The following is a 168,868-nucleotide window of genomic DNA, read 5'->3' on the forward strand; positions in this document are numbered from 1 at the left end:
CGTGGGATCATCGGCTTCCCGACGAGTGCGCCTTCGGCTGATCCGTCGTCCGGCGAGTACACGCAGTCGTTCCAGGGCGGTGTCGTGACCGTCTCGGGCGGGGTCGGCAGGCTCTCGAGCACGACCGATCCGTGGTTCAGCGCGGTGCTGGCGAGCCCCTGGCTCGGTCCGGCGAAGAGCTCGCAGCTCTGCGATCTCAAGGGCGGGGCGTGCCGACAGGCATTCGCGGGCGGTTGGATGGTTCAGAGCCCGGCCGGAGCGTATGCGGTACCCGGCGCGGTGATCTCGTTGTGGAACAACTGGGGGCGAGAGCGTGGGATCATCGGCTTCCCGACGAGTGCGCCTTCGGCTGATCCGTCGTCCGGCGAGTACACGCAGTCGTTCCAGGGTGGTGTCGTGACCGTGTCCGGCGGGGTCGCGAGGCTTTCGAGCACGACTGACCCGTGGTTCAGCGCGGTGCTGGCGAGCCCCTGGCTCGGTCAGGCGAGGAGCTCGCAGCTCTGTGACCTCTTGGGCGGGGCGTGCCGGCAGGAGTTCGCGGGCGGTTGGATGGTTCAGAGCCCGGCCGGAGCGTACGCCGTGCCGACCACAGTGCTTGGTTTCTGGCTCAGCCACGGGCAAGAACGGGGTGCCCTCGGTTTCCCGAACGGCGCACCGACGGCGAATCCCGAGAGCGGGAACTACACGCAGTCGTTTCAGGGCGGAGTCGTCCGCGTCGCTGGCGGTGTCGCGAGCTTCTGACCTGCTTCAGGCGGGTCTCGTCTGGTCAACGCGTGTCGAGGCCGCCATGTTCGGCGGCCGCATCGAGGGCGATCCGCCAGTCACGTATGACGGGCAGACCGACGGCTTCCCAACCGGTATGACCGAGCACTGAGAAGGCCGGGCGCGGTGCGGGTCGGATGAAGTTCGAGCTGTCCGTCGGCTCGATTCGATCAGGATCGAGCCCCACCGTCTCGAGAATTGCGCGCGCGAAGCCGTACCAGGTCGTCTCGCCCGAGCTCGTGCCGTGGAAGATACCCGAAGGCACATCTGCGTCGAGCATTCGGACGATGCTGGTTGCGAGATCGACCGTCCACGTCGGTTGACCCCGCTGGTCGTCGACGACCGACCAGGTCGGCCGAGAGGCCGCCAGCTCGAGCATCGTCGAAGCGAAGTTCTTGCCGTGTGCGCCGTACAGCCACGCGGTGCGGACGACGTACGAGCGGTCCGGCAGTTCGGCGAGCACGAACTCTTCGCCCGCTGCCTTCGTTCGGCCGTAGGCGGAGACCGGATTGCGCGGCGCTGACTCGGGATACGGGACTGTGCTGAGCCCGTCGAACACGTAATCGGTCGAGATCTGCACGAGCCTCGCGCCCGCGCGAGAACACCCGCGCGCGAGGTTCCGTGCGCCGATCGCATTCACCGCGTAGGCGGCAGCCTCATCGGACTCCGCCTGATCCACCGCCGTGTACGCGGCGGCGTTGATCACGACGTCATGACCCCGCACCGCCTCGAGCACGGCCGACTCGTCGGTGATGTCGAGGTCTGAACGGCCGGGCGAAGTGACATCGCGATCGGCGAGCGCGATTCGCAGGTCGCGCCCGAGCATTCCGTTCGCCCCGGTGATGAGGTAGCGGAGCCCGCTCATTGCCCCTGCGCTTGGTATCGCGCTTCCGTGTCGGCCTTCTGTGGCGCCCACCATGACTGGTTGCCTTTGTACCACGCGATCGTGGACCGCAGACCTGCTTCGAAGTCGGCGAAGCGGGGCGCCCAACCGAGTTCGTTCCGCAGCCTCGTCGAGTCGATCGCATAGCGAAGGTCGTGGCCGGGGCGGTCGGTGACGAGGTCGTAGTCGTCGGCCGCTCGGCCGAGCTCGGTCAGGATGAGCTCGACGACGTCTTTGTTGCTCTTCTCGCCGTCGGCGCCGATCAGGTAGGTCTCCCCGAGGACGCCTCGCTCGAGAATGGTGAGCACAGCCGCCGAGTGATCGTCTGCATGGATCCAATCGCGGACGTTCTCACCGGTGCCGTAGAGCTTCGGCCGGACGCCGCCGAGCACGTTGGTGATCTGGCGGGGAATGAACTTCTCGACGTGCTGGTACGGCCCGTAGTTGTTGGAGCAGTTGGAGATGGTCGCCTGCACGCCGAACGAGCGCACCCATGCGCGGACGAGAAGATCGCTGCCCGCCTTGGTGGAGGAGTACGGGCTCGACGGGTTGTACGGAGTATCCTCCGTGAATCGCGACGGGTCATCGAGCGCGAGGTCGCCGTAGACCTCATCGGTCGAGATGTGGTGGAACCGCGTTCCGTGCCGGCGCGCGGCCTCGAGGAGGGTATAGGTCCCGATGATGTTGGTCTCGAGGAACGGACGCGGATCGTCGAGCGAGTTGTCGTTGTGACTCTCGGCGGCGTAGTGCACGACGGCGTCGTGGTCGGCGAATAGCGAATCCACGAGCTCCGAGTCGGTGATGTCCCCCTTGACGAAGCGGAAGCGATCGGCCGGCAGACCGTCGAGGGAGGCGAGGTTGCCCGCGTAGGTGAGCTTGTCCAGCACGGTGATCTCGTGCGACGAGTGCTCGAGCGCGTGGTGCACGAAGTTCGAGCCTATGAATCCGGCGCCGCCGGTCACGAGTAGCTTCATCGGTGGGCTCCGTTCTTTGGGGGACCCCGAGATTCTATCCGGCGGCGCGCGATATGCTGGCGGGCGTGCAGATCCGTGAGCTCGGTGTGTCCGGGAGTTTTGAAATCACCCCGAGGCAGTTCGGCGACGATCGCGGAATGTTCGCAGAGTGGTATCGCTTCGACGCGCTCGAGCAAGCGGTCGGCACAGCGCTCGATCTTCGTCAGGCGAACATGTCGGTGTCGAAGCGGGGCGTGCTCCGCGGCATCCACTTCGCCGATGTCCCCCCGGGGCAGGCGAAGTACGTAACTGCGGTGCGGGGCGCAGTCCTCGATTTCGTCGTCGACGTCAGGGTCGGCTCGCCGACCTTCGGCCAGTGGGATTCGGTGCTGCTCGACGAAGTCGATCGACGTGCCGTGTACCTCAGCGAAGGGCTCGGGCATGCGTTCCTGGCGCTCTCGGATGACGCGGTTGTCACTTATCTGGTCTCCGATGTCTATCGCCCGGAACGCGAGCACGGCGTCAATGCGCTGGATCCCGAGATCGGTTTGAAGCTGCCGATCGATGTCGACGATGTCCTGCTCTCGCCGAAGGACGAAGAGGCGCCGAGCCTCGCGGAAGCGCTCGCCGCGGGAATCCTGCCGGCGTGGTCCGCTCCAAGACACGAAGCGGCGCCGGCCGCGAAGAAGGAGCGTGAGTGATGAAGGGCATCATCCTCGCCGGAGGTTCGGGTACCCGCTTGTGGCCGATCACCAAAGGCATTTCGAAGCAGCTCATGCCGATCTTCGACAAGCCGATGATCTACTACCCGTTGTCGACCCTGATGATGGCTGACATCCGCGACATCCTGATCATCACGACGCCGGAATACGAGGAGCGATTCCGTGCACTGTTCGGCGACGGACACCATCTCGGGATCAGGCTCGAGTACGCCGTGCAGCCGTCTCCTGACGGACTGGCGCAGGCATTCGTCATCGGCGAGGACTTCATCGGTGACGACTCCGTGGCGCTCGTGCTGGGCGACAATATCTTCCACGGCGCAGGACTCGGCCGCTCACTGCGAGCGAACACCGACATCGACGGTGCGCGGATCTTCGCGTACCACGTATCGAATCCGGCCGCCTACGGCGTGGTCGAGTTCGATGCCGAAGGCACGGTGCGCTCGATCGAGGAGAAGCCGGAGCATCCAAAGAGCAATTACGCCGTCCCCGGGCTCTACTTCTACGACAACGACGTCGTGGGCATCGCGAAGTCGATCGAGCCGAGCGCCCGCGGCGAACTGGAGATCTCGACCGTCAACGCACGGTATCTGGAGGACGGCCGGTTGGGGGTGCAGGTACTCGATCGTGGCACCGCCTGGCTGGATACGGGCACGTTCGAGTCCATGATGCAGGCGAGCGATTACGTGCGAGTGATCGAGGAGCGGCAAGGCTTCAAGATCGGATGCATCGAGGAGATCGCCTGGCGAGCCGGATGGATCGATGACGAACAGCTCGCGTCGATCGCGCATCCGCTGGTGAAGAGCGGATACGGCGACTACTTGATGCGCCTGCTCGCAGACGGCTGACCACCGGACTGCACGCTTCGCATCACGTCGTCGAGCGTTGCTCGGATTCCGACGACGAGTGGAGTGAGGTCTCGCGCGTCGAGGTCCGTCCATACCGTTGAGCGCACTCGGAGATCATGCGCCTGCAGTGCGGCGGCTGCCGAGGTGCCGAGCAGCACGGTCGGCCGGCGTTTGAGGATGACCCGGAGATGTCCGATCAGCTCTGCGATCGTGACTGACCGCCCGGAGGCGAGGTTCTTGATCGTGAAGGCGGCCGGGACGTCGAAGGAGCGGGTGACGACGTCGAGCACGAGTTCTGCAGCGTCGGTGACGAAGAGGTAGTCGCGCATGGTATCGAGCGAGACGTAGACCGAGACCACGGCGGGCGACACTTGCGCACGGGCGAGGTGCGAGATGAGGCCTTGCATCTTGTCGAGGCTCTGACCGGGTCCGTACAGGTTCGCGATGCGCCCCGAGACGGACCGGATGCCGGTATGAAGGGAGAACTCGGCGAGCACCCGCTCGGCGTCGAGCTTGAACCGACCGTACGGTGAGATCGGCGCCACGTCGCTCGACTCGTCGAACGGCGGGTTCTTCGACCCCGAGTAGATCCCGCCCGCGGAGGATGCGTAGAACACGGCGCCCGATGGCGCGGCGGCCTCCGACTCCTCGGCGACGACGGCGAGGAACCGTCGGAATTGGTCGAGCTCGCGGTCGATCTCCGACTGCGGCGTGGAGGTGACTGCGGCGCCGGCGGCCCACACCACCGCCCAGCGCTCGTCGGCGTGGCGCGCGGCGAGCAGCCCGCGGATGTTGCTGCGGGTGACGTGCTCGAAGTCGTCGGCATCATGCCAGGGGAGCGAGGCGACAGGGAGACGCCGCCACCCCTGCCGCTTGTCAACGGCGGTGACGACCGCCCTGCCGAGCAGGCCGCCGGCCCCGACGATCCAGACGACGGTCATGGGGATTCGGTCGGCGCCCGATGCGGTGATCGACCAAGTGGACCATCGGCGGGGTCGCTCAGAATGAGATAGGACGGGCGCCCCATCGCCATGTTGACGCTGACGCCGATGTACTCGGCGACGACGCCGAGTGAGAACAGGATCGCTCCGGAGCTCAGCAGGATGAGGATGACCGTCGACGCCCACCCTTCGATCGCGATGTCGCCGACGAGCCGTTGGATCAGGACGACGATCGCGAACACGACTCCGAGGAGCGCGACGATGATGCCGAGGAGCCCGACCGCGCGAAGGCCTCGAGTGCCGCTGGTGAGCACCATCCGGGCGAAATGCGCGAACAGACGCCGTTTCGAGTAACCGGATCGACGATCGCCTTCCTCTCGCAGGAGGACCGGGGAGGTCACGACTCTCCCGGCGACCCAACCCAGGGCGACATCGAGGTAGACCCCCGACCCTGCGAAGGCGGCCACGCTGCGCCCGACGTTGCCGAGGACGAGCCGGAAGCTCTGGTAGTCGGTGGCGCCCTTCGTGCCGGTGAGCCGCTCGAGCGTGCGCTTCGCCATGCGCGAGGCGTTGTTCCTGAGCGCACCGTGCGGCGCTTCGTTCGTCGGCTTCGCGTAGACCACCGAGGCCCGCTCCCGCATCGCAGTGTCGAGGAGGCCGGCGATGTCGGTCGGATCGTGCTGGCCGTCCTCGTCGAGCGTGACGATCCAATCGGATCCGGCGGAGGCCATGCCTGCGAGCGTGGCGGCGTGCTGTCCGAAGTTCCGGCTCAACCAGACGCCGCGGACCACCGGGTACCGTGCCTCGAGCTCCCGGATCACGGCGTCGGAGCCGTCGGGACCGTTGTCGTTGACGAGCAGCACTTCGCTCACGACGTGCAGGTGGCCATCGGCGCTGTGCTGCCGTGACGTGAGCGGAAGAATCTCGGCCAGAAGTGCCGCGAGAGTGCGTTCGCCTTGATAGACGGGGATCACGATCGAGATCGTGTGCGCCTCGGGTGCAGACGCGTCCGTGTCGGGGCTCACGGAACGGGAATCTACCACAGGGCGGCCCTGCTGCCGTGCGTTGTTCATGAGGCCTCGGCCGGCGCGTCGACGACCGCGCGCGACATCCGTCTTCCGAGGTAGGCGTATGCGAGCTGGCGGGTGCGAGCCATCAGCCGTGCACGGACATCGCCGATGCGCTGGTCGCTGCGACTGATCACCTCAGGGTGCTCGTCGGCCAGCCATGCGTTGTACCCGACCGTCTGTTCCGCCTGCTCGCGCACCAGGCGCACGCTCCACTGGCTGGAGGACACGCGGAACGCGGCCAAAGAGCCGTCAACGCCGACGAAGTCTCCCTCGAGGAGCACGCGTGAGTACGTCGCCTGATCGATGAGATAGGGGAACCGGGAGTCCCACCAGCCGACACGTTCGAGCACGTCCCGGCGCATCATCACGCATCCCGGCTCTCCGAAGATGTTCGTGCCGCGCCGCACGGAACGGCGGATGGCGTCTCCTCCGCCGTGACGACCGAGGAGACCGGCGAGGCCGCGTGCGCGGACGAAGGGGCGACCCGACGCATCGATGAGGTCGCGAGCGGATGCCGCGAGCACCGCGCCCGGGTTCGATTCGAGTGCTGCCACTTGCTTCGCCACGGACTCGGGGGCGATGAGGTCGTCGCCGCAGACGAGCTTGAGGTAGGTGCCCGTTGCTGCTTGGCTCACACGGTTCCAATTGCGCAGAGCGCCGCCGCCCGCCTCCGTTCGAAGCAAGGTGATCCGCGGATCACCGGCGTAGCCCTCCATGACCTCCCAGGTGCGATCGGTGGAGGCATGGTCGGCGACGATCACCTCGAGCCGTTGGTACGTCTGCGCGAGCACGGATTCGAGAGTCTCGGCGAGGTAGTCGGCGTTGTTGTACGCCGGAATGACGATCGAAACCAGTGAGGGCATGCATCCATTCTCTCGCATGGCCCGGCATCATCGACTCGCGTTCGAACTCGCGCGCGAGCGCGCCGGGCGGGTAGGGGATAATTCTCGAATGCGCAGCAGGGTGATGTGGGCGGTCGCGACCGTCGTGGTGGCGATCCTCGGCGCCTCGGTGCCACTCGTATTCAATGCGGAGTTTTACTTCGTCGACGACACGCAATCGGGTGCGCTCGGACAGTGGTGGGAGATCGGCAACCGCGTTCTCGCCGGCGATTGGTCGATCATCAACCCGACGGTGTGGCAATCGGGCCACTACCTCGCGGAAGGCGCTTGGGGCATCTTCAGTCCGTTGCTCTGGCTCATCGGCCTCGCCATGCACGCCGCGGCCGATGCGATGGTCTACATCACGATCGTGAAGCTGTGCTTCTTCGGTGTCGCGGCGTTCGGTGGGTGGCTGCTCGCGCGTACATTCGGGGTGAGTCCGGCCTGGGCGGCGGCGATCGGCGTCGCGGCGTCGCTGAGCGGGTTCACGCTTTACATCGACGCGGCGTCCTGGGTGAACGGCTTCTTCGCATGGTCGCTGTGGGCCCTGTCCTGGGCGCTTGTCCGGCGCACCGTCTTCGAGGCGAAGTCGCCGATACTCGCGGCAGCCGCGTGCATCAGCCTCATCGGCATCGGATACGTCCACGGTACGCTCATGCTCGCGGCCGCGATCGTCGCGACCCTGATCGAAGCAATCATGCGGCGCGAGCGGCCCGAGATCATCCGTGCGTTCCTCGCCGCCGTGGTCGCCGGTGCGTTCGCCGTGATCGTGCATCTGCCGAGTCTCCTGATCTCCCCGAACACCGGGCGCTCAACGGGGGTCGTGAACTCTGGGCTGCTGACGGTAAACCTGAATGGCCTCGCGGCCTCAGCGGTCCCGGTCGGCGGGCCGCAGATGGGGTTCTTCGGCACGAACTTCCCGAACGCGCCGCTGCTCTACATCGCCTGGTTCCTCCCGGTCCTCGCCTTCATCGACTGGCGGCGGCTCGTGTCGCTCCTTCGTCGGCGTCTCAGTCTCGTGCTCGTGCTCGGGGCGTCGCTGGTGCTCGTATTCCTGCCGAGTGATTTCGGACCGTTGCGCTTCCCGGTCCGCGTGATGCCGTACGTCACCGTCAGTCTGCTGGTGGTCGTCGGCGTCGGAGTGGCGCTCGCGCTGCGGCATCCGGTCTCCCGTGCACGCCTCGGCGTCGCCATCGCTGCCTGGCTCGGGTCGGCTTTCTTCGCGTTCACCACCTCGCCCGATCACTGGAAGTGGCAGGGCGTCGTCTCGGTGATCGCACTCGTGGGGATCGTCGCGCTGTACCTCGTGAGCGGTGGCAGCCCACTTCGTCGCGGTCGCGTCGCCGACGACGCGTCTGCAGTGCGGCCGGCTCTCGGAGCCCTGATCGTCATCGGCATCGGGCTGGCGATGCTGGTTCCGCAGCACATCGTCGCGCCGATGTCTCCACTCCGGGACTACGGCAACCCGACCGCGATCGCCGACTACCAGGACCAGTTCAAGTCGGCGCAGGGCGACGTCCTCGTGCTCGGGGCGGTCGACGATGGTCTCCAGAAACCGGAGTACTGGGATGAGACGCTCACGGGCAACATGTTCTACCTGAACCCCGAGTCGGTTCAGAACGCGTACTCGGCGGTCTACTACCCGCCGTACCAGTCGCGCCTCTGCATGCTGTACAACGGCGGAACCTGCGCCGAGGCCTACAATCGCGTGTTCGAGACCGATCCGGCGACCGGCCGCACGTTCGTCGATCTCTTCGGTGTCAGCACGGTGCAGTCGATCAAGTCGACCATCCCCAAGTCATCCTGGTCGGACGTGCCCGACGGCTGGCACGTCACCGACGACACCACGCTGACCCGCACCATCGTCCGCGACGACCCAATCCCCGGTGCGGGTGGGCTGGCCTGGACATCGGATGGAACCGAGGTCACGGTTCTCGAGCAGGACGCGATGGGTCTCACGCTCCAGGTCGACGCCGTTCCATCCAACGGCGGGATGTTCGCACTGTCCCGGCTGCCGTGGCCCGGATACGCCGTCGATGGCGGAACCATCGTCGAAGGGGGCCCGACGAACGGTCTGCTGCTGACCGTCGCGCTCGACCCCTCGTCCGACGGGAGCACGATCGTCGTCTCCTACTGGAGTCCGGGTTGGGTGCTGCAGGTCGTCGCTGGAATCGCGATCGTACTCGTGCTCGCCGGGTGGAGCCTGCTCCGCCACGTGCGGGGGCGCCGACGGCTGGGTGCCTGGCGATCGGAGTTGCGGGCCGTCACCGGCCCAACGGCTCGGATCCCACGTTCGGACTCATCGGGCTAGAATCGACCTTTGGCCGCTCCGGATCCGACGATCCGACGCGAGCTGTGCGGAAACGGAGTAGGTGTACATGACGGAATACGATCTGGTCGTCGTCGGCTCGGGGTTCTTCGGCCTCACCATCGCGGAGCGGGTGGCGGACGAACTCGGCAAGCGAGTCCTCGTCATCGATCGCCGCGACCACATCGGCGGCAACGCGTATAGCGAGGCCGACCCGGAGACGGGCATCGAGGTGCATCGCTACGGCGCGCATCTCTTCCACACTTCGAACCCCGGCGTGTGGGAGTACGTCAACCGCTTCACGTCGTTCACCGACTACGTGCACCGGGTGTACACCAATCATCGCGATGAGGTCTACCCGCTGCCCTTCAACCTCGGAACCATCAACCAATTCTTCCGTTCGGCGCATGGCCCGGACTCGGCGCGGGCGTTGATCGCAGAGCAGGCTGCGGAACTCGCCTCTGGCGAGGTGCGCAACCTCGAGGAGAAGGCGATCTCGCTCATCGGCCGCCCGCTCTACGAGGCCTTCGTGCGCGATTACACGGCCAAGCAGTGGCAGACCGATCCCACCGCCTTGCCCGCAGAAGTGATCAGCCGGCTTCCGGTCCGCTACACCTACGACAATCGATACTTCAACGACACCTGGGAGGGGCTGCCCACCGACGGCTACACGGCGTGGATCGAGCGCATGGCCGATCATCCAGGCATCGAGGTGCGTCTGTCCACCGACTTCTTCGACACCTCCCAGCCGATCAACAAGACCGAGTTGGCAGGCCGTGTACCGATCGTCTACACCGGCCCGATCGACCGCTACTTCGAGTATGCGAAGGGTGAGCTGGGATGGCGGACGCTCGATTTCGAACGCGAGGTCCTGCCGATCGGAGACTTCCAGGGAACGTCGGTCATGAACTACGCCGATCGTGAAGTGCCGTACACGCGCATCCACGAGTTCCGGCACTTCCATCCCGAACGCGAGTACCCCGCCGACAAGACCATCGTCATGCGCGAGTTCTCGCGCTTCGCGGAGCGCGGTGACGAGCCCTACTACCCGGTGAACACGCCCGACGATCGGGCGATGCTCATGGCGTATCGCGAGCTCGGGAAGCAGGAGGAGGCGGTGTACTTCGGCGGTCGTCTCGGCACGTACCAATACCTCGACATGCACATGGCGATCGGATCCGCGCTGTCCATGTACGAGAACAAGCTGAAGCCGGCCTTCGCGTGAACGACGATTCGGCCGCGACGTCAGCGCCCGCCGTCATCCAACGGGTCATCTTTCCCGAGCACGGCGATCCGCAGTCACTCCCGCTCTATCTCGATCCGGAGGTCTGGACCTTCGAACGAAGCGGAGACGACGCTGCGCTGCAGTTGGCGCGCGCCCGCGGATTCTCGCCCGATGATCAGGCGCGGTACGCGTTGCGTCTCACGAACAACAACGGGCTCTCCTGGCTGACAGGTCGGCGCTCCCTCCGCCTTCCGCCGGCGGCGACGGTCTCGCTCGCGAGCTACTTCAACGCGTTCCCCGCGAGCTACTGGGCGGCGTGGACTTCGCTGGAATCGGTACGGCTGCGCGTACGAACGGCAGGCGCCGGCCACATCATCGTCTTCCGTTCGAACGCACGCGGTGTCGTCCAGCGCGTCGACGGCATCGAGGTCTCCGGTGATGAGACGAGCGAGTTCGAACTCCCGCTCGAGTCCTATCTCGACGGCGGCTGGCTCTGGTTCGACCTCATCGCCGGCGACGAGTCGTTCGAGCTCATCCAGGCCGACTGGGTCGCGCCAGACGGTGCATCGCCGCGCAGCACCGGCACTGCGACCGTCTCCATCACGACGCTCAATCGCGGCGACTACTGCACGAAGCTCCTTCGCGAGATCGGTGATGACGCCGAGACCAGTGCTGTCCTCGACCGGGTGCTCGTCGTCGACCAGGGGTCGCAGCCGATCCGCGAGAACATCGGATACGCGGCTGCGGTCACGAGTCTCGACGGGCGACTGCGCCTGATCGAACAGCGAAACCTCGGCGGTTCCGGCGGGTTTTCGCGGGGCATGCACGAGACGATCCAGGCGGGCGAGTCGGAGTACATCATCCTGCTCGACGATGACGTGGAGATCGAGGCCGAGAGCCTCCGCCGTGCGGTGACCTTCGCGAACTGGTGTCGCACCCCGACGATCGTCGGCGGGCACATGCTGGACATGTACGACAAATCGAAGCTGCACGCCTACGCCGAGGGCATTAAGTGGTCTCCGTTCATCTGGGGTCCGTTCACCCCCTCGCGACACGACTTCGCCGATTCGAACCTGCGGCAGACTCCGTGGTTGCACCGCCGCTACGACGTCGACTACAACGGCTGGTGGATGTCGCTCATCCCCGTCGAGACGCTTCGCGAGATCGGTCTCTCGCTCCCGGTGTTCATCAAATGGGACGACGCCGAATACGCGCTTCGGGCGCGGGCACACGGGTATCCGACGGTAAGTCTGCCGGGAGCCGCGGTGTGGCACGTCTCTTGGGTAGACAAGGATGATTCGCACGATTGGCAGGCGTTCTTCCACGCACGGAACCGGCTGGTCGCGGCGCTGCTGCATTCCCCTCTGAAACGAGGCGGACAGCTCTGGAGAGCAAACTTGGCGGGCGACATCAAGAACCTCCTCACGATGGACTACTACACCGTGGCCATGCGGCACGCGGCCATCCGGAATGTGCTCGAGGGACCCGATCAGCTTCACGAGGACATGGTCGACCGCCTGCCGCGACTTCGCGCGTTGGGCAAGGAGTTCACCGAGTCCGCGACTCTCGTTCGGGCCACCGAGGTGCCGCATTTCCCGGCACGTGAGGTCGAATCGGTGGTCAGCGGGCGCGTCGAGACGGGCCCGCACGGGGCGAAACTCGGTATCTGGCTCTCGCGGCGGTTCCTGAAACACGCCTTCTCCAACCCTGCCGCTCCGGCGACCGAGCGACCGTTGACGCACCTGCCGTTCCAGGACGCGCGTTGGTTCGAGGTGCCCATGCACGACAGCGTGCTCATCTCGAACGCCGAGGGTTCGGGGGCGCGCTGGCACCTCCGGAATCCGAAGCTCTTCCGCACGATGCTCCGGGACGCGGTGCGGTTGAACCTCCGCTACCGTTCGAACTGGGCTTCCCTGAGTGCCCGCTATCGAGCGGCGCTTCCTGAGATCACCTCGCAGCAGGAATGGGCGAAGGTCTTCGTCGACCAGGATTGATGGTTCGCGACCGGGCGTCGCTGGAACCCCGAGATATGATCAGGCGTCGCTGGAGCATCGGCTCGTCGACGAACCCGGAGGATTGGTGCCGCCAGTGACAAGGTCAGGGCTGAGCGCGCGAGCGCGTACGGCGAGTCGTCGTCTCGCGACATGGGCGATGGTGAACGACCGCTGGGCGACGGTGCTGATGCTCGCGGTGTTCGCGGTGTTCATCCTGACCGGCATGACGACGTCGTCGATCGGCATCGCGCACCTCGCACAGGATCCGTCCAATCCGCTTGCCGTGCAGTTCGGCACGCCTCAGTGGATCCGCTCGGACGAGTACAACGTCGGCACCCCGATCGCCCTCTCGATCATGGAGACGGGGGGAGCGCCGACGTTGACCCCGCTGTCGACGCCGGCCGACCTCGCTCACCGGTTCTCCTCGGGTGGATTCTTCGAGACGGTCGTCTTCTACCCAGGGACCCTCCTGGCTGTCGGCGGCGTCCTTCCTCACCAGATGGTGTTCTCGCTGTACTGGTGGCTCCCGATGATCCTCCTCTTCCTTGGAATGCCGATCTTCGTCGAACGTGTTGGCGGGAGCCGTCGGATGGGGTGGTTGGCAGCGCTGCTCATCGCGCTCTCCCCGGCGGTCGCGTGGTGGTCGCTCGGGCCGCTGAACACCGTCGGCTACACCGTCGCCGGCTGCGCGGTCCTCAGCCTGGCGTTCGATCGATTCGTGGCACGCAACCTCGTTCGAGGAGTGCTGCTCGCTGTGCTCTCCGGGTTGCTCCTGACCGCGATTCCGACGGTCTACGCGCCATGGTCGATCGTCATCGGGGTCCCCATGCTCCTGGCGACGCTCTCCGCGATCGTGATCGCCGATGCGACGTGGCGAGCGCGCATCATCCCGGTCGTGATCTCGGGTGTGGTGGCGCTCGTGTTCGTCGCGGGCACGTTCATGGAGAACTCCGCGAGCGCCCAGGCGCTGCTCGGCACCGTATACCCCGGACAACGCCGGTCGGGTGCCACGGCGCAGCCGTTCGAGGTGTTGTTCTCAGCACCCGGGCTCGGAACGATGAACTCCTCGTCGACGATCATCTCGAATGCGAGCGAGGTCTCGACTGCGTTCACCATCACCGCGGTCTGGGCGTTCCTCCTCGTCATCGGATATCGGCGTTTCGGCGCTTGGCGTGCGAACGTCCCGCTCCTCGTGCTCTCAGCTGCGCTGGCGCTCTGGCTGTTCTGGTCGACGGTGAACCTCGGCTCAGTCGGCGAGATGATCCCGCTCCTGAATCTCGTGCCGCCGTACCGCACGGGCCAAGTCGTCGGAATCCTGGGGTCGATCGTCGTCGCGATCGTGCTCGCACGGGGCCCGGCTCAGGGGGACAAGTGGGTTGCGGCCCTGGCGGGGCTCTTCAGCGGCGCGGTGACGATGTTCGCCGTATCCCTGTTCCAGACGAATGCGATGCCCTCGATGCCCACCCTCATGGTCCTGCTGTCGGGGCTCGGCGTCGCAGCAGGCGTCTACGTCGTGACGGCATACCCGCGCAAGATCTGGCCGATCGTGTTCGTGGCGCTTCTCGCGCTCATGACGGTCGTGCGTTCACAGCCCGTGCTCTTCGGGCTCGCCGATCTCGCCGACTCCGAGACCGCGCAGCTCTTGCAGGAGCGAGGCGCTGAGGCACGGGAAGACGGGACCCTCTGGGCGTCGGACTCCTCGACGTTCGATTCGGTCGCATTGGCAAACGGCGTGCCGTCGCTCTCGGGCTTCCAGCGCACCGGCCCCGACGTCGAGAAATGGGAGCGGCTGGACCCCGATCACGAGTTCGAAGTCGCATGGAATCGCGCAGGCGGCTACGTGCCATTCATCTTCACGCCGGGCGAGCAGCTCAAGATCGAGACGAACGGCTTCGACGTCACCTACGTGTCGGTCGATCCGTGCGACCTCGCCGAACGCTTTCCCGAGCTCGGACACATCGCGTCGACGACGGAGCTCGACGCCGCCTGCCTGAGCGACAACGGAACCACCCAGTGGGCCGGCACGCAGATGCACCTCTACGAGGTCGTCCAGCCCTGACCATCGGGTACGACTGACGGCGGGCGGTGTCGCCGCCGGGCGCGACCCCCGCACGACGCAGCCGCACGGGCGGCCGTGTCGTGCGGGTGATCAGGCGCGGCTGACCGCGAGTGCCTGGATCTCGGGAAGCGTCTCGAGCAGCGCGACCACGCCGTCGACGTCGAGCCGTTCGGTGTTGTGTGAGGTGTAGGCCTCGTCGGGCGCATTCTCGCCTTCGCCTTCTTCGAAGTACGGCGTGTAGTCGAGCGAACGCGTGTCGAGCGGGACGCGGAAGTAGCCGCCGCGGTCTTCGGCGTGGGCGCGTTCCTCGGAGCTCAGGAGCGACTCGTACAGCTTCTCGCCGTGTCGCACTCCGATGACGTTCACCTCGGGATCGGCGACTCCAGCCACGCGGGCGACGGCCGAGAGGAGGGCTCCGACCGTTGAGGCGGGCGCCTTCCTGACGAACAGGTCGCCGGTGATCGCCTCGGTGAACGCGTACTTGACGAGGTCGACTGATTCGGCGAGGGACATGAGGAAACGCGTCATATTGGGGTCCGTGACGGTGAGCGGACGCCCGGAGCGGAGCTGTTCGAGGAAGAGAGGGATCACCGAGCCACGGGAGTACATCACGTTGCCGTACCGCGTCACGGAGATGACCGTGTCGGAATCCTGATTGGCGCGCGCGATCGACATCGCCGTCTTCTCCATGAGCGCCTTCGACATGCCCATCGCGTTGATCGGGTAGACGGCCTTGTCGGTGCTGAGGCAGACGACCGACTTCACGCCGGCATCGATCGAAGCGTGGAGCACGTTCGCGCTGCCCTGGATGTTCGTGGCCACCGCCTCGAGGGGGAAGAACTCACACGAGGGGACCTGCTTGAGCGCGGCGGCGTGGAAGACCAGGTCGGTGCCGCGGATCACCTGCCGCACGCTCTGCTCGTTGCGGACATCCCCGATGTGGAAGCGAAGTCGGGGGTCCGCGATCGCGTGGCGCATCGCATCCTGCTTCGCTTCGTCGCGACTGAAGATGCGCACCTCCGCCGCGCCTTCCGCGAGCAGCGATTTCGCCATGGTCGAGCCGAAGGACCCGGTTCCTCCCGTGATCGTGACGATGGAATCCGTGATCTGACTGCTCATGCCCTGCAATTCTGGTCGAGGTGGTGACGGGCCGGTTCGGCCTCCGTCATGTTATCCCACCGTGCGGAGATGCTCCTCGAAGGCGGCGACGGCTGCCTCTTCGGAGAAGGTGACGTCGGCGAACTCGCGCTGACGGTCCGCGATGGCGGCCCGTGCCGCGTCGTCGCTCGCGGCGATCAAGTAGGCCGCATCTGCGACTTCGCCGGGCCGGGTGACGAACGTGACGCCGGATTCGTCGCCGAGGACGCCATGCAGGCCCTCGAGGTCGGTGGAGACGACAGGCAGGCCCGCCGCCATGTACTGCAGCACCTTGTGTGGGATCGCGATATCGGTCACGAGGCCGGGCTCGAACGGATTGAGCCCGACATCGCCGACCGCGAGATACTCGGGCAGCACGGAGTACGGCACCACACCGGTGAAGATCACGTGGTGTTCGAGCGAGAGCTCCTCGACCGTTGCGCGTAGCGTTCCCTCGAGCTCGCCGCCGCCGACGAGGAGCAGCCGGACGGCGGGGTCGCGCGCGATGAGCGACGGAAGGGCGCGTATGACGGTGTCGAGACCAGAGAACGGGAAGAAGGTGCCCATGTACAGGAGTACGCGGTCGCTTGCGGAGAGGCCGAGTTCCGGCCGGATGTCGCTCTGCGCTTCGCGCTCGAAATGACTGAGGTCGACGGGGGCGATGTCGACACGAGTGGGCCCCGTGCGGCCCGACGCCTCGACGCAATACCGGGCCATGGCCGGATTGTTCGCCGAGAGCGAGTCGGCAGTGCGATACACGTGGCGTTCCGCGAGCTTGATCAGCGCGGTCACAGGGGTGTCTCGGATGCCGTGGGAGACGTCGAGCGCCCGGAACACGACCGGCACGTCATGACGTCGCGCGATGGACACGGTCTGCCATCCGGTGGTGGGTACGGCATAGAGGACGATCAGATCGTAGCCGCCGTGCACGATCTCCCGCCGCAGCGCGGGGAGGCCGAGAAGTGGTGCCAGGTACCGGTCAAGCGAACCGCCGCCCAACGTGGGAGGCGTGATGAGCCGGATCCGCGCTTCGGGGTGCACCCGGCCGGGGATGACGCGGATGGAGCTGCGCAGCGACCGTCGAGGCACTCGCGGGTGTTCGGGGAAATGGAAGAACGAGACGTCGTGACCGCGCAGCGAGAGGAGCTCCGGGAACTCGTGCATCTCGAAGATGACCTTCTCCGTGTAGTTCACCTCATGGATGAAGAGGATCTTCATCGCGCGAGCGCGGCTTCCCAGATCGAGATGGTGTTCACGGGCGCTCGACGCCGGGCACGACACGGATGCCCGCGCGCTGATGGTGGGTGCGTACCGTCGAGAGGATGAAGTTCACGGCACGACGCGAGGCGTCGGCGATCTCGTACTCCCACGGCGCCGCGCCCACGCCTTCGACGGCGCACTGGCTGAGCGTTACCGCGACGGCGTCGAGGACGCTGTCGGTGCCGACGCCGGTCGTGATCGTCACACCCGTGTCGATCGCTTCAGGACGCTCGATGGCATCGCGCAGGGACACCGCCGGGAACTGGAGGATCGCGGACTCCTCGCTGATGGTTCCGCTGTCCGACAAGACGAGACGCGCATGCTGTTGGAGGTGCACGTAGTCGTGGAAGCCGAACGGTGCATGGAAGACGAGGGGCGCCGTGAGCGAGGGATCCTGGGTCTCGAGGCGCTTCCGCGTGCGCGGGTGCGTGGAGACGAGCACCGGCAGCCCGTACGCGTCGGCGAGCGCGTTGAGGGCGGCGAGCAGCGAGGCGAGGCGCTCCGGGTCGTCGACGTTCTCCTCACGGTGAAGACTCACGAGGAAGTACCCGCCGTCGACGAGCTCCTCGCGCTCGAGGACGTCACTCGACTCGATGGCGGCGCTATTCGCATCGAGCACCTCGCGCATCGGCGAGCCCGTCAGCAGGATCCGAGATGGATGAATGCCTTCGGAGAGGAGGTTCCGGCGAGCGTGCTCCGTGTACACCAGATTGTAGTCGGAGACGTGGTCTACGAGCTTCCGGTTGACCTCTTCTGGCACGTTCTCGTCGAAGCATCGATTGCCGGCCTCGAGGTGGTACACGGGGATCTTCATACGACGTGCCATGAGCGCGGAGATGCAGCTGTTGGTGTCACCGAGCACGACGACCGCGTCCGGCCGTTCGGCGATGAGGACGCGCTCGACAGAGGCCAGGATCGATCCGAGCACGGCGCCGAGCGATGACACGTCGGCACCGAGGAAGTAGTCGGGCCGTCGGAGACCGAGATCCTCGAAGAAGACCTCGTTCAGTTCGTAGTCGTAGTTCTGGCCCGTGTGGACGAGGAGGTGTTCGGTCGTGGCGTCGAGGCGTTTGATCGTCGCGGCGAGTCGAATGATCTCGGGTCGCGTTCCGACGACGGTCATGACTTTCAGGCGACTACTCATGCGGGGATGGCTTTCGGGTAGGTGTCGGGGTCTGCGGGGTCGTAGATCTCGTTGATCCAGAAACTCGTGTACAACTCGTCGGTTCCCGTGTTCGTGATGTTGTGGGACCAGAAGGTCGGCATGTCCACGGCGACCGGCTCATCGCCGTTGACTCGAAGCCGGACGATCTCGTCGGAGAACAGCCGTTGGAGCCGTATGACGGCGGAGCCGCGTACGACGGTGAACCGTTCGATCTTGCGTGCGTGATAGTGATCGCCGCGTGTCACGCCCGGATGCGTCGTCGAGAACGACGACTGGCCTGCGCCGCCGTGCGCCCTCGTGATCTCGAAGAACGAGCCACGGGCGTCGGCGTTCCTCGTCAGGGGGATGACCTGCCGCACGCCGAAGCTGTATGAGCGGTAGGTGTTGAACAGATCGCGCTGGAACGACGTGTCGAGCGCGGGGATCTCGCCGCGCGAGTACTGCTCGGCGAATCGCGCGAGTTCGGAGAGCACGTTCGAGACCGACATGGGAACCGTGCGCCCCTCGACATCGCCCGTGCCCAACAGGGCGGCCGCGGCAGCCTGGGCATGCAGGAGCGGTACTTCTCGGTCGATTTCGACGGTGGGTGACTCGCCGTGCGAGAGGAGGTCGCAGAAGGTCGCGACGAAGGAGTTGTAGAACGGGCGACCGTGCTCGCCGAAGATGTTCGGCAGCCGGACGTCGATGAATTCGACTCCGATCTCGGCGCACACGTCGCTGAGGATGCCGGCTGCCCGGCGCTTCGCTTCGCCATAGACGTTTCCGAGGCCCGCCTGGATCGAGTTGGCGAAGACGACGACGGGGGGTGGCTGATCGGCGAGTCGTAGCGCCGCTGCGATCTGGCGAGCGAATAGCTCGTTGCCGTCGTCGACCTCCGAATCGCTGCCCCGGTTGACACCGGCGAGGTGGATCAGGCGGTCCGCTCCGTCCAGCGCGGACACGGTCGCCGAAGGCGAGTTGAGGTCTCCGAGGCGAACGGGGGTGGACGAGGACCCGAGGCCCTCGATCGCGCAGCGCGTATGCCAGCCCAGGAATCCGTTGGCTCCGGAGACGGCGATCCGTGACATGACTTCGCTTTCTGCTCGATCGGATGGGCGCGATCAGCGTTTCGGCGGTGGCTCGTTCGCCCTCCGAGATCCTATCTCAGGGCGCTTGCTAGGATCGGTTCGTGCCAGACGCCCTCGACCGAACTCTCATCGTCATGCCGGCGTTCAACGAAGAGGCATCCGTGGGTCGCACTGTAGGTGAGGTCCTCCGCGAACTTCCCGGCGTCCACGTCCTCGTCGTCGACGATGGCTCGTCTGACTCCACTGCAGAAGTGGCGACGGCCGCGGGTGCGCGAGTCCTGAGGCTGCCGTTCAACCTCGGTGTCGGCGGTGCGATGCGTGCCGGATTCCGGTACGCCGTCGCGAACGGCTACTCGATCGCCGTGCAGATCGACGCCGACGGCCAACACGACCCGGCGGGGGTACCCGCACTGCTCGACAAGCTCGCCGAGGCGGACGTGGTTCTCGGCGCCCGCTTCGCCGGCGAAGGCGATTACCAATCGGCCGGTCCGCGCTGGTGGGCGATGAAACTGCTCGCAACGTCCTTGAGTCGGCTCGCAGGCACTCGGCTGACCGACACCACCTCGGGATTCCGCGCCTCCGGACCGAAGGCCCTCGTACTCTTCGCCGAGCACTATCCCGCCGAATACCTCGGCGATACCATCGAGGCCCTCGTGATCGCGCTCCGCGCGGGTTGCGTGGTACGGCAGGTGCCGACGGCGATGCGGGAACGCGCGGCCGGTGTGCCGTCGCACAACCCGTTCAAGTCAGCGGTCTACCTCGGGCGTGCGATGCTCGCCATGGTCTTCGCCCTCATGCGCCCGGCGTCGACGTTCAGAACGGGAGTATCCGAATAGTGAGTGTCACGAGTTACATCTTCGGCATTCTCGCCGCGCTGGGCACCCTCGTCGTCGTCGTCGAGATGCTCAGGCGGCGCAGGCTGCGGGAACGGCACGCCTTCTGGTGGCTGCTCGCAGGGGTGCTCGCACTCATCGTGGGCATCTTTCCCATCACCCTCGACTGGGCCGCGCAGGCGATCGGCATCGCGGTGCCGGTCAATCTCGTGTTCTTCGTGAGTATTGCGATCCTGTTCCTGGTCTGCATCCAGGCGAGTGCCGAGCTGACGACGCTCGAGAGCAAGACCCGGGTGCTTGCCGAGCAGTCCGCGCTCCAGGACCTGCGAATCCGGGCTCTGGAGGAAGAACTGCTCGGGCGTGAGGCGCCCTAGCGGAGCCTGAGAGGGGGGGAGCGCGCCGCGTGCGGCGGCATTACTCCCGAGGAGTCAGAATCGTGATCACCGATGACGACGAGAGCACGACCCGGATGTCGGGGAAATACACCGCCTTCGCCACGCCCGCGACGATCTTCGCGAGCACACCAGCGGTGAGGGCGTGGATGCCGTGGATGGGCGACACTGCGAATCCGCGGCGCTTCGTGGCTCGAAGCGCGATCACGTCGAAGCCGACGGTGTCAGCGTAGTAGCCCATCTTGAGGGCGCCGATCGCGTTCACGTGCGTGACGTCTCCGTACTGGAACGGATTGCCGATCCATGAGTCGACGTTCGGATAGCGGAGCATGAGCACCCCACCCGGTCGGAGTTTTGCCCTGAGTGCGCGGAGGAAGTCGATGCTCGCTTCCGGCGCGATGTGTTCGAAGACATCGAAGGCGAAGACCGCATCGAACGATCCATTCGGGACGTCAGCCAGCCGATCGCTCGGGTACGCGCTGAATCCTGCGGCGTTGGCGGCGTCGACCAGCTCGGGGAGCAGCTCGACGCCCGTGACATCCCAGCCCTGACGTCGGCAGAAGGCGAGGAATGCGCCGTTGCCGAATCCGATCTCGAGGACACGGCCGACCGAGTTCCGCCTCACGACGTCGCGTACCTCACGCGAGTAATAGTCGGTGTCTCCGCGCGACAAGTGGCCGAAGGTCTCGGTGGTCCAACCCTTCCAATCCGCGTAGCCTTCTGCGGCGTCATCCGGTGACATCGGTCTCCGATCCTGAGGTGGTTCGAGCCTACTTCGACCGGCCCCGTCGTGCGCCATGGATCAGCCCGACGGCGTGGACGGCGAGGCCGCAGGCGGGACCGACGAGGAGCGCCACGATCGTGCGTGTCTCCAACGGAAGCGGTGCGAGCAGGCAGAGGAGCGTCGTGAGGGCGGCGACCACCCATCCCCCGGTGTACAGGCCGTGCATCGAGAGGGCGAGTGCGGCGGGGGCGGTCACGCACAGCGCGCCGACGAGTGCCGACGACAGGGCGAGCACTGCGATGAGTCCGCCGGACGGAACCGGTTCGCCCGGGAAGAGGATCTCGAATACGGCCGGTCCGAGCCACCATCCCAGCCCGGCTATCACGAGGCCGGCGACGACGACCGCTGTCTCGATCGCGAGCAGTAGACGCCAACGATCGCTCCGCTCCTTGAACAGGACGACGAGGAAGCTCTGGAGGGCCATGCCGACCACGATGAGCGGCGCGCGGACGAGCGTGGAGAGGAGGATCAGCACGCCGAGCTCGACCTCGGGCGCGTTCGGCGACGTCAGGCCGAGCAGGAGAGGGAATCCGCTGACCAGCGCACCCATCGAGATCGAGGCGACGATGGTCCGTGCGGAGTTCCACGTCAGGTCGCGATACGTGACATCGAGATGCGTGCGGCCGACGAGGGAACGTCGAATCGACAGCCAGATCACGACGAATGTGATGAGGAATGGCAACGAGATCGCCCACGCCAGCATGACCGGATCGTGCGTGAAGAGCAACGTGACGGCGATGAGCACGAGGCGTATGGTGCCGTCGAGCGCGATGCACCAGGCGACGGCCGTCCACGCCGCGACGCCGTACAGCGTGCCGGAGAGCACCGCGACCAGCGTGTACGAGGCTGACGCGACGGCGAGCGGCGGGACCATCGCCCAACCCAGCCCGGGGAACAGGCTCTCGGCCCAGAGGAACGCGGACGCGATGACGACGACGCCGACGAGCCCGGCGGCGATGAGCGCAAACCGTCCGGCGTGTGCGGCACGGTCGACGCGCGGCGCGCCGGCGGGGCGGGTGGCCCTGGTGATCTCCTGCTGCACCCCGGACAGGCCGGCGACCACGAGGAAGACGAACGACCAGAAGAGTGCGAATGTCGTGTACTCGCCGACGCCGACGACCCGGGGGACGAGCCAGGTGATGGCATATCCGGCGATGCCGATGACGACGGTCGCCACCAGGACCCGGGTGAAACCGGCACCATGATCGGAGGGGGGAGCGGTGAACTCCTCGACGCTCGTCATCGCGTGCGGGCCAGTCCGGGTGCGGGGGCGTCGAGGTATGCGGGCCAGATGATCACCGACCGAGTCTAGGCGTTCGCCGGGGCGATCCGGGCGGGGGAGTGTGCGCGACCGGGGTGGAGGAGTTGAGACAATGAACGATGTGACTCCTTCGCCGACCAACGCATCCCTTCGCCCTCGCGTGGCCATCGCCCTGCTGACGTTGTATCCAGGGGGTCATGGGGGCGGCGAGGTGTACGCCAAGGAGACGGTCGCGCGACTCGCGCGCGACCCCCGGGTCGATGTGCGTGTGCATCTGCCTCGCAACGCCGCAGGCTGGAATGGCGGCGTAGCGGAAGAGCTCGCTCCCGTCACCTCGAGCGCCTCGGGTCTGCGACGACTCCTCGGCATGGCGCGTGTCGTGCTCCAGTCGTCTGCGCTTCGGCGATCGATGCGCGGAGCGAGCATCGTGCACTATCCGTTGACGGTACCGATCCCGTCATCGCTCCGCTCGCAGACGAGTATCGTCTCCATCGCCGACACCCAGCACCTCGACCTCCCCGAACTCTTCCACCCGTTCGAGCGGCTGTTCCGCAGATTCGCCTACGACCGTGCGGCGCGACGCGCCGACGCCGTCGTGACGATCAGCGAGTTCACCAAGGCGCGTCTCGTGCACCATCTCGGAATCGCTCCAGACCGGATCACCGTCGCGCACCTCGGCTACGACCCCGTCGATTTCGCACCGAACCTCGGCGAACGCGGGGACTTCCTCTTCTACCCCGCGCGCGCGTGGCGCCACAAGAACCACGAGCGACTCTTCGCTGCGTTCGCGCTCGTGCGGGAGCGGCATCCTGACATGCGGCTCGTGCTCAGCGGTGGCGACCTCGACAAGCTCGGTGATCTGCCGCAAGGAGTGGAGTGGGCCGGTCACGTCTCACGGGAGGAACTCGGCGTACTGTATCGCAGCGCGGCGGCGCTTGTGTTCCCGAGCCTGTACGAAGGGTTCGGGCTGCCGCCCCTCGAGGCCATGGCAGCAGGGTGCCCGGTCGCGGCGTCGGCATCCGGATCAATTCCGGAGATATGCGCAGACGCCGCCGTGTACTTCGATCCGGAAGACCCGACGTCGATCGCCGACGGCGTCGATGAAGCACTTCGACTCGGTTCGGAGCTCGGCGCACGTGGTGTCGAGCGAGCCGCGACCTTCACTTGGGAGCACTGCAGCGACGTGCACCGTGCACTGTACGAACGCCTCGCCCGTTCCACGCACGAGGCCACGCCGGCCGGTTAACTCCCGGTCGGGAGATCGATTCGCGCGAGTTCGAGGTCGTGACGAACCATCCGGCGCACGAGTTCGTCGAATCCGACAGTCGGCCTCCACCCGAGTTTGCGGGCGATCCTGGCGGGATCCCCTCGCAGCTCGGCCGCATCGGTCGGTCGGATGAACCGGGGGTCGGTCTCGACGAAGGGACGCCAATCGCCGATGCCCGCTTCGTCGAAGGCGACGTTGAGGAAGTCCTCGATCGAGTGCGAGGTCCCGGTGGCCACGACGTAGTCATCTGGTCGGTCCGCTTCGGCGATGCGGACGAGCGCGTCGACATAGTCGGGTGCCCACCCCCAGTCGCGTCGAACGGACAGGTCACCGAGCACGAGTCGGTCCTGTGTGCCTGCTGCGATCGCGGCGGCCGAATACGTGATCTTGCGAGTCACGAAGCCGACCGGCCGCCGTGGCGACTCGTGGTTGTAGAGAATCGCGGATGCGGCGTGCAGGCCGCGACGCCGATAGACGTCGACGAGGTGGGCAGCATAGGACTTTGCCGCCCCGTAGGGGTTGATAGGAGCGATCGGGGTCCGCTCGTCCTGCGGGACCACCGCCGTGCCGGCGAAGATCTCGGCGCTCGAGGCCTGCACGACTCGAACGTCGCCGGCACCCGCCTCACGGAGCCGCCAAGCGGCTTCGAGGATGACACCGACGGCGGTGCCGGTGACGGCGGACGTGGCGAGTGGATCTGACCACGAGGCCGCGACCGAGCTGATCCCGCCGAGGTTGTAGATGATCTGGGGTGCGGCCGCGTCGATCGCCCGGTGCAGTGTCGCCGGGTCAGCGAGGTCCCCGACGTGCTCGACGACTGCGGCGGGGATCGCCGTGGTCTCGGGCTCGGTCTGACGGCGAACCAGGGCGTGGACCTCGACGCCGTCGGCGAGGAGGCGCTCGACGAGGTAGCTGCCATCCTGCCCGGTCGCGCCGGTGACGAATGCGCGAACCATGATGTCAGCGGGCTCGGGACTGCTCGGCCAGATCGGATTCGACCATCATGGTGACGAGTTGCTCGAAGGTGACCGTCGGCTTCCACCCGAGCGTCTCGCGAGCCTTGGTGGAGTCTCCGATCAGCAGATCGACCTCGGCCGGGCGCATGAACTGCGGATCCTGTCGCACGTAGGGAGTCCAGTCGTCGATGCCTCCGGCGGCGAATGCGACATCGAGCAGTTCGCCGATCGAGTGGGTCTCCCCGGTTGAGATGACGAAGTCATCGCCCACCGGCTGCTGCAGCATGAGCCACATCGCCTCGACGTAGTCGCCAGCGAAGCCCCAGTCCCGCTTGGCATCGAGGTTGCCCATCACGAGTTCCTGCTGCAGGCCGAGCTTGATTCGAGCGACGGCCTGCGAGACCTTGCGAGTGACGAACTCTGGTCCGCGCCGCGGCGATTCGTGGTTGAAAAGCACGCCGCTGGAGGCGTGCATGCCGTACGACTCACGGTAGTTGATGGTCATGTAATGCCCGTAGGTCTTCGCGACGCCGTAGGGAGACCGCGGCCAGAGCAGAGTGGACTCGCTCTGGGGGACGTGCTGCACCTTTCCGAACATCTCGGATGAGGAGGCTTGGTAGAAGCGCACGCGTTCGATGTCGTCACCCGCGTAGAGCCTGGTGGCTTCGAGGATGTTCAGCACTCCCTTGCCGGTGACGTCGGTCGTCAGAGCGGCGTTCTCCCAGGAGTATGCGACGAAGGAGATCGCACCGAGATTGTAGACCTCGTCGGGCTGCGCGATCGACAGCACCCGTACGAGGCTCGACACATCAGTCAGGTCTCCGGTCAGCAGCGTGACGCCGGGAACCGTGGATCGAACGAGATCGAGCTTCGGGTTGTTCTGTCCTCGGATGAGCCCGAAGACCTCGTACCCCTTGGCGAGGAGGAGCTCGGCCAAGTACAAGCCGTCCTGGCCGGTGATTCCTGTGACGAGTGCGCGTGGCATTCTCGCTCCTTCTGTTCTGGTGGGGTGTTGGTGCTCGGGCTTCGGGCTGCAGACCACTCCGACGTCGGCCTCCGCGGTCCCGACGGTCACTCTATCAACGTGGTCGGACCGGGGTGGGGTGCTTCAGGCAGTGGGATCGCTCGCCGACGGCAGGGGCACGGACCCGCGCCGCTCAGCAGCGTCGATGGGCGGTGCCGGCTGGGCGACGGGTTCGCTCGACCTTGATCGTGCCTTCGGCCACCGCCTCTCGAAGAAGCGGTTCATCGCCTCACGCGCGGGAGTCTCGAACCATTTCCAGGTGACCCACGACGCCGCGTAGACACCGACGAGCGCGCCGACGGCGTACACCGGAAGCCAATCGCTGCGAATCGAAGGGTAGAAGTACAGCATCATGAACCCGTACGCGAAGAGTGGGAAGTGCAGCATGTACAGGGAGTACGACGCGTAACCCGCCACTTGGAAACTTCGGGTCGAGAACAGTCGGACGATCGGTCCACGGGGGGCGGCGAGCGCCCAGACCCAGACGAGGAGGAGCACGGTGATGTAGTCGACGAATCCCGTGTAGCAGGCCACGATGACGAGTATCGGAGCGAGGACCTGCACCGAGTAGGCGAGGGGGAGCCACCGCTTGGGGCGCCCGGCGATGCGGAGCAGCATGCCCGCCGTGAACGTCAGGAGCAGATCGACCAGCCACCGGTACGGAAATTCGATGACGGAGACGTCGATGAAGATGGCGAGGCCGATCGCGGGGACGAGGCACAGCACGCGAGCGGCCGACTGCGGGATGCGGGCGGCGAGGAGGATGGCGAGCAGAATGGGGAACGCGACATACGCCGCCATCTCCGCGGGGAGGGACCATGCAGGGTTGTTCCAGCCGTACGTCACGTGCGCGCCGTCGAGTCCCGACACCATGAAGGCGCTCTTGAACCAACCGCCGGCCGAGTACCAATCAGGAATCGGGGCGCCCCAGTTGCCGTTCGCGCTCATTCCCCACCAGATGGCAGGCGTGACGAGAATCAGGCTCAGGACGTTCACGGGCCAGAGCCGGGCGTATCGCCTCCAGAGGAAGCGGATCGGCGGACGCGGCCCTGCCAGCAACCGCGGCGAACCGTAGTTGTGCCAGATGATGTAGCCCGAGAGGATGAAGAAGAGGGGCACGCCGTACGAGCCGACGCCGAGGACAGGTTCCAAGACACGCAATCCCGGCCAGGCCTCGTAGAGCGTCGCCTGGAAATGGAAGAGGACGACCCACGCGGCACCGACGATCCTGAGCCCCGTCAAGGCGGGGATCGGCTCCGGTCGACCGCCAGCTTCTCCGCTCACGATGCCTTCGTCAGGTCGCTTGGCCGGCAATTGCGCGCCGGTGTTCCGCTGGGTGGTGGTCATCCTCGTACAATCGTTCCGATGGGTGGGTAGCCTGACGTAGCTTACCGTCCGGGCGGCGACGCGGTCGCCGGTACCGGGCCAGTCGCGGATCGGCAGGTGACAGAGAGTGTTCGCGGTCAGACCCGAGCTCGCTCGAGCGCGTCCCGCCAGCTCATATCCCGCGCCGCCTTCACCGCGCACACCACGAGCAGCATCCAACCGCCCTCCACGAGCGCGAAGCTCTCGGCGAACGAGGTCACCGCGATCGCGACGAGCATGAGGGCCGGCCAGACATACACCACGCTCCGCCGGGTCGAGGCGAGCAGCCATGCGCGCACCAGGGCGACCCCGAGCAGGGCGACGAAGAGCAGGGCTCCGATCACGCCGACCTGGAAGTAGGCGTCGATGTACGCGTTCAGACCGGAGCCGTGGGCCCGGCCTGTCGCGAGTTCGATCCACGTGTACGGGGGCGCGTCGGGCCACGGTCCAACCCAGCCCCAGCCCTGCAACGGGTTGAGGTTCAGATAGCGCGACATCTCGCGCCAGAGCTCGAGGCGAACGTCGAACTCGTCGCGCGCATCGATGAGCTCGATGATGCGGATGCGGAAGATCCAGGCTGTGACGATCGCTACGACGCCGGTGACGAGCAACGCGATCTGCCACCGCCACCTGGTAGGCGCCGAGGCCCGGCGGAGTCCGTACAGCGCGAGAAGTGCCACGAGCGCCGCGCCGAGGGCGAACCAGGTCGTGGGCGACCCGGAGAGCACGAGGCACAAGCCGGCGAGCGTGAGCGACAGGACGGCGCGGGTGCGTTGCACGATCTTCATTCGCCATTCCACGAGGAACGTGAGCAGCGCGATGAGGGCGACGAAGCCCAGCATGTTGCGCGAACCGAAGATGCCCTGGATCGGCCCCAGCTGGGCGATGGCGCCCTGGATGCCGAGCACGCGGATCGGCACGTCGAGGATGATGCCCGACAGCACTTCGAGCGCGAGCGAGGCACCGAGCAGGGCACGCATCACGTCGCCGAACGCCCGCACGATCTGGATGGTGTCGCGCATCAGCGCGATGTACACGCCGATGAAGGCGAACGCGATGAGGTAGCCGACGCGAGCGACCGCCGTCAGCGCAGGGAGGCTGCTCCAGAGCACCGAGGCCGCGCACCAGCCGATGAACACGAGGATCGTGAGAGGCAGGATGCCGTACCACTCGACGGCGCGCCAGCGCGCGACGAGTGACAGGGCGCAGAGCACGACGAGTCCGGCGATGGCGGCGATGAGACCCGCCGTGCCGATGATGCTGCGCACGGCATGCGTCGAGAACGCGAGTCCCACCGCGAGCAGCGTCAGGGCCTGGGCGAAGCGTGCAGAACCGGCGAACGCGCGGAGCGCGACGCTCAAGCTCATCGAGCGACCCCGGGTGGCGGCATCCGCGATGCCGGCACCGGCACGGGCTCGGCAGGCAGCGGTTCGTGCTCCCACTGGCGGCGCTTGGTCGACCAGGCGATCGCGATGAGCAGGAGCCATCCGCTCTCGATCAGGAGCCGACTCTCGGCGAAGCTCTGCCCGATGAGTGCGACGAGCAGGAGGAGCGGCACGAGCGCTGCCGCGGAATGGGGGAGCGGGCGCCCCGCGGCATCCATCGGCCGGTCGACGGCGAGGAACCACGAGCGCCAGAGTGCGCCGATCACGATCGAGGCGAACGCGATCACCCCGATGATGCCGAGTTGCATCCAGACGTCGAGCCAGGCGTTGTGCGCCTGCAGATACGTGACGCCCTTGCGCACGGCCAGCCCCTCGAAGGGCTCGACCCACGGCACCCAGTAGCCCACCCAGCCCCACCCGAACCACGGCCGTTCGGACGCGAGTCCGATGACCGAGTTCCAGATGTCGAACCGGCCGGTGAGGTCTTCGCTCTTGCCGAAGAGGTCGAGGAGTCGGTCCCACAGACCGATCAGCAGGGCGACGGATGTCACGAGCGCCGCGCCGGCCGTCCAGTACACGCCGCGGCGACGGTCGGGTCCGACCCTTCGAGCCCAGAGCGCGAAGCCGAGGGCGACGAGCACGATGACTGCGACGAGGATGACGGTCGCCGACCGGGTGAGTGCGAAGACGACGCCGGCGACGACGATCCAGGTGATGCCCGAGGCGCGCCGTACGCTGCCGGCCGCGAGCATGGCGCCGAACACGATGAGGCCGAGCAGGGCCGCCATCGCGAGCAGGTTGCGGCTCGCGACGATGCCCTCGATCGGCCCCCCGTCGAAGAGCAGGCCGCGCGACCAGTAGAAGGCCATCGGCAGCTTCTCGCCGGTGACCTCGAAATCGGGGAAGTTCGGCAGCACCGGCCCGCCGACGAAGATCGCGACCCAGAGCTCGAAGGCGAGGGACAGGCCGAGCACCCACTTGAGCGCGCCGCCGAGACAGCGCACGATCTGGGTCCAGTTCAGGCACAGCACGAGGGCGACGGCGGTGAAGGTCGTCGCGAGGGTGATGGCCACACCGAGAGCGGATGCCCCGGGGTAGAACGACCACGCGATCGAGGCCGTCGCGAGCAATACGAAGACGAGGGTCGACTTCGGCACGCGGCGCCAGATCCACGTCGGCCTGACCTGCACGACCAAGGCGATGGCGCCGATCAGCACGACGGCCGCGATGATGCCGAACCCCCACCAGCCGAGGAGATTGCGCCAGAACTGGCCCGCGAGCACCGTGAACAACGCGAACGTCGCGTACGCCGTGATCCAGCGTCGTCGATCGATGCTCATGGGGTACAGGCTATCGCGGGCGTCGTTGCGAACAGATGACAGATGTCGATGCACCGGAGACCGGTCCCGAAGAACATCTCGACGCGCGTTGGTAGCTTTGAGGCACACCGTCGAGAGGACCTCCCGAGCATGTTCGTAGCCATCGGCAACACCCCGCGCGACTACGCGTGGGGCTCCACGACGGCGATCGCGACGTTCCGCGGGTCCGCGGCATCCGGTGCGCCCGAGGCCGAGCTGTGGCTCGGCGCCCACCCGGGTTCTCCGGCGAAGGTGCTCGACGCGTCATCCGTCGGTCATGCCGACCTCGCATCGTGGATCGAGGCCGCCCCCGAGCAGGCGCTCGGCGCCGAACTCGCCGCACAGGGCGCACGACTGCCGTTTCTCTTGAAGGTGCTGGCTGCGGCCGCGCCCCTGTCGCTTCAGGCGCACCCCACGCCCGAGCAGGCGCGCGCCGGGTTCGCCCGCGAAGAGGCCGACGGCGTGCCGCTCACGGCATACGACCGCAACTTCAAGGACGAGTTCCACAAGCCAGAGCTCATCGTCGCCGTGAGCGACACCTTCGACGCGCTCTCGGGCTTCCGCCCGCTGGAAGAGGTGCGCGGCGTACTCGAGGTGCTTCGGGCAGCGGATGCCGCGGCGCCCGAGCCCGACCCGGGAGCCCTCGACCTGCTCGAATCCCACCTGTCGGGAGAACAGCCACTTCGTGACACCGTCGAATGGCTGTTGCGCGACGGCCGTGGCGGCGACACCGGCGAAGCATCGTGGGTGGTCGATCGGGTCACGGCGCTCGCCGCATCGCGTACGGCTCTCGACTCGCCCTTTGCGCTCTCGCTCGAGACCGTCGGCGAGCTCGCCGAGTCGTACCCCGGCGATCCGGGGGTCGTCATCTCGCTGCTGCTCAACCGTGTGCGCCTCGTGCGCGGCGAGGCGCTCTACCTCGCCGCCGGCAACATCCACGCCTACCTCGACGGCCTCGGCATCGAGCTCATGGCCGCGAGCGACAACGTGCTGCGGGGCGGTCTCACGCCGAAGCACATCGATGTCACCGAGCTCCTCGACGTGCTCGACTTCACGCCGATCGCTGCGCCGTACCTCGCGCCGGTCGAGATGTCGCCAGGGGTCGCGGTCTTCCGTCCCGACGTGCCCGACTTCGAGTTGTACCGCGTTGAGCCGAGAGGCGGCGGAATCGGAACCGCGCATGTCGCGCTCACCGGGCCGGCGATCGTGGTCGTCGAAGGCGACGGCGTCACGATCGGCGGGAGCTCAGGAGCATCCGTCGCACTCGGTCGCGGAGAATCCGCGTACATCACGCCCGACGAAGGCGAACTCGACGTCTCGGGCCCCGGAGTCGCCTGGATCGCGACGACGGGGACTTCCTCTCCCTGAACTCGTCGACGAGGCGCCGTCTACGAGGCGACCCGCATGCCGAAGAGCCGGCGATAGGCGGTCGGCGTCGTCTGCAGCACCTTCACGAAGTGGTGCCGCATGACGGCGGCGGCGCCGAAGCCCGTGTCGCGGGCGATCTCCTCGAGCGTGTACGAGGTCTCCTCGAGCAGCTGCTGAGCGCGCAGCAGCCGCTGGCGGTTGAGCCACGCGTTCGGCGTCGTGCCGGTCTCGGCCCGGAACCGGCGTGCGAAGGTGCGCGGCGACATGAGGGCCTTGCGAGCGAGGAGGTCGACCGTGAGGTCTTCGTCGAGGTGCTCGACCATCCACTCGGTGATCTTGGCGAACGAGTCGCTCCGGCACTCCGCGACCGGGGTCTGGATGAACTGGGACTGACCGCCGTCGCGCTGCGGCGGCACGACCATGCGCCGCGCGATCATGTTGGCGGCACTCGCGCCGAGTTCGGTGCGCACGATGTGGAGGGCCGCGTCGATGCCGGCGGCGGTGCCCGCGCCCGTGACGACCTTGTCGTCCTGCACGAAGAGCACGTCGGCGTCGACGTCGGCCTTCGGGAACATCGCGGCGAGCCGCTCCGTGTACATCCAGTGCGTCGTGGCGCGGCGGCCGTCGAGGACGCCGGCCCGCCCGAGCGTGAAGGCCCCGGAGCATACGGAGAGCACCCAGGCGCCGCGTGCGACGGCGTCGCGGAGCACCTCGGAGACCCGTTCGTCGACGGGCTCGTCGATGAGCGCGGCCGGCACGGCGACGAGGTCGGCGGTGCGGGCGAAGTCGAGGCCCTCGTGCACGATGATGTCGAAGCCGAGCTTCGTGGGGATGGGACCGGGGTCGGCCGCGACGACGTGGAAGTCGAAGGTCGGGCCGCCGGTGTCGCTGCGGTCGATGCCGAACACCTCGCAGAGCACGCCGAACTCGAACGGCGCCATCTGCGGCAGGGCGACGCAGGCGATGGTCTTGAGCACGGCGGCCTCCATTGGCAGGAATCGATCGTTTGATGTCCACTCTGCCACTTCCGGCAGGATCTCTCAAGTCATAGATTTACTGCCATGACCACGATCATCTTCCTCGTCCTCGCGGGACTCGCCATCTGGGGCGTGCTCGCCACCGTGCTCCGCCTCGACACGGATGGCTACGGTCGTCCCGAGATCCGCGACCGCACCCGTCACGCCGAGCACCAGCCCACGCGCACCGCCTAAGCAGCTGATCGCTGGGAACGCGGTCGACCTCGCGACCCGGATACGATCGACTCCGGCGGGGAGGCACCCTGCCGGAAGGTGGGAACATGAGCTGGCTGGTCACCGGGGGAGCGGGCTACATCGGCGCGCACGTCGTGCGCGCATTCGAGGCCCAGGGCATCGGGGCGGTCGTGCTCGACGACCTGTCCTCGGGAAAGACCGACTTCGTTCCCAACGGGACTCCGTTCGTCCACGGCAGCATCCTCGACGGCGCCGCGATCGAGCGCACCATCGAAGAGCACGGGGTCACGGGCGTCGTGCACCTCGCCGGCTTCAAGTACGCGGGGGTCTCGGTCGAGCGCCCGCTGCACACCTACCGTCAGAACGTGACCGGCACCACGACGCTGCTCGCGGCGATGGAATCGAAGGGCGTCGATCGCGTCGTCTTCTCGTCGAGTGCGGCCGTCTACGGCACGCCCGACGTCGACCTCGTGACCGAGGCGACGGCCAAGCACCCCGAGTCGCCGTACGGCGAGTCCAAGCTCATCGGCGAGTGGCTGCTGGCCGACCAGGCGAAGGCCGCGGGCCTGCGCCACACGAGCCTGCGCTACTTCAACGTCGTCGGCTCCGGCACGCCCGAGGTCTACGACGTGAGCCCGCACAACCTCTTCCCGCTCGTCTTCGACGCGCTGCTTGCCGGGCGTACACCGCGCATCAACGGCGGCGACTACCCGACCCCTGACGGCACCTGCGTCCGCGACTACATCCATGTCGCCGATCTCGCAGCGGCCCACGTCGTCGCAGCGCGTCGCCTCGACGCCGGTGACCCCCTCGAGCCCGTCTACAACCTCGGCTCCGGTGACGGCGTCTCGGTCGGCGAGATCATGAGCGCCGTCGCCGAGGTGACGGGCATCGCGTTCACGCCCGAGGTCGGGCCGCGCCGCGGCGGTGACCCCGCCCGCATCGTCGCCTCGGGTGAACTGGCCGCTCGCGACCTCGACTGGCGGATGCGGCACACGCTCACCGCGATGGTCGAGAGTGCATGGCAGGCTCGCCGCGCGGCATCCGATTCATAACGTCTGCTCAACGTCCCGGCGTGTCGAGACGGTCATCAAGCCTCGACGGCTGCATGAGGGTTTACGATCTGCGACTTGACTCACGGGAATTACACCGGTGTAATTGGTCGTGACACACCCTCTGGGTGGTCGGTACAACTGGGTGGGAGACGATATGAGCAATCCTGAATATCGTTCTGGAGTACCTGACGATTGGTTCATCGATCCTGTCAGGCTGGGCGTTCCGGGGGTTCGCGCGGTATCAGACGATGACAATCCGTTGGCCTGGCAGAGCGACGCGCTGTGCGCGCAAACCGATCCCGAGGCGTTCTTCCCCGAAAAGGGCGGATCGACGCGGGACGCGAAGAAGATCTGCACCGGATGCGAGGTGCGCAATCAGTGCCTCGAGTACGCGCTCGGCAATGACGAGCGGTTCGGCATCTGGGGCGGGCTGAGCGAGCGGGAGCGGCGCAAGCTCCGCAAACGAGCGGTCTGAGTCGCGGAGCTCGCCACGGCGAGCTCCGCGCCCGCGCCCGCCGGCATTCCCACGATGCGTTTCGAGAAGGCCGCTCGATATTCGTCGCGATTTTCGTGGCGCGCCCGGGGCGGTGACGGATGTCGCGTGGCGAGCCGCCTAGGCTGACCCCGATGTTCCCCAGAGTCACCGCCGTCCTCGTCGCACATCACGGTGGCGACCACCTCAGGCATTCCCTCGAAGCGATTCGGGCCCAGCGCCGGGCTCCCGATGCCCTCGTCATCGTGCTGACCGAGGCCGACGCCGAAGCGCGCGAGATCGCCGCAGCGTCATCGCCGACCCACATCGTGGAGCTCTCGCAGCGACTCTCCTTCGGCGAGGCGGTGCGCGCCGCGGATCGGGTGCTCGACGCCCCGGCGTCGGACGCGGATGCGCTGTGGCTCCTCGCGGAGGACACCGCGCCGGCCCCCGAAGCGCTGGAGCGCCTGGTCGCGACCCTCGAGACGGCGAAGTCCGTGGCCATCGCCGGACCCAAGCTCCGCGAATGGGACGACCCCGATCGCATCGCGACGTTCGGCCGGACGATCACCCGCTTCGGGCGTAGCGTCGCACTGGTGTCGGGCGAGCTCGACCAGGGCCAGCACGACGGGCTCAGCGACGTGCTCGGCCTCGATCCCGCCGCGATCCTCGTCCGCCATGCCGTCTGGCGTGCGCTCGACGGATTCGACCCGGGGCTGCCCACGGTCGATGACGCCCTCGACTTCTCGATCCGGGCGCGGCTGGCCGGCCACCGTGTCTCCGTGGTGCCGGACGCCCACGTGCTGTTCGCCGGCGACGGCGTCGTCGGGCCGCCCGCCGACCCGCGCTCCAAGGCCGCGAGGCGGCGCACTCGCGCGGCACGTGCCGCGGCGCTCCACCGCCGACTCGTGTACGCGCCCGCGGTCGCCGTTCCCGTGCATTGGCTGAGCTTCCTGCCGCTCGCGATCATTCGATCCATCCGGTTGCTGCTCGTCAAGTCGCCCGGTGCGATCATCGGCGAGTTCGCGGCGGCGCTCGGCACGATGTTCTCGGGCATGCGCGTCGCGCGCGCCCGTCGGCAGTTGAAGGCCGCGCGAACGACCGGCTGGTCGGCGATCGCTCCGCTCCGGATGCAGCCCGACGAGGTGCGCCGGCGTCGACAGCACGCCACCGAAGAACGACGCGCTCGCGTCAGGGGCCGGAAGCACGAACTGCAGTTCATCGGCACCGGCGGCGGCTGGGTGCTGCTCGTCTCCGTCGTGGCGAGCGTCGCTCTCTTCTCCTGGCTCCTCGGCGCCGGCGGACTCAGCGGCGGAGGTATCCTCCCGCTCTCCAGCGGACTCGTCGAGCTGTGGCACAACGCCGCCTACGGCTGGCGCGACATCGGCGCCGGCTTCGTCGGTGCCGCCGATCCGTTCGCGGGCGTGCTCGCCGTGCTCGGGTCGATCGCCTTCTGGGCGCCCTCGTTCGCGCTCGTGCTGCTCTGGCTCGTCGCCGTGCCCGTCGCGACGCTCGGCGCGTGGTTCGCTGCGTCCCGCCTCACCGAGCGGGGCTCGGTCCGCGCCGTCGCGGCGCTCGTCTGGGGCCTGGCGCCGCCGCTGCTGGTCGCCCTCGGCGACGGTCGCCCCGGCGCCGTGCTCGCCCACATGCTGCTCGGCTGGCTCGCGTTCGCCGTGTTCGGCGCGGCGACCTCGTGGGCCGCGGCGGCGACGGCCTCCCTGCTGTTCGCGGCCGTGATCGCCGCGGCGCCGAGTCTCGCGCCGGCACTGCTCGTGGCGTGGCTCGTCGGCCTCGCCGTCAGTGGGCGCGCCGCGGTGCGCCTCGCGGGGCTGCCGCTGCCGGCCCTCGTGCTGTTCGCGCCGCTCGTGTTCGCCCAATTCGGTCGCGGCACCCCGATCGCGCTGCTCGCCGATCCGGGCCTGCCGCTTCAGAGCGTCGTGCCGTCGACGTGGCAGCTCGCGCTCGGGTTCCCCGGTGCGTCGTGGGGAAGCTGGCCCGAGTTGCTCGGCAGCGGTTCCGCGATCGATCCGAAGCTCGTCGTGACCCTGCTCGTCGTGCCGCTGATCGTCGCCGCACTCGCCGCGGTGCTCGCGCCCGGCATCCGCGGGGCGGCGCTCAGCCTCGGCGTCGCCGCGCTCGGCTTCGCCACCGCGGTCGCGGCGGGACAGGTCGCGGTCGCCGTCGCCGGACCCGTTGCTGTTCAACTCTGGACGGGCGGCGGGCTGAGCCTCGCCTGGCTCGGGCTCGTGCTCGCCGCGGTCATCGCGCTGAGCGCGGTGCATCGAGGCGGTGCGGTGCTCGCGTGGATCGTCGCCGTCACGACGATCGTCGCCGTGGTGCCGACCGGGTTCGCCATCGCGACCGCGTCGACCGCGATCGCACCGGCCGCCGAGCGCACGCTGCCGGCATTCGTCGGCGCCGAGGCCGAAACCGACCCTCGCGTGACCACGCTCCGCATCCAGCCCGAGGCTGACGGCAGCATCAGGTCGACCCTCGAACATGGCATGGGAACGACGCTCGACGAGCAGTCGACGCTCGAGCAGACCCTCGAGGAGATGAGCGAGTCGGAGGAGCAGCTCGCCGAGATCGCGGGCAACCTCGCCTCCCGCAGCGGATTCGATCCGGATGCCGCGATCCGCGAGTTCGGCGTCTCGTTCGTGCTGCTCGCGGCACCCGCCGGAGACGATCGAGAGGCCGAGGCGACCGCGAACCGGGCACGCACGGCGCTCGACGGCAACTCGGCGCTGATCTCGGTCGGCGAGACCGATTTCGGCACGCTGTGGCGGTTCGCCGCAGCCGAGCCCGACGCGCCGGCGGCCCAGATCCCGCCGAACGCCGGCGGCGCGCTGGCCGGACTCATCACGGCCGTGCAGGTCATCGTGCTCGGCGCGACGCTCCTGCTCTCGATTCCGACGGGAGCCGGACGCGAGGCCGACCGGCGCCCCGTGCAGCGCCGCCCGCGCAAGTCCTCGAAGGTGAAGAAGGCGCCCGCCGCCACAGCCGCGGACGACGAGACGGTGACGGATGCGGCGGAGGCGATTCCGTTCGACGCTCCCGACGACACCGTGCCGGATGCCGCGGAGGCACCGTCACCCGACGGCCCCGACGGCCCCGACGGCCCCGACGGGCCCGACGACACCGTGACGGATGCCGCGGAGACACCGCCGTCCGACGAGGAGCCTCCGCCCGCGGCATCCGATGACGAAGAACCGACCGTGACGAAGGGAGACAGCGATGTCCGCTGATCGTGCACGCACCCTGGCCCGCATCGGCGGACGCGCGGCCGGATTCCTCGTCGCGGCCGCCCTCGCCGTGGCGGTGCTGGGCGCCGCCGCCCTCGTGCCGTGGCCGGAGCACCGCGTGACGCCGCCGTCGCTGGAGGTGCAGCCCGCGGAGAGCCGCCAGCAGCGCGTCTGCCCGGGGCCGTTGCTCACGCTCGCCGATGACGCCGCCGCCGCGACGACCGCGTCCTCGATCGGCGAGGCCGACGTGACCGTCGCCGCCGACCCCGACGACGCCGAGATCGCCGAGACCCCGCTGGAGTCACCGGACAACCCCCGCGCCGACCGCGACGGCACGCCCGTCGTGATCGAGGTCGAGCCCGGCACGGTGGATGCCGGCATGATCGCCGGAGCCCAGTCGCAGACGGCCGACACCGAGACGGTCGCGGGCTTCGCTGCCTCGGCCTGCGCTGAGGCGACCGCCGAGTCGTGGCTCGTCGCAGGAGCGACGACGCTCGGCCGCACGAGCCTCGTGACGCTCGCGAACCCCACCGACGTCGCGGCGACGGTCGACGTTCGCGTGTCGGGAGAGACCGGCGCGATCGAGGCGGGTTCGGCACTCGGCCTCATCGTGCCGGCCGGCAGCCAGCGCGTCGTCTCGCTCGCCGGGCTCGCCCCGAACCTGACCTCACCGGTCGTGCACGTCACGAGCACCGGCGGCTCGATCGCCGCGGCGATCGAGCAGTCCTCCGTCGACGGACTCGCCCCCGCCGGGGTCGAGTTCACCGGCCCCTCCGCGATGCCCGCGAACACGCAGATCATCCCCGGGTTCGTCGTGGCGGAGGCCGGCGGCGTCGACCCAGCCGACGACCACGCCGAGGGCGACGCGTTTCCGGCCGTGCGGTTGTTCGCCACGGGCGACGACCCCGTCGACGTGACGATCGGGCTCGTACCCGAAAGCGGTGGCTCCGCCGGCTCCACGATCGAGGCGACCCTGCAGCCCGGCCGCGCGACGGACGTGCCGTTGGGGGTGCTCGACGCCGGCACCTACACCCTGCGGATCGAGGCCGACGGCCCCATCCTGGCGGCCGCCAGGGCCTCGATCACCGCAACGACGGACACCCAGGCGCCGGGATCGGCGGATGCCGCGGCCGCGGGCGACTTCGCCTGGACCGTGTCGACCTCGCCGCTCCTCGAGGATGCGGTCGTCGCCGTGCCTGAAGGGCCGTCGCCGGTCCTCCATCTCGCGAACGAGGGCGAGGATGAGGCCGAGGTGCAGCTCACCATAGACGGCCAGACGCGCGCCGTCACGATCGACGCGGGCTCGGCGGCATCCGTCGAGGTGGACGCAGGCTCGACCGTGCTGCTCGCGGGAGTCGCCGGGGTGCATGCTTCGGTGTCGTTCGCCGATGAGGTGGGGCTCACTTCGTTCGGCGTGCAGCCGCCGGGGCCGCTCGACGCGCCGATCCTCGTATTCCCGCGGTAGCGAGCGAACTCAGCGGTAGCGAGCGAGCTCAGAGGTGGCGGTAGCGCCCCGGTGCGAGTTCCCACGGGTCCTTGCCGAGCAGGTCGGCGATGGCGCGGAACACGCAGCTCTCGATGAGGAGCTTCTCCTCGCGCTCCTCGCCCTCCTGCAGGCGAAGGAACCGCACGATCGGCAACCGGTAGAAGACGATGCGCCGCTCGTCGTGGAAGACCTTCCACCGGTCGACGTGGTCGTCGTGGATCGCTTCGGCCGGGCCCTGGGCGACCTCGAACACGACGCCCTCGAGCTCTGGCCAGAGCCCGCGGAGGTACGCCGCGGTCGTGCCGACGGTCACGTCGAACTCGTCGAGCCGGTTGTGCAGCATCGGCAGGTGCGGCCCGGTCACGGCCGAGCGGAGCCCGCGGCCGTGGCGGTCGCGCGCGAGGCGCCGGGGCGATCGCGGCTCTGAGACGGCACGACGTGATCGGGGCATGCTCTCATCGTACTGAGTCGTGCCCGCCGAGCGGCGCCGATGGTCGCTACTCTGGTGGAGCCATGAGACGTTGTTCGCGCACTGCCTGCGCTGCCGAAGCGGTTGCCACGCTGACGTTCGACTATGCCGATTCGATGGCCGTGCTCGGTCCGCTCGCCACGACCCGAGAGCCCCACGGCTACGACCTCTGCGCGCGTCACGCCGAGCGCACGTCGGCGCCCGTCGGGTGGCAGGTCGTGCGGCACGTCAGCATCGGTGAGGTAGGTTTCAAGGCATGAGTTCCGCAGCATCATCCGAGGCCCGAACGCGCCTCGACGCGATCGTGAAGGCCTACGACGTCCGCGGAATCGTGGGTGACGGGCTGACCTCCGAGACGGTCGAAGCCCTCGCCGCAGCGTTCGTCGACGAGGTCGGCGCGGGCGGCGGTCAGGTCGTCGTCGGGCACGACATGCGCGACTCCTCACCGGGCTTCGCCGAGGCCTTCGCGCGTGGAGCGGTCGCCCGCGGCGCCGACGTCGTCTCGATCGGGCTCTGCTCGACCGATGAGAGCTACTTCGCCTCTGGGTCGCTGAATGCTCCGGCCGCGATGTTCACGGCGAGTCACAACCCCGCCGCCTACAACGGCATCAAGTTCTCGCGCGCGGGTGCCCAGGGCATCTCCCTCGACACGGGCCTCGCCGCGATCCGCGATCGCGCGGCCGACTACCTCGAGCAGGGCATCGCGCCCGTCGCCGAGCCAGGCATGGTCTCGACCGTCGACGTGCTCGCCGACTATGCGGCCTACCTGCGCTCGCTCGTCGACCTCAGCGGCGTCCGCCCGCTCAAGATCGTCGTCGACGCCGGCAATGGCATGGGCGGGCTCACCGTGCCGGCCGTGCTCGGCACCGCAGCCGGGCTCGCCGCGCTGCCCCTCGAGATCGTGCCCCTCTACTTCGAACTCGACGGCACGTTTCCGAACCACGAGGCGAACCCGCTCGAACCCGCGAATCTCGTCGACCTGCAGCGTGCAGTCGTCGAGCACGGCGCCGACCTCGGGCTCGCCTTCGACGGCGACGCCGACCGCTGCTTCGTCGTCGACGAGCAGGGCGGCGCGGTCGACCCTTCGGCTGTGGCGGCCATCGTGGCACTCCGCGAGATCGCCCGCGTACAGGCGATGGGCGAAGCGGATGTCGCGGTCATCCACAACCTCATCACCTCGCGTTTCGTGCCCGAAGCGATCGAGGCCGCCGGCGCGACACCCGTTCGTACCCGCGTCGGTCACTCGCTCATCAAGGACCAGATGAAGGCCACGGGCGCCGTCTTCGGCGGCGAGCACTCGGCGCACTACTATTTCCGCGACTTCTGGGGCGCCGACAACGGCATGCTCGCGGCGATGCACGTGCTCGCCGAGTTCGGCGCGCAGCTGGCTCCGCTCTCCGAGATGTCGAGGCGGTTCACCCCGTATGCGCTCTCGGGCGAGATCAACTCGGTCGTCGACGATGTGCCCGCCGCGTACACGCGCATCGTGGAGGCCTTCACCGATCGCGCCGAGTTCGACGAGCTCGACGGGCTCACAGTGACGGGCGTGACGTCGGGCGACGAGGCGTTCTGGTGGTTCAACGTGCGGCCCTCGAACACCGAGCCGCTGCTGCGCCTGAATGCCGAGGGCGCGGATGCCGCGACGATGGCGGCCGTCCGCGACGAGGTCCTGGCACTCATTCGCGCCTGACTCCCGTCGAAGCCGTGCGCACGCACGCGCTCAGCACTCCGACGCGAGCTGGCAGAATGGGCGCATGACCATGCTGCCCGCGACCACCGCCCTCCCGTACAAGGTCGCCGACCTCTCGCTCGCCGAGGCAGGTCGGCACCAACTGCGGCTCGCCGAGAACGAGATGCCGGGCCTCATGGCCCTCCGTGCGGAGTTCGGGGCGTCCAAGCCGCTCGCGGGCGCCCGCATCGCCGGCAGCCTGCACATGACGGTGCAGACCGCCGTGCTCATCGAGACCCTCGTCGCGCTCGGCGCGCAGGTGCGCTGGGCGAGCTGCAACATCTTCTCGACCCAAGACGAGGCGGCCGCCGCGATCGTGGTCGGCCCCGAGGGCACCGTCGACACACCCGCCGGCGTGCCGGTCTATGCGTGGAAGGGCGAGTCGCTCGAGGAGTACTGGTGGTGCACCGACCGCATCTTCGACTGGTCGGCGGAGGCCGCGGCATCCGGTGCCGAGTGGATCGGGCCCAACATGATCCTCGACGACGGCGGCGACGCCACGATGCTCGTGCACCACGGCCGTGACTTCGAGGCGGCAGGCGCCGTGCCAGCCGCCGCCGATGACGCCAGCCACGAGTTCCGGGTCGTGCTCGACACGCTCCGCCGTTCGCTCGAGCTCAGTTCCGACCGCTGGACCCGCATCGCGGCCGAGCTCCAGGGCGTCACCGAAGAGACCACGACCGGCGTGCACCGCCTGTACGAGCTGCACGCGAAGGGCGAGCTGCTCTTCCCGGCCATCAACGTCAACGACTCGGTCACGAAGTCGAAGTTCGACAACAAGTACGGCATCCGCCACTCGCTGCCCGACGGCCTCAACCGCGCCACCGACGTGCTGATGGGCGGCAAGGTCGCCTTCGTGGTCGGCTACGGCGACGTCGGCAAGGGCGCCGCCGAGGCGCTGCGCGGGCAGGGCGCTCGCGTCATCGTCTCGGAGGTCGACCCGATCTGCGCGCTGCAGGCCGCGATGGACGGCTACCAGGTCGCCCGGCTCGACGACGTCCTCGGCGACGTCGACATCTTCGTCACCTGCACCGGCAACAAAGACGTCATCCGGGTCGAGCACATGCTCGCCATGAAGCACCTCGCGATCGTCGCGAACGTCGGCCACTTCGACAACGAGATCGACATGGCCGGGCTCGAGTCGCTCGCGGGCGCCGAGCGCGTCGAGATCAAGCCGCAGGTGCACGAGTGGCGGTTGCCGACCGGGCGCTCGATCCTCGTGCTCTCCGAGGGTCGCCTCATGAACCTCGGCAACGCCACGGGACATCCGTCGTTCGTCATGTCGAACTCGTTCACGAACCAGGTGCTCGCGCAGATCGAGCTCTGGACCCGGCCCGAGCAGTACCCGGTCGGCGTCTACGTGCTGCCGAAGCACCTCGACGAGAAGGTCGCGCGACTGCACCTCGACGCGCTCGGCGTCGAGCTCACCGAGCTCTCGCCCGAGCAGGCGGCCTATATCGGTGTGCCGGTCGAGGGTCCGTACAAGGTCGACCACTACCGCTACTGAGGCGTCGGGCGGATGCCGCGGCTCGCGGCATCCGTCGGCCGGCCGTCAGCGCTCGGGGAAGCCCGGCGGCGTCGCGGTGAGCACGGGCGCGAGCGATGCCATGCGGGCGTCCACGAGTGAGAGCGCCACGGCGTCGCGCTCGCGCCGGAGCGCCGCCACGCCCGCGAGGAAGAGCTCGGGCGGCGCATCGGGCAGCGGCGACACGAACGGCGCGACTTCGGCGGCGAGCGATGCCGCCACGCGCGCGCGGCTCTCGGGCACGAGGTGCGCGGCGTTCGTGAAGAACGCGGCGACCCGGCGCGCGAGCGGGTCGGGCAGGCGCGCGACATCGGCGATGGCAGCCCACGAGACGAGCTGGGGCGGCACGCCGAACGCGGCCGACGGCAGCTTCGGCACCCGCTCGACCTGGCCGTGCGTGCCGGCGAGGAGGTCGCCGAGTCGCTTCGACGACGGGTTCAGGAAGCCGACGAGCACGGCGAGACCGCCGAAGGTCAGGTAGATCTCGATGACCCCGGTGAGTGCGCGGATGAACGCGTGCCGGAAGCCGATGGCTCCGCCGTCGTCGCGCACCACCCGGAGCCCCAGCGCGAGCTTGCCGAGCGAACGACCGTGCGAGGCCGTCTCGACCGCGGTGGGCACGATCACGATGCACGTCACGATGCCGGCGATCAGGATCGCCTGGAAGCCCTTCTCGTCGATGCCGAGTCCCGAGAGGGCCAGCAGCAGGCCGAGGATGAGGAGCACCGACACGAGCACGTCGATGATCGCGCCGCCGGCACGGATGATCGCGCTCGCCGGACGCACGTCGAGCGTCACGGCCTCGCCGGTGACCACGCCCTCGTCGTCGAATCGGGCGGCGCGCTGGGCGACGGCGGGGGCATCTGCCATGGGTAGTATTCAAGCAGATGGACCTCGATGCGCTCGCCTCCGCCCGTCATGACGACTGGCAGCGGCTCGACGCGCTCGCACGCCGTCGGCGGCTTGACGGCGCAGAGGCGGACGAGCTCATCGAGCGCTATCAGAGCGCGGCATCCGACCTCTCGCTCGTGCAGGCGACCGCGGGTTCGACGCCGCTCGGCGACCGGCTCTCGGTCACCCTCGCGCGTGCCCGGCTCGCGTTCACCGGCGCTCCTGAGAACCCGCTGCGACAGTTCACGCGGTTCGCCGTCGTGAGCCTGCCCGCGGCGTTCTACCGGCTGCGGTGGCTGACCCTCGCCGTGGCGGTCGTCACGGTTGTCGTGGCGGCCCTCTACGCGTGGTGGATCAGCGCCGATCCGCGGGTGCTCGCGGCGATCGGCAGCGAGGAAGAGCTTCGCCAGCTCGCCGAGGAGGGCTTCGTCGCCTACTACTCGGAGAACCCGGCCGCGTCGTTCGCCGGCGCCGTCTGGACGAACAACGCGTGGATCGCGGCGCAGTGCGTCGCGTTCGGGATCCTCGGCGTCTGGGTGCCGTGGGTGATCCTGCAGAATGCGCAGAACCTCGGCGTGAACGCCGCGGTCATGTTCGCCTACGACGAGGCCGACACCTTCTTCCTCTACATCGCACCGCACGGGCTCCTCGAGCTCACGTGCGTGTTCGTGGCCGCCGCGGCCGGTCTTCGCATCTTCTGGGCCTGGGTGGCGCCCGGTGCACGGTCGCGCGGCGTGGCCCTCGCCGAAGACGCTCGTGCCCTCTTCAGCGTCGCGATCGGTCTCGTGTTCTTCCTCTTCGTGTCGGGCATCATCGAGGGGTTCGTCACGCCGGCGCCCTGGCCGTGGCCCGTGAAGATCGGCATCGGCGTGGCGGCGTTCGGCGGGTTCCTCGCCTACATGCTCGTGCTCGGCGGCCGCGCGAGTCGCGCGGGCGAGACGGGCGACCTCGTCGAGTTCGACGCCGGGTCGCAACGCATCGTCGCCGGCTGACGGTCGCGTCTTCCACGGCCGCCGAGACGACGATGGCGGATGCCCCGTGGGACATCCGCCATCGTCGACTGCGGGTTACGCGGCGAGCTGCTTCGTGCGGTCGAAGACGAGCTTGTAGATGAGTGCCGCGATGACGGCGCCGAGGATCGGGGCGACGATCGACACCCAGAGCTGGGTCCAGGCGATGCCGCCGCCGTAGAGGGCGGTGGCGATCGATCGGGCCGGGTTGAACGAGGCGTTCGACACGGGGATCGCGATGAGTGCGAGCAGCGTCAGCGTGAGGCCGATCGCGAGCGGGGCGAACCCGACGGCCGCGCGGGCGCTCGTGACGCCGAGGATCACGAAGAGGAAGATCGCCGTCGTGACCGTCTCGATGAGGAACACCGAGCCGAGACCGTAGCCGCCGGGGGAGAGCTCGTCGTATCCGGTCGATGCGCCGGTGAAGACGACGATGTCGAACAGCGGGCCCGCCGAGAGGATGCCGAGGAGCACGGTCGTGGCGAGGATGCCGCCGAGGATCTGCACCGCGATGTACGGGCCGACCTCGCGCCACGAGAACTTGCCTGCGACGGCGAGGCCGATGCTCACCGCGGGATTGAAGTGCCCGCCCGAGACCGGGCCGAACGCGTACGCACCGACGACGACCGTGAGGCCGAGGGCGAGCGAGACGCCGAGGAAGCCGACGTTCAGTCCGCCTTCGCCGTCGTTGAATCCGGCCGCGAACAGCACGGTGCCGATGACCCCGAAGACGAGGATGAACGTGCCGATGAACTCGGCGGTGAGCTTCTGCGCGGTCGAGGGAGCCTCGACGGCGAGTGTTGCGTCAGACACGGTGGTCCTTTCGTAGGGGAGACAAGACGGAATCGGCACCAACCCCCTGGCGCCTGATGCGAACCTATCGACCAGCGCCGCCGCGGCGTGGGAACTGCGAGCGAATGTTGTGAATCCACTGGGCATCGACGCCACGCCGCAAATCTGCCGTCGCGAGAGGTCAGGGGCCGCCACATGGGCGGCCGACCTCGCGGCGGCGTCGTCAGAGCCGGCCGCTCGCCTTGAGCTCGAGATAGAGGTCGGCGAGCGCCGGCGGCAGCTCGTGGGGAGCCGCGGTGACGGTGAGGCCGCCGAGTCGTCGCACTGCCGCGCCGACGCGTTCGCCGTCGATGAGTCCCCGTTCCGCCGCGGCGGCGGCGTAGACCTGCTCGAGGTCGTCACGGGCACGCGAAGTGTCGATGAGTGCCGGGTCGGCGACGGACGCCACGACCACCGTGTGCCGCGCGGTCAGCTGCGGGAGCACCGAGAGGAGCCCGCGTGCCGTGCCGGGCGAGTCGGCGGCCGTGAGCAGCACGACGAGCGCGTGCCGACTGGTGATCCGCCGCACCTGAGCCGGAACGGCGGCCCAGTCGGCCTCGATGAGCTCGGCCTCGATGCCGGCCATCGCGTCGACCATGCGCGCGAGCAGTGCCGGGCCGCTCGCCCCGTGCACGCGGCCCCTGAGCCGGCGGTCCCATGCGAGGAAGTCGACCTTGTCGCCGGCATGCGAGGCGAGCGCGGCGAGCAGGAGGGACGCCTCGAACGCCGTGTCGAGGCGAGGCTCGTCGGCGATACGCGCCGCCGCGGTGCGCGAGGTATCGGTCACGATCACGATGCGGCGATCGCGCTCGGGACGCCAGGTGCGCACCATGAGCCGGGTGCTCCCCGGCACCTCGGGGTCGGCGTGCCGCGCCGTCGCGCGCCAGTCGATCGAGCGCACGTCGTCGCCGCGCACGTACTCCCGGATGGAGTCGAACTCGGTGCCCTGACCGCGGATGAGGAGCGGGGTGCGTCCGTCGAGCTCGCGGAGGCGGGTCAGGCGCGACGGCAGGTGCACGCGCGAGTGGAAGGGCGGGAGCACGCGGATCCGGCCGGGTGCGGAGAGCGTCGCCTGCCGGGGCCACAGCCCGAGCGGCCCGGTGGAGCGGATCGTGACCTGATCGCTGCGTCGGTCGCCGCGCCGCCACGGCGTGAGCTGCAGCGTGACGCGGCGGCGTTCGAACGGGGGTACCTTGAGCGGCGTGCGATTCCGGCCGGCGACCCCGGCCGACGGCTCCCAACCGTCGCGAACGGTGGCGCGGAGCATCCGTTGCCCGAGGTTCTCGACCGTCAGCGCCGACGTCACCGGCTCACCGAGTCGCACCCGGTCGGGCAGCTCTCGCCGAAGCGCCACCTTTCGGGGTGACGCGGCGAGCGAGAGGTCGAGCACACCTGCCCCCACCACCAGCACGAGCCAGCCGACGAGTGCGATCCATGCTTCGGGCGCACCGGCGCCGCCCGCCACGACCACGGGAACGACGCCGAGTGCGACGAGGAGGACGAGCCGACCGGTGATGGCCATCAGAGGATCCGGGTCATCTCAGAGGGGCACCTGCACCTGTTGCATGATCGACTGCAGCACCGCGTCGATCGAGACGCCCTCGAGCTCGGCCTCCGGCCGGAGCTGCACCCGGTGGCGCCAGACGGGCAGCAGCATCGCCTGCACGTGGTCGGGCGTGAGCGACTCGTAGTCCGTGAGCCACGCCCATGCCTTCGCCGCGGCGAGCAGCCCGGTGGTGCCGCGAGGGCTCACCCCGAGCCGCATCGACGGGCTGCGGCGCGTCGCTCGCGCCAGGTCGACGACGTAGCCGAGCACGTCGTCTTCCACCCGAACAGCGGATGCCGCGGCGCGCGCCGCCGCGAGTTCGGTCGCCCCGAGCACGGGCGTGACACCGGCGGCGGCGAGATCGTGCGGGTCGAATCCGTCGGCGTGGCGACGCAGGAGCGAGAGCTCGGCGTCACGTTCGGGCACGTCGAGCACGAGCTTCAGCAGGAACCGGTCGAGCTGGGCCTCGGGCAGCGAGTACGTGCCCTCGTACTCGATCGGGTTCTGCGTCGCCGCAACCATGAACGGGTCGGGGAGTGGCCGCGTGACGCCGTCGGCGGAGACCTGGCGTTCCTCCATCGCCTCGAGCAGGGCCGACTGCGTCTTCGGCGGCGTGCGGTTGATCTCGTCGGCGAGCAGGATGTTCGTGAACACCGGCCCCTCGCGGAACGCGAACTCGCCCGAGCGGGGATCGTAGGCGAGCGACCCGGTCACGTCGCCCGGCATCAGGTCGGGCGTGAACTGCAGGCGGCGGGTGTCGAGCTGCAGGGTGCGGCTGAGCGTGCGCACGAGCAGCGTCTTCGCGACGCCGGGCACGCCCTCGAGCAGCACGTGCCCGCGCGTCAGCAGCGCGATGATGAGGCCGGTGACGGCGCCGTCCTGGCCGACGACGGCCTTGCCGACCTCGGTGCGCACGCGGTTGAGCGCGGCGCGCAGCTCGTCGTCGGTGGCAGCGATCGCCGGAGCGGGGATGGGGTCGGTCATGGTCGCCTTCCTGTGGGGTCGTCACGATCGTCGAGTTGCGCACTCCGCGGGTCGAGCGAGCGCTGCACCGCGGCCTCGAGCTCCGCGAGCGCGGCGGCGAGGTCGACGAGGGCACGGTCGTCGGCGGGCAGGTCGTCTGCGAGCAGTCGGTGCACGGCTGCGCCGTCGCGGCCGGTCGCCCGCGCCGCGGCCTCCGTGACCTCGTCGACGCCCGCCGAGCGGGGGAGCCGGAGCGTCCGCGCGATGCGGATCACCGTGGCGATCCGGAGCTGGTCGAGGGCGTGCGTGCGCGCCGCGGTGCGTGCGTAGAGCCGGGCGCGGCCCGTGCTCGTCTCACCAGCGGGCACGTTCACCGGGAGACGTTCGGCGACGAGCGGCCCGAACCGGCGACCCTGCCAGACACCCGCGACGATGACGACGATGATCGCGAGCACCATCACGGGGCTCACCCAGCCCGGCGTGAGCTCGGCCAGCGTCGGGGCGTCGGCGGCATCGGCGTCGCCGGGGCCCGGCAGGTACCAGACGAGCCGGTCGCTCGCGCCCGTGAGGCCGATCGCGAGCGCGGCATTGCCGGCCTCGGTGATCGACTCGTTCGCGAACACGGTCGTCGAACCCACGATCGTGACGTCGCCGCCGCTCGGGGATTGGCCCGCTGCGACCGCGAAGCCGAAGTCGCCGTCGCGGAAGCATCCGTGCCAGCCGGCGTCGATCGCCGAGTCGTCGACGGTCACGAGTCGTTGACCGTCGGAGAGCGAGCCGGCCCGCTCGGCAGGCCCCAGGTCGCACGCGACGTCGTCGATCGGGCCGCTGGCGGCGCCGGCGAAGCGAACTCCGGGAGCGAGCGTCTCGAGCGCCGTGAATCCGGGCTCGACGACGACGAGCCGCTCGGCCGCCTCGGAGATTTCGGTCAACCGACGCTCGTCGAGGATCCCGTACTCGTCGTAGAGCAGAACGGTCGCCGTGCCGTCGGCAGCGCCGAGCGCGGCGTCGAACGAACGCGCCTCGGTGACGTCGACCCCGTGATCGCGAAGCACCTCGACGAGTGCCTTCGCACCGCCCGGGGCGGGATTGTCCGCTGCGAGCGGCGGCCCGGGTGTGCGGGCGCCGCCCTGGATCGCCATCACGATGAACGCGCCGAGCACGAGCACCGCGGCGATCACGATCCAGGCGCGTCGCCGCTTCAGAAACGCCCGTACCGTGGGCGTGACGGAGGGGGCGGCCGTGGTGCCAGTGCCGGTGCCCGCAGCGTCCGCGCCTGCCGACGAGCCGGAGCCTCCATCGCGGGACTCGACCGTCGCGGTCATCGAGCGGCCTCAGTGGCCTGGGCGGCATCGCGGTCGGCAGCGGATGCCTCATGGTCGCCCCGTGCCGCCGGACGCGCGTCGGCGACGCGCTGTTCCAACTCGGTCACCCGGGCGTACTCCTCGGGGGACCCGGCCCCGCCGAGATAGCGCACGCCGTCGAAGCCGCCCGCTGCGGCGTGCAGTTCGGCGGCCAGAGCGGGGAACGAGCTCGCCGCGGCATCCGCGAAGCCGCGCGCCGTCGTGCCGGGGTGCACCGTGACGACCTCGCGCTCGACGAGCCCGCGCACGACGGCGCGGAACCGCTCCTCGATGGCGAGCGGCCAGTCGCCCGCGGCCGCCGCTGCGGTCGCGGCCCGGCGGAGGGTCTCGAGATCGCGGAGGTCGTGGTCGTCGAAGAGCGGCACGATGCTGCGGCGGCGTCGCCGGAGACGCGGCAGCCCGAAGACGAGGAGGCCGACGACCACCAGCGCGACGACGAGCAGTACGAGCAGCATCGTCAGCAGAGGGCCGGGGAGGCCGGTGGCGCCGTCGAAGAGGCTGAGGAACCAATCGCGGATCGCCTGCATCGCCACATCGAACGGACTCGGCTTCGCGGCCTGGTATTCGGGCCCGGTCAGTTCGTCTTCGAGCCACCGACGCGCCTCGGGCGCATCGGGATCGAGCGGGGTGCCGCGCAACCCGGTCACGGCCATGCGGGAGCGGAGGCCGCGCCGGGATACGCCGTCGCGGCCGCGGGGGCACGGTAGGGATCGTCCACCGGCATTCCGGCGTCGCGCTGCTCGATGTGCCGCACGAGCTCGAGGTCGAGCGCCTCGGTGCGCATGCGCAGATCGATGTAGATGACGGCGACGAGGGCCGCCTGCACGACGGCCGTGATCGCACCGATCAGCAGGGAGAGGATGACGGTCACGACCATCGTCACGATGGTGATCGCGACGGCGGCGCCCGTGCCGGTCGGATCGATGATCGCCGCGAGGATCGTGCCGATGAGGGAGACCGGCTGCACGACGACCTGGGCCGCGAGGTTCAGGATGAACCCGACGAGCAGCAAGGTGCCGAAGGTTCGCCAGAAGTAGCCGTCGGTGAGGCGCCACGAGCGCTTCATCGCCGTACCGATGCCGGCGCCCTCGAGCACGATGACGCTCGGCACGAGCGAGAGCTTCGTGCCGAGCCACGCGGCGACGACCGCCACGCCGAGCGCAGCGAGGATCACGACGAGGATCGTCACGATGACGGTCACGGGATCGAAGAAGGTCGCGACGACGATGATCGCGATGAAGACGGCGAAGGCCGCGAGGATCGCACCGGTGACCATCGCGGTCCACCCGAGGAGCGGCCAGAAGCGCTTCGCCGCGCGCTTCCACAGTGCGCCGAACCGGAGTCGATCACCGAGGGTGCCGCTCGCGACCTCGACGACCATGACGCCCTGCAGGAACGCGCCCGCGATGAGCGAGAGCGCGACTGGAACGAGCATCAGCAGCAGGAATCCGCCGACGGCGCCCGACATGAGCGCGTCGGCATCGGCGGAGGTGCTCGCGCTCTCGACCCGGGTGACGACGAACACCATGAAGGGCACGAACACCGCCAGCATCGCGACGACCGAGACGAGCTGCACCACGAGGCCGGTGCCGAACGTCGCAGCCGGGTTGCGGCGCAGCACCTTGAACGGCGCCCACAGCACGGTGCCGAATCCGAGCGGATGCAGCGGCAGCAGGCCGGGCTTCGGCGGGGGAGTCCAGCCGAGCTGCGGGATGGGTGCGGGGGCGGTGCCGTAGGAGGGAGGCGCAGGCGCAGCCGGAGGGGCCACGGGCGGCGGGAAGGCCGTCGGATCGAATCGAGGGGCGCCCGAGGCATCCGGAGCCGGCCCAGGAGCAGGGCTGCCGCCGGGCGCCTGCCAATCGTGGTCTGACACCTGTGAGGCTCCTTCCGGCGGATTCCCACCATGCTCGCACATTTCGCGGACCCGCCGGGCACTCGTCGAGCGCCCTTCGGGTGGTCTTCCGGCCTCGACCGACTACGCTTGACCCACTGGTTTCGGCCGTGTCCCGGCGGTGCTGACAGGAATGAAGGATGAACCCACGCGTACTCGTCGTCGATGACGACACGGCCCTGGCCGAGATGATCGGCATCGTGCTGCGCACCGAGGGGTTCGAGCCCTTCTTCTGCGCCGACGGCACGGGAGCCCTCGCCGCCTTCCGCGAGTCGAAGCCCGACCTCGTGCTGCTCGACCTCATGCTGCCGGGCATCGACGGCATAGAGGTGTGCGGGCGCATCCGCGCCGAGTCGGGCACACCCATCATCATGCTCACCGCGAAGACCGACACGACCGATGTGGTCAAGGGCCTCGAATCGGGTGCCGACGACTACATGGTCAAGCCCTTCAACCCGAAGGAGCTCGTCGCGCGCATCCGCACGCGCCTGCGCCCCACGCCCGACCAAGCGGTCTCGACGCTCGGCGTCGGCGACCTCACGATCGACGCGGCCGGCCACGAGGTGCGCCGCGGCGACACCCGCATCAACCTCACTCCGCTCGAGTTCGACCTGCTCCTGACCCTCGCGTCGAAGCCGCAGCAGGTCTTCACCCGCGAGATGCTGCTCGAGCAGGTCTGGGGCTACCACTACAAGGCCGACACCCGGCTCGTGAACGTGCACGTGCAGCGGCTCCGCGCCAAGGTCGAGCACGACCCCGACAATCCCCGCATCGTCATGACCGTGCGCGGCGTCGGGTATCGGGCCGGCGCGACCACCTAGGGGCAGCGGATGTCGCAGGCGGAGGCCCCGGCCCGTCTCGGGGTCGGTTGGTGGCGCGAGATCCGCCGCGCCCTCGCCGCGCTGCCGCGCCACGCCCTCGAGCTGTGGCGACGCTCCCTGCAGTTCCGCACCGTCGTCATCACGTTCGCCCTGTCGTCGCTCGCGATCTTCGTGATCGGGTTGTACATCTCGTTCAGCATCGCGTCGGGACTCTTCAACACGCAGCTCGAGAACTCCCTCGACGACGCGAACAACGCGACGAACGCCGCGCAGCGGATCCTCGACGGCACCGTCGCCGAAGACCCTGCGTCATTGCAGACCGTCATGGCGGGTGTCGCGACCACGGTGCGCACGGTCTCCGGCAGTTCTGCGATCGCCTATTTCCAGCCTGCCGACGTCTTGAGCTCGAGCGCACCGCCCACCCGCATCGCGCCGACCCTCGCTGGGGTCATCACGCCCGAACTCCATGAGCACGTTCGCTCCGACCCCGAAGGCCAGTACTGGCAATCGGTTGCGCTCGAGGGCGACGACGGCGCTGACGACCCCGGCATCGTCGTGGGCAGCTCGATCGGGGTGCCCGGCGCCGGGGAGTACGAGCTCTACATCGGCTACAACTTCGCCGACGCTCAAGAGACGCTCGCGTTCATGCAACTCGTCGGAACGATCGGCGCGGTGGCGCTGCTCGCGCTGCTGAGTGCCATCACGCTGCTCGTGGTGCGCTGGGTGATCGAACCCATCCGCTCGGCGGCGATGACGAGTCGACGGCTCGCCGCTGGCGATCTCGGCGTGCGCATGCCCGAGAAGGGCGAAGACGAACTCGCGACGCTCGCCGCCTCGTTCAACGGCATGGCCGACAGCCTGCAGGCGCGCATCCGCGAACTCGCCGAGCTCTCGGTCATGCAGCAGCGCTTCGTCTCAGATGTCTCGCACGAGCTGCGCACCCCGCTCACGACCATCCGACTCGCCGGCGACGTGCTCTACGGACAGCGCGACGACTTCCCCGGACCCACCTCGCGCACCGTCGAACTGCTGCACACGCAGACCGAGCGATTCGAGACGCTGCTCTCCGACCTGCTCGAGATCAGCCGGTACGACGCCGGCTCCGTCGAGCTCGCGACGGAGCCGACGAACCTCGTGCACCTCGCAGGCGACGCGATCGAGTCGATGCACGAGCTCGCGCACAGCCGGGGCAGCGAACTGCGGCTCGAGGCTCCCGGCGGCCACCTCGACGCGAATGTCGACCCCCGGCGCATCCGCAGGATCGTGCGGAACCTGCTCGGCAACGCGATCGAGCACGGCGAGGGGCGCCCGATCGTCGTCGCCGTCGACAGCAACGAGACCGCCATCGCCCTCTCGGTGCGCGACTACGGTCTCGGCATGACCGCCGAGGAGGCGGCCCGCGTCTTCGACCGGTTCTGGCGGGCGGATCCGAGCCGCATGCGCACGATCGGCGGCACCGGCCTCGGCCTTGCCATCGCACTCGAAGACGCCGTCGCCCACGGCGGCACGCTCGAGGTGTGGTCTCGTCGCGGCTCCGGCACGGTGTTCCGTCTCACGCTGCCGCGCTCGGGCGTCCCCGCCGATGAGGCGATCTCTTCGCCGCTGCCGCTCGAGCCCGACGACATCGAGGCGACCGGGCCGCCACCGACGGGTGTGGTCGGTGCGATCGACACCGAGGCGACGGTCGAGACGGATGCCGCAGGGCGCGCCGCCGCGGCCGAGCGGGCCGCGAACACCGGTCGGGAGGCGCACGATGCGTAGAAGAGGTGTGGTCGCGACATCCGTCGCCGTCGCGTTGGCGACGCTGCTCGCCGGCTGCGTGTCGATTCCGAGCTCGGGCGGGGTGAACGCCGGATCGCCGTCGCTCGTGGAGGAATCGCTCGAGCTCGACACGATCGTGCCGCCCCCGGCGAAGGACGCCACCCAGCAGCAGATCATCGAGGGGTTCATCGACGCCGCGCAGAGCCCGCGCAACAACTACCAGGCCGCCCGGGAGTACCTGACGCCGGCATTCGCCGACGAGTGGAGTGCCAATGCCGGCGCCACGATCGACGTGCCAGGTGCCCGCGTGTTCACGGAGCTCGGCGAGACGTCCTTCGTCGTCGACGTGACTCCAGCCGCACAGCTCTCGGAGACGGGCCAGTACGACATCTCGGCGTCGAGCACGCGGATCGAACTCGGCTACGAACTCGAGCAGAACGACGACGGCCAGTGGCGCATCTCGCTCGCGCCGTCGGGACTGCTGCTCGACGAGACGACCTTCGCGCAGGTCTTCCGCAGTTATCCCCTCTATTTCTACTCGGCCGATTACGACTACCTCGTGCCCGACCTGCGCTGGTTCGCAGGCCGGGAGTCCGCCCAGACGAGCATCGTTCGGGCGCTCCTCGTCGGCCCGTCGCAGTGGCTCGACGCGGGTGTCGAGACCGCGTTCCCCGAGGGGACCCGCCTCGAGTCAGCCTCGGTGCCGGTCGAGGGGCGGGTCGCGAGCGTTGATCTCTCCGGAGCCACCGACGACGACGTCACGAGCGTGCAGCGCATGCAGTACCAGTTGCAGGAGAGCCTCGACGGAGTGCGGAACGTCGACTCGGTCGCGCTCTCGCTGAACGGCATCGAGCAGGATGTGCCCGAACTCTCGCCCGCGCCGCTGAAGAATCCGCCGGTCGACCCGCGCCCCGTCGTCTTCGACGGCACGACGTTCGGGTACCTCGCCGCCTCCGGTGAGAGCATCGAGCAGATCCCCGACCTCTCGCCGCAGGTCGCCGCGATGGCGCCGACGGGGGCCGCGCTCGGCGCGGGTGGCGAGGTCGCGGCCGTGCTGGCGGCCGACGGCGTCTCGGTCGTCCGGGCCGGCGAGGAACCCGAGGTCCTCGACCCCCGGGACGGCCTCATCGTGCCGGCGATCGACGGCACCGGCGCGGTCTGGTCCGTGCCCGCCGGTCTCCCCGGGCAACTCGTCGTGTATCCCGCCGACCGCTCGCTCGAGGCGATCCAGCTCCCCGTGCCGTGGACCGGTTCCTCGATCGCGGCGCTCGAGATCTCGCGCGACTCCACGCGGCTCGTGGCGCTGCTCGGCGAGGGTGCCACGACCCATTTCGTGGCCGCATCGATCGAGCGGGATGCCGCGGGCACGCCGGTCGCGCTGAGCCCGGTGACGCTCGGGCTCGCGGATGTCGCGGGCACCCCGCTCGACGTCACCTGGCTCGACGCCCGCACCGTCGCCTCGCTCACTGCACTGCCGGCCGGTGGTACCCGCGTCATCACGCAGGAACTCGGCGGGTTCGCCGAGAGCAGGTCAGGGCCCGACGACGGCATCGCGATCGACGGCGGCAACAGCGTCCGGGATCTCCGGCTCCTGACCGCCGCCGGCGATCTCGAGGCGCCGAGCGGAGTCAGCTGGCAGGCGCGGGCGAGCGGCATCCGCCTGCTCGCCTCCCAGCAGCCCGACTGACCACTCGCCCTCCACAACGCCTCGGTGCCGCCTTCGTCGTGCACAGCGTGTTCTATGGCGGGTTCGCGGCCGCGCCGCCCGCGAGGCTGGGGGAATGTCCGAAGGCCGCGCCCACCATCGTGGAGCCGTCGCGCTCCGCGCAGCAGGTCGGTTGCTCCCTGCCCTGCGTGAGTCCGTCCGCGAAGCGCTCGCGGTGCTCGTCCCCGTGGTGTGCTCGGGCTGCGGCGCGCCCGACCACGCCGTCTGCCCGACCTGCCGCGGCGCGCTCGCGCCGACGCCGCGGCGCATCGATCGCGCGAGCCTCTCCATCTGGGCGGGCCTCGAGTACGCGGGCACGGTCGCCTCGGTCATCGGCGCCTTCAAGGACGGGGCGCGAACGGATGCCGCCGCGGCTCTCGTGCCGGCGCTGCGGGCCGCGTTGCTCGCCGCGCTCGCCGGCGTCCCCGCCGGTGCGCCGATCGAGGTGTGCACGATCCCGTCGACGCCTGCGGCCCGCCGAGCGCGCGGATACGTGCCCGTCGAGGTGCTGCTCCGGCGGTGCGGCATCCGCTCGACGCCCGTGCTCGCCCTCGCGAGGGAGCGCGTCGACCAGGCGGGGCTCGGCGAAGCGGAACGGCGCCGGAATGCCGCCGGCGGGCTCGTCGCCGGGCCCGTCACCCGCCCGCTCGGGCCGCCTCGCAGGCCGCACGCCGAACAACGCGCCACACTCGCCGGCCGCCGGTTCCTCGTGGTCGACGACATCGCCACCACGGGGTCGACCCTCGCGGAGGCGGTGCGCGCGCTCGCCGCAGCAGGCGGTGAGACGGTGGCGATCGCGGTGCTCGCCGAGACGCCTCGCAGGTTCCCGCGACATGCAGGGAGCTCACGGGAAACACTCCGTGACATCGTCCCGCAAGGGGGCTACGGTGGCAGGACAGGCGTGGTCGATCCACCCTTCAGAACCGGGTGACACGTCGGTGAACGGAGGTCGTCATGGAACTGAACATCGTCGGACGAAACCTGGGGATCACGGACCGATTCCGCGCCTACGTGGCGGAGAAGTCCGAGAAGGTGTCGCATCTGGCAGAGCGCGCGATCTCTCTCGACGTGAAGCTCAGCAGGCACAACGAGAAGAACGGAAACCCAGGGCCCGACCGCGTCGAGCTCACCCTCGTCGGCAAGGGCCCGCTGGTCCGCGCCGAAGCCGATGGCTCCGACAAGTACGCGGCGTTCGACGTCGCACTCGGGCGATTGCTCGAGCGCATCCGGCGGGCCAAGGATCGCCGGAAGGTCCACCGCGGGGGATCCCGACGGCCGACCTCCCTCCGCGAGGCGACCGACGCCGGATTCTCCGATGTCGGCGTGCACGCCGCAGCCTCCGAGGTGCTCGCGCAGGTGCGCACCGGCAGCACTCCCGTCATCGACGAGTTCGAACCGCACGTCGACGACGACGAGGTGTACACGCCGGTCGTGATCCGTCGGAAGGTGTTCTCGGCGACGCCCATGACGGTCGACGACGCGCTGTACTTCATGGAGCTCGTGGGGCACGACTTCTACCTCTTCGTCGACGCCGAGACAGGCCGGCCGAGCGTCGTCTACCGCCGGAAGGGCTGGGACTACGGGCTGATCGGCATCGATGGGCGTGAGGAGGGCAGCTCCCCGGCGACCTCGCCGGCGGAGTTGCAGCGCGCCACCGCGTGACCTCCGCTCGCTGAGCGCGAAAGATCGCTGAGCCTGTCGAAGCGCGCCGCCCCTCGGCGGCCCTTCGGCAGGCTCAGGGCGCAGCTCGTTCACCGCTAGCATGGCTAAGATAGCCGTCTGCAAGGCGGCAGCGGGCGTGCCCGGACTCCATCCGCGGCCGTGCGCCCAACGACAACAGGAGAACATTCGTGGCTTCGATTCTGGAAAGGGTCCTCCGCGTCGGTGAGGGCCGCACCCTCAAGCGGCTGGAGAACTACGCAGCGGCGATCAACGCCCTCGAAGACGGATTCCAGGCGCTCAGCGACGACGAGTTGCGGAACGAGACCGTCGAGCTCCGCGAGCGCTACGCGAACGGCGAGTCGCTCGACGACCTGCTGCCCGAGGCGTTCGCCGCGGTGCGCGAGGCGAGCAATCGCACACTGGGCCTCCGCCACTTCGACGTGCAGCTCATGGGCGGCGCGGCGCTGCACCTCGGCAACATCGCCGAGATGAAGACCGGTGAGGGCAAGACGCTCGTCGCCACGACCGCTGCGTACCTCAACGCGCTCACGAGCCGCGGCGTGCACGTCATCACGGTCAACGACTTCCTCGCGAGCTACCAGTCGGAACTCATGGGACGCGTCTTCCGCGCCCTCGGCATGACCACCGGATGCATCGTCGCGGGCCAGAACCCGCAGGTGCGCCGTGAGCAGTACGCCGCCGACATCACCTACGGCACGAACAACGAGTTCGGCTTCGACTACCTGCGCGACAACATGGCGTGGCAGGCGAGCGACATGGTGCAGCGCGGCCACCACTTCGCGATCGTCGACGAGGTCGACTCGATCCTCATCGACGAGGCCCGCACGCCGCTCATCATCTCGGGCCCGGCCTCGGGCGAGGCGAACCGCTGGTTCACCGAGTTCGCGAACCTCGCGAAGCGCCTCGTGCCCGACGTCGACTTCGAGGTCGACGAGAAGAAGCGCACCGTGGGCGTGCTCGAGCCCGGCATCGAGAAGGTCGAAGACTACCTCGGCATCGACAACCTCTACGAGTCGGCGAACACCCCGCTGATCTCGTTCCTCAACAACTCGATCAAGGCGAACGCACTGTTCAAGCGCGACAAGGACTACGTCGTCATGAACGGCGAGGTGCTCATCGTCGACGAGCACACCGGCCGAATTCTCGTCGGTCGCCGCTACAACGAGGGCATCCACCAGGCGATCGAGGCGAAGGAGGGCGTGCAGGTCAAGGCCGAGAACCAGACCCTCGCGACCGTCACGCTGCAGAACTACTTCCGCCTCTATTCGAAGCTCTCGGGCATGACGGGTACCGCCGAGACCGAGGCGGCCGAGTTCCAGTCGACCTACAAGCTCGGCGTGGTCTCGATTCCCACGAACAAGCCGATGGTGCGCATCGACCAGCCCGACCTCGTCTACAAGAACGAGGAGGCGAAGTTCGCCCAGGTCGTCGAAGACATCGTGGAGCGCCACAAGAACGGCCAGCCCGTGCTCGTCGGCACCACGAGCGTCGAGAAGAGCGAGTACCTGTCACGCCTGCTCGCCAAGAAGGGCGTGCGCCACGAGGTGCTGAACGCGAAGAACCACGCCCGTGAAGCGGCGATCGTCGCACAGGCCGGCCGCCACGGCGCGGTCACGGTCGCGACGAACATGGCCGGTCGTGGTACCGACGTCATGCTGGGCGGCAACGCCGAGTTCATCGCCGTGCAGCTCATGCACGAACGCGGACTCAGCCCGGTCGACACTCCCGAGGAGTACGAGGCCGCGTGGGACGAGGTGTTCGAGAAGGTCAAGGCCGAGGTCGCCGTCGAGGCCGAGAAGGTGCTCAGCGCCGGCGGACTCTACGTGCTCGGCACCGAGCGCCACGAGTCGCGGCGCATCGACAACCAGCTGCGCGGTCGTTCCGGCCGTCAGGGTGACCCCGGCGAGAGCCGGTTCTACCTCTCGCTCACCGACGACCTCATGCGCCTCTTCAACGCAGGCGCGGCGGAGAGCCTCATGTCGCGCGGCGTGCCCGACGACGTCGCCATCGAGTCGAAGGTGGTCTCGCGCGCCATCCGCTCGGCGCAGTCGCAGGTGGAGGCCCGCAACGCCGAGATCCGCAAGAACGTGCTGAAGTACGACGACGTGCTGAACCGTCAGCGCGAGGCGATCTACAGCGACCGCCGCCACATCCTCGAGGGCGACGACCTGCACGAGCGCACGCAGAAGTTCCTCGAAGACGTCATCGACGAGGTGCTCGACTCGCACACCGCAGAGGGCAACCCCGACGAGTGGGACTTCGACGCGCTTTGGACCGAGCTGAAGACGCTCTACCCGATCGGCATCACGATCGACGAGGTCGTCGCCGAGGCCGGAGAGAAGGGCCGGGTCAACCGCGACTTCATCCGCCGCGAGATCCTCTCCGACGCGAAGGTCGCGTATGCACGTCGCGAGGAGCAGCTCGGTTCGCCCGCCATGCGCGAGCTCGAGCGCCGCGTCGTGCTCTCGGTCATCGACCGTCGCTGGCGCGACCACCTCTACGAGATGGACTACCTGAAGGACGGCATCGGCCTGCGAGCCATGGCGCAGCGCGACCCGCTGGTCGAGTACCAGCGCGAGGGCTACGCGATGTTCCAGCAGATGATGGGCTCGATCCGTGAAGAGACCGTCGGCTTCCTCTTCAACCTCGAGGTCGAGGTGGCGCCGCAGGCCGGTGCCGCCGGAGCGAAGATCGAGGCGAAGGGGCTCGGCCGACAGGGCGCGTCCGACGACAAGCTCAGCTACTCGGCGCCGAGCGACGCCGGCGGCGTCGAGGTGCGCAACCAGCGTGGCCAGGTGCAGCAGGCTGCGACGCAGCGCGCGCGCCGTGCTGTCGCCGAGAGCCAGGCACCCGCCGCCGAAGAGTCGCGCGGCGCCTTCGGGCAGCGCACGGGGGGCGAGGTCGCTCCGCAGAACCGTGCCGAGCGCCGGGCGCAGGACCGCAAGGGCAACTGACACGACGCTCGAGACCCCGGTCGGTGCGTGGCACCGGCCGGGGTCTTTCGTGTGCTGAGGACCTCGCGCGTCAACCCGCCTGCATGCGTCCCGGCGCGCCACAGGACCGGGCGTGCTTCATCGACTCGCGGTGCTGGTGCGGGAGCGGGAGCGGCTCAGAGCACGCCGATGGCGCTCGCGCGCCAGCGCTGGTCGAATCCCTCGATGCGGATCGCGACCGCTCGGGATCGGGCTCGCTGGTGCACCATGACCACGGCCTCGATCACGCCGTCGGCGGGTTCGTGCAGATGCACGCGGCCGACGGTGAACGCCGGCCGCTGCGGTGCCTGGCCCTTGGCCCGACGCGCGCGGGCGGCGAGCACGACGCGCTTCGACAGGTTTCGGTAGACGTCGTCGTCGACCCATCTCGCGAGCTGCTCGAGGTCACGTGCTCCCGCGAGTGCCTCGATGATGCAGTGGGTCAGGCTGCGCAGCAGCGGCTCGGGGTCGGGCAGCTCGGTGCGGCGGGCCGGCTGGCGGGCGAAGAACTCGTCGTCATCGCTCAGGAGGCGCGCCGTAGAGCTGCGATTCACGGCGGTTCGGACACCGAGCGTGTCGCGTGCGGTCATCTGTGCTCCATGGGGGAGGAGTGGCTCGCAAGGCCTTTCGACCGTACGACAGGATCACCCCCGTGTGGGGGACATGGGTGATTCCTGAGTGAACCGTAGATGAGCCTCCGGATCAGTGTCAAGAGAATTCGATGCCTGTGGATAACGTTTCCGAGTCGGGTTGGCGGGAGGTAGCGTCGCTGCATGCGATGGGACCTGTTGTTCGACGACCTCGAGTCGCAGATCGACCAGGAACAGCGCGATGAGGAGCGCGCGCTCGCGGTCGAGGAGGAGCGCCTGCGGCTCGGCCGGCTGACGCTGCGCGACCGCATCTCGGCGATCACCCGGTCGGGTTCCGACGGGGCAGGCGCCTCCGTGCTCATCGAGTTCCACGGCGGTCGTCAGCTCTCGCTTCGGCCGCAGGTGTTCGGCCGCGACTGGGTCAGCGGCCGGTCGGTCGAAGCATCGCAGCGAGAGGCGCAGTGCGTGGTGCCGATCACGGCGATCGCGGCCGTGCTGCCCACGCGCGCCCAGATCGACCCGAGCCTCGAGTCGGTCCCCGAGGCATCCGCTCGCATCGCCGAACGCATCGGCCTGCCCTTCGTGCTGCGCGACCTCTGCCGGCGCCGGACTCCCGTGCGGGTCAGTACGATCGACGGCGAGGTGCACGGCACCATCGACCGCGTCGCGCGCGACCATCTCGACCTGGCACTGCACGACACCGACCGGCCTCGCCGCGAGAACGCCGTGCACGGCTACCGCATCGTGCCGCTCGCGCGACTGCTCGTCGTCGACTTCCGCTGACGAGCGGGGTTAGTCGACGGGGCGGAGCCGCCCACTGCGGGCGCCGGAGAGCTCGACGATGTTGGAGAACTCGCCCTGGTTCCAGGCCGCGTGCTTGCGGGTCTCTTCGTATTGCAGCTCGATCCAGACCTCGAGCTGCACCCGTTCGATGCGCCACGGCCCGGTCGAGCCCACGCGGATCGCCGGCAGCTCGCCGGAGCGGATCAGCTCGTCGACCGCCGCGACGTCGACGGCGAGGATCTCGGCCGCGTCTGCGAGCGTGAGGAACCGGCCGATCTCGTCGCCCGAACCTGGAGAGGTCATGTCTCGATTATCGACCGGCGGGGGCGCGGCGAAGGCGATTGTGGATAACTTCGGACCCGTGTCGCGGCTTCAGGCGACGATGGACGACGGCGCGACCCGGCGCCATTCCGAAGGGAACCCACATGACCTCACGCCGCCCGCTGCGCGGTGAGCGGGGCGCACTCCGACTCGATCCGCGCCTCGTCATCGGCCTCGTGCTCATCGGGGCGTCCACGTTCGGCGTCTGGTCGCTGGTGTCGGGTCTCGACGACGGTGTCGAGGTCTTCGTCGCGCGTGACACCCTCACCCCGGGCACGCGCATCACTGCCGAAGACCTCTCGAGCGAATCGGTGCGGCTCGGGTCGAGCGCGTCGCGCTACCTGGTCGCCGGCGACCTGCCCGAGGGCGGCCTCGTGGTGGCGCGCACGATCGAGGCGGGCGAACTCGTGCCCGATGCCTCGGTCGACGACGTCGACCGCAGCGGCCTCGCCACGGTCGTGGTGGCGAGCAGGGGCCCGTTGCCGGCTGATGTCGCCGCCGGCACCCGGGTCGACGTCTGGACTGCGAAGGAGGGTGAGGGTGGCTTCGAGCCGCCCACCGTGCTCGTCTCGGGTGCTGAGATCGCCGGCGTCATCGAGAGCGAGGGCATGGTCTCGACCGGCGGCACGTCCGTCGAGCTGCTGGTGCCTCGCGAGAAGGTCGCGGCGCTGCTCGGCGCGCTGGCATCCGGCGACGCGATCGACCTCGTGCCGGCACGGTCGTCGGGGGAATGAGATGGCACGACTCGCCCTCGCGCTCGACGGCATCACCGAAGACCGCCTCCTCGCCGACATCGTCGAGCACGGGCACACGATCGTCGCCCGGCTGGAGAGCTGGCGTGTCGTGCTCGAGAACCTCGACGTGCTCGGTCCCGACGTCGCGGTGGTCGGAGCAGCACGCACCACGCTGAGTGCGGAGCTGCTCGCCGGCTGCGACGAACGGGGCATCCGCCTGATCGCGCTCGCGGCGAGCGACGCCGAGCGCGCCCACGCCTCGCAGCTCGGGCTGCACGAGGTGGTCGACCACGAAGCGCCGTGGGCCGAGATCGAAGTGCTCGTGAGCGGCGGCGTGCCGGTGCCCTCGCGGGTGGGTGACCTGCTCGCGCGACAGGAGCGCGCGGCATCCGTCATCGCCGTCTGGGGGCCGAGCGGAGCACCTGGCCGCAGCACCCTCGCCGTGAACCTCGCCGCCGAGATCGCGGCCGCGGGCCACACCGTCGCGCTCGTCGACGGCGATCCGTACGGTGGCGCGATCGCGCCGGCCCTGGGCCTGCTCGACGAGGCGCCGGGATTCGCGTCGGCCTGCCGGCTCGCGGGCGCCGACGCCCTCGACCGGGTCGAGCTCGAGCGCATCGCGCAGCGGTACTCCGCGCCGCGGGCGGCCTTCAACGTGTTCACCGGGCTCGTCGGGCCGAGCCGGTGGCCCGAACTGTCGCGCGACCGGGTCACCGCCGCGATCGGTGCGATGCGGGAGTGGGTCGAGTACGTGGTGGTCGACACCGGCTTCAGCCTCGAGCGCGACGAAGAGCTGACGAGCGACCAATTCGCGCCGCGTCGCAACGCCGCGACCTTCGCCGCGCTGGCGGCCGCCGACCGCATCGTCGCGGTGGGCCTCGCCGACCCGGTGGGGCTTTCGCGACTGCTTCGCGGGCACCTCGAGCTCGTCGACCTCGTCGATCCCGAGCGGGTCGACGTCGTCGTGAACCGCGTGCGAACGAGTGCGCTCGGCATCGACGCGCACGCGCAGGTGCGCCAGACGCTGCGCCGGTTCGGCGGGCTCGGCGACGCGTTGCTCCTGCCGCACGATTCCAAGGCGACGGATGCCGCGATCCTCACCGCCCGCACGCTGCGTGACGCCGCGCCGAGGTCGCCGCTGCGCACGGCCATTCGCGACTACGCGCTCGGGGCGCTGCTCCCCGTGCCCGAGCCGGTACGTCGTCGCGGCTTCGCGCTTCCGGCACTGCGGCGAGCGGCGACCGGCTGAGACACCGCGCGGGCAGTACGCTTGAACGGTGTCGACCCTCAGTGATCTCGTCCTCGCCCAGGGCCGCAGCAGTCAGGCCGATGTCGACTGGCTGCACATGCTCGTCGGCGACCTGCAGCTGCTCGCCGATCTCGCGTTCGCCGACATCGTGCTGTGGGTGCCCTCCGGTGACGACGCGTTCGTCGCCGTCGCCCATTCACGGCCGTCGAGCGCCGCGACCCTCTTCTATCGCGACTTCGTCGGCCAGGAGATCAAGCCCCAGTGGCGCGAGCTCGTGGGCCAGGCCTACTCGACCGCTCGCATCGTGGACTCCTCGGCGCCCGACTGGTACGAGGAGATGCCGACCCGGGTGCGCGCCGTTCCCGTCATGCGCCGTCTCACGACGAACGGCACGAGCGTCGCGCCCGAGCCCGTCGCGGTGATCACCCGCCACACGAACCTCGGGGCCACGCGCACGCCGAGCCGGCAGGAGCTCACGTTCAACGAGTGCGCCGAAGAGCTCTTCCAGATGATCGCGTCGGGAGACTTCCCCGACCTCGGTGCCCCGACCGGGCCGCGGCGCGGCGCTCCGCGCGCCTCAGACGGCCTCATCAGGCTCGACGTCGACGGCATCACGACGTTCGCGAGCCCCAACGCGCTCTCCGCGTTCAATCGCATGGGCTTCGACGACGAGCTCGAGGGCGAGTCGCTCGCCGAGGTGACCACGCGCCTCCTCGCCGGCAAGCTCGTGGTCGACGAGTCGCTCCCGCTCGTCGTGACCGGACGCGCACCCTGGCGCACCGACGTCGAATCGCGCGGGGTCACGGTGTCGCTCCGGGCGATCCCGATCCGGCACCGCGGTGAGCGCATCGGCGCGATCGTGCTGAGCCGCGACGTCACCGAGCTGCGTCACCAGGAGCAGGAGCTCATCACCAAGGACGCGACGATCCGCGAGATCCACCACCGGGTGAAGAACAACCTGCAGACCGTGGCGTCGCTGCTGCGCATCCAGGCCCGCCGCACCCACTCCGACGAGGCTCGCGAGGCGCTCACGCAGGCCATGCGCCGCGTCGGCGCGATCGCCGTCGTACACGACACCCTCTCAGAGGGGCTCTCGCAGAACGTCGACTTCGATGCGGTGTTCGACCGCACGCTGCTGCTGGTCGCCGAGGTCGCCGCGGCTCACAACACGACGGCCCACCCGAAGCGCTCGGGTTCGTTCGGCGTGCTGCCGAGCGCGTACGCGACGCCGCTCGCCCTCGCGCTCACCGAGCTCGTCACGAACGCCGTCGAGCACGGACTCGCCGGTCAGGAGGGCGACGTCGAGATCTCGGCTGACCGCTCGCAGACGACGCTCAGCGTGACGGTGCGCGACACCGGGTCGGGCATGCCCGAGGGCAAGGTCGGCGAGGGGCTCGGCACGCAGATCGTGCGCACGCTCATCCAGGGCGAGTTGAGCGGCACGATCGACTGGCACACGATCGTGGGGCGCGGCACCGAGGTCACGATCGAGGTGCCGCTCCGCTGGATAGCCCCGGCCTGATCGAGCGGATGCCGCGGGCCGCCGTGTCGGACGGAAACGGAGCGTCTCAGCCCTCGCGGCCGCCGAACAGCGCAGCCGTGTCGCCGACCGCTCCGAGGTGAGCCAGCTTCTCCGGGTTCAGCTGGTTCGCGATCACCTGCGCCGAGCCGTCGGCGAACTCCACCATGAGCACGCTCAGCAGCGCGCCATCGGGACCCCGCACCCACACGGCAGGGGTGCCGTTGACAGAGCGCCGCTCGAATCGCACGCCGACGCGTGCCCCACGTCGAACGAGCCCGCCGAGGAACCGAGCTACCGCGACCGCGCCGTGCATCGGGTGCTGGATGGCGGGTGCCTTGCCGCCACCGTCGCCGTAGAACACCACGTCGTCGGCGAGGCGACCGACGAGACCGTCGACGTCGCCGGCCTCGAGTGCGGCGAAGAACGCATCGGCGAGGGCGGAATCCCGTTCGTCGACGCCGTCGAATCGCGGCCGCCGCTCGGCGATGCGCGTTTTCGCACGGTGCAGGATCTGGCGGCAGGCCACCTCGTCACGGCCGACGACCTCGCCGATCGCCCGATAGTCGTAGGCGAACACCTCCCGAAGGAGGAACACGGCACGCTCCACCGGGCCGAGCCGTTCGAGCACCGCGAGGAAGGCGAACGACAGGGTTTCGTCGCGCTCGATGCGGTGGGCGGGATCGGCGTCGTCGTCGGGCAGGGGCTCCGGAATCCAGGGGCCGACGTAGACCTCGCGAGTGCGCCGCGCGGATCGCAGCACGTCGATGGCGAGACGCGTCGTGACCGTGACGACGAAGGCATCCAGGTTCCGGATCTCGTCGCCGGCGAGCTCGCGTTCATGCAGTCGCAGGTAGGCGTCCTGCACGACGTCCTCCGCCTCGACGACGCTCCCGAGCATGCGATAGGCGACGGAGAACATGAGGGGTCGAAGCGCTTCATGCCTCTCGCCGGTGATCGCCATGCTTCGAGGATGGCACATGCGGGCGGCCCGGCCTCGGCGTCACAGATGCGGTGTCACAGACGCGGTGGCATCCTCGTCGGAGGTGGTGAGAGAGAAGGAGACCGAGATGCGAGTGTTCATCGCGGGCGCCACGGGCGCCATCGGAAGGAGGCTCGTGCCGCTGCTCCTGGCCGACGGCCATGAGGTGTTCGGCACGACGACGAGGTCCGAGCGGGTCGCCGGCATCGACGCGGCCGGCGCGCGTGGGCTCGTCATGGACGGCCTCGACGAGGCATCCGTACGCGCCGCCGTGCTCGAGGCGCGGCCCGACGTGATCGTGCACGAACTGACCGCGCTCTCGGGCGGCGTCTCCGACCTCAAGCACTTCGATCGCACCTTCGCCACGACGAACGAGCTGCGCACGCGCGGCACCGATCATCTGCTGGCGGCGGGCGCTGAGGTCGGCGCGGTGCGATTCATCGCGCAGAGCTACGCGGGCTGGCCGAGCGAACGCACCGGCGGCGCCGTGAAGACTGAGGAGGATCCGCTGGATCCTCACCCGACGGATGCCTCGCGGGAGACGCTCGCGGCGATCCGGTACGTGGAGGAGGTGACGACGGCCGCCGGGGGCCTCGCGCTGCGCTACGGCGCGCTGTACGGTCCGGGGCAGGCACTCGGGCACGGCGGCGAGATGGTGACGATGCTCGAGGCGGGCAGACTTCCCCTCGTCGGCGGCGGCACCGGCGTCACCTCGTTCTGCCACGTCGACGATGCGGCATCCGCGACCGCTGCAGCGGTGCGTCGCGGCCCCGCCGGCGTGTACAACATCGTGGATGATGAGCCGGCTCCGGTCTCGGAGTGGCTGCCGGCACTCGCCGAGGCGATCGGCGCGAAGCCGCCGATGCACATGCCGGCCTGGGTCGCGAAGCCGCTCATCGGCGAACACGGTGTCTCGATGATGACGAAGGTGCGGGGCGCGTCGAACGCGAAGGCCAAGCGCGAACTGGAGTGGACCCCGATCTGGCCGAGCTGGCGGGAGGGATTCCGCAGCGGGCTCGGCTGAGTGTCCGACGGAGCCGCCCGGCGCCCACCGCCCGACGCCGATGCAGCCCCTGAGAACGCGACTCATTCCTATCTTGAGCCCATCGCCGATTCCCGGCCTACGCTGGACGTGACATGGCACACGATCACGATCACGCAGCGACCGCGAACCGCACCCGGCTCTGGATCGCGATCGCGATCATCGGCGCCTTCCTCGTCGTGCAGGTGGTCGGCGCCGTCTTCAGCGGCTCGCTCGCGCTGCTCGCCGATGCGGGCCACATGGCGAGCGACCTCATCGGGCTCGTCATCGCGCTCATCGCCGCCTTCGTGGCGGCTCGGCCGGCGACCGATCGTCAGACCTACGGGTACCGGCGGGCCGAGGTCTTCGGCGCGCTCGTGAACGGCGTGATCCTCGTGGTCGTCGCCGTCTCGGTCGCGATCGGCGCGATCGGCCGGCTCATGAGCGGCGCCGAGGGCGAGGCGCACGAGGTGCAGGGCGTGCCCATGCTCGTCGTCGCGGCGATCGGCCTCGTCGCGAACATCGCGGCGATGCTCGTGCTGCGCGGCGGGGCGAAGGAGTCGATCAACCTCCGCGGCGCGTATCTCGAGGTGCTCGGCGACATGATCGGTTCCGCACTCGTCATCGCCGCGGCGCTCGTGATCGTGTTCACGGGCTGGGATGCCGCGGACCCGATCGCATCGCTCGCGATCGCCGCGCTCATCGTGCCGCGAGCGCTGTCACTGCTCCGCGACGTCGCCCGGGTGCTCTTCGAGTCGGCGCCCGCCGACACCGATGTCGCCGAGATCCGCACGCACATCCTGCGGACCGCCGGTGTCGTCGCCGTGCACGACGTGCACGTGTGGGCGATCACCTCGGGATCCCACGTGTTCAGCGCGCATGTCGAGGTCGAGCCCGAGGTCTTCGCGTCGGGTCGCACGGGCGAACTGCTCGACGAGCTTGGCGGATGCCTCAGCGATCACTTCGATGTCGGGCACTCGACGTTCCAGCTCGAGCCGGCGGGCCGGGCAGAGCAGGAGCATTCGCAGCATCCGTGATTCGGTGCGACCGGCGAGCGATGCTCGCGGCCGGTCGACTTCTTCGGGGCTCTTCGCTGCCGCCGCTACTTCTCTTCGGGGCCGCGCTCGAAGACCTCGGGGTCGAGTACGAGCTGGGCTGCCTCGTCTTCGTCGGTGATGACGTCGGCGCCAGCCTGCTCGGCCTTCCTCGCCTTGCGGGCCGAGGCGAAGTAGTGCCAGAGCGTCGGGATGAGGGTGAGGACGACGGCGCCGATGAGGATGACGTCGATGTACTCCTGCACGAACTCGGCGACCGGCGGGATGTAGCCGATGAGGAAGCCGAAGTACGTGAGGCCGACACCCCAGATGATCGCGCCGATGAAGTTGTAGAGGGTGTACTTCTTGTAGTTCATGTGGCCGACGCCGGCGGCGACGGGAGCGAAGGTGCGCACGATCGGCACGAAGCGGGCGAGGATGATCGCGAGCGCGCCGAAGCGCTCGAAGAACGCGTTCGTACGCTCGACGTTCCTGACGCTGAAGAGCCCCGACTCCTTGCGTTCGAAGACGCTCGGGCCGAATTTGTGCCCGATCAGGTAGCCCACCTCGCCGCCGAGGAACGCGGCGAAGCCGATCGCGAGGCACACCCACCAGATGTCGACGCCGAAGACGAGCACGGTGTGGGTGAGCAGCCCTGAGATCACGAGCAGCGTGTCGCCGGGCAGGAGGAACCCGACGAGCAGGCCCGTTTCGGCGAACACGATCGCGCAGACGACGACGAGCGCCCATGGACCGGCGCCCGAGATGATCGTCTCGGGGTCGAGCCAGGGGATGAGCGAGGTGTGGATCACTGGGGGATCTCCTGTCGTCGTCGAGACACGGCGATTGCCGGGTCAGCAGCGGCGTGGTTTCGTTGCAGTCTACCGACGGCGTTCGCGCGCGGCATCCGACTCGAGGATGACGACGGCTCACTCCGTGGAGTGAACCAAGTGGTGGAGCTGTCAGCCGTGGCCGCTGCGGTCAGGCCGAGAGCGCCTCGAAGATCGCGCTGTTCATGCGGAACGAGGTGCGGACCTCGGCGATGAGCACGTCGACCTGCTCGGGCGCGAGGGCGAGATCGTTCATCGCCTCGCGGTAGCCGCGCTTGTAACGGACGACCCCGTCTTCGGCGATGTCGAAGCGGTAGAAGCTCAGCTGCTCGGGGGTGGCCCCGTAGTGGCGGGCCACGAGCCGGGCGATGGCCTGGCCGCCCGAGAGGTCACCGAGGTAGCGCGTGTAGTGGTGCGCGAGGTAGCGCACGTCGTCGTCGGAGACGGCTCGCAGGTGGGCGGCGTACTCGGCGGTGGCGGGCAGCGCCGGGTGCGCGGTGCGCCAGTCGGCGGCACCGAGCGCCGCGAGGTCGGCCTCGATCGCGGCCAGTCGGGCGAGCTCGGGGTCGAAGACCGCCGGGTCGCCGTCACGGCTGCCGCGCTCCTCGAGCGCCTCATACACCCAGCCGAATTGGGCGAGGTAGCGCGTGTACTCCGCGAGCGAAAGCTCGCCGCCCATGAGCTGCACGATGTAGCCGCGGGACTCCGCTGCCTTGTGGTCGTCGGCGGAGGCCGCGCGCACGAGCGCGGCGACGTCGAGCGGCTCGGAGTCGGTGCGGGCCGGAGCGGCGGGGGCGATCGTCATGGGGCGACCCTTCAGTGAGGTTAGGTTTACCTTACATCCTAGGGGGAGTGGGTGCGTCCTGACACTGATGTCCGGTGTCGCGGCCCGATGACGACAGCGGATGTCGGTGGCCGGCCGTACGCTCGGTCGCATGCGACACGGCTTCATCTACACGGGCAGCGATCCAACTCTCGCGGTCGAACTCGCCCGGCTCGCCGAGGCATCCGGCTGGCACGGGTTCTTCGTCTGGGAGGGCATCTGGGCGACCGACCCGTGGTCGACCCTCGGTGCGGCTGCGATGGTCACCGACCGCATCAGGCTCGGCACGATGCTGACACCGGTGCCGCGCCGTCGGCCGTGGGAGCTCGCGGGGCAGACCATGACGGTCGACCGGCTGTCGGGCGGCCGTGTCATCCTCTCGGCCGGGCTCGGCGTCTCGGAGGCCGAACCGCGATTCTGGATCTTCGAAGACGACCCGGGCCGCAAGCACCGCGCCGAACTGCTCGACGAGTCGCTCGAGCTCATGCAGCAGCTGTGGCGGGCCGAGCCGTTCGAGTACGAGGGGCAGCACTACCGGGCGAAGCGCACCGACTCGATGCTGCCGCCCGCGACCGTGCAGCAGCCGCGCATTCCCACGTGGGTCGTCGGCCTCTGGCCGCGCATGAAATCGATGCGGCGGGTCGCGCAGTTCGACGGGTGGATCCCCAACTACGCGCCGCCGGGCAATTCTCCCGAGAGTGCCGATGAACAGGCGCGTCTGTTCACCCCCGAGATCGCCGCCGAGGCGATCGCGTGGATCACGGTCGAGCGCGAGCGTCTGGGACTCGCCGACAGGCCGTTCGACGTGATCCAAGAGGGCACGACGACCGGCACCGATGCCGCGGCAGATACCGCTGTCGTGCAGCCGTGGGCCGACGCCGGCGCAACCTGGTGGCTCGAGTCCGACTGGTCGGTGCCCGCCGAACGCATCGAGGCGTATGCGCGGGCGCGCGTCACGGCGGGGCCGCCGCAGGCGTAGCTCAGCGGCGCCGATACTCGACCTCCGGTCGCCCGGGCGTGCCATATCTGCCGGCGCGCTCGACCACGCCGGAGTCGGCGAGATGCTCGAGATAGCGGCGTGCCGTCACTCGCGAGAGGTCGAGCATTGCGGCGAGCTCTGCGGCCGACAGCGCAGCAGTGGGAGCATCGCGCACCGCGGAGCGCACGCGATCGAGGGTCTCGCGGGTCAGGCCCTTCGGTAGGTCGGCACCCGACGAGGTGCGAAGTGCCGCGAAGGACGCATCGACCTCCTGCTGGTCGGTGACGCCGGTCGAGCCGACGCGAGCGTGATAGTCGCGGTAGGCCTGCAACTTGTCGAGAAACGTCGAGAACCCGAACGGCTTGATGAGGTACTGCACGATGCCGAGGGAGACCGCCGATCGCACGACGGCGGCATCCCGCACCGCGGTCACGGCGATGACGTCGATCTCGATCCCCGCTGCCCGAAGCGCGCGGCAGAGTTCGATGCCAGTCGTGTCCGGCAGGTTCATGTCGAGCAGGATCAGGTCGAACGGTGCGGCGCGGCCGGTGTGTGCGGCGCGAAGCAGCCGGAACGCTTCGTGCCCGGTGTGCGCCACTCCGGCCGCGACGAATCCGTCGACCCGATCGACGTAGGCCGCGTGGGCGTCGGCGGTGATCTGGTCGTCCTCGATGACGAGGACGCGGAGCGGCTCAGTCATCGGGGCTCGCGTCGCGGGTCGCGGCGGACGGTGAGCGCGCCGCCGACGGAGACGGCGCGCCCGACGTCGACGGTGCGGGCGCCGACGAGATCGGCAGGCGAACGGCGAACGTCGAGCCGTGCACGCGGATGTCGCCGCCGAGGCGCGACACCGTCTGGCGCACGAGAGCGAGTCCGATGCCGTGACCGGCCGACTGCTTGGTCGTGACGCCTAAGTCGAACACGTGCTCGCCCACAGCCGGCCCCGGGCCGCTGTCGCTCACGGCGATGTGCAACGCGCCCCCCTCGGGGTCGGCCTCGACGGCGACCTCGACGCGCGGCGCCGGGGTGGCCGCGGCCGCGTCGAGCGCGTTGTCGATGAGGTTGCCGACGATCGTGATGAGATCCCGGGCGGGCACCGTGGTCGCCTCGAGTCGGTCGGGCAGCTCGATCTCGAAGGCGATGCCGCGTTCGCTCGCCTGCGCGGCCTTGCCGAGCAGGAGGGCCAGCAGCACCGGTTCCTCGACCGCCGAGAGGAGCCGGTCGGCGAGAGCTTGGCTGAGGGCGAGTTCCGAGCTCGCGAGTGCCGCGGCATCCGCAGCCCGATCGAGTTCGATGAGCGCGATGATCGTGTGCAGCCGGTTGGCGAACTCGTGCGCCTGGGAGCGCAGGGCGTCGGACAACGTCGTCATCGTCTCGAGCTCGCCCGTGAGCGCGAGCAGCTCGGTGTGGTCTCGGACGGTGGTGACCGAGCCGATGCGACCGGCGCCGGCGGCTGGGCCGCGATCACGCTCACGAGAGACGATGACGTCGCGGTCGATCACGAGCACGTGCGTCGGGGTGATGGCGATCGCGTCGACGACGGCGTCGGTGCGCGCGAGCACCTCGGTCACGGCGGGCGCGAGTTCGAGGTCGGCCAACGGCACCGGCGCCGTGTCGTCGCCGCGGACGTCGCGGCGTTCGCGTCGAGGCAGCCCGAGCAGTTCGGCCGCGCGATCGTTGTACAGCACGACGGCGTTCGAGCGGTCCTGCAGAACGAGGCCCTCGCCGATCGAGTGCATCACGCCCTCGTAGTACGAGAACATGCGGCTCATCTCCTCGGCCCCGCGACCCCACGTGACCCGCCGCAGGTAGCGGCTCAGCACCCACGCGATGATCGCGCCGATGCCGATCATCGCGAGCGCGGCGAGCAGCACCGTCGCGATGCGCGCGCCGAGCGCGACCTGCGTGTTCGAGACGGTGACGCCGACGGCGACCAGTGCGACGATCTCGCCGTCGTCGCCCGCGACGGGCACCACCGCTCGGACCGAGGGGCCGAGCGTGCCGGTGTAGGTCTCGGTGAACGCGTCGCCATCGAGGGCGCGGTCGATGCTGCCCAGGAACCGCTGACCGATCTGCGCCGGATCGGGGTGCGTGTAGCGCACTCGATCGGGCGCCATGATCGTGATGAAGTCGATGCCGGCCTCGCGCATCACGTCGAGCGCGTACGGCTGCAGGTGCCGCGACGGGTCGCTGGTGCCGAGCGCGGTCGCGACGAAGGGGTCGGCGGCGAGCGTCTCGGCGACGGCGAGGCTCTTCGCGGCGGCATCCCGCTCGACGTCGGCGCGAGCATCCGCCCAGATCCATGCGACGGCGATCGCCGCGAGCGCCACGATCATCACCAACTGCAGCGCGAAGAGCTTCGCGGCGATGCTCCAGCCCCGAATCCACTGCACCATGGCCCACCTCGCAACGCCGCTCGTGATCACTCTAGACACGCTTCAGCCAGGCCGGCGCGAACAGTATGAACACAACCCGGTGCCGCGGCATCCGGCATCGCATTCTGGGGCGACACCGACTCATCGTCGACCGGCGATGACCGACCCACGGAAGGCAGACGGCAATGGCGCTCCAGTCTCAGACCTCGGGCACGAAGCCCAGGCGCAGGATCGACTCCTCGCACTACCTCTACATCGCGGTCATCGTGGCCGTGCTCGCCGGCATCACGGTGGGCCTCGTCGTTCCCGAGTTCGCCGTCGGGCTGAAGCCGATCGGCGACGCCTTCGTGCTGCTCATCAAGATGATGATCGCCCCCATCATCTTCTGCACGATCGTGCTCGGCGTCGGATCGATCGCGAAGGCGGCGACGGTCGGCAAGGTCGGCGGCCTGGCCCTGCTCTACTTCATGGTGATGTCGACCTTCGCGCTCGGCATCGGCCTCGTGGTGGGCAACCTCATCCACCCCGGTGAGGGCCTGAACATCGGCAACGCCACCTACGACACGAGCACGCTGGAGCCGAAGTCGACGTCGGAGTTCATCCTCGGCATCATCCCGACCTCGATGCTCTCGTCGCTGACCGACGGCAACATCCTGCAGGTGCTGTTCGTGGCGCTGCTCGTCGGCTTCGCCCTGCAGAAGATGGGGTCGAAGGGTTCGCCCATCCTCGGGGCGATCCGGCAGATCCAGGCGCTCGTGTTCCGCATCCTCGCGATGATCATGTGGGTCGCGCCGCTCGGCGCCTTCGGTGCCATCGCGGCCGTCGTGGGCAACACGGGCGTCGCGGCGATCATCAGCCTCGGCACCCTCATGATCGCCTTCTACATCACGTGCGCGATCTTCATCGTCGTCGTGCTCGGGTCGCTGCTCTGGGCGGTCGCGCGGGTCAACATCTTCCGCATGATGAAGTACCTCGGCCGGGAGTACCTGCTGATCGTCTCGACGTCGTCGAGCGAGGTCGCGCTGCCGCGCCTCATCGCCAAGATGGAACACGTGGGCGTCTCGAAGTCGGTCGCCGGCATCACGGTGCCGACGGGCTACTCGTTCAACCTCGACGGCACCGCGATCTACCTCACGATGGCCTCGCTCTTCATCGCGAGCGCCATGGGCACGCCGCTCTCGCTCGGCGAGCAGATCGGCCTGCTGATCTTCATGATGGTGGCGTCGAAGGGAGCGGCCGGCGTGACCGGCGCCGGTCTCGCGACGCTCGCCGGCGGCCTGCACGCGCACCGGCCCGACCTCGTCGACGGCGTCGGCGTGATCGTCGGAATCGACCGATTCATGTCGGAGGCGCGGGCACTCACGAACTTCACCGGCAACGCCGTGGCCACGCTGCTCGTCGGCACGTGGACGAAGGAGCTCGACCGCGAGCAGCTCGGCAGCGTGCTCGCCGGTGAGCGGCCGTTCGACGAGTCCACGATGAGCGTCGACGACCACCTCTCGAGCGACGAGCAGGCCGAGCTCGAGCGCGAGGAACGGCCGTCGACGGCGACGATCGCCGCCATCGTCGGCGAGCTCGAGCAGGAGAAGGCTGGCCAGGCCCGAGGACGCTGACGTTCGCGTCGCATCGCCGGCTACGACTGGCACGGCACCGGTGGGCACCGTTAGGTCGGTGTCCGCCGGGCTCGCCCGTTCCACGGAACGAGGCGGCCGCAGCGACGACGCGTCGCGGCGCCGGCTGTTCGACGGCTGCCGAGTTTCAGGCCGAGGAGTCGTCCTTCTTGATCTCGTTGCCGTCGGCGTCGTACTCGACCCATTCCTCGCTGATGTCGGGGTCGAGCGATTCGGGACGGTTGGGGTCGCGGTCGAGGCTCAGCGGCTCTTCGAGCGGGTCGACGAAATCGGTCATGGTGCTTCCTCCTGAGACGTCTGGGGTTCGACGTTATCGCGACCGCCGACGCTTCGACAGGATTTCGCGCCGTTCGGTCTGTTCAGTCAGCCCTGCTCAGTCCAGTGCGGAAGGTGGGACTTGAACCCTACTCGCACCCCCATAGATGCACTGATCGGGGCCACAATCCGCTTAAACAAGCGGATCATGACCCCGATACGATTAGCTCAATGCAGCTGGATTGCCGATGAGTGTTGCCACTTCGTTGCCACGCTCAGAGGCGACGACACTCCGAACAGAGCGGCTTGCCGCCGTCACCGCTTCGGCGGTTCTCCCGCTCGATGTTGTTGCCGGTGTTGCAGCTCGTGTTGTTGTGGTGAACATCCGAGTTCACCGAGTGCCAAGGGCTGGTCTTCGTCATCGTTCGGATCCTCCTGCCCTGGAGCCTTCGTTGGCCCCAGATCACTGGACCCTATCCGCCGCAGTCGCGACGTGGGGGCCCCAAAGCGAGGGTCACTCTCCGATTGAGGGCCAACGACGCAAGCTGGCGACTCTCCCAAAAGATTCTGGGTTAGTCGCCAGCTGGTACTGACGGTCGTTCAGGCTCGCGGGGGCGAGGGCAGCGCGCTCCGGTGGGTGACCGTGTGTAACATCCTGAATGTGGCTACCGAGGAGCGATCGCGATGACACTGCGCCGCATGACGGTGCAGCCGAATGTGCTCGAATGGGCGCGGCGTACTGCGGGCCTCCCCGTCGATGAAGCCGCCAAACGCATAGGTGTCTCGCCACTTCGAATCGATGAGTGGGAGGCGGGGACGCTCGAGCCCACGATCACTCAGCTGCGCAATGCCGCGGACGCATACGATCGCCCTTTCGGTGCGATGTTTCTCGAGAGCCCGCCCGACAATGAGGAGATCTTCGACCTCCCCGACTTCCGGCGACCGAGCAATGCCGGCGTCGAGTCAGCCGCTCTTAGACGGTCGATTCTTCGAGCGCACCGGCAACAAGAGGCTCTGCAGGACGTTCTCGACGAAGGATCGGAGCTGGGACTGCCGACGGCCCAGATTATCAATCTCTCGATCGAGGATCCGCCCGGCAAATCAGCTAAGCGCATACGCGACGAGTTGGGGCTTAGTGGTCTACGCTCGAGAGATTTCGCCGACCCCGAGCGTCTCTTGCGATGGCTTGTTCGGACGGTGGAAAGCCGCGGCTACCTCGTGATCCAGACCCAGCGGGTGCCCATAGACGAGATGCGTGGGTTCTCCCTGGCCGGCGGTGCCGCGCCGATTATTGCCCTGAACGGTGCGGACTGGCCACGTGGGAAGATCTACACCCTCCTACACGAGCTGGCCCATGTGGGACTTCGTCACAGCGGTCTCTGCGACCTAAGCCGGGAAAGCAAGAAGCCCGAGGAACGGTACTGCGATGCCGTTGCCGCGGCCGTCCTCATGCCGGCGGGATCCTTCAAAGAGGCGGCGATGAACTCTGATCCGATCGATTATCGTTCGTTGCGCGAACTCGCCTCTTCGTTCGGGGCGAGTGCAGAAGCTGCACTAATCCGGATGGTGCACCTGGGTCTTGCCACCTGGGAGCAGTACTTCGAGATGAAGCCGGTATTTCGTGAAGCGTATGTGAAGTACAAGCAGGACGAGCGATCGGCGGCGGAGGGCAAAGACCCGCCCCCTATCTACTACCAGTTGAAGGTAAGAGACCTCGGGCGCCCGTTCGTTCAGACTGTCTTGCGCGCGCACGACGACGGAGCGCTCAGTGCCCGGGATGTTACGAATCTGCTCGAGATCTCGTACGACAAGGTTCCGAAGCTGGCGCAGCTGTCGGGAGTGGTGGGACTGTGAACAATTTGGTCTATTCGCTCGATACAAGTGGGCTTATCGACGGGATCGAGCGCTTCTATCCGATCCGAAATTTCCCGAACTTCTGGACGCGCATGGATGAGCTGATCGATGCCGGCAGACTGCGAGTTTCAGAGGAAGCGTGGAACGAAGCAATCTCTGTGGATTCGCTCCTGAAGGACTGGTGTGAGGAAGACGGGCGTGATCGCCAGCGATGTGTATACCCCACGAACAGTTCGGTGGCTGCGATCGTGGGTCAGATCGGTGCAGACTTCCCGACGTGGATGCAGCAGGGACGTAAGAACGGGGCCGACCCTTTCGTGATCGCGGTAGCCGAGCATGAAGGAAGCATGGTGATTTCGGGCGAGGTGAACGGCGGTCCTTCGAAGCCCAAGATTCCCTACGTGTGCGCCCAACGGGGCGTGAAGCACGGTCGCTTGGTGGATCTCATCAGGCAGGAAGACTGGATCGTCGGGTAAGACGTGTTCGGGTTCAGTTCCGGCGCTTCGCCGGCCGCTTGAAACGAGACACGTTCGGCAAAGCTTCAACCGCAGCATCCTCACGTAGCGTCTCGACCTTCCTCGAACGCAGCTCGTGCTGCAGCCGCACCCGAGGCGTACCGCCCAGATCGTTTCAGCACCCGCGAGTGCTCGCCGTGCTCATCGGCGAACTTCCGGATACAGCGGCGGACCACACGTACCCACACGCCCGCACCACGCGCGGGGAGAGAGTTTTCGGAACACTGGCGGGTCTTCCGCGCCCGTGATCTCTAAAGATTCGTGTCGTCTCGCGGCGCGTGTCGTTGTGGGTGCGTGTGTGGGTGCAGCCCGGGCCGTGAGTGGCCCGGGCTGCGTGTCTCGCGCTGGGTGCCGCAGCAGATGACTGGGCTTCCCATCCGTTCCCGTGTGACAGGTTCGTGGACTTCGCAGTGCGGAGACCTGTCGGGTGTGGTTGACGCGAGGTCATATGGACTCCTGCTCGAGCTCGGCGAGTTGGCGTTGGATGTCGGTCATCACGCGCTGGGCCTCACGCTTCCTGCAGTGGGCATCCGCGAGCTGCTCTTGCAGCTCGAGCAGGCGGCGCTCAGCGTTGTCACGGAGTCCCTCCCAGATCTCCCGGTCATCCATTGCTCAAGCCCTCCTCAGACGAACGGGAGGAGACGTGTCTCCTCGAGCGTGATCGGTGCCGCACGGACATCGCTGAGTGTGTACGGGTTGGCGCCGTAGCCGACGATCGCGACGTCGCCGCGGTGGATGTCGTACTCCTCGATGCGGAACTCCGTGTAATCGGGTGACCACTGTCCTCGGACGATGCGGAACGCGAACGACATCTCGTCGATGAGGCCGGCGCGGATCTTCGGCACGATGTACGCGACATCCCGATCCTCGAGGTCTAGGTTCGGTGCGTTCACCTCGAGGCCTTCATCCGTCTCGGCGAGGATCAGCGACCCGTTCGTGGTGCGTGCGATGCGTCGCAGCGGGTCATGCTGGAGCACGAGGGGCACATCGAGGCCAGCCTGAGCCAGACTCACCGCGCCCGCGCCGGCCGCCATGACTTCCGTGTACGGGCCGAAGAAGTCCCACATGTCGTACGGGCGCTCATACGCCGTCGCGAGGCCAGTGAAGTGCACGGGTCCCGATCCGGGTTCGCTGGCCCGCAGGGTCGCACGTACCGTCGCCTCAGCGCGGGACGTCGGGTCGGGAGCGGAGCGCCGCTGCCTGGGCCGGTCGTGTCGCTGCACAACTTGACCCCGGCGAGCGTACGCCGCATCCCGCCGAGACTGCTCGTCGGCGGACACGGCTCAGCCCTCCGGCTCGAGTTCGACCCAGGCTGGCAACGTCTCACCCGGCACGAACACGACGTCGAGACCCGTGTCCGGGTGCACCGTGTGCACATAGTCGGCCGCGACCCGGCGCGCCTCCACGGGCGACGCGCTGGCCTCGGAGACCTTGAGCGTTCGTTCCTGCTCGCGCTGCTCCGCGAGAGGGTGCGGGCGGCGGCCCATCACACCGCTCCTTGCAGGGAGCGGTACACGGCGAACGCGGTCGACCTGGCCGGCTGGATGTCGCCTCGCCAGTGCGCCACGACCCCGATCTGGCCGTTGTCGGCGTACCGCTCAGTGAGCACCTGGAGCGTGAAGCCCAGACGCTGCCCGATCAGGAGCTTGCTGAAGTCGCCAGCAAACGCGTCAGTCGCGCGGCTGGCCATCGTCCCCTGCGTGTAGGACGGGATCTGGTTCGACGTGAACCGCGGGATGTCCTCGAGCTCGCCCGGGATCCGCAGCGGCTGCCCAGTCGTATCGTTCGCGCCCGCGTACTGCCGACGAAGCTTCGTGTTCCAGATGACCGCGGTCGGCTCCTCGTTGCCGTCGCGGATCTTGAACACCAGATCCAGCAACTCGTTGTAATACGTCGCCGGCGTCTGCGCGGTGCCGTTCGCCGCGCCACCGAGCACGTTCCCGGCGAGGGTCGCGTTCAGCGCCGCGAGGATGCCGCGCGGGTTCGGCGGGGTCGGCAGGTTGATCGAGCCGGCGCCGGCGATAATGCCGCCGTACAGGCCGGTCAGGTCGAGCTGCTGCGCCATGGCCTTCGCGATCGCGTCGGCGACGATCTCGTCGGCGTTGTCCGCGTCCTGGAACCACTCGAGCGACCCGAGCAGCAAAGCGCTCTGCGTCTTCGCAGTCAGAGTCACGTTGTCCAGCACCACATCGGAAGGGGTGATCGCCGAACCCTCCGTGCGGAACGCCGGCGACGGGTCGCCAGTCAGCCGGCCGATGTTCACCGTCTTCGCATCCATCGGCACGAGAGTCGCGCCGGCCTGCCCGATCGCGGAGGCGTTACGTGCACGGTCGATCAGGTCGGCCGCCCACTCGGTCGGAACAACCGCCGATCCGCTCGTGGTCGTGATCGCGCGCACGAGCTGGCCGATGCCGCCGTACTGGGCGATCGTCTGCTCGTCGGCCGCGGTGCGCCTGGCGAGCGGGTGAGCCCGGAACGACTCGCCCGAACGCAGCGCGGCACGCTTGCCGGTGTCGACGTCGATCCAGTCACCGGCACGAACGTCCGGCGCGTCGACGTCGTCCAGCGCTCGAGGATTCGTGTAACCGGCGCCCGTGGGGGTCCGCGTCTCCGCGTCGGCGGTGGCCTTCTTGTCAGCCTCCGCCTCACGCTCGAACGCTGCGAGGTCGGCGCGCAGCGTGTGCAGCTCCGCCTCGAGTCCGGTCTTCTTCGAGCGGAGCGCCTCGACGGCCTCCGAGCTCGGACCTTCCTTGCCGCGGAGCTCGTCGAGCTCAGTCGCGTACTGGTTCTGGAGCGCGATCTTCGCGTTGAGCTGGCCCCGCTTCTGCGCGATCAGCTGTTCAAACGTCGGGAACTGGGACATGAGTAAAGCCCTTCTGAGTCATGGGTCGGTTGGGAACCAGGACGTCAGTCGGGCCTCTGCCAGTCCGAAGAGCGGCACATGTCGCGCGAGCGATCGTTGATTCCATTGTAGGTGAAGTCCCGGTCAGTCCCCGGTTTCGCCACGCTCATCGCGGAGGAAGATCTCCTGATCGATGGCGGCCGCGCGGATGGTGGCGAGAGCGGCATCCGGGCTGCCGGTCGCCGCGAGCAGATTCCCGGCGGCGTGCCAAGTCAGCACCTCGACGATGTCGCCGAGCTCGCGGAGCATCCCGAGCAGGTCACCCTCCGTCGGTTCGGCGGGGATGTCGACGAAGCTCCGCAGCGTGGCCCGGACGTCGGCGCCCTGGGAGAGCACGGTGGTGATGAGCGCGAACGCGGCCCGGTGCGCGAGTGCTGCCCGCTCATGGTCGAAGTTCAGTTCCGAGGTCACGGTGTGCCCTTCCGGTTGAAGCGGGCATTCGGATGCTGTTCGTGATACCGGGCGCGCTTTCGCTCCCGATCGCGGGCCGCTCGCTCAGGGCTGCGGTCGTACGCGAGCTTCGCCGGCCGACTGTCACGCTCCGCGTACTGGCAACGTGTGGTGCAGTACCTCGAGCGCGGCCGCACCGCCCGGTCGATCGGATCTCCGCAACGTGCGCACGAGTCCGTCACGGGATCATCCCCTGCTCCGCGAACACCCTGCCCACGTCACTCAGCGCCTCATACGTCGGCTCACCGAACTCCGGACCCTCGTACTCCTGGTACCGCGGCATCGCAGCGAGATACCGATCGATACGATCCGTCGCTTCAGTCGGCGACAACGCACGCCACTCCTCGAGCTTCTTCTCAGGAGGCACCGCGTTGTTGTAGTGGATATACAGGTCACGCAGGTAGGCGACCTGCTTCTCAGAAGCCGATGACGACGGGAAAGAGAATCCCTCCGCGGGTCCGCTCGCCAGAGTGGACCTCAGATCTTCTTCATCTGTATCTACTTGATGTGTATCTACTTCGTCGGCCACTGTGCCACCCTCTCCCTGCCTCTCTGCCACCGTGGGGGTGGCACTGTGCCACCCTCCCTCGGGTGCGCTACGATCGAAGATCGCGATCGTGTAGAGGTTGCTGGCGTGCGTTCCGTCGGCCCTCATCCGCTGCTGCCACGTCACGAGCTGGCGTTCTCGCAAGCTCTCGAGCGCTCGACGTACTGACCGCTCGGACGCCCGCGCTTCCTTCGCGAGCGTCCCCATCGATGGCCATGCCCGCCCGTGCCTGTCGGCCCGGTTGAGCAGGGCGACGTACACGAGTAGCTCGTGGGCGTTGAGATCCGATTCGCGGATGACCCAGTTCGGGATGACGCTGAACGTCCCCCCGCTATTCATGGCCGCCCTCCTGGGCTTCCTCGCGCAGGATGCGCTCGGCCGCGTCCAGCAGGATCTCCGCAGCCTCAGCGATGCACTCCGCCCGCGTCGGCATCAGAGACCGCCTTTCCCAGCCAGGATCGTCTCTGCCTCGCCGAGCGTGGCCGCTTCACCATCGACGACCAGCCGCGCGAGGTCGAGCGCCGAGTTCAGAGCTTCCCGCTTGTCGAACAGGAACCGAAGATTGGTGAAACCCCCGGCGATGCCCTTCTCGTACTGGATTTGCGGTCCGTACGCGGTTCGCAGCTCCGCGGTTCGGAGGTCGACGACCACGATGTCGCGCATCTGGACATCGCCGATCGCCTCCGACAGGAACGTCACGGAGACGGTGGGCCAGTGCCAGTCGATGCTCGTCTGGACGGCCCAGGACGGCGCCTGTAGCGGCGGCGCGGGGAGCTCGGGTGCGATGAACTTGCTGAAGTAGAAGCCACCGAGGTCGCGTTGCGAGAACGCCTTCATACTCAACCGGGAAGTCTCCTGCAGCTCGGCGAAACGGTGGTCGTCGGGCTTGATGCGGCCCACCTGAGCGTGGGCCTCGCACATCGACGCGCACCACTCGCGCAGTTCAGGGGTGTCCCCGATGCTGGGCCGGTCGACGCTGATACTCTTGTTCATGATCGTTCTTCCTTCCAAGGGGTTTCGGTCCTCGCCCCAGCCCTGGCCGGTTGGGGCATTCTTCTTGTCCTTCATCGCGGGTTCTCCTCCCGCTGCTTAATTCGCTCGAGCTGACGCTGCAGCGACGCCACAGCGTTCGGGAGCGCCTCCTGCATCGATGACGCCGACACGGGCCCACGCGGAAGACGGACCGTCGTCGCGAGCCGACTCGAGCCGGCCTCCAGCGTCAATCTCGCTTCACCGCGGCCGACGCTCATCAGGCGCTCGCTCGATCCGTGATCGTGCGCTCGCTGGCCTCGAGCCACTCGATGCAGTCGGACTCCCGGTAGACCACGGTGCGCGGGGTGGGCTTCAGGAACTTCGGGCCCTTCCCTGTGAACCGCAGCTGCGCGAGGTTCGACTTCGTCATGCCGGGGATGAGGCTGCACACCTGATCCGGTGTGAGGTACTTCTGTTCCACGCTTTCCTCCTCGCCTTGGGCCAGTGATGTTCTAACTGGCTCACGAACCATGAAATCACCGTGAGTCACTCATGTCAAGCGCCATTCATGACACGGGGCGTTCAGTTTGTGGCACGATGGGCAGATGGCAAGCGCATTCGAACTCGTTGTCGTCGATCCAGATGCGATCTCGCTCCTTGGTGGGGTGGTGCGGGCACGCCCGTCGGCGCATCTGCGTGCGAGCGGTGATCTTTCGATAGACGCGACTGTTGAGATCGAGATCGCTCTGGATGAAGCGCTCGGGCGCTATGTAGCCAAGTCGGTTCGGGTGGAATGTGACGAGCCTGGAGGCGAAGTCACGGCCAAGCTGCTGCGTGAAGTGCGCGTTCAGGAGGCCATCGTCTCGGTTGCGCTGCGCGACATGATCAGCGTGGTGCTCGGTGAGCATGAGGATGACGTGGAGGTGCTCTCCGGGGAGGAGATGCTGGCACGCGTAAAGCCGATGCGCGGTCGGGATCGCTATGAGGTTGTGCAGGACGCCATGATCATCGACGCCATCGCTCGCCTCGGAAATTGGCCGCCGCTCGCGACCGTCGCGGCCAGGCTTGGAGTTAGCCAGAGCACAGCCACCCGGCTCGTAGCTGAGGGGCGCCGCCATGGGTAGCGTCCATCCCTACGAGACATCCGGCGGCAAGCGGTACCGAGTGCTGTACCGGAAGCCCGACCACTCCCAGGGCCAGAAACGCGGATTCAAGACGAAGCGCGACGCCGAGCTCTACCTCGCCGAGGTCGAGGTGTCGAAGGCGAAGGGTGACTACGTCGACCCAGCCGACGCGCGCACGACGATCGCGACGCTCGGCGCCGAGTGGCTCGCCACGCAGACGCACCTGAAGCCCTCGAGCTATCGGCCGGTGGAGATCGCCTGGCGCGTGCACGTCGAGCCCGTCTGGGGGAGTCGCAACGTCGGCGGCATCCGTCACAGTGAAGTCGCGGCGTGGGTGTCGCAGCTCTCCACGACGAAGGGCGCGACGACCGTCCTCCGCGCGTACGGGGTGCTCGCCTCGATCCTCGACGTCGCAGTGAAGGACCGACGCCTCTCGCGGAACGTCGCCCGCGGCGTCTCACTCCCGCGCAAGGGGAAGAAGGCCCGCGTCTACCTCACCCACGAGCAGGTGACCGCGCTCGCCGAGGCATCCGGCGATCACGCCACTATCGTCTACACGCTCGCGTACACGGGCCTCAGATGGGGCGAGCTCACCGGGTTGCGGGTGAAGCACGTCGACGCGCTGAGACGGCGGCTCACGGTCGCAGAGAACGCCGTCGCCGTCGGACGGGTCGTGCACGTCGGCACCCCGAAGTCGCACGAGGAGCGCTCCGTGCCATACCCGCGGTTCCTCGCCGAGCCGATCGCCCGCGCCTGCGAGGGGAAGGGCCGCGATGACCTGGTCTTCGCGGGCGCGTACGGCGAGCACCTGCTGCGCCCGAACACGAGCGAGAACACCACCTCGTGGTTCCTCCGCGCCCTCACCGTGGCCGGCCTCGAGCGGATGACCATCCACGATCTCAGGCACACGGCCGCGAGTCTCGCGATCAGCTCCGGCGCCAACGTGAAGGCCGTCCAGCGCATGCTCGGGCACGCCTCCGCCGCGATGACCTTGGACGTCTATGCCGACCTGTTCGACGATGATCTCGACGCCGTCTCAGAGGCCCTCGATGAGGCACGCGCTGCCACGAGTGTTGCCAAAATGTTGCCACGGAAGGCCCAGAAAGGCGCCAAGGTGGCCCAACTTCCGCGTGGTTCCGGGGGAGTAGCGCCGACAAACTGAGTGCGGAAGGTGGGACTTGAACCCACACGCCCGAAGGCACAGGAACCTAAATCCTGCGTGTCTGCCGATTTCACCACTCCCGCGAGTGCCCGATCAGTCTAGGCGTTGCGGACGCGCCGGCCCTGGAGCAGTCAGAGGCGACGCGTCGTCGCGGGGTTGTGGATAACTTCGGGGCGCGGCATCCGCTGCACCGCATGATGGGTGCCATGACCGACCCCGTGCGCACGATCGCCGACCGGGTGCGCACCCGGGTGCTGCGCGACGGCGTCGATCTCGCCCGCGACGACTCGGCGGCGGCACGGTACGCCCACGAAGAGGTGCGGCGCTACAGCGAGCGCGCCCTCTCGGGAGCGCACGCCCAGCTCGGCGACGAGGTCGGCACCACGCGTGAGGTCGTCGCATCGATCACGGGCTACGGGCAGCTGCAGCCGTTCTTCGAGGATCCCGAGGTCGAGGAGATCTGGATCAACGCGCCGACGAAGGTGTTCGTCGCGCGTCGCGGGGTCGCCGAGCTCACGACGGTCGTGCTGTCGGATCGCGAGGTGCGAGAGCTCGTCGAGCGGATGCTGCAGCACTCGGGCCGGCGCGTCGACCTCTCGTCACCCTTCGTCGACGCGACCCTGCCCGACGGCTCGCGACTTCACGTCGCGATTCCCGACGTGGCGAGGTCGCACTGGTCGGTCAACGTCCGCAAGTTCCAGCGCCGCATCCGCTCGCTCGCCGCGCTCGTCGAACTCGGTTCGCTCACTCCGCACGCGTCGGAATTCCTCCGCATGAGCGTGCTCGCGGGGGCCAACATCCTCGTGTCGGGTGCCACCCACACCGGCAAGACGACGATGCTGAACGCTCTCATCTCGGGCGCGCGCACGGGCGATCGAGTGGTCACCGTCGAGGAGACGTTCGAGCTCGATCTCGACGTGCGCGACCTCGTCGCGTTGCAGTGCCGCCAGCGGAGTCTCGAGGGCACCGGCGAGATCACGCTGCGGCGCCTGATCAAGGAGGCGCTCCGCATGCGGCCCGACCGCCTCATCGTCGGCGAGGTGCGCGAAGCCGAGAGCCTCGACCTCCTCATCGCCCTGAACTCCGGGGTTCCGGGAATGTGCACCATCCACGCGAATTCCGCGCGTGACGCGCTCGCGAAGCTCTGCACCCTGCCGCTGCTCGCGGGCCGCAACATCGACTCCGCGTTCGTCGTGCCCACGGTCGCGAGCTGCATCGACCTCGTGGTGCACCTCACGATCGATCGCGACGGCCACCGACGCGTGGCCGAGATTACGGCGCCGACGGGCGGATGCACCGGGGCGGCGGTCGATGCCGAGGCGATCTTCGTCACGCGAGACGGTGCCCTCGTCGCGACCGGGGCGATGCCGGTGCGACTCGAGAAGTACCGGGCCGTCGGGCTCGACCCCGACATCGTTCTCTCGGTGGCGGCCCGATGAACACGAGTCTCGTGCTCGGCGCGCTGCTCGGGCTCGGTGTGCTCCTCGCCGTCTCCCCCGTGCTCTGGCCTGCGAAGGCCGACGCGAAGAGCCGTCGCAGCGCGACGGCGAGCCGGGTCGCCGACGAACTCGCCCTCGCCGGCCTCGCCGGAGTGCCGATCGCGGTGATCGTGATCGTCGCAGCGCTGCTCGCCCTCGTGACGGGTGCGGTCGCGCAGGCCGTTTTCCTGGTCCCCGTGCTCACGATCGTCGCCACGGTGCTCGGTGCCGCGCTCGTCCCGCTCCTCGTGCATGCCCGTGCGACGCGGCGGCGAGCGGCCAACCGTGCGGTCTGGCCCGACGTCGTCGACCATCTCGTGTCATCCGTGCGCGCCGGCATGTCGCTCCCCGACAGCCTCGGCGCGCTCGCCGAACTCGGCCCCTCGTCGACGAGAGCCGCGTTCGCGACGTTCGACGACGAGTACCGGCGCACGGGCAACTTCGGCGCATGTCTCGACCGGCTGAAGGGCGTGCTCGCCGATCCGGTGGCCGACCGCATCCTCGAGACCCTGCGCATGGCCCGCGAGGTCGGCGGCAGCGACGTGACCGCGGTGCTGCGGGGCCTCTCCGGCTATCTGCGTGAAGACGCGGCACTCCGCGCCGAGGTCGTGGCCCGGCAGTCATGGATCCGCAATGCCGCGCGACTCGGCGTCGCTGCGCCGTGGCTGCTCCTCCTGGTGCTCGCCTCCCGCCCCGAGGCCATCGTGGCGTACGACTCGGCTGCCGGCGCCGCCCTGATCATCGCGGGCGTGGTGGTGACGATCGTGGCCTATCAGGCGATGGTCGCGCTCGGTCGCCTGCCCGAGGAGCGCCGATGGTTCCACTGAACAGCGTGCCCGCGCTCGGCCTGCTCTGCGGCGCACTGCTCGGCCTCGGGCTCTGGCTCGTCGTGTCGACGGTGCCGCGCATCGGCCGTGCCAGGCTCGTCGAGCGGGTGGCTCCGTACATCGCCGACATCTCGGCAGAGGCGCGGTCCCTCCTTGCACACCGTCCCTCTGACCCGACGCCGGTGCTCGGGCTCGTCGCGCGGCCGATCGTGCGCGCCGTGCGAACGGTCGCCTCCGAATGGCTCGGCGGTGCCGACACGATCGCGCGGCGCCTGCGCCAGTCGGGATCCACGGCGTCGGTCGAGCGTTTCCGAGGCGAGCAGCTCGCGTGGGGTGCCGGTGCCTTCGCGATCGCCTCGGCGCTCGCGATCCTCGCCCCGTCGTTCGGCGCTCTTCCGGTGATCGTGCGCATCGCCATGCCGTTCCTCGCGGCGGCCCTCGGCGTGGTCGTGCGCGACTGGGTGCTGCAGCGTGCCGCGCGCCGCCGACTGGCCCGCATCTCCGCCGAGTTGCCGACGGTCCTCGAGTTCCTCACGCTGAGCCTCACCGCGGGTGAGGGCATGCTCGATGCGATCCGCCGAGTGGCGCGTCTCGGCAACGGTGCAGGAGTGCTGCCGACAGAGTTCGCCGCGACCGTCGCATCGGTGGGATCGGGCGTGCCCCTCGGACAGGCGCTGGCACGACTCCGCGACGACCTCGATCATCCGGCCCTGTCGCGAGCGCTCGACCAGGTGCTCGGCGCACTCGAGCGCGGTGCGCCGCTCTCATCGGTACTCAGGGCCCAGGCCGGCGACGCCCGCGACGAGGCCAAGCGAACGATCATCGAGCAGGCCGGCCGCAAAGAGGTCGCCATGCTCGTGCCCCTCATCTTCCTGATCCTTCCGGTGACGATCGCGTTCGCGCTGTTCCCGGGATACCTCGTACTCCAGGCGGGCTTCTGATGGCTCGCCTCCACATTGACGGCACGGCTCCGTGCTCCGACGAAGGGGAATCACATGCGCGATCTGCTGAAGCGGCGGTTCGAGGACGAGCGAGGCGACGTACCCGGCTGGGTGCTCATCACGCTCATGACGGCGGGTCTCGTGATCGTCATCTGGGGCCTCGCCGGCCCGGCGCTGTCGGGCGTCTTCGATCAGGCGATCAGCCGGGTGCTGGGCGTCTGACGTCAGGGGAGCGGTCTCGCTCCCGGGCGGGCGCACGACCAGGCGTGTGGTTCCGTGCGCTCGCGCACGAGGACGGTGGGTCCGCCGTCGCCGAGTTCACTCTCGTCGGCATCCTCATCACGGTGCTCGCGCTCGCCGTCATCCAACTCGCGCTCGCCCTCCACGTGCGCAACACGGTGCTCGATGCAGCCGCCGAGGGGGCGCGATACGCAGCACTCGCCGGATCGAGCGAGGGTGCAGGCATCGCGCGAACGCGTGAGCTCATCGGTATGGCCGTCTCGACGGAGTACGCCCGAGACATCGAATCGGGCACCACCACGGTCGACGGCATCGCGATGGTGTCGGTGACGGTGCGAGCCCCGCTGCCCGTGGTCGGACTCCTCGGCGTCGACCGTGCGCTGGAGGTGACCGGCCATGCTGCGCTCGAGACTCTCGAGTGACGAGGGATCGGCCTCGCTCGAGTTCCTGTCGGTCGGCATGATCCTGCTCGTGCCCCTCGTCTACCTCGTGCTCGCCATGTCGGCGATCCAGGGCGGAGCGCTCGCCGTCGAGGGCGCCGCCCGTCAGGCCGCGAGGGTCGCCGTGCGTGCGGTGAACTCCGGCGCAGCGGATGTCGCGGTGGAACGCGCTGTGCGGGTCGCGCTCGACGATTACGGGGTCGATGCCGACGCGGCATCCGTCTCGGTGTCGTGCTCGCCGTCGGGCGACTGCTTGGCCCCAGGCGAGCGCGTGCGCGTGTCGGTCACCGCGAGCGTGACCCTGCCGCTCGTGCCCGATGTGCTCGCGCTCCATCAGGCGGCGAGCGTGCCGCTCGAAGCGAGTGCGACGCAGACGGTCTCGCGCTTCGCCGCCGGGCGCGACGGGACAGGGAGCGACCCGTGATGCGCCGCGATCGACTGCGCCCCGGCGCCGACCACGACGAGCAGGGCTCGACGCTGCTGCTGACGATCTTCTACTGCGTGCTCGGGCTCTCATTGATCCTCGTCGTGGTGTCGGCGACCTCGCTCTACCTCGAGCGCAAACGCCTCTTCACGCTCGCCGACGGCACCGCGCTCGCCGCGGCGGAGTCGTGGAGCCTCGACGCCGTGCAGGTCGAGGGCGACCATCTCTCTCTCGAACTCGACTCGGCCGACGTCGGTCGGGCCGCGACCGCGTATCTCGGCGATGCGGTGCACGAGTTGCACGACGTCGAACTCGTGCGCGCGGCATCCGATGACGGCCAGAGCGCCACGATCACCATGCGCGCGGTCTGGTACGCGCCGATCCACACCGAGCTGGTGCCGCTCTTGGTGCCCATCGAGGTGACGGCCACCGCACGCTCGGTGTTCCACTGACCGTCCGCCGGGCAGCCGCTCCGTTAGTGATCCTCGCGGTGATTGGGGAGCCGACCATCGTCGACGACTGCCGGAGGGATGGCCGAAAGGGCAGCGTGCAACGTCGCTGCAGACTCGGCGATCGCGACCGTCGCGTCGTCGAACGGGTGTCGGAGGAACTCGTGAATCATCCCGTCGTAGCGGCGCACCGTCGTCGGGACGCCGGCGTCTCGAAGCCGCCGGCCGTACTGCTCGCCCTCGTCGCGGAGCGCGTCGTACTCCGCGGTGATGATGTAGGCAGGCGGGAGGCCGCTGAGGTCAGGCTCCAGCATGGGCGAGACCCGGGGGTCGAGTCGCTGTTCCGGGGCGTCGAGGTAATGGTCCATGAACCAAAACTGGGCTTCCCGCTCGATGTTGCCGTAACAGCCTGCAAGCCGCGTGATGGAGTCGTTCTCGCGTCGGAAGTCCAGGTCCGGGTAAATGAGGAGTTGGAAGGCGATACTCGGCGCTCCGGCATCGCGCGCCCTCAGCGCCACGACCGCGGCGAGGTTGCCTCCCGCACTGTCGCCGGCCACTGCAAGTCGGCCGGCGTCGAGGCCGAGTTCGGCCGCGTTCGCAGCGACCCAGTCGGTGACCGCGAAGCCCGCGTCGATCTGGGCGGGGTACTTGTGCTCGGGGGCGAGGGGGTAGCCGACTGCGACCACGACGATCTCCGCGGCGTTCGCGTAGGAGCGCGCGAGGGCGTCGTGCGAATCGAGATCGCCGAGCACGTAGCCACCACCATGGAAGAACACGAGGACGAGCGCAGGCGGGGCGGATGCGGTTGACGCCGGCCGGTAGATCCGGATCGGCACCTCGCCTGCGGCAGTGTCGGCGAGGCGATCGACCACCTCGGCGACGGGCTCGGCCGCGCCGACCGACGCTGCGATCAGGCGGCGGGCGCCTTCGCGAGCCCGCTGCGGCGAGACGGTGTGGAGCCCGGCGAGGTTCGCGGCGGAGAGGCGGGCCAGATGAGCCTCGACCTGAGGGTGGAGTGGCATCGGGATGTCCTTGTCTTCTCGGTGAACTGCTGTCACGATCGAGCGTGCTACTTGAACTACGATTCAAGTCAAGTCGATTCACGAGAAAGGCAGGGACGAGAGATGGCGACCGAGCTGGATATCGCCGATGTGGCTGAGCGAACCGGGCTGACCCCGTCCGCGCTGCGCTTCTACGAGCGGTGCGGGCTCATCGCCTCCGGCGGGCGCAACGGCCTTCGACGCACCTTCGCACCCGAGGTCGTCGACCGGATCGTGATGATCCGCTGTGCGCAGGAAGCGGGCTTCACCCTGGCCCAGATCGGCCGATTCCTGGTCGCCACCCCCGGCGACGACGAGTTGCGAGAATGGGTACGCCAGCGCGCTCAGGAGCTCGAGGGGGAGATCGCGAGACTGATCCGGATGAATGACAGCCTCCGCCACGCCGCCACCTGCACGCACTCACCGCTGGCCGAGTGCCCCGACTTCAAGCAACGGCTCCTTCCCGGCGCCGCTCGTGCGCGCACACCGTAGGCTCGGAATCATGCGGCGAATCGACGGCGATGTGTTCGGGCGATGGAGCCTGCGCCTCGATGCCGTGTACTGCGCCGTACTGGGAACCGCGGTGGCGCTGGCTGCCGAACCGATCGCGCAAGGGGTCGCCCTTCCTCCGCTCGTGATCGCCGCCGCAGGCGTTGCCGTGGTCGTCTGGGCCGGGGGCGTGATGTGGATGCTCGCCCGACTGCCTCTGCGACGAGCACTCGGCCTGGTCATGATCGCCAACGTGCTCGCCGCGCTCGCGGTAGGTCTCGTCTCGCTGACGGCGGCGACAGCATTGATCGTGGGAGCAGTCCTGGCGGTCTCCGTCGACGTCGCCCTCTTCGCGACCAGCCAGGCGGTCGCATTGCGTGCACTCCCGGCCCGAGGTTGATGCGCGAGTTCCACTGAACCGGCGGCGTGCGATTGACTGGAGGCATGACCGTCGAGATCTCAGACCACTTCACCCGCATCCTCTCGTCGCCGGTGTTCGCCCACCTCGGCACCGTGCGCCCGAACGGCGAGGTGCAGGTGAACCCCATGTGGTTCGAGTTCGACCCCGAGACGCAGACGATCCGCTTCACGCACACGTCGAAGCGCGCGAAGTTCCGGAACCTCCAGGCGAATCCGCACATGACGCTCGAGATGACCGACCCCGAGAACCCGCTGAAGTACGTCGAGGTGCGCGGTCGTCTCGCCGAGGTGCTGCCCGACCCCGAGGGCGCGATGTACGTGCGCCTCGGCCGGCGCTACGGCAACCCGAACGAGCAGGCGCCCGCCGACAAGGCCGACCGGGTGATTCTCGTCATGGCGATCGAGAAGGTCAACGGGCGATGAGCGGCGCGGCGGGTCGGGGAGCCGGAAGCGGCGGCGCAGGCCGGGCCGACGGTCGTCGCTACGCCTGGATCGCGATCATCGGAGTGGTGCTCGCCGTGCTTTCGCTGCTGACCCCGGCGCTCGCCTCGCTGCCGCTCTCGGCGCTCGCCGTGGTGCTCGGGCTCCGCGGCCGGCGCGAGGTGAAGAAGGACCCGACCCTCGTGGCCGGCTGGCTGTGGATCGGCGCCGCGGCGGTCGGCGGGTTCGTGCTCGTCTTCCAGCTCATTCTCGTCGTGCTCTCGTTCGGCACGCCGACGGGCTGAACGGCTCCTGACGACCCCTCAGCGCCGCCGGTGCGGCACGTAGCGCGGAATCCAGCGCCACAGCATCGCCGCACCGATCAGGCCGAGCACGCCGACGGCGACGTTCGCAGCCATGATCGATGCGATCGAGGTCACCGCCGCGATCATGAGCGGCGCCCCTGCGCCGCCGGTGTCGCCGATCATGCGGAACGCGCCGAGGAACGGTGCGGGGTTCTGCTTCGGCGCGAGGTCGGCGCCGAGCGTCATGATGATGCCGCTCGTGACGCCGTTCGCGAGGCCGAGCCAGACGGCGATGATCGTGAACCAGACCGCGTTCGACGGCAGGTCGTGGGTGAACGCGAGCGCGATGTGGCCGACGGCCATGCCGAGCAGCCCGGGGATCGCGCTCCAGAGCCGCCCGAATCGGTCCATGATCTGCCCGCTCGCGTAGAACAGCGCGAAGTCGATCGTGCCCGAGATGCCGATCACGAGCGCCGCCTGCTCGGCGGGCATGCCGATCGAGACCGACCAGAGCGGCAGCACGACCGTGCGGCTGACGCGCACCGCGGCGAGCAGCCCGACCCCGGTGCCGATGCGGGCGAGCACCCCGCGGTTCTCGCGGATCGCACGGAACACGCTCGGCGACGACCCGGCCGCCGCCTCGGCTTCGCCGGCGGTGAGCGGCGTGCCCGAGGCATCCGTCGGCGTTGCTGAAATGGCCGAAGCAGCGGATGCCTCGCGCGCGAGCCTCGCCGCACCGAACACCCGCTCGGGGTCGGGCAGCAGCACGAGCACGCCGACGACGGCGAAGCAGGCGCCGACGAGCACCCAGAAGACGGACTCGCTCGAACCGGTCGCGGCGATGATCGCCGCGGCGACGAACGGGCCGACGGCCCAGCCCGCGCGGAACACCCCGCCGAGGGTCGAGAGCGCTCGGGCCCGTATGCGCACCGGCACGTAGCTCGTGAGGAACGCGTGCCGGGCGAGGCCGAACACCGCGGTCGCGAGGCCGAGGAGGAACACACCGATGGCGAGGGCGGGCAGTGTGGGGGAGACGATCGCGATCAGCACGCCGATGACGGCGAGCATCGCCGCCCCGATCATCGCGTTGCGCTCTCCGATGCGGGCGACGAGCCAGCCGGCCGGAAGGTCGCCGGCGAGCTCGCCGACCATCAGCATCGCGGCGATGAGGCCGGCGAGGGCGAGCGAGGCGCCGCGCTCGGTCGCCACGAGCGGCACGATCGGGATCATCGCGCCCTCGCCGAGCGAGAAGACGAGGGTCGGCAGGTAGACCGGGAGGACGATCGAACGCCACGAGAATCGGGGCGTGGAGTCGGTCATCGATTCGACGCTACACCCGCCCACGCGGTGCACTTCGCGGTGCACCATGGGGGCGGGCGACTCGCGTAGGCTGGGAGGCCATGTTGGATCTAGACCTCTCGCAGGAGATCGCCGCGCTGCGCTCCACCTTCAGCGACATTCGCGCAGTCGTCGACGTCGACGCCATCAAAGCCGACATCGAACGGCTCTCCGAAGAGGCGGGCGCGCCCGATCTCTGGGATGACACCGCGAACGCGCAGAAGGTGACGAGCGCGCTCAGCCACCGTCAGTCCGAGCTCGCCCGGGTCACGAGCATCGACTCGCGACTCGACGACCTCGAAGTGCTCATCGAGCTCGCCAACGAGATGGGCGACGAAGACAGCGCGGCCGAGGCCCGCGCCGAGCTCGAGTCGCTGCAGAAGGCGATCGGCGACCTCGAGGTGCAGACGCTGCTCGACGGCGAGTGGGACGACCGCCCCGCGGTCATCACGATCCGCGCCGGCGCCGGCGGCGTCGACGCCGCCGACTTCGCCGAGATGCTCATGCGCATGTACCTGCGATGGGCCGAGAAGCACGGCTACAAGGCCAGCGTCATGGACACGAGCTACGCCGAAGAGGCGGGCATCAAGTCGGCGACCTTCGAGATCGACGCGCCCTACGCGTTCGGCACCCTGAGCGTCGAGGCCGGCACGCACCGACTCGTGCGCATGAGCCCCTTCGGCGCGGCGGGCAAGCGCCAGACGAGCTTCGCGGCCGTCGAGGTCATCCCGCTCATGGAGGAGGCGCAGGAGGTCGAGATCCCCGAGAACGACATCCGCGTCGACGTCTTCCGCTCGAGCGGACCCGGCGGCCAGTCGGTCAACACGACCGACTCCGCCGTGCGCATCACGCACCTTCCGACCGGCACGGTCGTCTCGATGCAGAACGAGAAGTCGCAGATCCAGAACCGTGCGGCCGCCATGCGCGTGCTGCAGTCGCGACTGCTCCTCATCCAGAAGGAGCAGGAGGCGGCCCAGAAGAAGGAGCTCGCGGGCAACATCACCGCGAGCTGGGGCGATCAGATGCGCTCCTACGTGCTCGCGCCGTACCAGATGGTGAAAGACCTGCGCACCGAGTACGAGGTCGGCAACCCGAGCCACGTCTTCGACGGCGACATCGACGGTTTCATCGCCGCCGGCATCAGGTGGCGGAAGCGCCCCACCGAGTAGGCGACCGCGAGGCACTGAACCGAGCGGATGCCGCCGGCTCCCTGCTGATCGCCGGGTCAGATCGTCTCGGCGAGCGACGCGGCGAGTTGTGCCGCGTGTTGCCGCGAACTTAGACGCGCTCGGCTTCGACGACCGCGGCGAGTGCCGCTGGCAGGCCGCCGACGAGGGCGGTGAGCCCGAGCTCGAACGAGCGGTCGGCCGGATGCACCCGCTGCGCCGCGGCCTTCACGCTCCGCAGGGCTTCGGCGCGGCTGAACGTCGGCGCGAGCGGGGCGGCGGTGCCGGGCGACATGATGTCGTCGGGGGCGAGCGTGTCGAGGGCTGAGCCGATGATGAACGACTCGAGCGCGACGATCGCGTCGACGGCGCCGCCGACGGGCCATCCCTCGGCGACGAACCGCCGCGTGATCGACTCGTAGTTCGCGACCGAGCGCTCCTGGCCGTCGATCGCCGTGGTGGCGAGCAGCGCGATCGCGGCGGGGTGCGTGGCGAACGCCGATCGGTAGGAGTGCGCCCAGCGCAGCACCGCGTCGGCGAGGGTCGTCTCGGGGGTGTCGAAGCCCGAGACGTCGAGCAGCTCGGCGACCCGGCCGCGCATGGCCCTCACGACATCGGCCTTGCCGCCGAAGTAGTGGTAGAGCGCCGGAGGATGCACCGAGAGGGAACGCGCGAGCGCCGCCATCGTGAACCCGTTGGGCCCGGCCGTGCGGGCGAGAGCGAACGCCGCGTCGACGATCTGGTCGGCGCTCAGTACCGGCGTGCGCGGGCGGCCCGCGCTGCGCTTGGCCGGAGTGGGACTCACAGGGCTCCTTCGAGTGGTCGACGCGGGGATTTGTCGAAGAGCGTATTCGGGAGTAGCGTGTGCCCGAATTTAATCATATTAAATTGAGGGCGGCCGACGAAGGCCGCCGAGAGAGCGAGCAGACGTGCACGGGATCGCCGCGGACACCATCCTCATCGGCGCGCGCGTGATCACGATGAACCCGCGGCAGCCCGAGGCATCCGCCGTCGCGATCCGTGCCGGCCGAATCCTCGCGGTCGGCGATGCCGCCGACCTCGCCGACTACCGCGGCCCCCGCACCGCCGTGCAGAATCTCGCCGGGGCATCCGTCACCCCAGGGCTCATCGACGCGCACATGCATCCGATCCAGGGCATCGAGCTGGCGGTGGGCATCGACTTCGGGGGAGTGCGCGACCCCGAGACGTTCCTGTGCATGCTCGCCGACGAGACCGCTCGCGTCGCCGACGGATCGGCCGGCGGCTGGGTGCGCGGATGGAACGTCGACTACGACCTGTTCACGACCCTGCCGATGACCGCAGCCGCGATCGACGCGGTCACCACGGGCGCGCCCGCGTTCCTGATGTTCTTCGACGGCCACACCGCCCTTGCGAACACCGAGGCCCTGCGCCGATCGGGCATCACCGGTGCCCGTCGCTTCGGCGACACCTCCGAGATCGTCGTCGACGACGCCGGGCGGCCGACCGGATGCCTCCGCGAGGACTCGGCGTTCGACCTCGTGCTGCGCACCGCGCCCGAGTACACCCGCGCCGAGACGCTCGAGCGCGTGCGCGGCATCCTCGGCGGCCTCGCCGCCTCGGGCATCACCGGTGGATGCATCATGGACGGCAACCCGGGCACGCTCGAGCTGCTCGACGAGCTCGACGGCGGCGCATCCGCCGACCCCGACGCCCCGAGCGGGCTGCCCGTGCGGATCGTCTCGGCGATGGCGCACAACCCCGGCTACGACGAGGAGCGCACACGCCACCACCTCGCGCAGCGCGACCGCCGCGGCAGGCGCTGGCGCGGCGGCCTCGTGAAGCTCTTCGCCGACGGCGTCATCGACACCGGCACCGGGTGGCTCTACGAACCCGACACCCACGGCGACGGCGGCACCTCGTTCTGGGCCGACGCCGACGAGTTCGAACGCGTCGTGCACCGCTACGCTGCGGCCGGCTTCCAGATCGCGACCCACGCGATCGGCGACCGCGCCATCGGCGAGACGATCGATGCCTACCTCGCCGCCGGCGTGCACTCGAACGGCACCGCCGCCCACCGCATCGAACACCTCGAGCTGCTCGCCGATCGCGACCTCCGCCGCATGGCGCACGCCGGCATCACCGCGTCGGTGCAGCCGCTCCACATGCAGTGGCGGAAGGCCGACGGCTCCGACTTCTGGGCCGAACGACTCGGCCCCGAGCGCGCCGCCCTCGGCTGGCGGGTACGTGACATGATCGACGCCGGCGCCCCCGTGGCGCTCGGCTCCGACTGGCCCGTCGCGCAGACCGATGCGCGCATCGGACTCGCCTGGGCGCGGCTCCGCCGCGAGCCCGGCAACCATGACGCCCCGGTGTTCGAGCCCGACCAGGTGCTCACGCCGTACGAGGCCCTACAGGGCTACACCGTCTGGGCCGCAGAGGCCCAGGGCGACCGCGACCTCGGCGTCATCGCGCCGGGGTGCCGCGCCGACCTCGTCGTCTGGGCCGACAGCCCGCTCGACGTCGACGCGGACGAACTGCTGCACCTCCCCGTGCTGACGACGATCGTCGACGGGCAACCCGTGTTCGCGGCATCCGCCGCCTGACCCCTTCGAATCAGAGGCAACCATGCAAGACGTCGGCGCGCTCGCGCTCCTCCCCGTCGTCATCATCCTCGTCGTGGCCGTGCTCACACGGCGCACGCTCTTCGCGATGCTCTGCGGCACCCTCGCCGGTGCCGTGCTGCTCGGCGGCTGGGAGTTCTTCGACTCATGGATCGGCTACTTCGGCACCGCCATGGCCGACGAGACCCTGCAGTGGCTCATGCTCGTCGTCGTGCTCTTCGGCATCCTGATCACGCTCTTCGAGCGCTCGGGCGCCGTGAGGGAGTTCGCGGCCTGGGCCGAGCGCTTCGTGAACTCGCGGCGGAAGTCCACCATCCTGAGCTTCCTGCTCAGCATCGTGCTCTTCGTCGACGACTACCTGAACGTGCTGACCGTCGGCACGTCGATGAAGGCCGTGACCGACCGCTACAACGTGCCGCGCACCGAGCTCGGCACGATCATGAAGATGACGGCGGCGCCCATCGCCGTCATCGTGCCGTTCTCGACGTGGGCGCTCTTCTTCGCGGGTCTGCTCGAGGCGCAGGGCGTCACGGCGAACGGCTCGGGTTTCGGCGCCTACCTCCAGGCCATCCCGTTCATCTTCTTCGGCTGGATCGCGATCGCGATCGCCGCGCTCGTCGCGTTCGGCGCCTTCCCGAAACTCGGCGCACTGAAGAAGGACGTCGCGCGAGCGGATGCCACGGGCGACGTGTTTCCCGCCGGCAGCACCGCCGAGGAGCGCGAGGCCGAGGGCGGCCTGCCGCTGAACGCCGAGGTCGGCGAGTTCGCCGTCTCGGGCGACGACGCGGGCCGCGCCGTCGCCGCGGCATCCGCACCGTCGACGACGTCGACGACCGCGACCGCCACGGCAACCGCGACGGCGGGTCGCGCGCCCGAGTACGCGAAGCCGCGCCCGTGGAACTTCCTCGTGCCGATCGCGGTCATGATCGCCGTGACGATCCTCACCGAGGTCGACGTGCTGAAGGGCACGGTCGCCGCGCTCATCGTGGCCATCGTTATGTACACGGTGCAGCGCCGCCTGAAGATCAAGGGCGTGCTCGAGGCTGCGTTCGACGGCGTCGGCAGCATGCTCTTCGTCATCGTGCTGACGGCGCTCGCCTTCATGGTGCAGCACATGAACATCGACCTGCACCTCGCCGACTGGGTGATCGAGGCGACGCAGCCCGTCATGAACGGCGCGCTGCTGCCCGCGATGGTCTTCCTCGTCTGCGGCGTCTACGCGTACGCGACCGGCTCGTTCTGGGACCTCGCGGCCGTCATCACGCCGATCGTGATCCCGCTCGCCTTCGCGATGGACGTGAACCCGATCATCGCGGGGGCCGCGGTGTTCTCGGGCGCCGCGCTCGGCTCGACCACGTGCCTCTACGGCGACGGCATCATCCTCGCGTCGCGGTCGACCGGCATCAAGCCGCTGAACCTCATGACGGCGATCCTGCCGTACGCGGCGATCGCTGCTGCCGCGTCGCTCGTGCTCTACCTGATCGTCGGATTCGCCGGCATCTAGAGCCGGTCGTCCTCAATCAGTGGGCGGCGACCCCGATTTCCGGTGTCGCTGCCCACTTTTGCCTCGCCCTTCCTTAGGCTCGATTGCGATGATCCGCTTCGACTCCGTCACCAAGACCTACCCCGGCCAGGCGAGGCCCGCCCTCAACGACATCGGGGTCGAGATCCTCCGTGGGGAGTTCGTCTTCCTCGTGGGCGCTTCCGGCTCCGGCAAGTCGAGCTTCCTCCGGCTCATCCTCAAAGAGGAGAAGCCGTCGAAGGGCGCCATCCACGTGCTCGGGCAAGACCTCGGGTCGATCTCGACGCGCAAGGTGCCGTACTTCCGGCGCGACCTCGGCGTCGTCTTCCAGGACTTCCGGCTGCTGCCGAACAAGTCGGTGTACGAGAACGTCGCCTTCACGCTGCGCGTCATCGGCAAGTCGAGGGGCTACGTGCAGACCGCGGTGCCCGAGACGCTGAAGCTCGTCGGCCTCGACGGCAAGGGCAAGCGCATGCCGCACGAGCTCTCGGGCGGCGAGCAGCAGCGCGTCGCGATCGCGCGCGCGATCGTCAACAAGCCGCAGATCCTGCTCGCCGACGAGCCGACCGGCAACCTCGACCCCGTGACGAGTGCCGGCATCATGACCCTGCTCGAGCGCATCAACGCGGGCGGCACGACGATCATCATGGCGACCCACGAGGCCGGCATCGTCGACCAGATGCGCCGCCGCGTCATCGAGCTCTCGGCCGGCGACATCGTGCGCGACGAGCGCAGCGCCGGCTACGACGGCCAGACCGTGCGCGACGTCGACTACGTGCCCGAGCACGAGACCGCCGACGAGGGCGAGTCGGCCGTCAAGCCCGAGACCGCCATGGCCGCCGTCGCAGCTCCGAAGGTCACCCCCGAGGTGATGCGCGACGCCGAGCCGCTCTACGTCGAACCCGAGGCGACCGACGAGGTGACCGATGCCGCCGCCGAGATCACGGCTGCGGCGACGGGCACGATCCAGCTCGACCCCGAGAAGCTGAAGCCGAAGCAGTCAGGCGGCGCCGCGGCATCCGAACACCTGACCCTCGCCGAACGCCTCGGACTCAGGGCCCCGGGAGGCCCCCGGGAAGGCGACGACGACCAGGAAGTGGGGCCGACGAAATGAGGCTCGGTCTCGTGCTCTCCGAGGCGGCGAACGGCCTTCGCCGCAACGCCTCGATGGTGGTCTCCGTCGTGCTGGTCACGTTCATCTCCCTCACCTTCGTCGGCACCGCCGCCCTGCTGCAGCTGCAGATCGGCCAGATGAAGAATTACTGGTACGACCGCGCCCAGGTCGCCGTCTACCTCTGCACGAGCGTGTCGACGACCGCCGGGTGCACCGACGGCGAGGCGACCGAGGAGCAGAAGGCCGCGATCGAGGACCAGCTCTCGTCGGACACGCTCGCCAAGTACATCGACGAGTTCTACTTCGAAGACCACGACCAGGCGTTCGCCAACTTCCAGGAGCAGTTCAAGGGCACGCCCGCGGCCGACTACGTGACACCCGAGGTGCTGAATGAGACGTTCTGGGTGAACCTCGTCGACCCCTCGCAGGCCGCGGTGCTCGTCGAGAGCTTCGCCGGCATGGCGGGAGTCGAGGGCGTCGTCGACCAACGGCGCTACCTCGACCAGATCTTCGACGTGCTGAACGCCGCGAGCTACACCGCGATCACGGTCGCGGCGATCATGCTCGTGGCTGCGGCGCTGCTCATCGCGACGACTATCAGGCTCTCCGCGTTCTCGCGACGGCGCGAACTCGGCATCATGCGTCTCGTCGGGGCATCCAACCGGTTCATCCAGACGCCGTTCATCCTCGAGGGGGTGTTCGCGGGACTCATCGGCTCCCTGCTGGCGGGCGGGGCGGTCGTGGCGATCGTGCACTTCTTCGTGCAGGGCTATCTCGCCGACAATCTCTCGTTCACCTTCGTCGATCTCACGGACGCGCTGATCGTCGTGCCGCTCCTGATCCTCGTCGGGGTGGTGCTCGCCGCCGTCTCGGCGGGCATCGCGATCACGAGGTATCTGAAGGTCTGATCGGCCTGGTTTCGACACGCCCGGCCGGCAGCGGCTAGACTGAACGGCTGCTCCGGATGCCCCGGGGCATCCGCATTCGACGCAAGGAGCCGCACGTGCCCAGGGAGACCGGTCAGAAGGTCGTGGCGACCAACCGCAAGGCACGCCACGACTACACGATCGAGGACACCTACGAGGCGGGTCTCGTGCTCACCGGCACCGAGGTGAAGTCGCTGCGCGAGGGGCGGGCGTCGCTCGTCGACGGCTACGCCTTCATCGAGGGCGGGGAGATGTGGCTCGACGCCGTGCACATCCCCGAGTACACCGAGGGCACGTGGAACAACCACGCGCCGCGCCGCAAGCGCAAGCTCCTGCTGCACAAGCAGGAGATCGTGAAGATCAGCCACCGCACGAGCCAGGGCGGCTACACCCTCGTGCCGCTGCAGATCTACTTCTCGGGCGGGCGTGCGAAGGTCGAGATCGCCGTCGCGAAGGGCAAGCGCGAGTACGACAAGCGGCAGGCACTGCGCGAGCGTCAAGACAAGCGCGAGGCCGATCGCGCCATGGCGAGCCGCAAGAACCTCGGCGACTGAGCGTCGCGTCGGGCTCGACTGAGGGGCCCCGTGTTCGGCCCGAGATCTCGCTCGATTCGGGCTCGAGTCCGCGCTCCGGCCGGGGCGCGACGGGCGCGTGTAGGCTCGGCTCGATGGAGACCTCGACGCGCATTCCGGTACCCGGCACCTACAACTTCCGCGATGTCGGCGGGCTGCCGGCGTCGACCGGTACCGTGCGCGACGGGGTGCTGTTCCGTTCCGACGGGCTCGCCCGCCTCGGCGAGGCCGGGCAGGCGAAGTTGCGCGAGCTCGGCGTCGGCATCGTCATCGACCTGCGCGACGAGAACGAGGCGCAGATGATGCCCGACGACCTCGGCGAACTCGAGGTCGAGGTGCTGCGGCTGCCGGTCTTCGAGGGCTCCGGAGCATCTCAGGGCATGGCGGGAATCTCGCTCGAGGCGCTGTACGAGCGGGTCGTCACCCAGCACGCCTCGGTCGTCGTCGATGCCCTGCGCGAGATCTCCACCGCCGGCGACCGCGCCGTCGTCGTGCATTGCACTGCCGGCAAGGACCGCACCGGCATCGTCGTGGCTCTGGCGCTGCTCGCCGTCGGCGTCGACCGCGAATCCGTCGCGGCCGACTACGCCTCGACCGAGGAGAACCTCGCGGGCGAGTGGCTCGAGGGCATGATCGAGCGCATCGCGAGCTACGGGGTCGCCGATACACCTGCGCTGCGCACGCTCATGGGCGGCAGCCCCCGCGAGGCGATCGAGGGCGTGATCGACCTCGTCGAGCGAGACCACGGCTCGGTGCGCGAGTACCTGCTCGCGTCGGGTCTCGAGCTCAGCGCCCTCGCGTCGCTCGAGACCTTGCTGATCGAGCCCGCCTGAGTCGCTTCACCCAGAAGGGTTTCGTGGTGGCCACGCCGCCGCTCACGCCGCGTCGGCCGTGAATCTCGCCTCGACCGACGCCGTGATCACCAGCAGGGCCGGCGTGAACTGCGACGGCCCGCCGCCGCCCGCCATGTCGGCTGAGCCGCGCATCGCGAACATCCGCTCTGCAGGGGCGCCCGCTGGCACCGGCTGCGCGGTGAGCAGCCCGGTGTCGGCGAGCTCGGCGGGAGACGGCGCTCCGAGGCCGAGGGCGGCGGCGTAGACGGCGGCCTTCGCCACGGCGTCGGCCACAGCGCCTCGCTGCGCGGCTTCTTGGGTGCGCTTGCGCGTGGCATCCGTCAACCGCCAGTCGATGCCTCCGATGCCGACCGAGTCGCCGAGCGAGATGGTGCTGACCCAGTCGCCGAGGCGTTCGAGGTCGGTGAACACGACCTCGAGGTCGGCGCTCGCCTGATGCACGACGGGGAGCAGCTTGCCCTCGTTGCTCCACGGGCGGTGCGAGGAGACGCGGAGCTGCTTGGCGGACCAGGTATCGAGGGCGCCGGATGCCTCGAGCGCGCGTACCTCGGCGATGAGCGCGTCGTGGGCGGTCGACGTGTGCGCGAGGGTCGCGTCGCGTTCGGCCCCTGATGCGCTCACCGTCAGCGAGACGGCGCCGAGTTCTGGCGCGATGCGCTCTTCTGCGGTGCCGCGCACGGCGATGACGGTAGCCACATGGACCTCCAGTTCGAGCCGCTCGGGAATGGCGGAGCGGCCGCGCCTGTTCTAGACTGTAAGGCCGGGCACCCACCGTTTCAACGATGGGCACCCGGGTTCGGGTTTCCGCCCGTTGAAAACTCCACAGTGCGACAACGGCCCGTCAGGCTGGTTCCGGTTTCGACCGGCGATCAGCACGGCGATTCATGGGGATGATCGGTTTCGACATCGTCTGCGAACCCACGAGAAGCGGGCCGAGGATCCAGGGTTATCTCGTAAACGATCTCTGGAAAACAATAAGTGCCAATGCAAAGCGCACTGACTTCGCCCTCGCTGCATAAGCGAGCTCGATAGTCCGTCAGCCCGCGGGTCTGTTCCCGCCCCGGTAGCTGGCGTCATCTAGGGAACTTGCTGCGTGTCGTCGCCTGAGCGACACGCGGGACTTCATCAGGCTGGGCCTGTCGACCTAGACGCCTGTGGCAAAGGTCGGGGCCGAGCAGAACGCTTACACAGGCTGCGCCCGGAGAAGGCGTGGAATCACAGCGATGGACGGGGGTTCAATTCCCCCCATCTCCACCAATGGTCGTTGTCGCACAGTGGCTCGGATGCCCGGTCCCGTGAACTCACGGGGCCGGGCATTTCCGTTCTGCCACTCGATCAGGAGCGGGCGACGTCGCGCAGCAGCGCGGTCATGCGCCCCACGGCGGGGTGCGTGCGCATCGAGCGCTTCACGCGCAGCATGATGCGGCGCCGCACATCGGCGTCGTCGAGGGGAACGAGCGCGACCCCGTCGGGCAGGGCGAGGGCGCCGAGTCTCGGCAGCACCGTGATGCCGACCCCGGCTGCGACGTAGTCGAACGCGGTCGCGTAGTCGGGTGCGTCCAAGCGGAACCGAGGGACGAAGCCCCGTGCTGCGCTTGCCGACAGGATGATCTCGCGGCAAGGCCCTCGTGCGTAGTCGTTGTCCACCCATGGTTCGTCGGCGAGTTCGGCGAGGCTCACCGAACGCCGGAGAGCGAGCGGATGCCGCCGCGGAACGACGACGACGTAGCCCTCGGTGCGAAGGGGCTCGATGTCGTAACCGTCGGCGACCCCGTCGGCGACCGCCGGGTCGCGGTCGCCGCGCACCGACTCCGCGACGTAGAGCTCGACATCGGGTTCGCCGGTGAGTTGCCCGTGCTGTTCGACGAGGCTGAGCTCGAGTCGCAGGTCGGGGAACTCGGCCAGCACCGCGGCGGCGATCGCCGGCATCCACGAGCGGTTCGCGGAGGAGAAGCAGCTGATGCGCAGCGTTCCGCTGCGGCCTGAACGGAGGTCATCGGCGAGCGAGTCGAAGTCGGCGAGCTGATCGAGCACCCTCGACGCACGATCGGCGACGGCGAGGCCGGCGGCGGTCGGCACGATGCCGCGGCCGCGCCGTTCGATGAGCGTCAGCCCCGTCTCGCGTTGCAGTGTGCTGACGTGCTGGCTGACGGCCGATGGCGTGTAGCCGAGCCGGGCGGCCGCGCGATTGATCGAGCCGGACTGCACGACGGCTCGGAACACTCGGAGGCGATGCGGATCGACCATGACGTCGATCGTACAGTGCTGCTGAATGAATCGGTAGAATCGTTCGCTTGTGCTGAGGTGTCTGCGCCCGCAGGCTTGCCTCATGCACCAGGCCTCGACCACCCCTCTCACTCAGCCCTCCATCGCGACGCCTCGAGAGCCGATCGCGTGGAGGGTGCTCGCCGCGATGGTCGTGGTGCTCGTGCTGTGGGCGTCGGCGTTCATCGCGATCCGGGCGATCGGCGAATCGATCTCGCCCGGGCCGCTCGCCCTCGGCCGCCAACTCGTGGGCGCCGTGGTACTCGTCGCGATCGCCGTTGTGCGAAGGCCCCCGCTGCCAGGCGGGCGTGCACTTCTGCTCATCGCCGCATACGGGGTGCTCTGGTTCGCGGGCTACGCGCTCGTGCTCAACGTCGCCGAACGCCACCTCGACGCCGGAACCGTCGCGATGCTCGTGAACATCGCACCACTGCTCGTCGCGCTCGCGGCCGGCGCACTGCTGAAGGAGGGGTTCCCGCGGCGGCTCATGGTCGGCATCGCGATCGCCTTCGCCGGCGTCGTGATCATCGCCATGGGCGGAATCGGGGCGGACAGCGAACCGATCGGCATCGTGCTCGGCGTGCTCGCCGCAGTGCTCTACGCGGCGGGCGTGCTCGTGCAGAAGGTCGCCCTGCGTTCCGCCGATGCACTGAGCGCGACCTGGATCGGCTGCGTGGTAGGCGCGCTCGTGCTGTTGCCGTTCCTGCCGCAGACCGTCGTGGAACTCGGTGACGCCCCGACCCCGGCCGTGCTCGGCGTGGTGTACCTCGGCGTCTTCCCGACGGCCGTCGCGTTCCTGCTCTGGGCCTATGTGCTCAAGCGCAGCTCGGCGGGTGCGACGGCTTCGGCGACGCTCGCGGTTCCCGCGATCGTGGTGCTGCTCTCATGGCTGCTGCTCGGCGAGCTGCCGACGGTGTTCGGCATGGTGGGCGGGGCGCTCTGCCTCGCCGGGGTGGCATGGAGTCGGCGCAAGCCCCGAGCGGCGTGAGACGGGGCCGACAGACATAAAGAATGCCGCGTGGCGTCCCAGAGGGCTCGCCACGCGGCATCCGTTCGTCAGCGGGCGCTGCCGGCCAGCGTGCCGGTGACCTGACCGGCGGGGTCGTAGATCACGCACGAGACGATGCGGTCGTCCATCTGCTCCCAGCTCTCCTGCGAGGGGCGGTAGGCGTAGAAGCCGAGCGTCGACGTGTCGTAGGCCATGCCGACGAAGGGCTCGAACTGTGCGAGACAGGCTTCGTCGGCCTGCGTCTGGATGACGTCGTCGCCCGGGTACTCGGCGCCCTCGAGCGTGAGGTCGAAGAACACCTCTTCGTCGTGCGGCTGGTCGCACGGCACGACGGGCACCTCGGAGACGAGCTCTTCGCTGACCTCGTTCATGCAGTCGCCGACCATGAGCGCGAAGACGTCGGCGTCGCCCTCCTCGACGATCTCCTGGGTCGTCTCGTCGCGCTCGGGCTGCGGCGCCTGCCCGCCCGCGAGGTCGCGCAGGATGCTGCAGCCGCTCAGCGGGATCACGACGGCGACGGCGGCGAGGGCGACGATGGCGCGCGTCAGGGTGCGGCGCTTCTGGATGTTCACGAGGTGGAGCCTCTCGATTCGAAAGTGGGGTCGGGTTCAGTCCCGGATAACGAGGAGGGCACGCCGATCGACCGGCGCCCCCGCCCCATCCGGTGATTTCGACGTCAGCCTATCGGGAGCCGGCGACGGACTGCACGTCGTCAGCGCAGGTGCGGAAACACCTCGGCGGCGATGAGCTCGAGGTGTTCGAGGTCGCGCAGGTCGACGAGCTGCAGGTAGACGCGATCGGCCCCGAGCTCACGGAGCCGGAGCACCTTCTCGACCGCCGCCGCGGGGGTGCCGGCGATGTTCACGTCGGCGAACGTCGCCGGATCCTCGCCGATCGCCGCGAGCCGCCGCCGGTACTCGGCATCGGAGGTCGCCACGACGGTGGGCAGTGCGACGCTCATGCGCATCGAGTCGGGGTCGCGGTCGATGTCGACGCACGCGCTTCGTACCCGGGCGAACATGTCCGCGACGACCGACTCGTCGCGGAAGCCGATGTTGAACTCGCTCGCGAATCGGGCGGCGATCGCCGGGGTGCGCTTCGGACCCGACCCGCCGATGATGATCGGCACGTCTGCCTGCGCCGGCTTCGGGAGGGCGGGGGAGTGCTCGAGACGGTAGTGCTCGCCGGCGAAGTCGTAGTGCTCGCCGACCGGAGTCGACCAGAGGCCCGTCACGACCTCGAGCTGCTCCTCGAGCATGCCGAACCGCTTGGCCGGGAAGGGGATGCCGTAGGCCTCGTGCTCCTCGGCGAACCAGCCGGTGCCGAGGCCGAGCTCGACGCGCCCGCCCGACATGTCGTCGACCTGCGCGACCTGGATGGCGAGCACTGACGGGTGCCGGAACGTCGCCGAGGAGACGAGCGTGCCGAGCCGGATGCGCCGGGTCTCCCGGGCGAGCCCGGCGAGGGTGGTCCAGGCATCCGTGGGGCCCGGCATGGGGTCGCCGTCGCCCATCGCGAGGTAGTGGTCGGAACGGAACCAGCCGTCGAAGCCGAGCCGCTCGGCGGCGCTCGCCTGCGCGAGCTGCTCGGCGTAACTCGCACCCTGCTGCGGCTCGGTGAAGATGCAGACCTCCATGTCCGCCCCCTATGCCGCGTCGCCGAGCGCCGCGAGCACTTCGTCGTGGAGGGCGCCGTTCGTGGCGAGTGCGCTGCCGTGCCACGGCCCGCGCTCGCCCGTGATCGCCGTGAAGCGCCCGCCGGCCTCCTCGACGATCGGGATCAGGGCGGCGAGGTCGTACGGCTTGACGTCGAACTCGCCCGTGACGTCGATGAGCCCCTCGGCGAGCAGCATGTACGACCACAGGTCGCCGTAGGCGCGGTCGCGCCACACGCGCTCGGAGAGCGCCAGCAGGCGGTCGAGGTAGCCCGCCTCGCGCCACTGGGCGAGGCTCTGGAAGCTGAGGGAGGCGTCGGCGAGCGAGGCGACGCCCGAGACCTGCAGGCGACGGGCACCGGGCACGGATGCATCGCCGCCGGCGGCCTCACGGGCGCCGGTGCCGTTCGCGCCGGTGTCGACTGCGCCGGCCTCGCTCGCGCCGGCTTCTGCGGCCGAGGTGGTGGTCCAGGCGCCGAGGCCCGTCGCGCCCCACCAGCGGCGACCCATGGCGGGAGCGGATGCGACGCCGATGACCGGCACGCCGTCGATCGCGAGCGAGATGAGCGTGCCCCACACGGGCACGCCGCGCAGGAAGTTGGCGGTGCCGTCGATGGGGTCGATGATCCACTGCCGCGACCCCTCGCCCTCGGTGCCGAACTCCTCGCCGAGGATGCCGTCGCCGGGTCGGGCCGCCACGATGCGCTCGCGGATCGCCCGTTCGACCGCGAGATCGGCCTCGGTGACGGGGGAGCGGTCGGGCTTCGTCTGCACGTCGAGGTCGATCGCGCGGAATCGCCCGATCGAGACGGTGTCGGCCAGTTCGGCCAGTTCGAGCGCGAGTGCGAGGTCGGAGATGAGCTGGTCAACGGAATCGGCGGTCACATGATCAGGCTATCGCGGGGCCAGGGCGGGGCGCGGGCGGGGTGAGGGCGGGGCAGGCGATGCCTGCGACCCGCCGATCCTCACCTCGATTGGCGCAACAGTGCATTCTCCTGATACTGTGATTCCTCGGTTCGGGTTGTTGAAAATCCGGGCCGAAACAACGAAATATGCACCTCTAGCTCAATCGGCAGAGCAACTGACTCTTAATCAGTGGGTTCTCGGTTCAAGTCCGAGGGGGTGCACGATCAAGCCTCGAACCTCTCGCCGGGTTCGGGGCTTTTTCATTTTCCTGACGCCCGTTCCGGTGGTCGGATCGGTGGCGGTCTCATTGGGTCAGTGCATCACCCTGGGCCACTTCGATCGTAGCGACGCGACGTGACCAGCTATCCGCCGGGCGTCGTGGTTGCTCGGCGCTGCAGCTCGCGACAGACCGTGGTCCGTGAGATTCGGAACAGCTCGGCAAGTTCTGGGACAAGAGGTGGGGTGGATCCGCGGCGCGGCACTACGCCATGATTGGTCCGGCGCGTTCTGATGAGCGTTGACGCATCTGCCGTAGGTGACTCGGCCCGACTGGATGAGGACCGACGTGGACGTTCTGCAAGCGCAAGCCGACGTGAGGCGTATCTACCGTGGCGGCTTCTCCGGGCCGCTCGCCTCCGCGATCATCTGGGCCGTCGGGGCTGCGGTCTTCTTCGGGGTTTCACCTGCAGCCGGCATGACTGTGCTGTTCTTCGGTGGCATGTTGATCTTCCCGTTGGCAGCGCTCGTCCTGAAGTTCATGGGTGGCCCCGTTGCGCTCCCGAAGGGTCATCCCTCTGCCGCTTTGGCGATGCAATCCGCGTTCACCGTGCCGCTCGGACTCCTCGTTGCGATCGTGCTCGGCAAGTACGAGCCTCTTCTCTTCTTCCCGGCATCGCTCATCATCGTCGGTGCGCATTACCTCGTGTTCATCTCGCTCTACGGCATGAGGCTGTTCGCAGTTCTTGCAGGTGTGCTCGTTGCGCTCGGCGCGATGACCCTGTTCTTGCTGCCCAACCTCGGCGCCGTCAGCGGGTGGATCGGCGCCGGCATCTTCCTCGTCTTCGCCGTGTTGCTGTTTCGGGCTAGGGACATCGCACACTAGCCCCCGCCCGCAGGCGGATCCCGGATCGGTACTAAGCGTCGCCATGGCCGGCAAGTTGATCACGCCGATCTGCGCCTTGTACTCGATGGCTACCCAACGTGGGCCGACGCTTCCTCCTCGTCCGAGACAGGAAGCTCCCGCACTGCCGGAAGCCGCGACGCGAGCACGACCCCCAACTGCGCAGCGAACACGACGACAGCCACGGCGATGCACCAGTCCATCCCGAGAAGGGCCGCGATCAGTGCACCCAGTCCGGCGCCGATCGGCCGGGCCCCGTAGGTGGAAACGACCAGTAGCGATGAGACCCGACCGATCATCCGTGCCGGAGTCACCGCTTGTCGCAGCGTGGTCGTGGCGATCGACCAGAGCACGGGCCCGAACCCGAAGAGGAAGAACGACACGAACGCGAGGGTCGACGTCGGGATCCACATGGTCATCACCAACAAGCCTGCCCCGATGAACCCGCAGACCGGTCCGATGACCGTCATCCGGCCCAGGGTGATGCGCTTGGAGAGGGGCCGGGCCGTCAGCGCGCCGAGGACCATGCCGATCCCGAACACTCCCATTGCTGTGCCGACCGTCGCGGGCGTCATCCCCAGGTTCTCCAGGGCGTAGACGACGAAGACCGATTGGATGAGGAACCATCCGACGTTGAAGATCATTGACGTCACGATCATCGGGCGGAGGATTTCGTGCGAGAGCACGTACCGGAGGCCGTCGCCGATCTCCCGCCAGGCGCTACGGGCCGGCTGGGGTGCCGGACGAGCGATGTCGATCCTGGCCAGCAGCGCCAACGCAGCGGTGCAGGCGACCGTCGCCACCACGAAAGCCATCTCCGCACCGGCGAAGGACACGATCGCACCCGCGATGACCGGCCCGGAGATGAAGGCGATGCTGCGCCCGAGCTCGAGCCATCCGTTGGCGTCCATCAGCCGATCGCGGGCCACGAGCTGCGGCACAGCTGAGGGAATCGCCACCCCGGCACCGAGGGTTCCGATCGCGCCGACGAACCCCACGACCAACAACGTCTCGAAGGTGAGCCGGTCAGTGAGGATCAGCACGACAGTGCACGCAAGCGTCGCCGCACGTAGCCCTTCGGAGGCGAGGAGTACGCGCTTCGGGGAGGACCGATCGATGATCAATCCGAACGGAATGGACAGCAGGAGGAACGGGAGCGTCTGCGCGACCTGGAGGAGGGCGGTCTCCGTCGCGCCGGCGCCGAGAACCATGATTGCCGCGAGGGGTGCAGCGACGAGCGCCATCTGCTCGGCGAACTGGGTGAGGACGCTCGACCAGGCGATGCGGGTGAAGCGGGCGGGCAGCGGACGGCGTCGCTCAAGTGACATGGTCGGAGTCCACCAGCAACGACGGCCCGGTTCCGGCGGAAATCAGCCATCGCGTGCCCGGTCCATCACTGCACGTCCCGCAAGCGGATCCCTGTGTGGGTTGGTGAGCTTTCCAGAGCTTTGGTCGGAAGCGGTCCGCGGCTGTGTTCCAGCCGAGGATGCGTCGGGGTCGGGTGTTGATCCGTTCGCGATGTCCTCGAGCGACGCGGCCATCGCCCTTCAGCGGCGGTTCACCCTCGACGTGCCCGAAGGCATCACGATCGATCCAGCGCCGCCGATGCCCGCGTTCACCAATGCGGCACCTCCGAAGCACGAGATCTTCACCGCAGCGCCGGCCGTGCTCGCCAGCCATCCGGATGCGATGCCGGATGCGCCCAGGCATCAAGCAGTGGCGCTCGAGGTCGCGAAGCAGCTCGCGGAGAACCCGTCGCTCGCGGCATCCGTGGACCAGCTCATCGAGACGAAGGCGATCCCGACCTTCTTCGCCGGCGCGAAGGCATTCGGGGTGCACAAGCACGGTTGGTCGGTGTCGTACGCTGCCGGCCGGTTCGGCAACGACATCTTCGCCCGTGCAGTCGTGGACTACGTCGCTCAGTCGTCGAAGCCGCGCGCGGTCAGCGCATCGCCGAGGTGCTCAGCAGTCTGCAGCGCCCGCACGATGACCGGCACCGCGAGCGCCACGACCGAGCCCTCGGCACCGCGCGCCTTCCTCGCCTCGAGCACCTCGCGCACGATGTCGGCGAGGAGCGGCACGCACCGGATCGTGAGGGCGAGCGTGAGCCCGACGCGATCGGCGTCGATCCAGCGATGGAACGGGCGAAGCAGCACCTGCATGGCGTCGAGGGTCGCCGTGACGGGGGTCGTCAGCGTGTAGAGCGCAGCGAGGGCGACGGCGAGCACGAGCCGAACGGCCATCGTCGCCGCGGCCTCCCATCCGCCGAAGATCACCTGCACCGGCACGGCGAACGCGAGCAGCCACAGGATCGGCACGATCTGCCGCCACACGAGGCCGACGGGGAGCCACGCGACGACGAACAGGGCGGCCACGACACCCGAGGCCACGGCGAGGGCGACGAGGGAGGTCTGGAGGGCGATCACCGTGACGAGTACGGCGAGCACGCCGAGCTTCGCGAGTGCAGGAGTGCGATGCACGAGCGAGCGCCCCGGGTGGAAGACGCCGATCATCTCGGGCTGCCGATGAGTTCGCGGTAGGCCTCGAGCGCGACCTCGGGCCGATCATCGGCGACGACCCGGCCGTGCTCCATCACGATGACGCGGTCGAAGCCGTCGAGCAGCTCGAGCTGGTGGCTGACGACGACGAGCTGCTGGGGCAGCTCCGCGAAGTGCTCGCCGACGAGGCGCGCGTTGCGTGCGTCGAGGAGCGTGGTCGGCTCGTCGGCGACGATGACGCCCGGTTCGGCGACGAGCACCGAGGCGAGCGCGAGCAGCTGCTTCTGACCGCCCGAGAGGCGGTGCGCCGGCCGGTCGGCAAGGTCGTGGAGCCCGAACCGGTGCAGGGCCGCGTCGACGCGCGCCGCGGCATCCGCCTTCTCGAGCTTGTGACGCCGGAGCGTGAACGCGACGTCCTCGCGGACCGTCGGCATGACGATCTGGTTGTCGGCGTTCGTGAAGACGAAGCCGACCGTGCGGCGCACCTCGCGCGCGTGACGGGCGAGGTCGAGCCCGCCGACCGAGACGCGACCGCTGGTCGGCGTGACGAGCCCGTTGATCATGCGGGCGAGTGTCGACTTGCCCGAGCCGTTGGCCCCGACGATGCCGATGCGGTGCTCGTCGAGCACGAGCGAGACGTCGTCGACGACACGCTCCGCGTCGAAGTCGTGGCTGACGTGGTCGAAGACGATCCGGGTCATCATGCGTTCCGTTCCACGATCATGGCGATGCCCTGGCCGCCGCCGATCGAGCAGGCGGCGAGGCCCGGGCGTGCGTCATCCGACGCGAACATGCGGGCGGCGAGGCGCACGAGCAGCACGGCGCCCGAAGCGCCCCACGGGTGGCCGAGCGCGATGGCGCCGCCGTCGGCCGAGATGATCGACTCGTCGAGCCCGAGCTCGTCGCTGACCGCCAGGAGCTGCGCCGCGAACGCCTCGGTGATCTCGACGAAGCCGAGTTCGGCGGGGGACAGGCCGACGCGTGAGAGGGCGAGGCGGGCGGCGGAGGCCGCGCCGATGCCGGGCAGCGCGGGATCGCTGCCGGTGACGGCGGTCGCCACGATGGAGAGTGACGGGAGACCGAGGTCGCGTGCGACCCGATCGGTCGTGACCGCCATCATCGCTGCGCCGTCGGAGAAGCCGCAGGAGTTGCCCGCGGTGACGGTGCCGCTCGCGCCTGCTGCAGCGCTGGCGTCGGCCGCGAAGGCCGGCGCGAAGCGCGCGAGCCGCGTCGCGTCCATCGACGCTCGCGGCCGGTCGTCTCGCGCAACGCCGTCGACCGCGACGATCTCACCGTCGAAGACGCCGTTCGACTGCGCGGCGGCGGCTCGGGCGTGCGATCGGGCCGCCCAGGCGTCCTGCCGTTCACGGGAGATGCCGCGAACCGCCGCGAGACGGTCGGCGGCCGGGCCCATGTCGGGGTCGGGGAATCCGACCGGGGCGAAGGGCGCGCGCATGTAGCGCTCACCCGACTCCGGCCATGACCGGTGCGGCGCCGTCGATGCGGACTCCGCGCCGCCCGCGAGGAACAACTCGCCGGTGCCGGCTCCCACCCGGGCGGCCGCCTGCATGACGGCGTCGAGGCCCGAGCCGCATTGCCGGTCGATCGTGACACCGGGCACCGAGGTGCCGAGGCCGGCGCGCAGCGCGGCGACGCGAGCGAGGTCGCCGCCCGGTCCCATGCAGTTGCCGACCACGACGTCGTCGATCGGCAGCCCGCTCGGGGCGACGGCGGCGGCGACCGCGGCGAGCACCGGCGCGGCGATCGCGTCGACGGTGTGCGCGGCGAGGCTGCGGCCTGCCGTGCCGATCGCGGAGCGCAGCGGGGCCACGATGACGGGCGCGGTGCGAGGGCCCGGCGTCATGCGTCGCTCCGATCGGAAGCCGAGACGGGTGATGGAACCGACGGCATCGACGGAACCGGCGGCACTGCCGGGCCGAGGGCCCCCGTTTCGAGCGCGGCACGGACGAGTCCTCGCGCGGGTTTGCCGGAGTCGGTCATCGGGATCGTGCTCACGAACCACCGGCGCGGACGTTCGGCTGCGGGAAGGCGCTGCCGTGCCGCTGCCACGACCGCCGCGGCATCCATCGTGCCGTCGAGTTCGACGACCGTGACGATGCGCTCGCCGAGCAGTTCGTGCGGTTCGCCGAGCACGACGGCCGAGGCGATGCCGGGCGATGCGGCGAGTCGTGCTTCGAGGTCTTCCGCGAGCACGGTGGCGCCCGCGGTCGTGATCGCGGAGTCCCCGCGTCCGACGACGCGGAAGGTGCCGGATCCGATCGGTTCGGCGAGGTCGCCCACGGTGGCGAAGCCGTCGTCACTCCGTCGGAGCATGCCGCCGCCGACGGCGCCGAGTGCGAGGTAGGGCGAACGAGCCCAGAGCTCGCCCACGGCGCCGCCCCCGGCAGCTCCGCTCGGCCGGAGTTCGACGTCGACGCCCGGGAACGGCGCGAGGGCGCCGCCGTCGCCGACGGCCACGAACGAGAGTTCGGCCGCGCCGTAGTATTCGGTCAGACGGATGCCGCGCGCCGCCGCACGCTCGCGCAGCGAGTCGCTCATCGCCGCCCCGGCGACGATCGCCGTGAGGGGCGGGTCGGCGGCCTCGAGGAGACGTGCCAGGCGCGTCGGCGTCGCGTGCACGGTGGTTGCTCCCGAGAGCCGGTCGCCGACGGAGGCGCCGAGCCACAGCGTGTGCAGCGCCGCGTAGAGGTGCATGGAGACGTGCAGCGGCCCGGTGACGGCGATGCGGTCGCTCGCTCGGAGCCCGGCGATCTCGGCGAGCGGCGCCGCCGACGCGAGCCAGGAGTCGTTCGTCCGGGCGACCGCCCGAGGAGTGCCGGCCGGGTCGGACGAACCCGAGGTGAGCACCGCGAGCTCGGTGCCGGGCGGCAGGTCGGGCGAGATCCGCTCGGCGTCCGCTGCGTCACCGCCGACGAGCACGGGGCGACCGCGCTCGAGGCAGGCGAGCACGAGGGTGACGAGCCGAACTGGGTCGGTGCCGATCGGGCACGCGACGGGGCCGTCGCCGCTCGGCAGCACGGCCGCGGAGACGGCGTCGGCGAGCTCGCCGTAGCGCACGGCGTCGCCGCCGAACGCGAGGGCGATGCCGCCCCGCGGTCCCCGCAGCCAGTCGCTCACGCCGAGCGGTCCGAGGTGGTCGTATCGGCCGGTTCGGTCGATGGGGACGAGTCGGAAGGGGTCGAGCCTGCGGTCGGAGCGGCGGCCGCGCTCGATCGCGACGCCCACGGCCACGACTTCGGCTCGATGAGCCCGGGCCACGCCCGGTGCACGCCCTTCGCCACGAGCACGGTCACGACGACCTTGAGCACGTCGCCGGGGAGGAAGAACGCCGAGCCTGCGATGGCGACGCCGAGCGGGGTGCCGGTGATCGCGGCGAAGACGGGCACGCCGACGAGGTAGATGGCGACGATGCCCCCGAGCGCGGTCCACGCGAGCGCCGGGGCGATCGGGTACCGCGGCAGCAGCCGTGCCGTCGCCCAGCCGATGACGGCGGCGCCGAGCAGCCACCCGATGAGGTAGCCGACCGACGGGCCGATGAACACGCCGAGGCCGCCCCGGCCGCCGGAGAGCAGCGGCAGGCCGGCGGCGACGAGCACGATCAGGAGGAGTACCGAGAGGGTGCCCTTGCGGGCGCCGAGGATCGCGCCGGCGAGCATCACCCCGAGCGTCTGGAACGTGATCGGCACTGCCGTGCCGCCGATCGAGAGCGCCCCGGGCAGGCCCAGCGCGGCGATGAGGGCGGCGAAGACCGCGATCTGCGCCAGGTCGCGAGCGCTGCTGCGCCGCGAGCGGGCAGGCGGAGGCGCCTCGTTCGGCCCGGTCGTGGTCGTCGTGCTGGTGCTCTGACTGGTGCTGTGGGCGGAGCTCAACTGGTTCCCCTCTCGTGGCGTGCGGGCGACTGCCCGGAAATCACGCTACGAGGAGCGGGGGAGCGCATTCTCGATCGGCGGTACAAGAATGCGCGGCCGATTTTGGAGCGGGAGGCCCGCTTGCGCGAGCGGAGGTTTCGAGAGGGCGCCGGCGCGTCTCCTCAACCAGCGGGAAGCGGCTCAGGCGGCGCGGGCCTCGAGCGCCGTGGCAGCACCGATCGTCGGCAGTGCTGCGGCCTCGACTGCAGCGGATGCCTCGGCGAACTGTTCGTCGTCGGCCATCGCCTCGGTCGGCGCGGTCGTCTCGACCGGGTCGGCCCACACGATGAGCGGTGCCGGCTCCCAGCCGAGTGCGAGGGTCTCTTCGCCTGCGGGCACGACGACCGCGACGGAGTCGCGCTCCTCGAGGATGGCGCGGGTCAGTTCGGCCGCGATCTGGTGCGTGAGCATCGCGTGGAAGATGCGGTCGGTGTCGCCGTCTGACTTGCGTACGAGCGACCAGCCGCCACCCGGTCCGATGAATTCGGACAGCCGCGAGTTCAGCAGCTCGAAGATGTGCTCGCCGCGAAGATCCGCCGCGGAAGGGCGCGGGGTCGGGGCGGCAACATGGGCGGAGGCCTGGGCGGCAAGCCGTGCACGGCGCCAGCGGCGGAACATCGGTGACCCCTCTCGTGGGTTCGTCTCGGGTCGTTCGTCCCAGTTTCGGGCACGCTCGTGCGGATTGCGAGTGACACGCCGCGGAACGCCGCCGCGGGGTCGTTATTCGCCGAGCTCGCCGTGCTTGGTCTCTTCGGCGACCGTCCCGATCGCGATCGCGAGGCTCGCCGCCCACGACACCCACATGAGCAGCAGGCGCCAATCGCGCGGCCCCGAGGCGGTGGTCTTCACCACGCCGATGCCACTGAGGATGGCGCTGATCACGGCGCCGCTGAAGAGGTACTTGCGCATGTCGCAACGCTACCGTGCCGACTCCGGCGGCTGAGAGACATCCGTGAATCTGACCGATCGTGCAGGAGCTGACCGATCGGTCAATTACCGTGGAGGCATGCCCTCCGACGTCACTGTTCCCTCCCGCGTGCGCGCCAGCGACGAGCTGCGCCAAGCCGCTCTCGAGCAGTTCGCGACCGTCGGCTTCGCCGCGAGCTCGCTGCAGCAGATCGCCGACCACGCCGGCTACTCGAAGTCGAGCGTGCTCTACCACTACGCCTCGAAGGAGGCGCTGCTCGAGGCCGCGATCGGCCCTGCGATCGACCTGCTCGAGACCCTGCTGCGCGACTTCGTCGCGGGCGGGCGGGCGGCCGCCGCCCGGGCCGTCTTCATCGAGCGCTTCGTCGACTTCCTGCTCGGCAACCGGCTCGCGGTGCACACCTTCGTGAACCAGGGCCAGTCGCTGCGCGGACTGCCGGTCATCGAACGCGCGAACACCGCGATCCGGGGGCTCGCCGACTCGATCTGCGCCGACGACGCGAGCCTCGCCGAGCAGATGCGCTTCGGCGTCGCCCTCGCGGGCGCCACCTACATGCTCGTGGCGGGCGCCACGTTCCTCGACGACGGCGACCAGCAGTTCGCCGACGCAGAGGTGCGCGACGCCCTCGTCGCCGTGCTCTCCGAACTCCTGCTGACGGCCGACGGCCGCCCGACCCGATAGGACCGCCCCATGGCTCTCCTCCTCCACCGCATCGGCCGCTTCGCGTTCCGTCGTGCCTGGTACGTCATCGTCGCGTGGGTGCTCCTGCTCGGCGGGCTGCTCGGCACGGGCCTCGCCCTCGGCGGTCAACTGCAGGACTCCTTCGCCATTCCCGGCACCGAGTCGCAGACGGCCATCGACCAGCTCGCCGCCGTGTTCCCCGAGACCGCCGGAGCCTCGGCCAAGGCGGTCGTCGAGGCCCCCGACGGCGAGACCGTCGAGGCGGCCTCCGCACGCGCGGCGATCGAGGCGATGGAGGCCGAGCTCGAACAGGTCGACGGGGTCGCGAGCGTGCTCGGACCGTTCGACGAGTACGCGGGCGACCAGATCTCGGGCGACGCCCGCACCGCCTACATCCAGGTCCAGTTCGACGGCCAGGTCACCGATGTCACCCCCGAGTCGCTCGAGGCCGTCGAGGCCACGGGCGAGATCGGCGTCGACGCCGGCCTCACCGTCGCGTTCGGCGGCGACGTCTTTCAGGAGACGAGCTTCGGGCTCACCGTCACAGAGGTGTTCGGCGTGCTCTTCGCCGCGGTCGTGCTCGTCATCACCTTCGGCTCGCTCCTCGCGGCCGGCATGCCGCTGCTGACCGCCCTCGTCGGCGTCGGCGCGGCCTTCGGCGGCATCTCGATCGTCGCCGCGTTCACGACGGTCTCGTCGACGGCGCCCATGCTCGCCGTCATGATCGGCCTCGCGGTCGGCATCGACTACGCGCTCTTCATCCTTTCGCGGCATCGCAACCAGCTCGCTCGCGGCCAAGACCCCGAGGAGTCGGCGGCAGAGGCGGTCGCGACCGCGGGCGGTGCCGTGGTCTTCGCAGGCCTCACCGTCATCATCGCGCTGCTCGGGCTCCTGGTGGTCGGCATCCCGTTCCTCAGCGTCATGGGCGTCGGCGCGGCCTTCGCCGTGCTCATCGCCGTGGCGGGCGCCGTCACGCTGCTGCCCGCCCTGCTCGGCGTCTTCGGACGCAAGCTCGTGCCGAAGCCGGGCAGCCGCGCTCATCGCCGTGCGAACGCCGATGACGACAGCGGCAAGCGCACGATGGGCCGCCGCTGGGTCGACCTCGTGCTGAAGGCGCCCGTGGTGTTCGTCGTGCTCGTCGTGGGCGTGCTCGGCGCCGCCGCGGTGCCGGCCCTCAGCCTCGACCTCAACCTCCCGAACGGCTCGGGCACCGAGGGCTCGAGCCAGCGGGAGGCCTACGAGATGATCGAGGACGGCTTCGGGCCGGGCTACAACGGCCCGCTCATCGTCACCGTCGACATCACCCAGACGACCGATATCTTCGGCGACCTCGACGCCATCGGCGCCCGCATCGGCGAACTCGACGACGTCGCGTTCGTCGGGCAGGGGCTGCCGAACGCGACGGCCGACACGGCGATCATCCAGGTCATTCCCGAGAGCGCACCGGATGCCCCGGCGACGAAGGTGCTCGTCGAGAACCTCCGCGAGCTCGAACCCTCGATCACCGACGACTTCGGCACGCCCATCGCCGTCACCGGCTACACGGCCGTCGCGATCGACATCTCGAACCGGCTCGCCGACGCGCTGATCCCGTTCGCGCTCATCGTCGTGGGTCTCTCGATCGTGCTGCTCCTCATGGTGTTCCGTTCGGTGTTCGTGCCGATCAAGGCGGCCCTCGGCTTCCTGCTCTCGGCGTTCGGCGCAATCGGCGTCACGGTCGCGATCTTCCAATGGGGATGGCTCGCCGAGCTGCTGCACGTCGAGCCCGGGCCGATCCTGAGCTTCCTGCCGATCCTGCTCATGGCGGTGCTGTTCGGCCTCGCCATGGACTACCAGGTGTTCCTCGTCTCGGGCATGCGCGAGGAGTACGTGAAGACCGGGGATGCACGGAAGTCGATCGTGCACGGCTTCCAGCACGCCGCACGCGTCGTCACGGCCGCTGCCCTCATCATGTTCTTCGTCTTCTTCGCCTTCGTGCCCGAGGGTGCCGGCGTGATCAAGGGCATCGCCTTCGCGCTCGCCGTGGGCGTCGCGTTCGACGCCTTCCTCGTGCGCATGACGCTCGTGCCCGCGGCGATGGCGCTCGCCGGCAACGCGGCCTGGTGGCTGCCGAAGTGGCTCGCCAGGGTGCTGCCGAACGTCGACATCGAGGGCGAGGGCCTGCGCGCCCACCTCGAGCAGGAGGAGTGGGCGGCGTCGCGTCCCGCCGCCGTGAACGCCGAGGACGCCGTCTTCGGGCTGCCCGAGCGGCCGATCGGCCCGCTGACGGTCGAGGTGCCGGTGGGCGGCGTGCTCGTCGTGCAGGGCGACGCCGTCGATCGCCGCGTCGTCTCGGCGACCCTCGCGGGCCGGCTCGCGCCGGTCGGGGGCCGCCTCGCGGTGCTCGGCTCGCCGTTGCCCTCGGGCGCCGGCACCGTCATGCGCGGTGTCGCGATCGCCGAGGTCGCGGCAGATGCCTCGCCGGGCGCCACGATCGGCGAACTCATCGCCGTCCGCCTCGACGCCACACGCCCCTGGTACCGCGTCGCACCGTCGAACGGGCTCGTGCACACCTGGACCGAACGCGCGGCTGCTGCCGCCGGCCACGGCCCCGACGGGCCGCGGTTCACGACCGAGACGCCGCTCTCCGCGCTCGGCGTCGAGGCCCGCACACTCGTCGCCGTGGCGGCGGCGCTCGCCGAGCGGCCGAAGGCGATCGTCATCGACCTCGACGACGATCCGGGTTCGTCCACCGGCGCCCTCTGGCATGCGCTCGCCGCGCTCGTGCCCGCCCAGGTCACGGTGATCGTCGGCCTCGGCGCCGCCGCCGTGTCACCCGCGGTCTCGCCGCAACTCGCGGCCCGCGGCATCCGCACCCTCGAACCCGTCTCGCGCAGCCAGGAGGCCCTCCGATGAGCACCCGACTCTCCCGACTCTTCGGCTCGACGCCCGGTCAGCGACGCGTGCGCTTCGGCGTGCTGGTCGCCGCGGTCGTCGCCGTGCCGCTCGCCGTCGCCGGGCTCGTCTCCGGCGCCGTCGGCACCGGCGGCGACAACCTCGAGCAGATTCCGGCCGTCGTCGTGAACAACGACGAGATGGTCACGATGACGCTGCCCGACGGCACCGAGCAGCCCGTGCTCGCGGGGCGACTGCTCGTGACCGAGCTGACCGACCCCGAGGCCTCCGGATTCCAATGGAAGATCTCGAACGACGACGAGGCCGCCGACCTCCTCGCCTCGGGCGACGCCTACGCGGTGCTCACGATTCCCGCCGACTTCTCGGAGTCGGTGACCTCGCTCTCGGGCGCCGACCCGACGCAGGCGAACCTCGACATCCGTACCGACGACGCCCACGGCTACCTCGCCGGCTCCGTCGCGCAATCGGTCGGCGACGCCATGTCGGCGACGTTCGGCCGAGAGCTGACGGCGCAGTACCTCGAGGGGTTATACGCGAACCTCGGGGCGATGGGCGGCTCGCTCGGGGAGGCCGCCGACGGCGCGACGCAGCTCTCGAGCGGCGTCGGCTCGCTCGCGGGCGGCCTCGGCACCCTCTCGAGCGGGGTCGCCTCGGCGACCACGGGCGCAGCGGATGCCGCGAGCGGCGCGCACCAGTACGCCGCGGGTGTCACGCAGTACACGCAGGGCGTCGACGGTCTCGCGGGCGGGCTCGGCCAGCTGAGCGTGGGTGCTTCGGGGCTCAGCGAGCTCTCTTCGGGAATCACCGCCTACACCGGCGGAGTCTCCTCGATCAGCAAGAACTACGCGGCCCTGCAGCCGGGCCTGCTCGGCCTCATCGACGCGAGCATCCCCGGTGGTGCCGCCAGCTGCGCAGTGACTCCGCTTCCTGATCCACTGAAGGACATCTGCGGCCTCCGAGCCGGCGTGACGGGCGTCGGCGGCGGGCTCGCCCAGCTCGATGCACAGGGTGCGACCCTTTCGGCGTCGGCGTCGAGCGGCATCGCCGGCATCCAGGGCGGCATCGCCCAGTCCGCCGACGGCGCCGCTCAGCTGGCCGGGGGATCGGCAGCGATCCGCGACGGGGCCGATGGCCTCGCCACGGGCCTCGACAGCCTCGCGGGCGGTCTCGGCGCACTCCAGACCGGCGCAGCCGATGCCGCGAGCGGTGCCACGCAGCTCGCGAGCGGCGCCGACACCCTCGCCTCGGGTCTCGCTTCGGGCGCCGAGAGCGCGACCGCGCTCACCGACATCGATGCCGCGAAGACCGCCGGGGTCATCGCCGAGCCGGTCACGGTCGACGCGAGCCGCGATCACGAGATCGCCGGCACCGGCGACGTCATCGGCATGCTCTTCCTCCCGGTCGGCCTGTGGCTCGGTGCGCTCGCGCTCTTCCTCGTCTTCCGGCCGTTCGGGCGGGAAGCGCTCCGCTCCACCGCCTCGACCGGCGGCCTCGTCTGGCGCACGCTCGCGCGTGCCGGTCTCATCGCCCTCGCACAGGCCGTCGCCGTCGTGCTGCTGCTGCACGGCGTCATGGGCGTCGCCTGGAGCTTGCTGCCGCAGACGCTCGCGTTCGCCGCGCTGCTCGCCCTCGTCTTCACCTCGCTGCACGCCTTCCTGACGGTGTGGCTCGGCCGGGCGGGCCTGCTCATCTCGCTCGTGCTCGTCGCGCTGCAGCTCACCGCTTCGGGCGGGCTGTACCCGGTCGAGGTGCTGAGCGGTCCGTACCAGGCGATCAGTCCCGTGCTGCCGCTCACCTGGGCGGTGCAGGGCATGCAGTTCATCGTCTCGGGCGCCGCCGGGGGATCGGTCGCGATGGCGGCGGGCGTGCTCGTCGTCTTCGGACTCGTGGGCGTGCTCGGCACGGCGCTCGTCGTCGGTCGGCGCCGGGGCATCCGCTCGATCGGATTCGCCGCGGCTGCGCTCGGCTGACACCCCTGCCTGACACCCGGTGCCTGACGCGATGGCGGCAGGCACCGGGTGGTCTTGCAGCGGGTCAGGCCGGGTTCAGCGCCGCGATCGCGCTCACCTCGATCAGGGCGCCCGGCACGCCGAGCGCGGCGACGACCGCGGCCGTGACGAGCGGCGGGGCGTCGGCACCGCCGAGTCGCGGCCCGATCGCGCCGTAGGCGGCCCCGAGGTCGGCGCCTTCGGCGATGAACACCGTCCACTGCACGACATCGGCGAGCGAGGCGCCGGCGGCCTCGAGCGCGATCTCCGCGTTGTCGAGGGCCCTGACGGACTGGGCGACGACATCGTCGGAGACGACGGCGCCCGTCTCGTCGACACCGTTCTGGCCGCCGATGTAGACGGTCGTCGCACCCGCGGGCACGACGGCGACGTGGCTGAACGCCGGGCTCACGACGAGACCGGCCGGTTGGATTCGTGTGATCTCCATGCGGGCATGCTCCCACTCGCCACCGACAGGCGCAGCAACGGCCGTCAACCGACGGGCGCAGCCGGTCGAGGCGCGAGCGGCTGTTAGCCTGAGCGGAGCGCGAGGAGGGACATCCGCTCTATGAACGCCCCTGAACCATCACGCGACGATCTCTACGTCGACGCCGCCTACGACATGATCGTGGTCTCCAACCGGTTGCCGGTCGACTACCAGCCCGGCCCAGACGGGGAGACCACCTGGAAGAGCTCGCCCGGCGGGCTCGTCACCGCCCTCGAACCCGTCATGCGCGCCGCCGACGGCGCCTGGGTCGGATGGGCGGGAGTCGCCGACCGCGAGTTCGACCCGTTCGAGCACGACGGCATCAACATCATCCCGGTGCCGCTCTCGGAGTCGGAGCTCGAGGAGTACTACGAGGGCTTCTCCAACGACACGCTCTGGCCGCTCTACCACGACGTCATCGCACCTCCGTCGTACCACCGCGAGTGGTGGGACGCCTACGTGCGGGTGAACCGCCGGTTCGCGGAGGCCGCTGCACGCGCCGCGTCGCCCGGCGCGGTCGTCTGGGTGCAGGATTACCAGCTGCAGCTCGTGCCGAAGATGCTGCGCGAGAAGCGCCCCGACCTCGTCATCGGCTTCTTCAACCACATCCCGTTCCCGGCCTACGGCATCTACTCGCAGCTGCCGTGGCGGCGCCAGGTGCTCGACGGCCTGCTGGGCGCCGACGTCATCGGCTTCCAGCGCGCCGCCGACGCCGGCAACTTCACGCGCGCCGTGCGCCGGTTGTTCGGCTACGCCACTCGGGGCAGCGTGCTCGACGTGCCGGGCCCCGACGGCGAGGTGCGCCACGTCGTCGCCCGGCAGTTCCCGATCTCGATCGATTCGGCGGGGTTCGAGGAGCTCGCGCGGCGCCCCGAGGTGCAGGCTCGCGCCCACGAGATCCGTGAGAGCCTCGGCAACCCCGAGACGATCATGCTCGGCGTCGACCGCCTCGACTACACGAAGGGCATCCGGCACCGCCTGAAGGCCTACGGCGAACTGCTGCGCGACGGCCGGCTCTCGGTGGAGGACGTCACGCTCGTGCAGGTCGCGAGCCCGTCGCGCGAGCGCGTCGAGACGTACCGGCAGCTGCGCGACGAGATCGAGCTCATGGTGGGCCGGCTGAACGGCGACCACTCGACCCTCGGCCACCAGGCCATCGCCTACCTGCATCACGGCTACCCGCGTGAAGAGATGGTGGCGCTGTACCTGGCGGCCGACGTCATGCTCGTCACGGCGCTCCGCGACGGCATGAACCTCGTGGCGAAGGAGTTCGTCGCCTGCAGCTTCGACGACGACGGCGTGCTCGTGCTCAGCGAGTTCACCGGAGCATCCGACGAGCTGCGCCAGGCGATCCTCGTGAACCCGCATGACATCGAGGGCCTGAAGGACGCGATGGTCGAGGCGGCACGGATGCCTCGCAAGGAGCGCGCCCGTCGCATGCGGGCGCTGCGCAAGCGCGTGCGTGAGAACGACGTCGCCAAGTGGTCATCGACGTTCCTGAAGACGCTGACCGGGGCCGGCATTATCGCCTCGGGCGTCCCAGACGGGCTGGATGCCGCGATCTCCCGTATCGCGAGCACCGACCGCCTGCTCGTCGCCCTCGACTTCGACGGCACGCTCGCGCCGCTCGTCGACCGGCCCGAGGATGCGCGGGCGACGAGCCGCGCCCGCGCGGCGATCGAACGCCTCGCCGACACCGACGACACCCGGGTCGCGATCGTCTCGGGCCGCGCGCTCGAGAGCCTCCGCGAGGTCGCCGATCCGCCGCAGGGCACGCTCATGAGCGGCTCGCACGGCGTCGAGCTGCAACTCGACACCGGGGGCGTCACGATCGACCTCCGCGACGCCGAGCTCGCCGCGCTCGAGCACCTCACCCGACTGCTCGAGGAGGTCGCCTCCGGCGCCGAGGGCGCATGGGTGGAGTGGAAGCCGGCCGGGCTCGCGCTGCACACGCGGAAGGTCGCGCCAGATACCGCGAGCGAGCTGCAGAAGGTGGCCAAGGCGCGCGTCGAGGCCGAGATCCCCGAGCTCACCGTGCGGGGCGGCAAGGGCGTGCTGGAGTTCTCGGTGCGCCCGAGCGACAAGGGCGAGGCGCTCACCCGGCTCCGCCAGCACTCGGGGGCGAGCGCGGTCATCTACGTCGGCGACGACGTCACCGACGAAGACGCCTTCGCCGCCCTCGAGTCGGAGGACCTCGGCGTGAAGGTCGGTCAGGGCCGGTCGCTCGCGGCCCACCGCGTGCGCAGTCCCGACGACGTCGCGAACCTGCTCGAGCGCCTCGCCGAGGCCCGTGAAGCGACGCACGGGGGCCCCTCGCGCTGGCCATAGACTCGTTGCATGTCGGAGTTCGATCCCAAACCTCGTAGCCGCACCGTCACCGACGGTATCGAAGCCATGACCAGCCGGGGCATGCTCCGCGCCGTCGGCATGGGCGATGCCGATTGGGACAAGCCGCAGATCGGCATCGCGTCCTCCTGGAACGAGATCACCCCCTGCAACCTCTCGCTCGCACGCCTCGCGCAGGCGGCGAAGGAGGGCGTGCACGGCGGCGGCGGCTACCCGCTGCAGTTCGGCACCGTCTCCGTCTCCGACGGCATCTCGATGGGCCACGAGGGCATGCACTTCTCCCTCGTCTCGCGTGAGGTCATCGCCGACTCGGTCGAGGTCGTCATGCAGGCCGAGCGCCTCGACGGCTCGGTGCTGCTCGCGGGCTGCGACAAGTCCATCCCGGGCATGCTCATGGCAGCCGCCCGTCTCGACCTCGCCTCCGTCTTCCTCTACGCGGGCTCGATCGCGCCCGGCTGGGTGCGTCTCTCCGACGGCACCGAGAAAGACATCACGATCATCGACTCGTTCGAGGCGGTCGGCGCGGTCAAGGCCGGCACCATGAGCGCCGAAGACGCGCACCGCATCGAGTGCGCGTTCGCCCCGGGCGAGGGTGCCTGCGGCGGCATGTACACCGCCAACACCATGGCCTCGGTCGCCGAGGCGCTCGGCCTCTCGCTGCCGGGCTCGGCATCGCCGGCGTCCGCCGACCGCCGTCGCGACTACTACGCGCACCGCTCGGGCGAGGCGGTCGTGAACCTCCTGAAGCACGGCATCACGGCCCGTCAGATCCTCACCAAGAAGGCGTTCGAGAACGCCATCGCGGTCGGCATGGCGCTCGGCGGCTCGACGAACATCGTGTTGCACCTGCTCGCGATCGCCCGCGAGGCCGAGGTCGACCTGACGCTCGACGACTTCAACCGCATCGGTGCGAAGGTGCCCCACATCGGCGACCTGAAGCCGTTCGGCAAGTACGTCATGAACGACGTCGACCGTCGCGGCGGCGTGCCCGTGCTGATGAAGGCGCTCCTCGACGCCGGCCTCCTGCACGGCGACGTGCTCACCGTCACCGGCAAGACGATGGCCGAGAACCTCGAGGAGCTGAACCTGCCGCCGCTCGACGGCGAGGTGCTCCGCACGCTCGACAACCCGATCCACGAGACCGGCGGGCTCACGATCCTGCACGGTTCGCTCGCGCCCGAGGGTGCGGTCGTGAAGACGGCCGGTTTCGATGCGGCCACGTTCGAGGGCCCCGCGCGCGTGTTCGAGCGCGAGCGGGCGGCGATGGACGCACTCACCGCAGGCGAGATCAAGGCGGGCGACGTGGTCGTCATCCGCTATGAGGGCCCCAAGGGCGGGCCCGGCATGCGGGAGATGCTGGCCATCACCGCAGCCATCAAGGGCGCCGGTCTCGGAAAAGATGTACTACTCTTGACGGACGGTCGATTCTCAGGCGGCACAACCGGCCTCTGCATCGGCCATCTGGCACCCGAAGCGGTGGACGCAGGTCCCATCGCCTTCGTGCGCGATGGTGATCTCATACGGGTCGATATCGCAGCTCGTTCCATCGACCTACTGGTCGACGATGCCGAGCTGGCTGCCCGCCGTGAAGGCTGGGCTCCGCTTCCCCCGCGCTATACCCGTGGCGTCCTCGCGAAGTACTCGAAGCTCGTGCGTTCCGCCGCTGAAGGCGCCACGACGGGCTGAGTGCTGCGTTTCCCGCACACACCGTCCACCAGAACAGGAACCGAATGACCACGGAATCCAGTCCCGTGCCATCGCCCGCCCCCGTGCCCTCCGGCGCTCCCGTGGAGATCACGGGCGCCGAGGCGGTCGTCCGTTCACTCGAGATGCTCGGCATCACCGACGTGTTCGGCCTCCCCGGCGGCGCGATCCTCCCCGTCTACGACCCGCTGCTCGACAGCAAGAAGCTCCGCCACATCCTCGTTCGCCACGAGCAGGGCGCCGGCCACGCGGCCGAGGGCTACGCCTCCTCGTCGGGCAAGACCGGCGTCGCCATCGCGACGTCGGGTCCCGGCGCGACGAACCTCGTCACGGCCATCGCCGACGCGCACATGGACTCGGTGCCGATGCTCGCGATCACCGGCCAGGTGTTCTCGAACCTCATGGGCACCGATGCCTTCCAGGAGGCCGACATCGTCGGCATCACGATGCCGATCACGAAGCACTCCTTCCTGGTGAAGGATGCCGCGGAGATCCCGGCGACCATCGCGGCGGCGTACCACATCGCCTCGACCGGCCGGCCGGGCCCCGTGCTCGTCGACATCACGAAGGACGCGCAGCAGGCGAAGGCCGTCTTCCGCTGGCCGCCGAAGATCGACCTGCCGGGCTACCGTCCGATCACGAAGGCCCACGGCAAGCAGGTCTCTGCGGCCGCCCAGCTGCTCGCCGAGGCGAAGCGACCCGTGCTGTACGTGGGTGGCGGAGTCATCCGCTCGGGCGCATCTGCCGAACTGCTGGCCCTCGCCGAGACGACGAACGCACCGGTCGTGACGACGCTCATGGCGCGCGGCGCGTTCCCCGACTCGCACCGACAGCACCTCGGCATGCCGGGCATGCACGGCACCGTTCCCGCCGTGATCGCGCTGCAGGAGGCCGACCTCCTGATCGCCCTCGGCGCCCGCTTCGACGACCGCGTGACCGGCAAGGCGGCGCTCTTCGCGCCGAACGCGAAGGTCGTGCACGTCGACATCGACCCGGCCGAGATCTCCAAGATCCGCGTCGCCGACGTGCCCATCGTGGGCGACGCGAAAGACGTGCTCGTCGACCTCGAGACCGCCTATCGCGACGCCGTCGCGAAGGAGACCGGCGCACCCGACCTCGACGAGTGGTGGGCGACGCTCGACGGGCTCCGCGCGGAGTTCCCGCTCGGGTTCTCGACGCCGTCCGACGGGCTGCTGGCGCCCCAGCAGGTCATCCAGCGCATCGGCGAGCTCACCGGCCCAGAGGCCGTCTACGCCGCGGGCGTCGGCCAGCACCAGATGTGGGCCGCGCAGTTCATCAAGTACGAGCGCCCGAACTCCTGGCTGAACTCGGGCGGCGCCGGCACGATGGGCTACGCCGTTCCCGCCGCGATGGGCGCGAAGGTCGCCGAGCCCGACCGCGTGGTCTGGGCCATCGACGGCGACGGATGCTTCCAGATGACCAATCAGGAGCTCGCGACCTGCACGTTGAACAAGATCCCGATCAAGGTCGCGATCATCAACAACTCCTCGCTCGGCATGGTGCGCCAGTGGCAGACCCTGTTCTACGACGGCCGGTACTCCAACACCGACCTGAACACGGGCCATGACAGCGTGCGCATCCCCGACTTCGTGGCACTCGCCGAGGCATACGGATGTCTCGGCATCCGGGTCACGAAAGAAGACGAGATCGACGACGCCATCAAGCTCGCCCTCGAGACGAACGACCGCCCAGTGGTGATCGACTTCGTCGTGTCGGCCGACGCGATGGTGTGGCCGATGGTGCCGCAGGGCGTCTCGAACAGCTACATCCAGTACGCCCGCGATCACTCGCCGGCTTTCAGCGAGGAGGACTGACCATGTCGACACACGTTCTGTCCCTCCTCGTCGAAGACAAGCCCGGCCTGCTCACGCGCGTCGCAGGGCTCTTCGCGCGGCGCGGCTTCAACATCGAATCGCTCGCGGTCGGCCACTCGGAGATCGAGGGGCTCAGCCGCATCACCGTCGTCGTCGACGTCGACGAGCTGCCGCTCGAACAGGTGACGAAGCAGCTGAACAAGCTCGTCAACGTCATCAAGATCGTCGAGCTCGACCCCGCACAGGCCGTGCAGCGCGAGCACCTGCTCATCAAGGTGCGCGTCGACAACACGACCCGCTCGCAGGTGCTCGAGGCGGTGAACCTCTTCCGTGCACGCGTCGTCGACGTGTCGACCGATGCGCTCGTGATCGAGGTCACGGGCGACTCCGGCAAGACCACCGCGTTCCTCAAGGTGCTCGAGCCCTACGGCATCAAGGAGATCGCCCAGTCGGGCCTCCTCGCGATCGGCCGTGGCGGCAAGTCCATCACCGAGCGCGTCTTCAAGAACTGAATCAACCTCGTTCCCCGAGCTCGTCGAGGGGAACTCTGCACGCACACCGCTCCCTTCGACAGGCTCAGGGGACAACCCAAGGAGAAACAGCAATGGCTGAGATGTATTACGACCAGGACGCCGACCTCTCGATCGTCCAGGGCAAGAAGGTCGCCGTCATCGGCTACGGCTCGCAGGGTCACGCCCACGCGCAGAACCTGCGCGACTCGGGCGTCGAGGTCGTCGTCGGCCTCAAGGAGGGCTCGAAGTCGATCCAGAAGGCCGAAGAAGCCGGCTTCGAGGTCAAGAACGTCGCCGACGCATCCGCCTGGGCCGACATCGTCGTCATCCTCGCTCCCGACCAGTACCAGCGCCACATCTTCGCGGAGTCCGTGCGCGACAACCTCGTCGAGGGCAACGCGCTCGTCTTCGGCCACGGCTTCAACATCCGCTTCGGCTACATCGAGGCGCCCGCGGGCGTCGACGTGATCCTCGTCGCGCCGAAGGCGCCGGGACACACGGTGCGTCGCGAGTTCGTCGCCGGCCGCGGCATCCCCGACATCATCGCCGTCGAGCAGGACGCGACCGGCACCGCCTGGGATCTCGCGAAGTCGTACGCCAAGGGCATCGGCGGCACTCGCGCCGGCGTCATCAAGACCACCTTCACCGAAGAGACCGAGACCGACCTGTTCGGCGAGCAGGCCGTGCTCTGCGGCGGCACCTCGCAGCTCGTGCAGTACGGCTTCGAGACCCTCGTCGAGGCCGGCTACCAGCCCGAGATCGCCTACTTCGAGGTGCTCCACGAGCTGAAGCTCATCGTCGACCTCATGTGGGAGGGCGGCATCGCCAAGCAGCGCTGGTCGGTCTCCGACACGGCCGAGTACGGCGACTACGTGTCGGGCCCCCGCGTCATCGACCCGTCGGTCAAGGAGAACATGAAGGCGGTGCTCGCCGACATCCAGGACGGCACCTTCGCCGAGCGCTTCATCTCCGACCAGGACAACGGCCAGAAGGAGTTCCTCGAGCTCCGTGCCAAGGGCGAGCAGCACCCGATCGAGACCACCGGTCGCGACCTCCGCAAGCTCTTCGCATGGAACTCGTCTGACGACGACGACTACGTCGACGGCGAGGTCGCGCGCTAGGGCGCGGACCAGCGCCGTCGACGCAGTCGTCTCGCGACACTGTATTGACACTGCCCGGACTTCGTCCGGTCAGGCCGACGGCGAGGTCGCGCGCTAGGGCGCGGACCAGCGCCGTCGACGCAGTCGTCTCGCGACACTGTATTGACACTGCCCGGACTTCGTCCGGTCAGGCCGACGGCGAGGTCGCGCGCTGAGTCGCAGCGATCACTCCAGCTGCACGGCAGCTTCGAACGGCCCGCTCCGGATGCTCCGGGGCGGGCCGTTCTCGTACGGTGCGCGAATGAGCAGCGCAGGTTCCTGCGAAACCCTTGTCACGGGGCCGTCCGTTGTGGTCCCATCTGGTGGCATGAGCGAACTCTCACACCACCACCCCGAACCCGCCCCGCGTTGGTGCTCGTGCGCCGTGCCCGACGACAGCCCGCACGCGACATCCGGTCTCAGTCGACGGAATGTGCTGGTCGGCATGACCGCCGCCGGAGCCCTCGCCGCAGCGGGCTGGCCGGGCGCCGCCCAGGCGGCCCAGGCCGCGCCGAACGGCAAGTCCCTGACCATCACGGTCATGGGCACCTCCGACCTGCACTGCAACGTCGTCAACTGGGACTACTACAAGGACGCGACCTACAGCGACAGTGCCGGCAACGTCGTCGGGCTCGCCCGGGTGTCGAGCGTCGTCAATCAGATCCGGGCCGATCGAGGCCGTGAGCACACGCTGCTCTTCGACGCCGGCGACACGATCCAGGGCACGCCCCTCGGCTTCTACTTCGCGACGGTCGAGCCGGTGACCGAGACCGGTGCTATCCACCCGATGGCCGCGCAGATGAACGCGATCGGGTACGACGCCGTCGCACTCGGCAACCACGAGTTCAACTACGGCCTCGAGTTCCTCGACAACTGGATCGCGCAGATGGACGCCGAGGTGCTCGCCGCGAACGCCGTGCACGCCGGCACGAAGGTTCCCGCCTACCTTCCGTACACGCTGAAGAAGATGAAGGTGAAGGGCCTGCCGCCGGTCACGGTCGGCGTGCTCGGCCTCACCAACCCCGGTGTCGTGATCTGGGACAAGGCGAACGTCAGCGGCAGGATCGAGGTGCAGGGGCTCGTGGAGGCGGCCGCACGCTGGGTGCCGGTGATGCGCGCTGCGGGCGCCGACGTCGTGGTCGTGAGCGCCCACTCCGGCGACAGCGGCACCTCGTCGTACGGCGGCGACCTTCCGGTCGAGAACGCCGCAGCCCTCATGGCCGAGCAGGTGCCGGGCATCGATGCGATCCTCTTCGGGCATGCCCACCGCGAGGTGCCCGAGCGTTTCGTCATGAACGCCGAGACCGGCAAGCAGGTCATCATGAGCGAGCCGAAGAACTGGGGGCAGCGGGTGAGCGTCTTCGACCTCGACCTCGAGTTCGCCCGCGGCTCGTGGTCGGTCGTCTCGAGATCGGCCGTCACGGTGAACACGAACACCGTCGTCGACGACCCGGCCCTCGTGGCCGTGATCCGCGCGCAGCACGACGCGGTCGTCACGTACATGAACACGCCGGTGGCGAACTCGACCGAGGCCATGTCGGCCGCCGAGGCGTGCTGGAAGGACACGGCGATCCTCGACTACGTCAATGAGGTGCAGACGTCGACGGTCGCGGCGGCGGTCGCGGGCACGCCTGAAGCCGCCCTGCCGATCGTCTCGATCGCCGCGCCGTTCAACCGGGCGGCGAGCTTCCCGCAGGGGCCGGTCACGATCAAGGACGTCGCCGGCCTGTACATCTACGACAACACGCTCATGGCGTCGGTGCTCACGGGGGCGCAGATCAAGGACTACCTCGAGTACTCGGCGAAGTACTTCATCCAGGTGGCACCCGATGCACCGGTCGCACCTGCGTCGTGGACGAACGCCGGCAACACGCCCGATTACAACTACGACCAGTTCTCGGGCATCGACTACTCGGTCGACATCTCGCAGCCGTACGGGTCGCGCATCGTCGGGATGACCTACGAGGGTGCCGCCGTCGCGTCCGACCAGCAGTTCCTCGTCGCGGTGAACAACTACCGGCAGTCGGGCGGCGGCGGCTTCCCGCACATCGCGGCCGCGCCGGTCGTGTACAACGCGCAGGTGGCCATTCGCGAGGCGATCGTCTCGTACGCCTCGGCGGCGGGCGTCATCGACCCGACGACGTTCCACGTCGAGAACTGGCGGCTCGTCCGTAACGGTACGCCGGTGTTCTGACGCGATCGCCGCGGAGACGGTGAAGGCCCGCCCGGGGTGATACGGGCGGGCCTTCATTCGTGGTGCGGGGGCGCTACTCGGCCGCGGGGGTCTCCTCGGGAGCCTCGGCGGGCTCCTCCGAGTCGGTCTCGGTCTCGGCCGCATTCTCCACCGCGTCGACCTGCTCCTGGGTGTAGCCGCAGTAGTTGACGGCCTCGCGCTGCCAGTAGCTCACGAGGCGGTCCTTGCCTGCGGCATGCGCGTCGGCGACCGTGCCCTCGTAGATCTGGCCGTCCTTCGACTCCTTGTTGACGTCGGGCACCTCGGCGCAGACGTGGAAGACCGAGCCCGACTTCGTCCAGTACACGAGGTCTTGACCCGTGAGCTGCTCGATCGTGTTCGACTCCGCGGTGTACTGCTCGACCGACGGCGGGTTGTAGTCGACGCCGAGGGCGAGCGCGCCACCGCCGATGACGATCGCGATGATGCCGGCGAGCGCCTTCTGCTTGCCGTCCATGTCCTTGTTGGTGAAGATCAGGATGATGAGCGGCAGGAACGCGATGACCGCGATGATCGCGCCGAGCTGGTTCTGCACGAAGAAGCGGACCTTGTCCTCCTTCGACGCCGGGTCGAGGCGGTTGGCCTTCTTCCAGAGCAGCGAGCCGCCGATCGCGAGCGCGCCGATCACGACGATCAGGATGATGAGCAGCACCATGTTCACGGGCACCTGACGCAGCACCCAGAAGATGGTGAACGCCTCACCGGCGATGGCGAGGAGCCAGAGGCCGCCGGCGATCAGGCGGAACGTCGTGGCCTGCTTCTTGGCCTCGGGCGTCGGCGTCCACGTCGGAGCGGAGTCATGGGCGACGGCCGTGCCGCCGCTGCCGTCTGCTGCCGAAGTGGGTTCGACCCGTACGACCTTCTTCTTGCGCTGCTCTGCCACGTTCGTCCTTCCGAGGGGTGAGTGCCGCGATGAGCATATTGGAAGCCGGGTGCGTGGTGGGGGATCGACGCGGAATCGTCATCCGGTGGTCGAGGAGGCGGGTAACGTGTCGGGAATGTCACGAACGCTGCCGGTCGAGATCGCCGTCCAGGATGTCGCGGGGGTGCGCGTCGCTCTGACGGCGGGCGCCGCACGCGTCGAGCTCTGCCAGGCGCTGGGTCTCGGCGGTCTGACGCCGTCGATCGGCCTGATCGAGGCCGCGTCGGGGGCTGCGCGCGATGCGGGAGTAGCGGGCTTCGTGCACGTGCTCGTGCGGCCGAGGGGCGGCGGTTTCGTCTACGACGCCGACGAGCTCGAGACGACCGTCCGCGACATCCGTGCCGCAGCGGCTGCCGGTGCCGACGGCGTCGTCGTGGGCGCGCTGACCGACTCCGGCACACTCGATCTCGAGGCCGTGCGCCGGTTCGTCGACGCGTCCGCCGGGCTCGACGTCACGGTGCATCGCGCGGTCGACGCGAGCTCCGACCCGCTCGGTTCCGTCGCCGCGCTCGCTGGGCTCGGCGTGCGCCGTGTGCTCACCTCGGGTGGAGCTCCCGACTGTCGCGCCGGGCTCGCGACGCTCGCGCAGATGGCGGCCGCGTCGGGCCGCCTCGAGGTCATGGCCGGCGGCGGCGTGCGCATCGACGACATCGCGGCCCTCGCGGACGCCGGCGTCCACGCCGTGCACCTCTCGGCGAGGGGCACCGTGACGCGAGGCGGTGCGAGCGGCCCGGGTGGTGGTGTCGACGGATTCGACGTGACCGACGCCGGGCTCGTCGCGGCGGCTGTCGCGGCGGCCGGGTTCGCCGATTCCTGACGGATCGACACGGCTCGACGGCCGCTCCAGGGTCGCTAGTGTGGTGCTCATGACCCGCGAATCCGACGACGACGCGCTCCGCTGGGAGGGCGACGACGATCCGACCCTCGCGCCGGGGTGGAAGGCCGTGGGTGCCCCTGCGCCTGCCCGGCCCGTCGCCGACGATCCTCCCGGTGAGCGCGATGCCGCGACCTCCGTCGACGATGGTGAGACGACGGATGCCGCAGCGCAGACCGGCTCGACCGAGCTCGTCGTGCTCGGAGTGCTCGGGGGCGTCTACCTGCTCTACGCGATCGGCTGGCTGATCACGGCGCTCGGCGGGTCGCCGGTCTTCGCCGATCCCGTCGCCCAGTTCATGTACGGCCTCGGCGCATGGTTCGCCGTGCTCGCCGCGCCCCTGTGGTTCGGCGCGGTGCTGTGGCTCGCGTCGGGCAACCGGCGTGCCCGACTCGCCTGGCTCATCGTCGGTGCCGTGCTGCTCGTTCCCGTCCCGTTCCTGCTGCGAGGTTGAGATGACCGAGGCATCCGCTTCACCCGGTCGGGCCGCGGCCGACGACGATGGGTCCGTCGCCCGCTCGGCCACGCCGTTCTGGCTCGCGATCACGATCGCCGTGCTGTTCGGCGTGTTCTACGCGTACGACGTGTGGGAGGCGGTCGGCAACCTCGTCGGCATGAACGTCACCGCAGGCGAACTCGGCGTCGCCATCACCGGCGCCGGTTGGGCACTGCTCCTGGCCGGCATCGCTGTGCCGCTCCTGGTGTTCGGCGCGGCGTTCTGGCTGGGTCGGCGACGCTCGCCGCTCGTGCAAGTGGTGCTCTACTTGGCAGGCTATGCACTCGTGCAGGTGCTCGCGGCCGACTTCGCCTCCTTCGGGCTTGCTGTCCTCGACCTCTCGTGACGTGCGCGGCGTCACAGAGCGAGTGCGGAATGAACGCTCCAGTAGAGTGATCGGGTAGGCGCCCCGAAGGCGTGTGGCGCATCCCACCGCAAGTCGCAGTGTCGTGCGCGCGCATCACCCCGAAGGAAACGTTCGTGACAAAGCCGGTCGTGCTGATCGCCGAAGAACTCTCGCCCGCCACCGTCGAGGCCCTCGGCCCCGACTTCGACGTCAGGTCCGTCGACGGCACCGATCGGCCCGCGCTGCTCGCGGCGCTGGCCGACGCCGACGCGATCCTCGTGCGCTCCGCGACGAAGGTCGACGCGGAGGCGATCGCCGCCGCGCCGAAGCTGAAGGTCATCGCCCGCGCCGGGGTGGGCCTCGACAACGTCGACATCAAGGCGGCGACCGCGGCCGGCGTCATGGTCGTGAACGCGCCGACGTCGAACATCATCTCGGCCGCCGAGCTGACCGTCGGCCACATCCTGAGCCTCGCCCGTCACATCCCGGCGGCGCACTCCGCGCTCGCGCAGGGGGAGTGGAAGCGATCGGCGTACACCGGCGTCGAACTCTATGAGAAGACGATCGGCATCATCGGCCTCGGCCGCATCGGTGCGCTCATCGCGGCCCGCCTGCAGGCCTTCGGCACGAACGTGATCGCCTACGACCCGTACATCACCGCTGCCCGTGCGCAGCAGCTCGGCGTGCAGACCGTGAGCCTCGACGAGCTGCTCGAGCAGAGCGACTTCATCACGATCCACATGCCGAAGACGCCCGAGACCACGGGCATGATCGGCACCGAGCAGTTCGCCCGCATGAAGCCGACCGCGTTCATCGTGAACGTCGCCCGCGGCGGGCTCATCGACGAAGACGCGCTGCACGACGCGCTCGTCAACCGAACGATCGCGGGCGCGGCCGTCGACGTCTTCGTCTCGGAGCCGCCGCGCGACTCGCCGCTCCTCGGCCTGCCGAACATCGTCGTGACGCCGCACCTCGGCGCCTCGACCGACGAGGCGCAAGAGAAGGCGGGCGTCTCGGTCGCGAAGTCGGTGAGACTCGCCCTCGCCGGCGAGCTCGTGCCCGACGCGGTCAACGTGGCCGGCGGCGTCATCGACCCGTACGTGCGCCCCGGCATCCCGCTCGTCGAGAAGCTCGGCCAGCTCTTCGCGGGCATCGCCAATGGGCCGCTCACGAGCCTCGACGTCGAGGTGCGCGGCGAACTCGTCGACTACGACGTGAGCGCCCTGAAGCTCGCCGCCCTGAAGGGCGTCTTCACCAACGTCGTCAGCGAGACCGTCTCGTACGTGAACGCGCCACTCCTGGCCGAGCAGCGCGGGCTCGACGTGCGCCTCATCACGGCGGCGGAGTCGCCCGAGTACCGCAACGTGATCTCGCTCACGGGCGCGCTCGCCGACGGCCGGCAGGTCTCGGTCTCTGGCACGCTCACCGGACCGAAGCAGATCGAGAAGCTCGTCGCCGTCAACGGCTTCGAACTCGAGGTGCCGATCGCGACGACCCACATCGTCATGGAGTACGCCGACCGGCCCGGCATCGTCGCGGTCTACGGCCGCGAGTTCGGCGAGGCCGGCATCAACATCGCCGGCATGCAGATCGCGCGCCGCGAGGCGGGCGGGCAGGCACTCAGTGTGCTGACCGTCGACTCGCCGGTGCCCGCCGAGGTGCTCGAGCGCGTGCGCGAGGCGATCGACGCGAGCCTCTTCGTCGAGGTGGACATCACCGAGTAGCGATTTCGAACGGCCGGATGCCCCGGCGCGCTGCTGCTCGCAGGCGCGCGCCGGGGCATCCGTCGTCTAGCGACCGGTCTGTGCGATGCGCTCGAGCAGGGCGACGAGGCCGTCCATCTGCGCCGGGCCGATGTCGTCGGCCTCGAGCGCCGATGCGTCGACCTCGGCGCGCAGGGCCGAGTGGTAGTAGAGGCCGTCGCCGATGAGCGTGATCGCGAGGGCGAGCGCCGGGTCGTCGATGTGGCGGCCCATCTCCTCGAGCCAGCGTGAGCGCACGGCGTCGATCGCGGCGGCGGCCTGGCGGTCGCCGCCCTGGGCGAGGCGCACCGCGGCGACGAAGCTGTGGTCGATCGCGGATTCGACGTCGACCGACGAGCGGACGAAGTACGAGATCGGCCCGTCGGGTGCCGAGTGGATGCGGGCGACGTCGTCGTCGACGAGCCGGTGCAGGCGCTCGATGAGGCCCGCGACGAGGGCGTGCTTCGAACCGAAGTGGTAGAGCAGGCCGCCCTTCGAGACCCCGGCGGCGCGGGCGGTGGCCTCGAGCGTGGCGTGACGTTCGCCGTCGGCGATGATGATGCGCTCGAACGCGTCGAGCACGGCCTCTCGGGCGGCGGGCGGGCGACTCATGATCCCAGTGTGGCCGACGGGGGAGCAGTTGGGGGAGCTTGGGGCATGTCTGTTACTATACCAACTGGACGGTACAGTAACCGCCTGAGACGAACGAGCCTGAGATGACCGACACCACACAGACCGACCTGCACGCGAACACGACGACCGCCGCTCCGGCACCCGACACGCCGACCGCCCGCGCGCCTCGTCGCGCCTGGGTCGCGCTCGCCGTGCTCATGCTGCCGGTGCTGCTCGTCTCGGTCGACAACACTGTGCTGAGCTTCGCGCTGCCCGCGATCGCGCTCGACCTGGCGCCGACGGCCGCCCAGCAGCTCTGGATCATCGACGCGTACCCGCTCGTGCTCGCAGGCCTGCTCGTCGCAATGGGCAGCGCGGGCGATCGCTTCGGCCGCCGTCGCATGCTGCTCATCGGCTCGGTCGGGTTCGCCCTGCTCTCGGTCGTCGCGGCGTTCGCGCCGTCCGCCGAGGCGCTGATCGCCTCGCGCGCGGCGCTCGGCTTCTTCGGGGCGATGCTCATGCCGTCGACCCTGTCGCTGCTCCGCACGGTCTTCGTCGAGCGCGAGCAGCGCCGACTCGCGATCGCCATCTGGGCCTCGGGCTTCGCAGCGGGCAGCGCCCTCGGCCCGCTCGTCGGCGGCGTGCTGATCGAGCACTTCCACTGGGGTTCGGTGTTCCTGCTCGCGGTGCCCGTGCTGGTCCCGCTCCTGATCCTCGTGCCACTCCTCATCCCCGAGAGCCGCGACCCGGCGCCCGGCCGCATCGACATCCCGAGCACGCTGCTCTCGCTCGCCGCCATGGTGCCCGTCGTGTTCGGCATCAAGTCGCTCGCCACCGAGGGTGTCGCGGGCTTCGGCATCCAGGCGATCGTCTTCGGACTCTTCTGCGCGGTCTGGTTCGTACGACGCCAGCTCAAGAGCCGATCGCCGATGCTCGACGTGCGCCTGTTCCGCCAGGGTTCGTTCGGCGGCGCAGTGCTCGTGAACCTCTTCAGCGTCATCGCGCTCGTCGGCTTCCTGTACTTCGTATCGCAGCACCTGCAGCTCATCGCAGGGCTCAGCCCCGTTGCGGCCGGGCTCGCGCTGCTGCCGGGTCTCGTCGCGATGATCATCGCGGGCCTCGCCGTCGTACCGATCGCACGCCGTGTGCGACCGAGGGTGCTCGTGCCGATCGCGCTGCTCCTGTCGGCCGGCGGCTACGCAGTCATCGCCTTCTTCGCGACCGCGGATTCGATCGCCCCCGTGGTGATCGCGTTCGTGATGCTCGGCATCGGCATCGGCGCCGCCGAGACCGTCTCCAACGAGCTCATCCTCTCGAGCGCTCCGCCCGAGAAGGCGGGCGCCGCTTCCGCCGTCTCCGAGACGGCGTACGAACTCGGTGCCGTGCTCGGCACGGCCGTGCTGGGCTCGATCCTCGCGGCCCACTACAGCGCTGCGATCATGCTGCCCAGCGAGCTGACCGCCGCGCAGGCCGCCACGGCGAGCGAGACGCTCGCGGGTGCCGCCACGGTCGCCGAGCAGCTGCCCGCTGCGATCGGCGAACAGCTCGCGGCATCCGCTGCCCTGGCCTTCGACGAGGGCGTGGTGATCACCTCGCTCATCGGCGTCGGTCTCATGGTCGCCGCCGCGGTCGTCGCCGTGATCGCCCTCCGCAACCCGAAGGATGCGCCGGCCCACGACTGAGTCCCGCCGCCGCGGGTGTCACGTGCGCGTGCGGCCAGTACGCTGGGAGGGCTGGCGCACGAAGGAGCATTCATGGTGGACACGGTCAAGCTCGCGGTCATTCCCGGTGACGGGATCGGCCCTGAAGTCGTCGAGCAGGCGCTGAAGGCGCTCGGCGCGGCGACCGAGGGGTCGGGAGTCGCGTTCGAGCAGACCGAGTTCTCCCTGGGCGCCGCGCGCTACCTCGCGACCGGCGACGTGCTGACCGACGACGACCTCGCCGCGATCAAGGGCCACGACGCGATCCTGCTCGGGGCCGTCGGCGGCGTGCCGGGCGACCCCCGCCTCGCGGGCGCGAACATCGAGCGGGGCCTGCTGCTGAAGCTCCGCTTCGAACTCGACCACTACGTGAACCTGCGCCCGTCGGTGCTCTACCCCGGCGTCACGAGCCCCCTCTCGGCACCCGGCGAGGTCGACTTCGTCGTCGTGCGCGAGGGCACCGAGGGTCCCTATGTCGGCAACGGCGGCGCGATCCGTGCGGGCACTCCGGCCGAGGTCGCCAACGAGGTGTCGGTGAACACCGCCTACGGCGTCGAGCGCGTGGTGCGCTACGCGTTCGCCGCGGCATCCGCTCGGCCGCGCAGGAAGCTGACCCTCGTGCACAAGACCAATGTGCTCGTGTTCGCCGGTTCGCTGTGGAAGCGCACGGTCGACGCCGTTGCGGCCGAGTTCCCGGGCGTCGCGGTCGACTACCTGCACGTCGACGCGGCGACGATCTTCCTCGTCACCGATCCCGCGCGATTCGACGTCATCGTCACCGACAACCTGTTCGGCGACATCCTCACCGACCTGGCCGGCGCGATCAGCGGCGGCATCGGGCTCGCGGCCTCGGGCAACATCAATCCAGACGGCCGATTCCCGAGCATGTTCGAGCCGGTGCACGGCTCAGCCCCCGACATCGCGGGCCAAGGCATCGCCGACCCGACCGCCGCGATCCTCTCCGTCGCGCTTCTCCTCGACCACCTCGGCCGAGCGGATGCCGCGGCGAAGGTGCAGCGGGCGGTCGTCGCCGACATCGCCGAACGCGGCGGCACGCGGCGCACGACCTCCGAGATCGGCGATGCCATCGCCGAACGCATCGGCGCACTCGACTGATCCAGCGCAATCCGATCCAGCGCATCGAAGGAAACGAAAATGACGATCAACCTCCCGCTCCAGGCCCCGTCGGCAGCCGGTCTCATCTGGCAGGTCATCCGCAACGGCGAGGCGAAGACGCCCGCCGAACGTGAGGCCGTCCTCGCCGACCCCGGCTTCGGCAACCACTTCACCGACCACATGGTCGACATCTGCTGGTCGGAGAAGGGCGGCTGGCACCGCCCGCGCGTCACGCCCTACGGCCCGATCTCGCTCGATCCCGCCGCCGCGGTGCTGCACTACGCGCAGGAGATCTTCGAGGGCATGAAGGCCTACCGTCACGCCGACGGTTCGATCCATACCTTCCGGCCCTACGACAACGCCGCCCGCATGCAGCGCTCGGCCCGCCGTATGGCGCTGCCCGAGCTGCCGAGCGAGATCTTCATCGAGTCGCTCAAGCAGATCATCGCCGTCGACGCCGACTGGGTGCCGAGCGCGCCCGAGACGAGCCTCTACCTGCGCCCGTTCATGTTCGCGAAAGAGGCGTTCCTCGGCGTTCGCCCGGCGAAGAAGGTCGCCTACTACGTGATCGCGAGCCCCGCCGGGGCGTACTTCCCCGGCGGCGTCGAGCCCGTGAACATCTGGCTCTCGACCGACTACGCGCGCGCCGGCAAGGGCGGCACGGGCGCCGCCAAGACCGGCGGCAACTACGCGTCGAGCCTCCTCCCGCAGGCCGAGGCCTACGAGAAGGGATGCCAGCAGGTCGCGTTCCTCGACGATGCCGGCAACCTCGAAGAGCTCGGCGGCATGAACATCGTGCTCGTCAAGCGCGACGGCACGCTCGTCACGCCCGAGTCGCCTTCGATCCTCGAGGGCATCACGCGCGACTCGATCCTGCAGCTCGCGACCGATCGCGGCCACGCGGTCGAGCGCCGCGCCATCTCGCTCAGCGAATGGCGTGACGGAGCGGAGTCGGGCGAGATCGTCGGCGCCTTCGCCTGCGGCACCGCAGCGGTCGTCGTGCCCATCGGGCGTCTGCTCGGCACGGACTTCGAGATCGTGCACACGGGCGCCGGTGCATCCGAGCTCGCGCTCGCGCTGCGACAGGAGCTCACCGACATCCAGTACGGCCGCGCCGAGGACCGCCACGGCTGGCTGACCCGCCTCGACGCGTGACGGGTGCTCCCGGCGCCGAGGCGGTGGGCAGCGGCGACGTGCGCATCCGTCCGTTCGATGTCGCCGACACCGAATCGGTCGTCGCTCTCTGGCGCTCGGCCGGGCTCGTGGTGCCGTGGAACGACCCCCATCGCGACATCGAGCGCAAGCTCGCCGTGCAGCCCGAGCTCTTCCTCGTCGGCGAGGCGGCCGGCGTGGTCGTGGCGACGGCGATGGTGGGCTACGACGGCCATCGGGGCTGGGTCAACTACCTCGCGGTCGATCTCGAACGCCGTGGCGAGCGGCTCGGCGCGTTGCTCATGGCGGAGGCCGAGCGGCTCCTCACCGAGCGCGGTTGCCCCAAGCTGAACCTGCAGGTGCGATCGACCAACGCGGGCGTCATCGAGTTCTACCGCAGCCTCGGTTATCAGGTCGACGACGTCGCGAGCCTCGGCAAGCGGCTGATCCCCGATTCCCCGGCCGGCGCCGTCGCGGCCGTTCCGCGTCACTGAGGGACTCCGCGTCACTGAGTCACAGGATCATTCGTGCGACACGCCGCGCCAGCTCGGCGTGTCGCACGATCCGTCCTGCGACTCGGTGCGCAAGGTGCCGCCGGTAGGCTGATCTCATGAAGATCGCGCGTTTCAGCCACGACGACACCATCGCATTCGGCATCGTCGACGAAGAGGAGCACGAACTCGTCGTGCTGAAGGCCGACCCGATGTTCGCGGGCTACGAGCCCACCGGTGAGCGGGTCAAGCTCACCGACGCGAAGCTGCTCGCGCCCGTGATCCCTCGCTCGAAGATCGTCGCTGTCGGCAAGAACTATCACGATCACGCGGCCGAGATGGGCGGGGAGGCGCCGGCTGAGCCGCTGCTCTTCCTGAAGCCGAACACCTCGGTGATCGGCCCCGACGACTCGATCGTGCTGCCGAAGCAGAGCGAACGGGTCGAGCACGAGGGCGAGCTCGCCGTCGTGATCGGGCGCATCGCGAAGAACGTCGCCGAAGACGACGCAGAGGAGTACATCTTCGGCTACACGATCGCGAATGACGTCACGGCCCGCGACCTGCAGCAGCGCGACGGGCAGTGGGCCCGTGCCAAGGGCTTCGACTCCTTCTGCCCGCTCGGTCCGGTGATCGAGACGCACGTCGACTTCGACGGGGCGACGATCGAGACGAGTGTCAACGGCGACCGCCGGCAGGAGGGACGCCTTTCCGACCTCGTGCATTCGGTGCCCGCGATCATCGCCTATGCCTCGAGCGTGTTCACCCTGCTCCCCGGCGACGTGATCCTGACCGGGACGCCGGCGGGGGTCGGGCCGATCGTCGACGGCGACACCGTCGAGGTGACGATCTCGGGCCTCGGCACGCTCTCGAATCACGTGCGCTCCGCCTGAGCCGGGTCAGGCGGGTCAGCCCGCCGAGCGGAGGTGCGTGAGCACCAGCCCCACCGGCACGCCGACGAGCACGACGATGAGGGCGAGCGCCGTGACGGCGCGTGAGACGCGCCCCGGCATGACCGCTGCCGGAACGGATCGCGGGCTCGAGCGCGACGCGAAGGTCGTGCGCAGTGCGACGACGAGCGGCACCGCGATGAGCAGGCCGCCGGCATCGGCGATGACCGGCACCCGTGCCAGCGCGCCGCCGATGACGAGCAGGTTGCCGGCGTTCCAGGCGGCGATCGTCACCCATCCTCCGCGGCCGAAAGCCCACGGGGCGTGTTCGAGCACTCGGGCGAGCAGGCACTGGGTGACGCCGCCGACGAGCACGAGGTAGGCCGCGAGCCAGCTGCCGCGTTCCAGTTGCAGCGGCCCCGTGATCGCCGCGACGAGTCCGCCGACGACGATGAGCGCGATGCCGAGGGCGTTGCCGACGGCGGCCGGCCCGACACGCGGACGGGCTCCGGCGAGGGCGGTCACCGCGCCTGCACCGGTGGCGCCACGGTGTCGGATGCTGCGGCCCCGCCCTGTGCCCGTGAAGAGCCGAGCACGGTGAGCAGCACCTGCGACGGACCGATCGCCTCGAGTGCGTGCCGCACGCCGGCGTCGAGTTGCACCATGCCGCCGACGGCGAGGTCGATGCGTTCGTCGCCGATGATGACGACCGAGCGGCCGGTGACGCCGCGGATGAGAATGGGCGCCCGGGCGGTGTGGTCGCGCATCACGGCACCGCGGCCGAGGCTGATGAGCACGAGCGAGAGACCGTCGAGTGCGAAGACCCGGCGGCTCCGCACCTCACCGTCTTCCATCGGCACCGTCTCCCTCAGGTGCGCCTCGGCGGTGATGATCCGATAGCCCGAGTCCATGTCCCGATCCCTTCGACGGTTGTTCGAATCACCGTTTGTGCCGACCGTCGAAATTTAACGTAGCAGATTGCGGTTTAATCGGAACGGCGGGTAGCGTGGGCCCCATGGCCGATCCCAGTCGCGAACCCCGCGAAGCCCGCGAGCTCCGCGAGCTCCGCGACATCCGCGACCGCGCCGACGTGGCGCAGCTCGTCGAGTCGTTCTACCGCCGCGCCTTCGCCGACCCGCTGATCGGCCCGATCTTCACCGATGTCGCCCACATGGACCTCGAACATCATCTGCCGATCATGTGCGACTTCTGGGAGACGGTGCTCTTCCGTGCCGGCAGCTACCGGCGCAACGCGTTCGCCATGCACGTGGCGCTCGATGCGAAGACCCGGCTCGGGGCGGCGGAGTTCGACCGGTGGCTCGAACTGTGGGTCGCGAACGTCGACGCGCAGTTCGCCGGCGCGTCCGCGGAGCGCGCGAAGATCCAGGCGCGCCGCATCGCCGGATCGATCGCGCGGCGCCTCTCGGGGCGTTCGGGCAGCGCGCTCGAGACCGTCTCCACCCGAGCGCGGCTCGAAGCGGAGGGGGCGATCGATGCGATCGGAGCAGGCTGAGCCGCGGGCGCTCGCGTCACCGGCCCGGCGCCGCGTGCTCGATGCGCTGGGTCGGGCCGGCACGCCGGTCGACGCCGCCGAGCTCGCCGAGTCGATCGGCGTGCACGTCACGACGGCCCGGTTCCACCTCGACCGGCTCGTCGAGGCCGGTGTCGTCGCCGCCACGGCCGAGCGCCGTGCGCATCGAGGTCGGCCCCGCTTGCGTTACGCGCTCGTCGACGACGTTGCCGCGCACGAACGGGACGACCGCTCTCGCGACCGCCTGATCGAAGTGCTCGCCGCCGCCGTCGACGGGCAGGGGAGCGAGGTGCGGGCCGTGCTCGCTCGCGAGGCCGGCCGGAGCTGGGCCGAGAGCCTGTCGACGACCGATGAGCCCCCATCGGCACCGACGGCACGGCTCATCCAGGTTCTCGACGAACTCGGCTTCGCCCCGCAACCCGTCACCGAGGGGATCTCGTTGCACGCGTGCCCGTTCCGCGACGCCGCGCGCCGCCACCGCGAGGTCGTCTGCGGCGTGCACGAGGGGCTCATTCGAGAGGTGCTCGCGGGTGAGGCATCCGGCTCGGCGGTCGAGGCGAGGCTGCTGCCGTTCGTCGCACCCGACCGGTGCCTCGTCGCGTTCGGATCAGCGCGCTGAGCCGGCGCCCTCCTGCGTTCAGCGCCCGAGAGCGGATGCCGCGAGCTCGACGTCCTCGTCGTCGTTCCACACGTGGAACGCCACCCGCGCCCGTCCGGCGCGCCCCGATGCGGTGATGCCTGCAGCGCCGAGCGCCGCGAGTGCCGTGCCATCTGCGTCGGGCCAGGCGATGATCGCACTGTTCGAGGGAGCCAGCCCGAGTCGCTCGCGAAACGCGTTCGCGAGCCCGACGTCGTGCAGCTGCACCTGGCGCATGTCGAGCGAGGCGGCGAGCTCGAGGGCGGCCTCGGCGCCGGCCCAGGCCTGCCACGCGGGCGAGACGTCGAATCGCTGCGCGCCGGCGGCGAGGTGCAGTTCGGGTCCGTAGCACGACGCCCACGGGTCGGCGCCCGAGTACCATCCCGCCGCGTGCGGCGTCAGCTCGTCGACGGCGCGCGATGAGAAGGCCGCGAAGGCGGCACCGCGCGGCGCGGAGAGCCACTTGTACGCGTGGCAGATCATGATGTCGGCGTCGAGCGAATCGGTCGGCATCCAGCCGGTGGCCTGGGTCGTGTCGACGAGCACGAGGGCGCCGGCGCTGCGGGCGGCGGTGGCGACGGATGCCGCGTCGGCGACCTCGCCCGTCGCGGATTGCACGAGCGAGTAGGAGACGAGCCAGGTCGAGGCGGTCACGGCGTCGGCCAATGCCGCGAGCGGCACATGCCGCACGCGCAGGTCGCCTCGGGCGAGGAACGGGCCGATCACCGACGAGAAGTCGCCGTCGACGCACACGATCTCGGCGCCTGCCGGTGCCGACGCGGCAACGAACCCGGCGAAGACGGACACCTGAGAGCCGGTCGCGATCTCGCCCGGCGTGCGGCCGAGCAATGTCGCGGCATGGCCCCGGGCCCGCTCGTGGATCCGTCCGTACTCGGCGCCGCATGCGGCGCCGGTCGACCACGACTCGAGGTCGCGTCGCACCGCGTCGCGCGTGACGTCGGCGGGCAGGCCCATCGTGCAGGCGGCGAGATAGCCGCGTCCTGCGGCGTACCGATCGCGAGTGGGGTGCATGGAATCCAGTCTCAGTGAGTCGGATTCATTCGACAAGGCCCGGTGAATGATCACACATATGCCTTGCAGTTATGATTAACGAATGTCGGATGCCTCGATCGACGCCCTCGCCGCAGCCCTCGATCTGCAGACGGTGCGGGTCGTGCACCAGATCGCCGAGCACGGCACGCTCACGGCGGCCGCCGAGTGGCTCGGCTACAGCCAGCCCGCAGTCAGCCAGCAATTGCGGCGGTTCGAGGATCGCACCGGCATCGCACTCGTGGAACGCGTGGGTCGCGGCATCCGGCTCACGGAATCCGGGCGCGTGCTCGCGCGGCATGCGCAGGACGTCGCGACGGCGCTCGAGGCCGCCGCCGGTGAGCTCGCCGAGCTCCGCGGGCTCCGGGCCGGCCGTGTACGCCTCGTGGCGTTCCCGTCGGCCTCGGCGACGCTCGTGCCGCGGCTCATCGCGACGCTCGCGGCAGCGCACCCCGGCATCGACGTGACCTACGTCGAGGCCGAACCACCCGAGGCCGTGCGGGCGGTGCGGGCCGACCAGGCCGATCTCGCGATCACCTTCAGCTACCCGGGCGACCGCGACGACCCGCACCAGGCGAGCGCGCGCGGGCTCGACGTGCGCGCCTACGGCGACGAGCCGATGCAGCTCGTGCTGCCCGCGGGGCATGCGGCTGCGGCATCCGATTTCGTGGATCTCGGCATGCTGCGCGACGAGCCGTGGATCGCCGGATGCCCCCGTTGCCGCGGGCACCTGCTCGAGCTCGCCGGGGCGGCCGGCTTCATCCCGCGCATCGCCTTCGAGACCGACAACTTCGTCGCCGTCGAGGGGATGGTCGCGCAGGGGCTCGGGGTGGCACTGCTGCCGGCACTCGCACTTGCAGCCTCACCGCGGAACGCGGACGTCGTGGCCAGGCCCACCGGGCGCGCCGACGTGCGCTCGCTCCACTTGGTGACCGCGCGCGGCGCCGAACGGGTGCCCGCGGTCGGAGCGGCCATCGCCGCGCTGGAATCGCTCGCCGCTCGATAGCATGGTGGGGTATGTCTGAGACAGCTCACCCCACGACCACGGCCACCGGCAGCGACATCCGTGTGCGCTTCTGCCCATCGCCGACCGGAACGCCGCACGTCGGCCTCGTGCGCACCGCCCTCTTCAACTGGGCCTACGCACGCCACACCGGCGGCACCTTCGTCTTCCGCATCGAAGACACCGATGCGGCGCGCGACAGCGAGGAGAGCTACGGGCAGATCCTCGACGCGCTCACCTGGCTCGGCCTCACGTGGGACGAGGGCATCGACGTCGGCGGCCCGCATGGCCCCTACCGGCAGTCGCAGCGCGGTGAGATCTACCTCGAGATCATCGAGCGGCTTAAGGCCTCGGGTCACCTCTACGAGTCGTACTCGACGGCTGAGGAGATCGACGCCCGCAACGAGGCGAACGGCCGGGCCAAGCAGCTCGGGTACGACAACTTCGACCGCGACCTCACCGAGGAGCAGCGGGCGGCGTTCCGCGCCGAGGGCCGCCAGCCCGCGCTGCGCCTGCGCGTGCCCGAGGTCGACCTCGGCTTCGACGACCTCGTGCGCGGCCGCATCGACTTCCCGGTCGGCTCGACCATCGACTTCGTCGTCGTGCGCCCGAACGGCGCGCCGCTCTACACCTTCGTGAACCCCGTCGACGATGCGCTCATGGGCATCACCGACGTGCTTCGCGGCGAAGACCTGCTCTCGTCGACGCCGCGTCAGATCGCGCTGTACCACGCGCTCATCGACATCGGCGTGACCTCGTTCGTGCCGCGCTTCGGTCACCTGCCCTACGTCATGGGTGAGGGCAACAAAAAGCTCTCCAAGCGCGACCCCGAGTCGAACCTGTTCCACCACCGCGACCGCGGGTTCATCCCCGAAGGGCTCATCAACTACCTCGCGCTCCTCGGCTGGGGTTTCTCGGCCGACCGCGACGTGTTCTCGCGCGACGAGCTCATCGCCGCGTTCGACGTCGCGAACGTCAACCCGAACCCGGCCCGCTTCGATCTGAAGAAGGCCGAGGCGATCAACGGGGACCACATCCGCCAGCTCGACGTCGCCGATTTCGCTGCGCGCACGGTGCCCTACCTGCAAGCCTCCGGCGCCGTCTCGAGCCCGATCACGCCCGGTGAGGAGGCCGTGCTCGCCGAGGGCGCCCCCCTCATCCAGGAGCGCATCGCCCTGCTCGGCGAGGCTCCCGGCATGCTCGGGTTCCTGTTCACGGATGCCGCGGGCCTCGACTTCGACGAAGCCGCCGTCGGTGCCCTCACCGGCGACGCCCCAGCGGTGCTCGCCGCGGCACGTGAGGCTCTCGACCGGCTTCCGGCGGAGGAGTGGGCGCACGAGCAGATCGAGGAGGCGCTGCGTGCGGCACTCGTCGACGGCCTCGCCCTGAAGCCGCGGGTCGCCTTCGGTGCGGTGCGCACGGCTGTCTCGGGCCGGCGCATCTCGCCGCCGCTCTTCGAATCGATGCAGATCCTCGGCAAGATCGATTCGATCGAGCGCATCGACCGTCTGATGGCGCTGCTCGCCTGACGAGCGGGGCGTCCGCCGGCTGAGTGCTGCTCAGTTTGGCGGGCGTCGCCCCGTAGGCTAGAGTTACATGTCGGCACGGGGCTTCGGTTTCGGCCATTGGGGTATGGTGTAATTGGCAACACGGCGGTTTCTGGTACCGTTGTTCTTGGTTCGAGTCCAGGTACCCCAGCCAGATATTTCGTGAAGAAGGCCCGGTCATCCGGGCCTTTTCTGTTTGCTGGCGTGGTTCGTTCCGGCCGAACGGCATGTGGGCTGGACATCGAGGGTGTGCTGCGATTCCATTGAGTTGTCGGCATACTTCTCGAGTCTCCTACCGGCTCGTGCACGATCGTGAGACGCCGACGGGGATTGGGTGAGCCATGGGTTCTGGGAACTTGCGGAATCGTGACTTCAGCGAGACGCGAACGCCGCTCGGCGTCATCGGCGGCTTCATCGGTCTCATCGCTGCGAGCGTCGGCGTCGCCATGCTCATCGTCGCCGGGGTGACGCCGGCCCTCGCGACCGTCGGCATCGCGGCATCCGGAAGCATCGGGATGTTCGAGAACCTCCCGGGCTATCTCGAGATCGACGAGCTCTCGGAGAAGAGCAACATCTACGCGACCGGCAGCGACGGATCCAACGTGCTGCTGGCCTCGTTCTACGACCAGAACCGTGTCGAGGTCGGCTGGGACGCCATCAACCAGTACGCGAAGGATGCCGCGATCGCCGGCGAGGACCCGAGGTTCTACGATCACGGCGGTGTCGACCTGCAGGGCACGATCCGAGCGGCGGTGAAGACCGCGACCGGCGGCCGCACCCAGGGCGGATCCTCGATCGCGCAGCAGTACGTCAAGAACGTGCGGGTGCAGGAGTGCGAGGCCGAGGCCCACGTCACCGCCGTCGCGGATCTGACGGAGGACGAACGCGCCGCGCTCACCTACGACGATCGGCGGGCCCTCGTCGATGCTGCGAAGAACGACTGCTACGAGGCGGCAACGGAGTCCGACGGGAGTGCCGGCATCGAGCGCAAGCTCAAGGAGATGCGGCTCGCCATCGGAGTCGAGAAGCGATACTCGAAGAGCGAGATCCTGCTCGGGTACCTGAACATCGCCGGCTTCGGCGGCACGGTCTACGGCATCGAGGCCGCCGCGAACTACTACTTCTCGACGACCGCCGCGAACCTCACCCTCGCCCAGGCGGCGTCGCTCCTCGCGATCGTGAACAACCCGGTCGAGTTCCAGCTCGACAAGCCCGAGAGCGAGACGAACGGCGCGGCGAACGGCTACGCGAGGAACAAGGACCGCCGCGACTACATCCTCTTCCACATGCTCGAAGAGAAGAAGATCACGCGCGAGGAGTACGACGTGGCGATCGCCACGCCCGTCGAGCCGGCCATCCAGGAGCCGAGCACCGGCTGCCAGACGGCGAACGAGTCGGCGTACTTCTGCGACTACGTGAAGCACATCCTGCAGACGGACCCGGCGTTCGGCGAGGACGCCGAGACGCGCATGCGCAACTTCAAGCGCGGCGGCTACGACGTCTACACGACGCTCGACCTCGACCTGCAGAGTGCCGCGGTCACGGCGATCGCCCAGAACGTGCCGCAGGTCTACCCCGGCTGGGACGTCGGCGGCGTCATCTCGAGCGTGCAGGTGGGCACCGGGCGTGTGCTCGCCATGGCGCAGAACAAGATCTACAGCCAAGACCCGAACGTGCTGGCGCTCGGGCCCGAGTACGAGAGCGTCAACTACAACACCGACTACACGCAGGGCGGATCGAGTGGGTTCCAGCCCGGGTCGACCTACAAGGTGTTCACCCTCGCGCAGTGGCTCAACGAAGGCCACACGCTGAACGAGCGGGTCGACTCCAAGCCGAAGTCCAACTGGGGAACCTTCCAGGACAGCTGCAACGGGCCGGTCAACACGAACGCAGAGGGATTCGCCCCCAAGAACGACGCCAACGAGGCCGGCGGCAACTACTCGGCGCTCGAATCGACGCTCGGCTCGATCAACACCGGCTTCATCGGCATGGCGAAGAGGCTCGACCTGTGCGGCATCCGAAAGACCGCAGAAGCATTCGGGATGCACCGGGCCGACGGTGATCCCCTCCTGCAGTCTCCCGCCACGGTGCTCGGCACGAACGAGGTCGCACCGCTCAGCCTCGCCGTCGCGTTCGCCGGCATCGCGAACAACGGTGTGACGTGCACGCCGGTCGCGATCGACAAGATCGTCGACCGCGACGGCAACGAGGTACCGGTGCCGAAGTCGACGTGCGCCCCCGCGGTCACGCCTGAGGTGGCCGCGGCGATGCACTACGCGATGCAGGGGGTGATGACGGGCGGCACGGCGACGGAGTCGAACCGCAACGTGGACCCGCACGTGCCGCTGATCGGCAAGACCGGTACGACCGACGGCAACAAGGACACCTGGATGGCCGGCGCCAGTTCGAAGGTGGCGACCGTTGCGGGTGTCGTGAGCCTCTACGGGGACGCGAACCAGCGTGCCATCGGCGGCTTCGGCAACGGCACCGCCGCGACCGCACGCCACCGCATGTGGCCGATGGTCATGTCGGTCGCCGCTGCGAAGTACGGCGGCGACCCGTTCTCGATCATCGGTCCGGGCCAGGCGGTCGCGCCACGGGTCGGGCCAGTGCCCGGCACCGAGTCGCCGGAGCCGTCGGCGCAGGTGCAGGGCCTCGACGGCGAGGAGTCCGGTGACGGCTGGCCCGACGCCGGAGAGGACGTCGAGGGCCCCGATGACAACGGACGCAGGGGTGGCCCCGGCCGTGGAGACGACCGAGGCCACTGACCGGCAGTTGCCGCTTGAGCCGCTCAGGCGGTGACGGACTCCCGACGGGCGAACCGCACGCGGTGGATGATCCACGCGGCGATCGCCGCCGCGCCGATTCCGAGAGCGACGAGGAGCCACGGCACCATGGTCGCGGGGGAGACCCCGGCTGCTCCGGTGGCGAGCGTCTCGCTGCCCTCCGCGACGAGCGCGTTGCCCTCGCTGAGCTCGGCGGTGCCGTCGGCGAGATCGGATGCTCCGCTCGCGAGCGTCTCGGATCCGTTGGCGAGGGCTCCGGTGCCATCCGCGAGGTCGGATGCGCCGCGCTCGAGCGTGTTCGTGCCGGTGGCCAGGTTCGTGGCGCCTGTGCCGAGTTCGCTGGCACCTGCCGACAGGTTGTTCGCGCCCTCTAGAAGGCGTTCGGCCCCCGACGACAGGCTCGTGGCACCGGCTGCGACCTTCTGTGTGCCCGCCACGAGGCCGTCGACGCCGAGATCGAGGTCATTGGTGCCCGCAGCGAGCCGGTTGCTGCCGGCGACAAGATCACCGGTCTTCGCGAACAGCTCGGCAGTGCCGCCCGCGAGCAGGCTGCTGCCGGCCGCGAGCACGAGCGACCGGTCGGCGAGGGTCTTCACACCGACGGAGAGCGGTGCGATCTTCGCACCAAGGGTCGACGTGCCGGCCACGAGGTCGTCTGTGCCGACCGAGAGCTTGGTCGCGCCGGTGGCGAGGTCGGTGACGCCACCGCGCAGGTCGGTCGCGCCGGTCTTGAGTTCGGTGGCGCCTGTGGCGACACCGCTCGCGCCCGCCGCAACGGTGGACGCACCCGCCGAGGCCTCAGCGGCACCGGCCTGCAGGGCATCGAGCGTGCCGAGCACTTCGGCGGGCGCGCCTGCAGTCGCGAGTTGCGTCCGGAGTGCGGCGATGCCGTTGGCGAGCTTCGTGTTCGCGTCGGCGACCCTGTTGGCCCCGGCGGAGAGGTCGCCCGCGCCGGTAGCAAGTCCCGCCGCGCCGACTTGCAACTTGTCGACCCCCACGGCAACCTCGCCGATGCCCGCCTCGACGGCGTCGGTGCCCGCCTGCACTGCAAGTGCACCTGCATTGAGCTTGCCCATGCCCTCTTCCGCCGCGACCACGCCGTCGCGAACACCAGCAACGCCGCCGGCGATGCCGCGCGCGCCCTCGCTGAGGAGGGAGGACTTGCCCGCGATCTCTCCGTTCGCTGCGGCGACGAGCGACACGCCGCTGCGCACATCGTTCGCGCCGGCGGCGGCACGCGTGATGCCGTCCGACAGCGTCACAGAGCCGGCCGCTGCCTTGTCGGCGCCCGCCGAGAGTTCAGCGGCTCCGGTCGCACTCGTCGCAGCGCCGTCGGCGAGAGTCACGGCACCGGTCGCGGCCTTCTCCGCGCCGACGCGGAGCCGTTCAGCACCCGCGGCTGCGGCGCCCGCCCCTGCCGATACTTTCGTCGCGCCGGCCGCTGCATCGGCCGCGCCGCTACTCAGCTGCTCGGCGCCCACCGAGAGTTCGCCGGCTCCGTCGGCCGCCTGCTGCGAGCCTTCGCTGACCTCGGAGGCGCCCGCCGAGAGCTCGGCGGAGCCGCCCGCGATCTTGTTCGTCGTGAGCAGGAAGAGGGTCGTCATCGTCGCGAGCGCGAGCGCGAGCACGATGACGGCGATCTTGAGGCCGACGCCGTGCTGGTGCTCGGACGCGGGTTCGGTTCTCGTCATTGAGAGACTCCAGGTGTGCGGGCGCGCGCGAATGCGCGCCGAGATGGGGGTGCAGGATTCGCGACCGGTGCCGTGGTCGCCGCCGTCGCTCGGCGAGGGTGGGCCGAGCGTGTGAGGCGCGGGGCGCCGGCATCCGACGGCGCCGACGTTGGCGCTGCCGGGGAGCGGAGCGACCCCGAAGTGACATGAACGTATCAGCGGCTGAGGTTTCGTCAACGTGTGCCCGTGAAGTTGTGTGCGAATCGCCAACGGATGCGCACCGAACGCGGTGCGGCGTTGTCGGAGTGCGACAGGGGCCCACCGAGATCTCGTGCGAAACCTCCGACTTGTACGCTGGTTGCGGCCCCCGCCGGTGGGCGCCGCACGAAGGAGCACCATGACCGTCGCCGCCGACACCCTGCAGGCCGTCGAGACCGTCTTCGCCGAGCGCATCGCAGCGGGAACGGCTCCGGGAGGGAGCTGGGCGGTCTTCGACCGCAACGGCATCGTCGCGAGCGGCGGCGTCGGCGTCGCCGCCGTGCACCACGCGACACCGGCGCCGGCACCCGGCCCCGACACGCTGTTCCGCATCGCGAGCTGCACGAAGAGCTTCACCGCGGCGGCCGTGCTGCTGCTGCGCGATCGCGGACTGCTCGACCTCGACGCCGCGGCAGTCTCGTTCGTGCCCGAGTTCGATCCCGAGATCCCTGGCGGCCTCGACGTCGATCCGACCGTGCGCATGCTCCTGACCATGTCGGGCGGCCTGCCCACCGACGATCCGTGGGCAGATCGCGAGGAGTCGATGACGCGCGAGGAGTTCAGTGCCACGCTGGCCGAGGGCATCCGCTGCGCCACGGTTCCGGGCACGGCCTTCGAATACTCCAACCTCGGCTACGCGGTGCTCGGCCAGATCGTCGAGCGGGTCTCTGGCATGGCATTCCCCGACTTCGTGGTGCGCGAGCTCGTCGAGCCGCTCGGGCTCGATGTGCGATTCGAGCGACCCGCCGACGCCGCAGTACCACTCGCAACGGGCTATCGCCGGGCCGAGGGCGACGGATGGCTCGAGCTCCCGTTCACCGGCCCCGGGGTCTTCTCGGCGATCGGCGGGCTCTTCGCCTCGGCGTCGAGCCTCGCGGCGTGGGGGAGCTGGCTGGCTGAGGCGTCGACGGGCGCCGAGCGAGGCCCGCTCAGTGCGGCCAGCCGCCGCGAGATGCAGCAGCTCATGCGCGTCGCTCCGAAGCGGCACACGCCGCCGGCGGTGCCGGGTGCGACGAGCGCGCCGGCACCGGTCGTCTTCGGCTACGGTTTCGGCCTCTTCGTCGAGTTCCATGACCGGTTCGGCGCGATCGTCTCGCATTCGGGCGGGTATCCGGGCTTCAGCGCGCACATGCGGTGGCACGCGGCATCCGGCCTCGGCGTCGTGGCCTTCGAGAACGCGACGTATGCTCGCGTGTCGCAGGGGGCGGAGGCGGCGCTGGCGTTGGTGCTCGACGCGGCCGATCGGCAGGGCGCGGTCACGCCGCCGCCGACCCCATGGCCCGAGACCCTCGAAGCGTCCGTCGCCCTCAGCGCGCTCGTGAACGAGTGGTCGGATGCCGCGGCATCCGCCGTGCTCGCATCGAACGTGGGCCTCGACGTGCCGTACAACGAACGCCGGGCCGCGATCGAGGCAGCCTGGGCCGAGGTCGGCGGGCGCACGGCCGCGAGCGGCACGCCGGTCGATGCTGAGTGCGATTCGCCCGACCACCTCGTCTGGTTCCTGCCGGGGGCCACGGGCCGGCTTCGCGTCGAGATGCGGATGACGCCGCTCGCGGCGACTCGCGCACAGACGTTCATCGTCAAGGTGGACGGCCCCGAGGCATCCGGCGCCTGAGGGCCGCGTCGCGGTGCACCTTCAGAAATCGAGGGTGTCGCCCGGCTCGAGCGGCAGGTATTCGCCGCCGCCCTGCTCGGTCGCCCAGGCGAGGCGAGCGTTCGACAGCGCCTTGCCGGCGCGCGAGAGCACCATCTCGTGCGTCGGGAACGCCCGTCGGGGCGCCACCTCGACGACGTAGTCCATGGCCTCGCTGATCTTCATCCAAGGCGCTCCGGCGGGCGCGGCGAGCACCTCGACGGGCACGCCCGGCACCGTGAACGAGTCGCCGCCGTAGTAGAGCGCGTCGTTCACGAGCACGCCGAGGTTGTCGATCACCGGGATCGAGGGGTGGATCACCGCGTGCACCCCGCCGAAGAACCGCAGGCGGAACGGGCCGATCTCGACGGCGTCGCCCGCCTCGACCGTCTCGACCGGGAAGTCGGCGGCAGCTGCGGCGACGCCGGCGGGCCCGAAGAAGCGCACCTCGGGGTTCGCCTCGCCGATGCGATGCAGCTGCTCGGGGGTCCAGTGATCGTCGTGCCGGTGCGTGATCACGACGGCCACGGCACCCGGCGACTCGGTGATGGGCGTCGTGAACTTGCCGGGATCGACGTAGAGCTTGTCGCCGGAGTCCTCGATGACGAGCGCGGCGTGTTCGAGTTTCGTGAGGCGCATGCTTCGAGCCAACACCTCCGCCTCGTCGGTGCGCAAGGCCGCGGCCTGCCAGAATCGCCCCATGCCCAGTGCCCCTCGCCGCCTTCTCGTCGCGATCAACCCCGCCGCCTCGTTCGGCCGCACTCGCGCCGTCGGCCCGGCGGTCGCTCAGCGCCTCATGAGCGAGGGGTACGAGGTGTCCGTGCTGCGCGAGGCCAATTTCGAGCTGCTGCGGCGTGAGGTCGAGTCGGCGTTCTCACTCGGCACCGACGGCCTCGTCGTCGTCGGCGGCGACGGCATGGTCTCGCTCGGCGTCAACCTGCTCGCCGGCACGGGCGTGCCGCTCGGTATCGTCGCCGCCGGCACGGGCAACGACCTCGCGCGCGGCCTCGGGTTGCCCGTCGACGACCCCGACGCCGCAACGGACGCGCTCGTCGACGCGCTCCGGCGACCGCCCCGCGTGATCGACGCTGGGCTCATCCGGCACGGCGAACTGCGCACCTGGTTCGCGTCGGTCGTCTCGGCGGGGTTCGACGCCGTCGTGAACGAACGCGCGAACGGGATGACCCGACCCAAAGGACCCAGCCGATACACGCTCGCGATGGTGCGCGAACTCGTCACCTTCCGCCCGCGCAGCTATACGATCACGATCGACGGCGTGCGCCGCGAGCAGCGGGCGATGCTCGTCTCGGTGGCCAACAACTCGTCGATCGGCGGCGGCATGCGCATCGTGCCGCACGCCGACCTCGCCGACGGGCTGCTCGATGTCTTCATCGTGCACCCCCTCTCGCGGGCGCGACTCGTCGGCGTCTTCCCGAAGGTGTTCGCGGGGCGGCACACCGACCATCCCGCGGTCGAGTTCCTCACCGGGCGCAACGTGCGCATCGAGGCCGACGACATCGTCGCCTACGCCGACGGCGAGCGCATCGGCCAGTTGCCGGTCGACGTCGAGATCGTGCCGGGAGCGCTCTCGGTGTTCCGCTGAGCGGGCCTCGGCGCGCGAAGTCAGGCGAACGGATGCCGCGGCGGCCTCGATTTTGCGGCGGCCCCGTTGCTGTGTCATACTCTTCAAGTTGTCGATTCGGCCCCATCGTTTAGCGGCCTAGGACACCGCCCTCTCACGGCGGCAGCGCGGGTTCAAATCCCGCTGGGGTCACGTATGTGACATGCGACAACACAGGTGGAATAGCCCTCGCATTCGCGAGGGCTTTTCTGCGTTTCGGGCGGTGTCGTCGCGCGCCGGTCGCGACAGCTCGAAGACGAGACGCGTCGGGGCGCGGCATCCGCTCGATGCCGTGCCCCGACCTCGTCTCAGTGGCGCGAGCCGGACTCGACCGGTTCGGAGGCCGGGTTCGCCGTACCGAGCCCGGGCTGGGCATCGGGGTAGGCGACGGGAACGCCGTCGTGCACCTCGTGCGGGGCGACCTTGTGGTACGACATGCGGTCGATCAGGGCGAGGGCGAGGGCCGACAGGATGAACACCGAGTGGATGACGACCTGCCACATGACGCCCTCGGAGCTGTAGCTCTGGCCGGTCTCGGTGCCCTTTGCCAGGCCGTTCGTCATGTCGCCGACCTCGATGAAGGTCTTCAGCAGGTGGATCGACGAGATGCCGATGATCGCCATCGCGAGCTTGACCTTCAGCACGTTGGCGTTCACGTGGCTCAGCCACTCGGGCTGGTCGGGGTGGCCGTCGACGTTGATGCGCGAGACGAAGGTCTCGTAGCCGCCGATGATCACCATGATGAGCAGGTTCGCGATCATCACGACGTCGATCAGACCGAGCACGGCGAGCATGATGTCCGCCTCGTCGATCTTCTCGGGGTGTGCGATGACGCCCTCGGCGAGGTGCCAGAGCTCGATCATGAAGACGACGACGTAGATCGCCTGGGCGAGGATGAGCCCGAGGTAGAGGGGCGCCTGCAACCAGCGGCTCGCGAAGATCGCGTAGCCGACGAGGGCGGAGCCCGGGGTCGTGCGGTACTGGCGGGCGGGCGGGATCGAGCTCACTGGCACTCCTTCTCGTGGGGACCCTGATTCTATTGGCGCGCGTCGAACGCGAAGCTGTGCGTGAAGCGCGTGGGTACTGCCCGGTCTCGGCTAGACTCGCCAGAGCGAAGGGGAGTATCCCGCGGGGCCAGGCCTCGACCCACGATCGTCAGTACGAGCGCCGTAGCCGCCGCTCCGGGCGTGGGACCTGCGAATCGGCAGGGGGAGAGACTTTCGGATTCCGTCGTCCCCGCAAACTCCGAAAGGCACCACGTTGCTCGAACTCCCCATCTGGTTCGAAATCGGATCCCTCGTCGTCCTGACGCTGATCCTCGTCGCCGACCTGCTGCTCGTCCTGAAGCGGCCGCACGTGCCGTCGATGAAGGAGTCGACCCTCTGGGTCGTCTTCTACGTCGCGCTCGCGCTCGTCTTCGCGGGCCTCATGTACGCGTTCGCCGGCGGCGAGTACGCCGGCCAGTTCCTCGCGGGCTGGCTGACGGAGTACAGCCTGTCGATCGACAACCTCTTCGTGTTCGTCATCATCATGGCGAAGTTCGCGGTGCCGAGGAAGCTGCAGCAGGAGGTGCTCATGGTGGGCATCATCATCGCGCTCGTGCTTCGCGGCATCTTCATCCTGCTCGGCGCCTCGCTCATCGAGAACTTCTCGTGGATCTTCTACATCTTCGGCGCGTGGCTCGTGTGGACCGCGATCCAGCAGGTGCGCGGCCACGACGACGACGACGAGAAAGACACGTTCATCGTGCGGATCCTTCGCCGCCGGGTCTCGATCACCGACGAGTACGACGGCGTCAAGCTCCGCACGGTCATCGACGGCAAGCGCTTCTTCACGCCGATGCTCATCGTCTTCATCGCGATCGGCACGACCGACCTGCTCTTCGCCCTCGACTCGATCCCGGCGATCTTCGGCATCACGCAGAGTCCGTTCATCGTCTTCACCGCGAACGTGTTCGCGCTCATGGGCCTGCGCCAGCTCTACTTCCTGCTCGGCGGCCTCCTCGAGCGCCTCGAGTACCTCAAGTACGGCATCGCGTTCATCCTCGCGTTCATCGGCGTCAAGCTCGTCTTCCACGCCATGCACGTGAACGAACTGCCGTTCATCAACGGGGGCGAGCACATCGAGTGGGCGCCCGAGATCTCCACGTGGATGTCGCTCGGAGTGATCCTCGCGGCGATGGCGGTCGCGACCGTGGCGAGCCTCCTGAAGGCCCGGCACGACGCGAAGTCGCGCGGGCACAAGCTCATGGACGAGGTGCCGCACTTCACAGAGGACTCGCACACCGACGGTCGCTGAGTCGGCCGTGTCGTGTCCACAGGGGTCATCAGCACCCCCTGAGAGTTGCTAGCGTGGAGGCTCGGCGCCGGACGCACCGTCGCGGCAGCCACCCTTCCGCTCGATCCGAGGAGAACCGTGTCAGGTGATGGCGAGGGCGTCGTCGCCCTGACGCGAGGAGCCGCGCTCATCGCGCACAGCGCGCGAACCGACGTGGGCCGTGTCCGCAGCGTGAACGAGGACTCGTTCCTCGCGGAGGCACCCGTCTATCTGGTGGCCGACGGCATGGGCGGCCACGCCCGCGGCGATGCGGCCAGCCAGGCCGTCGTCGAGACGTTCTCCCGGCATCTCGAGTTCGGTGTGCCGTCGTCGCCCGAGCAGGTCCTCGACGCGATCCACAGCTCGAACGAGGCCGTGCGTTCGCTGAGCGAGGCCGGAGAAGAAGGCACCGCGGTCGCGGGAACGACACTGTCGGGCATCGCCCTCGTCGATGCCGGCGACGGTGCCGGCTTCCACTGGATGGTGTTCAACATCGGCGACTCGCGCGTCTACGCCTGGGACGGCCGCACCCTCGAGCAGTTGAGCGTCGACCACTCCGCAGTGCAGGAGCTCGTCGACGCCGGCCTGATCCAGCCCGAAGAGGCGGAGCGGCACCCTGAACGAAACGTCATCACGCGAGCGCTCGGCGCCGACGAGTTCGTGGACCCCGACGTCTGGCTGATTCCTGCCGCGGGCCGTCAGGTGTTCCTCGTCTGCAGCGACGGCCTCACCAAGGAGGTCGACGATCGCACGATCGCGCACGTCCTCGCGGGCGACACCGGGCACGCGGCGGGGTTGGCCGGCGAACTGGTCGACCTCGCGCTCTCGCACGGCGGCCGCGACAATGTGACGGCGATCGTCGTCGAGTCCGTGCTCGGATCCGACGATGACGATGATGAGACGACGCGCGATCGGCGCGGACGACTGTCGAGGGCGGCCGAGGACACACGGCCGCGTACCGGGGGAGGCGGAGATGGCGACGTACCGGCATGATTCAGAGGCTGCGTGGTTCGCAGCCGTTCGCGGCGGAGTGATCCTCGTGGTCCCCGTCGAGGCGGTCGACCGGCTCGCCGCGCTCTGGCCCGAACTCGGCACCGGCGACCCGACTTCGCTCGTGCTCGATCGGCTCACCGCGCAGGGGCTCGCGGCGACCCCCTCCTTCGCGCTCGTGGTGCGCGACGAGGCGGCCGGCACTGCACGGGTGGTCGTGCGCGGCCCCATCAGCGTGCGCTCGGCAGCCGACGAGATCCATGACGCCGGCGTGTCGACCTGGGTCGAGCGCGTGCTCGACGGCGGCTCGGCGATCGAGGTCGTCGTCGACGGCGGTGCGGATGCCTCCGCGCCCGAGTTGCCCGTCGTCGAAGCCGTCGTGCCGCTGCGCTCCATCGTCTCCGACGGTATCGAGCCGGTCGCGCCCGTGCGCTCCATCGTCTCCGACGGTATCGAGCCGGTCGCGCCCGTGCGCTCCGAAGCTGCGACCGGCGCTGCGCCGGCACCCGAGGCGCCGGCTGCTGACGCCGCTCCGGGCCCGGCTGCGAAGCGCGCGAAGCCTGCGGCCGCTGCTCCGGCTCCGGCCGCGCCGGCCCCGGCTGCTCCGGCTCCGCCGGCTCCGGCCCCGGCTCCTCCGGCTCCGGCCGCTGCTGCTCCCGTGGCTCCCGCTGCGCCGGCTCCGGCCACGCCCCCGCTGACGCGAGTCACGGCACCGGTCGAGCTCACGATGGTGCCCGACGAGGAGACGATCGCCGGCCCCTCCTCCGCCTTCACGAACGGGCTTCCCCCCGCTCCGCCCGCCGCTCCATCGGCGGCTCCGCCCGCTCCCGTCGACGGCGACCACGACGGGATGACCGTCGCGAGCATCGACATCAAGCGGCTCCGCGAACAGCGCGCCGCACGCGCTTCGGGTGATGCACCCGACGGGGTTGCATCTGCCGACACGGTGGCACCGATGGCGACGGTCGCGCCGGTGTCGACGGCCGCCACCCAGGCGAGCATCAGGATGCCCGACGGCACCCTCGAAGCGATCGGCCACGAGGTCGTGCTCGGCCGCGCTCCGAGCGTGAGCAAGGTGTCGGGCGGGCGCATCCCGAGGCTCATCACGATCGGGCTCGGCGACCCCGACATCTCGAGAAGCCACGTGCGACTCGCTCTCGAGGGCGACACGGTCGTCATCACCGACCTGCACTCGCGCAACGGCACGCACGTCGTGGCGCCCGGCAAGGCGCCCGTGAAGCTGCGGTCGGGCGAGCCGACCCCCGTGCTCACCGGCACCGTGGTCGACCTCGGCGGCGGCTGGACCATCCAGGTGGTGGGCGGCTGATGCGCCGCGCCCCGTCGATTCCGCCGGAGTTGCCCGGCTATTCGGCCCACGGGCTGCTCGGGTCCGGCGGGTTCGCCGACGTCTTCCTGTACGAGCAGAAGCTTCCGCGACGCAAGGTCGCGGTGAAGGTGCTGCTCGCCGAGGGGCTCGGGCGCGACACCAAGGCGCAGTTCGTCGCGGAGGCGAACCTGATGGCGCAGCTTTCGGCCCATCCCTTCATCGTCACGATCTTCCACGCCGACGTCTCGGCCGACGGCCGCCCGTACTTCGTGATGGAGTACTGCTCCGGCCCGAGCCTCGCCGAGCGCTACAAGCGCCAGCCGTTCTCGATCGAAGACGCGCTGCGCACCGGGGTGCGGCTCGCCGGCGCGATCGCGACGGCTCACGCGGCCGGCATCCTGCACCGGGACATCAAGCCGGCGAACGTGCTCACGAACGACTACGGCTGGCCGGCGCTCACCGACTTCGGCATCTCGTCGAACCTCGAGGGCGAGCTGCCCGTGCACACGGTGACGGCGAGCGACCTCGCCTCCGGCACCGCCTCCGGCCCGTCCGCGGTCGGCATGAGCGTGCCGTGGTCCCCGCCCGAGATGTTCGAAGACGATCCCCGCCCCGACACGCGCAGCGACGTGTTCTCGCTCGCGGCGACGGTGCACACGCTGATCGCGGGGCGCACCCCGTTCGAGATCCCCGGACGGTCGAACGGCTCGCTCGATCTCATCGGACGCATCGAACGAGGCGCGATCACGCCGATGGACCGCCCCGATGTGCCGCGCAGCCTCGTCGCGGTGCTCGCGAAGGGTATGGCCAGTCGGCGCGAGGATCGCTACCCGAGCGCCGTCGAGTTCGCCCGCGCACTGCAGCGGGTGGAGCTCGAACTCGGCTACGCAGCCACGAACATCGAGGTGCCGAACCTCGCGAGCGCGCGTGACGAGAGCGAACCCGACGACGACGACGCCACCCGGGCGCGCTCGGTCCGCACGGTCGACGCGCAGGCGCCCCGCGTGGTGCCGAGCGACGACGACGCCACCCGGGCCCGTACACCGCAGCAGATCCAGGCGCAGGCTCCGGCCGCTGCGGTCGTCGGAGCGGTCGGGGCCGGTACGGTGCCGCGCACTCCGGCAGAACTCGACCTCTCGGACGCCACCATCGTCCGCGCTCCCGGCTCCGTCGCCGCGCCCTCGCAGCCGATGCTCGCTCCGGACTCGACGATCGTGCGCCCGATACCGCCACTCGGCGCTCCCCGTTCGCCGGTCGGGGTTCAGGCTCCCGCACCGGGGGCATCGGCGCCGCCGCGCCGAAGTCGAGTGGGCCTCGTCATCGGCATCGTCGCCGGCGTCGTCGTCGTCGCCATGATCGGCATCGCGATCGCGATGTCGGGCACGGTGGGCCGGCCGCCGGCCGTCGAGACCGCGAAGCCGGGCGGCGAGAACGCCGTCGTCGCGGGGGCCGTGCCGACCCCCGTGGTCTCCACCGGCGTCGCGAGTGCCGACGGGTCGAGCGTCACCTTCGAGGTGTCCCACACCGACGCCGAAGACGGCGACAAGTACCGGTGGACGCTGTCCGACGGTTCCGGCGACCCACAGGTCGCCGTCGGTCCCACCATCGTCGTCGAAGGCACGTCGCCCGGCACCCGCACCTGCATCGACGTGCAGGTGCAACGCGGCAGCAAGGTCTCCGAGCCCAAGATGGGGTGCACGCCGTGAGGCCGCTCCGGGTCGAGTACTGCGGCGAGTCGTACACCGTCGAGGTGGGCGAGCCGTTCACGATCGGCCGCGAGTCCGACCTCACGATCGATGACAACCCCTACCTGCACCGCACGTTCCTCACCCTGTCGTCGGAGTTCGGCCTGTGGTGGCTCTCCAACGTCGGCCAGATCCTCTCGGCCACGATCTCCGATGCGACGGGCAGCGTGCAGGCCTGGCTCGCGCCGGGTGCGAAGATTCCGCTCGTATTCCAGACCGTGCACGTGATGTTCAGCGCCGGCGCGACGACCTACGACTTCACGGTGCATGCCGAGGAGGACTTCTACAACACCTCGCTGACCGCGGCTCCGACCGACGGCGGCACCACGATCCTGCCCGTGACGCTCACCTCGAGCCAGCGCCTGCTCGTCGTCTCGCTGGCCGAGAACGTGCTCGCGCAGCCGGCCGGCGGGCGAGCACTCGTGCCGAGCTCGGCCGAAGCGGCAGCCCGTCTCGGCTGGAGCATGACGACCTTCAACCGCAAGCTCGACAACGTCTGCGAGAAGCTCGACCGGATCGGCGTCGACGGTCTGCGCGGCGGTCGCGGCAAGCTCGCCACCAACCGTCGTGCGCGGCTCGTCGAGTACGCGGTCGCGACCCGCCTCGTGAGCATCGACGATCTGGCACTGCTCGACGCGGCGACCGAGTGAGCCTCGTCGCCTCGATCCGCGGTCGAAGGGGGCTCGCGTCCGCCGTCGTGCTGACGCTGATGGCGGTGAGCGGGGTCACGGTCGCGGCCATGCATCGGGGATTCCCCGTCACCGACCCCGATCTGCGTGCGCGCGAGGTTTGGGTGACCAACGGCGAGGAACTGCTCGCGGGCCGGCTCAACCGCCAGATCGAGGAGCTCGACGCGGCCGTGGCCACGCAGTCGAACAGCGCCGACGTGCTCCAAGACGGCGAGGACGTGTTCATCTACGATCGCGACGCGGGCTCGATCGAGCGCATCGACCCCGCCTTCACCACCCTGACGCGGCGCGTCGACGTGCCGATCGGTTCGCGCGTGGCGTTCGGGGGAGAGGTGCTCGCCGTGCTGTCACCTCGCGGCGAGCTGTGGACGATCCCTGCCGGCGGTGAACTGTCGTTCGACGCCGCCGGGGCGAAGCCCGCGCTCGAGGTCGGCGCCGACGCAGAGGTCGCGGTCGGAGCAGACGGCACCGCGTTCGTGACGGATCCGGACGCGCACGAACTGCACCGCCTCGACGGCGACGGCGGTGCACCGCTCACGACGCAACTGCCCGACATCGGATCGCATCAGCTCGCGGTCATCGGCGAGGACGCCGTCGTGCTCGACACCGATCGTGACGTGCTGCTCGTCGACGGACGAGAGATCGAGCTGCCCGGCGACGGGCTCCGACTGCAGCAGTCCGGGCCCGCGCACGATCTCGCGTACGTCGCCGGCGCCGCTTCGCTGTACGCCGTGCCGCTGGGCGGCGGCACGGTGTCGGAGATCGAAGCGGATGCCGCGGAGTCGGCACCGGCCGACTCCCCCGAGGAGGTCGCCGCACCGGTGTTCGTCGAGGGCTGCGTGCATGCGGCGTGGGCGGACTCCGCGTCGTACCTCTCCCGGTGCGAAGCCGCCGAGTCGCAGCAGTCGCGGATCGAGCCCTCGACCGTCGGCGCTCGCCTCGAGTTCCGGGTGAATCGTGACGTGGTCGCGCTGAACGACCTGAACTCGGGCAACTCGTGGCTCGTCGATGCGAACCTGCGTCTCGTGGACAACTGGGAGGAGGTCACTCCGCCCGAGGAGTCCGACGAACTGGAGGGCGACGAGAAGAGCGCCCAGCAGGTGTTCGAGGACACACTCGCGGAGCGCACCGAGTCCAATCGCCCGCCGACCGCTCGCGACGACGAACTCGGCGTGCGACCGGATCGCACGACGCTGCTGGAGGTGCTCGAGAACGACACCGACCCCGACGGCGACGTGCTCACGATCGGATCGGTCTCCGAGGTCGCGGCGTCACTCGGCAGGCTCGAGGTGATCGACGACGGTCGCGCCCTCCAGTTCACGCCGGCCGAAGGTGCGGCCGGCACCGTGTCGTTCCGCTACGCCGTCGACGACGGCCGCGCCGGTGCCGCTGAGGCCGCGGTTGACGTGCGGATCGTTCCCGCCGCTGAGAACGCGGCCCCGGCTGCCTCGCGCGAGGCGGCGGTCGCCGTCGAGCAGGGGCAGCAGATCGGCTACAACGTCCTGGCCGACTGGACTGATCCCGACGGCGACGACGTGTTCCTCGTGAACGCATCGCCGACAGGCGGGGACGCCGTGCAGTTCAGCCCCGACGGGCACCTCACCTTCGAGCATCGGGGCGGCGAACTCGGGCTGAAGGAGGTCGCGTACACGGTTTCGGACGGGCAGACGTCCGCCACCGGCACGTTGACGGTCGACGTGCAGGCCGTCGGCGCCCTCAACCCGGTGGGCACGCCCGACCTCGTGCAGGGCTTCGCCGGTGAGACCGTGATGCTCGAGCCCCTGGCGAACGACCTCAGCCCGTCGGGTGCGCCGCTCGCCCTCCTCGGCGTCGCGGAGATTCCGGGCGGACTCACGGCGACGCCCGATCTCGAGCGCGGCACCATCGCCTTCTCCGCGCCCGAACCGGGCGACTTCACCCTGTTGTACGACCTCGGCGCCGCGTCATCCGTCAGCGTCGGCCTCATGCGCGTGCGCATCGTCCCGCAGCCGGATGCGGTCCCTCCGCCCATCGCTGTCGTCGACACCGCATACCTGCGCCCCGGCGAGCCGGCCACGGTGCCGGTGCTGGCCAACGACGTCTCGCCGTCGGGCCGCGTGCTCGCGGTGCAGTCCGTCGACGCCGGCGAGATCGACGACCTCGTCTCGGTCGAGGTGCTGACGAACACCGCCCTGCGGATCACCGCCGCCGAGGCGCTCGATCGCCAGTTGCAACTGACCTACACCGTCTCCGACGGCAGCGGGGCGTCGAGTGCCACGGTGACCATCGTCCCCGTGCCGCCGCTCGTGAAGCACCAACCGCCCGTCGCGATCGCCGACGTCGCGAAGGTGCGCGCGGGCGACATCGCGACGGTGGCGGTGCTCGACAACGACCACCACCCCGATTCCGCGGTCATGCGGGTGCTGCCCGAGCTGACCTCGCTCGAGCTCGGCGGCGGCGTCGCCTTCGTCGACCGATCCCGAGTGCGATTCCAGGCTCCCGAGCAGCCGGGCACCTACACGGCCGTCTACACGATCGCCGACGACTTCGACCAGGTTGCTCGCGCGAGCATCGGCTTCACCGTCATCGCTCGCGACGACGACGGCAATACGGCGCCGGCGCTGCCGCCCCTGACGTCGCGCACCTTCGCCGGCTCGGCCGTGACGATCGACGTGCCGCTCGAGGGGCTCGATCCCGACGGCGACTCGCTCGCGCTCACCGGGGTGCTCGGCGGCGCAGTTCTCGGCCGGGTCGCCGACCAGACGAGTACGTCCATCACGTACGAGGCGTTCGACGGCTCCAGCGGCACCGACACGATCGCCTACGAGGTGCACGACGCGCTCGGCGAGCGAACGACCGGCGAGATCAGGATCGGGGTGATCCCGCCGCCCGAGACCTCGCCCCCGCCGAACGCGGTCGACGACGTGATCGAGATGCGACCGGGTGGCCGCGCGTCGGTCGAGGTGCTCCTGAACGACTCCGACCCGAGCGGGCGGCCGCTCAGTGTCGTCGACCTCCCACAGGTCGACGATGCCATCGAGGCGGAGATCCGCGACCGCCGCCGAGTGGTCGTCACCGCCCCCGACCGCGAGGGCGCCTTCACCCTGCGATACGAGGTCTCAAACGGGCATGGCGGCGCCGACACGGCCTTCGTGCAGGTGGTCGTCAGGCAGGACGCCGCGATCATGCCGCCCACCGCGTCCGACCAGGTGATCGAGCCGGCCGAGGTCGTGGGTGTCGATGCCGTGCGGGTGAACCCCCTGCGCGATGCGACGAACCCGGGCGGCCTCGTGGAGGAGCTCGCGGTGGCGGTCGAGGGGCCGAACGCTGATCGTGCCACGGTGCTCGAGAACGGCAGCATCGAGGTGCGGCCGAGTTCGCGCCGATTCGCCGTCGCCTTCCGGCTGACGAACGAGATCGACGAGCTCGACGCGCTGGCGTTCATCGTGGTTCCCGCTGCGGGCGAGGAGGCGGCGGACCCGTACCTCGCCGACCTCGGCCGCATCGTCGTGCCCATGAACGGCCGGATCTCCTGGCAGGTCTCGGACATCGTGGTCGCCCCGTCGGGCCGCCCGGTACGAGCCGTGAGTGCGACGAGCACGAACTGGGCCGAGAGCGCCTTCGTCGACGAGCAGACGGTGCAGTACGTACCGAAGCGGGACTACCGGGGAGAGGCGTCGGTCACCTTCGAGGTGTCCGACCGCTCCGATGCGAAGTCCGGCGATCGCCGGAACGTGTTCCTCACCATCCCGGTCTTCGTCGGAGATCCCGAGTTCGGTGACACGCCGCCGGTGTTCACTCCTCGATCCGAGACGATCGAGGCGGGCGAGGAGCCGCTCGCGATCGACCTCCGTGCGGCGACTTCGCACCCGAACCCGGCGATGCTCGAGCGGGTCGGGTACTCGAACCTGCGCGGAGCGACTCCGGAGATCGGGGCGACGGTGGCCGGCGGCATCCTGACCGTCTCCGCACCGCTGGGCGTTGCGACGGGCACGGCGACGCGGCTCTCGTTCGACGTGGTGCTCGGCGAGTTCACGGTGCCGGGGTACGTCGACATCACGGTCGTGTCGTCGACCCGCGCGAAGCCCCAGGCGCTCGATGACGGCCCGTTCGAGATGCTCCGGAGCGATTCCGAGACGCTCGACGTGCTCGCCAACGACGTGAATCCCTTCCCCGGCACCGCGCTGCGGGTCGTGGCCGCTGAGATCGACCAGACCGACGTCGGGTCGAGTGCGACGGTGGCGCACACGTCGACGGGCATCACGGTGCGCACCGGCGCCTCGTTCACGGGAACCCTCAGCGTGATCTACCGCATCCAGGATGCGACGAAGGATGCCGCGCGGGAGACGCAAGGCCGGGTCATGGTGACGGTTCGCGACCGGCCGGAGGCGCCGAAGGCGCCGCTGATCGTCTCCGAGCAGAACGGCTCGGTGAGCGTTCGGTGGTCCGCCCCGCCCGACAACAACTCGCCGATCTCGGGCTACCGCCTGTCGTGGAACGGCGGCAGCGCCGTTTTCGCCGCCGATGCTGCGGGGCTCGCCCATACGATCACGGGACTCGCGAACGGCACGGCGTATCGGTTCCAGGTCGAGGCGACGAACGGCATCGGCACCTCCGCCGCCTCTCCGTCGAGCGCGTCGGCAACGCCCTTCGGCCTGCCGGGCGCACCCGCGGTCGCGAACCTCGTCGCGTCGAGCTCCGGCGATGCGCGGCTCTCGCTCAGCTGGGCGGCGCCGACCGACAACGGCGGACGCGGCATCTCCCGCTACGAGTGGACCTTCGAGGGCACGCCGGGCGGCTCGGGCACTGCGAGCGGAACCACCGCGTCGGCGACCGGCGCGAACGGCACCGGGTCGCGGTACTTCGTGCAAGCGTGCAACGTCGCGGGATGTGGGCCCCGCACGATGTCGGGCACCGCGACGCCGATCGCGCCCTGGGTTCCGGTCAACGGCACGACGGTCACCCAGAGCACGTGCCCGGAACCCGAATCGACGTATACGGAGCCCCCGACGAATGCAGAGCGTGGGTGCACGATGCCGCCGGGCGGCATGATCTCGGCCGGCACCGTCATCGACGCCGTCTGCCGATCGCAGCGCTGGGGAGACGACTACTTCTACATGATGCAGGAGAGCGGCAAGTACAACGGATGGTTCGTCCTCGCCCGCGACACAGATCGCGGAGGTCGGTCGGTGAAGGACTGCGGGACCTGAGCACGCAGGCTCCGCGACCTCGTATGAGGGGAGTCCTCCCCATGTCTTCGCTCATGGCCGGCGTGTTAGCGTTTACGCCGGCGCAGAGATCTGGCTCGGCTCCGATGCAGCGTCGAAGAGAGCAGGAGCGTGACGAGTGGGTACCTTCACGTCGTGGGTGCGCACGCGCAAGGCGGCGGCGTCCACCGTCGCGATCACCTTGCTCGCCGGTGTTCCGCTGACCTTCGCGGTGCTCCATCAGGGCTTTCCGGTCACCGATGTCGATCTCGCGGCGCGTGAGGTCTGGGTCACGAATGG

At 69.3% G+C, this 168,868-nt stretch carries 158 protein-coding genes, 4 tRNA genes and 1 other RNA gene; 93 read left to right on the forward strand and 70 right to left on the reverse strand.

Going from position 1 to position 168,868, the window contains the following annotated elements:
* The coding region (locus tag VPH61_RS15810; protein WP_332064470.1) for a hypothetical protein at positions 1-200 on the reverse strand (200 nt) is incomplete at its 3' end.
* Here VPH61_RS15810 and VPH61_RS18880 point away from each other — a divergent pair.
* On the forward strand, positions 145-741 hold the full coding sequence (locus tag VPH61_RS18880; protein ID WP_442879123.1) for an LGFP repeat-containing protein: 597 nt from the start codon (positions 145-147) through the stop codon (positions 739-741). The two genes, VPH61_RS15810 and VPH61_RS18880, sit on opposite strands and share 56 nt — an antisense overlap.
* 25 nt (positions 742-766) lie before the next feature.
* Here VPH61_RS18880 and rfbD read toward each other — a convergent pair whose 3' ends face one another.
* Together rfbD and rfbB are read right to left on the reverse strand one after the other, a co-directional pair.
* Positions 767-1,627, reverse strand: coding sequence for a dTDP-4-dehydrorhamnose reductase (gene rfbD / locus VPH61_RS15815; RefSeq protein ID WP_332064471.1), 861 nt, complete (start codon positions 1,625-1,627; stop codon positions 767-769).
* A complete protein-coding gene (rfbB, locus tag VPH61_RS15820; protein WP_332064472.1) occupies positions 1,624-2,619 on the reverse strand; it encodes a dTDP-glucose 4,6-dehydratase in 996 nt (331 codons plus the stop codon). The genes rfbD and rfbB overlap by 4 nt, the downstream gene beginning before the upstream one ends.
* A 65-nt stretch (positions 2,620-2,684) precedes the next feature.
* Between rfbB and rfbC the strand changes: the two genes are divergently transcribed.
* Both rfbC and rfbA read left to right on the forward strand, forming a co-directional pair.
* Positions 2,685-3,299 carry a dTDP-4-dehydrorhamnose 3,5-epimerase gene (gene rfbC / locus VPH61_RS15825; protein ID WP_332064473.1) on the forward strand — a complete coding sequence of 205 codons (615 nt, stop codon included), beginning with the start codon at positions 2,685-2,687 and terminating at the stop codon, positions 3,297-3,299.
* Positions 3,299-4,165, forward strand: coding sequence for a glucose-1-phosphate thymidylyltransferase RfbA (rfbA, locus tag VPH61_RS15830; RefSeq protein ID WP_332064474.1), 867 nt, complete (start codon positions 3,299-3,301; stop codon positions 4,163-4,165). The genes rfbC and rfbA overlap by 1 nt, the downstream gene beginning before the upstream one ends.
* Here the strand turns inward: rfbA and VPH61_RS15835 are convergent.
* The 3 genes from VPH61_RS15835 to VPH61_RS15845 are packed head-to-tail and all read right to left on the reverse strand — an operon-like array spanning position 4,135 to position 7,039.
* The gene (locus VPH61_RS15835; RefSeq protein WP_332064475.1) at positions 4,135-5,106 is read right to left on the reverse strand and encodes an NAD-dependent epimerase/dehydratase family protein; all 972 of its coding nucleotides are present in this window, start codon (positions 5,104-5,106) and stop codon (positions 4,135-4,137) included. The two genes, rfbA and VPH61_RS15835, sit on opposite strands and share 31 nt — an antisense overlap.
* Entirely contained in the window at positions 5,103-6,131 is a 1,029-nt protein-coding gene (locus tag VPH61_RS15840) for a glycosyltransferase (protein WP_332064476.1), read from the reverse strand. The genes VPH61_RS15835 and VPH61_RS15840 overlap by 4 nt, the downstream gene beginning before the upstream one ends.
* A 44-nt stretch (positions 6,132-6,175) precedes the next feature.
* Positions 6,176-7,039: a glycosyltransferase family 2 protein gene (locus VPH61_RS15845; RefSeq protein ID WP_332064477.1), complete on the reverse strand. Its 864-nt coding sequence runs from the start codon at positions 7,037-7,039 to the stop codon at positions 6,176-6,178.
* A gap of 88 nt (positions 7,040-7,127) precedes the next feature.
* On the opposite strand from VPH61_RS15845, the gene VPH61_RS15850 reads away from it, so the two are divergent.
* From VPH61_RS15850 to VPH61_RS15865, 4 genes are all read left to right on the forward strand, one after another.
* Complete coding sequence (locus tag VPH61_RS15850; RefSeq protein ID WP_332064478.1) at positions 7,128-9,368, forward strand: hypothetical protein; 2,241 nt, start codon at positions 7,128-7,130, stop codon at positions 9,366-9,368.
* Positions 9,369-9,435: 67 nt separating this feature from the next.
* A complete protein-coding gene (gene glf, locus VPH61_RS15855) occupies positions 9,436-10,590 on the forward strand; it encodes a UDP-galactopyranose mutase (protein ID WP_332064479.1) in 1,155 nt (384 codons plus the stop codon).
* Positions 10,587-12,584, forward strand: a complete 1,998-nt coding sequence (locus VPH61_RS15860; RefSeq protein ID WP_332064480.1) for a glycosyltransferase — start codon at positions 10,587-10,589, stop codon at positions 12,582-12,584. The genes glf and VPH61_RS15860 overlap by 4 nt, the downstream gene beginning before the upstream one ends.
* Before the next feature lie 157 nt (positions 12,585-12,741).
* A complete protein-coding gene (locus VPH61_RS15865; RefSeq protein ID WP_332064481.1) occupies positions 12,742-14,643 on the forward strand; it encodes a DUF7657 domain-containing protein in 1,902 nt (633 codons plus the stop codon).
* A gap of 90 nt (positions 14,644-14,733) precedes the next feature.
* Here the strand turns inward: VPH61_RS15865 and VPH61_RS15870 are convergent, their stop codons facing one another.
* The 4 genes from VPH61_RS15870 to VPH61_RS15885 are packed head-to-tail and all read right to left on the reverse strand — an operon-like array spanning position 14,734 to position 19,272.
* Positions 14,734-15,762, reverse strand: a complete 1,029-nt coding sequence (locus VPH61_RS15870; protein ID WP_332064482.1) for a polysaccharide biosynthesis protein — start codon at positions 15,760-15,762, stop codon at positions 14,734-14,736.
* Between the two features lie 51 nt (positions 15,763-15,813).
* Entirely contained in the window at positions 15,814-16,998 is a 1,185-nt protein-coding gene (locus VPH61_RS15875; protein ID WP_332064483.1) for a glycosyltransferase, read from the reverse strand.
* Between the two features lie 34 nt (positions 16,999-17,032).
* The gene (gene wecB / locus VPH61_RS15880) at positions 17,033-18,163 is read right to left on the reverse strand and encodes a non-hydrolyzing UDP-N-acetylglucosamine 2-epimerase (protein ID WP_332064484.1); all 1,131 of its coding nucleotides are present in this window, start codon (positions 18,161-18,163) and stop codon (positions 17,033-17,035) included.
* A 17-nt stretch (positions 18,164-18,180) separates the two neighbouring features.
* Entirely contained in the window at positions 18,181-19,272 is a 1,092-nt protein-coding gene (locus tag VPH61_RS15885) for a polysaccharide biosynthesis C-terminal domain-containing protein (protein ID WP_332064485.1), read from the reverse strand.
* Between the two features lie 134 nt (positions 19,273-19,406).
* On the opposite strand from VPH61_RS15885, the gene VPH61_RS15890 reads away from it, so the two are divergent.
* Positions 19,407-20,108 (forward strand): glycosyltransferase family 2 protein, encoded by a 702-nt coding sequence (locus VPH61_RS15890; RefSeq protein ID WP_442879124.1) that lies wholly within the window; start codon positions 19,407-19,409, stop codon positions 20,106-20,108.
* Positions 20,108-20,479 carry a DUF2304 domain-containing protein gene (locus tag VPH61_RS15895; protein ID WP_332064487.1) on the forward strand — a complete coding sequence of 124 codons (372 nt, stop codon included), beginning with the start codon at positions 20,108-20,110 and terminating at the stop codon, positions 20,477-20,479. The genes VPH61_RS15890 and VPH61_RS15895 overlap by 1 nt, the downstream gene beginning before the upstream one ends.
* A gap of 40 nt (positions 20,480-20,519) precedes the next feature.
* Here the strand turns inward: VPH61_RS15895 and VPH61_RS15900 are convergent, their stop codons facing one another.
* Together VPH61_RS15900 and VPH61_RS15905 are read right to left on the reverse strand one after the other, a co-directional pair.
* Entirely contained in the window at positions 20,520-21,239 is a 720-nt protein-coding gene (locus VPH61_RS15900; RefSeq protein WP_332064488.1) for a class I SAM-dependent methyltransferase, read from the reverse strand.
* 28 nt (positions 21,240-21,267) lie between these two features.
* Positions 21,268-22,458, reverse strand: a complete 1,191-nt coding sequence (locus VPH61_RS15905; protein WP_332064489.1) for a hypothetical protein — start codon at positions 22,456-22,458, stop codon at positions 21,268-21,270.
* Between the two features lie 196 nt (positions 22,459-22,654).
* On the opposite strand from VPH61_RS15905, the gene VPH61_RS15910 reads away from it, so the two are divergent.
* Complete coding sequence (locus VPH61_RS15910) at positions 22,655-23,788, forward strand: glycosyltransferase family 4 protein (protein WP_332064490.1); 1,134 nt, start codon at positions 22,655-22,657, stop codon at positions 23,786-23,788.
* Here VPH61_RS15910 and VPH61_RS15915 read toward each other — a convergent pair.
* The 5 genes from VPH61_RS15915 to VPH61_RS15935 all read right to left on the reverse strand — a co-directional run bounded on the left by VPH61_RS15915 (position 23,785) and on the right by VPH61_RS15935 (position 29,879).
* Complete coding sequence (locus VPH61_RS15915) at positions 23,785-24,765, reverse strand: GDP-mannose 4,6-dehydratase (protein WP_332064491.1); 981 nt, start codon at positions 24,763-24,765, stop codon at positions 23,785-23,787. The two genes, VPH61_RS15910 and VPH61_RS15915, sit on opposite strands and share 4 nt — an antisense overlap.
* 4 nt (positions 24,766-24,769) lie before the next feature.
* Entirely contained in the window at positions 24,770-25,750 is a 981-nt protein-coding gene (locus VPH61_RS15920; protein ID WP_332064492.1) for a GDP-mannose 4,6-dehydratase, read from the reverse strand.
* Between the two features lie 123 nt (positions 25,751-25,873).
* Positions 25,874-27,136 carry an acyltransferase family protein gene (locus tag VPH61_RS15925; protein WP_332064493.1) on the reverse strand — a complete coding sequence of 421 codons (1,263 nt, stop codon included), beginning with the start codon at positions 27,134-27,136 and terminating at the stop codon, positions 25,874-25,876.
* A gap of 116 nt (positions 27,137-27,252) precedes the next feature.
* Positions 27,253-28,521: an O-antigen ligase family protein gene (locus VPH61_RS15930; RefSeq protein WP_332064494.1), complete on the reverse strand. Its 1,269-nt coding sequence runs from the start codon at positions 28,519-28,521 to the stop codon at positions 27,253-27,255.
* On the reverse strand, positions 28,518-29,879 hold the full coding sequence (locus VPH61_RS15935; protein WP_332064495.1) for an O-antigen ligase family protein: 1,362 nt from the start codon (positions 29,877-29,879) through the stop codon (positions 28,518-28,520). The genes VPH61_RS15930 and VPH61_RS15935 overlap by 4 nt, the downstream gene beginning before the upstream one ends.
* A 129-nt stretch (positions 29,880-30,008) precedes the next feature.
* Between VPH61_RS15935 and manA the strand changes: the two genes are divergently transcribed.
* Positions 30,009-31,265 carry a mannose-6-phosphate isomerase, class I gene (gene manA, locus VPH61_RS15940; protein ID WP_332064496.1) on the forward strand — a complete coding sequence of 419 codons (1,257 nt, stop codon included), beginning with the start codon at positions 30,009-30,011 and terminating at the stop codon, positions 31,263-31,265.
* A 20-nt stretch (positions 31,266-31,285) separates the two neighbouring features.
* Here the strand turns inward: manA and VPH61_RS15945 are convergent, their stop codons facing one another.
* Positions 31,286-32,242 (reverse strand): GlxA family transcriptional regulator, encoded by a 957-nt coding sequence (locus tag VPH61_RS15945; RefSeq protein WP_332064497.1) that lies wholly within the window; start codon positions 32,240-32,242, stop codon positions 31,286-31,288.
* Positions 32,243-32,326: 84 nt separating this feature from the next.
* Here VPH61_RS15945 and VPH61_RS15950 point away from each other — a divergent pair, with 84 nt between their 5' ends.
* From VPH61_RS15950 to VPH61_RS15970, 5 genes are all read left to right on the forward strand, one after another.
* Entirely contained in the window at positions 32,327-32,476 is a 150-nt protein-coding gene (locus tag VPH61_RS15950) for a hypothetical protein (protein ID WP_332064498.1), read from the forward strand.
* Between the two features lie 86 nt (positions 32,477-32,562).
* The gene (gene galE / locus VPH61_RS15955) at positions 32,563-33,531 is read left to right on the forward strand and encodes a UDP-glucose 4-epimerase GalE (protein ID WP_332064499.1); all 969 of its coding nucleotides are present in this window, start codon (positions 32,563-32,565) and stop codon (positions 33,529-33,531) included.
* A 154-nt stretch (positions 33,532-33,685) separates the two neighbouring features.
* Positions 33,686-34,006, forward strand: coding sequence for a WhiB family transcriptional regulator (locus tag VPH61_RS15960; protein WP_082571351.1), 321 nt, complete (start codon positions 33,686-33,688; stop codon positions 34,004-34,006).
* 152 nt (positions 34,007-34,158) lie between these two features.
* Positions 34,159-37,248, forward strand: a complete 3,090-nt coding sequence (locus VPH61_RS15965) for a glycosyltransferase family 2 protein (protein WP_332064500.1) — start codon at positions 34,159-34,161, stop codon at positions 37,246-37,248.
* On the forward strand, positions 37,238-38,710 hold the full coding sequence (locus tag VPH61_RS15970) for a DUF5719 family protein (RefSeq protein ID WP_332064501.1): 1,473 nt from the start codon (positions 37,238-37,240) through the stop codon (positions 38,708-38,710). The genes VPH61_RS15965 and VPH61_RS15970 overlap by 11 nt, the downstream gene beginning before the upstream one ends.
* 28 nt (positions 38,711-38,738) lie before the next feature.
* On the opposite strand, the gene VPH61_RS15975 is transcribed toward VPH61_RS15970, so the two are convergent.
* The gene (locus tag VPH61_RS15975; protein ID WP_332064502.1) at positions 38,739-39,182 is read right to left on the reverse strand and encodes a hypothetical protein; all 444 of its coding nucleotides are present in this window, start codon (positions 39,180-39,182) and stop codon (positions 38,739-38,741) included.
* A 62-nt stretch (positions 39,183-39,244) separates the two neighbouring features.
* Between VPH61_RS15975 and VPH61_RS15980 the strand changes: the two genes are divergently transcribed.
* From VPH61_RS15980 to ahcY, 3 genes are all read left to right on the forward strand, one after another.
* Complete coding sequence (locus tag VPH61_RS15980) at positions 39,245-39,460, forward strand: DUF3499 family protein (RefSeq protein ID WP_332064503.1); 216 nt, start codon at positions 39,245-39,247, stop codon at positions 39,458-39,460.
* Positions 39,457-40,890, forward strand: a complete 1,434-nt coding sequence (locus VPH61_RS15985; RefSeq protein ID WP_332064504.1) for a phosphomannomutase/phosphoglucomutase — start codon at positions 39,457-39,459, stop codon at positions 40,888-40,890. Before VPH61_RS15980 ends, VPH61_RS15985 begins: the two co-directional genes overlap by 4 nt.
* A 64-nt stretch (positions 40,891-40,954) precedes the next feature.
* Positions 40,955-42,436, forward strand: coding sequence for an adenosylhomocysteinase (ahcY, locus tag VPH61_RS15990; protein ID WP_332064505.1), 1,482 nt, complete (start codon positions 40,955-40,957; stop codon positions 42,434-42,436).
* 45 nt (positions 42,437-42,481) lie between these two features.
* Here ahcY and VPH61_RS15995 read toward each other — a convergent pair whose 3' ends face one another.
* Positions 42,482-43,324 (reverse strand): RDD family protein, encoded by an 843-nt coding sequence (locus VPH61_RS15995; protein WP_332064506.1) that lies wholly within the window; start codon positions 43,322-43,324, stop codon positions 42,482-42,484.
* 17 nt (positions 43,325-43,341) lie between these two features.
* Here VPH61_RS15995 and VPH61_RS16000 point away from each other — a divergent pair, with 17 nt between their 5' ends.
* Entirely contained in the window at positions 43,342-44,337 is a 996-nt protein-coding gene (locus VPH61_RS16000; RefSeq protein WP_332064507.1) for a stage II sporulation protein M, read from the forward strand.
* 75 nt (positions 44,338-44,412) lie between these two features.
* Here VPH61_RS16000 and aqpZ read toward each other — a convergent pair whose 3' ends face one another.
* The 6 genes from aqpZ to VPH61_RS16030 form a co-directional block, all read right to left on the reverse strand.
* The gene (aqpZ, locus tag VPH61_RS16005; RefSeq protein ID WP_332064508.1) at positions 44,413-45,168 is read right to left on the reverse strand and encodes an aquaporin Z; all 756 of its coding nucleotides are present in this window, start codon (positions 45,166-45,168) and stop codon (positions 44,413-44,415) included.
* A gap of 202 nt (positions 45,169-45,370) precedes the next feature.
* A complete protein-coding gene (locus VPH61_RS16010) occupies positions 45,371-46,708 on the reverse strand; it encodes a DUF58 domain-containing protein (protein WP_332064509.1) in 1,338 nt (445 codons plus the stop codon).
* 18 nt (positions 46,709-46,726) lie between these two features.
* Positions 46,727-47,716 carry an AAA family ATPase gene (locus VPH61_RS16015; RefSeq protein WP_332064510.1) on the reverse strand — a complete coding sequence of 330 codons (990 nt, stop codon included), beginning with the start codon at positions 47,714-47,716 and terminating at the stop codon, positions 46,727-46,729.
* Complete coding sequence (locus tag VPH61_RS16020) at positions 47,713-49,020, reverse strand: DUF4350 domain-containing protein (protein ID WP_332064511.1); 1,308 nt, start codon at positions 49,018-49,020, stop codon at positions 47,713-47,715. The genes VPH61_RS16015 and VPH61_RS16020 overlap by 4 nt, the downstream gene beginning before the upstream one ends.
* Positions 49,017-49,712: a DUF4129 domain-containing protein gene (locus tag VPH61_RS16025; protein WP_332064512.1), complete on the reverse strand. Its 696-nt coding sequence runs from the start codon at positions 49,710-49,712 to the stop codon at positions 49,017-49,019. The genes VPH61_RS16020 and VPH61_RS16025 overlap by 4 nt, the downstream gene beginning before the upstream one ends.
* The gene (locus VPH61_RS16030) at positions 49,703-50,932 is read right to left on the reverse strand and encodes a glycerophosphoryl diester phosphodiesterase membrane domain-containing protein (protein ID WP_332064513.1); all 1,230 of its coding nucleotides are present in this window, start codon (positions 50,930-50,932) and stop codon (positions 49,703-49,705) included. The genes VPH61_RS16025 and VPH61_RS16030 overlap by 10 nt, the downstream gene beginning before the upstream one ends.
* 158 nt (positions 50,933-51,090) lie before the next feature.
* Between VPH61_RS16030 and mtrA the strand changes: the two genes are divergently transcribed.
* From mtrA to secA, 6 genes are all read left to right on the forward strand, one after another.
* Complete coding sequence (gene mtrA / locus VPH61_RS16035; RefSeq protein ID WP_332064514.1) at positions 51,091-51,771, forward strand: MtrAB system response regulator MtrA; 681 nt, start codon at positions 51,091-51,093, stop codon at positions 51,769-51,771.
* Positions 51,772-51,780: 9 nt separating this feature from the next.
* Complete coding sequence (gene mtrB, locus VPH61_RS16040) at positions 51,781-53,532, forward strand: MtrAB system histidine kinase MtrB (protein ID WP_332064515.1); 1,752 nt, start codon at positions 51,781-51,783, stop codon at positions 53,530-53,532.
* Positions 53,525-55,219, forward strand: coding sequence for a GerMN domain-containing protein (locus tag VPH61_RS16045; protein ID WP_332064516.1), 1,695 nt, complete (start codon positions 53,525-53,527; stop codon positions 55,217-55,219). Before mtrB ends, VPH61_RS16045 begins: the two co-directional genes overlap by 8 nt.
* Before the next feature lie 94 nt (positions 55,220-55,313).
* Entirely contained in the window at positions 55,314-56,168 is an 855-nt protein-coding gene (locus VPH61_RS16050) for a ComF family protein (protein WP_332064517.1), read from the forward strand.
* 23 nt (positions 56,169-56,191) lie between these two features.
* Positions 56,192-56,899, forward strand: coding sequence for a ribosome hibernation-promoting factor, HPF/YfiA family (gene hpf, locus VPH61_RS16055; RefSeq protein WP_332064518.1), 708 nt, complete (start codon positions 56,192-56,194; stop codon positions 56,897-56,899).
* A gap of 188 nt (positions 56,900-57,087) precedes the next feature.
* On the forward strand, positions 57,088-59,874 hold the full coding sequence (gene secA, locus VPH61_RS16060; protein ID WP_332064519.1) for a preprotein translocase subunit SecA: 2,787 nt from the start codon (positions 57,088-57,090) through the stop codon (positions 59,872-59,874).
* 155 nt (positions 59,875-60,029) lie between these two features.
* On the opposite strand, the gene VPH61_RS16065 is transcribed toward secA, so the two are convergent.
* The gene (locus VPH61_RS16065; protein ID WP_332064520.1) at positions 60,030-60,482 is read right to left on the reverse strand and encodes an Rv3235 family protein; all 453 of its coding nucleotides are present in this window, start codon (positions 60,480-60,482) and stop codon (positions 60,030-60,032) included.
* 183 nt (positions 60,483-60,665) lie between these two features.
* On the opposite strand from VPH61_RS16065, the gene VPH61_RS16070 reads away from it, so the two are divergent.
* Positions 60,666-61,265 carry a hypothetical protein gene (locus VPH61_RS16070; RefSeq protein ID WP_332064521.1) on the forward strand — a complete coding sequence of 200 codons (600 nt, stop codon included), beginning with the start codon at positions 60,666-60,668 and terminating at the stop codon, positions 61,263-61,265.
* Positions 61,266-61,274: 9 nt separating this feature from the next.
* Here the strand turns inward: VPH61_RS16070 and VPH61_RS16075 are convergent, their stop codons facing one another.
* Positions 61,275-61,568 (reverse strand): helix-turn-helix domain-containing protein, encoded by a 294-nt coding sequence (locus VPH61_RS16075; protein ID WP_332064522.1) that lies wholly within the window; start codon positions 61,566-61,568, stop codon positions 61,275-61,277.
* Positions 61,569-61,690: 122 nt separating this feature from the next.
* Between VPH61_RS16075 and VPH61_RS16080 the strand changes: the two genes are divergently transcribed.
* The 3 genes from VPH61_RS16080 to VPH61_RS16090 are packed head-to-tail and all read left to right on the forward strand — an operon-like array spanning position 61,691 to position 65,091.
* A complete protein-coding gene (locus VPH61_RS16080) occupies positions 61,691-62,320 on the forward strand; it encodes an SAF domain-containing protein (protein WP_332064523.1) in 630 nt (209 codons plus the stop codon).
* A 1-nt stretch (position 62,321) separates the two neighbouring features.
* A complete protein-coding gene (locus tag VPH61_RS16085; protein WP_332064524.1) occupies positions 62,322-63,569 on the forward strand; it encodes an AAA family ATPase in 1,248 nt (415 codons plus the stop codon).
* Between the two features lie 28 nt (positions 63,570-63,597).
* Entirely contained in the window at positions 63,598-65,091 is a 1,494-nt protein-coding gene (locus VPH61_RS16090) for a sensor histidine kinase (RefSeq protein WP_332064525.1), read from the forward strand.
* 46 nt (positions 65,092-65,137) lie between these two features.
* Here VPH61_RS16090 and VPH61_RS16095 read toward each other — a convergent pair whose 3' ends face one another.
* A complete protein-coding gene (locus VPH61_RS16095) occupies positions 65,138-66,052 on the reverse strand; it encodes an RNA polymerase sigma-70 factor (RefSeq protein WP_332064526.1) in 915 nt (304 codons plus the stop codon).
* A gap of 106 nt (positions 66,053-66,158) precedes the next feature.
* Here VPH61_RS16095 and VPH61_RS16100 point away from each other — a divergent pair, with 106 nt between their 5' ends.
* Positions 66,159-67,094 carry an NAD-dependent epimerase/dehydratase family protein gene (locus tag VPH61_RS16100; protein ID WP_332064527.1) on the forward strand — a complete coding sequence of 312 codons (936 nt, stop codon included), beginning with the start codon at positions 66,159-66,161 and terminating at the stop codon, positions 67,092-67,094.
* Positions 67,095-67,207: 113 nt separating this feature from the next.
* Positions 67,208-68,128, forward strand: coding sequence for a cation diffusion facilitator family transporter (locus VPH61_RS16105; RefSeq protein ID WP_332064528.1), 921 nt, complete (start codon positions 67,208-67,210; stop codon positions 68,126-68,128).
* A 65-nt stretch (positions 68,129-68,193) separates the two neighbouring features.
* Here VPH61_RS16105 and VPH61_RS16110 read toward each other — a convergent pair whose 3' ends face one another.
* Positions 68,194-68,934 carry a DedA family protein gene (locus tag VPH61_RS16110; RefSeq protein WP_332064624.1) on the reverse strand — a complete coding sequence of 247 codons (741 nt, stop codon included), beginning with the start codon at positions 68,932-68,934 and terminating at the stop codon, positions 68,194-68,196.
* A gap of 172 nt (positions 68,935-69,106) precedes the next feature.
* A complete protein-coding gene (locus tag VPH61_RS16115; protein WP_332064529.1) occupies positions 69,107-69,760 on the reverse strand; it encodes a biliverdin-producing heme oxygenase in 654 nt (217 codons plus the stop codon).
* Positions 69,761-69,890: 130 nt separating this feature from the next.
* On the opposite strand from VPH61_RS16115, the gene VPH61_RS16120 reads away from it, so the two are divergent.
* Positions 69,891-70,757 carry an LLM class flavin-dependent oxidoreductase gene (locus VPH61_RS16120; RefSeq protein ID WP_332064530.1) on the forward strand — a complete coding sequence of 289 codons (867 nt, stop codon included), beginning with the start codon at positions 69,891-69,893 and terminating at the stop codon, positions 70,755-70,757.
* Position 70,758: 1 nt separating this feature from the next.
* Here VPH61_RS16120 and VPH61_RS16125 read toward each other — a convergent pair whose 3' ends face one another.
* Together VPH61_RS16125 and VPH61_RS16130 are read right to left on the reverse strand one after the other, a co-directional pair.
* The gene (locus tag VPH61_RS16125; RefSeq protein ID WP_332064531.1) at positions 70,759-71,457 is read right to left on the reverse strand and encodes a response regulator; all 699 of its coding nucleotides are present in this window, start codon (positions 71,455-71,457) and stop codon (positions 70,759-70,761) included.
* Positions 71,450-73,153: an ATP-binding protein gene (locus VPH61_RS16130; RefSeq protein WP_332064532.1), complete on the reverse strand. Its 1,704-nt coding sequence runs from the start codon at positions 73,151-73,153 to the stop codon at positions 71,450-71,452. The genes VPH61_RS16125 and VPH61_RS16130 overlap by 8 nt, the downstream gene beginning before the upstream one ends.
* Positions 73,154-73,317: 164 nt before the next feature.
* Here VPH61_RS16130 and VPH61_RS16135 point away from each other — a divergent pair, with 164 nt between their 5' ends.
* Entirely contained in the window at positions 73,318-74,745 is a 1,428-nt protein-coding gene (locus VPH61_RS16135; protein WP_332064533.1) for a cation:dicarboxylate symporter family transporter, read from the forward strand.
* A 145-nt stretch (positions 74,746-74,890) separates the two neighbouring features.
* Here the strand turns inward: VPH61_RS16135 and VPH61_RS16140 are convergent, their stop codons facing one another.
* A complete protein-coding gene (locus tag VPH61_RS16140) occupies positions 74,891-75,040 on the reverse strand; it encodes a hypothetical protein (RefSeq protein WP_332064534.1) in 150 nt (49 codons plus the stop codon).
* Positions 75,041-75,293: 253 nt separating this feature from the next.
* Positions 75,294-75,440 (reverse strand): hypothetical protein, encoded by a 147-nt coding sequence (locus VPH61_RS16145; RefSeq protein WP_332064535.1) that lies wholly within the window; start codon positions 75,438-75,440, stop codon positions 75,294-75,296.
* 262 nt (positions 75,441-75,702) lie between these two features.
* Here VPH61_RS16145 and VPH61_RS16150 point away from each other — a divergent pair, with 262 nt between their 5' ends.
* Entirely contained in the window at positions 75,703-76,872 is a 1,170-nt protein-coding gene (locus VPH61_RS16150; protein ID WP_332064536.1) for an ImmA/IrrE family metallo-endopeptidase, read from the forward strand.
* Positions 76,869-77,348 (forward strand): DUF4411 family protein, encoded by a 480-nt coding sequence (locus VPH61_RS16155; RefSeq protein WP_332064537.1) that lies wholly within the window; start codon positions 76,869-76,871, stop codon positions 77,346-77,348. Before VPH61_RS16150 ends, VPH61_RS16155 begins: the two co-directional genes overlap by 4 nt.
* 483 nt (positions 77,349-77,831) lie before the next feature.
* Here VPH61_RS16155 and VPH61_RS16160 read toward each other — a convergent pair whose 3' ends face one another.
* The 8 genes from VPH61_RS16160 to VPH61_RS16195 all read right to left on the reverse strand — a co-directional run bounded on the left by VPH61_RS16160 (position 77,832) and on the right by VPH61_RS16195 (position 82,739).
* Complete coding sequence (locus tag VPH61_RS16160; RefSeq protein ID WP_332064538.1) at positions 77,832-77,996, reverse strand: hypothetical protein; 165 nt, start codon at positions 77,994-77,996, stop codon at positions 77,832-77,834.
* A gap of 14 nt (positions 77,997-78,010) precedes the next feature.
* Positions 78,011-78,499 (reverse strand): HK97 family phage prohead protease, encoded by a 489-nt coding sequence (locus tag VPH61_RS16165; RefSeq protein ID WP_332064539.1) that lies wholly within the window; start codon positions 78,497-78,499, stop codon positions 78,011-78,013.
* A 171-nt stretch (positions 78,500-78,670) separates the two neighbouring features.
* On the reverse strand, positions 78,671-78,874 hold the full coding sequence (locus tag VPH61_RS16170; protein ID WP_332064540.1) for a hypothetical protein: 204 nt from the start codon (positions 78,872-78,874) through the stop codon (positions 78,671-78,673).
* The gene (locus tag VPH61_RS16175) at positions 78,874-80,250 is read right to left on the reverse strand and encodes a phage major capsid protein (RefSeq protein ID WP_332064541.1); all 1,377 of its coding nucleotides are present in this window, start codon (positions 80,248-80,250) and stop codon (positions 78,874-78,876) included. Before VPH61_RS16175 ends, VPH61_RS16170 begins: the two co-directional genes overlap by 1 nt.
* A 123-nt stretch (positions 80,251-80,373) precedes the next feature.
* Positions 80,374-80,700, reverse strand: a complete 327-nt coding sequence (locus VPH61_RS16180; RefSeq protein ID WP_332064542.1) for a hypothetical protein — start codon at positions 80,698-80,700, stop codon at positions 80,374-80,376.
* A gap of 217 nt (positions 80,701-80,917) precedes the next feature.
* Positions 80,918-81,625: a helix-turn-helix domain-containing protein gene (locus VPH61_RS16185; RefSeq protein WP_332064543.1), complete on the reverse strand. Its 708-nt coding sequence runs from the start codon at positions 81,623-81,625 to the stop codon at positions 80,918-80,920.
* Positions 81,626-81,718: 93 nt separating this feature from the next.
* Entirely contained in the window at positions 81,719-82,354 is a 636-nt protein-coding gene (locus tag VPH61_RS16190; protein ID WP_332064544.1) for a hypothetical protein, read from the reverse strand.
* Between the two features lie 181 nt (positions 82,355-82,535).
* Entirely contained in the window at positions 82,536-82,739 is a 204-nt protein-coding gene (locus VPH61_RS16195) for a helix-turn-helix transcriptional regulator (protein WP_332064545.1), read from the reverse strand.
* Between the two features lie 124 nt (positions 82,740-82,863).
* On the opposite strand from VPH61_RS16195, the gene VPH61_RS16200 reads away from it, so the two are divergent.
* Both VPH61_RS16200 and VPH61_RS16205 read left to right on the forward strand, forming a co-directional pair.
* Entirely contained in the window at positions 82,864-83,382 is a 519-nt protein-coding gene (locus VPH61_RS16200; protein WP_332064546.1) for a hypothetical protein, read from the forward strand.
* Positions 83,375-84,544 carry a site-specific integrase gene (locus VPH61_RS16205; protein WP_332064547.1) on the forward strand — a complete coding sequence of 390 codons (1,170 nt, stop codon included), beginning with the start codon at positions 83,375-83,377 and terminating at the stop codon, positions 84,542-84,544. Before VPH61_RS16200 ends, VPH61_RS16205 begins: the two co-directional genes overlap by 8 nt.
* 1 nt (position 84,545) lies before the next feature.
* On the opposite strand, the gene VPH61_RS16210 is transcribed toward VPH61_RS16205, so the two are convergent.
* Positions 84,546-84,627 (reverse strand) — tRNA-Leu (locus VPH61_RS16210).
* A gap of 123 nt (positions 84,628-84,750) precedes the next feature.
* Here VPH61_RS16210 and VPH61_RS16215 point away from each other — a divergent pair.
* Genes VPH61_RS16215 through VPH61_RS16245 form a run of 7 tightly spaced genes read left to right on the forward strand, consistent with a single transcriptional unit; the run spans position 84,751 to position 89,346 of the window.
* Entirely contained in the window at positions 84,751-85,983 is a 1,233-nt protein-coding gene (locus VPH61_RS16215; RefSeq protein ID WP_332064548.1) for a CpaF family protein, read from the forward strand.
* Positions 85,980-86,849: a type II secretion system F family protein gene (locus tag VPH61_RS16220; protein WP_332064549.1), complete on the forward strand. Its 870-nt coding sequence runs from the start codon at positions 85,980-85,982 to the stop codon at positions 86,847-86,849. Before VPH61_RS16215 ends, VPH61_RS16220 begins: the two co-directional genes overlap by 4 nt.
* Positions 86,837-87,790: a type II secretion system F family protein gene (locus VPH61_RS16225; RefSeq protein ID WP_332064550.1), complete on the forward strand. Its 954-nt coding sequence runs from the start codon at positions 86,837-86,839 to the stop codon at positions 87,788-87,790. The genes VPH61_RS16220 and VPH61_RS16225 overlap by 13 nt, the downstream gene beginning before the upstream one ends.
* Positions 87,791-87,844: 54 nt before the next feature.
* Positions 87,845-88,012, forward strand: a complete 168-nt coding sequence (locus VPH61_RS16230; protein ID WP_332064551.1) for a hypothetical protein — start codon at positions 87,845-87,847, stop codon at positions 88,010-88,012.
* A 44-nt stretch (positions 88,013-88,056) separates the two neighbouring features.
* Positions 88,057-88,452, forward strand: a complete 396-nt coding sequence (locus VPH61_RS16235) for a TadE/TadG family type IV pilus assembly protein (RefSeq protein ID WP_332064552.1) — start codon at positions 88,057-88,059, stop codon at positions 88,450-88,452.
* Entirely contained in the window at positions 88,427-88,894 is a 468-nt protein-coding gene (locus VPH61_RS16240; RefSeq protein ID WP_332064553.1) for a hypothetical protein, read from the forward strand. Before VPH61_RS16235 ends, VPH61_RS16240 begins: the two co-directional genes overlap by 26 nt.
* The gene (locus VPH61_RS16245) at positions 88,894-89,346 is read left to right on the forward strand and encodes a pilus assembly protein TadG-related protein (RefSeq protein WP_332064625.1); all 453 of its coding nucleotides are present in this window, start codon (positions 88,894-88,896) and stop codon (positions 89,344-89,346) included. The genes VPH61_RS16240 and VPH61_RS16245 overlap by 1 nt, the downstream gene beginning before the upstream one ends.
* Before the next feature lie 23 nt (positions 89,347-89,369).
* On the opposite strand, the gene VPH61_RS16250 is transcribed toward VPH61_RS16245, so the two are convergent.
* The gene (locus tag VPH61_RS16250; RefSeq protein WP_332064554.1) at positions 89,370-90,179 is read right to left on the reverse strand and encodes an alpha/beta hydrolase; all 810 of its coding nucleotides are present in this window, start codon (positions 90,177-90,179) and stop codon (positions 89,370-89,372) included.
* 288 nt (positions 90,180-90,467) lie between these two features.
* On the opposite strand from VPH61_RS16250, the gene VPH61_RS16255 reads away from it, so the two are divergent.
* From VPH61_RS16255 to VPH61_RS16270, 4 genes are read left to right on the forward strand one after another with little or no spacing between them, the layout of a single operon-like run.
* Positions 90,468-90,875, forward strand: a complete 408-nt coding sequence (locus tag VPH61_RS16255) for a MerR family transcriptional regulator (protein WP_332064555.1) — start codon at positions 90,468-90,470, stop codon at positions 90,873-90,875.
* A gap of 10 nt (positions 90,876-90,885) precedes the next feature.
* Complete coding sequence (locus VPH61_RS16260) at positions 90,886-91,272, forward strand: hypothetical protein (protein WP_332064556.1); 387 nt, start codon at positions 90,886-90,888, stop codon at positions 91,270-91,272.
* A 44-nt stretch (positions 91,273-91,316) separates the two neighbouring features.
* Positions 91,317-91,715, forward strand: a complete 399-nt coding sequence (locus tag VPH61_RS16265) for a PPOX class F420-dependent oxidoreductase (RefSeq protein WP_332064557.1) — start codon at positions 91,317-91,319, stop codon at positions 91,713-91,715.
* Positions 91,712-92,017, forward strand: coding sequence for a hypothetical protein (locus VPH61_RS16270; RefSeq protein ID WP_332064558.1), 306 nt, complete (start codon positions 91,712-91,714; stop codon positions 92,015-92,017). Before VPH61_RS16265 ends, VPH61_RS16270 begins: the two co-directional genes overlap by 4 nt.
* An 18-nt stretch (positions 92,018-92,035) precedes the next feature.
* On the opposite strand, the gene VPH61_RS16275 is transcribed toward VPH61_RS16270, so the two are convergent.
* A complete protein-coding gene (locus VPH61_RS16275) occupies positions 92,036-93,337 on the reverse strand; it encodes an MFS transporter (RefSeq protein ID WP_332064559.1) in 1,302 nt (433 codons plus the stop codon).
* A gap of 80 nt (positions 93,338-93,417) precedes the next feature.
* On the opposite strand from VPH61_RS16275, the gene prfB reads away from it, so the two are divergent.
* Complete coding sequence (prfB, locus tag VPH61_RS16280) at positions 93,418-94,524, forward strand: peptide chain release factor 2 (protein WP_332064560.1); 1,107 nt, start codon at positions 93,418-93,420, stop codon at positions 94,522-94,524.
* A gap of 109 nt (positions 94,525-94,633) precedes the next feature.
* On the opposite strand, the gene VPH61_RS16285 is transcribed toward prfB, so the two are convergent.
* The gene (locus VPH61_RS16285) at positions 94,634-95,326 is read right to left on the reverse strand and encodes a TetR/AcrR family transcriptional regulator (protein ID WP_332064561.1); all 693 of its coding nucleotides are present in this window, start codon (positions 95,324-95,326) and stop codon (positions 94,634-94,636) included.
* 124 nt (positions 95,327-95,450) lie between these two features.
* Here VPH61_RS16285 and VPH61_RS16290 point away from each other — a divergent pair, with 124 nt between their 5' ends.
* From VPH61_RS16290 to VPH61_RS16315, 6 genes are all read left to right on the forward strand, one after another.
* Positions 95,451-97,106 carry an amidohydrolase gene (locus tag VPH61_RS16290; protein ID WP_332064562.1) on the forward strand — a complete coding sequence of 552 codons (1,656 nt, stop codon included), beginning with the start codon at positions 95,451-95,453 and terminating at the stop codon, positions 97,104-97,106.
* 22 nt (positions 97,107-97,128) lie between these two features.
* Positions 97,129-98,628 (forward strand): Na+/H+ antiporter NhaC family protein, encoded by a 1,500-nt coding sequence (locus VPH61_RS16295; protein WP_332064563.1) that lies wholly within the window; start codon positions 97,129-97,131, stop codon positions 98,626-98,628.
* A gap of 88 nt (positions 98,629-98,716) precedes the next feature.
* Positions 98,717-99,760, forward strand: a complete 1,044-nt coding sequence (gene ftsE, locus VPH61_RS16300) for a cell division ATP-binding protein FtsE (protein ID WP_332064564.1) — start codon at positions 98,717-98,719, stop codon at positions 99,758-99,760.
* A complete protein-coding gene (ftsX, locus tag VPH61_RS16305) occupies positions 99,757-100,668 on the forward strand; it encodes a permease-like cell division protein FtsX (protein WP_332064565.1) in 912 nt (303 codons plus the stop codon). Before ftsE ends, ftsX begins: the two co-directional genes overlap by 4 nt.
* Before the next feature lie 95 nt (positions 100,669-100,763).
* The gene (smpB, locus tag VPH61_RS16310) at positions 100,764-101,240 is read left to right on the forward strand and encodes an SsrA-binding protein SmpB (RefSeq protein ID WP_056009841.1); all 477 of its coding nucleotides are present in this window, start codon (positions 100,764-100,766) and stop codon (positions 101,238-101,240) included.
* Between the two features lie 113 nt (positions 101,241-101,353).
* Positions 101,354-102,091 carry a tyrosine-protein phosphatase gene (locus VPH61_RS16315; RefSeq protein WP_332064566.1) on the forward strand — a complete coding sequence of 246 codons (738 nt, stop codon included), beginning with the start codon at positions 101,354-101,356 and terminating at the stop codon, positions 102,089-102,091.
* 42 nt (positions 102,092-102,133) lie between these two features.
* Here VPH61_RS16315 and VPH61_RS16320 read toward each other — a convergent pair whose 3' ends face one another.
* Positions 102,134-102,808, reverse strand: a complete 675-nt coding sequence (locus VPH61_RS16320; protein ID WP_332064567.1) for an SIMPL domain-containing protein — start codon at positions 102,806-102,808, stop codon at positions 102,134-102,136.
* 190 nt (positions 102,809-102,998) lie between these two features.
* On the opposite strand from VPH61_RS16320, the gene ssrA reads away from it, so the two are divergent.
* Positions 102,999-103,369, forward strand: a transfer-messenger RNA (tmRNA) gene (ssrA, locus tag VPH61_RS16325).
* A gap of 78 nt (positions 103,370-103,447) precedes the next feature.
* Here the strand turns inward: ssrA and VPH61_RS16330 are convergent.
* The gene (locus tag VPH61_RS16330; RefSeq protein ID WP_332064568.1) at positions 103,448-104,359 is read right to left on the reverse strand and encodes a LysR family transcriptional regulator; all 912 of its coding nucleotides are present in this window, start codon (positions 104,357-104,359) and stop codon (positions 103,448-103,450) included.
* A gap of 82 nt (positions 104,360-104,441) precedes the next feature.
* On the opposite strand from VPH61_RS16330, the gene VPH61_RS16335 reads away from it, so the two are divergent.
* Complete coding sequence (locus tag VPH61_RS16335) at positions 104,442-105,365, forward strand: DMT family transporter (protein ID WP_332064569.1); 924 nt, start codon at positions 104,442-104,444, stop codon at positions 105,363-105,365.
* A gap of 68 nt (positions 105,366-105,433) precedes the next feature.
* On the opposite strand, the gene VPH61_RS16340 is transcribed toward VPH61_RS16335, so the two are convergent.
* The 3 genes from VPH61_RS16340 to VPH61_RS16350 all read right to left on the reverse strand — a co-directional run bounded on the left by VPH61_RS16340 (position 105,434) and on the right by VPH61_RS16350 (position 107,925).
* Positions 105,434-105,958 carry a septum formation family protein gene (locus VPH61_RS16340; protein WP_332064570.1) on the reverse strand — a complete coding sequence of 175 codons (525 nt, stop codon included), beginning with the start codon at positions 105,956-105,958 and terminating at the stop codon, positions 105,434-105,436.
* Positions 105,959-106,098: 140 nt separating this feature from the next.
* Complete coding sequence (locus VPH61_RS16345; protein ID WP_332064571.1) at positions 106,099-107,022, reverse strand: LLM class F420-dependent oxidoreductase; 924 nt, start codon at positions 107,020-107,022, stop codon at positions 106,099-106,101.
* Between the two features lie 9 nt (positions 107,023-107,031).
* The gene (locus VPH61_RS16350; RefSeq protein WP_332064572.1) at positions 107,032-107,925 is read right to left on the reverse strand and encodes an inositol monophosphatase family protein; all 894 of its coding nucleotides are present in this window, start codon (positions 107,923-107,925) and stop codon (positions 107,032-107,034) included.
* A 169-nt stretch (positions 107,926-108,094) separates the two neighbouring features.
* Here VPH61_RS16350 and VPH61_RS16355 point away from each other — a divergent pair.
* Positions 108,095-108,167: transfer RNA gene (locus VPH61_RS16355), tRNA-Lys, on the forward strand.
* A gap of 344 nt (positions 108,168-108,511) precedes the next feature.
* The gene (locus VPH61_RS16360) at positions 108,512-109,048 is read left to right on the forward strand and encodes a DUF7010 family protein (RefSeq protein WP_332064573.1); all 537 of its coding nucleotides are present in this window, start codon (positions 108,512-108,514) and stop codon (positions 109,046-109,048) included.
* A gap of 89 nt (positions 109,049-109,137) precedes the next feature.
* Here the strand turns inward: VPH61_RS16360 and VPH61_RS16365 are convergent, their stop codons facing one another.
* The 9 genes from VPH61_RS16365 to VPH61_RS16405 all read right to left on the reverse strand — a co-directional run bounded on the left by VPH61_RS16365 (position 109,138) and on the right by VPH61_RS16405 (position 116,402).
* A complete protein-coding gene (locus VPH61_RS16365; protein ID WP_332064574.1) occupies positions 109,138-110,394 on the reverse strand; it encodes an MFS transporter in 1,257 nt (418 codons plus the stop codon).
* 381 nt (positions 110,395-110,775) lie between these two features.
* Positions 110,776-110,907: a hypothetical protein gene (locus tag VPH61_RS16370; protein ID WP_332064575.1), complete on the reverse strand. Its 132-nt coding sequence runs from the start codon at positions 110,905-110,907 to the stop codon at positions 110,776-110,778.
* Positions 110,908-110,985: 78 nt separating this feature from the next.
* Positions 110,986-111,579, reverse strand: a complete 594-nt coding sequence (locus tag VPH61_RS16375; protein WP_332064576.1) for an energy-coupling factor transporter transmembrane component T family protein — start codon at positions 111,577-111,579, stop codon at positions 110,986-110,988.
* A complete protein-coding gene (locus tag VPH61_RS16380) occupies positions 111,576-112,265 on the reverse strand; it encodes an energy-coupling factor ABC transporter ATP-binding protein (protein ID WP_332064577.1) in 690 nt (229 codons plus the stop codon). Before VPH61_RS16380 ends, VPH61_RS16375 begins: the two co-directional genes overlap by 4 nt.
* The gene (locus VPH61_RS16385) at positions 112,265-113,428 is read right to left on the reverse strand and encodes a thiolase family protein (RefSeq protein ID WP_332064578.1); all 1,164 of its coding nucleotides are present in this window, start codon (positions 113,426-113,428) and stop codon (positions 112,265-112,267) included. Before VPH61_RS16385 ends, VPH61_RS16380 begins: the two co-directional genes overlap by 1 nt.
* Positions 113,425-114,702 carry an AMP-binding enzyme gene (locus tag VPH61_RS16390; RefSeq protein ID WP_332064579.1) on the reverse strand — a complete coding sequence of 426 codons (1,278 nt, stop codon included), beginning with the start codon at positions 114,700-114,702 and terminating at the stop codon, positions 113,425-113,427. Before VPH61_RS16390 ends, VPH61_RS16385 begins: the two co-directional genes overlap by 4 nt.
* Positions 114,699-115,454, reverse strand: coding sequence for a biotin transporter BioY (locus VPH61_RS16395; RefSeq protein ID WP_332064580.1), 756 nt, complete (start codon positions 115,452-115,454; stop codon positions 114,699-114,701). Before VPH61_RS16395 ends, VPH61_RS16390 begins: the two co-directional genes overlap by 4 nt.
* 180 nt (positions 115,455-115,634) lie before the next feature.
* On the reverse strand, positions 115,635-116,111 hold the full coding sequence (locus VPH61_RS16400) for a hypothetical protein (RefSeq protein ID WP_332064581.1): 477 nt from the start codon (positions 116,109-116,111) through the stop codon (positions 115,635-115,637).
* A gap of 102 nt (positions 116,112-116,213) precedes the next feature.
* Positions 116,214-116,402, reverse strand: coding sequence for a hypothetical protein (locus tag VPH61_RS16405; protein WP_332064582.1), 189 nt, complete (start codon positions 116,400-116,402; stop codon positions 116,214-116,216).
* Between the two features lie 97 nt (positions 116,403-116,499).
* Between VPH61_RS16405 and VPH61_RS16410 the strand changes: the two genes are divergently transcribed.
* From VPH61_RS16410 to VPH61_RS16420, 3 genes are read left to right on the forward strand one after another with little or no spacing between them, the layout of a single operon-like run.
* Positions 116,500-117,102 (forward strand): TetR/AcrR family transcriptional regulator, encoded by a 603-nt coding sequence (locus VPH61_RS16410; protein WP_332064583.1) that lies wholly within the window; start codon positions 116,500-116,502, stop codon positions 117,100-117,102.
* 9 nt (positions 117,103-117,111) lie between these two features.
* Positions 117,112-119,997: an MMPL family transporter gene (locus VPH61_RS16415; protein ID WP_332064584.1), complete on the forward strand. Its 2,886-nt coding sequence runs from the start codon at positions 117,112-117,114 to the stop codon at positions 119,995-119,997.
* Positions 119,994-121,967: a YhgE/Pip domain-containing protein gene (locus VPH61_RS16420; protein WP_332064585.1), complete on the forward strand. Its 1,974-nt coding sequence runs from the start codon at positions 119,994-119,996 to the stop codon at positions 121,965-121,967. Before VPH61_RS16415 ends, VPH61_RS16420 begins: the two co-directional genes overlap by 4 nt.
* A 64-nt stretch (positions 121,968-122,031) precedes the next feature.
* On the opposite strand, the gene VPH61_RS16425 is transcribed toward VPH61_RS16420, so the two are convergent.
* Positions 122,032-122,433, reverse strand: coding sequence for a RidA family protein (locus VPH61_RS16425; RefSeq protein WP_332064586.1), 402 nt, complete (start codon positions 122,431-122,433; stop codon positions 122,032-122,034).
* A gap of 120 nt (positions 122,434-122,553) precedes the next feature.
* Here VPH61_RS16425 and VPH61_RS16430 point away from each other — a divergent pair, with 120 nt between their 5' ends.
* From VPH61_RS16430 to VPH61_RS16455, 6 genes are all read left to right on the forward strand, one after another.
* On the forward strand, positions 122,554-124,800 hold the full coding sequence (locus tag VPH61_RS16430) for a bifunctional alpha,alpha-trehalose-phosphate synthase (UDP-forming)/trehalose-phosphatase (RefSeq protein WP_332064587.1): 2,247 nt from the start codon (positions 122,554-122,556) through the stop codon (positions 124,798-124,800).
* Positions 124,801-124,809: 9 nt separating this feature from the next.
* The gene (gene ilvD, locus VPH61_RS16435) at positions 124,810-126,504 is read left to right on the forward strand and encodes a dihydroxy-acid dehydratase (RefSeq protein WP_204459073.1); all 1,695 of its coding nucleotides are present in this window, start codon (positions 124,810-124,812) and stop codon (positions 126,502-126,504) included.
* 44 nt (positions 126,505-126,548) lie between these two features.
* Positions 126,549-128,357 (forward strand): acetolactate synthase large subunit, encoded by a 1,809-nt coding sequence (locus tag VPH61_RS16440; RefSeq protein WP_332064588.1) that lies wholly within the window; start codon positions 126,549-126,551, stop codon positions 128,355-128,357.
* A 2-nt stretch (positions 128,358-128,359) separates the two neighbouring features.
* A complete protein-coding gene (gene ilvN / locus VPH61_RS16445) occupies positions 128,360-128,869 on the forward strand; it encodes an acetolactate synthase small subunit (RefSeq protein WP_179550539.1) in 510 nt (169 codons plus the stop codon).
* Positions 128,870-128,904: 35 nt separating this feature from the next.
* Positions 128,905-129,990 carry a ketol-acid reductoisomerase gene (ilvC, locus tag VPH61_RS16450; protein ID WP_332064626.1) on the forward strand — a complete coding sequence of 362 codons (1,086 nt, stop codon included), beginning with the start codon at positions 128,905-128,907 and terminating at the stop codon, positions 129,988-129,990.
* A 346-nt stretch (positions 129,991-130,336) separates the two neighbouring features.
* A complete protein-coding gene (locus tag VPH61_RS16455) occupies positions 130,337-132,202 on the forward strand; it encodes a bifunctional metallophosphatase/5'-nucleotidase (protein ID WP_332064589.1) in 1,866 nt (621 codons plus the stop codon).
* A gap of 73 nt (positions 132,203-132,275) precedes the next feature.
* Here VPH61_RS16455 and VPH61_RS16460 read toward each other — a convergent pair whose 3' ends face one another.
* A complete protein-coding gene (locus VPH61_RS16460; RefSeq protein WP_332064590.1) occupies positions 132,276-133,124 on the reverse strand; it encodes a hypothetical protein in 849 nt (282 codons plus the stop codon).
* A gap of 115 nt (positions 133,125-133,239) precedes the next feature.
* Here VPH61_RS16460 and VPH61_RS16465 point away from each other — a divergent pair, with 115 nt between their 5' ends.
* From VPH61_RS16465 to serA, 4 genes are all read left to right on the forward strand, one after another.
* Positions 133,240-133,980, forward strand: a complete 741-nt coding sequence (locus VPH61_RS16465; RefSeq protein WP_332064591.1) for a copper homeostasis protein CutC — start codon at positions 133,240-133,242, stop codon at positions 133,978-133,980.
* A 49-nt stretch (positions 133,981-134,029) separates the two neighbouring features.
* Positions 134,030-134,491: a DNA polymerase III subunit gamma/tau gene (locus VPH61_RS16470; RefSeq protein WP_332064592.1), complete on the forward strand. Its 462-nt coding sequence runs from the start codon at positions 134,030-134,032 to the stop codon at positions 134,489-134,491.
* Between the two features lies 1 nt (position 134,492).
* Complete coding sequence (locus VPH61_RS16475) at positions 134,493-134,879, forward strand: hypothetical protein (RefSeq protein WP_332064593.1); 387 nt, start codon at positions 134,493-134,495, stop codon at positions 134,877-134,879.
* Between the two features lie 134 nt (positions 134,880-135,013).
* Entirely contained in the window at positions 135,014-136,603 is a 1,590-nt protein-coding gene (gene serA / locus VPH61_RS16480; protein WP_332064594.1) for a phosphoglycerate dehydrogenase, read from the forward strand.
* A gap of 66 nt (positions 136,604-136,669) precedes the next feature.
* Here the strand turns inward: serA and VPH61_RS16485 are convergent, their stop codons facing one another.
* Positions 136,670-137,233, reverse strand: coding sequence for a TetR/AcrR family transcriptional regulator (locus VPH61_RS16485; protein WP_332064595.1), 564 nt, complete (start codon positions 137,231-137,233; stop codon positions 136,670-136,672).
* Positions 137,234-137,337: 104 nt separating this feature from the next.
* Here VPH61_RS16485 and VPH61_RS16490 point away from each other — a divergent pair, with 104 nt between their 5' ends.
* The 5 genes from VPH61_RS16490 (at position 137,338) to VPH61_RS16510 (ending at position 142,582) form a co-directional block, all read left to right on the forward strand.
* Entirely contained in the window at positions 137,338-138,915 is a 1,578-nt protein-coding gene (locus VPH61_RS16490; RefSeq protein WP_332064596.1) for an MFS transporter, read from the forward strand.
* Between the two features lie 72 nt (positions 138,916-138,987).
* Positions 138,988-140,049: a 3-isopropylmalate dehydrogenase gene (locus VPH61_RS16495; RefSeq protein WP_332064597.1), complete on the forward strand. Its 1,062-nt coding sequence runs from the start codon at positions 138,988-138,990 to the stop codon at positions 140,047-140,049.
* Positions 140,050-140,088: 39 nt separating this feature from the next.
* Complete coding sequence (locus VPH61_RS16500) at positions 140,089-141,204, forward strand: branched-chain amino acid aminotransferase (protein ID WP_332064598.1); 1,116 nt, start codon at positions 140,089-140,091, stop codon at positions 141,202-141,204.
* Positions 141,201-141,695, forward strand: a complete 495-nt coding sequence (locus VPH61_RS16505; protein WP_332064599.1) for a GNAT family acetyltransferase — start codon at positions 141,201-141,203, stop codon at positions 141,693-141,695. The genes VPH61_RS16500 and VPH61_RS16505 overlap by 4 nt, the downstream gene beginning before the upstream one ends.
* Before the next feature lie 116 nt (positions 141,696-141,811).
* The gene (locus tag VPH61_RS16510) at positions 141,812-142,582 is read left to right on the forward strand and encodes a fumarylacetoacetate hydrolase family protein (RefSeq protein WP_332064600.1); all 771 of its coding nucleotides are present in this window, start codon (positions 141,812-141,814) and stop codon (positions 142,580-142,582) included.
* 15 nt (positions 142,583-142,597) lie between these two features.
* On the opposite strand, the gene VPH61_RS16515 is transcribed toward VPH61_RS16510, so the two are convergent.
* Both VPH61_RS16515 and VPH61_RS16520 read right to left on the reverse strand, forming a co-directional pair.
* Positions 142,598-143,104, reverse strand: a complete 507-nt coding sequence (locus VPH61_RS16515) for a hypothetical protein (protein ID WP_332064601.1) — start codon at positions 143,102-143,104, stop codon at positions 142,598-142,600.
* Positions 143,101-143,490, reverse strand: a complete 390-nt coding sequence (locus VPH61_RS16520) for a hypothetical protein (protein ID WP_332064602.1) — start codon at positions 143,488-143,490, stop codon at positions 143,101-143,103. The genes VPH61_RS16515 and VPH61_RS16520 overlap by 4 nt, the downstream gene beginning before the upstream one ends.
* Positions 143,491-143,594: 104 nt before the next feature.
* On the opposite strand from VPH61_RS16520, the gene VPH61_RS16525 reads away from it, so the two are divergent.
* Positions 143,595-144,092, forward strand: coding sequence for a group III truncated hemoglobin (locus VPH61_RS16525; RefSeq protein WP_332064603.1), 498 nt, complete (start codon positions 143,595-143,597; stop codon positions 144,090-144,092).
* Positions 144,073-144,729, forward strand: a complete 657-nt coding sequence (locus VPH61_RS16530) for a helix-turn-helix transcriptional regulator (RefSeq protein ID WP_332064604.1) — start codon at positions 144,073-144,075, stop codon at positions 144,727-144,729. Before VPH61_RS16525 ends, VPH61_RS16530 begins: the two co-directional genes overlap by 20 nt.
* Before the next feature lie 18 nt (positions 144,730-144,747).
* Here the strand turns inward: VPH61_RS16530 and VPH61_RS16535 are convergent, their stop codons facing one another.
* On the reverse strand, positions 144,748-145,779 hold the full coding sequence (locus VPH61_RS16535) for an aminotransferase class V-fold PLP-dependent enzyme (protein WP_332064605.1): 1,032 nt from the start codon (positions 145,777-145,779) through the stop codon (positions 144,748-144,750).
* Between the two features lie 82 nt (positions 145,780-145,861).
* Here VPH61_RS16535 and VPH61_RS16540 point away from each other — a divergent pair, with 82 nt between their 5' ends.
* The 4 genes from VPH61_RS16540 to VPH61_RS16555 all read left to right on the forward strand — a co-directional run bounded on the left by VPH61_RS16540 (position 145,862) and on the right by VPH61_RS16555 (position 151,115).
* Positions 145,862-146,803: a LysR family transcriptional regulator gene (locus VPH61_RS16540; RefSeq protein ID WP_332064606.1), complete on the forward strand. Its 942-nt coding sequence runs from the start codon at positions 145,862-145,864 to the stop codon at positions 146,801-146,803.
* Between the two features lie 11 nt (positions 146,804-146,814).
* A complete protein-coding gene (gene gltX / locus VPH61_RS16545) occupies positions 146,815-148,329 on the forward strand; it encodes a glutamate--tRNA ligase (RefSeq protein WP_332064607.1) in 1,515 nt (504 codons plus the stop codon).
* A 97-nt stretch (positions 148,330-148,426) separates the two neighbouring features.
* Positions 148,427-148,501 (forward strand) — tRNA-Gln (locus tag VPH61_RS16550).
* A gap of 187 nt (positions 148,502-148,688) precedes the next feature.
* A complete protein-coding gene (locus VPH61_RS16555) occupies positions 148,689-151,115 on the forward strand; it encodes a transglycosylase domain-containing protein (protein ID WP_332064608.1) in 2,427 nt (808 codons plus the stop codon).
* Positions 151,116-151,138: 23 nt separating this feature from the next.
* On the opposite strand, the gene VPH61_RS16560 is transcribed toward VPH61_RS16555, so the two are convergent.
* Positions 151,139-152,824 carry a hypothetical protein gene (locus VPH61_RS16560; protein ID WP_332064609.1) on the reverse strand — a complete coding sequence of 562 codons (1,686 nt, stop codon included), beginning with the start codon at positions 152,822-152,824 and terminating at the stop codon, positions 151,139-151,141.
* A gap of 376 nt (positions 152,825-153,200) precedes the next feature.
* On the opposite strand from VPH61_RS16560, the gene VPH61_RS16565 reads away from it, so the two are divergent.
* Positions 153,201-154,676 carry a serine hydrolase domain-containing protein gene (locus tag VPH61_RS16565; protein WP_332064610.1) on the forward strand — a complete coding sequence of 492 codons (1,476 nt, stop codon included), beginning with the start codon at positions 153,201-153,203 and terminating at the stop codon, positions 154,674-154,676.
* Positions 154,677-154,697: 21 nt separating this feature from the next.
* Here the strand turns inward: VPH61_RS16565 and VPH61_RS16570 are convergent, their stop codons facing one another.
* Positions 154,698-155,333, reverse strand: coding sequence for an MBL fold metallo-hydrolase (locus VPH61_RS16570; RefSeq protein WP_332064611.1), 636 nt, complete (start codon positions 155,331-155,333; stop codon positions 154,698-154,700).
* A gap of 61 nt (positions 155,334-155,394) precedes the next feature.
* Here VPH61_RS16570 and VPH61_RS16575 point away from each other — a divergent pair, with 61 nt between their 5' ends.
* Together VPH61_RS16575 and VPH61_RS16580 are read left to right on the forward strand one after the other, a co-directional pair.
* Positions 155,395-156,297, forward strand: a complete 903-nt coding sequence (locus tag VPH61_RS16575; RefSeq protein ID WP_332064612.1) for a diacylglycerol/lipid kinase family protein — start codon at positions 155,395-155,397, stop codon at positions 156,295-156,297.
* 98 nt (positions 156,298-156,395) lie between these two features.
* A tRNA-Glu gene (locus tag VPH61_RS16580) sits at positions 156,396-156,468 on the forward strand.
* Between the two features lie 155 nt (positions 156,469-156,623).
* On the opposite strand, the gene VPH61_RS16585 is transcribed toward VPH61_RS16580, so the two are convergent.
* Complete coding sequence (locus tag VPH61_RS16585; protein ID WP_332064613.1) at positions 156,624-157,322, reverse strand: TIGR00645 family protein; 699 nt, start codon at positions 157,320-157,322, stop codon at positions 156,624-156,626.
* A 253-nt stretch (positions 157,323-157,575) separates the two neighbouring features.
* Here VPH61_RS16585 and VPH61_RS16590 point away from each other — a divergent pair, with 253 nt between their 5' ends.
* From VPH61_RS16590 to VPH61_RS16615, 6 genes are all read left to right on the forward strand, one after another.
* On the forward strand, positions 157,576-158,613 hold the full coding sequence (locus VPH61_RS16590; RefSeq protein ID WP_332064614.1) for a TerC family protein: 1,038 nt from the start codon (positions 157,576-157,578) through the stop codon (positions 158,611-158,613).
* Positions 158,614-158,730: 117 nt separating this feature from the next.
* Positions 158,731-159,624 (forward strand): PP2C family protein-serine/threonine phosphatase, encoded by an 894-nt coding sequence (locus VPH61_RS16595; RefSeq protein WP_332064615.1) that lies wholly within the window; start codon positions 158,731-158,733, stop codon positions 159,622-159,624.
* Positions 159,605-160,948, forward strand: a complete 1,344-nt coding sequence (locus VPH61_RS16600) for an FHA domain-containing protein (RefSeq protein WP_332064616.1) — start codon at positions 159,605-159,607, stop codon at positions 160,946-160,948. The genes VPH61_RS16595 and VPH61_RS16600 overlap by 20 nt, the downstream gene beginning before the upstream one ends.
* The gene (locus VPH61_RS16605; protein ID WP_332064617.1) at positions 160,948-162,654 is read left to right on the forward strand and encodes a serine/threonine-protein kinase; all 1,707 of its coding nucleotides are present in this window, start codon (positions 160,948-160,950) and stop codon (positions 162,652-162,654) included. Before VPH61_RS16600 ends, VPH61_RS16605 begins: the two co-directional genes overlap by 1 nt.
* Positions 162,651-163,343, forward strand: a complete 693-nt coding sequence (locus tag VPH61_RS16610; protein WP_332064618.1) for a hypothetical protein — start codon at positions 162,651-162,653, stop codon at positions 163,341-163,343. The genes VPH61_RS16605 and VPH61_RS16610 overlap by 4 nt, the downstream gene beginning before the upstream one ends.
* Positions 163,340-168,571: an Ig-like domain-containing protein gene (locus VPH61_RS16615; RefSeq protein ID WP_332064619.1), complete on the forward strand. Its 5,232-nt coding sequence runs from the start codon at positions 163,340-163,342 to the stop codon at positions 168,569-168,571. The genes VPH61_RS16610 and VPH61_RS16615 overlap by 4 nt, the downstream gene beginning before the upstream one ends.
* Positions 168,572-168,868 lie beyond the last annotated feature (297 nt).

Origin of the sequence: Agromyces sp. CCNWLW203 (assembly GCF_036576125.1) — a bacterium.
Lineage (GTDB): Bacteria > Actinomycetota > Actinomycetes > Actinomycetales > Microbacteriaceae > Agromyces.

Excerpts from the sequence above, each read along its gene's own strand:
- rfbD (WP_332064471.1), bottom strand. The coding sequence starts at position 1,627 with ATGAGCGGGCTCCGCTACCTCATCACCGGGGCGAACGGAATGCTCGGG.
- rfbB (WP_332064472.1), bottom strand. The coding sequence starts at position 2,619 with ATGAAGCTACTCGTGACCGGCGGCGCCGGATTCATAGGCTCGAACTTC.
- rfbA (WP_332064474.1), top strand. The coding sequence starts at position 3,299 with ATGAAGGGCATCATCCTCGCCGGAGGTTCGGGTACCCGCTTGTGGCCG.
- VPH61_RS15835 (WP_332064475.1), bottom strand. The coding sequence starts at position 5,106 with ATGACCGTCGTCTGGATCGTCGGGGCCGGCGGCCTGCTCGGCAGGGCG.
- VPH61_RS15845 (WP_332064477.1), bottom strand. The coding sequence starts at position 7,039 with ATGCCCTCACTGGTTTCGATCGTCATTCCGGCGTACAACAACGCCGAC.
- VPH61_RS15850 (WP_332064478.1), top strand. The coding sequence starts at position 7,128 with ATGCGCAGCAGGGTGATGTGGGCGGTCGCGACCGTCGTGGTGGCGATC.
- glf (WP_332064479.1), top strand. The coding sequence starts at position 9,436 with ATGACGGAATACGATCTGGTCGTCGTCGGCTCGGGGTTCTTCGGCCTC.
- VPH61_RS15865 (WP_332064481.1), top strand. The coding sequence starts at position 12,742 with ATGGTGAACGACCGCTGGGCGACGGTGCTGATGCTCGCGGTGTTCGCG.
- VPH61_RS15870 (WP_332064482.1), bottom strand. The coding sequence starts at position 15,762 with ATGAGCAGTCAGATCACGGATTCCATCGTCACGATCACGGGAGGAACC.
- VPH61_RS15875 (WP_332064483.1), bottom strand. The coding sequence starts at position 16,998 with ATGAAGATCCTCTTCATCCATGAGGTGAACTACACGGAGAAGGTCATC.
- wecB (WP_332064484.1), bottom strand. The coding sequence starts at position 18,163 with ATGACCGTCGTCGGAACGCGACCCGAGATCATTCGACTCGCCGCGACG.
- VPH61_RS15885 (WP_332064485.1), bottom strand. The coding sequence starts at position 19,272 with ATGTCACGGATCGCCGTCTCCGGAGCCAACGGATTCCTGGGCTGGCAT.
- VPH61_RS15890 (WP_442879124.1), top strand. The coding sequence starts at position 19,407 with ATGCCGGCGTTCAACGAAGAGGCATCCGTGGGTCGCACTGTAGGTGAG.
- VPH61_RS15900 (WP_332064488.1), bottom strand. The coding sequence starts at position 21,239 with ATGTCACCGGATGACGCCGCAGAAGGCTACGCGGATTGGAAGGGTTGG.
- VPH61_RS15910 (WP_332064490.1), top strand. The coding sequence starts at position 22,655 with ATGAACGATGTGACTCCTTCGCCGACCAACGCATCCCTTCGCCCTCGC.
- VPH61_RS15915 (WP_332064491.1), bottom strand. The coding sequence starts at position 24,765 with ATGGTTCGCGCATTCGTCACCGGCGCGACCGGGCAGGATGGCAGCTAC.
- VPH61_RS15920 (WP_332064492.1), bottom strand. The coding sequence starts at position 25,750 with ATGCCACGCGCACTCGTCACAGGAATCACCGGCCAGGACGGCTTGTAC.
- VPH61_RS15925 (WP_332064493.1), bottom strand. The coding sequence starts at position 27,136 with ATGACCACCACCCAGCGGAACACCGGCGCGCAATTGCCGGCCAAGCGA.
- VPH61_RS15930 (WP_332064494.1), bottom strand. The coding sequence starts at position 28,521 with ATGAGCTTGAGCGTCGCGCTCCGCGCGTTCGCCGGTTCTGCACGCTTC.
- VPH61_RS15935 (WP_332064495.1), bottom strand. The coding sequence starts at position 29,879 with ATGAGCATCGATCGACGACGCTGGATCACGGCGTACGCGACGTTCGCG.
- manA (WP_332064496.1), top strand. The coding sequence starts at position 30,009 with ATGTTCGTAGCCATCGGCAACACCCCGCGCGACTACGCGTGGGGCTCC.
- VPH61_RS15950 (WP_332064498.1), top strand. The coding sequence starts at position 32,327 with ATGACCACGATCATCTTCCTCGTCCTCGCGGGACTCGCCATCTGGGGC.
- galE (WP_332064499.1), top strand. The coding sequence starts at position 32,563 with ATGAGCTGGCTGGTCACCGGGGGAGCGGGCTACATCGGCGCGCACGTC.
- VPH61_RS15960 (WP_082571351.1), top strand. The coding sequence starts at position 33,686 with ATGAGCAATCCTGAATATCGTTCTGGAGTACCTGACGATTGGTTCATC.
- VPH61_RS15965 (WP_332064500.1), top strand. The coding sequence starts at position 34,159 with ATGTTCCCCAGAGTCACCGCCGTCCTCGTCGCACATCACGGTGGCGAC.
- VPH61_RS15970 (WP_332064501.1), top strand. The coding sequence starts at position 37,238 with ATGTCCGCTGATCGTGCACGCACCCTGGCCCGCATCGGCGGACGCGCG.
- VPH61_RS15975 (WP_332064502.1), bottom strand. The coding sequence starts at position 39,182 with ATGCCCCGATCACGTCGTGCCGTCTCAGAGCCGCGATCGCCCCGGCGC.
- VPH61_RS15980 (WP_332064503.1), top strand. The coding sequence starts at position 39,245 with ATGAGACGTTGTTCGCGCACTGCCTGCGCTGCCGAAGCGGTTGCCACG.
- VPH61_RS15985 (WP_332064504.1), top strand. The coding sequence starts at position 39,457 with ATGAGTTCCGCAGCATCATCCGAGGCCCGAACGCGCCTCGACGCGATC.
- ahcY (WP_332064505.1), top strand. The coding sequence starts at position 40,955 with ATGACCATGCTGCCCGCGACCACCGCCCTCCCGTACAAGGTCGCCGAC.
- VPH61_RS15995 (WP_332064506.1), bottom strand. The coding sequence starts at position 43,324 with ATGGCAGATGCCCCCGCCGTCGCCCAGCGCGCCGCCCGATTCGACGAC.
- VPH61_RS16000 (WP_332064507.1), top strand. The coding sequence starts at position 43,342 with ATGGACCTCGATGCGCTCGCCTCCGCCCGTCATGACGACTGGCAGCGG.
- VPH61_RS16010 (WP_332064509.1), bottom strand. The coding sequence starts at position 46,708 with ATGGCCATCACCGGTCGGCTCGTCCTCCTCGTCGCACTCGGCGTCGTT.
- VPH61_RS16015 (WP_332064510.1), bottom strand. The coding sequence starts at position 47,716 with ATGACCGACCCCATCCCCGCTCCGGCGATCGCTGCCACCGACGACGAG.
- VPH61_RS16020 (WP_332064511.1), bottom strand. The coding sequence starts at position 49,020 with ATGACCGCGACGGTCGAGTCCCGCGATGGAGGCTCCGGCTCGTCGGCA.
- VPH61_RS16025 (WP_332064512.1), bottom strand. The coding sequence starts at position 49,712 with ATGGCCGTGACCGGGTTGCGCGGCACCCCGCTCGATCCCGATGCGCCC.
- mtrA (WP_332064514.1), top strand. The coding sequence starts at position 51,091 with ATGAACCCACGCGTACTCGTCGTCGATGACGACACGGCCCTGGCCGAG.
- mtrB (WP_332064515.1), top strand. The coding sequence starts at position 51,781 with ATGTCGCAGGCGGAGGCCCCGGCCCGTCTCGGGGTCGGTTGGTGGCGC.
- VPH61_RS16045 (WP_332064516.1), top strand. The coding sequence starts at position 53,525 with ATGCGTAGAAGAGGTGTGGTCGCGACATCCGTCGCCGTCGCGTTGGCG.
- VPH61_RS16050 (WP_332064517.1), top strand. The coding sequence starts at position 55,314 with ATGTCCGAAGGCCGCGCCCACCATCGTGGAGCCGTCGCGCTCCGCGCA.
- hpf (WP_332064518.1), top strand. The coding sequence starts at position 56,192 with ATGGAACTGAACATCGTCGGACGAAACCTGGGGATCACGGACCGATTC.
- VPH61_RS16065 (WP_332064520.1), bottom strand. The coding sequence starts at position 60,482 with ATGACCGCACGCGACACGCTCGGTGTCCGAACCGCCGTGAATCGCAGC.
- VPH61_RS16070 (WP_332064521.1), top strand. The coding sequence starts at position 60,666 with ATGCGATGGGACCTGTTGTTCGACGACCTCGAGTCGCAGATCGACCAG.
- VPH61_RS16075 (WP_332064522.1), bottom strand. The coding sequence starts at position 61,568 with ATGACCTCTCCAGGTTCGGGCGACGAGATCGGCCGGTTCCTCACGCTC.
- VPH61_RS16080 (WP_332064523.1), top strand. The coding sequence starts at position 61,691 with ATGACCTCACGCCGCCCGCTGCGCGGTGAGCGGGGCGCACTCCGACTC.
- VPH61_RS16085 (WP_332064524.1), top strand. The coding sequence starts at position 62,322 with ATGGCACGACTCGCCCTCGCGCTCGACGGCATCACCGAAGACCGCCTC.
- VPH61_RS16095 (WP_332064526.1), bottom strand. The coding sequence starts at position 66,052 with ATGGCGATCACCGGCGAGAGGCATGAAGCGCTTCGACCCCTCATGTTC.
- VPH61_RS16100 (WP_332064527.1), top strand. The coding sequence starts at position 66,159 with ATGCGAGTGTTCATCGCGGGCGCCACGGGCGCCATCGGAAGGAGGCTC.
- VPH61_RS16105 (WP_332064528.1), top strand. The coding sequence starts at position 67,208 with ATGGCACACGATCACGATCACGCAGCGACCGCGAACCGCACCCGGCTC.
- VPH61_RS16115 (WP_332064529.1), bottom strand. The coding sequence starts at position 69,760 with ATGACGATCGCCCCCGCCGCTCCGGCCCGCACCGACTCCGAGCCGCTC.
- VPH61_RS16120 (WP_332064530.1), top strand. The coding sequence starts at position 69,891 with ATGCGACACGGCTTCATCTACACGGGCAGCGATCCAACTCTCGCGGTC.
- VPH61_RS16125 (WP_332064531.1), bottom strand. The coding sequence starts at position 71,457 with ATGACTGAGCCGCTCCGCGTCCTCGTCATCGAGGACGACCAGATCACC.
- VPH61_RS16130 (WP_332064532.1), bottom strand. The coding sequence starts at position 73,153 with ATGGTGCAGTGGATTCGGGGCTGGAGCATCGCCGCGAAGCTCTTCGCG.
- VPH61_RS16135 (WP_332064533.1), top strand. The coding sequence starts at position 73,318 with ATGGCGCTCCAGTCTCAGACCTCGGGCACGAAGCCCAGGCGCAGGATC.
- VPH61_RS16140 (WP_332064534.1), bottom strand. The coding sequence starts at position 75,040 with ATGACCGATTTCGTCGACCCGCTCGAAGAGCCGCTGAGCCTCGACCGC.
- VPH61_RS16145 (WP_332064535.1), bottom strand. The coding sequence starts at position 75,440 with ATGACGAAGACCAGCCCTTGGCACTCGGTGAACTCGGATGTTCACCAC.
- VPH61_RS16150 (WP_332064536.1), top strand. The coding sequence starts at position 75,703 with ATGACACTGCGCCGCATGACGGTGCAGCCGAATGTGCTCGAATGGGCG.
- VPH61_RS16160 (WP_332064538.1), bottom strand. The coding sequence starts at position 77,996 with ATGGATGACCGGGAGATCTGGGAGGGACTCCGTGACAACGCTGAGCGC.
- VPH61_RS16170 (WP_332064540.1), bottom strand. The coding sequence starts at position 78,874 with ATGGGCCGCCGCCCGCACCCTCTCGCGGAGCAGCGCGAGCAGGAACGA.
- VPH61_RS16175 (WP_332064541.1), bottom strand. The coding sequence starts at position 80,250 with ATGTCCCAGTTCCCGACGTTTGAACAGCTGATCGCGCAGAAGCGGGGC.
- VPH61_RS16185 (WP_332064543.1), bottom strand. The coding sequence starts at position 81,625 with ATGAATAGCGGGGGGACGTTCAGCGTCATCCCGAACTGGGTCATCCGC.
- VPH61_RS16190 (WP_332064544.1), bottom strand. The coding sequence starts at position 82,354 with ATGAAGGACAAGAAGAATGCCCCAACCGGCCAGGGCTGGGGCGAGGAC.
- VPH61_RS16200 (WP_332064546.1), top strand. The coding sequence starts at position 82,864 with ATGGCAAGCGCATTCGAACTCGTTGTCGTCGATCCAGATGCGATCTCG.
- VPH61_RS16205 (WP_332064547.1), top strand. The coding sequence starts at position 83,375 with ATGGGTAGCGTCCATCCCTACGAGACATCCGGCGGCAAGCGGTACCGA.
- VPH61_RS16215 (WP_332064548.1), top strand. The coding sequence starts at position 84,751 with ATGACCGACCCCGTGCGCACGATCGCCGACCGGGTGCGCACCCGGGTG.
- VPH61_RS16220 (WP_332064549.1), top strand. The coding sequence starts at position 85,980 with ATGAACACGAGTCTCGTGCTCGGCGCGCTGCTCGGGCTCGGTGTGCTC.
- VPH61_RS16225 (WP_332064550.1), top strand. The coding sequence starts at position 86,837 with ATGGTTCCACTGAACAGCGTGCCCGCGCTCGGCCTGCTCTGCGGCGCA.
- VPH61_RS16230 (WP_332064551.1), top strand. The coding sequence starts at position 87,845 with ATGCGCGATCTGCTGAAGCGGCGGTTCGAGGACGAGCGAGGCGACGTA.
- VPH61_RS16240 (WP_332064553.1), top strand. The coding sequence starts at position 88,427 with ATGCTGCGCTCGAGACTCTCGAGTGACGAGGGATCGGCCTCGCTCGAG.
- VPH61_RS16245 (WP_332064625.1), top strand. The coding sequence starts at position 88,894 with ATGCGCCGCGATCGACTGCGCCCCGGCGCCGACCACGACGAGCAGGGC.
- VPH61_RS16255 (WP_332064555.1), top strand. The coding sequence starts at position 90,468 with ATGGCGACCGAGCTGGATATCGCCGATGTGGCTGAGCGAACCGGGCTG.
- VPH61_RS16260 (WP_332064556.1), top strand. The coding sequence starts at position 90,886 with ATGCGGCGAATCGACGGCGATGTGTTCGGGCGATGGAGCCTGCGCCTC.
- VPH61_RS16265 (WP_332064557.1), top strand. The coding sequence starts at position 91,317 with ATGACCGTCGAGATCTCAGACCACTTCACCCGCATCCTCTCGTCGCCG.
- VPH61_RS16270 (WP_332064558.1), top strand. The coding sequence starts at position 91,712 with ATGAGCGGCGCGGCGGGTCGGGGAGCCGGAAGCGGCGGCGCAGGCCGG.
- VPH61_RS16275 (WP_332064559.1), bottom strand. The coding sequence starts at position 93,337 with ATGACCGACTCCACGCCCCGATTCTCGTGGCGTTCGATCGTCCTCCCG.
- prfB (WP_332064560.1), top strand. The coding sequence starts at position 93,418 with ATGTTGGATCTAGACCTCTCGCAGGAGATCGCCGCGCTGCGCTCCACC.
- VPH61_RS16295 (WP_332064563.1), top strand. The coding sequence starts at position 97,129 with ATGCAAGACGTCGGCGCGCTCGCGCTCCTCCCCGTCGTCATCATCCTC.
- ftsE (WP_332064564.1), top strand. The coding sequence starts at position 98,717 with ATGATCCGCTTCGACTCCGTCACCAAGACCTACCCCGGCCAGGCGAGG.
- ftsX (WP_332064565.1), top strand. The coding sequence starts at position 99,757 with ATGAGGCTCGGTCTCGTGCTCTCCGAGGCGGCGAACGGCCTTCGCCGC.
- VPH61_RS16315 (WP_332064566.1), top strand. The coding sequence starts at position 101,354 with ATGGAGACCTCGACGCGCATTCCGGTACCCGGCACCTACAACTTCCGC.
- VPH61_RS16330 (WP_332064568.1), bottom strand. The coding sequence starts at position 104,359 with ATGGTCGATCCGCATCGCCTCCGAGTGTTCCGAGCCGTCGTGCAGTCC.
- VPH61_RS16335 (WP_332064569.1), top strand. The coding sequence starts at position 104,442 with ATGCACCAGGCCTCGACCACCCCTCTCACTCAGCCCTCCATCGCGACG.
- VPH61_RS16345 (WP_332064571.1), bottom strand. The coding sequence starts at position 107,022 with ATGGAGGTCTGCATCTTCACCGAGCCGCAGCAGGGTGCGAGTTACGCC.
- VPH61_RS16365 (WP_332064574.1), bottom strand. The coding sequence starts at position 110,394 with ATGTCACTTGAGCGACGCCGTCCGCTGCCCGCCCGCTTCACCCGCATC.
- VPH61_RS16375 (WP_332064576.1), bottom strand. The coding sequence starts at position 111,579 with ATGATCGGCGTCTTCCACCCGGGGCGCTCGCTCGTGCATCGCACTCCT.
- VPH61_RS16380 (WP_332064577.1), bottom strand. The coding sequence starts at position 112,265 with ATGACCCGGATCGTCTTCGACCACGTCAGCCACGACTTCGACGCGGAG.
- VPH61_RS16385 (WP_332064578.1), bottom strand. The coding sequence starts at position 113,428 with ATGACGCCGGGCCCTCGCACCGCGCCCGTCATCGTGGCCCCGCTGCGC.
- VPH61_RS16400 (WP_332064581.1), bottom strand. The coding sequence starts at position 116,111 with ATGTTCCGCCGCTGGCGCCGTGCACGGCTTGCCGCCCAGGCCTCCGCC.
- VPH61_RS16405 (WP_332064582.1), bottom strand. The coding sequence starts at position 116,402 with ATGCGCAAGTACCTCTTCAGCGGCGCCGTGATCAGCGCCATCCTCAGT.
- VPH61_RS16410 (WP_332064583.1), top strand. The coding sequence starts at position 116,500 with ATGCCCTCCGACGTCACTGTTCCCTCCCGCGTGCGCGCCAGCGACGAG.
- VPH61_RS16415 (WP_332064584.1), top strand. The coding sequence starts at position 117,112 with ATGGCTCTCCTCCTCCACCGCATCGGCCGCTTCGCGTTCCGTCGTGCC.
- VPH61_RS16420 (WP_332064585.1), top strand. The coding sequence starts at position 119,994 with ATGAGCACCCGACTCTCCCGACTCTTCGGCTCGACGCCCGGTCAGCGA.
- VPH61_RS16425 (WP_332064586.1), bottom strand. The coding sequence starts at position 122,433 with ATGGAGATCACACGAATCCAACCGGCCGGTCTCGTCGTGAGCCCGGCG.
- VPH61_RS16430 (WP_332064587.1), top strand. The coding sequence starts at position 122,554 with ATGAACGCCCCTGAACCATCACGCGACGATCTCTACGTCGACGCCGCC.
- ilvD (WP_204459073.1), top strand. The coding sequence starts at position 124,810 with ATGTCGGAGTTCGATCCCAAACCTCGTAGCCGCACCGTCACCGACGGT.
- VPH61_RS16440 (WP_332064588.1), top strand. The coding sequence starts at position 126,549 with ATGACCACGGAATCCAGTCCCGTGCCATCGCCCGCCCCCGTGCCCTCC.
- ilvN (WP_179550539.1), top strand. The coding sequence starts at position 128,360 with ATGTCGACACACGTTCTGTCCCTCCTCGTCGAAGACAAGCCCGGCCTG.
- VPH61_RS16455 (WP_332064589.1), top strand. The coding sequence starts at position 130,337 with ATGAGCGAACTCTCACACCACCACCCCGAACCCGCCCCGCGTTGGTGC.
- VPH61_RS16465 (WP_332064591.1), top strand. The coding sequence starts at position 133,240 with ATGTCACGAACGCTGCCGGTCGAGATCGCCGTCCAGGATGTCGCGGGG.
- VPH61_RS16470 (WP_332064592.1), top strand. The coding sequence starts at position 134,030 with ATGACCCGCGAATCCGACGACGACGCGCTCCGCTGGGAGGGCGACGAC.
- VPH61_RS16475 (WP_332064593.1), top strand. The coding sequence starts at position 134,493 with ATGACCGAGGCATCCGCTTCACCCGGTCGGGCCGCGGCCGACGACGAT.
- VPH61_RS16485 (WP_332064595.1), bottom strand. The coding sequence starts at position 137,233 with ATGAGTCGCCCGCCCGCCGCCCGAGAGGCCGTGCTCGACGCGTTCGAG.
- VPH61_RS16490 (WP_332064596.1), top strand. The coding sequence starts at position 137,338 with ATGACCGACACCACACAGACCGACCTGCACGCGAACACGACGACCGCC.
- VPH61_RS16495 (WP_332064597.1), top strand. The coding sequence starts at position 138,988 with ATGGTGGACACGGTCAAGCTCGCGGTCATTCCCGGTGACGGGATCGGC.
- VPH61_RS16500 (WP_332064598.1), top strand. The coding sequence starts at position 140,089 with ATGACGATCAACCTCCCGCTCCAGGCCCCGTCGGCAGCCGGTCTCATC.
- VPH61_RS16510 (WP_332064600.1), top strand. The coding sequence starts at position 141,812 with ATGAAGATCGCGCGTTTCAGCCACGACGACACCATCGCATTCGGCATC.
- VPH61_RS16520 (WP_332064602.1), bottom strand. The coding sequence starts at position 143,490 with ATGGACTCGGGCTATCGGATCATCACCGCCGAGGCGCACCTGAGGGAG.
- VPH61_RS16525 (WP_332064603.1), top strand. The coding sequence starts at position 143,595 with ATGGCCGATCCCAGTCGCGAACCCCGCGAAGCCCGCGAGCTCCGCGAG.
- VPH61_RS16530 (WP_332064604.1), top strand. The coding sequence starts at position 144,073 with ATGCGATCGGAGCAGGCTGAGCCGCGGGCGCTCGCGTCACCGGCCCGG.
- VPH61_RS16535 (WP_332064605.1), bottom strand. The coding sequence starts at position 145,779 with ATGCACCCCACTCGCGATCGGTACGCCGCAGGACGCGGCTATCTCGCC.
- VPH61_RS16540 (WP_332064606.1), top strand. The coding sequence starts at position 145,862 with ATGTCGGATGCCTCGATCGACGCCCTCGCCGCAGCCCTCGATCTGCAG.
- gltX (WP_332064607.1), top strand. The coding sequence starts at position 146,815 with ATGTCTGAGACAGCTCACCCCACGACCACGGCCACCGGCAGCGACATC.
- VPH61_RS16555 (WP_332064608.1), top strand. The coding sequence starts at position 148,689 with ATGGGTTCTGGGAACTTGCGGAATCGTGACTTCAGCGAGACGCGAACG.
- VPH61_RS16560 (WP_332064609.1), bottom strand. The coding sequence starts at position 152,824 with ATGACGAGAACCGAACCCGCGTCCGAGCACCAGCACGGCGTCGGCCTC.
- VPH61_RS16565 (WP_332064610.1), top strand. The coding sequence starts at position 153,201 with ATGACCGTCGCCGCCGACACCCTGCAGGCCGTCGAGACCGTCTTCGCC.
- VPH61_RS16570 (WP_332064611.1), bottom strand. The coding sequence starts at position 155,333 with ATGCGCCTCACGAAACTCGAACACGCCGCGCTCGTCATCGAGGACTCC.
- VPH61_RS16575 (WP_332064612.1), top strand. The coding sequence starts at position 155,395 with ATGCCCAGTGCCCCTCGCCGCCTTCTCGTCGCGATCAACCCCGCCGCC.
- VPH61_RS16600 (WP_332064616.1), top strand. The coding sequence starts at position 159,605 with ATGGCGACGTACCGGCATGATTCAGAGGCTGCGTGGTTCGCAGCCGTT.
- VPH61_RS16605 (WP_332064617.1), top strand. The coding sequence starts at position 160,948 with ATGCGCCGCGCCCCGTCGATTCCGCCGGAGTTGCCCGGCTATTCGGCC.